Source organism: Acetobacter conturbans (genome assembly GCF_011516755.1).
Taxonomy (GTDB): domain Bacteria; phylum Pseudomonadota; class Alphaproteobacteria; order Acetobacterales; family Acetobacteraceae; genus Acetobacter; species Acetobacter conturbans.
Window position 1 is genome coordinate 1 of the sequence record NZ_WOSY01000008.1, and the last position, 205,029, is coordinate 205,029.

Annotated in this window: 167 protein-coding genes, 3 tRNA genes and 4 pseudogenes; 95 read left to right on the forward strand and 79 right to left on the reverse strand. The window is 57.9% G+C overall.

Annotated elements, in window-relative coordinates; translation table 11 throughout:
- Positions 1-175: 175 nt before the first annotated feature.
- The 3 genes and pseudogenes from GOB81_RS09450 to GOB81_RS17700 form a co-directional block, all read left to right on the forward strand.
- A complete protein-coding gene (locus tag GOB81_RS09450; protein WP_173570181.1) occupies positions 176-646 on the forward strand; it encodes an IS5 family transposase in 471 nt (156 codons plus the stop codon).
- A gap of 99 nt (positions 647-745) precedes the next feature.
- On the forward strand, positions 746-1,855 hold the full coding sequence (gene rsgA / locus GOB81_RS09455; protein WP_173570182.1) for a ribosome small subunit-dependent GTPase A: 1,110 nt from the start codon (positions 746-748) through the stop codon (positions 1,853-1,855).
- A gap of 522 nt (positions 1,856-2,377) precedes the next feature.
- Positions 2,378-2,545 (forward strand): annotated as a pseudogene (locus tag GOB81_RS17700) (IS5/IS1182 family transposase); the annotation flags it as partial.
- Here the strand turns inward: GOB81_RS17700 and GOB81_RS17705 are convergent.
- Together GOB81_RS17705 and GOB81_RS17965 are read right to left on the reverse strand one after the other, a co-directional pair.
- A pseudogene (locus GOB81_RS17705) lies at positions 2,536-2,628 on the reverse strand (IS5/IS1182 family transposase); the annotation flags it as partial. The pseudogenes GOB81_RS17700 and GOB81_RS17705 overlap by 10 nt on opposite strands.
- A gap of 64 nt (positions 2,629-2,692) precedes the next feature.
- Positions 2,693-3,412, reverse strand: coding sequence for a TetR family transcriptional regulator (locus GOB81_RS17965; RefSeq protein ID WP_198912107.1), 720 nt, complete (start codon positions 3,410-3,412; stop codon positions 2,693-2,695).
- Between the two features lie 248 nt (positions 3,413-3,660).
- Between GOB81_RS17965 and GOB81_RS09470 the strand changes: the two genes are divergently transcribed.
- From GOB81_RS09470 to GOB81_RS18025, 4 genes are all read left to right on the forward strand, one after another.
- Positions 3,661-4,719, forward strand: coding sequence for an aromatic ring-hydroxylating oxygenase subunit alpha (locus GOB81_RS09470; protein ID WP_173570183.1), 1,059 nt, complete (start codon positions 3,661-3,663; stop codon positions 4,717-4,719).
- On the forward strand, positions 4,706-5,659 hold the full coding sequence (locus GOB81_RS09475) for a PDR/VanB family oxidoreductase (RefSeq protein ID WP_173570184.1): 954 nt from the start codon (positions 4,706-4,708) through the stop codon (positions 5,657-5,659). Before GOB81_RS09470 ends, GOB81_RS09475 begins: the two co-directional genes overlap by 14 nt.
- A 31-nt stretch (positions 5,660-5,690) precedes the next feature.
- The gene (locus GOB81_RS09480) at positions 5,691-6,932 is read left to right on the forward strand and encodes an FAD-dependent monooxygenase (RefSeq protein ID WP_173570185.1); all 1,242 of its coding nucleotides are present in this window, start codon (positions 5,691-5,693) and stop codon (positions 6,930-6,932) included.
- Positions 6,933-7,298: 366 nt separating this feature from the next.
- Positions 7,299-7,496: a hypothetical protein gene (locus tag GOB81_RS18025; protein ID WP_408736921.1), complete on the forward strand. Its 198-nt coding sequence runs from the start codon at positions 7,299-7,301 to the stop codon at positions 7,494-7,496.
- 246 nt (positions 7,497-7,742) lie between these two features.
- Here the strand turns inward: GOB81_RS18025 and GOB81_RS09485 are convergent.
- The 18 genes and pseudogenes from GOB81_RS09485 to GOB81_RS09570 form a co-directional block, all read right to left on the reverse strand.
- A pseudogene (locus GOB81_RS09485) lies at positions 7,743-8,463 on the reverse strand (IS6 family transposase).
- A gap of 92 nt (positions 8,464-8,555) precedes the next feature.
- Positions 8,556-8,843, reverse strand: coding sequence for a hypothetical protein (locus GOB81_RS09490; protein ID WP_173570187.1), 288 nt, complete (start codon positions 8,841-8,843; stop codon positions 8,556-8,558).
- Between the two features lie 606 nt (positions 8,844-9,449).
- Positions 9,450-10,343: a hypothetical protein gene (locus GOB81_RS09495; protein WP_173570188.1), complete on the reverse strand. Its 894-nt coding sequence runs from the start codon at positions 10,341-10,343 to the stop codon at positions 9,450-9,452.
- Positions 10,343-11,365, reverse strand: coding sequence for a hypothetical protein (locus GOB81_RS09500; protein ID WP_173570180.1), 1,023 nt, complete (start codon positions 11,363-11,365; stop codon positions 10,343-10,345). Before GOB81_RS09500 ends, GOB81_RS09495 begins: the two co-directional genes overlap by 1 nt.
- A gap of 211 nt (positions 11,366-11,576) precedes the next feature.
- The gene (locus tag GOB81_RS09505) at positions 11,577-11,897 is read right to left on the reverse strand and encodes a hypothetical protein (protein WP_173570189.1); all 321 of its coding nucleotides are present in this window, start codon (positions 11,895-11,897) and stop codon (positions 11,577-11,579) included.
- Positions 11,898-11,899: 2 nt separating this feature from the next.
- Entirely contained in the window at positions 11,900-12,325 is a 426-nt protein-coding gene (locus GOB81_RS09510; RefSeq protein WP_173570190.1) for a hypothetical protein, read from the reverse strand.
- Positions 12,325-13,887 (reverse strand): phage tail protein, encoded by a 1,563-nt coding sequence (locus GOB81_RS09515; RefSeq protein WP_173570191.1) that lies wholly within the window; start codon positions 13,885-13,887, stop codon positions 12,325-12,327. The genes GOB81_RS09510 and GOB81_RS09515 overlap by 1 nt, the downstream gene beginning before the upstream one ends.
- Before the next feature lie 19 nt (positions 13,888-13,906).
- Positions 13,907-15,814 carry a hypothetical protein gene (locus GOB81_RS09520; RefSeq protein WP_173570192.1) on the reverse strand — a complete coding sequence of 636 codons (1,908 nt, stop codon included), beginning with the start codon at positions 15,812-15,814 and terminating at the stop codon, positions 13,907-13,909.
- Positions 15,814-16,494: a hypothetical protein gene (locus GOB81_RS09525; protein ID WP_173570193.1), complete on the reverse strand. Its 681-nt coding sequence runs from the start codon at positions 16,492-16,494 to the stop codon at positions 15,814-15,816. Before GOB81_RS09525 ends, GOB81_RS09520 begins: the two co-directional genes overlap by 1 nt.
- On the reverse strand, positions 16,494-16,877 hold the full coding sequence (locus tag GOB81_RS09530; protein WP_173570194.1) for a hypothetical protein: 384 nt from the start codon (positions 16,875-16,877) through the stop codon (positions 16,494-16,496). Before GOB81_RS09530 ends, GOB81_RS09525 begins: the two co-directional genes overlap by 1 nt.
- A gap of 59 nt (positions 16,878-16,936) precedes the next feature.
- Positions 16,937-18,304, reverse strand: a complete 1,368-nt coding sequence (locus tag GOB81_RS09535; protein WP_173570195.1) for a DUF4043 domain-containing protein — start codon at positions 18,302-18,304, stop codon at positions 16,937-16,939.
- Between the two features lie 12 nt (positions 18,305-18,316).
- On the reverse strand, positions 18,317-18,889 hold the full coding sequence (locus GOB81_RS09540) for a phage scaffolding protein (protein ID WP_173570196.1): 573 nt from the start codon (positions 18,887-18,889) through the stop codon (positions 18,317-18,319).
- A gap of 24 nt (positions 18,890-18,913) precedes the next feature.
- Positions 18,914-20,386 (reverse strand): phage portal protein, encoded by a 1,473-nt coding sequence (locus GOB81_RS09545; protein WP_242010166.1) that lies wholly within the window; start codon positions 20,384-20,386, stop codon positions 18,914-18,916.
- 10 nt (positions 20,387-20,396) lie between these two features.
- The gene (locus tag GOB81_RS09550) at positions 20,397-21,284 is read right to left on the reverse strand and encodes a hypothetical protein (RefSeq protein ID WP_173570197.1); all 888 of its coding nucleotides are present in this window, start codon (positions 21,282-21,284) and stop codon (positions 20,397-20,399) included.
- 53 nt (positions 21,285-21,337) lie between these two features.
- The gene (locus GOB81_RS09555) at positions 21,338-21,730 is read right to left on the reverse strand and encodes a Terminase-like domain protein (protein WP_173570198.1); all 393 of its coding nucleotides are present in this window, start codon (positions 21,728-21,730) and stop codon (positions 21,338-21,340) included.
- Positions 21,731-21,734: 4 nt separating this feature from the next.
- Complete coding sequence (locus GOB81_RS09560) at positions 21,735-22,127, reverse strand: hypothetical protein (protein WP_173570199.1); 393 nt, start codon at positions 22,125-22,127, stop codon at positions 21,735-21,737.
- 99 nt (positions 22,128-22,226) lie between these two features.
- A complete protein-coding gene (locus GOB81_RS09565; protein WP_173570200.1) occupies positions 22,227-22,508 on the reverse strand; it encodes a helix-turn-helix domain-containing protein in 282 nt (93 codons plus the stop codon).
- Between the two features lie 63 nt (positions 22,509-22,571).
- On the reverse strand, positions 22,572-24,686 hold the full coding sequence (locus tag GOB81_RS09570; RefSeq protein WP_242010167.1) for a hypothetical protein: 2,115 nt from the start codon (positions 24,684-24,686) through the stop codon (positions 22,572-22,574).
- 322 nt (positions 24,687-25,008) lie between these two features.
- Here GOB81_RS09570 and pheS point away from each other — a divergent pair, with 322 nt between their 5' ends.
- The 6 genes from pheS to GOB81_RS09600 all read left to right on the forward strand — a co-directional run bounded on the left by pheS (position 25,009) and on the right by GOB81_RS09600 (position 33,630).
- Positions 25,009-26,076 carry a phenylalanine--tRNA ligase subunit alpha gene (pheS, locus tag GOB81_RS09575; RefSeq protein WP_173570201.1) on the forward strand — a complete coding sequence of 356 codons (1,068 nt, stop codon included), beginning with the start codon at positions 25,009-25,011 and terminating at the stop codon, positions 26,074-26,076.
- A gap of 3 nt (positions 26,077-26,079) precedes the next feature.
- Complete coding sequence (pheT, locus tag GOB81_RS09580; RefSeq protein WP_173570202.1) at positions 26,080-28,542, forward strand: phenylalanine--tRNA ligase subunit beta; 2,463 nt, start codon at positions 26,080-26,082, stop codon at positions 28,540-28,542.
- 49 nt (positions 28,543-28,591) lie between these two features.
- Positions 28,592-29,740, forward strand: coding sequence for an ATP phosphoribosyltransferase regulatory subunit (locus tag GOB81_RS09585; protein ID WP_173570203.1), 1,149 nt, complete (start codon positions 28,592-28,594; stop codon positions 29,738-29,740).
- Between the two features lie 52 nt (positions 29,741-29,792).
- Positions 29,793-31,082 carry an adenylosuccinate synthase gene (locus tag GOB81_RS09590; RefSeq protein ID WP_173570204.1) on the forward strand — a complete coding sequence of 430 codons (1,290 nt, stop codon included), beginning with the start codon at positions 29,793-29,795 and terminating at the stop codon, positions 31,080-31,082.
- Positions 31,083-31,165: 83 nt separating this feature from the next.
- A complete protein-coding gene (locus tag GOB81_RS09595) occupies positions 31,166-33,142 on the forward strand; it encodes a protein kinase family protein (RefSeq protein ID WP_173570205.1) in 1,977 nt (658 codons plus the stop codon).
- Positions 33,142-33,630, forward strand: coding sequence for a hypothetical protein (locus GOB81_RS09600; protein ID WP_173570206.1), 489 nt, complete (start codon positions 33,142-33,144; stop codon positions 33,628-33,630). The genes GOB81_RS09595 and GOB81_RS09600 overlap by 1 nt, the downstream gene beginning before the upstream one ends.
- Positions 33,631-33,641: 11 nt before the next feature.
- Here GOB81_RS09600 and GOB81_RS09605 read toward each other — a convergent pair whose 3' ends face one another.
- The 10 genes from GOB81_RS09605 to GOB81_RS09650 all read right to left on the reverse strand — a co-directional run bounded on the left by GOB81_RS09605 (position 33,642) and on the right by GOB81_RS09650 (position 46,284).
- Complete coding sequence (locus GOB81_RS09605; protein WP_173570324.1) at positions 33,642-34,577, reverse strand: Tim44 domain-containing protein; 936 nt, start codon at positions 34,575-34,577, stop codon at positions 33,642-33,644.
- Positions 34,578-34,663: 86 nt separating this feature from the next.
- The gene (locus GOB81_RS09610) at positions 34,664-36,007 is read right to left on the reverse strand and encodes a TldD/PmbA family protein (RefSeq protein WP_173570207.1); all 1,344 of its coding nucleotides are present in this window, start codon (positions 36,005-36,007) and stop codon (positions 34,664-34,666) included.
- On the reverse strand, positions 36,004-37,269 hold the full coding sequence (locus GOB81_RS09615) for a M16 family metallopeptidase (protein WP_173570208.1): 1,266 nt from the start codon (positions 37,267-37,269) through the stop codon (positions 36,004-36,006). The genes GOB81_RS09610 and GOB81_RS09615 overlap by 4 nt, the downstream gene beginning before the upstream one ends.
- Positions 37,270-37,317: 48 nt before the next feature.
- Positions 37,318-38,718: a threonine synthase gene (gene thrC / locus GOB81_RS09620; RefSeq protein ID WP_173570209.1), complete on the reverse strand. Its 1,401-nt coding sequence runs from the start codon at positions 38,716-38,718 to the stop codon at positions 37,318-37,320.
- Between the two features lie 40 nt (positions 38,719-38,758).
- Positions 38,759-39,892: an SMP-30/gluconolactonase/LRE family protein gene (locus GOB81_RS09625; protein WP_242010169.1), complete on the reverse strand. Its 1,134-nt coding sequence runs from the start codon at positions 39,890-39,892 to the stop codon at positions 38,759-38,761.
- Positions 39,893-39,968: 76 nt separating this feature from the next.
- A complete protein-coding gene (locus tag GOB81_RS09630; RefSeq protein WP_173570211.1) occupies positions 39,969-41,267 on the reverse strand; it encodes an Hsp70 family protein in 1,299 nt (432 codons plus the stop codon).
- A 43-nt stretch (positions 41,268-41,310) separates the two neighbouring features.
- Positions 41,311-42,129 carry an EAL domain-containing protein gene (locus GOB81_RS09635; protein WP_173570212.1) on the reverse strand — a complete coding sequence of 273 codons (819 nt, stop codon included), beginning with the start codon at positions 42,127-42,129 and terminating at the stop codon, positions 41,311-41,313.
- A gap of 339 nt (positions 42,130-42,468) precedes the next feature.
- Positions 42,469-43,497, reverse strand: coding sequence for an isocitrate/isopropylmalate dehydrogenase family protein (locus GOB81_RS09640; RefSeq protein WP_173570213.1), 1,029 nt, complete (start codon positions 43,495-43,497; stop codon positions 42,469-42,471).
- A gap of 73 nt (positions 43,498-43,570) precedes the next feature.
- The gene (locus GOB81_RS09645; protein ID WP_242010170.1) at positions 43,571-45,373 is read right to left on the reverse strand and encodes an aminopeptidase P family protein; all 1,803 of its coding nucleotides are present in this window, start codon (positions 45,371-45,373) and stop codon (positions 43,571-43,573) included.
- A 35-nt stretch (positions 45,374-45,408) separates the two neighbouring features.
- Entirely contained in the window at positions 45,409-46,284 is an 876-nt protein-coding gene (locus GOB81_RS09650; protein WP_173570214.1) for a hypothetical protein, read from the reverse strand.
- 324 nt (positions 46,285-46,608) lie between these two features.
- Here GOB81_RS09650 and purB point away from each other — a divergent pair, with 324 nt between their 5' ends.
- The 9 genes from purB (at position 46,609) to GOB81_RS09695 (ending at position 53,704) form a co-directional block, all read left to right on the forward strand.
- Positions 46,609-47,958: an adenylosuccinate lyase gene (gene purB / locus GOB81_RS09655; RefSeq protein ID WP_173570215.1), complete on the forward strand. Its 1,350-nt coding sequence runs from the start codon at positions 46,609-46,611 to the stop codon at positions 47,956-47,958.
- A 167-nt stretch (positions 47,959-48,125) separates the two neighbouring features.
- On the forward strand, positions 48,126-48,890 hold the full coding sequence (gene purC, locus GOB81_RS09660; RefSeq protein WP_173570216.1) for a phosphoribosylaminoimidazolesuccinocarboxamide synthase: 765 nt from the start codon (positions 48,126-48,128) through the stop codon (positions 48,888-48,890).
- A 58-nt stretch (positions 48,891-48,948) separates the two neighbouring features.
- Positions 48,949-49,191: a phosphoribosylformylglycinamidine synthase subunit PurS gene (purS, locus tag GOB81_RS09665; RefSeq protein ID WP_173570326.1), complete on the forward strand. Its 243-nt coding sequence runs from the start codon at positions 48,949-48,951 to the stop codon at positions 49,189-49,191.
- Positions 49,188-49,589 (forward strand): Rap1a/Tai family immunity protein, encoded by a 402-nt coding sequence (locus tag GOB81_RS09670; RefSeq protein WP_173570217.1) that lies wholly within the window; start codon positions 49,188-49,190, stop codon positions 49,587-49,589. Before purS ends, GOB81_RS09670 begins: the two co-directional genes overlap by 4 nt.
- Complete coding sequence (purQ, locus tag GOB81_RS09675; protein WP_173570218.1) at positions 49,586-50,287, forward strand: phosphoribosylformylglycinamidine synthase subunit PurQ; 702 nt, start codon at positions 49,586-49,588, stop codon at positions 50,285-50,287. The genes GOB81_RS09670 and purQ overlap by 4 nt, the downstream gene beginning before the upstream one ends.
- Positions 50,284-52,494 (forward strand): phosphoribosylformylglycinamidine synthase subunit PurL, encoded by a 2,211-nt coding sequence (gene purL / locus GOB81_RS09680; RefSeq protein WP_173570219.1) that lies wholly within the window; start codon positions 50,284-50,286, stop codon positions 52,492-52,494. The genes purQ and purL overlap by 4 nt, the downstream gene beginning before the upstream one ends.
- 48 nt (positions 52,495-52,542) lie before the next feature.
- On the forward strand, positions 52,543-52,773 hold the full coding sequence (locus GOB81_RS09685) for a BolA family protein (protein WP_173570220.1): 231 nt from the start codon (positions 52,543-52,545) through the stop codon (positions 52,771-52,773).
- Between the two features lie 77 nt (positions 52,774-52,850).
- Positions 52,851-53,189, forward strand: a complete 339-nt coding sequence (gene grxD, locus GOB81_RS09690; RefSeq protein WP_173570221.1) for a Grx4 family monothiol glutaredoxin — start codon at positions 52,851-52,853, stop codon at positions 53,187-53,189.
- A 206-nt stretch (positions 53,190-53,395) separates the two neighbouring features.
- Entirely contained in the window at positions 53,396-53,704 is a 309-nt protein-coding gene (locus GOB81_RS09695; protein ID WP_242010171.1) for a hypothetical protein, read from the forward strand.
- Between the two features lie 67 nt (positions 53,705-53,771).
- On the opposite strand, the gene GOB81_RS09700 is transcribed toward GOB81_RS09695, so the two are convergent.
- Positions 53,772-54,161 carry a YraN family protein gene (locus GOB81_RS09700; RefSeq protein WP_173570223.1) on the reverse strand — a complete coding sequence of 130 codons (390 nt, stop codon included), beginning with the start codon at positions 54,159-54,161 and terminating at the stop codon, positions 53,772-53,774.
- 78 nt (positions 54,162-54,239) lie between these two features.
- On the opposite strand from GOB81_RS09700, the gene GOB81_RS09705 reads away from it, so the two are divergent.
- The 4 genes from GOB81_RS09705 to trmB all read left to right on the forward strand — a co-directional run bounded on the left by GOB81_RS09705 (position 54,240) and on the right by trmB (position 58,700).
- A complete protein-coding gene (locus tag GOB81_RS09705) occupies positions 54,240-55,640 on the forward strand; it encodes a phospholipase D-like domain-containing protein (RefSeq protein WP_173570327.1) in 1,401 nt (466 codons plus the stop codon).
- A 149-nt stretch (positions 55,641-55,789) separates the two neighbouring features.
- Positions 55,790-56,596 (forward strand): 4-hydroxy-tetrahydrodipicolinate reductase, encoded by an 807-nt coding sequence (gene dapB / locus GOB81_RS09710; RefSeq protein ID WP_173570224.1) that lies wholly within the window; start codon positions 55,790-55,792, stop codon positions 56,594-56,596.
- Positions 56,597-56,745: 149 nt separating this feature from the next.
- Positions 56,746-57,933 carry a methionine adenosyltransferase gene (gene metK / locus GOB81_RS09715; RefSeq protein ID WP_173570225.1) on the forward strand — a complete coding sequence of 396 codons (1,188 nt, stop codon included), beginning with the start codon at positions 56,746-56,748 and terminating at the stop codon, positions 57,931-57,933.
- 11 nt (positions 57,934-57,944) lie between these two features.
- Complete coding sequence (gene trmB, locus GOB81_RS09720) at positions 57,945-58,700, forward strand: tRNA (guanine(46)-N(7))-methyltransferase TrmB (protein WP_173570226.1); 756 nt, start codon at positions 57,945-57,947, stop codon at positions 58,698-58,700.
- Between the two features lie 167 nt (positions 58,701-58,867).
- On the opposite strand, the gene GOB81_RS09725 is transcribed toward trmB, so the two are convergent.
- The 5 genes from GOB81_RS09725 to aroQ form a co-directional block, all read right to left on the reverse strand.
- Complete coding sequence (locus tag GOB81_RS09725) at positions 58,868-59,608, reverse strand: hypothetical protein (RefSeq protein WP_173570227.1); 741 nt, start codon at positions 59,606-59,608, stop codon at positions 58,868-58,870.
- A 122-nt stretch (positions 59,609-59,730) separates the two neighbouring features.
- Positions 59,731-61,311 carry a bifunctional phosphoribosylaminoimidazolecarboxamide formyltransferase/IMP cyclohydrolase gene (purH, locus tag GOB81_RS09730; protein WP_173570228.1) on the reverse strand — a complete coding sequence of 527 codons (1,581 nt, stop codon included), beginning with the start codon at positions 61,309-61,311 and terminating at the stop codon, positions 59,731-59,733.
- A 190-nt stretch (positions 61,312-61,501) separates the two neighbouring features.
- Entirely contained in the window at positions 61,502-62,845 is a 1,344-nt protein-coding gene (accC, locus tag GOB81_RS09735) for an acetyl-CoA carboxylase biotin carboxylase subunit (RefSeq protein WP_173570328.1), read from the reverse strand.
- Positions 62,845-63,300: an acetyl-CoA carboxylase biotin carboxyl carrier protein gene (gene accB, locus GOB81_RS09740; RefSeq protein WP_173570229.1), complete on the reverse strand. Its 456-nt coding sequence runs from the start codon at positions 63,298-63,300 to the stop codon at positions 62,845-62,847. Before accB ends, accC begins: the two co-directional genes overlap by 1 nt.
- Positions 63,297-63,752 carry a type II 3-dehydroquinate dehydratase gene (gene aroQ, locus GOB81_RS09745; RefSeq protein ID WP_173570230.1) on the reverse strand — a complete coding sequence of 152 codons (456 nt, stop codon included), beginning with the start codon at positions 63,750-63,752 and terminating at the stop codon, positions 63,297-63,299. The genes accB and aroQ overlap by 4 nt, the downstream gene beginning before the upstream one ends.
- Positions 63,753-64,059: 307 nt before the next feature.
- Between aroQ and GOB81_RS09750 the strand changes: the two genes are divergently transcribed.
- Positions 64,060-64,590 (forward strand): septal ring lytic transglycosylase RlpA family protein, encoded by a 531-nt coding sequence (locus GOB81_RS09750; RefSeq protein WP_408736918.1) that lies wholly within the window; start codon positions 64,060-64,062, stop codon positions 64,588-64,590.
- Positions 64,591-64,683: 93 nt separating this feature from the next.
- Here the strand turns inward: GOB81_RS09750 and GOB81_RS09755 are convergent, their stop codons facing one another.
- Positions 64,684-65,652 (reverse strand): YihY/virulence factor BrkB family protein, encoded by a 969-nt coding sequence (locus tag GOB81_RS09755; protein ID WP_173570231.1) that lies wholly within the window; start codon positions 65,650-65,652, stop codon positions 64,684-64,686.
- A gap of 443 nt (positions 65,653-66,095) precedes the next feature.
- On the opposite strand from GOB81_RS09755, the gene GOB81_RS09760 reads away from it, so the two are divergent.
- Genes GOB81_RS09760 through GOB81_RS09770 form a run of 3 tightly spaced genes read left to right on the forward strand, consistent with a single transcriptional unit; the run spans position 66,096 to position 68,403 of the window.
- On the forward strand, positions 66,096-67,226 hold the full coding sequence (locus GOB81_RS09760) for a type III PLP-dependent enzyme (protein WP_173570232.1): 1,131 nt from the start codon (positions 66,096-66,098) through the stop codon (positions 67,224-67,226).
- Between the two features lie 57 nt (positions 67,227-67,283).
- A complete protein-coding gene (gene moaB, locus GOB81_RS09765) occupies positions 67,284-67,814 on the forward strand; it encodes a molybdenum cofactor biosynthesis protein B (RefSeq protein WP_173570233.1) in 531 nt (176 codons plus the stop codon).
- 10 nt (positions 67,815-67,824) lie between these two features.
- Complete coding sequence (locus tag GOB81_RS09770; protein WP_173570234.1) at positions 67,825-68,403, forward strand: DJ-1/PfpI family protein; 579 nt, start codon at positions 67,825-67,827, stop codon at positions 68,401-68,403.
- 138 nt (positions 68,404-68,541) lie between these two features.
- On the opposite strand, the gene GOB81_RS09775 is transcribed toward GOB81_RS09770, so the two are convergent.
- The 8 genes from GOB81_RS09775 to GOB81_RS09810 form a co-directional block, all read right to left on the reverse strand.
- The gene (locus tag GOB81_RS09775) at positions 68,542-69,240 is read right to left on the reverse strand and encodes an SIMPL domain-containing protein (protein ID WP_173570235.1); all 699 of its coding nucleotides are present in this window, start codon (positions 69,238-69,240) and stop codon (positions 68,542-68,544) included.
- Positions 69,237-69,641, reverse strand: a complete 405-nt coding sequence (locus GOB81_RS09780) for a hypothetical protein (RefSeq protein WP_173570236.1) — start codon at positions 69,639-69,641, stop codon at positions 69,237-69,239. Before GOB81_RS09780 ends, GOB81_RS09775 begins: the two co-directional genes overlap by 4 nt.
- The gene (locus tag GOB81_RS09785; protein ID WP_173570237.1) at positions 69,638-71,179 is read right to left on the reverse strand and encodes a sensor histidine kinase; all 1,542 of its coding nucleotides are present in this window, start codon (positions 71,177-71,179) and stop codon (positions 69,638-69,640) included. The genes GOB81_RS09780 and GOB81_RS09785 overlap by 4 nt, the downstream gene beginning before the upstream one ends.
- Positions 71,180-71,262: 83 nt before the next feature.
- Complete coding sequence (locus GOB81_RS09790; RefSeq protein WP_173570238.1) at positions 71,263-71,943, reverse strand: winged helix-turn-helix domain-containing protein; 681 nt, start codon at positions 71,941-71,943, stop codon at positions 71,263-71,265.
- Positions 71,944-72,149: 206 nt separating this feature from the next.
- On the reverse strand, positions 72,150-72,899 hold the full coding sequence (locus GOB81_RS09795) for an arginyltransferase (protein ID WP_173570239.1): 750 nt from the start codon (positions 72,897-72,899) through the stop codon (positions 72,150-72,152).
- A 160-nt stretch (positions 72,900-73,059) separates the two neighbouring features.
- Positions 73,060-73,998 (reverse strand): hypothetical protein, encoded by a 939-nt coding sequence (locus GOB81_RS09800; protein ID WP_173570240.1) that lies wholly within the window; start codon positions 73,996-73,998, stop codon positions 73,060-73,062.
- A 254-nt stretch (positions 73,999-74,252) separates the two neighbouring features.
- A complete protein-coding gene (gene hemB, locus GOB81_RS09805; RefSeq protein ID WP_173570241.1) occupies positions 74,253-75,245 on the reverse strand; it encodes a porphobilinogen synthase in 993 nt (330 codons plus the stop codon).
- A 913-nt stretch (positions 75,246-76,158) separates the two neighbouring features.
- Entirely contained in the window at positions 76,159-78,738 is a 2,580-nt protein-coding gene (locus GOB81_RS09810; RefSeq protein WP_198912109.1) for a GMC oxidoreductase, read from the reverse strand.
- Positions 78,739-80,387: 1,649 nt separating this feature from the next.
- Here GOB81_RS09810 and GOB81_RS09815 point away from each other — a divergent pair.
- The 8 genes from GOB81_RS09815 (at position 80,388) to GOB81_RS09850 (ending at position 86,426) form a co-directional block, all read left to right on the forward strand.
- Positions 80,388-81,617: an amine dehydrogenase large subunit gene (locus GOB81_RS09815; protein WP_173570243.1), complete on the forward strand. Its 1,230-nt coding sequence runs from the start codon at positions 80,388-80,390 to the stop codon at positions 81,615-81,617.
- Positions 81,614-82,162 (forward strand): MauE/DoxX family redox-associated membrane protein, encoded by a 549-nt coding sequence (locus tag GOB81_RS09820; protein WP_242010172.1) that lies wholly within the window; start codon positions 81,614-81,616, stop codon positions 82,160-82,162. The genes GOB81_RS09815 and GOB81_RS09820 overlap by 4 nt, the downstream gene beginning before the upstream one ends.
- Entirely contained in the window at positions 82,159-82,764 is a 606-nt protein-coding gene (locus GOB81_RS09825) for a thioredoxin domain-containing protein (RefSeq protein WP_173570244.1), read from the forward strand. Before GOB81_RS09820 ends, GOB81_RS09825 begins: the two co-directional genes overlap by 4 nt.
- Positions 82,751-83,311 carry a methylamine dehydrogenase (amicyanin) small subunit gene (gene mauA / locus GOB81_RS09830; RefSeq protein ID WP_173570245.1) on the forward strand — a complete coding sequence of 187 codons (561 nt, stop codon included), beginning with the start codon at positions 82,751-82,753 and terminating at the stop codon, positions 83,309-83,311. The genes GOB81_RS09825 and mauA overlap by 14 nt, the downstream gene beginning before the upstream one ends.
- A gap of 32 nt (positions 83,312-83,343) precedes the next feature.
- The gene (locus GOB81_RS09835) at positions 83,344-83,820 is read left to right on the forward strand and encodes a c-type cytochrome (RefSeq protein ID WP_408736922.1); all 477 of its coding nucleotides are present in this window, start codon (positions 83,344-83,346) and stop codon (positions 83,818-83,820) included.
- Positions 83,798-84,331 (forward strand): c-type cytochrome, encoded by a 534-nt coding sequence (locus GOB81_RS09840; protein ID WP_242010173.1) that lies wholly within the window; start codon positions 83,798-83,800, stop codon positions 84,329-84,331. Before GOB81_RS09835 ends, GOB81_RS09840 begins: the two co-directional genes overlap by 23 nt.
- Positions 84,332-84,428: 97 nt before the next feature.
- Positions 84,429-85,790: an outer membrane beta-barrel protein gene (locus GOB81_RS09845; RefSeq protein WP_173570247.1), complete on the forward strand. Its 1,362-nt coding sequence runs from the start codon at positions 84,429-84,431 to the stop codon at positions 85,788-85,790.
- Between the two features lie 36 nt (positions 85,791-85,826).
- Positions 85,827-86,426 (forward strand): thioredoxin domain-containing protein, encoded by a 600-nt coding sequence (locus GOB81_RS09850; RefSeq protein WP_173570248.1) that lies wholly within the window; start codon positions 85,827-85,829, stop codon positions 86,424-86,426.
- A gap of 94 nt (positions 86,427-86,520) precedes the next feature.
- Here GOB81_RS09850 and GOB81_RS09855 read toward each other — a convergent pair whose 3' ends face one another.
- From GOB81_RS09855 to GOB81_RS09920, 14 genes are all read right to left on the reverse strand, one after another.
- The gene (locus GOB81_RS09855; RefSeq protein WP_408736923.1) at positions 86,521-87,759 is read right to left on the reverse strand and encodes a c-type cytochrome; all 1,239 of its coding nucleotides are present in this window, start codon (positions 87,757-87,759) and stop codon (positions 86,521-86,523) included.
- Positions 87,759-89,924, reverse strand: a complete 2,166-nt coding sequence (locus GOB81_RS09860; RefSeq protein ID WP_173570250.1) for a xanthine dehydrogenase family protein molybdopterin-binding subunit — start codon at positions 89,922-89,924, stop codon at positions 87,759-87,761. Before GOB81_RS09860 ends, GOB81_RS09855 begins: the two co-directional genes overlap by 1 nt.
- Positions 89,921-90,382, reverse strand: coding sequence for a (2Fe-2S)-binding protein (locus tag GOB81_RS09865; RefSeq protein ID WP_173570251.1), 462 nt, complete (start codon positions 90,380-90,382; stop codon positions 89,921-89,923). Before GOB81_RS09865 ends, GOB81_RS09860 begins: the two co-directional genes overlap by 4 nt.
- Positions 90,383-90,681: 299 nt before the next feature.
- Positions 90,682-91,308: a ubiquinol-cytochrome c reductase iron-sulfur subunit gene (petA, locus tag GOB81_RS09870; protein ID WP_173570252.1), complete on the reverse strand. Its 627-nt coding sequence runs from the start codon at positions 91,306-91,308 to the stop codon at positions 90,682-90,684.
- 18 nt (positions 91,309-91,326) lie between these two features.
- Positions 91,327-92,109, reverse strand: coding sequence for a cytochrome c1 (locus GOB81_RS09875; protein ID WP_242010174.1), 783 nt, complete (start codon positions 92,107-92,109; stop codon positions 91,327-91,329).
- Positions 92,106-93,347 carry a cytochrome b gene (locus GOB81_RS09880; RefSeq protein ID WP_173570253.1) on the reverse strand — a complete coding sequence of 414 codons (1,242 nt, stop codon included), beginning with the start codon at positions 93,345-93,347 and terminating at the stop codon, positions 92,106-92,108. The genes GOB81_RS09875 and GOB81_RS09880 overlap by 4 nt, the downstream gene beginning before the upstream one ends.
- 443 nt (positions 93,348-93,790) lie before the next feature.
- Positions 93,791-94,387, reverse strand: a complete 597-nt coding sequence (gene hpf, locus GOB81_RS09885) for a ribosome hibernation-promoting factor, HPF/YfiA family (RefSeq protein ID WP_173570254.1) — start codon at positions 94,385-94,387, stop codon at positions 93,791-93,793.
- 72 nt (positions 94,388-94,459) lie between these two features.
- Positions 94,460-95,920, reverse strand: a complete 1,461-nt coding sequence (gene rpoN, locus GOB81_RS09890) for an RNA polymerase factor sigma-54 (protein ID WP_173570255.1) — start codon at positions 95,918-95,920, stop codon at positions 94,460-94,462.
- A gap of 9 nt (positions 95,921-95,929) precedes the next feature.
- Positions 95,930-96,685 (reverse strand): LPS export ABC transporter ATP-binding protein, encoded by a 756-nt coding sequence (lptB, locus tag GOB81_RS09895; RefSeq protein WP_173570333.1) that lies wholly within the window; start codon positions 96,683-96,685, stop codon positions 95,930-95,932.
- Positions 96,686-96,734: 49 nt separating this feature from the next.
- Positions 96,735-97,772: an LptA/OstA family protein gene (locus GOB81_RS09900; RefSeq protein ID WP_173570334.1), complete on the reverse strand. Its 1,038-nt coding sequence runs from the start codon at positions 97,770-97,772 to the stop codon at positions 96,735-96,737.
- 81 nt (positions 97,773-97,853) lie between these two features.
- Positions 97,854-98,630, reverse strand: coding sequence for an LPS export ABC transporter periplasmic protein LptC (gene lptC / locus GOB81_RS09905; RefSeq protein WP_173570256.1), 777 nt, complete (start codon positions 98,628-98,630; stop codon positions 97,854-97,856).
- A complete protein-coding gene (locus GOB81_RS09910; RefSeq protein ID WP_173570335.1) occupies positions 98,630-99,571 on the reverse strand; it encodes a KpsF/GutQ family sugar-phosphate isomerase in 942 nt (313 codons plus the stop codon). Before GOB81_RS09910 ends, lptC begins: the two co-directional genes overlap by 1 nt.
- 206 nt (positions 99,572-99,777) lie before the next feature.
- Positions 99,778-100,434, reverse strand: a complete 657-nt coding sequence (locus GOB81_RS09915) for a ribonuclease D (RefSeq protein WP_173570257.1) — start codon at positions 100,432-100,434, stop codon at positions 99,778-99,780.
- 32 nt (positions 100,435-100,466) lie between these two features.
- Positions 100,467-100,553 (reverse strand) — tRNA-Leu (locus GOB81_RS09920).
- A 289-nt stretch (positions 100,554-100,842) separates the two neighbouring features.
- Here GOB81_RS09920 and GOB81_RS09925 point away from each other — a divergent pair.
- The 4 genes from GOB81_RS09925 (at position 100,843) to GOB81_RS09940 (ending at position 110,466) form a co-directional block, all read left to right on the forward strand.
- Positions 100,843-101,817, forward strand: coding sequence for a complex I NDUFA9 subunit family protein (locus tag GOB81_RS09925; protein WP_173570258.1), 975 nt, complete (start codon positions 100,843-100,845; stop codon positions 101,815-101,817).
- Positions 101,818-102,054: 237 nt separating this feature from the next.
- Complete coding sequence (locus GOB81_RS09930) at positions 102,055-103,491, forward strand: NAD(P)-dependent oxidoreductase (RefSeq protein WP_173570259.1); 1,437 nt, start codon at positions 102,055-102,057, stop codon at positions 103,489-103,491.
- Positions 103,492-103,496: 5 nt separating this feature from the next.
- Positions 103,497-108,050, forward strand: coding sequence for a glutamate synthase large subunit (gltB, locus tag GOB81_RS09935; protein WP_408736919.1), 4,554 nt, complete (start codon positions 103,497-103,499; stop codon positions 108,048-108,050).
- A gap of 220 nt (positions 108,051-108,270) precedes the next feature.
- Entirely contained in the window at positions 108,271-110,466 is a 2,196-nt protein-coding gene (locus GOB81_RS09940) for a beta-N-acetylhexosaminidase (RefSeq protein WP_173570261.1), read from the forward strand.
- A 110-nt stretch (positions 110,467-110,576) separates the two neighbouring features.
- Here the strand turns inward: GOB81_RS09940 and GOB81_RS09945 are convergent, their stop codons facing one another.
- Positions 110,577-112,472: a superinfection immunity protein gene (locus GOB81_RS09945; RefSeq protein WP_242010176.1), complete on the reverse strand. Its 1,896-nt coding sequence runs from the start codon at positions 112,470-112,472 to the stop codon at positions 110,577-110,579.
- Between the two features lie 303 nt (positions 112,473-112,775).
- Between GOB81_RS09945 and GOB81_RS09950 the strand changes: the two genes are divergently transcribed.
- Positions 112,776-114,626 (forward strand): tetratricopeptide repeat protein, encoded by a 1,851-nt coding sequence (locus tag GOB81_RS09950; protein WP_173570262.1) that lies wholly within the window; start codon positions 112,776-112,778, stop codon positions 114,624-114,626.
- Between the two features lie 15 nt (positions 114,627-114,641).
- Here the strand turns inward: GOB81_RS09950 and mazG are convergent, their stop codons facing one another.
- Positions 114,642-115,484: a nucleoside triphosphate pyrophosphohydrolase gene (gene mazG / locus GOB81_RS09955; protein ID WP_242010177.1), complete on the reverse strand. Its 843-nt coding sequence runs from the start codon at positions 115,482-115,484 to the stop codon at positions 114,642-114,644.
- A 121-nt stretch (positions 115,485-115,605) separates the two neighbouring features.
- Between mazG and nth the strand changes: the two genes are divergently transcribed.
- The 15 genes from nth (at position 115,606) to GOB81_RS10030 (ending at position 134,753) form a co-directional block, all read left to right on the forward strand.
- A complete protein-coding gene (gene nth / locus GOB81_RS09960) occupies positions 115,606-116,370 on the forward strand; it encodes an endonuclease III (RefSeq protein WP_173570263.1) in 765 nt (254 codons plus the stop codon).
- 360 nt (positions 116,371-116,730) lie between these two features.
- Entirely contained in the window at positions 116,731-117,864 is a 1,134-nt protein-coding gene (locus tag GOB81_RS09965; RefSeq protein ID WP_338421347.1) for an efflux RND transporter periplasmic adaptor subunit, read from the forward strand.
- Entirely contained in the window at positions 117,857-120,970 is a 3,114-nt protein-coding gene (locus GOB81_RS09970) for an efflux RND transporter permease subunit (protein WP_173570265.1), read from the forward strand. Before GOB81_RS09965 ends, GOB81_RS09970 begins: the two co-directional genes overlap by 8 nt.
- Entirely contained in the window at positions 120,967-122,475 is a 1,509-nt protein-coding gene (locus tag GOB81_RS09975; RefSeq protein ID WP_173570266.1) for an efflux transporter outer membrane subunit, read from the forward strand. Before GOB81_RS09970 ends, GOB81_RS09975 begins: the two co-directional genes overlap by 4 nt.
- Before the next feature lie 239 nt (positions 122,476-122,714).
- On the forward strand, positions 122,715-123,701 hold the full coding sequence (locus GOB81_RS09980) for a thioredoxin family protein (RefSeq protein ID WP_173570267.1): 987 nt from the start codon (positions 122,715-122,717) through the stop codon (positions 123,699-123,701).
- 11 nt (positions 123,702-123,712) lie between these two features.
- Entirely contained in the window at positions 123,713-124,420 is a 708-nt protein-coding gene (locus GOB81_RS09985; RefSeq protein WP_173570338.1) for an LON peptidase substrate-binding domain-containing protein, read from the forward strand.
- Positions 124,421-124,462: 42 nt separating this feature from the next.
- Positions 124,463-124,651 carry a Trm112 family protein gene (locus GOB81_RS09990; RefSeq protein ID WP_173570268.1) on the forward strand — a complete coding sequence of 63 codons (189 nt, stop codon included), beginning with the start codon at positions 124,463-124,465 and terminating at the stop codon, positions 124,649-124,651.
- 66 nt (positions 124,652-124,717) lie between these two features.
- The gene (locus tag GOB81_RS09995; protein WP_173570269.1) at positions 124,718-125,041 is read left to right on the forward strand and encodes a hypothetical protein; all 324 of its coding nucleotides are present in this window, start codon (positions 124,718-124,720) and stop codon (positions 125,039-125,041) included.
- Positions 125,042-125,132: 91 nt separating this feature from the next.
- Entirely contained in the window at positions 125,133-126,671 is a 1,539-nt protein-coding gene (hpnR, locus tag GOB81_RS10000) for a hopanoid C-3 methylase HpnR (protein ID WP_173570270.1), read from the forward strand.
- A gap of 342 nt (positions 126,672-127,013) precedes the next feature.
- A complete protein-coding gene (locus GOB81_RS10005) occupies positions 127,014-128,525 on the forward strand; it encodes an exopolysaccharide biosynthesis polyprenyl glycosylphosphotransferase (RefSeq protein ID WP_173570271.1) in 1,512 nt (503 codons plus the stop codon).
- Positions 128,526-128,601: 76 nt separating this feature from the next.
- On the forward strand, positions 128,602-129,342 hold the full coding sequence (locus GOB81_RS10010) for a WecB/TagA/CpsF family glycosyltransferase (RefSeq protein ID WP_242010178.1): 741 nt from the start codon (positions 128,602-128,604) through the stop codon (positions 129,340-129,342).
- A gap of 239 nt (positions 129,343-129,581) precedes the next feature.
- Complete coding sequence (locus GOB81_RS10015; RefSeq protein WP_242010179.1) at positions 129,582-131,594, forward strand: GumC family protein; 2,013 nt, start codon at positions 129,582-129,584, stop codon at positions 131,592-131,594.
- A gap of 32 nt (positions 131,595-131,626) precedes the next feature.
- Positions 131,627-132,745 (forward strand): glycosyltransferase family 4 protein, encoded by a 1,119-nt coding sequence (locus GOB81_RS10020; RefSeq protein WP_338421349.1) that lies wholly within the window; start codon positions 131,627-131,629, stop codon positions 132,743-132,745.
- An 18-nt stretch (positions 132,746-132,763) separates the two neighbouring features.
- Positions 132,764-134,122: an outer membrane beta-barrel protein gene (locus GOB81_RS10025; protein ID WP_173570274.1), complete on the forward strand. Its 1,359-nt coding sequence runs from the start codon at positions 132,764-132,766 to the stop codon at positions 134,120-134,122.
- Between the two features lie 55 nt (positions 134,123-134,177).
- Positions 134,178-134,753: a polysaccharide biosynthesis/export family protein gene (locus GOB81_RS10030; protein WP_242010180.1), complete on the forward strand. Its 576-nt coding sequence runs from the start codon at positions 134,178-134,180 to the stop codon at positions 134,751-134,753.
- Positions 134,754-135,180: 427 nt separating this feature from the next.
- Here the strand turns inward: GOB81_RS10030 and GOB81_RS10035 are convergent.
- Positions 135,181-135,256 (reverse strand) — tRNA-Asn (locus tag GOB81_RS10035).
- 138 nt (positions 135,257-135,394) lie between these two features.
- Between GOB81_RS10035 and GOB81_RS10040 the strand changes: the two genes are divergently transcribed.
- Positions 135,395-136,438, forward strand: coding sequence for an ABC transporter substrate-binding protein (locus GOB81_RS10040; protein ID WP_173570275.1), 1,044 nt, complete (start codon positions 135,395-135,397; stop codon positions 136,436-136,438).
- A gap of 29 nt (positions 136,439-136,467) precedes the next feature.
- On the opposite strand, the gene GOB81_RS10045 is transcribed toward GOB81_RS10040, so the two are convergent.
- Together GOB81_RS10045 and GOB81_RS10050 are read right to left on the reverse strand one after the other, a co-directional pair.
- Positions 136,468-137,706, reverse strand: a complete 1,239-nt coding sequence (locus tag GOB81_RS10045) for a DUF2075 domain-containing protein (protein WP_173570276.1) — start codon at positions 137,704-137,706, stop codon at positions 136,468-136,470.
- On the reverse strand, positions 137,703-138,491 hold the full coding sequence (locus GOB81_RS10050; RefSeq protein WP_173570277.1) for a YdcF family protein: 789 nt from the start codon (positions 138,489-138,491) through the stop codon (positions 137,703-137,705). The genes GOB81_RS10045 and GOB81_RS10050 overlap by 4 nt, the downstream gene beginning before the upstream one ends.
- Positions 138,492-138,509: 18 nt before the next feature.
- Between GOB81_RS10050 and GOB81_RS10055 the strand changes: the two genes are divergently transcribed.
- The 8 genes from GOB81_RS10055 to GOB81_RS10090 all read left to right on the forward strand — a co-directional run bounded on the left by GOB81_RS10055 (position 138,510) and on the right by GOB81_RS10090 (position 148,577).
- On the forward strand, positions 138,510-139,193 hold the full coding sequence (locus GOB81_RS10055; RefSeq protein ID WP_242010181.1) for a nicotinamidase: 684 nt from the start codon (positions 138,510-138,512) through the stop codon (positions 139,191-139,193).
- Positions 139,194-139,298: 105 nt separating this feature from the next.
- Positions 139,299-140,405: a BMP family ABC transporter substrate-binding protein gene (locus GOB81_RS10060; protein WP_173570278.1), complete on the forward strand. Its 1,107-nt coding sequence runs from the start codon at positions 139,299-139,301 to the stop codon at positions 140,403-140,405.
- A 34-nt stretch (positions 140,406-140,439) separates the two neighbouring features.
- Positions 140,440-141,975, forward strand: a complete 1,536-nt coding sequence (locus tag GOB81_RS10065; RefSeq protein ID WP_173570342.1) for an ABC transporter ATP-binding protein — start codon at positions 140,440-140,442, stop codon at positions 141,973-141,975.
- Entirely contained in the window at positions 141,972-143,036 is a 1,065-nt protein-coding gene (locus GOB81_RS10070; RefSeq protein ID WP_173570279.1) for an ABC transporter permease, read from the forward strand. Before GOB81_RS10065 ends, GOB81_RS10070 begins: the two co-directional genes overlap by 4 nt.
- Positions 143,033-143,971, forward strand: coding sequence for an ABC transporter permease (locus GOB81_RS10075; RefSeq protein ID WP_173570280.1), 939 nt, complete (start codon positions 143,033-143,035; stop codon positions 143,969-143,971). The genes GOB81_RS10070 and GOB81_RS10075 overlap by 4 nt, the downstream gene beginning before the upstream one ends.
- 170 nt (positions 143,972-144,141) lie before the next feature.
- Positions 144,142-145,143, forward strand: coding sequence for a Gfo/Idh/MocA family protein (locus tag GOB81_RS10080; RefSeq protein ID WP_173570281.1), 1,002 nt, complete (start codon positions 144,142-144,144; stop codon positions 145,141-145,143).
- A 339-nt stretch (positions 145,144-145,482) separates the two neighbouring features.
- Positions 145,483-147,360: a ribonucleoside-diphosphate reductase subunit alpha gene (locus GOB81_RS10085; RefSeq protein WP_408736920.1), complete on the forward strand. Its 1,878-nt coding sequence runs from the start codon at positions 145,483-145,485 to the stop codon at positions 147,358-147,360.
- Between the two features lie 221 nt (positions 147,361-147,581).
- Positions 147,582-148,577, forward strand: a complete 996-nt coding sequence (locus GOB81_RS10090; protein ID WP_173570282.1) for a ribonucleotide-diphosphate reductase subunit beta — start codon at positions 147,582-147,584, stop codon at positions 148,575-148,577.
- A 468-nt stretch (positions 148,578-149,045) separates the two neighbouring features.
- On the opposite strand, the gene GOB81_RS10095 is transcribed toward GOB81_RS10090, so the two are convergent.
- The 5 genes from GOB81_RS10095 to GOB81_RS10115 all read right to left on the reverse strand — a co-directional run bounded on the left by GOB81_RS10095 (position 149,046) and on the right by GOB81_RS10115 (position 152,661).
- Positions 149,046-149,483 (reverse strand): RcnB family protein, encoded by a 438-nt coding sequence (locus GOB81_RS10095; RefSeq protein WP_173570283.1) that lies wholly within the window; start codon positions 149,481-149,483, stop codon positions 149,046-149,048.
- A 306-nt stretch (positions 149,484-149,789) separates the two neighbouring features.
- A tRNA-Thr gene (locus GOB81_RS10100) sits at positions 149,790-149,864 on the reverse strand.
- A 36-nt stretch (positions 149,865-149,900) separates the two neighbouring features.
- Positions 149,901-151,028, reverse strand: a complete 1,128-nt coding sequence (locus GOB81_RS10105; RefSeq protein WP_173570284.1) for an anhydro-N-acetylmuramic acid kinase — start codon at positions 151,026-151,028, stop codon at positions 149,901-149,903.
- A 35-nt stretch (positions 151,029-151,063) separates the two neighbouring features.
- Entirely contained in the window at positions 151,064-151,879 is an 816-nt protein-coding gene (locus GOB81_RS10110) for an ABC transporter ATP-binding protein (RefSeq protein WP_173570285.1), read from the reverse strand.
- Positions 151,876-152,661 (reverse strand): MlaE family ABC transporter permease, encoded by a 786-nt coding sequence (locus GOB81_RS10115; protein WP_173570286.1) that lies wholly within the window; start codon positions 152,659-152,661, stop codon positions 151,876-151,878. Before GOB81_RS10115 ends, GOB81_RS10110 begins: the two co-directional genes overlap by 4 nt.
- A 274-nt stretch (positions 152,662-152,935) precedes the next feature.
- Here GOB81_RS10115 and GOB81_RS10120 point away from each other — a divergent pair, with 274 nt between their 5' ends.
- The 4 genes from GOB81_RS10120 (at position 152,936) to GOB81_RS10135 (ending at position 156,748) form a co-directional block, all read left to right on the forward strand.
- Positions 152,936-154,249 carry a UDP-glucose dehydrogenase family protein gene (locus tag GOB81_RS10120; RefSeq protein WP_173570344.1) on the forward strand — a complete coding sequence of 438 codons (1,314 nt, stop codon included), beginning with the start codon at positions 152,936-152,938 and terminating at the stop codon, positions 154,247-154,249.
- 176 nt (positions 154,250-154,425) lie between these two features.
- Positions 154,426-154,599: a hypothetical protein gene (locus GOB81_RS10125; protein ID WP_173570287.1), complete on the forward strand. Its 174-nt coding sequence runs from the start codon at positions 154,426-154,428 to the stop codon at positions 154,597-154,599.
- A gap of 571 nt (positions 154,600-155,170) precedes the next feature.
- Positions 155,171-156,247: a glycosyltransferase family protein gene (locus GOB81_RS10130; RefSeq protein ID WP_173570288.1), complete on the forward strand. Its 1,077-nt coding sequence runs from the start codon at positions 155,171-155,173 to the stop codon at positions 156,245-156,247.
- A gap of 117 nt (positions 156,248-156,364) precedes the next feature.
- Positions 156,365-156,748 carry a hypothetical protein gene (locus tag GOB81_RS10135; protein WP_173570289.1) on the forward strand — a complete coding sequence of 128 codons (384 nt, stop codon included), beginning with the start codon at positions 156,365-156,367 and terminating at the stop codon, positions 156,746-156,748.
- A 417-nt stretch (positions 156,749-157,165) separates the two neighbouring features.
- On the opposite strand, the gene GOB81_RS10140 is transcribed toward GOB81_RS10135, so the two are convergent.
- A complete protein-coding gene (locus GOB81_RS10140; protein WP_173570345.1) occupies positions 157,166-157,912 on the reverse strand; it encodes a methylenetetrahydrofolate reductase in 747 nt (248 codons plus the stop codon).
- A gap of 98 nt (positions 157,913-158,010) precedes the next feature.
- Positions 158,011-159,753: a glycoside hydrolase family 32 protein gene (locus tag GOB81_RS10145; protein ID WP_173570290.1), complete on the reverse strand. Its 1,743-nt coding sequence runs from the start codon at positions 159,751-159,753 to the stop codon at positions 158,011-158,013.
- 109 nt (positions 159,754-159,862) lie between these two features.
- Between GOB81_RS10145 and GOB81_RS10150 the strand changes: the two genes are divergently transcribed.
- The 19 genes from GOB81_RS10150 to GOB81_RS10240 all read left to right on the forward strand — a co-directional run bounded on the left by GOB81_RS10150 (position 159,863) and on the right by GOB81_RS10240 (position 184,870).
- Entirely contained in the window at positions 159,863-160,213 is a 351-nt protein-coding gene (locus GOB81_RS10150; RefSeq protein WP_173570291.1) for a RidA family protein, read from the forward strand.
- A 376-nt stretch (positions 160,214-160,589) separates the two neighbouring features.
- Positions 160,590-161,846, forward strand: a complete 1,257-nt coding sequence (locus tag GOB81_RS10155) for a sarcosine oxidase subunit beta family protein (protein WP_173570292.1) — start codon at positions 160,590-160,592, stop codon at positions 161,844-161,846.
- Between the two features lie 99 nt (positions 161,847-161,945).
- Positions 161,946-162,251 carry a sarcosine oxidase subunit delta gene (locus GOB81_RS10160; protein WP_173570293.1) on the forward strand — a complete coding sequence of 102 codons (306 nt, stop codon included), beginning with the start codon at positions 161,946-161,948 and terminating at the stop codon, positions 162,249-162,251.
- Positions 162,248-165,256, forward strand: a complete 3,009-nt coding sequence (locus tag GOB81_RS10165; RefSeq protein ID WP_173570294.1) for a sarcosine oxidase subunit alpha family protein — start codon at positions 162,248-162,250, stop codon at positions 165,254-165,256. Before GOB81_RS10160 ends, GOB81_RS10165 begins: the two co-directional genes overlap by 4 nt.
- Positions 165,249-165,785: a sarcosine oxidase subunit gamma gene (locus GOB81_RS10170; protein WP_173570295.1), complete on the forward strand. Its 537-nt coding sequence runs from the start codon at positions 165,249-165,251 to the stop codon at positions 165,783-165,785. Before GOB81_RS10165 ends, GOB81_RS10170 begins: the two co-directional genes overlap by 8 nt.
- A gap of 252 nt (positions 165,786-166,037) precedes the next feature.
- A complete protein-coding gene (locus GOB81_RS10175) occupies positions 166,038-167,408 on the forward strand; it encodes an L-serine ammonia-lyase (protein ID WP_173570296.1) in 1,371 nt (456 codons plus the stop codon).
- Between the two features lie 205 nt (positions 167,409-167,613).
- The gene (locus tag GOB81_RS10180; protein WP_173570297.1) at positions 167,614-168,870 is read left to right on the forward strand and encodes an aromatic ring-hydroxylating oxygenase subunit alpha; all 1,257 of its coding nucleotides are present in this window, start codon (positions 167,614-167,616) and stop codon (positions 168,868-168,870) included.
- Positions 168,867-169,973, forward strand: a complete 1,107-nt coding sequence (locus tag GOB81_RS10185) for a hybrid-cluster NAD(P)-dependent oxidoreductase (RefSeq protein WP_173570298.1) — start codon at positions 168,867-168,869, stop codon at positions 169,971-169,973. Before GOB81_RS10180 ends, GOB81_RS10185 begins: the two co-directional genes overlap by 4 nt.
- 2 nt (positions 169,974-169,975) lie before the next feature.
- Entirely contained in the window at positions 169,976-170,989 is a 1,014-nt protein-coding gene (locus GOB81_RS10190; RefSeq protein ID WP_173570299.1) for a GlxA family transcriptional regulator, read from the forward strand.
- Positions 170,986-173,037, forward strand: a complete 2,052-nt coding sequence (locus GOB81_RS10195; protein ID WP_173570300.1) for an NADH:flavin oxidoreductase — start codon at positions 170,986-170,988, stop codon at positions 173,035-173,037. Before GOB81_RS10190 ends, GOB81_RS10195 begins: the two co-directional genes overlap by 4 nt.
- 2 nt (positions 173,038-173,039) lie before the next feature.
- The gene (locus GOB81_RS10200) at positions 173,040-174,935 is read left to right on the forward strand and encodes a DUF3483 domain-containing protein (protein ID WP_173570301.1); all 1,896 of its coding nucleotides are present in this window, start codon (positions 173,040-173,042) and stop codon (positions 174,933-174,935) included.
- On the forward strand, positions 174,932-176,152 hold the full coding sequence (locus GOB81_RS10205) for an electron transfer flavoprotein subunit alpha/FixB family protein (protein ID WP_173570302.1): 1,221 nt from the start codon (positions 174,932-174,934) through the stop codon (positions 176,150-176,152). Before GOB81_RS10200 ends, GOB81_RS10205 begins: the two co-directional genes overlap by 4 nt.
- A complete protein-coding gene (locus GOB81_RS10210; protein WP_173570303.1) occupies positions 176,149-176,925 on the forward strand; it encodes an adenine nucleotide alpha hydrolase family protein in 777 nt (258 codons plus the stop codon). The genes GOB81_RS10205 and GOB81_RS10210 overlap by 4 nt, the downstream gene beginning before the upstream one ends.
- 36 nt (positions 176,926-176,961) lie before the next feature.
- Positions 176,962-178,074 carry an S-(hydroxymethyl)glutathione dehydrogenase/class III alcohol dehydrogenase gene (locus GOB81_RS10215; RefSeq protein WP_173570304.1) on the forward strand — a complete coding sequence of 371 codons (1,113 nt, stop codon included), beginning with the start codon at positions 176,962-176,964 and terminating at the stop codon, positions 178,072-178,074.
- Positions 178,075-178,084: 10 nt separating this feature from the next.
- Positions 178,085-178,933 (forward strand): S-formylglutathione hydrolase, encoded by an 849-nt coding sequence (gene fghA / locus GOB81_RS10220; protein ID WP_173570305.1) that lies wholly within the window; start codon positions 178,085-178,087, stop codon positions 178,931-178,933.
- A gap of 253 nt (positions 178,934-179,186) precedes the next feature.
- Positions 179,187-180,599, forward strand: coding sequence for an NAD(P)/FAD-dependent oxidoreductase (locus tag GOB81_RS10225; protein ID WP_173570306.1), 1,413 nt, complete (start codon positions 179,187-179,189; stop codon positions 180,597-180,599).
- Positions 180,592-181,791, forward strand: coding sequence for an NAD(P)/FAD-dependent oxidoreductase (locus tag GOB81_RS10230; RefSeq protein ID WP_173570307.1), 1,200 nt, complete (start codon positions 180,592-180,594; stop codon positions 181,789-181,791). The genes GOB81_RS10225 and GOB81_RS10230 overlap by 8 nt, the downstream gene beginning before the upstream one ends.
- Positions 181,792-181,801: 10 nt before the next feature.
- Positions 181,802-183,235 (forward strand): FGGY family carbohydrate kinase, encoded by a 1,434-nt coding sequence (locus GOB81_RS10235; RefSeq protein WP_173570308.1) that lies wholly within the window; start codon positions 181,802-181,804, stop codon positions 183,233-183,235.
- A gap of 99 nt (positions 183,236-183,334) precedes the next feature.
- On the forward strand, positions 183,335-184,870 hold the full coding sequence (locus GOB81_RS10240) for an amino acid permease (RefSeq protein WP_173570309.1): 1,536 nt from the start codon (positions 183,335-183,337) through the stop codon (positions 184,868-184,870).
- Positions 184,871-185,095: 225 nt separating this feature from the next.
- Here the strand turns inward: GOB81_RS10240 and GOB81_RS10245 are convergent, their stop codons facing one another.
- A complete protein-coding gene (locus GOB81_RS10245) occupies positions 185,096-186,580 on the reverse strand; it encodes a prolyl oligopeptidase family serine peptidase (RefSeq protein ID WP_173570310.1) in 1,485 nt (494 codons plus the stop codon).
- Between the two features lie 166 nt (positions 186,581-186,746).
- On the opposite strand from GOB81_RS10245, the gene GOB81_RS10250 reads away from it, so the two are divergent.
- Positions 186,747-187,001, forward strand: a complete 255-nt coding sequence (locus GOB81_RS10250) for a hypothetical protein (protein WP_173570311.1) — start codon at positions 186,747-186,749, stop codon at positions 186,999-187,001.
- Between the two features lie 261 nt (positions 187,002-187,262).
- Entirely contained in the window at positions 187,263-188,075 is an 813-nt protein-coding gene (locus GOB81_RS10255; protein ID WP_173570312.1) for a mechanosensitive ion channel family protein, read from the forward strand.
- A 218-nt stretch (positions 188,076-188,293) separates the two neighbouring features.
- On the opposite strand, the gene treY is transcribed toward GOB81_RS10255, so the two are convergent.
- From treY to glgA, 6 genes are all read right to left on the reverse strand, one after another.
- A complete protein-coding gene (treY, locus tag GOB81_RS10260) occupies positions 188,294-191,014 on the reverse strand; it encodes a malto-oligosyltrehalose synthase (RefSeq protein ID WP_173570313.1) in 2,721 nt (906 codons plus the stop codon).
- Positions 191,015-191,021: 7 nt separating this feature from the next.
- Positions 191,022-193,052: a 4-alpha-glucanotransferase gene (gene malQ, locus GOB81_RS10265; protein ID WP_173570314.1), complete on the reverse strand. Its 2,031-nt coding sequence runs from the start codon at positions 193,050-193,052 to the stop codon at positions 191,022-191,024.
- Positions 193,045-194,826, reverse strand: a complete 1,782-nt coding sequence (gene treZ / locus GOB81_RS10270) for a malto-oligosyltrehalose trehalohydrolase (protein WP_173570315.1) — start codon at positions 194,824-194,826, stop codon at positions 193,045-193,047. Before treZ ends, malQ begins: the two co-directional genes overlap by 8 nt.
- A gap of 13 nt (positions 194,827-194,839) precedes the next feature.
- Complete coding sequence (glgX, locus tag GOB81_RS10275) at positions 194,840-196,975, reverse strand: glycogen debranching protein GlgX (RefSeq protein WP_173570316.1); 2,136 nt, start codon at positions 196,973-196,975, stop codon at positions 194,840-194,842.
- A complete protein-coding gene (glgB, locus tag GOB81_RS10280) occupies positions 196,975-199,203 on the reverse strand; it encodes a 1,4-alpha-glucan branching protein GlgB (protein WP_173570317.1) in 2,229 nt (742 codons plus the stop codon). The genes glgX and glgB overlap by 1 nt, the downstream gene beginning before the upstream one ends.
- Before the next feature lie 62 nt (positions 199,204-199,265).
- The gene (gene glgA / locus GOB81_RS10285; protein ID WP_173570318.1) at positions 199,266-200,915 is read right to left on the reverse strand and encodes a glycogen synthase GlgA; all 1,650 of its coding nucleotides are present in this window, start codon (positions 200,913-200,915) and stop codon (positions 199,266-199,268) included.
- Positions 200,916-201,376: 461 nt separating this feature from the next.
- Here glgA and GOB81_RS10290 point away from each other — a divergent pair, with 461 nt between their 5' ends.
- From GOB81_RS10290 to GOB81_RS10300, 3 genes are all read left to right on the forward strand, one after another.
- Positions 201,377-201,829: a hypothetical protein gene (locus GOB81_RS10290; RefSeq protein ID WP_173570319.1), complete on the forward strand. Its 453-nt coding sequence runs from the start codon at positions 201,377-201,379 to the stop codon at positions 201,827-201,829.
- A 206-nt stretch (positions 201,830-202,035) separates the two neighbouring features.
- Positions 202,036-203,607, forward strand: coding sequence for an acyl CoA:acetate/3-ketoacid CoA transferase (locus tag GOB81_RS10295; protein WP_173570320.1), 1,572 nt, complete (start codon positions 202,036-202,038; stop codon positions 203,605-203,607).
- Positions 203,608-204,121: 514 nt separating this feature from the next.
- Complete coding sequence (locus GOB81_RS10300; protein WP_173570321.1) at positions 204,122-204,820, forward strand: TetR/AcrR family transcriptional regulator; 699 nt, start codon at positions 204,122-204,124, stop codon at positions 204,818-204,820.
- Between the two features lie 111 nt (positions 204,821-204,931).
- Here the strand turns inward: GOB81_RS10300 and GOB81_RS10305 are convergent.
- Positions 204,932-205,029: pseudogene (locus GOB81_RS10305) on the reverse strand (IS5/IS1182 family transposase); the annotation flags it as partial.

Consider the following 205,029-nt stretch of genomic DNA (forward strand, 5'->3'; position numbering starts at 1 on the left):
GTATCGTGATCAGGCTGATATCCCATGGCGTGATCTGCCGACGCGTTTCACTGACTGGAAAAACGTTCACAGACAACTGCGTCGCTGTTGCTAAAGGGTTGTGATCGAGCGCATTTTCGAAATCTGACTGTCGATCACGACAGTGAATACAAGATGATCGACGGGACGATTGTCTGTGCGCACCAGCACAACGCGGGTGTCCGTAAAAAAGGGGCACGGATCAGGTATTGGGCACTCCTCTGGCGGACGGATCACGAAAATCCATGCCGTTGTCGATGCTACACGAAAGACCCTCGCCCTTTCCCTGACACCCGGTCAGAGAGCCGATATTACTGAAGCAGAGCCATTTCTGGATGAAATAAATCCCCAGGTCTTTATAGCTGAGAAGACCTATGATGCTGATCCACTCATCGAAAAGCTCGAAGAACAACAGATCACAGCGGTCATCTTTTCAAAGAAAAATCGCCGTAATCCACACACAATCCGCTTCTCGCTGTACAAAAGGAGAAACGAGATCGAACGCTTCTTCGTTAAACTGAAGCAGTTCAGAGGCGTAGCAACACGCCATAACAAATTGAAATCAACATTCCTCGCAGCAGCCCAACTTGTCTCTGCCGTCATCGGCCTAACTGACGACAAGCCGTAGTTGTTTACTGTTTTTCTTGACAAGGCCTCAGGCATACAGGCAGGCAGTTGCTGCGGCTAGATTAGGCAGATTAAGGGCACGGTCAGGATTATCAATTCCGTGATCGCTTTTTCTCCTGATCAAGCCCTCACATTTGGGGCACTGTTGGTGGTGTTCCCTTTCGCCACGAAAGACAGCTTCCTGACCTTGCTGACATCCTATGGCTGGAACGCCATGATAGCGCTTTCCTTCCAGCAGTCTTCTGAGAGTGATCTGCTTCCCGGTCGCGTTATTTCCCAACAACGTGGTCTTCTCGCTGTCATCACGGAAAAAGGTCTCCTACAAGCAGATACTGCGGGACGGCTCCTCCATACATCGGATCCACTGGAGAGACCTGCGATTGGCGACTGGGTTGCGTGCCAGCCGCGTCTGGATGAGCAACGCGCCACAATTCACGCCGTAATGCCCCGCATGACCTGCTTCGTCCGCAAAGAAGTCGGCAGACGTCTTCAGGTGCAGGTCATTGCCGCCAACATTGATGTGGCATTTCTTGTCATGACGATGGGCAAGGATTTCAATCTGTCTCGTCTTGAGCGCTACCTGACTCTCACGACAGAAAGTGGCGCCAGACCTGTCGTCGTTCTGACCAAGGCAGACCTGTGCGATGATATTGAGCCCATCGTGGCGTCGGTCAGAACCTGCGCTCCATCGATTGACCTCCAAGTCGTGTCCGCTCTTGAAGGCAAAGGTCTTCAGGAGATTGCCTCATACCTTACCGGACAGCGCACAGGTGTCATGCTGGGAACATCGGGCGCAGGAAAGTCGACACTCCTGAACGCCCTGATGGAAACAGAACATGCAGCCACAGGACCGGTCTCAGCGCACGGTGGGCAAGGAAGGCACACCACGACCCACCGGGAGTTGGTCTGCCTACCCTCGGGCGGTCTGCTCATTGACACGCCGGGCATGCGGGAACTGGGAATGGTCAATGCCCGCGAGAGCCTTTTCGCAGCCTTTGCTGATCTTACTGCGGAAATCGAGGTGCTTGCTCAGCAGTGTCGTTTTCGGAATTGTCAGCACGAGGTCGAGCCTGGCTGTGCGGTTCGGACCGCCTGCGAGGATGGACGGTTTGATGAACGTCGCTGGAACAACTGGATCAAGCTGAAGCACGAAATCGCTCATCAACAGCAGAAGAAAGATTCTGCTGGCAAAAGGACGTCACGGCGGTAGCATTTCCGCCTCAAGCGACTTTGACGGAAATCAAAGTGGAGCAATTAATCTGGCAGAGAGCGCGAAGCGTCAGGAACGATGCCTCGCTTTGCCAGTCCCGGTCGAGGAGTGCTGACTGCGGCCACGTCTCAGGCCGGAATTTCGGAGTGGACGTGCCGCTGTCATTTTCTCGATGAAACCGGAATGGCAGGGCTGGGTCACGCAGAAGGATTAGAGTGAAGGTCTGTCACCACGGCGTGGGGGAGCCGTTTTAATTGAGGCTAGCCCAAGGTGGCACAGCACTCTGGCTTCTTCCCATCAGAAGGAGCCGAATGATGACAGAGACCCTGTGTATCGTTGCGATCAGCCCCCTTCGCCAGTGACTGTTTGATGATATGGCAGTCGGTCAGTTCTCACAGGAGACGCAACGCAACTACCTTCGCGATGTCGGCAATTTCGCCACGTTTCTGACCAATCTCCCGACATGGTGAGGACGGAGGAGGTTCGCCCGTTCCCGATCGAGCAGAACGCGGCGGCCATGCCGACGCTGATGATGAACCGCCACCCGACAGCCAGCTCATGTGGTGCTCGGATACTCACGAATTCCGGCAGGCTTACAACGCTCAGGCTGTCGTCTGCACCGATGGCTCTCAACTGATCGTGACAACCGGCGTTGTCGCTAAATCAGCCGAGATGCCTCTTTCCGCAGCTTTGCCACCGACATGGCCTTTACGACCCGGGAGAAGATCCTTTATCCGCCCCCACTGACTGTCGCTCAGACTATACCGCCACATTTACGTATTTCCTCTGAAAAGCAGGGAGAAAACATCATGGAACGAGATTACAAGGCTCATACCGTCATACGTTAGCTGACGACACACCCTGCGAATGGCTACTGCCTAAACCGCTGACAATGAACGAGATAACTTCCTGCATGAGATGGTGTGCATCTTCAGCATTGTAGGCATCCGGCATCAAGTCCTCCATTCGATGAGTGTCCGACAGAGCATACAAGTATGTGCCGATCATCAGAGTCATGCGCCACTGCACATCGATGCGGGCCAGGTGGGGCAGGGCATCGTGTAAGGCCTCGACATAGAGATGCGTCGACTCGTCATAGGCCTGTTTACGAAGGTCATAGGACAGGTTCGGAGGCTCCGTGTGTAGTCTGGCGTGCAGCCTCAGGTAGGCGCGACCCTGTGCCGTGGCACGCAGGTCCAGCACGGGCTGGAGGAAGGCTTCCACGAGGGCGGCCACGTCGCGCGCTAGTCCTCGTCTACGGAGTTGGCTCAGATTTTCGATGCGGCAATCGGCGATGACAGTCGCACGTCGGAGGAAGGTCTCGCTGAAGAGCCCGAACTTGGAGCGAAAGTAGTAAGTGATCAGCGCCTGAGTGATGCCTGCATGTTCCGAAATCTCACGCATGGTCGTCCCAGCGTAGCCATTATCGGCAAAGATCATTTCGGCGGAGTTAAGGATATCGGCGCGAACCTGTCGCTTCCCCCCCTCCGGACGGCCTGGTCGCTTCGCCGCCGGTTCGGTTACTGCGAGACCTCGACGGCCTGATATCCCACTCACGCCGCCTGCACCTGAACGTTGAAGTGACCAACAGCATCATAAAATGCACATATATTAGGCTTGTGCATATTTTGTGGTCTGCTTTCGAGGTTCGCGGAAACGAATGTACAAAAAACGCGCATTTCTGGCTTGACTCGATCCATAATGTCATCGCTAGAGTTATTTATATGAGCGGCTAAATAGATTATGTCAATTATATAGTCGTATAATTAATTATGCCAACAACCCGTAGCCTGTGAGGAGACCTCATGTCTGTCACAACCCTTTCCGCTCATCAGCCAATAACCGCCCAGGACGGCTGTCGTGATCCAGTCATGCTCAACAGCTGGCACGTCGTGGGCTTCGCCACAGACTTCGTTCCTGACACCATCTATCCGGTGCGACTGCTGGAGCGCGATCTGATCGCCTGGCGCTCTGCCGAGGGCACCATCCATGTATGGGAGGATTTGTGCATCCATCGTGGCGCTCGACTGTCGAAAGGCTGGATCAAGAACGATCGGGTCGTCTGTCCATACCATGGCTGGCAATATGATGGGACAGGCCGCTGCACACTGATGCCAGCGGCTCCAGACGAAACACCGATGAAGAAGGCGGTCGCTTTTCCCTATCGCGCGGTCGAGCGCTACGGGTTCGTGTGGGTATGCCTTGGCGAGCCGTTCGAAGATATTCCAGTCTTCCCGGAGTGGGACGATGAGCATTTCCTGAAGGTCCACAACGGTCCCTACAACTATGCCGCCAACGGGTTCCGGGCGATTGAGAACTTCATCGACGCCAGCCACTTCCCGTTCGTCCACGCTGGCCTCAACGGCGTGATGGAGAACCCGGACCGGCTCGAACCCTATGAGGTGCATGAAGTCGAAACCGGGCTGCGTTCCTCGGAAGTGCAGGTCTTTCAGCCATGGGGCGACGCACGCGGTATTCCATTGATGGCTTTCTACACCTACTACGCCTTTCGCCCTCTGGTGGCCTATTTCTCCAAGCGCACTCAACAGGCAGATGCCAAGGGTGACATCGTTTCGGAAGAATCCGACCTCTTCACCACCTTCTTCACTGCCCAGCCGGTCGATGAGAAGACGACGATCGTTCGCGTTTGCGCAGCGATGAACATGCAGCCGCATCCAGATCCGAAGGTCGTACGCGACAGAGCTGACGTGGTCTACAGCCAGGATCGTGAAATCGTCGAGACACAGCGGCCGGAACGTATCCCGACTGAACTGCGCTACGAACTTCATCACCGAACCGACCTGATGGGTCAGCGCTATCGGACCTGGCTGCGCGCCAAGGGCATCTCCTATGGCGTCATCTGACTCATCGCTGCGGCTGCGGCTCGTCGAGATCGCTTATGGCGCGCCGGGGATCAACCTGTACCGTTTCGCCTCGCTCGATGGCGCGGTGCTCCCGGATTTCGCACCGGGCGCGCATGTCGATCTCGAGATCACGCCAGACACGGTGAGACAGTACTCGCTACTGTGGCCACAGCCTTCGCCTGAGCGCTACGAGATCGCGGTGCAGGATTCGCCTGAGGGTCGAGGTGGCTCGGGGATTTGGCATCGGGAAACGGTTGTCGGTGGGATTTACTGCCTTTCCGTTCCGCGCAACCATTTCCCACTCGATTTGGCTGCATCCGCGCCGTACTGCCTGTTCGCCGGTGGCATCGGGATCACACCGATCATATCGATGTATCGTCAGCTCGTGGCTAAAGGCTTGTGCGTAAAGCTCCATTACTGGACACGCGGTCCAGAAGCGGCGTTGTTCCGCGAAGAACTAGCGGCGGCTCGGGATGGCAGCGTGCTGTTGCATGATACTTCCAGCGTGGCTCCGCGTCTCGCCGACATTCTCCCCGGCGTGTCGGAGGGCACCCTGCTGTATTGCTGCGGGCCCGGACGTATGATCGACGCGTTCGATGCGCTGACGGCGGAACGTCCTCTTGCACTCGTGCATCGCGAGCGGTTCGCTGCTGCTCCGCTCGACACCACTCCGACCGACGGCTTCTCCATTCGGCTGATGCGCTCCAAACGCACCCTCGAGGTAGCGCCGGAAGAAACCGTTCTGAGCGTCTGCCTCGCAGCCGGCATCGACCTTCCCTACTCGTGCGAGGAGGGGGTCTGCGGTGCCTGTGAGGTGCGGGTGCTGTCGGGCCAGATCGATCATCGCGACCAAGTGCTCTCGGCCACTGCCAGAGCCACCGCTGACACCATGATGGCCTGCTGTTCACGCGGACTGACCACCCTGGAACTTGACCTTTGAACTGGCCATACCGCGCCTTCAGGAGCTTCCCATGAAGAACAACTTTCGCGTGGCAATCGTCGGCGGTGGCATCGGCGGCGTCGCGCTGGCCCGCAGCCTTGATCGTCTCGGGATCGACTGCCATCTGTTCGAGCGCGCCTCCACCTTCGGTGAGATCGGTGCTGGCGTTCAGATCACGCCCAATGCCGTCAAGGTCCTGCAGGCCCTTGGCCTGGAAAGTGAACTGGCCCGCGTCGGCTTTCTCCCCGAGGCGATGGTCGGCTTCAACTGGCAGAGCGGTCAGGAGCTGTTTCGCACACCTCTGCGTGACACTTGCCCAGACCTCTTCGGTGCTGCGTTCTATCACGTCCATCGCGCCGATCTGCATGCGATGCTGGCCAAGGACATTCCCGCCGAACGGGTGACGCTTGGTCTTGCCTGCACTGGATTGCGTCAGGAAGGCGACAAACCGGTGGTCTGTTTCGAAGACGGCAGCGAGTTTGCGGCCGATCTTGTGGTGGGTGCCGATGGCGTGCGCTCTGTAATTCGCGCTTCGCTCTGGGGTGATGAGCCAGCAAGCTACACCGGGCATATGTGCTGGCGCGCGCTGGTGCCGGTCCAGTATCACCCGCTGCCCTACGTCACGCCAACATCCGCCTTTTGGATGGGCCCGAAGGGTCACGTCGTGACCTATTACGTGAAAGGGGGTGCGATGGTGAATATCGTCGCGGTCAACGAGAATCACGACTGGATTGAGGAATCGTGGACCGTCAAGAGTGAGCAGGCTGAACTGATCGGCGCCTTTACGGGCTGGAACGAGAACCTGATCCGCTTGTTCCAAGACACCGACCCCGACCAAATCTACAAATGGGGATTGTTCGACCGCGATCCGATGACACGGTGGTCGCAGGACACTGTCACGCTTCTCGGCGATGCCGCCCATCCGATGTTGCCTTTTCTTTCGCAGGGCGCTGCGATGGCGATCGAAGATGGCTATGTCCTGGCTGAGGCTCTCGACACGTTCGGAACTGACCAACTCCGCGCCGCGCTCGAGGCGTATGAAGCCGAGCGCCGTCCCCGCACCGCGCGCGTGCAGCTTGAGGCGCGCGAACGTGGCCGAACTTATCATCTTTCCTCGCCCGAAGCCTTGCGCGAGCGTGATCTGGCTTTTCAGCGCGAGCAGGCGGACAATCCTAACGCGGTCGGGATCAAGGCAGAGTGGGTTTACCAGTACGATGCCCGTACGTGCCGCGACCGCTTCCACACTGCGTCTACACTGGTCGTGGCATCTTGAGCATCATGCCATTGCCCTATCTCCGAACTCTTGCTGATCTTGATCCCTTCAATAGTTGGTCATTATTGGCATGACAGAGGCTCTGTTGCCTAAACCGACGATTGGTAGAGCTGATCTCTTTGAATGATCGTTATTTTACCGGATGGGTTCTGTGTTTGGAGTTCCGAGCACGGTGAAGCGATCAAGTTCGACAACACGGACATGAAATTCTGTGATCTGGCAGTCAAAATCCCCTGCTATCAGACGGTGACCCAGAAGCTGGAGAGTTCGAAAACCCCTTCTTTTCTGGCCGGATGACGACTAGAGCTCTTTGATATCGCTATATGGAGAGAATCGTGAATAGGGTTTTTCGAACCCATCACTTACATCCGGACGCAGGAAGGCTGGATTTATCTGTCTGTCGTGCTTGATCTTTTCTCAAGCCGGGTGATCGGATGGGCCTTGGATGCCCTCATGACCACGGATCTTGCCATCAGGGCCCCCAGGCAAGCCATAAACCGTCACAAATCCGCCTCGTGTGTGCCTCCACCACGCAGATCCCGGCAGTCAGTATTGCTCAGATGAGTATCGCAGGGTTCTTGTTGATCAAGGCTGCATTGTTTCCATGAGCGGAAGGGACAATGCGGTCACGTAGAGCTTTTTCAAACCCTAAAGGCCGAACTTCTATGGCGATAGAACTGGAAAACACGCCATGACGTCAAACAAACGGTAAATCATTATATCAGTAATTTCTACAATCCGAAAAAGCGTCCTTCAGCGGAGATGTCACGTTAACTGGCAGGGGATATAGGAAGGCCACTGCCGGGGTTTTCAGGCTATGAGAGCGGTTGCGTTGTTCCATTGGGCGAATGCCCGGACACGATGGACGTGGCGGGAGATCGCGTTGTCGATGGAGGCGGGCGGGACGAAGAGATTGCGAATGGCGGAGAAGATGGAGACGAAACGCTGACAGCTGCCGGGGGAGCGGAATTTCTGCATGACCCGCTCCTGCTTTCGCAACGGCAGATGACTGTTCTCCGCTCGGTTGTTCAGCCCCTTGTGGGACAGATGCCGGATCGATGATTTCAGCTTGCGCCTGGCCGCGCCATAGGAAGCCAGCTTGTCCGTGACCATGCGTTTCGGGCGGGCGCCCTGCCTTGCCAGCAGTCGGGTCAGCAGGCGCTTCGCGGCCTTTGTATTCCGCCTTGTCTGGAGGATTTCGTCCAGGACGTAGCCGTCCTGATCAACGGCGCGCCACAGCCAGTGTGGCTGGCCGCGAATGACGATCCGCACCTCGTCGAGATGCCAGATGTCTCCACATTCCGCAGGTTTGCGGCGCAGGGAGCGGGCGAAGGCCGTCCCGAACTTCCGGCTCCAGCGGCGGATGGTTTCATAGGAGACGATGATCCCACGCTCGAGTAGCATCTCCTCGATCAGACGGAAGCTCAGCGGAAACCGGAAATACAGCCACACCGCATGCGCGATCAGCTCCTGCGGGAAACGATGTCGCTTGCAGCTCACACACGCCTTGCTCATCGCCGCCGTCTACCATACCGGAGTTTATGTGACATCACCGATTGAGGGGATGCGGGAACAGATGGATGGGATCATCGCTTCGGCTCCGATGTTCGTAATGCGCATCCGTCAGGCATTGCCGGTCTGCTCTTCGAGGAGCGTTGATGCTTGGGTGATATCATCGACGTAGCCCGCGATGATGATGAAGCGAAGCAGTCGGCCAAGTGCATCCGCCATCATGTGGAGTTTGGTGGTCAATCCGCCTCGGGAGCGCTCCAGCGCCTGATTCCGCCCCCCTTTTCCGGTCGCCGCCTGCTGGTGGGCGCGGACGATGCTGCTGTCGATCATCAGATACTGGTTGTCGCGGTCGGTAGCCAGTACGGTGCACGTGCGCTCCCATACCCCAGAATGAGACAAGTTTTGGAAATGCGGTTGCACTGTCTTATATTTTTCATAGCGTTCCGGATCCCCATTATTCGCTCCGCACATCAACTCGGAGCCTTATGAATCAGCGTTCAGACCAATTGGGAATCGTGAGTGTCGATCCGTCCCAGCCTGTGCAAAACGGATATGCTGGCTAATCGCGCGCCAGTCAGCCGGTTACAGCCTCTTCAAGTCAGGTCGGATTGGCACCGAAACATCCCTGAAAATGTTAACTTTTGCTACTGCAGAACAAGGCGTCTGAACTTCCGCTATCACCATCATGTCGGTCATTTATGCGATCGACTACGGTGATACGATCTTTGTTCTGAAGAGCCGTGATCATTTGTGATGGGCTATCAGGCGTCAGGTCAAGGGATGAGAATGTTAAGAGGAAATTCCACCACCTTGATTTAAATCGTAAGCGGGAAGAGTGAGACTAGTAAGTGAAGTTATCCATGTTTCAGACAGATTATTGGTCGTCATAATGCGATTAGCTTGCGTTGCATCACCCAGATATCGGGCTGCTATATGCCACAGTGAGATATCACTGGGGCTGACAGTGATTTGATTCTGTGAAGATGACATAACAGCATTCCTTTTTTACTGTATTGCAGTTGAAATATTTGTGCTGATCCTGTTCAGGTAGGACGAATTTAGCAATGAAGAGGACGATACAGCGGAATAGGAGCTTGCTGATATCAAGGAGGCCGCATTAGAGATTAAATTTCCTTGGGAATTTGCAGCAATTGAATTCAGCTCTGTGTTTGATTCTGTTGATAGTTCTGAGTTATTACTCGACGCACTATTTATCAGTGATTGGAAACTTAGCAATTCTGTGTTGGTTGTAAGCGAAGATAAGGCTCCTGCTTGAGTTGATATTCCTGAAAGCTGAGCTGAAAGTAGGGAGACACTTCCGCCACTACCAAATAAATTGGCCAGTGGTGTGATTTGTCCCAAATATGCGCTTCCTGAAGCGGAAACCAGAGACGCCGTGGATGATACTTGAGAGAGTAAATTTGTAACAGTAGATAATGCATTGGTCGTATCTTCCCCCAGCAAAGTCATCAGAGCAGATCTTGTGGAAGAAGATGTTGTGATATCATCTGGAATAACTTCGCAAAAAATTCTATAAGGAATGATTGTTCCCTTTTTTGTATACATTGCCTGAAACGCGGTAATGACAACATTTCGCGAAATTCCTCCTCCCGTAAATTCGTATATATCTCCATTTCGCGTCATTGAATCTAGTGTTTGTGCTCGCTGGAGGGCTGTAGTGCCTCTGAATATTCCTTCCCATGCCAAAGGATGATCGTAATATCCGTTAAGGACAACGGTCTTTCCACCTCCCGCTTGTCTGAATGTTTCGGTGGCTTGGTAGCCCCCCCATTCCAACTCAGATGGAACTTCGGTATCACTAAAGGCAACAGTGCCCAATGTAAAAGCCTGTGCTCCTAACGCAGATTCTATACTAGAGACTATTCCAAGAAAACTCATTAGATATGTAACCCTGGGTGGCTAGGAATGCTTTGTATCCAAGACATTAAGGATCCTGTCGGTGCGCCAGTAATAGAATGCATTGTATCGTTATGAAAATAGCTCGTATATTTTTTATTTTTTGGGGCATTGGGTTGAGGGATATGTAATTTTAGTTCTGAATTTTTTAGCCCCACAGAACCACTTTGTTTGTTTAACTGAGGTTTTAATATAAAATTTTCGATAGACTTTTTTCGTCCGTATTCCTTATTTTTATGATAGATGTTCGGCAATGAGAACGATGGTTTTATAAAAAAACCTTGCATTTCATTTGAGTTTTTTTTGACGTGATCGGAAGTTGCATGTGAAGTATTTTTATCTATAAAATGTAAGCGTAAATTATTTTTTCTGATAAAATTATTTATATTAATTGGTATTTTATTGTTATTTTTGTAAACTAGTAGATTACCATGATTACCATGATTACCATGATTACCATGATTACCATGATTACCATGATTACCATGATTACCATGATTACTAATAATTTGTTTTTTTAGTAAACTGATCGTCGCGCTTTTTAACGTTCGTTTAAATACACTTTTCTCATTGTTATTTTTTAAATATTTTTTAAATAAATTTATGTTTTTTTTATTTTTATCGGGATTTATAATCTTTTTATATGGACGTATGTTGCTGTTGCTGTTGCTGTTGCTGTTGCTGTTGCTGTTGCTGTTGCTGTTGCTGTTGCTGTTGCTGTTGCTGTTGCTGTTGCTGTTGCTGTTGCTGTTGCTGTTGCTGTTGCTTGTAGATTTTTTAATCTCAGTTTTTATTTTATTTTTTTTAATATAAGATGCAAAAGAAGGTCTCCTAAATATCTCCACGTGCTTTTTATTATATAAACTATCGTTTATATCCGTAACTGGATTTTTTTTTAAAAATAGTTTTGATATTTTAGGTATTTTTTTTGTATTATTTCGAATAAAATTTTTTATTTTATGGTCTACTGAGATATGATTCCAATTAAACTTCTTGTATATCATTATTTTATCATAACAATTTATATTAATGAAAATATATTAAACAGGCACTAACTAGTCCAGGAAAGACGCTCCCAAGAAAATTCCCCTCCATCCATTTCCCCTATGACCACAAGGGCGGCGGCTCGCTGTTTCCAATCCCACTCCATAATAAGATCATAGGGAACATTAGATTTTAATAGCGTCAAAATTATATAGAGAGATGGAGAGGTTGCTAGTTTTTTATTGATTCGATTTCGTCAATTAACGCAGGTGATTCCGAAGTGTCGAAATATTTTTCAAGTGCCTCAATCCCGTCGTTACCAAGTTCATCTGCAAGATCGCGAATGCTTTGTTTGTTTGTCGGAAAAGGGATGGGAATATTGTTAATGGCACGAATAGAACACCATTGTTGCACGACACTCAGGTAAGCATCATTTCTGGCCCCTTCTGCTCCACAAGCTAAAATGAGATCAAGCATTTCTCCAGGCGTAATTTCACGGAAAGTTAATTTTTTGCCGGACTCACAATTAATTTCAATATTTTTCTTGTCCATGCTTAGATGGCTCTTCTCTGGCTAGCGAAAAAAGAAACCGTTTGCGATACTACACTTTCAGCAGTAAATCGGCCAGCATTAGAAAAAGACAATGTCAATCCGCTATATTCAAATTTTGATGTGCTACCATCACTTTCTTGTATATAGCAGTAAAGAACGCCAGACGAAATTGTATTTGAATTCCAAAAAGCCAACTCATCATCATTAAATATTGTATCTAATGCGGAATTTCCTCGGTCAATTGTAAATGTTCCTCTCCATCCAGCTGGCGTATTAAATTCAACTGGAGGTTTATTTAATGGAAAAACTCTTTGGGTTTGAATTTCTTGATGAGTAGTAAAATCAGTTACATCCTGAATATCAATTCGGCTCCCATTCCAAATTAGAATTATAGATCCTTGGCGTCCAAGGGTATATGTCGTAGCCATTAGTTACTAGAGACCGTTACATCGGCCCCCCCTGTGATATTGACGATGAATTTTTTATTGATACCGAAATATGTTACACTAATATCAGCCTGTAGAAACCCAAGCGATGTACGGGACTGTGGGTTGTTTTGAGTAGAACAGATGACCGAGTATGGCACTGTTCCAGAGGTGGTTCCAATAACACCCTGAGACTCAAGATCAGATAAAAATCCCGTTAAGGTCGCCTCTACATCTGAAAATAAAGTTGGAGAGATAGGTTGTCCAATATAGATTCCCATTCCTCCGGCGATGGTTTCGGAAATGAAATTAGTAACTCTGGTATATTCATCACCATTTATTTCGGAATTACTGGAAATATTAATGCCGGCTCTTACTGCCCAATACGACCCACCGGGTGCCGGATTGCAAATGACATCTATACCATTGCTAAATAAAGCTTCTAATTCAGCAGAGGAATATGTTAAAGTTTGTCCTGAGCTAACCAATCCTGATTTTTGACTGCCGATGATACCATAAAGCTCTTTGTTTAGACTTGGTAGTTGTGGAGATAATGCTGCTAATTTGCCTGCGGCAAAACCAGAGGGAGAAACTAGGCGCGTTAAAGCGTTTTCCGAGTCGTACCAATAAATCCAGTCACCTAAGAGCGCTTTGAGAGCGTAACTATCGACTCCCACTGAGCTCCTTTTTGTAATGGCGGTGTCTACACTTTCACCTGCAGGCCCGGATGTCAGCATGTATATACCTTCATCAAGACCGAATGCCGCTTGAGTGGTCCAGGTCGTGTCATCTGTTACTCCGGATAGGATGCCAATACTGCATTGTTGTCCACGGAGAGAGTACATTCCTGTTCTGGTCGTGCCATCATTGCCGACAAGAGTTTGCGAAACTACATTTGTGTTGCCGTCTGTTCCACCTGTTAAAGGCGTCGTGGCAATCGCCGCAGGCGCTACAGTTGTGTCTGTTCCAAGGGATGCGACCACAATCTGGCTTGGTCCACGAACGGAAGATTGACCACTATTGATGGCAGAAACTAAAGTGCTCCAAAAAGCGGGATTTCCACCGTTGGCTGAAATATTATCAAATACTTCTGGTATTTGAGTTGGAATTGCTACAATGATTTTCCATGTGTTGGGGGCAGATCCCGACAAGATTTGGAATGTTATATTATTTCCATATGACCCGGTATATTTAGAATTCAGAATTATTTGCGTTGTAGTTGAGTCTTTTTCGGCAACAACAGAGACTGAAGCTGGACTATCTGTCCCATCCGTAACCCGGACCCCAACAAAATCACTAGCCCCTTGTAAAATGGCAGTCGAAACGGTTGTTGCCAAATCATACGAGGATTGCTGCATTGGCCCAAATGCAGCAATTCGTTCAACCGAAGTTCCAAAAACTACAGGAGTATTGATGGGTCCCCAGCTTCCTGTTCCAACCACTCCGATAATATCTGTTTGAGCACCAGATAATGATGTAGCACCGCTAGTGACTATCTGTATGTATAAATCTGGAACAGTAAGGCTTGATGTGTTGAGTGTTCCGTATTGTGTTATTGAAGTCATCAATCACCTAGAATATTATTCAATTAAAAATCTCAAAATCTGAAATGCTTGATAAGATAGAATTTACTGCGTTAATTCTATCTATTTCAGGCTTGTTTTGCGAATAAGTGGGAGAAATCCAGCTGCCTTCGACGAAATTATTCCATGAAAATATGAGGCCTATATTGGAAGGACAACTATCATTGTCTATAATAAAATTTTCAAGCATTTTTATGTGAGATACTAATTCCTCAGATTGAGGTTGTTCATAGAATCCGCCAGTTGTTTCACCACCGATCAAGGGGAAAAGTGGTTGAGGATTATCAATTAAAGGTCGACGATCCCAGCCTGCCATTGCTGTCGGAATAATAGGAAAACCTGTTTGTGATGCTTTTTTCCATGCTATTTCGCATGCATGCGTGAGCTTTGTATAGCTTGTGTCACCAGATGGAATGGAAGATATTTTTTGAAAACTGATAGAATCAAAATCTATTCCCGAATTGGCTACATCAAAAAAATATTCGTAATTTATGCTGTCTATAAGTATTGTTATATATAGATTAGGTAAATTGGATTTTTTGCATGCGTTTCTTAAATTGGTAATATATTTATTAATTATATTAAGGGAGATTTGCGTGGAATTCAAGACTATAAAATATAAATATTCACCTAAAGAGGTTTTTATATAATTATCGTTTTCTAATAATGTTAAGTCTGTTTCAATTATTTTATCGTTTGTTGATAAGGATTCTATGATAGAGTAAGGTGTGGAAAGGCAGAATTTTATCTTATTTTCCACTTGGCTATTAATATAAAAATTAATCGCATCAGTGAGCCAGTTGTCTATGGAAAACCTATTGAAAACCCAAAATGATATGCCGGAGTCAATTGCATAATTTATCTCTGCATCCATTACGTCTTGCGTAATCACACTCCAGGAGAGACTGGTGCTATCAGTTATTTGAGCAGTCAGAGGTAATCTATCACTCCATTGAGCATTACTGAGTGCTGCTGCACATTGTTTTTCAACATCGGTTGTCATACCGTACCAAGCGTCAAATCTTAAGGCACCAATCATAGGTGGCGTAAGAGTTTTGGCACCCTTTAAGCCAATTTGCATTAATGAATTAACCTCTCCTCCTGGCCAAAGAACGGGAGGAGTCAACATGGTTTCTATGATTGAAAATTCTATATTCCAGATTAAATCAACTCTATAGGTATTAGCATTCAGATTAGTATCATTGATTTCACGATTTAAAAAAGATATTGCGCCATGATCAAAACTGGGTGTTGATAATTCATCGGAAGATAAAAGGGCATCCATGACGGCATTTTCTATTTTATCTCGTTGTATGATCGATGGCGAAAAAATAGAGACGCAAATTGCAATACTTGATCGTGATAGTTCCCTATAAAGTTGTATGTTTTTAGCGCAGCGACCAATGATTTTACTATCGTTGTCTAAACTAATTTTTGATCCACTACAGTCGGGAGACAACAAGCTTACACTGTTAATGAGTTTACATATGTTTTGGGTGATCAGTTCTGCCGTGTATCCGATCTGTACAGGTACAGGATAGGCTGTTCCATCAATGATAACCCCAGCAACTCCGGAAGTATAAGCAGTTCCCAGAAAAGTTACAGCATTCGATGCCTCTGATGCATCCGTAACCTGGAGGCCAAAGTTTGTATCATCTTCCAAGGTTTGCCAGCGGCGGTTATATCTTGTGGTGTTTTTTGCTGACCCGCTTTTCTGGTTAATAGCCACCCATGATGTCCCAGGTGAAGACATCATGTCTTTGCCGAGTTCTGTTTCCTGAGGCCATCCACGACAGATCTTTACATTTTGATTGATTGAGGATTCTCCATACACGGTAAGATTATCCGGATAAATATAGCGAGATATTTCCGTCGCTATTTTTTCCTCAATGTCAGCTATACTCGCCATCAGGTTTGATCCGCTGTTGCCGTCAGGTGTAGGCCGAATGTCGTTATTTCTACTGTGGATACATGGTAGCAATTATTGGAGCTATCTTGTATTCTTAGGCCTTGGTGAATGGTAATCTCCGGAATTGCGGGCATGAGAATCTCCCATGTTCCCACTGATACATCTGTTCCTAAATGGGAGAGTGAGCGGCCAGAGCTTCCGGCTTGAAGCATTGAAACTCGCCAGCCCGAGGCAATAGGAGAATCTTTTTCCCATACGGGCCCTTCAGGGGGCCGATAGCCTAGGCTACTGTCATCTGTAGAAAGATCTGATTCCAGAAAAGAGATGGTGGTGTTGGTTTGTACTATAAGAAGTGGTTTCCACGGTTCAAAGCGTGCAACAAAAAACATATCTTGAATCAGGTTAGGAATATTATCGTCAATATTTACGAGTAAATAATCTCCAGTCTCTATGCTGGTCGTATCAATAGCTGCATATGCAAACTTATGTCCCCATGAAAGGGGAGTAGTGCCAGAAAAAGACGCTGATGAATCAATGAGGCACTTGAGTTGAGCGATAGCGTCTGATGTTGTCGGCATGATGCTGGTCGCGGGGCGTAGTTGAGTGACTGTTACACCTGTTACAGTAGCCGCTTTTTGCAGACCATATGCCACTTTTTGTTGTAGTTTATCGACGTCCATCAGACTGCCAGATTGATTGTGGATGAAACGCAACCAGGTCCTGGCGGGATGCCGATAAATCGAACCAATTCCATCCGCTGTTGCCGGAAGAGTTTGATTCGATCCGAAACTTCGTTTTGGTTATGAGTCCAGACTGCAGCTTTATCCGTATCAAGGTTATCGGCAGCCTGAGATGGTCCCAGTTCGAGCGTTGTTAAAGTGCTGAGCATGGTCCGAACAACAGTAATTTCTTCAGGAGCAAAATTGTTCAAACGGTATTCAAGAATGCCATAATGTGAGAAATAAAGCCATGTATTTGCTAAATTGCTATTTCCATATGCTGGATACCAGCAATAGCGTCTTATATTGACTTTTTCGACTTCCGTCAGGGCGTCTTCGGACATGCTTAAATGTATCGCTTCAATGTGTGTGACCCGGTTCCCCGGGTCACAGTGTCTGAATATTAGAGGCTTTCGATAACGACGCCGCGTTTCAAATAGCTGTTTGTAGAGGTAGGAATGATAGACGGATTGACTGTAGCGTCCGTGGGAAGAGCAAAGCCGCCAATCCAGTACCAAGACTGGGCAATGATCTGCTTGAGACGATCCAGAGGTTCACGGGTAATCATCATGATGCCATCAACGTTTTCGACCAGAGCTCGATCGCTGTCCGGAATATCGATGGCGCCTGTGTAATCGCCTTCGATCAGAGCGCCCTGACCACAAACAATTGCACGATGAATGACCCCAGTACCGAGGGAAGCCTGTAGCGGAGCTTCGGTCGTGGGAATGAAACGCACACCAAGAAGTTCAACAACAGAGCCTGCGCGATACGTTTCACTGCCATAAGCACCGCGATAGAGATATTTGAAATCTCCGTCACGGAAGAGACCAAGCATTTGCTGGTCATCGAGGTAACAGTGATAAGCGCCGTCGATCGTGGGCACGTTGTTCATGCGGAGCGCCGCCACGGCCGCCAGAACAGTCTGAATGCCAAGTGTGTCACCCGCCACGTAATTGCTGGAGCCATAATTGCCCTCTGGGGCAACGAGCTGTGCTGTCGTCAGGCGATTGTTCGGACGAAGGACAAGGGGGGCCGTCGAGGCGACAGCGGCATTGCCTTCAGTGCCATCGCTGACTGAAACCGACGTGGAGAATGTGAGAACGCCTGAGCCACCAAGCGGTGCGGTGGACGTGTTCACGGTATCGTAAGTGACGCCGATGAGGGTGTAGGCATTGCTGCCCACCGTAACCGTCATGCCGGTCGATTGCGCTACGGACACGACCTGCCCCGTAGCATTGAGAACGCGATCAAAACCACGAACATCATCTACGGCAATCTGCGTGCTGGCCGCACTCAGAGAGGTCGTGACACGGGTGTTGCCCCCCATATAGCCACCAACGCCGCCTGCTGGGCCTGCAAACAGGGTGTTGCGCGCGATACGATCCAGCGACTGAAGGGCCTGGATACCGTTGGTGTTGGCATTAGCGAGAAACTGATCGCTGATGCCAACGCCTTCGCTGACAACGTTCAGATCAATCGTATCACCATACTGGTTGATCGTCAGAGTGTACTGTTCAACAGACCATGTCGAAGGAGTCAGGCCGTTATCAAAATTCGTATTCTGGGATGGTGACATCGGCGTTGTCACCGGAGCTTTCAGGCCTTTACGTGTTTTCGTGATCGTTTCACCAATACGATTTGGGAAAATCTCGCGGTCAGCAATTGCCCGGAATGCAATACGCGACTGAAGACCTGCTGAAAATTCTCGGGCGAGATATCCCTCTTGAATAATCGGCTGAAGCTGTGAAGGAAAATTATCAATTGCCAATTTATAGTGTCCTTAGTTGTAGCGACGAGAGTAAGAAGGCGCGACTTTTTTCAGCGAGCGTCGATATTCGGATTCAGACATATCCTTGACTGGCATCGAGGCATTCGCCTTGGCGCGTGGGGCAGGCGAGGGGCGTGCCGTCCCATTCATCTTGCTGCCGTTTTGCGAACCAGGAAAAAGAAAGGGCTTTCTGGCTTTCAGATCTGAAAATGCATCGTCTACACCAGTAACATCCCCATTCTCGTCGAAAGCGATTCCGGACGTATCGAGTAGGGGCAGGCAATCAAGATCAACGAGACCAGAAGCCACAGCAGAAGTACGGATTGCAGCAGTCTTTTTGATCCCTGCAATCTGTTCCGCCTGTTTCTGTGAAATCTCAGCGGCTTCCGAACGCATTCTTGACAGTTCATCTTCTACGGCTGCGGCATGTGCCCTTGCTTCGGCGAGATCGGCCTGAACCTGAATCAGTTGACCAGAGAAAGCATCCGCCACACTATCTGCCGCAGAGCGCGGGGTGCTCGCCGCATCATTCACGGTTGCGGGCCGTTCGTCCTGTGCACGAACGGAGTTTGAAGTTAATTCCATTTAGACTCCACGCAGATGAGCGATTTATGATTTGTTTTTCTGTTGGGTTTCTTGAAAATCGTTGTCATCTAATATTTTTTTGAGTTCTTCAGCGATATGCTGAACATGCGTAGCGGGCTTCATCATCCTGACGGCAGTATCGAGAGAAACTGCTCCAGCAGATTTTGCTGCCTGCACCGCATTGGCGATAGTTTGCATGTCTCCAAATGTCGGTTCAAACCATGCAGGCCATACAAGAGAAATATTTTCGGGAACGACTGGGCCATACATTTTGCCCCCAATTTGCAGTTCCGGGACTTTCTGGGTGATGCGGCATATCAGCTTGATCACTGATACAAGTCCAAGATCGCCATATGAGCGTCGCAACCGTCCAACAAGCCAGGTCAGGCCAAGGCACATCAGTTCCATGGCGCGACCCGATTGAGCTGCGCTGACCCGATCCCCGTGGGTGCGATTACCGTGCATGGCTTCCAGAGCCAGCGATCTCAACGCCTGCCACATATTGAGCGCAGCAGCTGCGCCCGTTCCATTGATTTCCAGAAGCTTTGCCTCACTTCCTTGCGGAAGGGCGATAGCGTGTGATGCATCTTTGGTCAGGGATGAAGCGATTCCCCCGGGAAACTGATATTCATCGACGGAAAGAACCATTGTCGGATCAGAAGAATAACGCAGACCTCTGACTGTCTGGGAGAGGAGATAATCGGAGTCGATCATAGCATCGATGCCGGCAGAAAAAGTGCACTTCCCATCCGGCGCATTTGGATCCATGTTTGGGAGATTCCTGATCCACACGATAGGCACTACGCCCAGTCCGTGATGGACAGTTCGTTCCTCGTCCCGCTGGAGACAAATTTTCTTTTGACCGAAACCTTCTACTGGAACAGGTTCATACCAGATCGTTTCGTTTTCCGTGAAATCCCTTGTAAACCAGTAATTTCCATCAGGAAACGAACCAAATCCGGCCTTTTCAAGACCATCAGCATCGACAATATACTGCTCTCTCACCCTTATGAGGCGTCTGGGGTCTAAAAGAGAAAAGCTGGGCTCAAGAAAGCAACTGCGCTTTATTTCCAGGACCAGTTCATTATCTATGGCCTGAACGAGAATAGCTACTGACCCGATTGATCCCATGACGGCAGCCTGCTCCATCAAAGAGGGCAGATTGAGGTCGAGACAGATTTTCCTTATTTTCTCTTCTTTTTCGACATTTTCTTCGTTATTCTCTCCTTGAATGGAAATACTGGGCCAGTGTGAGGCACTGAATAAAAGAGAAACAGAATCTTCCACAACGACATTACATAAATGAGTGCGAATGGAAGGACGTCGCTGATTGATGGGTATATACGTGCCGTCGGGAGAGCATGTTTTGAAAAAGGGATATCTGATGTGATCATAGAGTGTGCCATTCAGAACCTTTTCCAGAGCAAGAAGATTTCTGGTTCTTTCTGAATAGGAAGAGGGAAGAAACATACTTTTCTTAAGTTCGGACCAGTCCATGAATATTACCTTATCTGTCTAATATGGTGTTGATTTCTGGTTCAAAAGATTTTTTAAAAAATCTAAAATATAAATAATAACCGCTGGCGTCGACGAGATGATCATATCCTTTGCTTTTGTCGGGCTCCGATGTTCCATCCTGGTAAGCATATCGTTCATAGCTTTCTATGCTGCGAATGCAGAGCGGTGATACGAATGCGGACCGTTTTCCGAGTGAATTCTCGAACATTGAATTCATGAAATTAAGCCTGTCACGTACTCTCGGGGACTGTTTTTTCGTCTGAACATGAAATCCGTAAGACAGAAGAATAGATATATCCGTTCTTCCTGAGGCGCATGTTCGGCGTGATTGCCCAGCCGGATCCGGATAGATGGTTATGTTCTGGCCCGACGTAGAAAATTCTCCAGAAAAATCATTTTTTTTGCTGCCATATTTTTTGAGTATTTCTTTTGAAATTTCATCCGTATTTGATGTCGGTATTATAATTTCATCAATTTGGATTGTTATAATATCTCCATCTTCATGAATGTGTTCCTGCCAAACGGTTGCGGACATAGGGTTGATATTGAAATCCATCCCAATATGCACAGCAAGATCCGGATTGTATTGAACATTGTGGATCGATTTTTCGCGAGAAAAAGCATAGAGGCATTTTCCAGAGAAACTTTCAAATGATGCTTCATATTCTTGTCTGTAAAGACGCGAATCTAGACTTTTTCGTGCATTATTAAGTTCTTCGTCGGAAACATTTCCTCCTTCGCGAGTTGTGTAGGCGCATGACCACCACCCTTTTTCATGTGTATTTCCGGCAATTCCCTTGAGGTATAGATCGTAGAAATGGTCTTTCCCTTTTGGGGTGCCTATGAAAAGTGCATGTCCTTCTGTCGTTGACAACATAGGGCGGATAACTTCACTCCAGGCCAGAGGGGATGTATCTGCCCACTCATCTCCTAAAAAAAAAACAGACCGCTTCCCCGTAGGGAATCATAATTTTCAAGACCTACGACACGCACAATGTGTCTGTTTGGACCTACTGTCAGCGAGAGATCTGTTTCTCGTGGCGAATGGCAAAGCCATTTTTCTGGAATTGCAGCTTTGAGTTTGGGCCAGAATATTTTTTTCGCCTGTTTGTAAGTAGGAGCCGCGTACCATATTTCATTATCGGAAGAAACATTGTTCATCACAGCCATTTTTATGGAACGCCTGACTTCTTCTATGGCTTCAAATGTTTTTCCAAACCGCCTGCCACAAACGGCCACACGAAATCTGGCATGTGATTGCCAGCCCTGATTATAAATCTCCATCTGGGGCTGGGTCAGGGCATCTCTTTGTTTGATTGGCATGGTGTTAGGTTTTTTTGTTCTTTTTCAACGGGGGAGGAGGATCTGATATGATTTCTGACCGTAATTTAGAGGTTTTATCTTCACTGATATTCAGAGTAGAGATGAGAAAATCAGATTTTTCTGCTCGTGCTAATCGGTTTGAATGTTCTCTCAGCAGCGTAGTCATGAGGCGTGTATCGGGAATGCGATCTATGATGGGTGTGCCGCGGTCATCAGTTACTATTTTCCCTTTTTCTGTTCTTCGAATGCGCGGTACCCCGCCAAAGGCGAGGTCATGAATGGCTGCAGTCATTTCATCATGGAAAAATGTCCTCGCGATCGTCAGTCTTTGCCGTTCATCAGGTTGTTTTTTTAGGTAGTAGTAAAGATCACTCAGGGGTCTGTTGACCAGACGCATGCAATGCGAACTATTGCCTGTTCTTGATACACAGTCGCATAAGTCAATAAATTCGGCCGTAGTCATCGGTTTTTGTTTTTTTTTCATAAAGATGATCGTTTAAATAGGCCGTTTTGTATTTCTATTGTGTTTCAACTGAATGGCTCCCCAGGAAATCGGGTTGCCTGCGCGCAGAGGTTCCCATCCGGCTTCCTTTCTTCTTTCAGTAGCCTGTCGCATGGATCCGGAGGATGTCGCGAGTTGCATGGAGAGTCTGTGAATATAGCTACGACTTGCTCCAGTAATTTTAGCAATATCTCGAATTGATAATCCTTTTTTCTGATAGTTGGCTAATTTTTGTTTGATTTCAAGCGCGTAGAGTTCATTGAATTTTTTAGCCATAATAAATCCGCACAATAAATAGAGTGTATTATTTTTATATATTTGACGTTATGGTAAAATAACTTAGTGTTTGGCAGTTGAGCCGAGAGCATCTGTCCATTGTGTGCCATTCCACCAGACTGGAATACCTGTCTGGCTGGATGAATTTGCTGAAGAATAGCAGTCGGAGCAATAACGCTGATCGCCAGAAGTGGCACCGCTGGCTGGCAGTGTGCTGTATGTATTATTGGGGGCGTTTATAGCGCCGTTAGAATGTAATCCGACATCAAGCACCAGAAAACTTTTGTCTGCGGTACTGTTTCCGACCACATGCAGACTGCCATCGGTATTGGCATAAATATAGCCCTCCTGCGTATCTGATGTGTCTGTCAGAACAAGGGATTTTCCGTCATGAATTGTCAGATTGGCGCTTGCATGTGGTGCACCCGCATGATCCACATCGAAGCCACATCCACTATAGCCACAAAGAGCAATCCCATTGGGATAACTGGAAGGATTCAGTTCAAGATGCTCCTGAACCGTACCATCCATGGCTAATTGGCGAATGTCATTATGACCATCGACCTGAAGACCAATGCTCGTGGTAAAATCATTGTAATTGTTTTGGTTATTCGTATCGTCAATGTTGCGGGTATTCCAGATCGTCAGACGCATGTTGTGGGAAGAGGCAGGCCAGCTTGTGTCGGCATCCCATCCCGGACGATTGGACTGGGCAAAATCTGCCACGACTTTCGTCGAACCAGCCGTGTAGGCGGGGCCGCCATATCCTGCTGATGCGAAAGAATGAGAGGCGACATTCATGGAATACCATTCGCCCTCCAGCATAAGCGTATTGGCATTTCCTCCTGCAAGGTTCATGTCATAGCTGTCGAGGGTCGGCGACGTCGTGCCACTGTAGGCGACCGTGATGCCATGCATGTAACCAGTTTCGCCGGACGTATCATCGTTCCAGAGATCGTATTCAATGCCCTCACAACTGCGGAGCTGGTTATCTATTTTGCCGGTAGGGTCGTTGATGTCTCCTGGAGAGGCATTCGGCGTTGGCCCGGGAAGATAGCAGATGACGTTGTTGGCAAAGCTTTTTGTGTAAACACCAAACATAATCGCGGGATCACCGAAATCGGACCATACCGTATCCACAGCGGCCGTCGTGCCGTCGAGGCTCGTTGTACCTGGAATCTCGCTGCTCAGGCTAAGATTGGGGAAATCAGTCGTCTGATTGAAGGCTCGCCAGCCATCTGTGGTGACGGAATTCACAAGACCCGTGGTGCTGTCTGTTCCATAACCCGTCATTGTGCCAACGTAAGTCGCCATCTTGTGCGTTGTCGGATCTTCTCCAATCTCATTGGTGACCATGCGGGCATGAGGATGATTTATAATCCAGTCCGACCACGTCTGCGGAAGCGGATTGGAAAATGTTGCTCCCCATCCGGTAAAGGTTGGAATATGCGTCAGACCGTCTGGTGCCGTGACAGCGCTTCCGGTCGTCGTGAAAACGGGTGAGCTGGGACCGGCATAAGTATACCGTGCGACGGCATCGTAATTGTCGTAGCTTGCGGTGCTGCTGGCTCCTCCGGGGCCGACACCCGCAATTGAACCGCGCATGTTTTCGGATTGCATGAACACGCCCTCAACAATGCCCATATTACCTTCGCCATACGGGATGTTGTGGACGAAGAGCGGTACGCCGTCGAATTCCTGTGACCCACCGAGACGCAGGTGAGTTGGTGGCATGTAATCATCGACATAAGCGTTGCCAGATGAGTCATAGCCCATTGTCCATCGCAGATTGAAAGCAGCCTGCGGGTTGCCGTACTGTGTTCCCGTGCCGGAATTCGTTGTCCATGTGATGGGATCGTTCCAGCCAATTGTAGAAGACGTGCTGGAGGCGGATGTGGTCGTTGAAACTGGGGATGTAATATTGCCGCTGGAATCAAGAACAGCCAGTCCTCCGGCAACCCCCATGAGAGAGGACTGGATCGCCCCGATCGCGAGCGAATAGGCCATGCTCGCCGTCGAGGACGTCGATGTGAGGCTGGTGCTGTTCTTCTGTGTTGTTGTGGCAAGCTGGGCCAGTGTTTTACCCGTGCCGCTGACGATCGCGCTGCCGTTGATCTGGGTCACGTTCAGTGCCGTGTCGGCATGGGCGGGGAAACACAGTGCTGCAGTAAGAGCCAAAGCGCCGCCTGTCGCCAGTTTCCGACAACAGGACGGCAGGAATGTCGTTTGAAAACAACGTGAAGTATTCAAATGAATGGGTATCATCTTGTTCCGTTGGAGGAAAATGCAGGCGTGAAAAAGCAAATGGTCAGTGTGTAAATTCAGAACTTGCTCGAATGAGGCAGATATTAACGTGTCCCTACTTGCGACGCGTTGACGGGACACGTGTCGGACGGCAGGTTTTCCCGGTTCGGGCTTTTCTCCACCCGCCAAAGCGGGTATCCGCCCTGTTCAAATGGTTCCGCTCCGGCGGAAGGGCACGAAACGCGGACGAGGTCACATGAGCGACGATGTTGATACACTCCGACAGGAGTGCCTTGCGGCCCTTGCGGACGCCACGGACCAGCGTGCATGGGACGCTATCCGTGTCTCGTTCCTCGGAAAGTCAGGCCGGCTGACAGGGCTGCTCAAACAGCTCGGGCGCATGGACGCTGAAGAACGCAAGGTGCGCGGAGCGCAGCTTAATCGTCTCCGCGACGAACTGACCCGCGCGATTGATGACCGTGGCCGCGAGATCGAGACCGCTGCGCTTGACGCCCGCCTCGCCGCCGAACGTGTGGATGTCTCCGTACCTGTGGTCGAGATGCCGCGGGGAGGGATTCACCCCGTCAGTCAGGCTGTCGAGGAAATCACCGCCATCTTCGGTGCCATGGGTTTTACCGTCGCCGAAGGTCCAGACATCGAAACCGATTGGCACAATTTTTCCGCGCTCAACACGCCGGAACACCACGCTGCCCGCACCGACCACGACACTTTCTATCTGCCACCAGAAGGTGACGGCAGTAACCGTGTCCTGCGTACTCAGACATCAGGCGTGCAGATCCGCACCATGCTCGGCCAGAAGCCGCCGATCCGCATCATCGCACCGGGCCGTACCTATCGCGCTGACCACGACGCCACCCATTCGCCGATGTTCCATCAGTGCGAAGGTCTGGTTATCGATCAGGGCATCACTCTCGGCCACCTCAAGGGCACGCTGATCGAGTTCCTGCGCGTCTTCTTCGGCAAGCCTGACCTGCCCGTGCGTTTCCGTGCTTCCTATTTTCCCTTCACCGAGCCTTCGATGGAGGTCGATATCGGCTGGTCCCGTAAGACCGGGGAAATCGGGGGAGGGGAGGACTGGCTGGAAGTCCTTGGCTCCGGAATGGTCCACCCACGCGTGCTGGCTAACTGCGGCCTGAACCCGGAAGAGTGGCAGGGCTTCGCCTTTGGTATGGGCATCGAGAGACTGTCCATGCTCAAGAACGGCATCCCCGATCTCCGCTCCTTCTATGAGAGCGATGTCCGCTGGCTCACCCATTACGGGACCGATCCGCTCGCGCCCGCCCTGCTGCACGAGGGAGTCTGATCCATGAAGTTCACTTTATCCTGGCTCCACGACCATCTCGAAACCTCCGCCACGCTGGAGGAAATCTGCGCCGCCCTGAACCGCATCGGCCTTGAGGTCGAAGGCGTCGAACAGCGCGGTGCCGCCGTCGCGCCGTTCCTGACCGCCCGTATCCTGTCCGCCGTCCAGCATCCGAACGCCGACCGCCTGCGTGTTTGCCGCGTCGATGCCGGTCCGGGTTTCAATGATGTGCAGGTGGTCTGCGGCGCACCGAATGCCCGTGAAGGCATCGCCGTCATCTTCGCACCGCCGGGCACCCATGTTCCCGGTCTGGACATCACCATCAAGGAAGGCAAGATCCGTGGTGAGGCCAGCGGCGGCATGCTCTGCTCGCTCCGTGAGCTCGGGCTCGGCGCGGAATCCGACGGCATCGCCGAACTGCCTGAGGACACGTTCCCCGGCCAGTCCTATGCCGATTTCGCAGGCCTCGACGACACCATCATCGAAATCGCCATCACCCCGAACCGTGGTGATGCGCTGGCCGTGCACGGCATTGCCCGCGACCTCGCCGCCGCCGGTCTGGGTAAGCTGAAGCCGTTCCTCGCCGATACGGTGGATGGCACTTTCCCGTCCCCGATCAAATGGGCGGATACCTACACCGAAGCCTGTCCGTGGGTGCTTGGACGCACCATCCGTGGCGTGAAGAACGGTCCCAGCCCGCAATGGCTGCGTGACAAGCTGGAAGCCGTCGGCCTGCGCTCCATCTCCACGCTGGTCGATATCACTAACCTGTTCACCATCGACCTCGGACGTCCGCTGCACGTCTTCGATGCCGCTCGTATTAAGGGCGACACGCTCACTGTCTGCCGGGGTGGCAAGGAGACAATGCGTGCCCTCGATGGCAAGGACTACATCGTCACATCCGAAGATTGCGTGATCGCTGACGGTGCGGGCGTGCAGTCCATCGCTGGCATCATGGGCGGCGAGGCAACTGAAGTCACGGACGCCACAACCGACGTGTTCGTCGAATGCGCCTTGTTCGACCCGATCCGTATCGCTCTGACTGGCCGTCGCCTCGGCATCAATTCCGACGCCCGCTACCGGTTCGAGCGCGGTGTGGATCAGGCCATGCCAGTGACGGCCCTCGAAGCTGCGACGCGCATGATCATGGATCTGTGCGGCGGCGAGGCAAGCGATGTCGTTTCGGCTGGGACTCAGCCGCACTGGCAGCGTACCGCGAAACTGCGTTTCAAGCGGGTCGCCTCCTTCGGCGGTCTCAACGTGCCTGCCGAGGACTGTGTGACAATCCTCGGACATCTCGGGTTTGAGACGAAAACGCGTGACGAGCATAGCGTCACCGTCGACGTTCCGTCTTGGCGTAATGACGTGGCCCAGCCGGTCGTGCTCGATCCGTCGGCGGATCTGTCGGCCGAACGTTGCATGGAACTGGAGAACGTCGTCGCTCGTATCGAGCCGGAATGTGATCTGATCGAGGAAATCCTCCGCATCAAAGGACTCAATCAGGTGCCGCCGGTGCCCCTGCCAGTTCGCTCGGTGGTTCCCGGCGTGGCGCTCACACCGGGGCGCACCCGTCTGGCCCGGGCCCGGCGTGTCCTGACGGCGCGTGGGTTGATGGAGACCGTCGGCTTCTCTTTCATTGCGTACGATGAGGCGAAGAAATTCGGCGAGGCTCCCGAAACGTTGCGCCTGCTGAACCCCATCGCCGCAGACCTTGACCAGATGCGTCCCACACCGGTGCCGAATCTGCTGGCAGCGGCCCGCCGTAATGCCGCGCGTGGATGGCCCGATCTGGCTCTGTTCGAAATCGGCGCGGCCTTCACGCCCGAAGGTCAGACAACAATCGCCGCAGGGTTGCGTGCCGGTCGTACGCCGCGTCAGCCGGGCCTGTCCGCGGCCCCCATGACCTTTGCTGCGGCCAAGGCTGACGCGCTGGATGTGCTGACCTCCCTCGGCGTGCCGGTGGAAGCTCTGACTGTGACCGTGGACGCACCGGGCTACTATCATCCGGGCCGGTCCGGGGTACTGCGACAGGGACCAAAGAACGTGCTCGCCATGTTCGGTGAACTGCATCCCTCCGTCCTGCAGGAAGCTGGTTTCGACGCGCCTGTCGTGGTGTGCGAGGTGTTTCTCGATCGCATTCCCGAGCCGAAGCGGCGCAAGAAGTCAGCCCCAAAGCTGTCGCCTTTCCAGCCCGTGCGGCGCGATTTCGCATTCCTTGTTGCACATGATGTGCCAGCGGAGGCAGTTCTCCGCGCTGCCCGGGGGGCTGAGCGCAATCTGATCACTGGCGTGTCGCTCTTCGATATCTATGAAGGTGACAAACTGCCGGAAGGTCAGAAATCGGTTGGCATCGAGATCATCATTCAGCCGAATGATACCAGTCTGACGGATGCGCAACTGGAAACCGTCTCGGATAAGGTCGTTGCCGCCGTCGCCAAGGCCACCGGCGCTGCTCTGCGATCATGAAGAGGAAACTCCACATGACGTGGCACCGCCGCGATGATATGAGCGCATCATGACGTGCGATCAGCTTCCTTCACCGGCTCTCCTGCCGCCCGGCTTTATTGACCTCCTTCCGGTCGATGCCCAGGCCGAGGCGAATGGCACGCAGGCCCTTCTGTCCGTCTTCGCAAGCCACGGCTACGAACGGGTCGCGCCCCCGTTGCTGGAGTTCGAGGACACGCTGCTCGGTGGGGCGGGGGCGGCACTGGCCGATCAGGCGTTCCGTCTGATGGACCCTGATACGCGCCGGATGATGGCCCTGCGTCCGGATATCACGCCGCAAATCGCCCGTATCGCCGCCACCCGTCTGCGCGCCACCTCGCGCCCGCTGCGTCTGTCCTATGCGGGTCAGACCGTTCTGGTCGGCAATGGCACTGCGGGTCAGAACGAACGCCAGATCGGGCAGGCGGGTATCGAACTGATCGGTCCCGATAGCGCCCACGCGGACGCCGAAGTGATCGGCGTCGTCGCCGAGGCACTGGCCCGGGTAGGCATTACCGATCTTTCCTTCGATCTCACCATGCCGCCGCTTGTGCCATCCCTTATCGGGCAGGCCGGTCTTCCGCCGACTGCGGCGACGGCGCTCATGCACGCTCTCGACCGCAAGGACGCCGCCGCCGTCGCCGAGCATGGCGGGTCGATCGCCGACACGCTGATCAAGCTGCTGAGTGCTGCCGGAGAAGCCGATCAGGCGCTGGCCGCCTTGCAGGCAGCCGATCTGCCAGAGGTAGCGCGGTCTTTCAGCGAGCGTCTCATGCAATCCGCCGCCGCAATCCGCGCCCGCGTTCCGGGCTGTCAGGTCACGATCGATCCCGTCGAATTTCGGGGCTGGAAATATCATACGGGCGTCTGCGTCTCGGTTTATGCGCTCGGCTCGCAGGAAGAACTGGGGCGTGGCGGTCGCTATCTGTGCAATGACGATGAGCCCGCCTGTGGCCTGACCCTGCGGCCCAACGCTGTCTTCCGTGCGGCTCCACGCGGACCACATCCCCCGCGGGTCTATCTGCCGTTCGGCACTGACGAGGCTGTCGGACGCATTCTCCGCGAGCAGGGGCATGTCACCGTCGCGGGGCTGCAATTCCATGCCAGCGAGGAAGACGAAGCCCGTCGTCTCGCCTGTTCTTTCCTGAGTCGGAACGGCACACTCGTTCCTGTCACCTGATTCCTGCGAGGGCGAAAGCCCTGCTGTTCATCACCATCGGAGAAGCTGCGTCATGTCCAATGTCACCGTAATCGGGACCCAGTGGGGCGATGAGGGCAAAGGCAAGATCGTCGACTGGCTGGCCAGCCGCGCCGATGTCGTCGTGCGCTTTCAGGGCGGCCATAACGCCGGTCACACGCTGGTGGTGGGCGATCAGGTCTACAAGCTGTCCTTGCTCCCGTCCGGCCTCGTGCGGGGCAAGATGGGCGTGATCGGCAACGGCGTTGTCGTCGATCCTCAGGCGCTTCTGGCCGAGATCGGGCGCGTGGTCGCACAGGGCCTGAACGTCTCGCCAGACACCCTGAAGGTCGCGGAAAACGTGCCGCTGATCCTGCCGCTGCATGGCGCGCTTGACCGGGCCCGCGAGGCGGCGCGTGGCGACCGCAAGATCGGCACGACCGGTCGCGGCATCGGTCCTGCTTATGAGGATAAGGTGGCCCGTCGCGCCATCCGCCTGTGCGATCTGGCCGAGCCGGAAACGCTGGACTGGAAGATCGACGAACTGCTCCTCCATCACAACACCCTGCTTGCCGGTCTCGGAGCCCAGACCTTCGAAAAGGCCGAGGTGTTGGCCTTCCTGAACGATATCGCTCCGAAAGTTCTGCCTTACATGACGCCCGTCGCGGATCTGCTTGAGGCCGAGCGGAAGGCAGGCAAGAAGATCCTGTTCGAAGGCGCGCAGGCCGTCATGCTGGATGTCGATCACGGAACCTACCCGTTCGTGACGAGTTCCAACACGGTCGCCTCGAATGCGGGTACCGGCTCCGGCATGGGTCCCGCTGCCGCAGGCTTCGTTCTGGGTATCGCCAAGGCTTATACAACCCGCGTAGGCGAAGGGCCGTTCCCTTCCGAACTGTTCGACGAAACGGGGCGCACTCTTGGCGAACGCGGGCATGAATTCGGCACGGTTACCGGTCGCCCGCGTCGTTGTGGCTGGTTTGACGCCGTGCTGGTGCGTCATGCTGTGCAGGTTGGCGGCGTCAACGGTCTGGCGCTGACCAAGCTGGATGTGCTCGACGGTCTGGATGAGTTGCGTGTCTGTGTCGGTTATGAACTGGATGGCGAGATCATCAAACGGTTCCCGGCAGGTCCGGCCGCGCAGACCCGGGTCAAGCCGGTATATGAGACACTGGAAGGCTGGGGCGAGTCCACGAAGGGTGCCCGCAGCTGGGCCGAACTTCCTGCGCAGGCCATCAAATATGTTCGCCGTATCGAGGAACTCGTTGAAGCGCCCGTCACCCTGCTGTCCACCAGCCCCGAGAGGGATGACACCATTCTGATGCGCGACCCGTTCGACGCCTGATTCGGTTGATTCTCAAGTCATAAGCAGTCCGTTAATGGCTGCACGCTATCCTTTGCGCATTCACCAGTGCGTAAAGGACCAGCATGGCCGAAGGGGAAGAGTTCGGGCAGTCTGAAACAACGGACAGCCAGGCCATCACGATTGATGGGCGCTACGTCATCAATCTTGCGCAGCGGTTGCCTGATTTCGCAAATGTCCCCGCCTATGGGGCGCGAGACAGCATGTCGCCCACCACCGAGATGCTCGCTCTCGCGCCGGAAACTTTCGTGCCCGCGCGAGCGAACGCCGCCAGTTTTATCCAGATCCGTTCGCCGTATCTGCTGCCTGTCAGAAGCGTCAGCGATGTATCAGGCTCCGTCTGGATTCTGTGTGATTCCCCTCCGGGCATACCGTTGACGGAAACCAGTGGCTGGACCGAAGCCTCTGTCATCGATCGTGTGATCGTGCCACTTGCCAACGTCCTGCACACCTATCACGAGGCCGGACTGACGCACCGTGCCATCAGGCCGGATAATGTTTTCGATCCGGGAGGCAAGTCTCCTGCCTGTCTCGGACCAGCTCTTGCTTCGCCTCCGGCATATTATCAGCCCGATCGTTTCGAGCCGCTCACCTCCGCCATCTGCCCCCCCGCAGCCCGTGGGAATGGGTCTATCGCGGATGATGTGTTCTCCCTCGGTGCGCTGGCCGTCTGGTTGCTGGGCGGCTGTGAGCCTTATCAGAAGGAAGCATCGGGTGTTCATCTGGAAGATCGCATCCAGAAGGGAAGTTTTGCCGTTCTGGCATCTCAACTCTCCCTTTCTCCCGATGTCTTGCAGCTTCTCGCAGCCATGCTGTCTGACAATCCTACCCTGCGCCCCACGCCACGCGATCTGCTCAATGCCGCTGGCCACAAGGGATTTGTGGTCAGGCAGTCGCCCGTTGCGACGGCCGCTCTCCTGCTCGGTTCGGCCCGCATCCGTACTGGGCGGGCCCTTGCGTGGTATGCCGTCCATCACCGACAGGAATTTGTCGGGCTCTTCGTCCGTGGCGTGGTTGAGCGATGGCTGTCCTATGAACTGGGACTGACTCAGGCGACTTCTCGTTTGTCGCAACTGCCAAAAGACGCAGCTCTCGGCGAATCAGGCAATCCGGCTTCCGCTGCGGTGTTCATGGAAATCATCGCGACGATTGATCCCACCATGCCGCTTTTCTGGAATGGCATGTGGCTCTGGCCGGATGCGATGGGGCAGATCCTGACGACATATATGTCCGGGAGCAGTGGCTTCCCGACTGATCCGACTCCCATAGCCTTTGATCTGCTGCGTAGTGGAAAAATCGAAAAATTTGCCCAGATAACGGCAATCCCGGGACAGGCGGCAGCCTGTCGTCTGGCCCAGAAGGCCGTGCATCAGGTCGATGTCAGCAAGCCCACTGATGTGGTGCGGCTACCCTATATCCTGAATCCCCTACAGGCCTGTCTTTCACCTCGCTGCGTGAGCAGGCGTTTTTCAGTGCCGCTGGCACTTCTGCAATGGCTGAACACCAATCCGGAGAGCGCACAGGGGGCGAACGCCACGGCGCTTCTGGATATCCACATGACAAGCTTTCTGGTTATGTCCGCCGTGCGTAATCGACTTATCGATCATTTTACTGATCTCATGATTGCCAGAAATACCTGGTTTCTGGACCTGCTTCTTCTCGCAAAATTGCAACATCTTTACATGACGGGGATGCTCGCAGGGATCGGGCGCAAATTGCTGCCTCACCTCTCGCCGGAACTCAAGAAATGGCGGAGCCGTAGTAGCCGGACGGAGAGGGGGGAACGGCTGGCCACAGCCGCGACTGTGGGTGATCTCGGTCTGATGTACGAGCTTCTGCATGACGTGCAGGGACTGAAACAGGATCAGCTTGCCTGGAGCGCCGCCCAGCAGCAGACCGCACAACTGGAAAATGAACGGACCCAGCTCCAGCATGCCAAGCTGGAGCTGCAACCCGCTGTGCAGAATGAAATGATCAGTCTTGCGACTGCTGTTGGCGTGGTCTGCGCCATAGGTTCGCTTTGCGCGGAGATGGTATTCTGATGGCTGCCACCACTACAAAAACGCAGGGCAAAACGGCGTCACTTTCCCGGTGGATACAGGGATTGCTGTGTGGAGCGGCACTCGCCTGGATGCCGGGCTATGCGCTGCTCGTGGGCGTCATGATGCTGCCGATGATCGCTGTCTACATGATGGACAGCCGACGGGGTGAGGCATCAGCAAGAATGATGATGCCCTACACCTTCGCGGCTCTTGTGCATCCGTTCCACCAGTTATGGGGAGCGGATGGCACCATAGATGCCTCAGTCATGATTCTGATGAACCCCGTAACCTGCATCATTGGATGGTGTGCGGCCGGTGGCGGCTGGTTCGTGCTGGAACTGGCGCTCTTTGGCGTCAAAGTGCTGCGGCAGTTTCAGGTGAAAAAGCGAAAAAGAGAGATCGAAAAAAGCCTGAAGGCTCTTGCCGAAGAATGGGATGAAAACGCTGTGACTGTCGACGAAGCAGCCCCGGTTGCTGCTTCGTCGTAAGACAACTTTTCTCAGCGAGTCTGCTGGATCGCTGAGAGCAGCCACGCTCCCCCTGCCGACGGCCGGACGAATGTCCAGAGTTCAGTGACCACAACCGGGTCAGCCGAACTACCGCTGACAACACGGCCTGTCATATCGGTGGTCAGGTCGATCAGGCTGTAGCGCATCGCCACAGTGGCATAATCGTAGCCGCTCTCAGACCATGCTTCCGACAGATCGCCCTGAATGAAGCGTACATCCGAAACCACATTGCGTTCGCCCCGGCTCGCCAGACCGGCCAGTTCCTGATTGAAGTAGCTGACCATCTCCGGCGTCGCCATGCCTTGCAATGCCGGAATATTCTGTTGGGTCCACGCTGCCTGAACATTCAGCAGAAGCCGCTGGAATGCCTGATAGTCCTGCGGACTGATTGCGAGAGTGGCCTGACCCCCGCGCGAGACGCCGCCCGTTCCGCCAGCACCGGACGGTGCAAATATCGATCCGTTTGAACCAGCCCTACGATTGCGGGCAAACAGGCCAAACAGCCAACGCACGACGAAGACGCCAAGAGCGATCTGAATCAGCAGCCCAAAAAAGCCGAACAGCCCGTGAACTCCACCCATGAACCCATGGCCGGAGAGCAGGCCAAACACGCCCGCACCGAGCATGCCGCCCACAAATCCTGTCAGGAATGGATGACGCGACTGTCCCCGCATCATCCCATTATTGTAGGGAGTTGCTCCATAGTTCTGGCCATAACCCGGCGTTTGCTGACGCGGTGCGATGGAGCGGTCCATAGGAGCGGCACTGTAAGGCGATGTGCGCGTGGGAGCGGGTGCGGACCATGTCCGGCTTCCACGACTTCCCATGGAACCACCTTCGCCCGGCCGAGCGTTAGCGACACCCGCAGCAGAGGAGAGGGAAAGAGCAACGACCAGCGCGGAGAGCAAAACGGGACGACGTTTCAGGACGGGCAGGGGAGCCTCCAGAATTCAGTGGGCAACGCACAAAACCCGGAAGAGGCTTCGTGTAAACGACAGGCTACGACATTTTCTCAGTTTCCAGCGATACTCATTCCATCAATGCGAATTGTGGGTGAGTCGGAACCGAACCGGAATGTCAGGTCACTGGCCACCTGTAGCCGACCGAACATGTCCAGAAGATTGCCGGCAACTGTGAACTCGGCAATCGGTTCGGCAAGCTGGCCGTTACGGATCATGAAACCGGAGGCTCCACGGCTGTAATCACCCGTGATGCCGTTGACCGCCGATCCCATCATTTCCGTCAGGTAAACACCTTCGGCAATGTCGGCGATCAGTGCTTCCGGCGAAATATCGCCCGCCGCGAAATACAGGTTCGAAGCGCCGGGCGAGGGCGGGGAGGATGTGCCCCGGCTGGCACGCCCGTTTGTCGTCAGGCCAAGCTGTCGGGCACTCCGGCAGTCCAGAAGCCAGTCCTGCAACACGCCGTCCGCCACCAGTTCCAGCGGCTGACCCGCGATGCCTTCACCGTCGAACGGCTTTGAGCGCAGTCCCCGAACGCGACGCGGATCGTCGATCACACGGATGCCAGATGGAAACACTCGCTGGCCCATCTTCTCTTTCAGGAAAGACGTGCCACGAGCGATGGCGATGCCATTGATCGCACCGCTCAGGTGACCGAGCAGCCCGTTGGCCACGCGCGGTGCATAGACTGCGGGCATCACGCCCGTTCGTGGCTGAGTTGGCTTCAGGCGTGCGACAGCGTTACGCCCCGCCTGAGCGCCAATGACCGCGCCATCTTCAAGGTCAGACAGATGGACGGTGGAATGAAAATCCCAGTCCCTCTGCATACCCGTGCCTTCACCGGCCAGAGCGCTCATGGAAACCGAATGGCGCGTGCGGGCGTAATAGCCCGCCACGCCAGCGGAACTCGCCAGTGCCACGCTGCTGCGTCCCCATGTGGCGCTGGCCCCAGCGGAGTTACTCACTCCCTGAATCGCGCGGGCGGCGTCCTCCGTCCTGCGGGCACGGTCCAGCAACTGAGCCGCATCGGGTTCAGCCGTATCCACCAGATCAAGCTGATTGTCGGTCAGCCGCCCGATAAGCGGAACGGCTTCCGGCAATCCTGCATTGGCATCTGCCGGAAGAACCTGCGCCATAGCCAGAGCCTGCTCGACCAGTGCGTCGAAACGGGCCGTATCGAGTGTCGAGGTCGAAACGATCGCTGACTGTTTGCCGATGAAAACGCGCAGACCCAGATCCGTCGTTTCCGAACGTTCCAGCTCTTCCGTCACGCCATTACGCACGCTGACGCCGAGCGACGTGCTGCCGACACACACGACGTCCGCCGCGTCCGCGCCCTTGAGTCTTGCGCGTTCGGCCAGTTCGCAGGCCAGATCGAGAGAGGGGAATGTCATGCCGCAAGCTGTCCCTGAAGGGTGTCAAGCATCATCACGCCATCGACCGGTCCGATCGAGGCCAGCGTCGGCTGACCGCCAAAGACCTTTGCGGCCACGCGGCAGATATCCGCAGGTGTGACTGCATCGATCTTCGCGACCGTTTCCGCGATGGGGATCAGTCGTCCGAAAATCTGGAGCTGACGGGCGATCTGCTCACAGCGGCTGCCGGTGCTTTCCAGAGACATCAGCAGCGACGATTTGAGCTGCGCACGGGCGCGAGCCAGTTCTTCCATGCTGATCGACTGCTGAACCTTCTGAAGTTCTCCCAGCGTGACCGGCAGAAGTTCACGGGCTTCCTCCGCGCCGGTCCCGGCATAAATGCCGAACAGACCGCCATCGAGGAACGGCGTGGTGAAGGAATACACCGAATAGACCAGCCCGCGTTTCTCGCGGATTTCCTGAAACAGCCGCGAGGACATGCCGCCACCGAGCAGGGTGGAGAGCAGCAGGATCGCATGATAGTCAGGATCGCCGTAGCGGACGCCCGGAAAGCCCAGCAGGATGTGAGCCTGATCCAGTTCCTTGCCGAGACGGAATTCGCCACCGGTGTAACGACCGGGCAGCCGATCCGGCACGGCACCGGTGGGCAGATCGGCGAAATGACGCGCGACCATCTCCACGACAGCATCGTGATGAAGATTGCCTGCCGCCGCGACGATGATGTTCTGCGTCGTGTAATGCGTCCGCATGTAGGACATCAGCGTTTCACGGCTCATCTGGCGGATCAGGTCATCCGTACCGAGCGTCGGGAGGCCCATAGGCTGACCACTGAACGCCGTTTCCTGAAAATGGTCGAAGATGATGTCGTCCGGCGTGTCGTTGGCCTGACCGATCTCCTGAAGAATGACCCCGCGCTCACGCTCGACTTCTTCCGGCAGAAAGGTCGAATGCGTCAGGATATCGCCGATGATATCGACCCCAAGCGGCAGGTCTTCCTTCAGCAGCTTGACGTAATAGGCTGTCTGTTCACGCGCCGTATAGGCGTTGATATGGCCGCCCACATTCTCGATTTCCTCCGCAATTCCGGCGGCGGAGCGCGAGTCGGTGCCCTTGAACGCCATATGTTCGAGAAAATGCGAGACGCCGTTTTCTTCAGGACGCTCGTTCCGGGTGCCGGTGGCGACATAAGCCCCAAATGACACGGTTTCAACCCGGTCCATGCGTTCAGTGACGACCGTCAGGCCGGAGGGAAGGCGTGTCTGCTGGATGGGATCAGTCATGAGAGTCCTGAAAGGAGAGGCGGCACGCGACCGCCTCGGAAATTGGGATCATCGGCTGTTGGAAAGTGCCGCCGATCTTACGGCGTCCTCAACGGTATCAAGCGTGTTGTCCACGACACGGAAGCGTTCTTCCCGGTCGAACAGGTCAGCCAGTGCAGGCGGGAGGGCCGGTGTAATGCCCGTCGCGGCCCGCATCGCATCGGGGAATTTCGCCGGGTGCGCCGTCGCCATGGCCACCATCGGCACGCCGGGTTCCCGGAACTTCCGTCCTGCCGCGATACCGATGATCGTGTGGGGATCCGCGAGATACTGACTGTTCTGGTGCATGGAACGGATCTGGGATTCCGTCTCCGCGTCATCAAGGGCCACGCCTGAGAAAAGCGTGTGAATCGACTCCCACACTTTTGCCGGCACGTCCATCTTCCCCGTCGTGCGGAAGCTGGTCATCAGCTTCGCGCAGGCATCGGCGTCACGCCCAAGGAACTCGAAGAGCAACCGCTCGAAGTTGGAGGAGACCTGAATATCCATCGACGGCGAAAGACTGGGCACGACCTTGCGCGTGGTCATGTCGTTGCTGTTGAGGAAGCGGGAAAGAATGTCGTTGCGGTTGGAACCGACACAGAGATGCCTGATCGGGAGGCCCATCTGTTTCGCAACCCACGCCGCGAGCACATTGCCGAAATTGCCGGTCGGCACAGCGAAGGATACTTCGCGGTCCGGAGCTCCAAGGGCAAGCGCGGAATAGACATAATAGGGAACCTGAGCCGCGATGCGCGCCCAGTTGATCGAGTTGACGGCCGAAAGATTCATGTCCTGACGGAACGGCAGATCGGCGAACATCGCCTTCACCATATCCTGACAGTCGTCGAAGGTTCCCTTGATGGCGATGTTGGTGATGTTCGGGTCCAGAACCGTCGTCATCTGACGGCGCTGTACGTCCGAGGTCCGGCCTTCCGGATGCAGGATCACCACTGTCAGACGGTTCCGTCCACGGCACGCCTCGATGGCGGCAGACCCGGTGTCGCCGGAGGTCGCGCCCACAATGGTCACGCGCTCATCGCGCTCGGTCAGCACATGGTCGAACAGACGACCCAGAAGCTGAAGTGCCATGTCCTTGAAGGCCAGTGTCGGACCGTGGAACAGTTCCTGCACGAACAGCCCGTCTTCGACCTGCCTCAGCGGTACGATGGCGGCGTGATCGAAGTTGGAATAGGCATCCCGGCACAGGTCCAGAAGCGTGTCGTGGTCGATGGATCCTGCCGCGAACGGCGCGATGATCTTCGCAGCCAGTTCCGGATAGGGCAGACCACGCATTGCCCGCCATTCATCGGCGGAAAACTGGGGCCATGTTTCCGGCATATAAAGCCCGCCATCCTCGGCGAGCCCGGCGAGCAGGATGTCGGAGAAGGAGCGAACCGGGGCCTGGCCACGGGTGGAGACGTATTTCATGCGGTATGTATAGCCGTTCTGAAGCGAGGCGGGGAGGGGACTATTTGCGGAGAACGTCGGAAGTGGCGTCTTCCGGCACGCGGAACTTGTAGACGGTCACCGGCCAGTGAACTGTCGCCTGTCCGTTCTGAAAGCGTGCCGCCTGATCCAGTTGCGCCGCCGGGACAAAAATTGTGTTGCCGGAGAGCGCCAGCCCTCCCGGCCATTTCAGGCGCGGATCGGTGATCAGGTGATGCGGAATGCGCCCCGGCGTGTAGCTGTCGATGCTGCCCGTTGTGACGTCGGACCAGTACAGCGTGCCGTCCGCACCGATCGTAAGGCCGCCCAGTGCATGGGTTTTGTACCAGAGGGTTGCGCTTTCCTGGAATGCCGTGTTCGTCGAAGCATCATCATTGAACAGCGCGGTGGCCACCCGATAAAGTGGGCCGCAATAAGCCTGCACGTAAAGCCACTGGCCGTCCGGACTTATGGCGACAAGGCTCGCGTCAATCGCCAGCGGTCGTCCGTCGCGGGCCTTCACCACACCAGAAGCCGCTTCGATTGGGCGCTTGGCCGTCAGCCCTTCCAGATGGTCGAGAAATCGCCGTGCGACACCGCTTTCCAGATCGATGACCACTATTCCGGGAACGCCCGAATCCGCGACGTAGGCAGTTTGCGCATGAATGGCGATCCCCGAGAGGATGCTGCCAGACCGCAGGGCATCAGCCGACACCGGGACGACGCGTGTCACCTTGCCGGAGGCCGGATCGATACGGACCAGTTTCGCCGGTGCTTCCGGTTTTTGCTCACGATCAGGCACACCACTGTCCACAACCCACAACGCCCCGTCGGGCGCCAGCGTCATGCTGGTCAGGGCGACGAACCTGTTGCCCGGATCACCGTCAGGCGCATTCCAGCTGGCATCGGGGTAAGGCCCGACGGCACCATTCGTCGCGCTGCTGATGTTCAGTTGCGGTGCGGGATTGCCAAGCCACCGTGGCGCTTCCAGCACAAGTCGCCCATCAGGGAGCGCGACCACGCTCTCCCATATCTGGGAATTCGAGGTGAGAACAGGCGTCAGATCGGACGCCGTGGATTCCGCCTTTTCCGGCATGGGAACAGCCCGCGCAGAGACTGGCAGAGTAGCCAGAACAAGCGGCACGGACAGGCAGGTGATGCGGAGCAACCTTTTCATGGAGCGGAGTTTCACCTCGTTCGCGCGCGGCTGACAACACCCTGCCATTGCGATCCTGACGCGCAGCTATTTTCTGTCACGCGTCCACCCTCTTCGGTTGCGCCAGCGCCAGCCCTTCCGCCACGGAAACGAATTCTCCACCCAGTTCCACCTTCTCAGCACCAAAGCGGCTGCTGAACAGCGCCCGCACAGCAGGTACGAACGAGGTGCCCCCTGTCAGAAACACGCGGTCTATGTCGTGGGGCGTAAGACCGGAGCGTTCGATGGCAAGGTCGATTCCTTTGCCAAGATGCTCGAGATCCGGCGCGATCCAGGTTTCGAAATCCGCGCGGGTGATCGTCTCTTCGAGCTTCAGTCCCTTCTGGCGGAATCGCAGAGTGGCAGCGTCTTCCGTGGACAGCGCCCGTTTGGCGTCGGAGACGGCATTATAGAGCAGTTGCCCATTCTGCTCACGGATGAGCTCGATGAGATTCATCAGCCGTTCGGGTTCGGAGGCCGTACGGGCGACTTCGGCGATTTCATTCAGGATTCGGGGTGTCCGCATGAGCGAAAGGCGATGCCAGCGGGCGAGGGAGGAATACCACTCGATGGGCACCGGCAGCGGCTCTCCCCCCATGATCCGAAAGGTGCAGTCTCTTCCAAGATAGGGCGCGACCACATGCTCGATGATGCGGGTGTCGAACTGATCACCTGCCAGCCCCACGCCCGCATAGCCGAGCGCGCGTGTCGGGTTGTCGGAACCCGGATCGAAGCGCATGACCGAAAAATCGCTGGTGCCACCACCAAAGTCTCCAACCAGAACCGTCGCGGCATGCTCCAGCCGGTGCGCGAATTTCCAGCCCGCCGCTTCCGGTTCGAGCATGATCGACACATCGGAAAAACCCGCTTCAGCAAGACTGCTGCGTAAACGGGCCTCACCCAGATCGTCGTCTGCTTTCTCGCCTACGAACCGGACAGGTCGCCCGACCGTAACGGCGCATACCTCCGGGGTGAGCCGGGCCAGTTTCATCAGTTCCCGCAGGAAGGACGCGATGAGGGTTTCCAGCGGTACACGCTGTCCGAAAAGCTGCGTTTCCCGGAAACTGGCCTGCGCGAGGTAGGATTTCATCGACATGATCAGGCGCGTTTCGGAGGGATCGTCGAGATAGGCCTCGATCGCGTCCGCACCGACGGCGCGTTCGACCTGCTGGCGGCCGGCATTCAGTTCCTGCCAGAGCGCGAGCAATGTGCGGCACGTTTCCACACCCGATCCATCGGGCGTGGGAAAGCGGACGGTTTGCGTGGTGCCGTTGGGCTCACGCAGGACAATGACGCTGTTGGTCGTGCCGAAATCGATGCCCAGCCGGATCAGAGGCGCAGGATGTATGTTTGTCATCGAACCGAATTAAAAGCTGCGCTGTGCGCTGTCCACACTCTCGTCAGGGGGTCCGCTTTCGGCTGACGGATGTTTTCCGTCCTCCTGCGGAGAGGGAAAGGAAATCTGGCAGCGATTGCGGCTTTCCAAGAGCTGTCCCCCGGCCTTCCTGACAGCCGATCGTCTGGAGGAAAGAGAGGATTTCTGCCGTGTCCACGCCTTCCGCCCGTGTCCTGAGGCCGAATTCAGTTCCTAGCTGCACAACAGAGCGGGCAATGCTGCGACCCGCCTCAAGCTGGAGCGGATTTTCATGCATGAACAGGTGGCGATCGAGTTTTACGTCCGTGATGAGGCCGGCGAAACTCCGGTCCCGGAGGAGGGAGAGGCTGGTGACACCGGTTCCAAACCCTGCCAGCACGAGCCCGACGCCGATATCGCGGAGAATGGCCAGTGAATAGAAAAGGGCATCGCTGTCCGTTGTGAGGCTGGTTTCGGTAAATTCCAGTTCAAGGCGGGGTGCGGCCAGATTATGGGCGCACAGGACGGATGCCAGTTGTGCCAGCAGGTCCTCCGGCACGGAGTCGGGCGATTCCACCGGGAGCGAAATCCGGAAGCGCGGAGGTAATTCAGTAGCGAGACGGCAGCCTTCAGCGAGAATCGATACCCATAAGGGCTCTTTCTGCTTGCGACGCGAAGAGGAGCGTCCAAGGGCGAGAGCGTGGGGCGTCACCAGATCCACACCGCTGAGAGCCAGGCTCGCAAGGGAAAATCGGGGGGCTAGACAGAAGGCCGTGTCGGAACGGTCGTCCGTGCGCGTACCTGCAAAGCGCGCTTTCGTACGGGTAGTGGGCTCCGGGCGCCCCGAAGATGACGTGGTGGACAAACAAAATTCTCCCGGTAGCAGGTCAGGCGGGAGAATAAATCGCGCAGGTAACTTTCAGGTAAATCTTCTGGCAAACTCCAGAGCAGCGAAAAAGATCATGGATTAAGTGAGGATGTGCCGGAAAACAGCCATTCCCCGTGGCTATTTTGCCTCATCGCTTCACTGAGGGGGCTGCCGGTCAACAGGCGGCGCCAGTAACAAACAGGTGATGTCCGGCCATCAGAATCCGGGTGTGCAAATATAGACGGTAAAAGAAAAGCACCCTCCCCGAGATGAGGGAGGGTGCTTTTCAGACGTTATTGAACGGCTCTGATAAGATGGGCCGTTTATGTCCTGAAATCAGGAAATAGCCTGCTTCAGAGCCGCCGTCAGATCCTGAGTGGACGCAGTGCCACCAAGATCGCGCGTGCGGACTTCACCGCCGGTGATCAGCTTGGTGATCGCCGTGTCGATGCGGTCAGCCAGATCGTCGCGGTTGACGTGACGCAGCATCATCACCGCAGCGAGCAGCAGCGCCAGAGGATTGGCAAGGCCCTTGCCTGCAATGTCCGGAGCGGAGCCGTGTACCGCCTCGAAGATTGCTGTTTTTTCGCCGATATTTGCGCCCGGCGCCATGCCGAGGCCGCCGACGAGACCAGCCGCCTGATCGGAAAGAATGTCACCGAACAGGTTGGTCGTGACGATCACGTCGAACTGCCACGGATTGGTCACCAGCTGCATGGAACAGGCATCGACGATACGCTCATCGCATTCGATCTTGCCCTTGTATTCCGCAGCAACCTTGCGGCCGGCTTCAAGGAACATGCCGCACATCTGCTTGATGATGTTGGCCTTGTGGACCAGCGTCACCTTCTTGCGGTCGTTCTTCACCGCATATTCGAATGCGAAGCGAACGATGCGTTCACACTCCTTGCGGGAAACATAACCGCCGGACAGCGCGATGCCTTTCGGATCACCGTTGGCCGGGATCGTGTTTTCCATCGCGGCGTAATAGCCCTCGAGGTTCTCACGAACGATCACGAGATTGATATTCTCGTAACGACCGCCGGGGATGATCGTCTTCGTCGGACGGAGGTTCGCGTAAAGCTCGAACTCCTGACGCATCGTCACGTTGATGGATTTGAAGCCACCACCAACCGGTGTCGTCAGCGGACCCTTGAGAGCAAGGCCGGTCTTGCGAATGCTCTCGATGGTGTCCTTCGGCAGCGGGTCGTTGACGGCGTCCACGCCCGCCATGCCGGCGATGTGACGCTCCCACGCAAACGGGGCTCCAACGGCGTCGAGGATCTCGACCACCGAATCCATGATTTCAGGGCCAATGCCATCACCGGGAATGAGGGTGGCGGGGATAGTTTTGCTGTTCGTCATGATGAACTCCCTATGCATCCGCCGCCACTTCTGCCGCGCATTGAGGCAAAGCGCGATGCGCAAATGCGTGTTTTCACTTCCTGTTGATGGGCGAGCAGGCATGCATCAGCCATTTTGCCGCTTCGGGAGGCAGCAGCGGACCCACCTTTTCGAGGACGCGCGCATGATAAGAATCAAGAATATCCGTCGCTTCCGGCCCAAGAAGCATCGGGTCGACCAGACAACGATCGAAAGGAGCGAGTGTCAGCGTTTCAAAGGCCCGAAAGTTTCGTCCGTCCTGTCCGACATCGGTCTTCGTCACCAGAAGCAGCGTTTCCAGCCGGATGCCGAATGCGCCAGGGCGGTAATAGCCCGGCTCGTTCGACAGGATCATGCCCGGTTCCAGCGCCACCCTGTTAGGCACTTTGGAAATACGCTGCGGGCCTTCATGCACGGAAAGATAGCTGCCCACGCCGTGCCCTGTGCCGTGGTCGAAATCCAGGCCCGCCTGCCACAGAGCCTGACGCGCCAGCACATCAAGGACGCTGCCGGGTGTGCCCTGTGGAAACACCGCGCACCCGAGTTGCAGATTGCCTTTCAGCACGCGGGTAAAAGCGTCCCTGATATCGGCCGGGGGTTCACCGGGACCAGTCCAGATTGTTCGTGTGATGTCGGTCGTGCCGTCCAGATACTGCGCGCCGCTGTCCACCAGATAAACTGTATCCGGGCCGAGCGGTCGATTCGTCTCGGGCGTCACGCGGTAATGGATGATGGCGCCGTTGGGACCGGCACCCGAAATGGTGTCGAACGAGTCCTCCCGATACTCCCGGGCCTCCGCACGGAAAGCGCGGAGGCGATCAACCAGATCGAGTTCCGTTGAGGCGGCGGCATGACCGTCCAGCCAGTGCAGGAAGCGGCATACCGCCACGCCGTCACGCAGATGCGCAGCCCGCGCGCCGTCCTGTTCGACGCGGTTTTTCCGGGCGCGGGGCAGGGCGCAGGGATCGGCCTTCTCCACGATCGTTGCGCCAGCCGCTTGCAGCGTCTGGGGAAACCAGACCGGCGTGGCGGCAGGGTCGACGCTCACAACCTTGTCTTTCAGGGCTGACAGCGCCTTTTCCAGCTCATCCGGTCCATGCACATTGACATCAGATCCAAGCCAGTCACGGACATCCGTGGTGATTTTCGCCCGATCCACAAAGAGATCGACGTGACCGGAGCGATGCAGGATCGCAAATGACAGAACGACCGGCGTGCACGGAATATCCGTCCCCCGGATGTTCAGCAGCCACGCAACGGAAGTGGTGTCGGCGATGATGGCGGCCTCACTCCCAACATCATCAAGCTCTTTCGCAAGCATCTTCCGTTTCGTTTCGCTGCTCTCACCCGCGAACTGCAACGGATGAATCTGCGCCGGACCGGAAGGATGAGCCGGCCTGTCGGTCCAGATCGCGTCGATCGGATTGAAGGAGACGGGAACCAGAGTGATGTTCTCAGCCTTCAGGCTGTCGAGTGCCTGCTGGCTGATGATGCGGGGGTCATAGCCGATACGGGCATTTGGTGGCGCACGCTCTGAAAGCCATGTGCGCGGCGGTGTTTCCGTGATGTGGAGACGGTCCCACAGCGCGCGATCCACCTGATCGTCCATCTGGGTGATATAACGACCGTCGGAAAAGACGGCTGCTCGCTCAGCCAGAATGACGGCGAGACCGGCGCTCCCCGTGAATCCGGTGATCCACGCCAGTCGTTCGGCGCAGGCTGGCACATACTCACCGAGATATTCGTCACTTCGCGGAACGATCAGTCCATCCAGCCCCTCCTTTTTCAGCAGGGTGCGAAGGGCGGTCAGGCGGCGGGGCATCTCTGTTACGCTGCCATCGTTTCCGGTGGTGACCATGGGACTCTCCTTGGTTTGCCGAAACCTTATGTTTTTCAGTGCGAATTTTGCGTGGGAGGCACCACGATCATATCGGACGAATCGCCGGAAGTGATCGGGGGCAGGGTATCGTCGGGCGGTGGCGGTGGCGGCGGTGGCGGCAGGAACCTGTGCGGCTTCGCGACGAGCGCACCCTTTCTGATGGGCGCGACAGGCGGCGTTTCCGGTTCGTCCGGAATAGTGCTCGGCTCGACGGCAGGCGGTGCAGACTCGACCGGTGCTGCCGGGATCGCCCTTGCACTGGGAGTGGCTGCCGGAGGAATGGGCGCGACCGGGTGAGGCGTGACCGGGAGAGCGGACTGGGCAGCAGGTGGAGCGACCGCGGGCGTCCGGACGGGGCCGACCGGTGCGGGAGCCGTAGGAATACTGGTCGGTGCAACCATTTTCGCCGGGATCTGGGCAGCGGGCGCCGGTGCTACTGTAGGCATCGCCTCATGAGCCGGGAGCGTAGCGGCTGGCGGCCTGGCCCGGACGCCGGACGCGACCGGAGGTGTTGCCGTGGATTTTTTCTGGCCGAATGTCTTGCGTGAGGCGGCCGCCCGCTCCTGCGCCGACTGTTGCCTCAGCGTGTCGATAACGTTCGGAAGGGTTTTCTCGTGCGCTGCCGCCGGATGGGCATCATGCCACTGGCTGCCATCGAACCAGCCCTGCCAGTGGCCCCGCTGGTCAAACCAGCCCGCATGACCTCCATGAGAGCCGAAGCTCCATCCTTCCTGATAATGGGCAGGACGATAGTTATACTGTTCGTAGCATCCCGTAAGCGCCAATGCGGCCAGCAGGCTTGCTGCTTTCTGTCCCGTTCGCGCCACGCTCTCTTCACTCCACAGACTGTACTGACGGAAATCACGCGGCCAGCGTTCATCCCCGATCACGGGTTGGACCAGAGACAGCCTTCCGGGGCAAGAGGGAGGTGACGCGGGAAGTAAGGTGGACACCGCTCTCACCGCCTCCGCGATGCTCCTTCGGTAAACCGTTCGGATACCGTTTCGTCGCGCGCCAAAATGGGTTAGAGCATCGTCGAACTCGACCGGAGTCGGGCGTCCGGCCCCGCAATGCTCTCCACAGCACCTGCACGGAACGGAACCCGTTTGCGCCATGCGAGGCGATGGTTGCTCCGGGCACATTACCAGATTCAGACCTGCGACAGGCAGGCCGGGTTCGGTCGGTCACGCAGACTTAAGAGGGAAAAGCGTCTCATGGTGCCTCGTTACACACGTCCTGCAATGGTGAGCATCTGGGCTCCGGAAAACCGTTACCGGATCTGGTTCGAGATCGAGGCGCTGGCGTGCGAGGCGATGGCGGAACTGGGTGAGATTCCTGCCGAGGCCGCCCGCACCATCCGTGAGAAAGGTGATGCCGCGATGGCGGCTTTCTCGCAGGCCGACCTCGACCGTATCGACGCCATCGAGGCAGAAACCCGTCACGACGTGATCGCGTTCCTGACGTGGCTGGCCGAAAAGGTTGGCCCGGACAGCCGTTTCGTGCATCTGGGTATGACGTCTTCCGACGTGCTCGACACCTGTCTCGCCGTACAGCTCACGCAGGCTACGGACCTTTTGCTCACGGGCATCGATTCGGTGCTGGCAGCGGTCAAGAAACAGGCGTTCGCCCACAAATACACACTCACCATTGGCCGCAGCCACGGCATCCACGCCGAACCGACGTCCTTCGGCCTGAAAATGGCTGGTCATTACGCTGAATTCGACCGCAACAAGACGCGACTGGAAACAGCTCGCGCCGAGATCGCTACCTGCGCCATCTCCGGCGCGGTCGGCACATTTGCGCATCTCGATCCGCGTGTTGAAGCCTACGTCGCCGACAAGCTCGGCCTGATGCCTGAGCCTGTCTCCACGCAGGTCATTCCCCGTGATCGTCATGCCGCCTATTTCTGTGCCCTCGCCGTCATCGCCAGTGGTGTCGAGCGCCTTGCGACGGAAGTGCGTCATCTCCAGCGTTCGGAAGTGCGCGAGGCCGAGGAATTCTTCCATCCGGGCCAGAAAGGCTCGTCCGCGATGCCGCACAAGCGGAATCCGGTCCTGTCCGAGAACCTTACCGGTCTCGCCCGTCTCGTTCGTGCAGCCGCCATCCCGGCGCTCGAGAACGTGGCGCTGTGGCACGAGCGCGACATCAGCCACTCTTCCGTCGAGCGTAACATCTGCCCGGACGCGACGCTGGGCCTCGACTTCGCGCTGGCCCGTCTCGCCGGGATGATGGACAAGCTGCTCGTCTATCCGGACCAGATGATGGCCAACATCGAGAGCCTTGGTGGCGTCGTTCACTCCGGCGAGGTTTTGCTGGCTCTCGCTCGGGCAGGCGTGCTGCGTGAGGACGCCTATCGCATCGTCCAGCGTTGCGCGATGGCGACATGGACCAATCTCGGCAAGCCGGGCTGCAAGACGTTCCGCGAAAACCTGGATGCCGATCCGGAAATCGCCGGTCGTATTTCGCCGGAAGTGCTGGATGCGGCGATGGACAGCCGTTCGCACCTGAAAGCGGTCGATGATCGCTACAAGCTGATTTTTGGTGAATCTGGCCCGAAAGCCTGAAGCCACACCTTGTGCCGGCACAGGTTTCCGGCACAGGCGGCTGTATCATCTGACGCCGAAGGCTGCTAAGAGGCAGCCGCAGAGGCCCGCCGCCGGGGGGGCGACAACTGCGGGCAGATATTTCTGCATTCCTGCCCGCAAGTCTTTTAGAGTGAGCAAGGACGACCATGGCCCGCCGCCGCCAGCTGTATGAAGGTAAAGCCAAGATTCTGTTCGAGGGGCCGGAACCCGGTACACTGGTGCAGTATTTCAAGGACGATGCCACAGCCGGAAATGGCGCCAAGCATGGCATCATCACCGGCAAGGGCGTGCTGAATAACCGCATCAGCGAATATATCATGTTGCGTCTGCAGGACATCGGCATCCCGACGCACTTCATCCGCCGGATCAACATGCGGGAGCAGTTGATCCGCGAGGTGGAAATCATCCCGCTGGAAATCGTGGTGCGCAATATCGCGGCGGGCAGCATCGCCAAGCGCCTCGGTATTCCCGAAGGTACGCGCCTGCCGCGTTCCATCGTCGAATATTATTACAAGAACGACGCCCTCAATGACCCGATGGTGGCTGAAGAGCACATCACGGCGTTCGGCTGGGCCTGCACGCATGACATGGACGACATGGTCGCCATGGCCCTGCGGGTGAATGATTTCCTGACGGGCCTGTTTGCGGGCGTCGGCATCTCGCTGGTCGATTTCAAGCTGGAATTCGGTCGCCTGTGGGAAGGCGAAGAGATGAAGATCATTCTCGCGGATGAGATCTCTCCCGACAACTGCCGCCTGTGGGATTCCAAGACAAGCGAGAAGCTCGACAAAGACCGGTTCCGCCGGGACATGGGTCAGGTCGAGGAAGCCTATCAGGAGGTTGCCCGCCGCCTCGGTATTCTGCCCGAGGCCGGAAACGGCGATCTCAAGGGTTCTGAAACGATGCAGTGAAAACACACCGGAGATCGGGTGTGTTTTGAAGATTGAGGCCATGGGGCCGGAGGACGGTATGAAGGTTCGCGTGACGGTGTCTTTGAAGGAAGGTGTGCTTGACCCACAGGGTAAAGCCATCGGCCATGCCCTCCACGTTCTGGACTTCCCGGAAGTGAAGGAAGTTCGCGTCGGCAAGGTGATCGAACTGGATGTGGACGGCAGCGATGCCGCGCAGGTCGAAGCCCGCGCAACGGAGATGGCGAAACAGCTTCTCGCCAACGAAGTGATCGAAGACTTTGCTGTGGAGGTGGTGAAATGAACCGTTTTTCCGTTCTCTCTGCCTTTCTCCTCGTCGGGCTGGGTCTCTGCTCATCGGAAGTTGCGATGGCGCAGCGCATCTCCCCGATGACGGCTGGAAGCTTCGGCCGCATCTGCACACGCCCTGCTGGCGCGCAGATCTGTGACGCCTACATTTCGGGTCTCGCCGATGCGGGCGCGCTTGCGAAGATCAATGACCGCAATGAAGGCGATGCCAATGCCCCCGCCGGCTTCTGCGTGCCCCAGACGGAAACCGGTGTTTCCATGCGCGGCAAGGTTATCTCCTGGTTGAAGGCGCACAAGGATGCGTTGCAGAAGCCGGTTGGTGAGTCGGTATTCATGGCGCTGCATGATGCCTATCCGTGCGCAGCATCCAAGCCTGCGGAACAGAAGAAATGAAAACCGGTATCGTCGTTTTTCCGGGGACCAACCGGGAGCGCGACATGGCGATCGCCCTGAAGGCGGTCACCGGTCATGCTCCCAAAATCCTCTGGCACCGGGACACCGAACTTCCCGATCTTGATCTTGTCGTGCTGCCCGGCGGCTTCAGTTATGGCGATTATCTTCGCTGTGGCGCGATGGCCGCGCACTCTCCGATCATGCGGGCAATCCGTGCATTCGCTGAAAAGGGTGGTCACATCCTTGGCGTCTGCAACGGCTTCCAGATCCTGACGGAAACCGGCCTGCTTCCCGGCGCGCTTCTGCGGAATGCGGGGCTGCGTTTCCTGTCGCAGGACTGCCACCTCCGCGTCGAGAACGCTGAAACGCCGTTCACGCGCCGCTGGAAGAAAGGTGACGTGTTCCGTACACCACTCGCCCACGGTGACGGCAACTATGTTGCGGACGCCGAAACCCTGAAGACACTTCAGAGCGAAAACCGCGTGGCGTTCCGCTATGTCGCGCCGAACGGCACGGTTGACGCGGCTGACCGCGACAGCAACCCGAACGGCAGCCTCGACGCCATCGCTGGTATCCTGAGCGCCAATTCGCGCATTTGCGGCATGATGCCGCATCCGGAAGACCTCGTTGATCCGCTCATGGGTGGTGAAGACGGCAAGCCCCTGTTCGACAGTCTGGTGGAGGCGCTGGTCCGATGAGCAGCAAGCAGAAAGCGGTCAACGCCGATCTGGCACGCGAATTCGGCCTGTCCGCCGAGGAATATGATCGCGTCCTCGCTATCATGGGCCGTACGCCGAGCTTTACGGAACTGGGTGTGTTTTCGGTCATGTGGTCCGAGCACTGTTCCTACAAGTCATCCCGCAAATGGCTCCGCACCCTGCCAACCACAGCGCCGTGGGTTATCCACGGTCCCGGCGAGAATGCTGGTGTGGTTGATATCGGTCAGGGACTGGCCGCCATCTTCAAGATGGAAAGCCATAACCACCCGTCCTTCATCGAGCCCTATCAGGGCGCGGCCACTGGCGTCGGCGGCATCCTGCGTGACGTGTTCACCATGGGTGCGCGCCCGGTCGCTAACCTGAACGCTCTGCGTTTCGGGGCGCCGGAAACGCCCCGCACGCGCCAGATCGTGGACGGTGTGGTCCGTGGTGTCGGCGGTTATGGCAACTGCGTCGGTGTGCCGACAGTAGGCGGCGAGGTGAACTTCCACCTGGCCTATGACGGCAATCCGCTGGTCAACGCCATGACGGTTGGTGTCGCCCGTCAGGACAAGATCTTCCTGTCAGCAGCGGCAGGTATCGGCAATCCGGTGGTGTATGTTGGCTCCAAGACGGGGCGCGATGGCATCCACGGTGCGACCATGTCCTCCGCCGAATTCGATGAGAACGCACTGGCAAAGCGCCCAACCGTTCAGGTCGGCGACCCGTTCGTTGAGAAGCTGCTGATCGAGGCGTGCCTCGAACTGATGGCGACCGACGCAATCGTCGCCATTCAGGACATGGGCGCTGCCGGTCTGACCTCCTCTTCCGTTGAAATGGCGGGCAAGGGCGGCGTTGGCATCGACCTTGACCTCGATGCCGTGCCACAGCGCGAGCCGGGCATGACGGCCTATGAGATGATGCTCTCCGAGAGTCAGGAGCGCATGCTCATCGTCATCAAGCCGGAACGCACTGAAGTGGCCCGCGCGATCTTTGAGAAGTGGGAACTGGATTTTGCGGTGATCGGTCATCTGACCGAGACTGGCAATATCGTCGTGCGTCACAAAGGGCAGATCGAAGCCGATATTCCGCTCGACCCGCTTGCGGAACAGGCACCGATCTACGACCGTCCGATCGCACCGTTGCCAGCACCGGAGCCGGTTGGTGATATCCACGATCCGATCGGTCTGGAGCAGACACTGGTTCGCCTGATCGGCAGTCCGGACCTCGCCTCCCGCGCATGGATCTGGAACCAGTATGACAGCACCGTCGGCGGTCAGACCGTGCGTCGTCCGGGTGGCGCGGATGCGGCCATCGTCAAGGTCGAGGATACGTCCATCGGTCTGGCGCTGACGACGGACTGCACGCCGCGTTACTGTCACGCCAACCCTAGGAAGGGTGGTGCGCAGGCTGTTGCCGAAGCATGGCGGAACATCACGGCGACCGGCGCGAAGCCGCTGGCGGTGACGGACAATCTGAACTTCGGCAATCCCGAGAAGCCGGAAATCATGGCGCAGTTTGTCGGCGCCATTGAAGGTATCGGCGACGCCTGCCGTGCGCTCGATTTCCCGATCGTGAGTGGCAACGTCTCGCTCTACAATGAGACACGCAATCCCGATGGCACAAAGTCGGCCATCCTGCCGACGCCGGCCATTGGTGGTCTAGGCGTGTTTGATGACGTGACGAAGAACGTCGGCCTCGGTATGCCTGAAAACGGCACGCTGATCCTCGTTGGCGAAACGAAGGGCCATCTCGGCCAGTCGATCTGGCTGCGCGAGATTCTCGGCCGCGAAACGGGTGACGCTCCGGATGTCGATCTGGTGGCCGAGCGCCGCAATGGCGATTTTGTCCGCGCCCGGATTGCCTCTGGTGAGGTGAAAGCCTGCCATGACGTTTCAGATGGTGGCATTCTGGTAGCCGTTGCTGAAATGGTTATGGGGACTGGCCATGGCTGCACGCTGGATACGCCGCAATCCGGTATGCGCCCGGAGGCGTTCTGGTTCGGGGAGGATCAGGCGCGTTATCTGGTCGCGGTCGAAGGTGACGGCAAGGACTTCCTGTCGGCTGCGGAAAAAGCTGGCGTTCCGGCGCGGTTTGCTGCGGAAATCGGTGGGGATGCTCTGGTTCTGCCCAGTGGGGCAAGACTTTCGGCAGCGCGCCTGACGACGGCACATGGGGCGTTCTTCCCGGATCTGATGGATCGCTAAGCGGCGCGTTTCATCAGCTTCGAAAAACAGAATCAAAGGAGAACGGTCATGGCGATGAGTGCGACAGATATCGAGGCCTACATCCTCAAGGCGTTTCCTGACGCAAAAGTGACCATCGACGATCTGGCCGGTGATGGCGACCATTACGCCTGCACTGTCGTCAGTGAAGCGTTTCGTGGATTGCCTCGCGTGAAGCAGCACAAACTGGTCTATAATGCACTTGAAGGGCATATGGGCGGGACACTTCATGCGCTTGCGCTCAAGACGTCCACACCCTGAGGTTCTGAACTTCTGAATGAAATCGGACGGTTTCTGCCCGATGGCGGGGACTATCCGGAAACCGGAGTAAGCAACAGATGTCTACCACCCCCGTTGGTCCGCGCATTCAGGCGCTCGTAGAAGAAAATCCTGTCGTGCTGTTCATGAAGGGGACGCCGGACTTCCCGCAGTGCGGTTTCTCCGCTCGTGTCGTGCAGGTGCTGAATCACCTTGGAGTGCCTTTCAAGGCCGAGAACGTGCTGGCTGACCCCGAAATGCGCGACGGCATCAAGATCTTCTCTGACTGGCCGACCATCCCGCAGCTTTACGTCAACGGTGAGTTCCTCGGTGGCTGCGACATCGTGATGGAAATGGCTCAGTCCGGCGAGCTTCAGACGCTTCTCAAGGAAAAGGGAATCGTCAGCGCAGCAGTGTGATCAGAAGAGGGCGTGGAGACTATTGTGTTCTCCACGTCCTCTTTTTATTCAGGTTTTGTTCTCGTAGCCCCCGCCGATGCTCCCCTCATTCCCATATAAAATTGGAAATGATTCGGTAATTCCCCTTGGTTAGAGGGGAAGACAGGGTTGTCGGGCTGAGACAATGACGTATACTTGGCATGCAAAATGATGAAATGAGAGTGGCAATGATCAGAACGATGATGCGGAAACTGACGCTTATTACGGCAGGTCTTTCTGCAGTCGTTGCTGTTGCGGCCGTGACCCCGGCCCATGCGGAACGCATTATTTCTGATTCCGAAGCCAGCAGGCTGACACTGGAATCCCTCACGGCGGTTCCGGCCTACCACCCGCCAGTTCGGCATTATGCCATGGCACGTAAGCATGTTGTCCTTGCAAGCCGCGCCCATGCCGGAACGCAGCCTTCCATTCATCTCGTGTCGTTTCATATGGTGAAGAAAGCAGGCCACGCAGTTCACACCCGTCGCCGCACCTGATTACTGCTCTTAGCAGTTGTGTCGAAGCCCGTCTGATTTCTGTCAGGCGGGTTTTTTTATGATCTGCTCAGGATTGCCAGAAGACATCCCTGATGCGCCGAGCCGTATTCGAGGCATCCACGACGATGACATCGAAGGCCACGGAATCGTAGTCCCACTGCGGATGAGAGGCGAGCAGTAGTTCGGCTCCATTCATGATGCGGATGCGCTGGCGTTCGCTGATGGACTGGACAGCCAGCGTATGGGTCTGGCGCTTCTTCACTTCAATAAAACTAAGGCGACCATCCTTCAGGGCAACGAGGTCGATCTCACCGGCTGGAGTGCGGGCTCTCCGCAAGAGAATGGTCCAGCCGTGGGAAAGAAGAGCCTGTTCGGCCACACTTTCCGCATTCACGCCACTTTGCCAGGCTATGCGTCCGCGTTCGCTTCGTGAGGCCAGATGGGAAGTTCTCTGCATTTTCCAGAATAGTGGCCCATAAGGTAAGCATTTGATGAAGATCCACAGGAGAATGGACCACTGTTCACACCCGTGACCATGCTGTTTGACGGGCTGTTTGCCTGTCACGTCGTCCTCGCGATCCTGGCGACAGGTCATATCCTGCTCACCAAGCAGGATACGTCCGCGTCGATCGGGTGGATCGGAACCGTATGTCTCGCGCCGTTTTTCGGTGTCTGCCTTTATCTCATGTTCGGCATCAATCGGGTCCGCCGTCTTGCCCGTAAACTTGTCCAGACCCGCGCTCCGCAAGACGAAACCGCACCGGTGGTGCGCTGGGGAGAGGCGGTGGACGGAGCGTTCAGGCCGCTTTCCGAGATGGTCAGAAAAATCAGTGGTCGACCTCTCCTTGGGGGAAACACGGTCGAGCCGCTGATCGATGGAGAAAACGCTTACCCCATCATGCTGGCAGCCATTCATGCGGCTGAGAAAAGCGTGATGCTGTCCTCCTATATTTTCAGAAAGGACAGGACGGGGGCGCTTTTCATTGATGCACTCATAGCCGCGCATCAGCGAGGTGTTGCGGTGCGTGTACTGCTTGATGGAGTAGGAACCGGCTATTTCTACTGTCCGGCGGCCAAAACGATGCGTGCTGCCGGTGTTCCGAGCGAGCGTTTCCTGCATTCCTTGCTGCCCTGGCGTATGCCGTTCATCAATCTGCGCAATCATCGCAAGATTCTGGTCACGGACGGAGAGACCGGCTTTATCGGCGGCCTGAATATCGGCGACGAAAATCGTTCTTTCATCAGCATCGATAAACGTGTCGGCGACATGCACTTCCGGGTGTGCGGACCTGTCGTCAGGCAACTGGCCGAGGCTTTCGCGTGGGACTGGTCGTTCACCTGCGGGGAAGAACTGGCAGGCCCCACATGGTTTCCGCCTCTCACCATGAAGGGTGGTGAAGTCCTGCGCGTTGTCACGGCGGGACCGGATACGGATCTGGAAAAGATCGAATACACACTTCTGCAGGCCATTACGCTGGCCCGGCAGACAATCAGGATCATGACGCCGTATTTCATGCCGGGCACGCGCATCCTGTCCGAACTGGCGCTGGCGGCACTGCGAGGTGTGCAGGTGGAACTCGTCATTCCTGCGCGCAGTAATCACCGCGTCATGGACTGGGCAGGCCGTGACGATCTCCGGCCATTGCTGGATGCGGGTTGCCGCGTTTGGTCCAGCGGGCCGCCCTTCAATCATGCGAAGCTGATGGTAGTGGACAGGCAGTGGACGTTTATCGGCAGTTCAAATCTCGACGCCAGAAGTCTGCGGCTCAACTTCGAGATCAACGTGGAAAGTTATGGCGCGGCATTCGCCAGCCAGATTGACGACTTCATCCTCGGTCATCGAAAGCACCGTCTGACCCACCATACTCTTGATGAGCGCAGCCTCCCGATCAGATTGCGTGATGCGACAGCTCGGCTTTTCTCGCCTTATCTCTGACGTCGCCTTTCGGGCAGCGGCGGCAACATTGAACTGCATTGCCAAACCGCGTAGGGGAGGCCCCAATTGTGCCCGGACAAAGATGTGTCGTAATGCGATGTATCGGGTTGCCGGGATCATTCCTCTGCCTGTGCCGGGAGTATGCCACGATGTCTTCCCATTCTTTGCGCGTCGGAATCGCCGGACTGTCCGGCCGAATGGGGCAGATGCTGGTGCGCAGCGTCCTTGATGCAGGATGTCGGGTCACAGGGGGCATCTGTCGTGATCCGGGCGAAAACGGCCTCAGCATGAACGAACTGACCCGCGAAGGGGCAATCACCCTCTGCGCGGACATGACGCAGCTTGCGACTATGTCCGACGTGGTCATCGATTTCACGCATGTTTCCACCGTCATCCCTCATGCGGAGGCGCTGAAGGATACCGGGACTCCGTGGATTCTCGGGACGACGGGCCTGTCTGAAACGGACCAGAAAGCCGTGGCCGTGGCTGCGCAGAGCATTCCTGTGGTGCAGGCGGCGAATTTCTCGGCCGGCGTGACGCTGGTGTTGCGGCTGGCGCGTGAAATGGGAGCGGCACTTTCAGCAGAGCGTTTCGACGCGGAGATCGTCGAGATGCATCATCGCCAGAAGGTCGATGCGCCGTCGGGCACGGCGCTGGCCATCGGCGAGGCCGTCGCCAAGGGCCGGGACGTGACATTCGCCGATGTGCGTACGCCCGCCCGCGAAGGCCAGTGCGGCGCCCGTAAAACCGGCGAAATCGGGTTTGCCGCGTTGCGAGGTGGTCAGATCGTCGGTGAGCACACCGTGCTGTTTACATCCGCCACCGAGCAGATCGCACTCAGTCACCGTGCATTTGATCGCCGTGTTTTCGCCGATGGCGCCGTGCAGGCTGCTGAATGGTCGGCAGGCAAAACAGCGGGTCTTTACAACATGGAAGACGTGCTCGGACTCACCTGAGCAGTGATCGGCAGGATGATGAATGGCGGTATCCCGGGTCTTGGTGCTTGACCGCGCCTTCATCCTCCGCCAAACGACAATCCTTATTCCTGTAGGGCTTTCGCGGGATTGCGAGAGTCTCACCCTAGCGCGAGGCAGTCGGCACAATCATGCTAAAGCACGGCGAGTTCCTGTTTACCTCGGAATCGGTGTCTGAAGGCCACCCCGACAAAGTGGCGGACCGGATCAGCGATACGGTTCTGGACGCTTATCTTACGGCTGATCCTGAAGCCCGCGTTGCCTGCGAAACGCTGGTGACGACCAATCGTGTCATTCTTGCGGGCGAAGTCCGTGGTCCGGCTTCCGTGACCTCTGACAGTCTGATCGAAGCCACACGGGAAGCAATCCGTGACATCGGTTACGATCAGGCAGGCTTCTCCTGGAAGAACGCCGAGATCAGCAACTATCTCCATGCGCAGTCCGCCGACATCGCCGTCGGCGTCGACAGCGCTGGCGAGAAGGACGAGGGCGCGGGCGATCAGGGCATCATGTTTGGTTTCGCCACGAATGAAACCGACAGCCTGATGCCGGCTCCGCTTTACTACTCGCACAAAATCCTCAAGACGATGCGCGATCTGCGTCGTGCGGATGACGCGCGTGCGAAAGGGCTTGAGCCCGACGCGAAAAGCCAGGTCACGCTGCGTTACCTCAACGGCAAGCCGGTCGAAGCCACGTCCGTCGTCATCTCCACGCAGCATAGCGAGGGCATGAGCCAGGACGCAATCCGTGAGGAACTGCACGCCATCGTCAAGGACGTGCTGCCGGAAGGCTGGATGCCAGCCGACAAGGAATTCTACGTAAACCCGACCGGTATCTTCGTGATCGGTGGTCCGGACGGCGATGCCGGTCTGACAGGCCGCAAGATCATCGTGGACACCTACGGCGGTGCGGCTCCGCATGGCGGGGGCGCATTCTCCGGCAAGGATCCGACAAAGGTTGACCGGTCCGCAGCCTACGCCGCCCGCTATCTGGCGAAGAACGTTGTTGCCGCGGGCCTTGCTGACCGCTGCACCCTCCAGCTCTCCTACGCCATCGGCGTGTCCCACCCGCTGTCCGTTTATGTCGATCTCGACGGCACGGGCAAGGATGTGGACGAAGCAAAGCTGGGCAACGTTCTGCGCGAGGTGATGAACCTTTCACCGCGCGGTATTCGTCAGCACCTGCGCCTGAACCGTCCGATCTATACCGAGACGTCGGCTTATGGTCACTTCGGTCGCACGCCGGATGAGGCCCGTGACACGTTCCCTTGGGAGCGCACGGATCTCGTCGACGCGCTGCGTAACGCCTTCAACCGCTGAAGGTCTGGGTTATGAGTTCGGATGTTGACGAACGCGGTGCGGTTACGCCGCAGGACGGCAACGACAAGGCTTCTCACTCCCTGAAGCCGCCGGCTCAGCGCCTTTACGGGCGCCAGCGGGGACACCCGCTGCGCGTCCGTCAGCAGCGTCTTGTGGATGAGGCGCTGCCCCGTATCCGGTTCCCCGAAGAAAAGATCCCGGCCCCCCTGACGGCGTTCTCCCCTCAGCCGGAACAGTTGTGGCTGGAGGTCGGTTTTGGAGGCGGCGAGCACGTTCTTGCACAGACCGCATTGCACCCTTCCGTCGGCTATATCGCCTCGGAAGTGTTTGAGAACGGCCTGTGCTCCCTGCTGGCCCCTCTATTTCCTTCGGGCGAGGAAACCACGTCCCCCGTGCCGCCTCTTCTTCGGATCTGGAACGATGACGCACGTCTTCTGCTGCAGAAATTGCCGGAAGCGTCACTCGACCGGATGTTCCTGATGTTTCCTGACCCGTGGCCCAAGGCGCGGCACGTCAAGAGACGTTTCGTCCATCCGGGAAATCTGCCTCTCGTAGCCCGTGTTCTGAAACCGGGAGCCGTCTGGCGTGTTGCCAGCGACGACCCGACTTATCAGGCATGGGTCAAAGAGGTCATGGGATCACAGGACTTTTTCACGGCACCCCCACCGGCGCTGGAACGTCCCGAAGGCTGGCCGCCCACACGCTATGAGGCAAAAGCGCTCAGGGCCGGGCGTGTGCCGATGTACTGGACATTCGTTCGTAAATAGAAGAACTGCCGGAAGATCATGCTGCTTTTATCAGGCAGGCACCGCTCTTCCGTGTCCATTGTTCAGAACAACGCTCGGGAGTGGGGCACGCTTGTGCTTCTTCCTCGCGAACGACGATTTTTGAAGAGGCTCGGGATAAATCCCTGAGCCTCTTTTTTTTATCGCTGTCAGTGTGTTTCGGCGGATTTGATGATGTCATACCCCGGCGACCCCGGCGGCGGTCCGGCTGGGGGCAAATCATCGGCTGTTACTGAAATCACCTGCTGTGCGTCAGGGCCGACCTGATGCGCGTTGAGGGCGGTGCCATAAACTCCCGATGCACCCGGTCCTGCCGCGTACAGCATGCTACCCGGCTTCAGCCATGCAGAGATTCGCGCGGCATCGCGCAGCGGAACGCGCACAACCGTCTTGTCCCGCAGAATGGCGCCGACCAGGGCGCCCTGAATATTGTACAGCGGATAAGCGATCTCACCGTGAACCACGATGTCCGGTCCGGCCACCATTTCGGGAGAATGCTGCGGCATGGAGATGCCGGAGTCCTCGGAGCGGTTGCCTCTGGGACCGTTCAGGGAGAAGGCACGGATGATCGGCAGAGTTTTGCCCTTCAGGCCTGTGCCTGAGATTTTTTCACCCGGCTTGACGATCTTCGGCACATCCCAGGACAGATCCTGCGAAACCAGGACTTCCGTTCCGTCCGTCAGAAGCAATCCTGTCACGCCCCCGCCCGAAGAAGGGATGTACTGCGCAACCGTTCCAGTGAACGGCGGCAATATCGACAGGTCATAGACCGAAGTATTTTTCTGGCTCTGCTGGCTGGAAGAAACTTGCGGGGCGGCAGAAGAAGGTGACGCCGCCAGCACTGCGGTCGAGCCGAGCGCAATGACTGCGAGGCGAGAAAAATGACGCATGTCTGATCCAATCGTTGTCCGCCTCTTCCGCCGAGAGGCGGGGACGGAACATCACGGAACTCAAAGAGAAGCCCGGATTGCGCCACGACTGACGCCTCCGGACAAGTCTTCCCGTATGCGGATCAGTGTCGGAAGTGACGCATACCAGTCAGGACCATGGCAATTCCGGCCTTGTCGGCAGCCGCAATCACCTCATCGTCGCGAATGGACCCGCCCGGCTGGATAACAGCTGTCGCCCCCGCAGCAACAATGGTTTCCAGTCCATCGGCGAAGGGGAAGAAGGCGTCAGAAGCGGCCACGCTGCCTCGCGTCAGGGGCTCGCTCTGGCCCAATGCCTTCGCGGCCTCAAGGCTCTTGCTGACAGCGATCCGGGCGGAATCGACGCGGCTCATCTGGCCTGCACCAACACCGACGGTCGCACCGCCCTTGGCATAGACAATGGCGTTCGACTTCACATGCTTGGCGACACGGAAGGCGAAGATCAGATCCCGCATTTCCTCGGCACTGGGAGCGCGCTTCGTCACCACCTTGAGGGCGCTTTCCTCAACGCGTCCATTGTCGCGCGTCTGGGCCAGAAAGCCGCCCGCGAGGGAGCGCACGATCACGCCACCTGCCGTCGGGTCGGGCAACGCACCCGTCAGGAGCAGCCGCAGATTCTTCTTGCGAGCCAGAACCGCCTGAGCGCCTTCGGTCGCATCGGGCGCGACGATGACTTCGGTGAAGATGGTGGCGATCTTCACGGCTGTTTCCTCGTCCAGTGTGCCGTTCAGGGCGACGATGCCGCCAAAAGCCGACACGGGATCGCAGCGCAGAGCATGATCCCATGCGCTGCTGAGGTTCGTCGCCGTGGCAACACCGCAGGGATTGGCATGCTTGACGATCACGACGGCCGGATCGGTGAACTCGGCGACAGCTTCGAACGCGGCATCGGTATCGTTGAGATTGTTATAGGAGAGCGACTTACCCTGCACCTGACGGGCGGTGGCCACGCCGGGGCGCGTAGTGCCGTCCGTATAGAAAGCGGCCTGCTGATGGGGGTTTTCACCGTAGCGCAGGACTTCCCGGCGCAGACCGGCCAGCGTGAAACGCTCAGGGAACGTCTCGTGGCGTTCTTTCGCAAACCATGCGGCGATGGCAGAGTCGTATGCTGCCGTGCGGGCATAGGCTGCACCGGCAAGAGCGCGTCGCGCTTCAAGAGACGTGCCACCAGATTGCAGCGCTTCAATGATGGCGCCGTACTGGTCCGTGCTGGTCAGCACCACAACATGTCCGTGGTTCTTCGCAGCCGCACGAATCAGGGCTGGGCCGCCGATGTCGATGTTCTCGATGCAGTCGTCAGCCGCGGCACCGGACGCGACGGTGGCCTCGAACGGGTAGAGATTGACAGCGACCAGATCGATCGGTGCGATCTGATGCTCTTTCATCTGTGCCACATGAGCTGGCAGGTCTCGTCGACCGAGGATGCCGCCATGAATCTGCGGCACGAGGGTTTTGACGCGCCCATCCAGGATTTCCGGAAAGCCCGTGTGATCAGAGACTTCCACCACGGCGATGCCCGCTTCACGCAGGGCCTTCGCTGAACCACCGGTGGAGAGGATCTCGGCACCCTGAGCGGCAAGGGCACGACCCAGTTCGATCAGTCCCGTCTTGTCGGAGACGGAAAGCAGGGCGCGCTTTACAGGCAGCAGGGTAGTCTGGCTCATCGGGGTCGAGTCTTTCGCGAAAGAGGCCATGAAAACGACAGGGGGTGCCGTTGGCGGCGTGCTTAGCCAAACGGAGGCCCGCTGGCAACCTGAAGAGCTTCAGGATGGCGGAAAACCGCCAGAAAATGGAATATCACGGCTCTCCTTCCTGTACTTTTGCAGAAGGTTGGAAGGAGAGCCGTGGGGTGGATTACTTTCCGCGAGCTGTAAAGTTTTCCAGCCAGTGGATGGTGTAATCGCCCTTCCGGAACTCCGGATCGGCAAGGATGCGACGGTGTAGCGGTGCGACCGTCTTCACGCCTTCGATCACCAGTTCATCCAGCGCACGGCTCATGCGGGCGATGGCAGCCTCGCGGGTCGGCGCATGCACGATCAGTTTGGCGATCATGCTGTCATAGTAGGGAGGCACGCGGTATCCGGCATAGACCGCACTGTCGATCCGTACGCCAAGGCCGCCCGGCGGATGGTACACCGTCACCGTGCCGGGGCTCGGGATGAATGTATCCGGGTCCTCGGCATTGATACGGCATTCAATGGCGTGCCCGGAGAAGGTGATGTCCTTCTGCGTGTAGCCAAGAGATTCGCCTGCCGCGATACGGATCTGCTCGCGAACGAGATCCACGTCGCAGACCATTTCAGTCACTGGATGCTCGACCTGAAGACGTGTGTTCATCTCGATGAAGCAGAACTGGCCGTCCTGATACAGGAATTCGAGCGTGCCCGCGTTCCGGTAGCCCATTTTGGAGAGAGCCGCCGTTGCCGTCGCGCCGATCTCGTCACGTTGTTCCGTTGTCAGGGCAGGGGAGCCTGCCTCTTCCAGCAGTTTCTGGTGACGACGCTGAAGCGAGCAGTCGCGTTCCCCGAAATGAACGACATTTCCATGCATGTCACCAAGGATCTGCAATTCGATATGGCGCGGACGATCGAGGTATTTTTCGAGATAGACCGCATCGTTGCCGAACGCCGCCAGTGATTCCGTGCGCGCCACGCTCCACGCTTCCGCGAGGTCGGCCTTTGTTTCCGCGACTTTCATGCCGCGTCCACCGCCACCGGCTGCCGCCTTGATCAGAACCGGGTAGCCAACACGATCCGCGACTTCATAAGCCTCTTCAATGCTGGTCAGTTCGCCGTCCGAGCCGGGCACCAGAGGAACGCCGAGCGCCTCCATCGTGGTCTTGGCGCTGATCTTGTCTCCCATCGTGCGGATATGTTCCGCCGTCGGGCCGATGAAGACGAGGCCGTGAGCTTCGACGGTTTCCGCGAAGTCAGCGTTCTCGGAAAGAAAACCGTAGCCGGGATGGATCGCTTCCGCGCCCGTGATCGTGGCGGCTGAGAGGATTGCCGCCACGTTCAGATACGATTCGCGCGCAGCAGGCGGACCGATGCACACCGCCTCGTCCGCGAGGCGTACATGCATGGCGTCGGCGTCGGCTGTGGAATGAACCGCGACCGTGCGGATGCCCAGTTCACGGCAGGCCCGCAGGACACGAAGGGCAATTTCGCCGCGATTGGCGATGAGGATCTTGGAAAACATCATTCAATGATGACGAGAGGCTGGCCGAATTCAACCGGATCGCCGGACGCGATGAGGATCTGTTTGATCGTGCCGCCCTTCGTTGCCTTGATCTGGTTGAAGGTCTTCATGGCTTCGATCAGCATGAGGGTCTGACCCACGCTGATCGTCTGGCCTTCCGTGATGAACGGCGGAGAAGACGGGTCCGGAGCAAGGTAGGCCACGCCGACCATCGGGCTGTTGACCGCGCCGGGATGCTTTGACAGATCGGCGGGAGCCGCTGCGACCGGCGTGGCGGCAGGAGTCGAGACCACAGGTGCGGCGATTGTTTGGACAGGGGCCGCCACGGTAGTGCCAGCGCGGACGACGCGGATACGGCTGTCCTTTTCGGCGACCTCGATTTCCGTCAGTCCCGTTTCGGTCAGGATATCAGCGAGTGCCCGTATGGCATCTGCGTCTACGAGCAGTCGGCTCATTGCGTTTCCTCGTTCATGATGATGTCTGTCATGGCCTGCAGGGCGAGGGCATAGCCCTGAACGCCCAGACCACAGATGACGCCCACGGCCGCCTTTGACACATAAGAGTGGTGCCGGAACGGCTCGCGTCTGTGGATGTTGGAGATATGCACTTCGATCACCGGCAGATCGACCGCCAGCAGCGCGTCGAGAAGAGCGACGGAAGTATGTGTGTATCCGGCAGGGTTGATGATGATGCCCTGCGCTCGCCCCCGGCACTCCTGCACCCAGGAAATCAGTTCACCTTCGCCGTTGGTCTGGCGGAAATCGATGCCGACATCCAGCTTCTCGGCAACCTGCGCGCAGAGCTGTTCGACGTCATCCAGCGTGGTGCGGCCGTACACTTCCGGCTGCCGCAAGCCGAGCATGTTCAGGTTGGGGCCGTTGAGAATGGCGATGAGGGGACTTTCCATGATTGCGCGCCGTTAGCACGACCCTTCTTCGGCTCCAAGTGTTTGCAGTGAATTCCATTGGATGCGCTGGGCTTGCCGTGTGCAGTAAAGGACGATGATTTCCATGATCAGAACAGAAAAATGCCGTTTTCATGTTTCATGAAGAAAGAAAAAGTGAGCTTGCTAGTCTGATATAAAATTATACGGAATATTCAGAGGATAGAGGTCTAATTTACACCAGTAGGGGAGGTCGGGCTCTGCATGAGCTTGTTTTTTGCCTCCCTGTCAGTTCTATTGAGGTGTCGTCCACAAAGGGTGAGGTGAACGGGTGATTTTTCTGCGTGGCAAAAAAAGTTCCGGATTTCTGGCTGTTCTGACGCTGCTGTATGCGAGTAGTGGCATGTCGGCCAGAGCTGCAAGCCCGCAGAAGGCATCGCTTCTTGCTGATGCCGCTTCTCCCCCGACTTCGTGGGCCTCATCGGTTCGCGCCGCGCTCTCCCGCCGAAGTGCCGAAGTCGCTTCGGCTGGCCATCAAATTCAGCACGGAATGGCTAGTTGGTATGGTGGTCGATTCGCGAAGCGCAGGACATCTAACGGCGAGCGCTTCGACCCCGTGCAGCTGACTGCCGCCCATCCTTCAGCGCCTCTCGGCTCCAAGCTTCTGGTTCGGTCGGAAGAGAGCGGCAAAGCCATTGTCGTAACGGTCAATGACCGTGGTCCGTTCGCACGCGGCCGTATCATTGACCTCTCTCATGCTGCTGCTCAGGAACTGGGGATGCTGAGCAAAGGCGTGGCACATGTGACAGTCAGGCCTCTGACGAATGAAGAGGCAGTTGAAGTTGCGCAGGCTCCTGAATAAGAAAGCCTGCCGAATAGCTCCAACTATATTTTAGGGGCTGCTGGAAGTGGTCGATGGAATGGCGTCGTAACTATCGCCATTCCTTTTTAGCATTCAGATACGTAGAATTTTCCTGTCAATTGATTGTGCCCGCGCTTCCAGTTCCGCGTTGAATTCAGCGCCGAGAAGAACCACCCAGGCACTTACGAAAAACCACATCATGATGGCGACGAAAGCCCCAAGAGGTCCGTATGTCGAGCCATAGCTGGCGATGTTGGCCACATAGTAAGAAAATCCGGACGCAGCGAAGAGCCAGATGAACGTCGCGGCAATCGCTCCGGGTGCGACCCAGCGCCATTTTGCATGGTGGCCGCTTGGTCCCACGCGATACAGGATCATATAGGCCAGAATCATGAGGGTCGCCATGATGGCGAGGCCCGCCAGCCGGACACCGAGTTCAATAGAACCGGGAGGCGGGTCTACGCGCAGGATCACGGGCAGCAGATTGAACAGGATCGGGATGGCGACCATGATGGCAACCCCGACGCACACCTCCAGAATGGCTGAGAGAGTCAACGTGATCGCCAGCGCCTGGAAGGACAGAAAATTGCGTGTCTCCGTCGTGCCGTAGGCGATGTTCAGGGCCGAAAGGATCGACTTGATCCCGGCAGATGCAGACCAGAGGGCAATGGTGGTGGAAATGAGGAGGTTAAGGGTCAGCGAACTATGAGGGACCGAGACCAGTTCATGGATTCTGTCCTCAATGATGACGAAGGCGGCCGGCGGAATTAGCTGCCGCAGCGATTCAAGCTGGGTCGCCACGCTCTGGACGTCAAAGACGAGGCCATAGACCGAAATCAGGGTGCTGATAGCCGGAAAGAGAGCCAGCGTCGCATAGAAGGCGCAACCAGCCGCGACCAGAGTCGTGGGGCCGGACACAATGGCCGAAACGGTTGATTTGCAAACCGCTTTCCAGTCCGCTTTCGTCAGGCTTCTCGGTGAGGGCAGCACGTACTTACCTTCCAGCGGTGAGGAGGCCGTTTGTGCCGCGTCGCCGGGCGCCTCGGACAGAGTGGAACTCATAGGGTCTGCTACACCTTTCAAGCTGTGCGTCTTGATAAAGCCCGGAGCAATACGTTTGGTTCCAATGCCGGGAATGGAGCGCGTCTCATCATGTGCGCGGCTTATCGGAGAGGGACGAAGCCTGAAGCTGGTCCGAATGTTCGCGCGGAACATTTCCGTTAAAGTGAATCAAAGTTACATTGTCTTTAAAGGCGTAATGAACATTTTTGCCAGTTTTTTTAAAAGCAAAAATTTCTGTTGCATTCGACGGAAAATACCTTCATACGCCCTCTCCTACGCAGCAACGCACGTGCCACTGGCCCACTGAGGTTACGCAACGACGTCAAGCGTTCTGGCAACTGGGATCCCTCGGGATTCAGTCTTGGTCGCTGGTCCGTTAGACCGTTTCGCAACACAGCCTGCCATGGATCCTAAATCTGGCAGGCCAGCAAGGGATATGTGCGATGACACCCAAAATATCGCAATTTCTCGCGGAAAATAAACCCGCAACACCCTGTCTCGTCGTCGATGTCGATGAGGTGGAAAACCGTTATCGCGCCCTTCAGGTCGCGCTCCCGCTGGCCCGCATCTATTACGCTGTAAAAGCTAATCCGGCGCGCCAGATCCTCGATCGCCTCGTATCCCTCGGCTCCAGCTTTGACGCGGCGTCATGGGAAGAAATCGAGATCTGCCTCGACGCAGGCGCGGATGCCGATGACATTTCCTTCGGTAATACCGTCAAGAAGGTCAGCGCCATCCGTGCCGCTTATGAAGCCGGTGTGCGCCTGTTTGTCTTCGATTGCGCCGAAGAACTGGAGAAACTGGCCCGTCATGCGCCGGGTTCGAAGGTCTATTGCCGCCTTCTGGTCGACAATTACGGTGCCGAATGGCCGCTGTCCCGCAAGTTCGGGACGACGGTCGAGAGCGCCCGCGAACTGATGCTGCGCGCCCGTGATCTCGGTCTCGATCCCTATGGCCTGTCTTTCCATGTCGGCAGCCAGCAGGTGGAAACCGAAAGCTACGAGATGGCCATCAGCCGCGTGGCCGGACTGGTGACGGATCTTTCCGAAGCCGGACTCGACCTGCGTATGGTCAATCTCGGTGGCGGATTTCCCATCCGTTACCGCGAGGACGTGCCGCACATCGACAATTTCGGTGAAGCGATTTCAACGGCCATGAAGAAGCATTTCGGCAATGCCCTGCCGGAAATGCTGGTGGAACCGGGTCGTTTCATCGCCGGAGCCGCTGGTGTGGTCTCTGCCGAGGTCGTGTTGGTCAGCCAGCGTGGCCGTGAAGGTGGTCCGCGTTGGGTCTATCTCGATATCGGACGTTTCGGTGGACTGGCCGAGACGGAAGGCGAGGCGATCCGTTACGCCATCCGCACGCCACGGGACGGGGGTGCAACCGGACCGGTCGCGCTGGCCGGGCCGACTTGTGACGGTGCGGACATCCTGTACGAAAAGACCCATTACGAACTGCCGCTCTCGCTCGAGTCCGGTGATCGTGTGGAGCTACTCGGCACGGGTGCCTATGTCTCGACCTATTGCGCGACCCGCTTCAACGGGTTCGCACCGCTGGCCGAACATTATATCTGACCGGGAAGGCGGGGCTTTTGTTGACGCCCCGCCTTCCCCCGGGGATATGCTGTGCGCATGACGCGCATTGATACATCAAGACCCTTTCTGCCTGTTCGGATCGCCGTGATGACGGTGTCCGATACACGCACAACTGAAACCGATACCTCCGGGCAGGCGCTCGTGGAGCGGATTCAAAAAGCGGGTCACGAACTCGCCGCCCGTGCCATCGAGCCGGACGATGCCGGCCGCATAGCCGCCCGGCTTGAGGCATGGATTGCCGATCCTGAAATCGACGTGGTGATCACCAGCGGCGGCACCGGCGTGACGGGACGGGACGTGACGCCTGAAGCCTTCGAGCGTGTTCTTGAAAAACGCATCGAAGGATTCGGGGAACTGTTCCGGATGCTCTCCTACCAAAAGATAGGCACCTCCACGATCCAGTCCCGTGCGCTGGCAGGCGTGGCGAAGGGCACCTACCTTTTTGCTCTTCCCGGCTCAACCGGCGCCGTGAAGGATGGCTGGGACGATATTCTGGTGTTCCAGCTCGATAACCGGCATTTGCCCTGCAACTTCGTGGAACTCATGCCGCGCCTGAACGAGAAATAAGGAGACCGACATGGCTGACGAAATCAAGCTGCTGATGCTGGCTGGTGACTACGTCGAGGATTATGAGATCATGGTGCCGTATCAGGCGCTGACCATGGTGGGCTACACGGTCGATGTCGTCTCTCCGGGGAAGAAGAAGGGCGATAAGGTCATCACCGCCATCCACGATTTCGAGGGTGGTCAGACCTATAGCGAAAAGCCGGGGCATTATTTCGCCCTGACTGCCGATTTCGATACGATCGCGCTTGACGACTATATCGGTCTTGTCGTGCCGGGCGGACGTATGCCGGAATATCTGCGGCTTGACCCGAAAGTCCTCGCGCTGGTGAAGGCATTTTCCGATCGCCCGATTGCCTGCATCTGTCACGGTATCCAGATCCTGACAGCCGCCGGGATGGTCAAGGGCCGTAAGGTCTCGGCTTATCCGGCCTGCCGCCCGGAAGTCGAACTGGCGGGCGGCACCTATGTTGATATTCCGGTGACGGAAGCCGTGACGGACGACCAGCTTGTGACGGCTCCGGCGTGGCCCGCTCATCCCGCGTGGCTTTCTCAGTTCCTCAAGGTCCTGGGGGCCAGCGTTTCACCCTGATCGTTCGCAGCGACCGGGATTACAATCTGTCCGAGGAGGAAGAGGGGACGATTTTCCTCCTCGGCGGGTTCCTGTTTTTTCATCAGGATCTAGGCATCGCTGTTTGGCGGACATGATTTCGCCATCACGGATGGGTGATCAGTTTTTCAGCAGCACCGTTGCTTGAACTGTGGCGGACACGGTCTGGTCGTCAGGGCGCATCGTCGGTGCCGCGATAGCGACCCGTGCCATCATGGCCATCGGCCGCATCAGCATCGGTTCATTGACTGAAAGAGTGGCGATTGAGGCCACTTTCATCCCGAGATCGCTAGCGATGGCGTCCGCACGGTCTTTCATGTCTTTGACCGCGGACTGTTCGGCCTGTCTCTGAAGCTGTTTCTGGTGCTCAGGAGAGAGCGACCACTCAACGCCTTCCAGCAAGAGTCCGTTTGCCTGGAGTTTGCCGACAAGCTCGAGCAGAGCACCGGCATCTTTTGCCTTCACCTGAATTGTCTGGCGTGCCGTCCATGACGGGGCCTTGTTGTCAGACCTGTTTTCCGAAACCTGATAGGATTCACTTTGCACACTGATACCGGCGATTTTTTCGGCTGTGGTAATGGTCTGATGCGCGAGTGTGTTGGTTCTGGCCTGCGCGTCCACAGCTTTCGCCGCTTCATTCTGGGCAAGAAGAGTGGCGGTCGTCATATCGGGCGCAGCGTCAACCGAGCCTGAACCGCTGATGGTCAGTCGTGTCGTGCCTGCCTCGGTATCCTGCCCGGCAGCCAGAGCCGGGCCAGCCAGAATGGCCGCCAGACAGAAGGTCGTGGCGGTGGCAAAAAGTGATTTTCTGCGAATCATTTACGAATATTCCTGCCTTTAAGGATAGCAAGTGCTTCCCGCAACCGGGTTACGCCGACGCGAACATAACCCTCGGCGCAAAGACGCTGTCCCTCATGGCGAAGCGTCATCACTGTTGATGTGGCTTCTTTCTCGTGTTCGTCAATCGACCGCATCAGGCGAACACAATAGGCCCGGCTGTCGGACGTGACATCCAGTCCGTATTCCGGACCGGAGGAGCCCTCCCCGGAGCCGGTTTCCCGCATGACGGCGGCCGTTTGCGCCACAGGCTGCGAAAATTCGTGTGTCGGCTCCTGAGCGAACAACGCGCCCGGCGAAAGGCTTCCTGCCCGTGCTGCTGCGGCGCCACACAGACAAACCAGCATAACAGGGGCGGCAATCACAAAAACGGCTCGTTTCATGATTGTATCTCTAGCAGGGGGCGCCTGTCTGGCGGGTGGGAAGTCTGTGAATCCTCCGTCATATCTGGAACCTGTTTTTTGCCGTTTTCTTCGGGAAGGGGCAGGCGCATCTGAACGGAAAGTCCCGGGTCCTGCAGCACGAAGCGAAGGGAGCCACCGTGCAACTGGACGATGGCCTGCACCAGCGAAAGGCCCAGTCCTGATCCGGGCGTGTTGCGCGCTGCGTTCGCTCGGAAAAAGCGTTCGGACGCACGCTCCATGTCAGCCGGGCTCATGCCGATTCCCTGATCGCTGACATCGACCGTGACCACACGCCCCGACGATCTGTCATCGGAGCCGAAATCGAACCCTGTTGCGATAGAGAGTGTGATCGTTCCGTTTGGCGGTGAAAACTTGATGGCGTTGTCGATCAGATTTGACACAGCCTGCTGGATCATCGAGCGGTCACCGTGAAACTCGACATGGTCCGGCGCTCGCAGCACAAGACGTATGCCCTGATCATCGGCCAGTGGCTCGTAAAGCTCCGCGATATCCTGAAGCACGGGAATGAGATCGAAGGTCGCAAAAGCGGAGCGCCGCGATCCCGCCTCGATCTGGGCAATGCGGAGGAGAGCCTCAAATACGGCCGTGATGTTGTCGAGATCCGCAACACCCTCTTCAATAGCCGAGCGTAGGGTATTTTCGTCCTTCGCATGCAGAGCCGCATATTCAAGCTGGGCACGGGCACGGGTGATCGGCGTCCGCAGATCATGCGCGATGGCGTTCGAAACCTGCTTTACGCCATCCATCAGCCGCGTGATGCGCTCCAGCATCTCGTTGATGGCTTCAGCCACCTCGTCCAGTTCATCGCCCCGCCCCGATACCGGCATCCGGCGATCCATGTCGCCATGCGCGATGGCTGAAGTCGTGCGGGCAATGGAAGAGATCATACGCCGGAACATGCTGCGGACAAGGAACGCCCCGATAAGCGTGAGGACCGTGATGACCCCCCAAGCCCAGAAAAGCGTATCGGTAAGCAGATGGCGGAGAGTGGAGCGTCCACGGACATCCCGCCCGACCAGAAGCCTGTATCCCTTGGGGAGATCGAAGGCTTGCACCTCCGCAATACCACGCACGCCTGCACGGCGGATGGTGAGCTGATACCAGACATTGCTCATGGCCACGGCTTCCGGCCAGGAAGGCAGATTGCCCGCTATGCGCTCGGCATGCTGATCCACGAGGAGATAAAGGGCGTCGTCATCGACATTGTCTTCGAGGCGATCTTCGATCGTGATCGCAAGCGCCGAAAGGCCGCCATCCGCCCACCGCTCGGAGAGGGATCGCGCGTCAGCGGCGACGGAGGCCTCGACCTGCCGCTGAAGCAGGCTCGCCGTGCCCCACCAGATGACTGACAGAAACAGTCCCGCGGAAACCCAGAACAGAATGGCGTAACCCAGCGCGAAGCGGACACCCGCAGAGCGCAGGCCACCCACCTGATTACGCAGGGAGCGCAGGGAAAAGCGGAGAAAATGACTGCGCCGGGAAGAGGACTGCTCCATTGCGTGCTTCAACCCCAACAGCCTGCTGACGGCAGAGGGAAAGAAGACGCACGGGTACAGTGGCACCTCATCCCGAATTCGCCTCAGTCAGCCCGTAGCATGTAGCCGGCATTCCGCACGGTATGGATCAGCGGCTGCTCGAACGGCTTGTCAACTTTCTGGCGCAGGCGCGAGACGTGCACGTCGATCACATTGGTCTGTGGGTCGAAGTGATAATCCCACACGCCTTCCAGCAGCATGGTCCGGGTCACGACCTGCCCGGCATGGCGCATCAGGAACTCAAGAAGACGGAACTCACGCGGCTGAAGATCGATCTTCTGTCCTTCCCGCTTCACGGTGCGGGACAGCAGATCCATCTCCAGATCCTTCACTTCCAGTTTGGTCTGAGGCGCGGCTTCATTGCGTCCGCGCCGCCCCAACGCCTCGACCCGGGCCAGAAGTTCCGAGAAAGCGAAGGGTTTTGTGAGATAATCATCTCCTCCCGCCTTCAGCCCCGCGACACGGTCATCCACATCCGCGAGGGCCGACAGGATGATTACCGGCGTCGCATTGGTCTGGGCGCGGAGCGTTTCCAGAATCCGCAGCCCGTCGATGCCGCCGGGCAGCATACGATCAAGGATGATGACGTCGAATTTTTCGCTGACCGCAAGGAATAGGCCGTCCTTGCCATTGTCGGCCTGCTCGACAAGGTGCCCCGTTTCCATCAGGCCCTTGACGACGAAGCCGCGGACTGTCGGGTCATCCTCAACGAGAAGTATGCGCATTATAATCATGTCTCCGGAACTGCGATGGGTCGCATACGGGTTCTGACGTGTGAGACTAGAGAGGGATGCCTGACCTGTCACGGGACCGGATCGGGAGGTTCCTGAAGATGCTGCAGTTTTCGCAGAATCTTCACGCATCATGAGATGTTATTCATGAACCGGTTAGGCGCGCTTCATGAACAGAGCGCCACGAACACGTCGTGCGTTTACTGCGGGTCGGTCTCTTGCGGCAGATCCTGTGTTTCGAGATCGCGCCATGCGCCACGGGACAGGATTTCCGCCGGACGAAAATTCGTTTTGTAGGCCATCTTGCGACTCTGGGCGATCCAGTAGCCGAGATAGACATACTCAAGACGGCGCCGTCTGGCCTGCTCGATCAGCCACATGATCGAAAAACTGCCCAGCGAACGATTCACGACTGTGGGATCGTAAAAGCTGTAAACGGCTGACAGCCCGTCATTCAGCGCATCGACGAGGCTGACGATCATCAGCTCATTTTCCGGCGTGCGGAATTCCACGATGAACGTGTCGATGGGTGTATCCTCGACCATCGAGCGATAGTCGGAAAAATTCATCCCCGCCATGTCGCCGTCCGCATGACGCGCCGTCTGATACTGCCGGAACAGCACGAACTGTTCCGCAGTCGCCCTCGCAGGCACTTCGAACCCTTCCAGCGTGACGTTGGCTTTCAGGATGCGTTTCTGGGTGCGGGTGGGGATGAATCGCGTCACCGGAATACGAATGGGCACACAGGCATTGCAGCCATTGCAGACAGGGGCATAGGCGATGGCATGACTGCGGCGGAAACCTGCGCGCGACAGCCGGTCATGCAGTGTTTCCGCATTGGGGCCGGACAGGTCGGTGACGACCTTGCGTTCCAGTCGGTCCGGCAGATAGGGGCAGGGCTGGGGGGCGGTCGTATAGAAAAATTGCGGGTGACGGGACGAAAAAGTCATTGCGCTTTTGTCTCCCGTATCCTGTTACAAGGACGGGACCCGATCATCCCGCCTTCTGTTCTGAAGTGAACGCTCCCGGCATCCTGTTCCATAACGCCCGATAATGGCGAAAGGTCGCCCGCTCCGTCAATCGAAGAGCGTGTGAGGAGCGCCTCTTTCCTCAGAGTTGATAAGAAGCGCCAAGACGCAACTGAACACCATTGGACCAGGAGATGCCCCGGCTCGATTGGGAGTTGTTGAAGTAAAGGTTCCTATCTGATTGTGTTTCTTTTGCCCGACCATCATTCAGATAGGTATAGCTGACGCCCCTTGTCAGATGGATACGGTCCGTCATACGGTAATCCAGCCCGATATCCCCGCTCCACTGAGGGCGGGAAGCGCCCGCATAACGTCGTGGATTGTTGTAGAAATAACTGTGTGTGTCGAGAAACTGCGCCCAGCCTACGCGTCCGCGGATGACGAGACGTTCGGTGATGGCATAATCGGCGTGAAGTGCCAGCCCGACATATCCTTTGCCAAACGCTGTAAAAGTATTGGAGCCGCCTGCCGTGAAACCGCCCTGTATGGTCGGCGTGATGAGCAGGTGGTCGTCAAGGAGCAGGAAGCCCTTGCCGAATTCGCCCCTCACATTGATGTTCGACCTGTTCACACCGGTCTTACCGCGCTCCTGATCATTGTAGACTGCCCCGGAGTCATGCCAGTGTGTACTGTAATTGTCGTCGACCTCCCCGTCATCAAGACTGAAGGAGGCCGCTGCATAGACATGCTTAATGACAGCGGTCTCGAACATATACTGTCCGTCGACCCGAAAGCCGGGAGTCCAGCCGCTTACGTGGTTGCGCTCTGACCCGGAGGACTTGCTGTGCTCCTCCCAGTAAGGGGTGGTGTAGTTATAGCTGTCATTATGACCGCTGTTGCTCGTGAGGTCCTGGAAATTGCCGGTTACGGACAGGCCGATTTCCCGGTTGACGGCGATGACCGGGAGTGGCGCGGCTTTCGCTGGAGTGATGACCGCAGGCAGCAGGGTCGCCGCTGAGAGTAAGAATGCGGCCGCGCGCAGAAGGCGGGCTGCATGAAGGCGAAAGTTTTGCAAAGTCATCCGGGACACGGTCTCATGAGATTGAAGAGCGTGCTCCGTATCTCATATGTATCTTACGTGTTACATTCCGGATTGATCGCGGTGAGACGCGATATGTAGGAAAATGGCTGATAAAGGACATTTTTTGATCTTTTCTTGTCTCTGCTTTGTAACTGTATGTTGCTTTTTTTGTCGCGCAACAGCAACCGGAGACGGGCATTTCCCGTCAGGACGAAACCGGACCTGACGGGAAACAGCCCTTGAGAGGCAGTGCGTCAGCCCTTCAGGCGCTGGGCGGCTTCGATGGCGAAGTAGGTCAGAATACCGTTCGCGCCAGCACGCTTGAACGCCAGCAGGCTCTCCATCACCGCGCGCTCATGGTCCAGCCAGCCGTTCTGGATCGCCGCCATCAGCATCGCGTATTCGCCCGACACCTGATAGGCGAAGGTCGGGACCGCGAAACGGTCACGCACGCGACGGATGATGTCGAGATAGGGCATCCCCGGCTTGACCATGACCATGTCCGCACCTTCGAGCAGATCGCTCTCTACTTCGCGTAGGGCCTCGTCGGAGTTGGCCGGGTCCATCTGGTAGGTCTTCTTGTCGCCCTTCAGCATGCCGCCGGAACCGAGCGCATCGCGGAAAGGGCCGTAGAAGGCGCTGGCATATTTCGCGGCGTAGGACATGATCCGCGTGTCCACCAGACCATTTTCATCAAGATCGCGCCGGATCGCCTCGATACGCCCGTCCATCATGTCGGAGGGTGCGATAATATCGATGCCGGCAGCCGCCTGATTGGTCGCCTGCACCTTGAGAATATCGACGGATTCGTCATTGACGACGTAACCGTTCCGGATGATCCCGTCATGACCGTGATCCGTGTAGGGATCGAGCGCCACGTCGCCGATCAGTCCCATCCCGGGAAATTCTTTCTTGAGCAGGCGGGCAGCCCGGCACATCAGGTTGTCCGGGTTGAGAGCCTCCGACCCTTTCTCGTTGCGGACTTCTGTCGGCGTGATGGGAAACAGGGCGAGGGCAGGGATGTCCAGCTTCGCTGCCGTCTCGACATGAGCCGCCAGCCTGTCGAGCGTGACACGCTGGACGCCCGGCATGGAGCCCACGTCAGTGACGGCATTCGTGCCTTCCATGACGAAGATCGGCCAGATGAGGTCATCCACGGAAAGAATGTTCTCGGCCACAAGTCGGCGGGTGAAACGATCCTGCCGATTGCGGCGCAGGCGTGTCAGCGGAAAACGACCGACAGTCATGATAACTCCTTTGATCCGGTTGCGGTGTGCGCGTCGTGGACGGTCCGCAGCGGCATTGACGGCAGGTAGTCCACTCTCCCCGGAGGCTTTAGGCTCAGAGGCGGGATACCCGAAAATCGGCGGTGGCAGGCATGGCCTCCGTCACGGGATGTATGTTTCCCGCAAAACGTCGGGGACTATGCGCTCTGACTGCGAGTCTGCAAAATCAGCAATGATCCGGGGTGAGTGGCGGTTATCCGTTGTTACGGGCCTGTATCTCCCGCAGTGGTGTGTTTCTTAAGAAGTGTTCATATCTTGGGTGTGGAAAAAGAGCCGGCATTTAAGAGATCAGTGAGTTTTGTAGAACTCAAAATCGGGCTTGGGGATGAACGGTCAACCGGCTCACAAGGCGTTACTGGATGACAGCATGAAATCCTTCCCGAAACTGTAGGTATTTTGAAGTAAAGTCAGATGAAGTCAGGGAGTGTAATGTGAAATACATTAGAGTTAACGAATACCTATTTAACCAAATGACGTAGCTATGAGAATTTAGGGCATAACTACGTAATATTGTCGGTCAGCCTCGATTGGGGGGCTGCCTCGAGGATGCAGAGATTGTTAAACTAGTCGACCCATTCGAGAGTTATCCATTCAGCGGTCTAAAAGAATTGCCATGGGTTGTGTCTGCGGATCACCTTGGGTTTGAACAGACCGTTGGTGTTTGCGGCGAGCGGACTGTCGTCGTGCCCGACAGACATTTCGATCTCAGCTTCGACCTGACGTTCCATGTAACGAATGGCAACGTATTGGAGACCCTGTTCAAGGGATGCACCAACAGGCTTGCCTCTCGGGGACAAGCCTGTTGAGCGTCTGCTTCAGAGTATCGCGCACGAAGGCGGTATGCATCGTGCCCGGACCATCACACAAAATCTCATCACGACCGTGGCGCGTGCCGGAACCCCGTTCCCTGCAACTTGCTGTCGTCGAGGCGGAAGGCACCCATCGGCAGACGGCGGCTGAAGCCTTTGTTCGTCTTAAAACCCTTTAACAGGTCGAACAGGAACGGAATATAAGGTCCCGTCTTACGTCCGGCGTCGCGGTAGACCTGAGTAAAGGTCGGAGAGTCGCTATTGGCGATATTGTAGACTTCAATGCCTTTTGATGATGAGGCAGGAGAACTCATCAAATGGACAATGGCGCGCGCCACGTCATGGGGGGCAATGAAGTGGCTATTGCGGTACAGTGCAATAGCTTTCCTTCCGCGGCTCCAGTTGAGCGACTCTTCCAGAAACTTATCGCCGGCTGCCACCGCGATCCGATAGATGTCAACATGCAGATCGGACCGATACTTTGCCAGAACTGCTTCGCCCTCGATCTTGGATTTCGCATATTCACGCATGTAGGGTTCAGCAAAATACTGTGTGTGCAATGGCTGATCGAGGTCGATCAGCGGAGCATCCTCGCTCACGACCTTTGTCAGTGGGGAGCCGTAGACCACCATCGAACTGGCCTGCCCAAAATAACGCACGCCCTGACGCACGCAGGCTTGTGCCAGTCGATCGAGATTGGTGACATTGGCGACCATCATTTCGGACACGTCGTTGGTGGCGGCGGCGAGGTTGATCACCGCATCCGCACCCTGAACGAGAGCGTCGAACGCCGCGTCAGGCAGGTCGGGATCGGCAAAATCACACCGTACCCATTCGACACGATCATGTTGAGGAACCGTGTTGCGGAACTGACCGCGAATGCGCCAGCCAGCTTTGATCAGCACGTCAATCAGATTGCGGCCAAGATTGCCGGTAGCGCCGGTGATGACTGCAAGAGGCCGCGAAGAATCGGTATCCACCGGTTGTGCCAAACTACCTATCTTTTCCTCGAAAATTTCTCGCTTCAGGCGATCAGCCAAGCGTATGGCAAGCGCTGCGATCACCAATGTCGGATTTGCATGGCCGCTGGTCGGGAAGACCGAGGCGCCTGCAACCGACAGACCGCGCACGTTATGAACCGCCAGCTCAGCGTCGACCACGCTCGTCTCGGGGTCGAGACCCATACGGGTCGTCCCCGCTGTGTGCGCCATGTCGTGAATCAAGAGCGAGCGCCCGTCCGGGTCCGATAGCGCGGGATCAATGTGGAATCCCTTGATGCCGGCCTGCTCCAGATCGGCCGCGATTTTCCTGCCGAAAATCACGATATTCCGGCGCAGGCTATCAGGTAATTCCCATTCCACGTGGGCGCGACGGAGACCAAGATGGTCAGTTTGTTCAGAAAGCGTGATCCTGTTGCTGGCTTCGGGTGGCTGTTCGGCGATGACGCTCAGACCTACACTGGCGAGCTGTCGTCCGCGGCCGCCGCCGATAAATTCGCGTGCGACCATGTTGGCATTGAGGAAAACGACAATATCAGCGAGCAGGCGACGTAAACGCTCCGGAATGCGTTCATAGTTAAGGAACTTCTTTCCCATCGCCGAAGAAATGACGCCCACGTTACTCACGACGGTCGCCACGTCTTTTAATGGGGCCGCGCTTGTGCGCTTGGCCAGCCGCATGAGCGCGCGCAATGGATCATCGTGTGCGATTCCAACGGCCATAAAGGCCGCCATGTTGGGCATGTGATATTCGCGCTGCCGGTCGGGCTTAAGAGCCAGGCCGCAGGAATACATGAACGAACGGTAATGTTCGCGCAGTGGGTAGAAGCCCAAAACCTGCGCTGCCCGATCCATGTGTGCGCTATCAAAAGCGCCGAGCGAGACGCTGGGGTGATCGGTCAGGTAGCGCCCGACCGGACCGTGATCGGCGCCCGGCGAGAGCAGCAGCAGACGCGCGTTCTCAATGGCGCCAGCGGCCAGTACGACGCGACGGGCACGGATCGTCCCCACCGCGCGGCCACTCAGGGACGAGACGATTTTGACGCCTTCCACGGCCCCGTCAGTGATCACAATGGATGCCACGGTCGTATTGAGGAATACGGTGACGTTGGCGTGATGCTCTCGCCGGAAGTCCGGGCCAAAGCGCATGACGTCGGTCAGCGAGTGACGGGAGCGGGCGAACTGCCAGAAAAAGGCATCAAAATCGTGCAATGCCGCAATCTCGGACGGCTCTGTCAGGGCCGCCATGCGCCAGAATCCGCTCCCCTGAACCATTGGGCCCAAGTCAAGGTGGCGCGCTGCACGATCAAGGTAGGGTGCCAAGTCCGTGCCATCGATTGGCCAGCCAGAATTTGCGATCCAGGGGCGTTGCTCGAAATCGATGGGATCGAACGGTGCTACCTTGCCTGCCCAGCCAGCAGTCGAGCCGCCGAGCACGCGGCAACGCACACCGAATTTCTGTGTCTGCACCGTCCAGACGTTGAGTTGAGGCTCGTTCTGCTGCTTTCGCGCGGCCTGGATGTCCGGATTGTCCAGTATGCCCGAGGTTTCGACAGCATTGAGTGCCTCATGCTTTTCTGTCTCTTCGAACTCGCCGCTTTCGAGGACTGCGATACGAAGATTCTGCCCGGAAAGCTCGCGCGTCATGGTCAGGCCAGCAGCGCCGCCTCCGACAATGATGAGGTCGAAAGGGTCATTGACAGAACTGAGGTCTAATTCCGTCTCGATGTTGATGAAGTGTGACATCACTTGCTCCGGTCAGGATTGATTTGCGGACGGATATCCAGACATTTTTTTCGATCATCCTGGGTCCGCTATCTCCCACAGAGTCGCAATTTCATCCGGCTTACAGCTTGAATAAAAAGCCTAACATTCTCCGAAATTCAGCGTATAGAACTAGATGATAATGTAAATAAATGCCAGTGGAGGGATGCTGCTTTTGGCGTTCCGCCCGAAGTTCATTCGCATTCAAGACAGGCTCCCCCGGCTTTAAGTTGTACAAACAGACTGACGTGAGATCCATCTTGTGCTGCCAGAATGATGGATATGTCACGGTTTTGTTCCGGCTCGTTAAAGCTCAGTGATGGGTATAAAGGGAGAGCGACAAAGACTGAGTTCAAGCGTGAGGCGGTTTGTCTGGCGCTGAGCACTGGCCTTTCGCATGAGCGGCTTGGCGAAGGTCCAGGTGCGTGTTCGACGGCTGAAGGTGTGGACGCGTGATGCACAAGAGCAGGACGCATCGCCATCTTCTGATGCAGCGAGTGGGCTGTGTCATACTCTTGTGGGACGATGCGAAGCCCTATTGTGAGAGCCTCCGACTGCAGAAGGTTAGGGGGGGGGAAAGGGCCGACGCAGTTCTTCGCGCGACAAAAGCCGTGACATTCGCATTTATTGCCCGTTGTCAGCACTCTTGGCCGCATGAGCGTATCTGTCGCCTGTTTGGCGTCAGTGACTGTGGCTTCCGGGCCTGATGCAAACGTCTCGTCTTCTTCCGCAAAAGGCAGGACGAAGCTCTGCGGGTCCATATCCGTGTTGTTCAAAAGTTAAAGTTGCCAAATGCTATGGACGGCCACGCATGACAGAAGAACTCAGGATGATGGGGCGGCCTGTAGGGCATCGTTGCGTAGGCCCTCTGATCCGTGAAAACACCTTTCACTTGCTCGCAGGTGGTGATTCAGGGTGATCGCATGCAGCGCACCACCTTGGATAACGGGCAGTGCTGGCACGGCCACTCCTCTTGCTCTTGAACCGATCCTGCTCAAGCAGAATCTTATCACGACGGAAACCAACCGGAAATACGCTGCTGACATCACATATCTCTGGATGTCGAAGGTCTAGGTGTGTCTCGCTGCCGGCATTGATATGTTGTCGCGACGCATGTTCCACCCTGCGGTGGAAGAGCCCTCTTGGATCACGAAAAAATCCGAGACACGTCCACGCCGACACAGGCAGACAATCTGGCGATGATGGAGTTGCCATCACGACCGAAGCCATGTGGGGGCAGGATGCCTTGTGTCAAACGCTTGGTTTCATGAGTAGGATTTTGGCCGTCAGGGAACAGATCTGCATGTCCGCATCGCTATTTCCGGACCATGGCACGGCCTTCATCTCCTCTGCACGGGAGCATCGCATAAACCCTGTTTCTTCGGAAAAGTGGGGGTTAAACCACCATACTATTTCCGTAGCAGAGCCAGTTTGTTGGTAAAAAAACGAACCGGAAATGTATAAAAACGACAATTCAGCTTGCGGGAAGATGTCCGGGAGGTAATATCGGGGCCGTTGCGAAACCGATAGAAATGAGTCTCATGACGCTTCCGCATCTCTGTAATCCGAAAGGCCGTCGTACAGCCTTTCTCTGTTCGCTTCTGACCGGTGTTGCCCTTCTCGCGGCAACGGCGACAGCACGGGCGGACGAACCCATTCTGCAGACGGAACAAAGCGATGTCACCACGCTGGCTCCGTGGTCGCCGCACACGATTCTGGTCGTGGACGCAGTCTATCAGCATAATAAGGATGGCCGCGCCTATGTGATCGACGCCGATAAAGGGCGTCTGATGGGCATGGTGCAGGCCGCCTATAATGCGAATGTCACCCTCACGCCGGACGCGAGCCATTTCTATGTCGGTGAAACGACGTGGGAGCGTGGAAATCGCGGTGAGCGCAACGATCTGCTGGCCGAATATGACGCCAGAACGCTGAAGATCACGGCGGATGAAAAGCTGCCGTCCCGCGCTCTGGTCACGCCGAAGCGCAACGATCTTGCCATCAGTGCCGATGCGTCCCGCGTCTATGTCTATCAAATGAGCCCCGGCAGCGGTGTCGAAGTGGTCGATACCGCCACGCACAAGGTTACCCAGACGGTCGATGTGCCGGGTTGCGCCCTGATCTATCCGTGGGGCAACAGCGGCTTTTCATCGCTTTGCGCGGATGGCACGCTGGCCAATGTGAGCCTCGGGGCGGACGGAAAGCCGTCCATGACCCACAGCGCGCCTTTCTTCGAGCCGGATCACGACGGTATCTTCGAGCAGAGTCCTTCTGTGACGAAGGACGGTAAGGCGTGGTTCATCAGCTACACCGGCAAGGTCTATCCGACGACGCTGGGCGTCAATGCAACGGTCGAAAAGCCGTGGTCGCTGCAGGAAGGCGCCGGCATGAAAGCCGCACCTGATTCCGCCAAACCCTTCGAGGTGACGTGGCGTCCCGGTGGCTGGCAGATGTCCGCGCTGCACAAGAGCCGTCACGAGCTGTATGTCCTGATGCACAAGGGAACCTTCTGGACCCACAAGGACGCTGGTTCCGAAGTCTGGGTGTATGACACCGAGACCCACAAGCGTGTTCGTCGCATGGTTCTCCCGGTTGCAAGCCCGATGGTCGGCGTGACGCAGGATGACAACCCCCTGATGTTCGCGACTGACGAAGAGACTGGCGATTTCTTCATGCTTGATGCGAAGAGCGGCAAGCTCCTCCACAAGATGAAGGCTCTCGGTGGCGCGCTGATCTTCACGGTCGCGCCCGGTGAAGGATGAGTTCGTCATCATTCATGATGATGGACGGGCTTTCGGCTTTTTGCGCGGGTGGCGTGGGGGTGATGTTTCTCGTGGCCGGTCTGGCCAAACTGCGGGAACATGACCTCTTTCTAGGAACGCTGGCGTCATACCGGCTGCTGCCGTCATGGTCATTCGAGGCTGTGGCATGGGGGCTGGCTGTCGTCGAGGTTCTGACCGGCGCGCTGCTGCTCTCCGGGCTGGGACGTTCAGTGGGTGCCTTGCTTGCTGCACTCATGCTGGTGGTTTTCGCTTTGGCGATGGGCATCAACATGATGCGGGGGCACACGGAAATATCCTGTGGCTGCACGCCGGGGCAGAAAGGTGAGACGCTTTCCTGGGGGCTGGTTTTCCGGACACTGGGCTGCGCTCTTCCTGCTCTGCTTCCTGTCATTGCAGGCGGCCATGAAGCTCTTGCTTTGCAGTTGGAAGGAACCGGCTGCGGGATTGCTTTCTGGGTGCTGTGGCAGGCGCTGCATGCCCTGCCTTCCGGGAATGCGGCGGTCACGGCAGGAGAGCACGCATGACGCTGGCTCTCATTCTGTGGCAGATCGTGCTGACTCTTCTGATTCTCGGCGTTGCCGTAATGCTTTTGGCGCTGGCCCGGCAGATCGGCGTGCTGCACGAACGGATGGCACCGATCGGTCCGCAGGAAGCGCGGCCCGGCCTTGATGTGGGGCAGGTCGTCCCGCGTCTTGTCCTGCATACACTGGAGGATCGGCCGGTCGTGATCGGAGAGGCACTGCAGGCCGGACATCGCCAGATGCTGCTGTTCGTGGCTCCGGAATGTCCTGTCTGCAAGCGGGTGATTCCGATTGCCCGTGACGTGGCCACGGCCAGAGGTTTCGAGTTGCTGTTCGTGGGAGACGGTCCGGTCCCCGAACTGAAAGACATGGTCGCCAGTCGCCCTGAAATGCAGGGGATTCCACTTCTGACGGGAGTGGAACTCGGACTGGTCCTGCAGATCAACCGTCTGCCCGCACTGGTGCTGCTTGATGAGCGCGGCACCATCCGGGTCAAGGATATTGTGAATACACGGCGTCAGATCGAGGATTTGCTGGACACTGTTCCAGAGGCTCCCCGACCGGCACACGTGGAGACAGGAGTGATTTCTCATGCTGCCGTCTGACAACAAACAGGGTTCATTACTTGATCGCCTGACCGAATCCGTCGTGCGACGGATCGCTGGTCGCACCTCGCGGCGTGATGTGCTTACCAAACTGGGGGGCGCTGTCGCAGCAGTTCCCACTTTCATGCTGCTGCCGGTCAGCCGAGCCGGCGCCGCGACCGCGAAGCCGAAAGCGATGACGCCTTTCGGTGCCAAAGCGCAGGCGAAGGACGAGCTCGCCTGCGATTACTGGCGTTACTGCGCCATTGATGGAAATCTCTGCTCGGCCTGCGGTGGGGGCGTTCACACCTGCCCGCCGGGAACGGCTCCGTCGCCGACATCATGGATCGGCAGCTGCTACAATCCGCAGGATGGCGCTTCCTACATGATCGCCTATCGTGATTGCTGTGGTCAGGATTCCTGTAACGAAGTGACCTGCCTCAACACCGATGGCGACCAGCCCACCTACCGTCCGATGGCGAACAACGACATCATCTGGTGTTTCGGAACCGGAACGTCTGAGATGTATAACTGTTCGACCGCTGCCGTAGTCGGCAAGGCATCGTAAGATATTGGGAACGACAATAAATCATGATCAAAATGACGAAGAAAACCTTCCTCCCGGCAATGGCGGCTTGTGCTGTCGCTGCAGGCGTCGCCCTGTCAGGCAGCGCGCAGGCAGCTGACGGCCAGCAGCTCTACAACGCGAACTGCAGCCTCTGCCATCAGGTTAGCGGCGCTGGCGTCGTTGGGCAGTTTCCTCCCCTGAAGGGCCGTATCGCCGCCATTGCTTCCACGCCTGAAGGCAAGACGTATGTGATGCACGTCCTGCTGAATGGCCTGTCGGGAATGGTCAAGGCCGGTGGCAATACCTACATGGGTTACATGCCGTCTTTCGGGGCGCAGACCGATGATAATATCGCCGCAATCCTGACCTATGTCGCGTCCCTGAGCGATGTGAAGCCGGCGCCGGCCTTCACGGCAGACGACGTGAAGAGCGCCCGTGGCGCGATGCTGGCCCCCGCCGCCATTCTCGACGAGCGGAACAAGCTGAATGCTGCCCATCCTGTTCCGTAATAAGGATGACAAGAGGCTGCATTCGGTTCTTGGCGTTATAGGCTCTCTGCTCATGGCGCTCGGAGTTGCGGCGAGCGGATCTGTCTCAGGGCAGGCCCGCGCCGCAGATGCCGTTCCGAACGCTACCGTTCTGGATCACCCGCGTGTTGGCTATCTCTCCCATTGCGGTGGGTGTCACGGCATTGAAGGCTATTCGGGCAACACATTCGTTCCGACCCTGCGCAATGCCGTAGGCGCCTTTGCCTGTACCGATGAGGGACGGGAGTATCTGATCCGGGTGCCGGGGGTGTCGATGTCCCTGATCCGGGACGATCAGGAACTCGCGGACATCATGAATTTCGTCATGCTGCAACTGGCGGGCACGAGCCTGCCGAAGGGTTTCCACCCTTATACGGCAGTTGAAATCCATGAATGGCGTCAGCATCCGTTGTCCGTACCGGATTTCATGACACATCGCGGGCAGGTGCTGGAGCGGTCTCTGGCCGCATGCGCGCGGGCAACTGACAAATAACGATCATTAGGAAAGCGGCGGCTTTTTCCACTACCACACATTACAGGCACCGGAACCGCCATCCTGCTCCGGTCCTGAAACAAGGAATGTCCGCCGCATGAATCTGAGTCGTCGCTTTTCCGTAGGGGCGTATTTTGCGCTGCAACTCGTCTCCATTCCGGCGCTTGCGCAGGAAAGACTGACACCGGAAGAATCGGGCCGCCCTCTGGTCAGTGAGGAGACGGCAGGGGAAAAAGCGGATGCGGCGAAAGTGGATGTTAACCTGAAAAGCCCCGGCAACCATAGCTGGTTTGACGATCTTGAAGGCCATATCGTGGTCGAGGCGGGTGTGAACGGCAATCCGTGGACCCATACAGGACGCAACTGGGCGCAGTCCTATGTGGACCGTGCGAACACCGCCACGCTGAATCAGATTACCGGTACGCTGTCACATCCGGTTTCCGATATCGGCGGCGGCTACGGCCTCGGGTTTGTCTTTGAAGTGCTGTACGGTTCGGATGCCCGCTTCAATCCGACAATCGGCATGGCGGACGGGGCCATCACGGGTATGTATCAGATTGCGCCGACGCAGGCCCATATCGATGCGCATCTGCCTTGGTTCACCAAGGATGGCGTCGATCTGCAGATCGGTCAGATGTACGGCATGCAGGGCGTCGAAGGAACGGACGCGCTGGAACGGCCTTTCTACAGCTATAACTATTCATCCGATTACATCGTGCCGTTCGAAGTGGTGGGTGTGACCGCGACGGTCCATATCGCCGATCATTTCGACTGGATTCTGGGTGTGAACGCCGGTAACTCCACGACTTTCGGGGGTGCGAAAAACAATAACCGCCCCAAGGGTTATTTCGGATTCCAGTTCAACGGCCTGATGGATGGAAAGCTGGATATTTCTGCTCTTTCCTATGTCGGACCACAGCAGAGCGTTTACGCCATCGGCAGTGCGGCCAATCACGAGATGGAATATATCGGCGATATCATCGCATCGTACAAGATCGACGACGCGACAACTGTCACCGTCAACGGTACATACTTCCACGATGACTATCTGCGTGACGATGTCTATGGTGTGACCACCTATTTCGCCCATGACTTCTTCCCCTGGCTGACTTTCAACCTGCGTGGCGAAATCTTCCGCGATAATAACGGCAGCGTTGTTGGCACCAACACGTCCACCATGTCCTACATCGACGAATTGCGCGGACGTCCTTACTCCTATGACTATGCGGCGGGTACGACGTATGGAGAGCTGACCGCAGGCGTTTCCTATCGCCCGCAGTTCCTGAACCTGCCGAAAGGTGGCCTGACCATTCGTCCTGAACTCCGGATCGACAAGTCTCTCAATGGAACGCGACCGTTCAACCGTGTTTCCCCCACAGACGATCCGACGATCAACTATGCCAATAACGGCACGAGCAACATGTTCTGGTTCAGTTGTGACGCCATCTGGGCGTTCTGAACAACGGGGCAGGGATCAGGCGGGACGGGCGGACACATGAATGTTCTGATCTGTGGAAATGTGCTGCTGACGGTCGTTCTGGTCGCGGCGCTGTTCGTCACATGGAAACTGACGCGTCAGGTGCGGCAACTCTTCAGGGAAGTCGCACCGGCAGGGGCACTGACGGCCGCCAAGGGGCCGCAGCCCGGCGATCCCTGTCCGGTTCAGCCTTTTCATCTACTTGATGGCAGCGATATCAGCCTGACCCGCAGCGAGCAGACACGTCTGCTTCTGTTCGTTTCCGCGACATGCCCGGTATCCCGCAAGATCATTCCCATTGCGCAGGATTTCTGCCGCCGCGAGCATGTGGACCTTCTTTTCGCCGGAGATGATGCTCCTGTCGTTCAGCAGCGCTTCGTTCAGGATGCGGGAATGTCCGCTGCACGCTTTATCAATGACGCGACGCTGGGTCGGGCACTTGAAGTAGACAAGTTGCCTGCGGCATTTCTGCTGTCGCACGACGGTGTCATCCTTTCGCGTGGACTGGTGAACAGTCGCGAACATCTGGAAAGTCTGCTGAACGCGTGGGAAAGCGGTTTCACCACCGTGCAGGATTATATCACGCACACAAAGCGTCAGCGGGCAGCCATCGTCTGATCTGTTATTGCCTCGGAAAAGCTCTTGCTCTGCAAGAAGAAAGACGAACAGGCGGAAGGTTGAAACATGTCCTTCCGCCTGTCTGTTGGGCTTGTCAGGGACCTTTTGCAGCCGCGTTCAGCTTGTCCTCTGAAGGTGTCGCTTCCGTGAAATGCGTCATCACGAACGCCGCGATATCGTTCAGATCCCTCTGACTCAGATTGCCGCCCGCGAAACCCGGCATGATCTGGTTGCCGCTGGCTGTCGTGAGGGTCGAACCATTCATGATGATGCGCACCAGATTACGGCCACCGTCCGCACTGAGCGTGCGAGAGCCAATAATGTTTGCGAATGGTGACTGGCGTCCGCTTCCATCCGGCAAGTGGCAGCCGGCGCAGGTTGAGGCAAACAGACGAGCCCCTTTCGTAGCCTGCGGCAGCGTGTCATCACCGGCTGCCGGCTTGCGCGGAGGGGAGGCTGCATCGTCGGATGATTGCGGTTTCAGGTCATGCAGATACACGACCATCGCGTGAATGTCGGCAGGCGTCAGATAATGCAGACTGAAACTGATGACTTCCGCCATGTCAGCCGAAGCGGTTCCGTGCCCGTCCGCATGGCCCGTGGACAGGTATTGCGCGAGCGCTTCATCGCTCCAGCCGCCAATGCCGCTACTTTTGTCAGGAGAGATGTTGTAGGCGCGCAGTCCGTTTACCACGGTACCCGCAAAGGCCCTGTCCGCTGAAAGCCCGTAGGTCAGGGTGCGTGGCGAATGACAGTCCGCACAGTGGCCCGGTCCTTCCACCAGATAACGCCCACGATTCCATTCCGCGGATTTTTGCGGATCGTCGGGATAGGAGGAGGCTGGTCCGTTGAGCAGATTCCAGCCCACCATCATCGCCCGGATCGAGAAGGGAAACTTCAGATGGTTCGGCGAAGGAGTATTGGCGGAAGGCGGCACGGTCGCCAGCCACGCACGGATGTCTTTCACCTCGTCCACGCTCATCCGCGCATAGGCTGGGTAAGGCATGGCCGGGTAAAGATGCTTCCATCCCGGAGAGACACCTTCGCGGACCGAGCGGACGAATTCGTCATCCGTCCACTTGCCGATGCCATGATCGGGGTCAGGCGTGATGTTCGGAGCGTAGATCACGCCCATACCCGGCACGGGGAAAGCGCGACCGCCCGCAAAGGGCACCCCACCGGGGACAGTATGGCAGGCCTCGCAGTCAGCGGCGCGGGCGAGATATTCACCGCGTTCGACGGATGGTGCCGCCTGCGCAGGACCAACTGACATGAGACTGGTGCCTGCAAGAAGGGCAAGAAGGAAGGATGGTCGAGAGAGTCCGTGCCGCATCATCGCACCGCCTCCTTTTCCAGATTGCGCGGCGAGAGAAGGGGCAGTGTGCGATAGCGATGCCCCTGTGCCGCCGCCATGGCATTGGCGAGAACGGGTGCTGCGGCTGCGGTGCCGACCTCGCCGATGCCGCCCGGATCTTCCCGGCTGTCCATCAGGCGAACGTCGATGCGGCGCGGCGCTTCGTTCATGCGCATCACCCGCCATGTGTTGAAGTTGCTTTCCTGCACACGACCGTTTTCAAGTGTGATCTCGTTGTAGAGCGCTGCACTGAAACCGAAAATCAGGCCGCCTTCGATCTGGGAGATCACCTGATCCGGATTTACCACCTGCCCACAATCCACCACAGCCGTCACACGATGAATGAGGACAGTGTCCGGAGCAGGCATTTCGATTTCTGCAATGCTTGCCATGTAGGATCCGAACGCGAACTGAAGCGCGACCCCCCGGGCGCGGCCATTGGGCACGGGCGTATCCCAGCCCGCGTCTTTGGCAACCTGATCCAGCACTGCCACGGCGCGCGGATTGGCCTTCGCCAGTTCCCGTCTGTACGCGACCTTGTCGACACCGGCCCGCTCGGCGAGTTCGTCGATGAACCCTTCCACCACGAATAAACCGCGCGTGCCCCCCACGCCACGCCACCATGCGGTGATGACGCCGGGTGCTTCGCGTCGCGCGAACTCCAGCCGATAGGCATCGTAGCTGTATGGGGTAACCAGCGTCGCGACGGAAAGATCCTCGTCGTAGCCTTCCTTTGTCAGTTCCGGCGGATCCCACCGCGCCACGACCGCCGGACCGACAACACGATGCTTGATGGCCGTCACGCGACCTTTCTCGTTCAGACCTGCCGTCACTTCATCCACATAGGCGGGCCGGTACCGGTCACGTGTGATGTCTTCTTCCCGACTCCACACGATCTTCAGAGGATAATTAACCTGTTTTGCGAAGTGCAGACACTGGGTGACATATTCATGTTCGAGACGTCGCCCGAAGCCGCCACCGATATATTGACTGTGAAGCGTGATCTTTTCTTTCGGCAGGCCGGTAATCTCGGAGGCCGTATCGCGGGCCCGATCGGCGACCTGCGTGCCGGTCCACACATCGCACCCATCCGGACGGACGTGGGCCGTGCAGTTGATCGGCTCCATCGGTGCATGGGCCAGAAGCGGCTGCTGGTAAATGGCGCTGTAGGATGCGTGAGATTTTGCAATGGCGGATTCAGCATCCCCTTTCGGGCTTGGCACAATGGCCGGACCTTTCAGCCCTTCATGTAACTGATCATAGATCGTCCGGGTGTTCACATCGCCGTTCGGACCCACATTCCATTCCACCCGAAGCGCCTGAAGCCCCTTGCGTGCGGCCCAGTAATGCTCGCCCACGACACACACGGCATCTTTCGCATCGGTGACCAGCACGGCGACCACGCCCCGCACGGCCATCGCCGCGTCCCGGTTGAGGCCGCGCAATGTGCCTCCCACAACTGGACAGGCGGCGACCGTGCCGATCTTCTGGCCCGGCACACGTACATCAATGCCGAAAACCGCCGCACCTTCCACCTTCACGGCACTGTCGAGACGATGCTGCGGCTTGCCGATCAGGCGATAATCCGTCGCGGCCTTGAGGGGCGGCTCCTTTGGCAGCGGCAGCTTCGAGGCATCGACGGCGACGTCTCCGAACGTCAGCGTGCGTCCGGATGGTGCATGTGTGATGATGCCGGACCCGACCGCGCAGCTTTCCGGTCCCACGCCCCAGCGTGTGGCGGCCGCCTGCACGAGAACCGTCCGCGCCGCCGCTCCGGCCTGCCGCAAAGGCATCCATTCCGTCATGATGGACATCGAGCCGCCAGTGATTTCAGCGGAACCCGGTGGGGCAGCTTCCATTTCCACCTGCGCCAGATCGACGCCGAGTTCTTCCGCGATCAGCATGACGGAGGAGGTGTAAATGCCCTGACCCATCTCGATGTTGGGCAGAATGAGCGTGATGCGATTGTCCGGTGTAATGCGGATATAGGTGTTGGGTGCAAAGGGAGCCGGGGCATCTTCGACCAGCATGCCTGTCGCCGCACGTGAGGAGGCCGCAGGCCACAATGTGGCAAGCAGCAATCCTCCGCCGCCAAGCAGGATACCGCGACGTCCGGTGTGAAGATTTTTTTCTGCACGGGTCATACTGCTTCTCCCGCTGCCAGATGAATGGCCTTGCGGATTCGCATGTAAGTACCGCAGCGGCACATATTGCCGGACATGGCACTGTCAATCTGGTCGTCTGTCGGGTTTTTCACCGTTTTGAGCAGCCCCACCGCCGCCATGACCTGACCGGGCTGACAATAGCCGCACTGCACGACATCGAGGTCGATCCATGCCTTTTTCACGGCATGGACAATGGGGTCGGCATCATCAAGACCTTCGATCGTCGTGATGGCGCCATCCCCGATCTGGCTGACCTGCAAGGCGCAGGCGCGCACGGGGCGACCGTCGAGATGCACGGTGCAGACCCCGCACTGGGCGATGCCGCAGCCGAACTTCGTGCCATCCAGTCCGATGATGTCCCGAAGCACCCACAGCAAAGGCGTGTCGGGGTCCACATCGACCGTGTGCGTTTGCCCGTTCACGCGCAGTGTCTGCATTGGGGTGCCTCTCGGGAGTTCTGTTTCTTTTGTCAGGTCATAACATGGAAGAAACGTCCAGAGGACAGTTGAGATGCAGTTACATAGAAAAAATAGAAGAATTGTCTGTATATAATAGAATATAGATTGGTCTTTGGAGAGATTTTCGTCCCTGTATTCTTTTGGTGGCAGTCCAGCGTTAATCTTTGGGCGAGTTCGCGGGTGTCACTGCCTCCGGTGCTGAGACGAGGAAAAAGAGCCGCTGATTGTTGCTTTTTAGGGGTAACGAACAACGCCCCGGAAAGACCGGGGCGTATTCTTCAGATCTGCACGATCGTGGAGAAATCAAAGTTGTCACCTTTGGGGTTTTCTCCAAGACGCAGCGTCGTGGCGTTCACCATCACATGCGGGGGCACCGGCAGGTTGTAGGGGGCCGGAACACTTTTGCGCACGCGTCCGGCGAGATCGAACTTCGAGCCGTGACAGGGGCAGTTATACCGCCCGGCATTCGCACCGGAGACCGTCGCTTCATAGACCGGCACACAGCCGAGATGCGTGCAGACGCCGACATACACGCCATATTCCGGCACGGCAGATCGATGCCAGTTCTTCGCGTAGGACGGTTGCTGAAGCACTGATGAATCCGGATCACGGAGATCGGACACAAGCGCCGCATCCTGCAACTGCTTCAGGTCTTCCGGTGTGCGGCGCAGGATAAAGACCGGCTTTCCCTGCCAGACAGCCGTCATCTGCTGGCCTGGCGCAAGCTTGGAAATGTCCACGTCAACCGGAAGATGAGCTGAAGCGCTGTCCTGTGGCGCAAGGCTCTGCACGAACGGAACGGCGCAGGCGCAGGCGCCCACGGCAACCCCGGCGGTCGTGACCATGCCAAGGAAATCGCGGCGGCCGGGTTCGGTGCTTTCGATGGTGTCTGAATTATCGGTCATTGTTTCGCACACCCCGTTTCATTGCGCCTTCACGCGTTTCCATATCTTCTTTTTCCAGGCAATCGCCAGAGCAAGAAGCGCCACAAGATACAACACCGTCCACATTCCGATCCGGTGGCGCGCGTTGCGATGCGGGTCCGACGCCCAGACGAGGAATGTCGTCACGTCGCGAGCCTGTTGCTCCACAGTCGCCGGGGTTCCGTCCGGATATTGAATGATGCCGTTCATCAGTGGAGGAGGCATGCCGATGAGATGGCCATCCACCCAGTCGTTATAGAACTTGCCCGGAACCACGGGCGCGTCAGCTGGCGGTGGCATCCTGTAACCCGTCAGGAAGGCATACAGCCAGTCCGCGCCATGAGGCTGGATGACGGCCAGACGCGACTGGTCCGGAGGCGCAACGCCCCCCATCATCGCCGCTGCCGCTTCGTCACTGGGGAACGGTGACCGGAAGTGATCGTCCGGCTGGGCAGCGCGCATTGTCGGCTGCCCGGAAGCATCCGGCGGTCCGGCGAGCATCTTGCTGTGTGCCAGCTCAAGGACAGCCTGTTCGCTCATCCCGATGCCGCGCAGGTCGTTATAGGTGAGGGTCTTCATGCCGTGGCAGGTCGAACAGACCCGGTCATAAACCATGAAGCCACGCTGAAGACTTTTCTGGTCGAACTGTCCGAACGGCCCCTCAAAACTCCATGTCTGGTGCGGCGGTGTGACGGGTTCGGGAATTCCCGCCAGGGCGGCGACGGGAAAAACTGCCAGACCGAGGGCAAGCGCCAGAGAGGAAAGGCGGTGCATGGTCATCATGCGTCTCCCTGTGCCGCAGAGATGGAAGCGGGAAGGGGGCGCGTTTTCTCGCGGCGGGAGGCCAGAGGCAGCAACACAAGGAAGTATCCGAAATAATAAAGACCGGCGAGGCGTGCGATCAGCATCCATACACCCTCGGCATGATGCTTGCCGCCCAGAGCGAGCAAGACGAAGGCGATGACCAGGCCGAACAGGCCTGCACGGCAAACGGGTCGGAAGCGGGCCGAGCGAATGGGAGAGCGGTCCAGCCACGGCAGGAAAAACAGCACGGCGATGGAACCTGCCGCTGCCACAAGGCCGCCGAACTTCGACGGCACAGACTGAAGCAGTCCATAGAATGGCAGGAAATACCATTCAGGTTCAATGTCGGCGGGCGTATGCATCGGGTCGGCGGGGGTATAGTTCGAGGGTTCCGCCAGCAGGTTTGGCCAGAAGAACATTAGCAGCGAAAAAATCAGGGCGAAAATGATCAGGCCGACGAGATCCTTGGTCGTATAATAAGGATGGAACGTCAGTGTATCTTTTTTCGTTTTTGGTTCGATGCCGAGCGGGTTGTTGGAACCGCTGACATGGATGGCGACCACATGGAGGCCGACCACGGCCACGACCAGAAACGCCATCAGGAAATGCAGCACGAAGAAACGATGCAGGAAGACATCTCCGAGATGATCGCTGCCGGTCATGACGTGTTCCAGCGCCGTTCCGATGAGCGGCACGGCACCGACCGCCTTGGTGATGACGTCCGCTCCCCAGTAGGACATCTGGCCCCATGGTAGCATGTAACCGGCAAAAGCCGTCGCCATGACCATCACCAGCAGCAGAAGGCCGGTCAGCCACAGGATTTCCCGAGGGGCCTTGTAGGAGCCGTAATACAGTCCCCGGAACAGGTGGATGTAGAGCGCCGCCAGAAACAGGTTCGCGCCCGTCATGTGCATGGCCCGCAGGAGCCAGCCCCCGGAAAGCTGCCGGTCGATGGCTTCCACGGATAGGAACGCGCCCGCATTGGTAGGCGTATAGTTCATCGCGAGGAAAATGCCGGTCGCCAGCATCAGGAGCAGAACTGCGGTCAGGATCGCGCCGAAATTCCACAGCCAGTTGAGATTTCGCGGTAGGCGGAAATCGACATATTCTGAGCGGAAGGCGGAAACCACCGGAAGACGGCGGTCGATCCAAGCGGCCAGCCCTTCAGTCTCCGCAGCATCAGCCGAATGGTTTCCCATATTCTCGGGTGTCGTCATGACATAAATCCAGGGTGCACGTGTCGGTCCGTTTCAATTCGATGTCCCATACAATCTAGCATATGGTTACGAAAAGGACATGGCTCCGTAAGGATAGGATGCCTGACTTCAGGGGAGAGAGACTGAGGCCCGCAGGAATGGCTCTGTACCGGAGAATATTTCGGGTGAGGGTCATTGACCTGCAAAATGCAGGCGCTGTTCGTACAGACAACACATGAAGAAGGCTGCATCGCTGCTGTCTGCGTAAAACAGTTTTTGAAAAATCTGCCTATGTGCAGAGGACCGCGTGCGGCGAAATGATCATATGTAATCCTCAGAGTTTGTGTGTGTCAGTAAGCATCAAACTGAAAATGGTGCATGCGGCACCCTTTGCGGGAACAGGCCAGAATCCAGCTCTGTTCCCGATGCGTATGGCTACCTTTTGGTGCTGGGGTGACGTTCTTTCAGTTCGCGCCGGCGCTGGGTTCAATCCAGCCGATATTGCCGTCGTCTCTGCGATAGACAATGTTGATCTGTCGACTGACGCTGTTACGGAACACGAGAAGATTCCGGTCGGCGAGATCGAGACGCATCACTGCTTCGCTGACACTCAGAAATGCGATTTCCGTCGGCTGTTCCGCGATGATTGTCGCATAAGGCCCCTCCGGCATGACACTGATGTCGCCTTTGGCCGATTCCGGTATTTCCGTCTGCTGGAGCACATAACTGCGCCCGATTTCAGGCCCCGGATACCGTGCGGACGCGCGTGAATGCGAGTGCACCCGTTGACGATAGCGGCGCAGGCGACGGGCGATATGTTCAGCGGCATCGTCAAACGCACCGTGAGCATCGGCAGCTTCGCCTTCACCACGAAGAGTAAGACCGCGCGCTGCATGCACATTGATGTCGCAGGTGAAAAAAGAGCGCGCTTTACTGAAAGTCACGTTGGCTTCCATGGCCTGTTCAAAATATCGGTCGGCAATCGTGCCAAGATGGGAGGTGACGCGCGTCTTGAGAGCGTCGGACAAATCAAGCTGTTTGCCGGAAACGTGAATATGCATGTGTGACAGGCTCCTTTAATGCGAGGAAACCGGTCGCCAGACCCGCCCGATAACGATAGCGCCGTGTTGCCATCAGGCGGAGGCGGCTTTCTCCCGTTTTCTCTGCACTGAATTTGGTATGTGCAGCGAGTCTCTGTATTTGGCCACGGTTCGGCGCGCGATGTCTATTCCTTCGTTGCGAAGCTGCCTTACGATGTCGTCATCCGAGAGCGTGGCAGAGTCTTTTTCGTCCGCGATCAGGTAACGTATTCTGTATCGTATCGCCTCGGAACTGTGATGTTCCGATCTGTCCTGCCCACCAACTGCCGTTGTAAAAAAATATTTCAATTCGTGGAGGCCACGCGGGGTCACGACATACTTCCCCGAAGTGACGCGGCTGATCGTGCTTTCATGCAGCCCCGTCGTTTCCGCGATTATCTTCATCGTCAGAGGACGAAGCGCGGAGACTCCATGATCCAGAAAACCTTTCTGATGTCTCATTATTTCCGATGTCACACGCAGAAGCGTGTGGGTGCGCTGCTCCATGGCGCGGATCAGCCAGGAAGCGTGCGCCATATGGGTCTGCACGAATGCGCGGTCCGCAGTGTCGCCCAGTCGCCGCGTTCTGGCGCGCAGGCCGGTGTCGATCTGGAGGCGTGGTAAGGTGTCTTCATTCGCGCGCACGATCCATTCGCCATCCGCTGCACGCTGGACGATCACATCCGGTACACGCGTGATACCGGCAAGAGGCGTATCCTCGAAGCCCGGTTTGGGATCAAGCCGCCGGAGTTCCGCCAGCATCGCGGCAAAATCGCGCTCCTCCACGTCGCATAATGCACGCAGGGCAGCGTAGTGACGGCTGGCAACCAGATCGAGATTGTCGAGAAGAAGGTTCATCGCCGGAGTGAGGCGATCCGCCGCAGCAAGCTGTGCGGCCAGACATTCCCGCAGGGAGAGCGCGAAGAGGCCCGGTGGATCGAAGGTGAGCATGATCTGGCGAACGTCTTCGACCGCGTCCACCGTAACACTGAGTTCCGTTGCAATCTCTTCCGGTGGGCAGGCAAGCCTGCCGCTTGGGTCAAGGCTGCCGATGAGCGCGCGCCCAATAAAGCGTTGGGAAACCGTCAGGCGCGTTGTCAGGCGAAGCTGTTCGTCCAGCCGCTCGGCCAGTGATGAATCGGTAGGAGAGGCTGCATTCTCGGCATCCCCCGTCCCGGCGGTCCCGGTGACGTGGCGGGTGCGCCAGTCCTGTGGCGAACCGTCTTCCGAATAGGTGTCGTCAAAACCCCTGCCGCTTGCTTCATCCAGAACGCTAATGTCCAGAGCCGATTCGACATCGGGCGTGGTTGCCTCTTGTTCAGCGTCAGGAGTTTCGGCAGGAGCCGGGTCGTCATTCCCGGCAAGCGTGAGGAATGGATTGGCCTGTAGTTCCTCCTCGACGAGTGTACCCAGCTCCGTGCCGGTCATCTGGAGAATCCGGATGGCCAGACGCAGCTGTTGCGTCATGAGGAGGTTGTGAGTCTGTCTGAGCTGGAGTCCCGGTATTGTCGCCATGCAGCGAAGTTAGAGGGAGAAACTTTCTCCAAGGTACACGCGACGCACATCTTCGTGGGCGACGATCTCTTCCGGCACGCCCTGCATGAGCACCTGACCGCCATGCATGATGTAGGCGCGGTCGATGACTTCCAGCGTCTCGCGGACGTTATGATCCGTAATCAGCACCCCGATCCCGCGATCCTTGAGGTGCGAGACGAGATCGCGGATTTCACCCACGGCGATCGGGTCGATGCCCGCCAGTGGCTCATCGAGCAGGATGTAATGCGGCTGGCTCGCCAGAGCGCGGGCGATCTCCAGGCGTCGCCGTTCACCGCCCGAAAGGGCGAGGGACGGGGAGCGGCGCAGGTGCGAGATGCCGAACTCGCCGAGGAGTCCGTCCAGCATGGCGTCGCGTCGGTCCGGATCAGGCTCGACGACCTCAAGGGCAGCCATGATGTTCTGTTCGACATTGAGGCCACGAAAGATGCTGGCTTCCTGCGGCAGATAACCAATGCCGAGCCGCGCCCGGCGATACATCGGCAGGCGGGTGATGTCCGCGCCGTCGAGGGTGATATTGCCGGTGTCAGGCTGAACCAGCCCGACGATCATGTAGAAGCTGGTTGTCTTGCCCGCGCCGTTCGGGCCAAGCAGCCCGACCGCCTCGCCGCGATGCACTTCAATCGAGACGTTCTTCACGACTTCGCGCTTCTTGTAGGACTTCCCGATTCCATCCGCGAACAGACCGTGCTGGCGGTCTCGCAGAACGGTGTGGCCAGGGCCCATGCCCGCAGGCGACGCGCCGAAATCCACAGCGAATTCCTCTGTTTCCATTTTAGTGACCGCCACTGCTGTTGGGTACGACCAGCCCGCTCACCCGTTCGCCGGGCCGTTCCGTCATGGTCGCCACGCCTGTGTGCATGTTGATGACGGCGGCGGCGCCTTCCAGCTGGTTCTGACCACGGGTGATGTGAACGTTCCCGACAATACGGGCAATGCCGGTGTCAGGCACGTAAACGCCGCGATCCCCGGTGATCGTCTCGGTCTGCGTCCTCACCCAGACATGCCCGAAGGCATTGACCTTCTCCAGCTTGCCGGAGCCATTGGTGAGAGGATCGCCACCCTGTTTCTTGGCAGGGTCAGCGCCAGGCTTTGGCGGCGTATTAGCTGGGGGAGCGCTGTAGCCTACCAGAACATCGGCCTTGATCTGCTTGCCCTCGTTCGTCGTGACCGTGGCGTTGCCGCGCCCGATCGAGATGCGCGTCTGGGAGTAATACTCCATCGAGTCGCGGGCGGTCAGCACATCCTGCGGCGTGGTCAGCTTCATGGCATGGCCGTTCATGACAAGCGTTGCCTGATCAATGTCGTAGACGGCCTTGTCTCCCCATCCCTGATCGGTCTGGGTGAAGATGTGAACGTGCCCGATGGCTTCGAGGCGATAAATCTCGTTGGAACCCGATGCATCCGGGCCACCGGCAGCGGGTGTGCCGTCAGCGGGTTTCGGAGCATCCGCTGGTGGGGTCGCAGGTGCGGGGACAGATGGCGGCGGTGGTGGCGCGTTCGATGTCGGGGCCTGAACTGTGGGAGGCTGGTCGGCGGAAGGCTTGCCGCCCGGGGCGGGGCCTGAGCCGGCGGCGGCATCCGGGGAGGCGGCTTTCTTGCGATAATAGGCGATCAGCTTGTCCGCTGTGACCGTGACGTCTCCACGGACAGCCTGAGCCTGATCGTAGGCCGTGACCTTCTGGGCGTTCTGGTCCCAGTCGAAACCACCAACGGCCGTGACTGTGATCTGGCCGCCATGGGATAGGTCGATGGCCTGCGCGTGGGCAGTGCCGGACGACAGGGCTGACCAACAACCGATGGCGGCGATCATCCAGCCGCACAGCGATGTCGTGAGCCGGGTGGAAGACCCGGAAACGAAGCGCTGTCGGGAGTGGGAACTAAGCGATACCATTCAGCTGGCCTTGTCGTGCGGTCCGTTGCGGTCGTCGTTCAGGATGATTCGCCCGGGTCCGCGAAACTGGGCAATACCTTCGTGTTGTGAAAGCCAATATCCCGTGGCGTCCAGGACACCAAACGGTCCTTCGGCATGAATCCACGTATCGGCTCCAATGACGCCCTCGTGCAGCGCCACGTCGGCAATGGGGCTGTGCATCATCAGGCCGTCGTCACGGTAGATGGTGACCTCCCCCTTCATGTCGAGAATCTGTTCGTGCTGCATGTAAACGCCCGCCTGCGATTCAAGATACAGCCATTCGCCACTCTGGGTGATGGTGTCGGCTGCGGGATTGATCAGATCGATGCGGTCCTCATTAATCTGGTGCGCCGTCTTCGCCGTGAGCATGTAAGGGCGTCCATGCGTATCGACGCTGCGATAGATTGCGCCTTCCAGATTGCCGCTTTCCACCTTTAGCCGGGTGGCTTCAGTCAGGGCTGCCTGATTGGCGTTCAGCATGCGGTCGATTTCAGGCCAGACGGCAATCGAAGCCAGCAGCAGCAGTGCGGTTGCAGGTAGAAGCCATTTCGCCCAGCGCAGCGCAGCCTGACGGCGCGCGAGTTCTTTTTTCCCCGGCGCTTTCCGGTTGGCGACAATGGCCGCTTCGATAACCTCCCGCTGCCGTTTGACGGTGTCGGTCGAGCGGCTGAAATCCTGCCGTTCAACCCGCTCGACGCTTTCATCCGATCCGAGTGGACGGCGTGGTTCGTCACCCGACGGCGTGTCGTCCGTCATCAGGCAATGCCTGCGCGCAAAAGGTCATGCACATGCAGCACGCCTACGGGATGGGCGGTCGCATCCAGCACGAACATGGAAGTGATCGGCTTGGGACGGTCGTTCATCATGCGGAGCGCCTCAGCCCCCAGCATGTCTTCGGTCACAGTCAGCGGCGCGCTGTTCATGATGGCAATCGCCGGTGTCGTGCCGAGATCACGATCCAGAGCCCCCCGCAGGTCTCCATCCGTGATGATGCCGACGAGGTGGTTGTTGCCATCGATAATACCGACGCAACCGAGCGCCTTGCGTGTCATTTCGACGATGACGTCCCGGAGTGCCGTTTCAGGCCCTACAAGTGGCATCGCGTCCCCTGTGCGCATCAGATCCTTCACCCCACGCAGACGTGCGCCAAGGCTGCCACCAGGATGAAAAACGCCGAAATCGCCAGCGGTGAAACCCCGACGCTCCATGAGGGCAACGGCAAGGGCGTCCCCAAGAGCCAGTTGCATCAGGCTGCTGGTTGTGGGGGCGAGCCCCATCGGACAGGCTTCCGGCAATGAAGGGAGTAGAAGCACTACATCGGCGGCGCGGGCCAGTGTCGAGGCGGGACGCGCCGTCATGGCCAGTAGAGGCAAGCCGAATCGGCGGCTATGTTCCACGATGTCGGCCAGTTCGGAGGACTCGCCGGAATTGGACAGGGCCAGAACGGCATCCCCTCTGGACACCATGCCCAGATCGCCATGGGAGGCCTCCACGGGATGGACGAAGATGGCCGGTGTGCCGGTGGAGCTTAGTGTCGCCTGAATTTTCCTGCCTATATGGCCCGACTTTCCAATGCCCGTCACCACCACACGGCCGTTCAGGCTGGTGATGACATCGACGGCATGAGTGAAAGCGGCTCCGAGACCTTCTTGCTCGCTCATGGCGCGTTCGAGCGCGGCGAGGCCTTCCGTCTCCATGACGAGCACACGCCGCGCCACGCTGACCGGATCGCGGTCAGGCACGACGGGGGGCCGACACTCCTGGGTCGTTGCTGCGGGATCGGCAGGATGGGATGCGCCGTCGAAGATGGCGGACGCCCCGGAGAGTTGGGGATGACTCATGCCGCTTTCTATCGTCCGTGAAGGCGTGGCGGTCAATCATAACCGCCTCTGCAACCGCGAAATCAGGCGCGGTGAGAGAAGATATCAGGCTCTTCGTAGCCAAGCAGGTCGAGGCGCCCGCGGGCAGGAAGGAAATCATAGCACGCCTGAGCCAGTTCGCGACGGTTCTCGCGGATCAGCAGGGCTTCGAGCTTTGCCCACAGCGCATGCAGATACAGAACGTCCGAAGCAGCGTAAGCCATCTGCTCGGGCGTGAGTTCCGGTGCGCCCCAGTCGGAGCATTGCTGATGCTTGCTCATTTCGACGCCCAGCAGATCGCGGCACAGAGCCGCGAGTCCATGCCGGTCGGTAAAGGTGCGGACGAGGCGCGCGGCGATTTTCGTGCACACCGTCGGTGCTACGGTGATATCGAGCGTATTCTGCAGAACCGCGACGTCGAACCGTGCGAAATGCATCAGCTTGAGCACTGTCGGGTCAGAGAGTAGACGTTTGAGATTGGGGCAATCGGCTGGTTTGCCGCCCGGCTCTGACGGAATTATCTGCACCAGATGGGCGGAGCCATCACCAGCGGACAACTGCACAAGGCAGAGTCGATCGCGATGGGGATTAAGGCCCATCGTCTCCGTATCAACGGCGACGCATTTGCCAAGGTCAAGGCCGTCCGGAAGATCGTTCCGATGTAGCGTAATGGGCCCACCGTTAGTGATCTTGCCGCTCATGGGCTGCCTGCCTGATTTTTGTGATACGTATATGGTGCCCAGAAGAAGACTCGAACTTCCACGACCTTGCGGCCACAGGTACCTGAAACCTGCGCGTCTACCAATTCCGCCATCTGGGCTTGAGATGACAACCCGGTGTGACCGGGTGGTGAGGGAGGCGTTTAAAGCCGTCCTTGCAGGTGGTCAAGAGGCATGTCGAAGTTTTTTGCGTGAGAGGAGCGAAAAGGAAAGAAAACCAACCATTCCAGTGAACTCTGGAGCGTATCAGGCATAAGACCCACGACGTTCTGCGACAATTCACGGCCCTGTCGTGAAGAATCAAACGATGTATACTCTTTGTTCGCAACATCGTCCGGTTCCGACAGGTCTCATCCGGACGCACACCGGACAATGAAGGAGCAAAGACTCATGATCGCTCGCAAGACGGCAACGGTCTTTGGTGGCTCGGGATTTCTTGGAAAATATGTAACGCGGAAACTGGCGGCGGATGGCTATGCTGTCCGCGTGGCTTGCCGCCGCACGGATCTGGCCAATGATCTGCGGCAGCTTGGGGATGTGGGGCAGGTGGTGCCTTTTTATGCCCCGGTGCAGAGCGAGGCGGATGTGGCCGCCGCCGTGGCGAATGCAACGGTGGTCGTGAATCTTGCCGCCATTCTGGGAGCATCGTCTCCGACGGGACTCAACGCGGTGAACGTTGACGGGCCTGCACGCGTTGCAAGGCTGGCCGCTGCGGCTGGCGTGAAGACGCTGGTCCAGATGTCGGCCATCGGCGCCTCTTCATCCAGTCCTTCGGCTTACGGACGCAGTCGGGCTGCCGGAGAGGAGGAGGTGAGAAATCATTTCCCGACGGCGAGCATTGTCAGGGCCTCGGTGCTGTTCGGCCCGGAGGATCATTTCTTTAATATGCTCGGTGGCCTGGCGCGCTACATCCCTTTTGTCATGCCGGTTTACGGTGCCGGAACAAAATTGCAGCCTGTCTATGTGGTGGATGTCGCGGAAGCGATCAGACGGATTATCGCCACCTGCGATGCGGCTCATCCGGTCCAGCCCTGTCTTTGTGAGCTTGGTGGTCCGGACGTGGTGACCATGAAGACCATTGCCGAGAGCGTGTTGCAGATGACAGGGCGCACCAAGTCGATCTTCGAAGTGCCGGTCGCACTGGCGTCTGTGCAGGCTGCCGTGCTGGAGCGTCTGCCAGGACGGATGCTGACGCGTGATCAGATCAAGATGCTCTCGGTGGATAACGTGGTCGGCGGAAATTTCCCCGGCTTCCACGAACTTGGAATGACGCCCACGCCGATGGACCTGATCGTTCCCGCCTATATGAAACGATATGCACCGGGTGGTGGAAAATCAGGCAAGCAATATCAGTATGTTGTATAATAATGAGTCACCATAGCTGACATTATGTATCGAGGTCCGACATGCTTCGAGGTGGGTTGTTAGGTTCTGTCCCGATTAATTGGTCAGCAATGCTGTCTTTTGTCATACTGCGCTGTGCGCTATCGGAAGGCCTGACCTGCCGGGAAGCCGGAGGGCCAGTCGTGCCTTGAGGGGCGGGGTTGTTTGTGTCCAGATCTTCGCGCCCCAAGAGGTCGGTCGAGTTAAGGAAGCCAGCGCATGTCCGAAAAGATGCTCTCGTTCGTGTCCGTCCCGCAGGCGCAGCCGCCAAAGCGGCAGGCTGATGAGCGGCGTAAGGATTTCGAGGAGATCTACGAGGATTTCTCTCCTGCGCAGGCAAAGGTTCAGTCCAGCCGCTGCTCGCAGTGTGGTGTGCCGTTCTGCTCGATCCATTGTCCTCTCGGCAACAATATTCCAGACTGGCTGATGCTGGCGGCGAACGGGCGTCTTGAAGAGGCCTATAACGTCTCTCAGGCGACCAACACCTTTCCAGAGATATGTGGGCGCATCTGCCCACAGGACCGTCTCTGTGAAGGCAATTGCGTCATCGAAAAAGGCTTCGAAAGCGTCACGATCGGGGCTGTCGAGCGTTACATCACCGATACCGCGTTCGAAAACGGATGGGTGAAGCCGGTGCTGCCTCTCGTCGAGCTGGAAAGCTCCGTCGGTATCATCGGGGCCGGTCCCGCCGGTCTGGCCGCCGCCGAACGCCTGCGCGCGACCGGGCATCAGGTGCATGTCTATGACCGCCATGACCGTGTCGGCGGGCTGCTGATCTACGGTATTCCCGGCTTCAAGCTGGAAAAGGATATCGTCGCCCGTCGCCAGAAGTTGCTGGAAGAGCAGGGGGTGGTGTTCCATCTCGGCGCAGCCATTGGGGCAGGCGAAGGCGAAATCGCATTTGAAGAGCTGCGCGGGAAGCATGACGCGGTGCTGGTCGCCACCGGCGTCTACAAGGCGCGCGAGATTGGTGGTCCCGGCTCGGGGCTGGCTGGAATCGTGCCCGCCCTCGACTATCTGACGGCATCCAATCGTCGGTCGCTCGGTGACACGCTGCCGGAAGGCGAACTGGATGCGACAGGTCAGGACGTGGTGGTCATCGGTGGTGGCGACACGGCGATGGACTGCGTGCGTACCGCCATCCGTCAGGGCGCGAAATCGGTAAAATGTCTGTATCGCCGCGATAGAGCCAACATGCCGGGTTCGGTGCGCGAGGTGAAGAACGCCGAGGAAGAAGGCGTGGAGTTCGTCTGGCTTGCCGCTCCGGAAGGTTTCCTCGGCGACGGCACCGTGTCGGGTGTGCGGGCGCAGAAAATGCGCCTCGGCATGCCGGATGGTTCCGGTCGCCAGTCGATTGAGCCCGAACCTGACGGGTTGTTCACCGTGAAGGCCGACATGGTCATCAAGGCTCTCGGTTTCGATCCGGAGCCACTGCCGGAACTCTGGCAGACCGATGCCCTGAAGACCTCACGCTGGGGCACGCTTCAGGTGGATCGCACGAGCTTCGAAACGTCCGTCTCCGGCGTGTTTGCTGCGGGTGACATCGTGCGCGGCGCGAGCCTCGTGGTCTGGGCCATTCGGGACGGACGCGATGCGGCCGCCCAGATCGACCAGTGGATTGCGGCACGTCCTTCCTCTTCTCTGGCTGCGGAGTAATGATCATGGACTCATTTGACGGTTCCTCCTCCGCTATCGAGAGCGGTGAAGCGTTTATCGAGAACTGGCAGCGCAACAGCGAAACCCTGCAGAGCGGCCTGTACGACCCGGCCGACGAGCACGATTCATGTGGTGTGGGGCTTGTCGCGGCACTCGACGGTCGCAAGCGCCGCGATGTCGTGGAAGCCGGTATCGAGGCGCTGAAAGCGATCTGGCATCGCGGTGCGGTCGATGCCGATGGCAAGACGGGCGACGGCGCAGGTATTCACATCGAGATCCCGCAGGATTTCTTCGCGGAAGCGATCGGTGTGAGTCAGGCCGACCGGGACGCAGGCATCCCCCTTGCCATCGGTCAGGTGTTTCTGCCGAAGACCGATCTGGCCGCGCAGGAACGCTGCCGCCAGATCATCGAAACCGAAATTCTCATGTTCGGCTACAGCATTTATGGCTGGCGTCAGGTGCCGATCGACACCGCCTGCATCGGTGAGAAGGCGAATGCGACGCGTCCGGAGATCGAGCAGATCATCATCCGCGGCAAGGCTGACCGTGCGGAGGTGGATTTCGAACGTGACCTCTATGTGATCCGCCGCCGGATCGAGAAGGCGGCGATCGCCAATCAGGTCGATCTCTATATCTGCTCTCTGTCGTGTCAGTCTCTGATCTACAAAGGGATGTTTCTCGCCGAGCATATGACGAACTTCTACCCGGATCTGCTCGATCCGCGTTTTGTCAGCCGGTTTGCGATCTATCACCAGCGCTACTCGACCAATACGTTCCCGACTTGGAAGCTCGCCCAGCCGTTCCGGCGCGTGGCGCATAACGGTGAGATCAACACGATCTCCGGCAACGTGAACTGGATGCGCAGCCACGAAACCCGTCTGGCTGACCCGGAACTCGATGCCTACATGGCCGACATCAAGCCGGTGGTGCAGGCTGGCGGTTCCGATACGGCGACGTTCGACAACGTATTCGAACTGCTGACCCACGCAGGGCGTGACGCGCCTGCCGCAAAGACGCTGATGGTGCCGGCCAGTGTTGGCGTCCATTCCTCGATGAAGCCCGCGCATCGCGACATGTTTGCCTACTGCAACGCTGTCATGGAACCGTGGGATGGGCCTGCCGCGCTGTGTGCGACGGACGGGCGCTGGATCATCGCCGGACTGGACCGCTCGGGCCTGCGTCCGCTGCGTTATACGCAGACATCCAACAACCTGCTGATCATCGGCTCGGAAGCGGGCATGGTGAAGGTGATGGTCGAGGATGTTGTCAGCCGTGGGCGCCTCGGGCCGGGAGAGATGATCGCCGTCGATCTCGACGAGGCGAAACTCTACGACAACGAAGATCTGCTCGACCTGCTGTCAGGCCGTCAGGATTTCGGGCGCTGGGTGAAGAAGATCCAGAAGATCGGTGCTCTGGTGCGCGACGATGTCGTCGAGCCGGTGATGTTCCAGCCGGAAGAGCTTCGTCGCCGTCAGCTTTCGGTCGGCAACACGCTTGAGGAGCTGGAGCATATTCTTCAGCCGATGGTGGAGAGTGCCGCCGAAGCCGTGGGGTCGATGGGTGATGATACCCCTCTCGCGGTCCTGTCCGAGCGCTATCGTGGTCTGGCGCATTATTTCCGGCAGGGGTTCAGTCAGGTGACGAACCCGCCGATCGACTCCCTCCGCGAGTCACGGGTGATGAGTCTGCTGACGCGGCTCGGCAATCTGGGCAACATCCTTGAGGAGTCGGAAGATCAGTGCGATCTGCTCCAGCTTCCAAGCCCCATCCTGACCAGTGGCGAGTACGAGGCCCTGCGCAGGTTCTGCGGTGATCGTGGCTGTACCATCGATACCACTTTCGTGGCGGCGGAAGGCGAGACCGGATTGCGGGAAGCGATCGCGCGTATCCGTCGCGAAACAGAAGAGCGTGTGCGCGAAGGGTGCTCGCACGTCTTCCTGACCGATGAGAATCAGTCAACCGAGCGCGCCGGTATCCCGACCATCCTCGCTGCGGCCGCGGTTCATACGCATCTTGTTCGTCATTCGCTGCGTACTTTCACGTCGCTGAACGTGCGGACTTCGGATGTGCTGGATGTTCACGCGGTCGCCGTGACGCTCGGCGTGGGTGCGACGACGGTGAACCCCTACCTCGCACAGGAAAGCATCGCGGACCGCATCCGTCGCGGCCTTTGCGGCGACATGACTCTGCGTGAAGCCGTCGAGCGGTATCGCAAGGCGATCGACAAGGGGCTGCTCAAGATCATGTCCAAGATGGGCATTTCGATCATGGCGTCCTACCGTGGCGGCTGCAATTTCGAAGCCGTGGGCCTGTCTCGTGCGCTGGTGGCCGAATTCTTCCCCGGCATGCCATCACGCATTTCCGGTATCGGCATGGCCGGTATCGCGAAGAACGTCCTCAGTTTCCACAGGCAGGCATGGGGCACGACCGCAGCAGTGCTGCCGGTTGGCGGTCTCTATAAAATGCGTCGGAGCGGTGAGACGCATGCCTTTGACGGCACGCTGATCCACATGCTCCAGACGGCTGTCGGGGCTGACAGCTTCTCGATCTACCAGCGTTATGCCGATGCGGTGCGTCGTCAGCCGCCCGTGGCCCTGCGCGATCTGCTTGATTTCAAGACTGACCGTCAGGCCATTCCGGTGGAAGAAGTCGAGAGCATCACGCAGCTTCGCAAGAGACTGATCGCGCCAGCCATTTCGCTCGGCGCACTCAGCCCGGAAGCGCACGAGACTCTGTCCATCGCCATGAACCGCATCGGAGCGAAGTCGGATTCCGGCGAAGGTGGCGAAGATCCTTCGCGCGCCAAGCCGCGTCCGAATGGTGACAATGCGTCCTCGGCCATCAAGCAGGTTGCCTCCGGTCGCTTCGGCGTCACGGCGCAGTATCTCAATGACTGCCGCGAACTCGAAATCAAGGTCGCGCAGGGCGCCAAGCCGGGTGAGGGCGGACAGCTTCCGGGCTTCAAGGTCACAGAACTGATTGCCAAGCTGCGTCATGCCACGCCCGGCGTGACGCTTATCTCTCCGCCGCCGCATCACGACATTTACTCGATCGAAGATCTGGCACAGCTCATTTATGACCTGAAGCAGATCAATCCGGATGCGAAGGTCACGGTGAAGCTGGTTGCACGTTCGGGCATCGGCACCATCGCGGCAGGCGTGGCGAAGGCGAAAGCCGATGCGATCCTGATTTCCGGTCATTCCGGCGGGACAGGCGCAAGCCCGCTCTCTTCGGTGAAGTATGTGGGCCTGCCGTGGGAACTGGGTCTTGCCGAGGCCCATCAGGTTCTGATGCTCAATCGTCTGCGTCATCGCGTTACGCTGCGGACCGATGGTGGCATCAAGACGGGCCGTGATGTGGTGATCGCAGCCATGCTAGGCGCGGAAGAGTTCGGTATTGGCACGGCGAGCCTCGTGGCCATGGGCTGCATCATGGTACGCCAGTGTCACTCGAACACCTGCCCGGTCGGCGTGTGCTCGCAGGACCCGGCGATGCGCGCCAAGTTCGAGGGCACGCCCGAGAAGGTCATCAGCCTGTTCTCGTTTATTGCTGAAGATGTAAGGAATATTCTTGCATCCCTTGGCTTCAAGACGCTGACCGATGTGATCGGGCGCACGGATCTGCTGCATCAGGTGTCTCGTGGCGCAGAAGATCTCGATGATCTCGACCTTAACCCGCTACTGGTTCAGGCGGATCCCGGCCCCCATGCCCGCTACTGCACACTTGAAGGCCGCAACGAGGTTCCGGACACGCTTGACGCGCAGATGATTGCGGATGCGCGCCCGCTTTTCGATCACGGCGAGAAGATGCAGTTGCAGTATAACGTGCAGAACACGATGCGCGCCATCGGCACCCGCATCTCATCGATGATCGTGCGGCAGTATGGCATGGCCACGCTGGCGCCGGGTCATCTGACCGTGCGGCTGCGTGGGTCTGCTGGTCAGTCACTCGGTGCGTTCGCGGTGCAGGGGCTGAAACTGGAAGTTCACGGTGATGCCAATGATTATGTTGGCAAGGGCCTCTCCGGCGCGACCATCGTTGTGCGTCCTTCGGCATCGAGCAAGCTAGCCTCGAATGAGAACGCGATTGTGGGCAACACCGTACTGTATGGCGCAACGGCGGGAACGCTTTACGCCGCGGGTCTGGCCGGTGAGCGCTTTGCGGTAAGAAACTCCGGTGCGACGGCTGTGGTTGAAGGCTGTGGCTCCAACGCCTGTGAGTATATGACAGGCGGTATGGTCGTGATCCTCGGTGATTCAGGCGATAATTTCGGTGCCGGTTTCACAGGCGGTATGGCGTTCGTCTATGACGAGGACAGCAGCTTCGAGCAGAAGGTTAACCCGGATACCGTGTTCTGGGGGCGCGTGGAACAGCCGGAATGGCAGCAGAAGCTGCGGGCTCTGGTCGAAGCGCACGCGGCCGAGACGCACTCTTCCTATGCCGCCATGCTGCTGCACAAGTGGGACGAGGTTCTGCAGCATTTCTGGCAGGTTATTCCGAAAGATTACGCTCGGGTCATCGGATTTACCGTTCCGGAAAATATGGCTGCTTCAGCCTGAGGGGTTGTCCTTATCGGTTGCATGAAGTGATAAGGATGTTTTCAAAGCGACGTCTTCCTTCTGGAAGACGTCGCTTTGCTTTTTGTAGTCCTGATTAGTCATTCGAACGACAAGAGATGCTTCTGCGTACCCCATTTTCCACGACGAAAATTTTGAGTTTTATAAATCAGCGTTCATGTTGGGGCAGTCATCCTGACGGGATTTCGTGGAGCAGGCATCAATGAGTATTCACAAAACAGGCCGACCGATTTTCTTCCGTGCCGTGGTTTTGGGTTTACTCGCAAGCAGTCTTGGCATGGGGATTGCTCAGGCTGCGTCAGCCGCCCCGGCTCTTATGCCTGTGCCGCAATCGACCTCGCCGGTTGACGGAACAGCGACACCATGTGGGCGCATGCTTCCTGTCTGGGAAAGCGGTGCAAGCCCGCTGCTCAAGCAGGCCTACAACCGCTTTCACGAGAGGTTGCGCGTTCTTGCAGGGGGCAATGCAGGGCGCGGGTCCTGCTCACTGGTGATGTCCACGAGACAGGATAAAGACTGGCTGAGCCTTGACCAGAAAGAAAACTACCGGCTGACCATAACAGGCGACAAGGTCAGGCTCGAAGCGGACGGACCGGCCGGTATTCTGCATGCTTTTGCCACCCTGTTGCAGCTTGCCCGCACAACGCCGGATGGCGTTGTGTTTCCGGATATCCGCATCAGCGACAGCCCTCGTTTTCGTTGGCGAGGTCTCATGATCGACGTCTCGCGGCATTTCATGTCGATCCCGGCTTTGCATCGCCAAATCGATGCGATGGAACTGACGAAGTTGAATGTGCTTCATCTGCATCTGAACGATGGGGCGGCCTTCCGTGTGGAAAGTCATGTCTTCCCGCAGCTTCAGGCTGTTAGCGCGCATGGGCAGTACTACACGCAGGCTCAAATCCGTGAACTGGTGCGCTATGCAGCGGATCGTGGCATCCGTGTCGTTCCGGAATTCGATGTGCCGGGTCATGCCCTTGCCATTCTGGAAGCCTATCCCGATCTTGCCGCCGAACCGCTGCCGTCTGCAAATGCTGCCTGCACGGGGAGTTCCGCCTGTATCGCTGGTGGGAATGCGAACAATCCTGCACTCGATCCGACAAATCCGAATACACTGATATTCGTCGAGAAGCTTTTCGCCGAAATGGGGACGTTGTTTCCCGATAAATATTTTCATGCTGGTGGCGATGAGGTGGTCGCGTCGCAGTGGACCCGCAATCCTCGGATCATGGCCGCGATGAAAGACGGCGGTTATGCCGATAGCTCGGCATTGCAGGGAGCGTTTACGGCCAGAGTACAGGCTTTTCTGGCTGGGCAGGGAAAGACCGTGATCGGTTGGGACGAGGTGCTGTCCGCTCCTGTCCCCAAAAACGTCGTGGCCGAAGTCTGGCGTGCGTCAAAGTGGATTGGCACCGCGACGCAGGCCGGACACCCGGTGATCGTCTCATCCGGCTATTATCTCGATCTCCTGCGTCCTGCCCGCGAGCATTATCAGGTCGATCCCTATGATGTGAAAGCCACTGGTCTTTTCGGGGAAGAACTGGATTACGCGCACAGTACTCACTTCCGGCTTGCGGATGCCTTCGCACTCGACCCGGGGATGTCTCCGCTAACAGGCACGCAGGAAAATCTTGTGCTGGGTGGAGAGGCTGCGCTCTGGACGGAGGTTGTGTCGAAACCGATGCTTGACCAGCGACTATGGCCCCGTGCGGCAGTGCTCGCCGAGCGTTTCTGGTCGCCCGCTTCCGTCCGGGACATCTCTGATATGGAACGTCGGCTCCCGCTGGTTGAGCAGCGGCTTGAAACACTAGCGCTTCAGACAAAGCAGGATCACCGTGCAATGGTTGCCCGTTTTGGGACGTCATCCACTGAGGCCATCAATTCTTTGCTCGATGTCACGAGTCCAGTCCGGAATTACACGATTAACCGGATGGCGAAAAAAGCAGGCGATGCCATTCTTTCCTGGCCCATTGCGATTGCAACACCGGACTCTTTTTCTGCCCTCAGATTCAATTCTCTGGCGGACGCTTATGTTCATGGTGATGGAAGTGGGAAAGCAGAGCTGGAAAAATCGCTGAAAGGCTGGGTGGATAATGCGGCCCGCTTTCAGAAAGAGTCTCAGAATATCCCGGCACTGGAAATGGTAAGGCCAATTTCTGAGCAGCTTTCTCATCTGGCGCAGGCAGGTCTCGACGCGCTGGAGGGCAAGGAAGATGAAACGCACCTGACCGCAGCAAGAATATTGCTGAAGCAACAGGAGCAGGCATTGGCGGCGTCATCCTGGCAACTGTTGCCGCCACCGCTGCCCCAGCCTCCCGGCGGGTTGCTGATTGATATCCTGCCGGGTATTCGCGCTTTGGTGGAGAGAGAGTCTGCGCCTAATGGAAAAAACCCATAGGAACATGAGTCTTTTCATATGAAAGGTGGCGTCAGTATTTATGAAAATATTGACGGTTTTACTCAAAAGCCATTCATCCGCTCTATATAATTTTCGATTCCTTCTGGTGATTACTCTCCAGTAGTGCTCCGCCGTGCTTCCAGCGAAACAGCCATGACCATGGCCGCGACCCAGCCGATCAAGGTCCATCCAAGGAAAAAATTGACGGCAAAAACAGCCGGTTTGCGGATCGTGTCCCGGAGGCAGGCGACGATGAAGGGCACGAAATAGAGAGTGAAGGCCGACACCAGAAAAAGGATCGATAGCGCAAAGGAAAGTCCGAAGAGCGACCATCCCGTCTTCTGATAGCTGATGACAGAAGAAGAGGATGTGATGACAGAGTCAGACGATCCGGAAACCGGTGTTGCCGATTTCTGTTCCTGTGTGGCGAGTTGCTGCGGGAGAGCAGGGGCGAGTGGATGCCCCATCAGGATCACCGCGTCTGCATCGGACAGGAAAGGCGAGGATTCAGGCTGCTGTGTTTCGTGTTTCCACGCAGTGATCGCGGCCCGTGTCGATTCACCATAGACTCCGTCCGCAATAGACCCTGCGGGCAGATAACCGAGAGCGATCAGGCGGCGCTGTAAAGCGATATGATCGCCGATGGGGCGCTTCGATTCCTCCAGAGCAGCTCCTGAAAGGCGAGCGCGATAGGCCTCGGAAAGGCGATCCATGCCAGCCGCATAACAGGCTGTCGCATCCGGTGGGACTGTCTGGTCGGCAGCTCCCGGCACAGGCAGTCCGCACTGCTGATCGACGGCATTTTCCGCGAGAATGATTTCCTGCTTGAGGCCTTTCCATCCGGCTGGCCCAACAACCGCCCGAAGAGCGTAATAGACCTGATCGAACTGGAGTTCGTGTTGCGCGGCCGCGCTGTTTTCACACAGCATCGTCGCCACACCATTCTTTTGCGGCGGTGTCAGGCAGGAAAAATCAGGATGGTAGCGACTGGCTTCGCGAATGGCGCTTTCCGCGTCAGGAGCCACGGCGAGGGCTTGTTGCGGGGTCACATATCCTTTTGCCACAAGAAAACCTGCGAGTGCCTGTGGAAAGGGTAATGGCGCCTGTTCTTCCGGCGTGCATTCTGCGTCCGCCCGGCTGCCGAGAGAGCAGAGTGACGGTGAAAACCCTGCGTCGATTTCATGATCGTATCGCGGAAGCATGTAGGCCCAGCCTTCAGCGAACTGGTCCATGTTCGCTTTCATGGCCACATAATAGGCCAGAAAGCCGTTGGGTTCGTTCCGGTTCTGCTGCACCCAGAACCCTTCGTTCTCGTGCAGTTCCTGTGCGAGGTAGGAACGGGAGGCCGGATCGGTGGTCACATTGACCAGATGGCCGCCCTGATAACGATAGATGAGGGAAGGGGTATAAGAGCCTGCGTGCGAAGCAAACGTATAGAGAAAGCTTTCGTCACCGGCGATGATTTCCGGCACTTTGTCGCCGTCGATGTCAGCGAACTGGGGGCGTCCCTCTCCGGCCAGTTCAGAGGGTTTTGTTGCTGTCCACGCACCCTCTTTGGTGGTACCGATGATGCTGGTCAGTGCGCAGCAGTGTGCGCCGCCCGTATAAACCGAGACGACGGCCTGCGGTAGCGGAGCATTCGCATCGAGACGACGCACATCAAGTTGCAGGTCACGCACGTCGCTGCCGTCACGGTTATAGGGAGTCAGCGACGCCATGAAAGGCAGTCGTTCCGGGCGGCTGCTGTCCGTGAGAGTGAGGGTCGCCATGCGGCAGGCCCCCGAGGCGAAGCCGTCTTCGTCACCGAGCAGGGTAGGAACGCCGCAATCGCTCTTCTGCTGCAGGTCCACCGCTGCCTTCAGCCCCTCAGCAGAAGCGGAGACATGCTCATGATCGGCCAGTTCGGCATTGGCCAGGGGGGGGACGGTGTTGTCCCCGCGTGCCAGGGCCTCACCGGACAGGACCAGTAGCGCCGTGGCGCCAAGGGCTGCCTTTCTGAACATCATGATGCGTATCCCCTGATTTTTCCTCACATTACAGACCCTTTTGCCGCTCTGCCACGACTTTGGTCATTCTTCATGAAAGTCACCGCAGAGGATGTTGCGGAGCGGCTGTGGCAAAAGCTGCCTCCAAATCGAGAACATCTTCAGGAGGCGTGTGTGGGTTTTTGCGCCCCGAAGCGGAGCGGCCATACGGACCCTGAGCAGCGGCTCGCCAGCCGAGAGATTTTGCAGCCCGTGCTCGGTCTGACGCTTCCGGGAAAGATGCTACAGTGACTGTTCTTGTTCTCGCTCTCCGGAAGGTTTCCTGTGCAGGATCATGCCGCCCCGTATTCCGCTGAAGATGCCTTCAGGGATCTGAAAATCCGTCTGGCCGAGCAACCCGGTGATCCTGTTCTGCTCCATGCCCTGGCCCGCGCGGCCTTCGATCTCCAGCGATATGATCTTGCCGTTGCCTATGCCGGGCTGGCCGTAAAAACCGATCCGCGCGGGGCCTTTCACATCACGCTGGGACTGGCATTGCGGTGTCTGGGGCATGCGGCTGCCGGATTGTCCGCACTGCGCGTGGCCGCTCTCACCGATCCGGATAATCCTTCCACACATCTTGCGCTTTTCGAGGCTCTCGAGGCGGATGGCGAGATCGTCGATGCGGAAGCCGAGTTGCGCTTCGCACTGGAACTCCGCCCGATGGAAGCCGGATACCATCTGGTTCTGGCTCGGTTTCTTGAACGGCAGGGACGTTTTCCGGACGCGCGCGAGGCAGCCCGGCGTGCCACAAGGCTTGCTGCTTCCGACGATGTCGCATCCCGCCAGAACGAGGCGCAACTGCTTGCCCGCATGGGCGAGGTGCAGGCGGCTGAACCCTTGTTTGCGCGCATACGGGATCTGCAACCCGATGACCCGGCGGCTCTCGCCAATCACGGCGCGATGTTGTTTGAACTCGGGCGATTTGATCAGGCGGCAGATGCGCTGGAGCAATCCGTTGAACATGCACCGCCAACAGCTGAAACTCTGACGAATCTAGGGCTCGTGCGCATGGCGGTCGGGGACCTTGCTGGAGCGGATGAGGTGTTTTCGCAAGCGGAAAGCATGAAGCCCGAAGATGCCCGCATCATGTTGAATCGCGGGACGTTATTGAATGACCTGGGTAGGCGGCAGGACGCTGAAAAGCTTTTCCGGCGTGTCATGGCAGAATATGCCGGAACGCCTGATGCGGTGCGTGCTCGCTTCAATCTTGCGACGGTCGAATTGGCGGAAGGCCGGTTCGAGGAAGGCTGGGGCGATTTCGAAGCCCGCAAAACTCTTGTGCGCCCCTTGCCACGTGTGGATCTGGCAGACTGGGATGGAACGGAAAGAGCAGGGCCGGTCCTGTTATGTGGCGAGCAGGGGCTGGGTGATTTCATCCAGTTCCTGCGCTTTGTGCCGCAGGCGGCGGCCCGGGCTCCCGTCACGTTGCTTGTGCCGGAAACCTTGCACCGCCTTGTCGAGGATTCTTTCGAACTGCCGTTCTGGCAGGAGATGAGGCGAATAGGTCGGCTGAAGCTCTGCTCGTCCGCGACAGACAGCAAGGCGACGGTCAGAGCCTCGGTTCTGAGCCTGCCAAGACTTCTCGGTGAGAATTTACCGGGCTGGGGCGGTCCCTATCTTCTTTTCTATCCGGAAAAATCCCTAAAAAGAAAGAAAGCTTTGCGGGTGGGGCTCTGCTGGGCAGGAAATCCGAATTACAGGTTCGATCGCCGTCGTTCGATCGATTTCGATCTTCTTGCTCCCCTTCTGAATGTGCCCGGCATTCAATGGGTTTCTCTGACCGCTATAAAAACGCCTGATGGTTTGGAGCCGCTTCCGGAAGGGGATATGGCGTCCACGGCTGCGGTCATCAGCAGTCTTGACCTTGTCATTTCCGTCGATACCGCCATCGCACATCTTGCCGGGGCCATGGGAAAACCGTTCTGGCTTCTCAATCGCTTTGGTGGCGACTGGCGTTGGGCCGAAGGTAACTGGGACCAACGCACGGGTCGTCATCTCTGGTATCCGCAGGTCCGCCTGTTTGAGCAGCAGACTTCGGATTTGCCGAGGGTGGCATGGCGTGACCCGGTCAGTGAGGTTGCGGCTGCCCTCACTGAGATGGCGAGCAGACCGTCCAGTATCGAAAGGCATTGAAAACCAGGGAATGGATCAGGATTTTTCTTTCGCTTTCACCTGCCGCCAGAGGGCGTCCAGTTTCTCCACGTCGCAGTCCGTCGGCGTCTGTCCATTCTCGGCGAGAACGTCTTCCACGGCTTCGAAGCGCCTCGTGAATTTGGCGTTCGCCTGTCGGAGACATGCTTCCGGATCGAGATCCAGACGACGCGCGAGACTGGCGACGGAAAACAGCAGGTCACCAATTTCATCCTGCAAGGCGGTCCGATCGCCGGACGCGATTTCCGCTTCCACTTCGGCCATTTCCTCATGAACCTTGGCGACGACACCGCTCACATCGGGCCAGTCGAATCCGACCCGCGCAGCGCGTGCAGCCAGCTTGCGTGCCCGCAGCAGTGCGGGAAGGGCGAGAGGGATGCCAGCCAGAGCGCCATGCTCCGCGCGAGCCTTGCGCTCGGTTTCCTTGTTCTGCTCCCACTGCGCCGACAGGGCGCTCCTGTCCTCGCGGATATCCTGTGCATCGGCAAACACATGTGGATGGCGACGCACCATCTTGTCGGCAATGCGCCGCGTAACGCCCGCAAAATCGAAACGCTCGCTTTCCTCCGCGATGCGGGACTGGAAAACGACCTGAAGCAGAAGGTCGCCCAGTTCATCGGCGACCTCGCCCCAAGCTTCGCGATCAATGGCGTCGGATACCTCGTAGGCTTCCTCGATCGCATAGGGTGCCACGGTCGCCGGTGTCTGCTGCACATCCCATGCACATCCCGTTTCCGGATCTCTCAGTCGCGCCATAATCTGAAGGAGGCGTTCGAGTTCATGGCCGGCGCTGGCCACGGAGGCATCCATGAAGGTTTCGGAAGGAAAGGATTTGCTCATGCTGCCGTCCGTCAATGCTGGGAAAGGGAGGATAGGGAGGCACAGTGTCGGGATGTGCGGGAGATATGCAACAGGGGTCGTCGGTCAGAAAAGCGAGGATGGTTTTGACGTCGGCGTGAGCATGGTGAAAAATCGGCTCATGGCATCGCGAACATCCAAAACATCCACTTCTGCCCCTGATGACGAAGGGGAGCGCCTTCCAAACGGCACGGCTATCGCGCCACGCGACATGACGAAAGCGGAACTTGGCCGGTTTCTCGCCGATCTTGCCAGGGCTTGGCCCGAGGCACAGACCGAACTGGTGTTCGCGACCCCCTACCAGCTGCTCGTCTCCACGGTGCTGGCCGCGCAGGCCACTGACAGTTCCGTCAACCGTGCGACACCCGCCCTGTTCGCCATCGCGCCCGGTCCGGCTGAAATGGCGGCCTTAGGGGAGGAGCAGGTGGGAGAACATATCCGCACCATCGGCTTGTGGCGCAACAAGGCGAAGAATGTCGTCGCTCTTTCCCGTGATCTGGTGGCGCGTTACAGCGGCGAGGTGCCCGCCACTCGCGAGGAGCTTGAAGCGCTTCCCGGCGTGGGGCGAAAGACGGCGAACGTGGTGCTCAATGTCGCCTACGGGTTGCCCGCCATGCCGGTGGACACGCATTGCTATCGTCTTGCCAACCGGACCGGGCTGGCGCGTGGGAAGACCGTTCTGGACGTCGAACGAGCGCTGGAAGCCCGGATTCCCCGAGACCTGCTGCGGGACTCCCATCACTGGCTGATTCTGCAGGGACGTTACGTCTGCAAGGCGCGTCGTCCCGAATGCTGGCGCTGCGTCGCCACACATGATTGTCTGTATCCGGAAAAGGAACTGATTGCTCCCAGACGGACGAAATCCTGAGGGGAGGGGTGGGCGTCGTATTGATTCTGCTTCCGATTAGAAACAGGATTACAGTGCGTTACACAGCATCATGTCTGAGGAAAGCCGCAATCGTCACTAAAATGCAATACCATGATATCGGACGGTAACAGTATGACTGCGACGCCTCACCAGTTGCGTGGGGGAGTGCAGTGTTCTACGTGCAGACACGCCGTTGCTGGCAGGTCTGCGGTGTCGTCAGTCGCGGGAGTGCTTTCAGGGCGTGCCTTTCCCTTATTTTCCACACCCTGTTCGTGATGAAAAAGTATGAACCCAGCGACTTCAGGTTCACCTGCGTGCTTTCGGCGCGTGGTCGCCTGCTTGGAATGGCCTGACATTGTGGTGACCGCTTTTCGCTCGCGTGGCGTCTGGTCGCTCAGACTGTTTGCCGGGTTCCTTGTGGGGACTTTTTCCTGCTGCGGTCCCGCCGTGGTGGCAGTCCACGCGGAAAGTGTGCCCGATGTCCAGCATAAGGCGGATGGAGCCATCATCGTGCGCGAAGGCTCGCCGGTGGACAAACGCCTCACGATCGGGCCCGTCACGATCAATGACTGGAACCGTGGCACGACCGCGCCCGGCACGATCGTCGCGGAACCAGCCCGTAACGTCACCGTTTTCCCACCCGCGACGGGCCGCATTCTGGATGTCGCCGTGCGTGTCGGCGAGCATGTGGATGCCGGTGATGAAATCGCCCACATCGTGTCCGCGGATGCAGCTCAGGCTTCCGCCGACGAGCGAAAGGCGCAGGCTGCCCTCGATCTTGCCCGCCGGACGCTGAACCGGGCGCAGGCCGTTCTCGCGGCAGGCGGAGATGCGGTCAGGGACGTGGAGAGTGCCCGCATGGCCTATGCGCAGGCGCAGGCGGAGGAGCAGCGGACAAGCACGCAACTGAATTCCCTCTCCACCAGCGAGAATGCCGGAGGCGTCATCACGCTGCGTTCGCCCATCGAAGGAGATGTCGGCAGCGTCAACACGACAGCCGGAATGAATGTGGTCGATATCACCCAGCCGCTGGCGGTGGTGACGAACATTGCCGAGGTCTGGGCGGTCGCCAGTATTCCCGAGCGCGATATCAGCAGCATTGAACTCGGGCAGGCGGTCAATCTCTCGCTTTCCGCTTTTCCCAACCAGATATTCCATTCAAGCGTTTCGGGTATCGAGCCGATCATGCAGGCCGATACACAGGTGCTTATGGTGAGGGCGATCCTGCCCAACATCGACCGCAAGCTGCATCCGAACATGTATGCCAACATGACAGTCATGGCGCCGGAACCCATCACCATTGCGGTGCCGCAATCGGCGCTCGTCATGAACAATGACAGTGTCACCGTCTTTGTCGAAGTGCACCCGCACGAATTCCAGCGACGTGCCGTTCATGTGATTTATGATGACGGCCCTCTGTGCCGGGTGACTTCCGGCCTCTCTTCCACCGATCGTATCGTCACATCAGGCGCGGTATTGCTCAACGATGATTGACACCATCATCGCGGGGTGCCTGCGCCAGCGTCGCCTTGTCTTTCTCGCCGCTTTCATCCTTGCCGTATGCGGGCTTTTCGCGTGGCATGACATCGCCATCGAAGCCTATCCGGATCTGGGCGCGGTCACGGTGCAGGTGACGACGCAGGTGCCGGGGCTTGCCGCCGAGGAAATCGAGCAGCAGATCACGGTGCCTCTGGAACGCCAGCTTGCCAGCACGCCCGGTATCGTGGACTCGCGGTCCAGCAGCACGTTCGGCCTGTCCCTGATCACGCTGATCTTCAAGGACGGCACGGACGTCTATTTCGCCCGGCAGCGCGTCACCGAGCAGCTTGCTCAGGTGAGCGTGCCCTATGGGGCCCTTCCCGGACTGGGGCCGGTGACGGGACCTTCGGGTGAGATCTATCGCTACACGCTGGAATCCGACCGTGCGAACCTGATGCAGCTTTCGGACATCCAGCACTGGATTGTCCTCCCCGCGCTGCTGCAGATTCCCGGCGTTGCGGCGGTCAACAATTTCGGCGGCTTCACGAAGGAATATCAGCTCGTCCTCACACCGGGGGCGCTGCAACGCTACGGCATCGGGCTGAACGATGTCATCGGTGCGATGCAGAGCAACAACGCCAATGCTGGCGGTGGCCGCGTGACGCGTGGCGAGCAGTCTTATGTCGTGCGCGGTTCCGGGCTGGTGCGGACACTGGACGACATGGGCGAGGTCGCCGTGTCACAGCATCACGGCGTTCCAATCCAGCTGAGGGATCTGGGACAGCTCCAGATGGGGCATCAGGTCCGCGAAGGCATTCTCGGCAAGGATTCCAATCCCGACACCATCGAAGGCATCGTGACGATGCTCAGTGGTCAGAACGCATCGCTCGTTCTGACGAGGGTGCATGAGCAGGTTGCGCAACTGCAGAAGCAGCTTGAGCCGATGGGCGTGCGGATCGTGCCTTATATCGACCGTGACATGCTGGTGAAGGCGACCACCGATAAGGTGATGGATACCGTCTTCAAGGGCGTGCTGCTGGTGATCGTGGTGCTGCTGATATTCCTCGGCAGCCCCCGCAGCGCTCTGGTCGCGGCCGTGACCATCCCTCTGGCGCTGGCCATGGTCTTCGTGCTCATGGATCTGCTGGGGATGCCGGCCAACCTGTTCTCCCTCGGAGCCATCGATTTTGGCGTCGTGGTGGACGGGGCGATCGTTGTGACGGAAGCGATCCTGCGTATCCGCGAGGAACGTCCGAAGCAGAAGATCGGGATGAAGGACGTCCTCGGCGTCACCAATCATATCGGCCGCTCGATCCTGTTCTCCACCCTGATCATCATTGTCGCCTACAGCCCGCTCTTCGCCTTTGAGGGAGCGGAGGGAAAGCTGTTTCGCCCGATGGCCTTCACGGTGAGCTTCGCGCTGTTCGGCGCCCTGCTCAGCGCGACGATGCTGACGCCGTCGCTGGCGTGGCTGGCGATGCGCAACCCGCACCGCCTCTTTCGCAACCGTCCGCTGGAGTGGCTGCACCGGCAGTATCTCCACTGGCTCGGGCACATCGTGGACCGGCCGTTTCTGGCTTACATCGCAGGCGCCGGGGCGTTCGCGATGGTGATCGTGCTTGGGCTCAGCACCGGGCGCGAGTTTCTGCCGGAACTGGATGAGGGTGCCCTGTGGCTTCAGGTGGGTCTGCCTTCGGGTGTTTCGCTCGACAAGGCGAGCGCGATGGCCACCGAGATTCGGACCGCTGTGAAGGCGTTTCCGGAAGTCTCCTATACCATCACGCAGCTCGGACGGAATGATTCCGGCACCGATCCGTGGACACCGTCCCACATCGAGATGCCGGTTGGTCTGACGCCTTACAGTTCGTGGCCTCATGGGGAGAACAAGGCCCAGTTCGAACGCAGACTGCGTGAGCGGCTTCAGCAGGTTCCGGGCATCAGCTTCGACATCAGCCAGCCGATCGAAGATGGCATGAACGATCTGGTCGGCGGTGCGCATTCCCCGCTCGTCCTGCGTGTCTATGGCCAGGATTTCCGTGAACTCCGGCGCATCGGCAACGAAATCGTCCGTGTCCTGCACACCGTTCCGGGCACGCGGGACGCCTCGATCTTTCAGGGGCCGGAAATTCCGGAAGTCTCCATCACGGTCGACCGGTCGGCCATCGCTCGTTACGGCGTGTCGGTTGCGGACGTGATGGCGGTGATCCAGAATGGTATCGGCGATGCGCCTGTCACGCAGGTCTATGTCGGTGATCGCACCTACAACATGACGGTGCGGTTCCAGCCCGACGAGGCGGCCAACCTCCAGAAGCTCGGTCATCTGCCGCTCACCGGCACTTCAGGGGACCATATTCCGCTGGAGGCTCTGGCCCGCATCCACCTCGAGACAGGCGAGAGCAACATCTCGCATGAATATAATCACCGGCAGATCACCATCCGTGTGAACAATGGCGACCGGCCCCTGTCGCAATATCTGACCGACGCACAAACCCGCATCGACCGGGAGGTTCATTTCGACACGTCGAAATATCGTCTGGAATGGGCAGGCACGTTCCAGCAGCAACAGAGAGCGCAGGCGCGCCTGAGTGTTGCGCTGGCGATCATGTTTGCCGTGATGCTGCTCCTGCTGTTCGGTGAGTTCCGGCTGTTCCGTCAGGCGGTGCTGGTGCTGGCTGTCGTGCCGCTGGCAACGCTGGGCGGTCTGATCGCCCTGCATGTGCGCGGCGAGACGCTGAATGTCGCCACCGTGGTCGGGTTCATCGCGCTGTTCGGCGTGGCGATCCAGAACGGCATCATCATGATTTCCAACATCAACCGGCTGCGTTCGGAAGGCAATTCGTTGCGTGACGCGGTGCTGGAAGGCGCGGGAGAGCGCTTTCGGCCCGTGCTGATGACCGCGACGGTGGCATCCGTGGGCATGTTGCCCGCCGCCATCGCCACCGGCATCGGCACCGACGTGCAGCGCGGCCTTGCCACTGTCGTCGTCGGTGGTCTGGGCATCGCTACCCTTCTCACCCTGTTCATCCTGCCGACTTATTACGCTGAACTAGAGGCGGGCGTGGAACGTCGGCGTCAGAAAGCGCTTGATGCAGGCCGCGACACTTCTGGAGATGGGGCATGATGAGACGGACGCTCGCCGCTGGCACCATGATGGTCCTCGCAGGGTGTGCCGTGGGGCCGAATTTCCATCGTCCGGCCGCGCCCGCGACGTCCTACATGCAGGGCGGCCTGCCGACCGGCAGCGGGGGCGGTGTCGCGACGGCTTCCATCACCGGCAACGCGCAGAATGGCGAGCAGATGTTCCGGCCGGGTGCGGCCATTCCGGCGGAGTGGTGGAAGCTGTTTCATTACCCGGAACTGGATCAGTTGTTGAAGCGGGTGCTGGAACGTAACCAGACTCTGGAGGCGTCAAAGCTGTCCCTGTTCGCAGCCCAGCAGGACAAGCTGGCATCTGAAAGCGCGCTATATCCGTCTGTGAGCGGCTCTTTCAACCCGGCTCGCTACAAGACGTCACGGGCTTATTCCAACGTGCCGATGGCTGATTCCTGGCTGTACACCATCCATACGGCGCAGTTGAATATTTCCTATTCACCGGATCTCTGGGGCGGCGTGCGCCGTCAGATCGAAGCGGCTGCGGCGGAGCGGGAAGCGCAGAAATACCAGCTGGAGGCGGCATGGCTGACGCTGACCAGCTCGGTGGTGGATGCGGCCATTTCCTATGCGATGGTGCGAGATGAAATCGCCACGACGGAACGCCTGATCGCACAGCAGCAGGAGGTGATGAGGTCGGCTGAAACCCAGCAACGCCTCGGTAATCTCTCGATGGCGGATCTGGCGCAGCAGCAGACGCTTCTGGCGCAGACGCAGGCTACGCTCCCGGCACTGCGGCAGATGCTGGCGGCGTTGCATGACGAGATCGCGGCACTGGCGAACGATATGCCCGATCAGCCGACGCCGGATTTTGCGCTGGAGCGATTCTCGCTGCCTGTCGATCTTCCGGTGAGCCTGCCTGTGCAACTCATCAACCAACGTCCGGACATCAAAACCGCCGAGGCGTATTATCACGTTGCCTGCGCTCATGTGGGTGTCGCGATCGCCAATCGTCTGCCGAATGTGCAGCTCGGTTTTTCTCCCGGATTCGCTGCCGCGAGCATCGCGCAGATGGCGGTGCCCGGTTATGGGCAGTGGACCCTCGGCGCCATGCTGACGCAACCGCTGTTCGACGGGTTCGAGTTGCAGCATCAGGAAACCGGTGCGCGTCGGCGTTATGATGAAGCGGCTGCGCAGTATCGCGCCACGATCACGACGGCGGTGGAGAATGTCGCGGACAGTCTCAATGCTGTTCGCAATGACGCAGACGCACTCGTGCGGACGGAAGAGGCTGCACAGGCGGCGACAAAAAGCGCGGGTATTTCACAGATGCAGCTCAGGCTGGGGGATGTCAGCCGTGTGACGATGCTGAATGCGCAGCAGGCCGAGCTACAGGCCCGGCTGGCTCTGGCGCAGGCGCGCGGAGCCCGGCTGTCGGATACGGTCGGCCTGTTTCAGGCGCTGGGCGGCGGATGGTGGAATCGCACGGACGATCCGGCGAACAATCGCGCTGCAGGTGGAAAGAAAAAGGGATAGCAGGCCAGCCTGAATGATAGTGCCTCTTGAATGATGACCGGGTGCGTTCCAACTTTTAAAGATGACTGGCACGGTTGACCGGCGGTGTCGGCGCGTGACGGAAACGATGATGGCGGAAATCGCTGCTCAGGCCGGTGGGCCGGAGTACGGGTTTCTGTTTGGACGGTGCTGCGCTAGACCTGTGTCCTGTGACGGGGTCCGGTGGACGAAGCGCCGCAGCAAGGGCAGGATTGCAGACGATGGATTACATAATCGGCCAGAACCATTCCGCACCTCAGGGGGACCACGCTTCCGCAGGTACGCCCGGAGCGGTTTCTCCTGCTTCGGGCGGCGGTGACATCATCATGGAAGGCAACGAAGCCAATTTCATGCAGATCGTGCTGGATGCCAGCAAGAATGTCCCCGTTCTGGTTGATTTCTGGGCTGACTGGTGCGGTCCCTGCAAGCAGCTGACGCCGGTGATCGAACGGGTCGTCACCGCTGCCAAAGGTCGGATTCGTCTCGTCAAGATTGATGTCGAGGCAAACAAGACACTTGCGGCCCAGCTTTCGCGCCTTGGACTGCCGCTGCAATCCATCCCGATGGTGGCTGCCTTCTGGAAAGGTCAGATTCTCGATCTTTTTCAGGGTGCGCTTCCGGAAAGTCAGGTGAAGCAGTTTGTCGAGACCGTGCTGAAGGCTGCCGGTGGCGGGGTCCTTCCCAGTGCTGATTTGTTGACTGAAGCCGGTGTGGCCATGGAAAACGGGCAGCAGGCGCACGCTGCCGAGCTTTATTCGGCGGTGCTGGAGGATGAGCCGGAAAATCCGGCGGCATGGGGCGGCCTGATCCGTGCGATGCTGGCGCTTGATGATGAAGAAGCTGCTCTTGCCGCACTGGAAGACGTGCCCGAGGCCATCAAAACCCATCCGGAAGTCGAAGGCGCGCGCGCGGCTCTTGAGCTGAAGCGGGAAGGGCGGCGCGTGGCGGGAGAGGCTGATGAACTCCGTGCGCGCATCAAGGCCAACCCGGACGATTTCGACGCGCGTCTGGACCTTGCGAGCGCGCTGAATGTTGCGGGACATCGCGAGGAAGCGGCGACTGAGCTTCTGACGATTATCAAGGCGGATCAAAACTGGAAGGATGGTGCGGCCAGGCAGCTTCTCTTCAAGTTCTTCGAAGCCTGGGGGCACGATGACGCGACGACCCTGACCGCGCGGCGTCGTCTGTCTTCCATGCTGTTTTCCTGAGGAGAAACAGGCTGGTTACGACCGCGCATTTTTTCGACGACGCTCCACGCAAGGTTTCGCGGCTGGAAGATATCACGCTTGCGGATATTCCAGCGGAGCTGGGGCTTTTCCCGCTCTTCGGCACCTTGTTGCTTCCACGGGGCAAGCTGCCGCTGAATGTCTTCGAGCCACGCTATATAGCGCTGATCGAGGATGCGCTTGCGGAGCAGCGGCTGATCGGGGTCATCCAGCCCTTCAACGATCTGGAAGATGATGAGGAGATCGACGAGGTGCCTCATCTTTTCGAGGTCGGGTGCGTAGGGCGGATCACCTCGTTTTCCGAACGGCAGGATGGCACGTTCGCGGTCACGCTGACGGGCATTTGCCGGTTTCGCTATCTGCGTGAAAGTCTGGGGCAGAGGGGGTATCGACGCGCCCGTATCGATGCGTCGGCTTATGCGGGCGATCTCGACGAGATTCCGTCTGCACCTTTTGATCGCGATCTCCTGATGACTTCTCTCAAGGGATATTTCGAGGCGCGAGGCATGGGGGTGCGCTGGGAGGTAATCGACCAGATGGCCGATGACGCCCTGCTGGTGGCATTGCCGATGATCTGTCCTTTCCCTTCGCCCGAAAAGCAGGCATTGCTGGAGGCTGACACGCTGACCGAACGGGCGCGGGTGTTGCAGTCTCTTCTCGATCTTTCCGGGTCGGGGGACAGCACTGTCCGGCCATCGTGAGAAACAGCGCGTGTATTTTTGCCGGATAGCCTGGAGACATTCATGACCAGCCCTGAAACCTCAGCGCCCCTCGATCCCCGCCTTCTGGCGATTCTCGTCTGCCCGGTGACGAAGGGACCGCTGGTCTATGATCGTCAGGCGTCGGAGCTGATCAGCGAACGCGCGGGACTCGCCTTTCCCGTCCGTGATGGCATCCCGGTCATGTTGCCGGAAGACGCCCGTCGGGTTTGAGGTCAGAAATCCGGTTTTGATGACACGATGCGTCGCGCTGCCATAACGGGTCCACGAAGGAAGGCTGTGCTTCTCGGTTCAGTCGTTTTCCTCGTCTCCTGTCATATGGCCGGTTCGGACCCGCGGGCGGGCGATAATATCGACATTCCGCCCGAGCGGGCTGGCCGAAATATTGCTGATGCGGCGGAGGCGGAAGAACGTCACGAGCGCGAGGCGAATTACACGCCTTCATCCAGACCCGACAATCGCGGTCAGGGCTATGAACCCGCTCCTTATGCGGGAACCGCGTTACCCAAGCCGGGTTCCTCCAACGTCACGCCCGATACTGAAGTGAGTTATGGGCGCGCGGACAAAGGGACGAGCAAGCCATCCTCGTCCACAGGCGAATAGGAGCTATTTCTCATTAGCGTGTGACATATTGATGCACAGGCCTAAGAATCCTTTTTTATCTTGTGACGTTAAGATCAAAGAGGATAACGCAATGAAACTTTTGGCAGTGCATCCCAGTGCGTTGATGTACACAAGAGTGTTTCTGCGGCTTGAGCCCCTTGGTTTGGAACTCGTGGCCGCATCTGCCAGAGATGCTGGTCATGACGTAAGGCTCATTGATCTTCAGGTGGAGAAGCACAAGGATTACTGGCGCCTCATGGAGGATTTCCAGCCGGATGCTGTTTGCTTCGGCGGTAATTACCTCGCCAATATTCCGGAAATCGTCGATCTCTGTAAGGAAACGAAAGATCGTTACCCTGATTGCTTCACGATCGTGGGGGGGCATTCCGTCTCATTCATCGCGAAGGATGTTCTTGGCATCTCCGAAGGGGCGATTGATTGCGTTCTACGTGGAGAAGGAGAGCCGGGAATCGGGCCGTTGCTTGAGGGGTGGGTAAAGGGAGACATTTCCCAGGTTCCCGGTGTTGTAACGAAAGAATTCGAGGGACCGTCACCGACTTTCGTGAAAAGTCTCGATACGGTTCGTCCGGCCCGTGATCTGCTGCGTCACCGCAACAAATATTTTATCGGCACGCTCGATCCCGCTGCTTCCATCGAATTTGCCCGTGGATGCCCTTGGGACTGCACGTTCTGCAGCGCGTGGACGTTCTACGGACGTTCCTATCGCACAGCGAGTCCGGAGGTGATCGGCGACGAGCTTGAGTCGCTCAAGGAACCGGGCGTCTTTATCGTTGATGATGTGGCGTTTGTTCATGCCGAGCACGGGATGGCGATTGCGAAGGAGATTCGCAGGCGGGGCATCAAGAAGGAATATTATCTTGAGACCCGTGCCGATGTTCTTTTGCGTAACAAGGAAGTCTTCAAGGAGTGGAGCGAGATTGGTCTGAGTTACATCTTTATCGGCCTTGAGGCTGTGGATGAAGAAGGGCTCAAACGTTTCCGCAAGCGCGTTTCACTGGACGCTAATTTCGAGGCGCTGGAGTATGCCCGTTCGCTCGGTCTGATCGTGGCGATCAATCTGATTGCCGATCCGTCATGGACGAAAGAGCGTTTCGAGGCGGTCAGGCAGTGGTGTCTTGAGATCCCGGATATCGTTAATATTTCTGTCACGACCCCTTATCCGGGCACCGAAATCTGGCACAAGGAGGCTCGCCGGCTGACGACGCGGGATTATCGCCTGTTCGATATTCAGCATGCTGTGCTGCCGACAACCCTTTCCCTGCCGGAGTTCTATGAGGAACTCGTCAAGACGCAGCAGGTGCTCAACACAAAGCATATGGGGTGGGCCGCTCTCCGGGACACGGTCGGGATTGCCGCGCGCCTGTTGGGCAAGGGGCAGACGAACTTCATCAAGATGCTGTGGAAATTCAGTTCGGTCTTTAACCCAAAGTTGCAGCTGGCGGATCATATGCGCCGCCCACGTTATGAAATGCCCATTCAGCCTGACGTTGTGGAAAAAATGGACGTCAAAGAACTTTACGTGCACGGGCCGGCTGGACGGAAATCGCGCTCTCTGGATGATGCGACCGAGCAGTTCGTCGATGAGACGAGAATGGGTGCCGATGCATGATATGAAATCTTTTTGTTTCGTTGTGAAAAGATTGGAAGCCCGGGAATGTTGTATCCCGGGTTTTCTTTATGGGAAGGTTTTCTCAGGGACAGCACCGTTAATTTACCGTGCAATGGAAGGCGATTCTGTCATAAATGACCGTTCCTGAAGGGCTTTGATGTTTTCTTATCAACACAAGAAGCTTCCTCGCGGTGTAGGGATGCTGTTCTTTATGTTGCGGACACCTTGAGAAGTGCGGTTGGGCCTTATATCCTAACTAAACGTTTATTAGATAAGCAGATTCCGAGCGGGGCGTGACGGAATCGCTGGTGTCGCACTGGTGTGTCGGGAGTACGGAGGCGGATGGGGAACCGGCAGTTAGTTGCGAGGGAAATACTCGATTCACCCATCGGAGATGGAAATCGTGCCCTGCTCTCGCCAATATCCAGAAGGCAGCTTCTTAGAGAGCCATATCCATATTCTCACAGCGTTCTGGCGACGATTGTTCGGATACTGGATTTTGCTTCCATAGTAAGCGGGTCAGTGGTTTTATACTGGCTTGAGAAAATTTATAGCACGCAGGTATGGTCGGGAAAGTTGGCTGCGGCGGATTTCACCGCACTGGTCGTATTCTGCCTGTTTCCCAAAAAAACCAGCCTGCTGGCTTTCCCAAAAATTCGACGACCCAAGGCGCAGATACGCTATCTGGCGACTCCTGTCTTCGCCGGATTTTTCATCTATTTTTGTTTGTGTCTTGTTTTATCTACAGGGACAGCCTCCGCTTTTTATTATGCCCTGCTGTGGGGCGGAGCATCCATCTCTGCGCTGTTTGTGGAACGCAGTTGTCTGACGTTTTGTCTGTATCAGCCGACGGTGGTCACAAAACTGCGGCGTCGTATCGCCATCGTGGGCTCAGGCGAAACGGCATCCGAACTGATCACTCGATTAAGTGAGGATGTCGGCCAGACCTACTCCCTGTTCGGGGCTTTCAGGGATGAAGATAAGCCCGCGGGCACTGGGTCAAATGTCGGTACGCTGGATGATTTGATTCACAGAAGCCGCAAAGAGCCGTTGCACGCCATTATTCTGGCATTCCAGAGTGATGAAACGGACAATGACGCGCGCGTCAGGCGATTGGCTGTAACATTGAAGCCGGTTCTTTCCGACATTTATGTTACGCCCAATCTGGTTTCCGGTTTTGATCGTGTGCTTCCGTGTGAATCTCTGGGAGATAAGCCTCTTTTTGTCATTCAGAGGCGGCCTCTTTCGGAGATACAGGTGATTGAAAAGACACTGGTCGATTTTCTCCTTGCCTGTTTTGCGATTGTTTTCCTGTTCCCAATTCTTGCGTGCGTGGCGATTGCCATCAAAGTGGACTCCCGGGGCCCTATCTTTTTCCAGCAGCCCCGGATTGGCAAAAACGGCAAAGAGTTTCTCGTTTACAAATTCCGTTCGATGCATGCGCACATGTCCGATCTCATGGCAGCCCAACAGACGAGCCGGGATGATCCTCGTGTGACGCGGATTGGAAAATGGCTGAGAAAGCTGAGTATCGACGAAATCCCTCAGTTGCTTAATGTCCTCAAGGGTGAAATGTCCCTCGTAGGTCCGAGGCCACATGCGCCGCATACGCGGGCAGGCGGGATGCTGCTGGATGATGCTCTGGCAGAGTATGTCCTGCGTTATCACGTTAAGCCGGGCATCACGGGGTGGGCGCAGATAAACGGTGCCCGCGGTGAGTTGGTCACACTCGAGGATCTTGAAAAAAGAGTGGCCTACGATCTGGACTATATCGGCCGCTGGTCGCTGTTTTTCGATTTCAAGATCATGTTCCTGACAGTCATCAGAGAGGTATTCAGTCGCCATGCATTCTGACTGTAAGGACGAAGGTGGAAGCAGGGTTTTTCAAGGCCATAGCTTCCCGGTCATCCCCGTTATGGGATTGCCGATCATGGACATCCCTCGCGAAGACATCATTGAGTGTCTGGTCGAGGCGGTGAAGCAGGGCGGTGCGGCGCGGGTTGTGAATGCAAACGCGCATTACGTGACATTATCGCAAAAAAACAGATGGATGCGTCAGCTGTTTCAGCAGTCCGAAATCGCTTTCTGTGATGGGGCAGGGGTGCAGCTGGCCTCTCTGTTCCTGACCGGCCAGCGGCCTCATCGTACAACACCGCCTGAATGGGTGGGCGATATGCTCTCCCGCCTTGGAAGCGAAGCTACGGTTTTCTGGCTTGGAGGCGAACAGGCGATAGCGGAAAAAGCCGCGGCGGCATTTGCGGAAAAATATGGGTGCCGAACGGTCGGGTGCCAAAACGGTTTTTTTGACCCCACACCGGGGAGCGCCGATGCTGAGCGGGTGCTCAAGGCAATCGTGGACGCAAAACCATCTGTCCTTCTCCTCAACATGGGCATGCCGCGACAGGAAAAATGGCTGTGGGACAACTGGGGCAGGCTGCCTCCGACAGTCGCGATCACGGCTGGAGCGCTGGTGGATCACGCGGCTGGTCGCGTGTCCCGTCCTCCTCGCTGGGTTGCCAATCTGGGTCTCGAGTGGCTTGTGCGCCTGACGCGTGAACCGCAGCGTTTGTGGCGTCGTTACATGATTGGGCTGCCGGTTTTCGGTTTCTACGTGTTACGCTGGAAACTCGCTTGTTTTATGGGTAAAAGTTCGCGCAAAACCCGTGGGTGAGCGCACCGACCGTCTTTTATCGCGACACTTTGTAAGGCCGTACAGGTATGCTTGATCGACCGCTGGATTGCTCATTCGAGCAGCCGAGAGCCGTTCCTCCCGTATCGGGTTTAGGGCTGTATGCACAGTCGTCGCGGTATTTCGGCATCGGATGGCGATATCGTTATCTGTTTTGCGTGGTTGCTGTGTGCATCCTTGCAATCGGAAGCGCTGTTGTTCTGTCTCTCAAAACATCATTCATGGCAGCTGCAACCGTCGTGGTGACGGCCCCTGTGAGTGACCCGCTTCAGCCCCCATCGCAGACAAGCCGCACCCTTGAAGATGATGAGCTGCCAACGCAGGCGGCTCTTATCGCGTCACGGGATGTCGCTGCTCTTGTTTTAAAGGAGCTGCCCCCCGTCCCGCCTAAAAAAGCTCATGACTGGCGGCATGCTCTCTGCTCGCATGGCTTCAAGTTCGGGTGCAACACCGGCACCGAAACGACGAGTAACAGCGCGGGTGAGATCGACAGGCAGATCGATGGACTGCTTGCGAGTGTGACCGTTGAGCCCTTGCCGAACTCCCGGGTGATCTCGGTAAGCGTTAAAGCGGATAATGGAGAAAGAGCGGCCGCGCTGGCAAATTCATTTGTCACGAACTATCAAAAACTGGCCTTGACCCAGCAGCGTATCGATTTGCAGCGCGAAGCTGAATGGCTCGATAGTCGTACGGCGGAGCTTCGGCAGCGCTGGCTTGAAGCAGAACGCGGCGCCAGCGCCTATAATGTGAAGCACGGACTGGTTAATACCAGCGGCGGTTCCCCCCTCGTCGAACATCAGATTTCTGATATGGCCGCAAGTCTGGGAGAGGCTCAGACACGCTATGCTGCTGCTCAGGCTCAGGTCAGTGCCTTGAAAAGCGCGATGCAGACCGGAGATCCGCAGACCATGCTGTCGCTGGGGCAGCAGCCACTTGTTACGGCAGCAGCGACCGAGTTGATGCAGGCGGAAACCAGTCGCGCTCAGAAGGCAGGATCGTTCGGCCCCAAGCATCCGGACGTTCTGGCTTTGGATCAGCAGATTGCGCTTGCCAGAACGAACCTTTCTGTCGCCATACGTCGGGCCCTGATGTCGATCAATGGTGAACTTGTCGCGGCCAAGGCGAATGTCGATCAGCTGAATGCTGATCTTGATCGGCTGCAGGTTCAGGCGGGTAAGCAGAGCGGCCCGCAGGCCGAATATCGTACGCTCGATCAGGAATCGCAAAGCGCCCGGAGTGTGTATGAGGCATTTCTTGATCGGGCCAAGCAGCTGACCGATCGGGTTGCTCTTCTGCAGCCACCCGTCATGTTTGTCTCTCACGCTGCCGTTCCGGCCTCAGCCACTTTCCCGAACCGCCAGAAATTGATGATCGGTGTTTTCGTGGTGGCGCTGGTGGGAGGTGTTTCGGCCATTGTGCTGAGGGCCGCTTTCTCTTCGGGTTTTGTTGATATTGATGAGGTACGGGGATTTTGCGGTCTTCCGTTGCTCGGAATTTTCCCGCGGCTGAGAGGAGAGAGGAAGCTTTCGCCGTCCTCTCTTGTTCGCGAACATCCTTTCGCACTGACCTCGGAAGCGGCCCGGGAACTTGGTGCGCAATTGACGCTGGCCAGCAACTATCGTTCCGGTGAGACGCGGATTGTCGCCATCACGTCTGCATTGCCGGAAGATGGCAAGATGACGCTTGCTGCCTGGCTGGCTTCTTCAGCCATTGAAGCGGGCGAAACGACACTGGTGATCGATGCGGATTTTGGCCGGAATGCAGGCAATCCCAAAAACCGCCACGGCAATACCAAAGGCTTTTCCGATGTTCTGGAGGGAGAGGTCGCGGCGCGGAATGTGATTGTGAGAAATGACAGTTGGGGGGGCGATTTCATGACCGCCGGGACCCCACGTGGTTATATGTTCGATCGCACTGAAATCTCGCAAATTCAGGATCTTTTCCGTGACCTGTCCCGCTCTTACCAGTTGATCGTCGTGGTCGCGCCTCCCTTGGGAGTGGTCGCTGGTGGTTTGACATTGGCTGCCATCGCCGATCAGACGATTTTTGTCTGCCGGTGGGGACGCACGTCTCGCGAAGTGGTAAGCGCGTGTGTAGAACGGCTTCGGTTGTATGGTGCCCGGCTTGCGGGATTTGTTGTGACCGGTACGGAGCCCAAGTCATTCAACTTGCTATGTGGGGCCCACCTCACTCGTAAGGAATCGCGGTTGATCGCGCAGCGGCGCCAGGCCTGAAAGATACGTTGGTTGTGAAGGTTATTCATGTAGTGCGTCAGTTCAGCCCTTCTGTTGGCGGGCTGGAAGACGCAGTTCTCAATCTGGCTTATCAGCAGCGGCACGCTTTGCAGGTTGATGCTCAGGTCGTCACACTCAATCGCGTTTTCAAACGGGAGGGTGTGTTGCCCCCACGGGCATCCATTGACGGTATTCCTGTCGTGCGGGTGCCGTGGTGTGGAACAAGCCGCTATCCGCTTGCTCCCAGTGTCCTGGCGCATGTCGCTGGCGCTGACCTGATTCATGTTCATGCGATTGATTTCTTTTTTGATTTTTTTGCACTGACAAAGCCATTTTTACGGAAGCCACTTGTCGTTTCGACGCATGGAGGTTTTTTCCATACTGGTGCTTATGCCCGACTGAAAAAACTCTGGTTTTCTACACTCACGCGGGCAAGCGTGCATGCGTACGATAAAATTGTGGCATGTAGCGAAAATGACGCCACGATTTTCTCTGCGATTGCGGGCAACCGTCTTCTCACCATCGAAAATGGAATCAATCAGGATAAATTCGTAGATGCTTCGGCGAAGGAACCGACGCGCACGCTGGTCAGTTTTGGTCGATTTTCACCGCACAAAAGACTGGATCTCCTTTTCCCGTTGCTGGCGGCTTTGAAGAAGCAGAATCCCGAATGGCGGCTGATTATTGCCGGGAGGCCAGCAGAGCTGTCAGTGGCGGATCTGGAAGGATTGGCCCAGAAATCCGGTGTGCAGGATGCCGTCAGTTTCGTTGCCGAGCCTTCGGATGAACAATTGAAAAACGTGCTGTCCGAAGCAAGCTGGTTTGCAAGTTTTTCTGATCATGAAGGATTTGGACTGGCTGCAGTCGAGGCTCTCTCGGCAGGCCTGATACCGGTCTTAAGCTCCATTGCCCCCTTCCGTCGTCTTGTTAGCCTGACGGGAGTGGGTTTGCTCGCTGACGGAAATAATATTGCCGCTCTGGCCGGTAAATTGGAGCAGCAGCAACAGGATGTAGCCTCCATGGGGATGCAGCGCGCGGCCGCCATGAAAGCCGCAGCGGCTTATGACTGGAAAGATGTCGCACGCCGGTACGTTGATGTTTATAAAGACGTTCTGCGGATGGATACTTTGTCTTCTTCTGCCCGTTCCTGATCAATGAGAGGGAAACTCGTGGTAGGTTTCAAGGCGCGAGACGAGCAGCGGGCGGCATGGCTTTCATGCCAGTGGTTGTTTTTAGTGATGATAATTCTGGGTATTGGATATTCTCCGCGTGCGAATGCACAGTTGATTAATCAATATTTTCCTTCAGAGTTGCCCGGTTATTCTTCAGATGCGACTGGCACGGTCTCATTGAAAGAAATTTTACTGAACCAGCATCCCGGAATACCCGTGGGAGCATATTTTCTTAAACCGGCCGCGTCGCAACAATTTGGTTATAATACCAATATTCTTGGTGCGCCGCATACGGCTGGCCCCATGTTTATCACCAATGCGTCTCTGGGGATGAACTCGAACTGGACCCGCCATGCTATCGGTGCGTCTGTGTCGGTGGCCAATCAAGCTTATCCGACGCTTGCCGCGGCAGGGTACACGGACTGGAATGCCTCTGCGGGGGGCTCCGTCGATCTGGGGCGTGATGTGGCGTCCCTAGGCTATTCGCATGCCGTCAAGCATCTTTACGCTACGGATCTGGGCAATTTTGGTATCAGTTATCCGGTCCCCTATACTTCCGATGACGTGCGGTTGAGTTATCGAAAGAACTGGACGCGTTTTGCGCTGATTCCTTCAGCCGCCTATGATAATTTTTCTTTTGGTAATAGTGCGGGCACCCTGCCAACAGCCGCTCGTAATACTGCCCTTCTGAGCCATCAACTCGAAACCCAAATGTTGCAAGGGCGTTTTGAAGTCTCGAAAGGGAATGCAATTGTAGCAATTTTACGGGGATCGGAAGCGCAATATAGGACGAAACCGGGTGTCGTGCCGAGTGATTACATCGGTGGTGGAGGCTTCTTGGGTATAGATCTGCGTTCAGATCCTGTTTTGCAGTATCGTGCAATGGTGGGCGGAGAAACGCGTTACTTTACGCGTGGCGGTGGCCGTCCGATCACTACACCCACTGCTGAACTCAATATATTATGGCTGCCTAATCAGATGAACACTTTCACCCTGACCGGTCAGCGTGGTTTGTTCGATCCGACTTCTCCATTTTCACGAAATCAGACTATGTCGACTGTGTCGCTTCTATGGGATCGGGAGTTGCGCAGGGATATCATTTTTCATGGAGATATTGGGCTCTCCCGGACGGATTCCCGGGCGACGCAGGCTAATGCTTCAGCGCTCCAGCAGACACAGAGCAAATTCGCAGCTTCTATTGACTGGCTGTTTACTCGTGATTTGAAACTGACTGTACAATACAGTCATCTTTCAAGTTACATGAAGCACGGTATCCCGGCGGTTTTGGCAACAGGGAATTCACGCGCGACCTTTACCAGTAATACGTTTACATTCGGAATCTCGTTTGTTCGATAATTTTCCATCAGGCAGGCTTTTGCCCGTCTGTCCTTCAAGGAGAGCACACAAAACGATGTCGAGACATCTGCTAAAGCGTGTTGTTATGGTCGGTATGTCTTGCGTTGCGCTGGCTGCCTGTTCCCCCACGCACGGCCTTAAGCCGATCCCATCTGTCTCTGGTCCTTACAGGCTGGGATCTGGTGATCAGATCCGGGTGCTGACCTACAATGACCCGCAGTTGAGTAATACTTTCATGGTCAGCGATGCGGGGACTATCGATTTCCCATTGCTGGGAACTGTGCGTGCATCCGGACAGACGCCGCAGGGATTTGCATCGGCTCTCGGGCACCAGTTGGGCTCACGGGGTCTTCTGCACCAGCCTAGCGTTTCGGTGGAAGTGGCGCAGTACAGGCCTGTTTTTGTTCTTGGTGAAGTGCAGCGGGCCGGTCAGTATAACTATCTTCCTGGTATGACCATGGAAACAGTGGTTGCTCTGGCTGGTGGTTATACGTATCGCGCCATTAAAAATACTGCCAGTGTCGTCAGAACTGAGGGTGTTGCTGAAGGCAAGGCAATTCAGGGCAAGATCACCCCTGCAACATCACTGGCTCCCGGTGATGTCGTGACGATTTACGAGCGTTACTTCTAAAACGGGAGAGGTTTATGGTCAGCCCCGCAACGTGCTGACCATAAACCAAGTGATTGCCGCCCAGATGGGGACGCAGAATAGTGCCCCAAAAGCCATCCCACGGAAGGCGGAAAAGCCTGCTTCTTTAGAAGTGGCAGTGTTGTCGTTTTGGGTGGATCTGAGAGGATGAGCATCAGTCCATGCAAGACGAGGAGGTATCATTTTTGATGAAGACATGGGATTTTCTCGTTTAGAATTTTATCCTGCGTCTCAATAACGGTATTTTGGTAAAATAATCCTTAACGGCGTTAGCCGTGATCTATCCGAATTATTGAAATTCAGTGAAAAATCGGACCTGAATGGGTCGTTTTTCTGTGTCAAAGCACAATGTCTTACAAACTCTGTGTGGTTTGTAACTGGCTTCACATTCAAATTTTAAAGAAAGAAATGGTTCCCGAAGTAGGACTCGAACCTACGACCCAGCGATTAACAGTCGCTTGCTCTACCAACTGAGCTATTCGGGACCAGTTGTGGAGGCGGATATAGCCAACCCCGACACCTCCGTAAACCCCTTTTCGAGAAGTTTTTTTCGTTCACGGTTTTGACAACAGCAGGGCCAGCGGGCAGCTAAAGGCCGTCGGTTTGGCAAGGAACGGGAACGTATGGACGCTGATGAACGGGAGAACAAACGCCCCCGTATGCGGAGGCAGATTCTCATCGGTGCAGGGGCGACTATCGGTGCTGCGGTTTTAGGTGACCTTGCGTGGAAGAAAACGCATCCACGCAAGACTGTTTTGCAACCAGACGGACAGGCGCGCAGCCTGACAATTGCATGGCCATCCCCGGAAGATGACCTCATTCTGATCGTGGCGCGGGAGAGAGGTTTTTTCGAACACTACAACCTCGATATCACGACGCAGCCGTGCATCACGGGACGTCAGGCGATCACCATCCTCGCGAATGAAAAGGTGTGTGGTGCGGTCTCCACGGCCCTGGCATGGTTGCCCGCACTGCATGGCGGAGTGCCCGCGAGACTGGTCTCAGGACTGGGAGCCGGCACTTACCGGCTGCTCGTGCGGCGGGATGCCGGTATCACGCGGATCGACAGTGTGGTGGGCAAGACCATAGCCGTTCTGAACGAAGATGCCGGGGACCAGCGCTTTTTTTCCATTCTGTTGCGTCGGAAAGGCATTGATCCGGCGAATGTGCACTGGGTGCCGGTTTCAGAGGATCGGATCGATCAGGCGCTGGCGGCGCGGGACGTGGATGGCGTGGTCCTGCATGATCCGGATGGCTGGCAACTCCTGTCCGAAAATCCCAAAATGCTGACTGAACTTGCTGGGTCCACGACAGGAAATTATGCAGCGCGCGTCAACAAGATGCTTGGCCTCTCCAACCGTTTTCTCGCCGAAGACCCGAAGGGCGCGGCGGCTCTCGTCCTCGCTTTGCGCGATGCCTGCCGCTGGATTGAAAAGCATCGCGACGAAACCGCTGCTCTGCTAGCTCCCCATATCCCCGATATGGACGACGACGAAGTCAGGCGCATGCTGGCGCACGAACCTGCTCCGGTGCATCTGCTCGTGCCCTGGCTGCGCGATCAGGTGGCGGAATACGCCGATGAGCTCAAACTGCTTGATTTGCTGCCTGATGCGCTCGATTCAGGCGCTTTTGCCCGCTCCGTGTGCCGGAACGTGCTGCACGCCTGATCGGGGCTGTGGCAGGGCGGCCGAAATTTTTAGCCGCGTTCTTTCCAGAGGAGCATCAGGCGTTCATTCAATGCCGGATCGACGGCCTTGATATAGAGACCTTGCCGGGCGCGGGTCAGGATCACGAACAACGCGTTTGCCATGACCTGGCACTGGGCGCGTGGTGTGTCGGTGATCCGCCCGCCACCGCTGAATGCAGCGCGATCTTCATAGCGATCAGGATGGAAAACCACGCGGTCCGTCACCTTGTCGTAGGACATTGAGGGGCCGAGAATCACACCGGCATAATTCAGGTCGAAACCCTGCACGGTGTACACGGAGCCTACCTCGTCGATGGATTCCGGTCGCTCGGCCCAGGGGAGGGGATGCGTCGGCTGATTGCGGTCCCAACGCAGATGAAACGATCCGGTCTGAACGAAATGATCCTCTCCGTTCAGGGTGTAGGGAAAGTCATAAGTCGCCAGAATGCGGGACTGACCGCACGCGTCGTTGCGTTGGCATATATCGTCATACATGCGTGCAGCATCGTCGTAGATCCGAAAATCGAAATGCTGTTTCGCGGGAAGAGGCAGGAGGTGTCCGTCGCACAGCGCACGAATCCATGTCATTACGTCCGGGTTTGCCTCTACCCGAAACTGTTCGGTCAGACTGATGGTTTCCGTGGGAATTCCGGCAAGGAGCGTGCGGAGATGGGCGTCGTCCCAATATCCTTTGAACTTCAGGGTCTGGCGGGGATCGAACACCAGCACCACAATCCGTGCCAGCTTCAGGATTTCTTCAAGCTGGTTGGACTGCCGGAAATGATTATATGGGTCAGTGCGCGTCAGCAGCAGATGCGCCTCGTCGATAAACACAATATCGACGCGCTGCTCTGATTTGTGCATGGCATTGATGAAGGATGTCGGACGCTCATAATCCTTCTTGCGTAATGTCGGTATGGTGGCGGCGATATTACGATACAGCTTGATCATCTCGGGATGATTGACCAGCAGTATGTTCCGCATCCCGTGGAGTGAGCGTGTGCTGTCCCTGTCTCGCGCTTCCGACTGAATGCGCTGAAAAGCAGTGTTGAGCACAAGACTTTTCCCGGTCCCGGCATCCCCTTCCATCACCAGGGCGGCGTGTCCGTCGTGGCTGTGCCGTTCACAGAAACGGACGATGCTGTCCACCAGTCTTTGTTGTTCGTCAGTCAGGGGCTGAAAAGGAGAAAGCCTTGTGACTGAGGCGTTTCCCCGGTCCTCGCTTCTGAGGGGAGAGGTCGTCGTCATGACCGTTTCTCCGGTGCGGGAAACATGGAATCGGTCCATCCGCGCAGATAGTATGCGACCATGCCGATCCATTCGTGAGCCGCCCAGTCGAGGGTGGCCATGCGACCGCCCAGAGAGAGGGAATAACCCCGCAGGTTGTCACGGGAGAGATAGCCGACCGGCCAGGGCAGAACATGCCAGCCTGCCTTGCGGAAGACGCCAACCGAGCGCGGCATATGGCTCGCGGATGTGACCAGAACCCACGTTTCGTCAGGCTGCGGATGCACAAGCGCGTAGCTGTCGGTCGCGTTTTCTCGCGTAGTACGCGAGTGGTTTTCATAGATGACCCGTTCTTCCGGCAGGCCGAGGCCTTCAAACAGGATGCGCACCCACTTCGCTTCGTTCGCCGATCCCTGCACGATGTCGCCCGAGCCGCCGGTGAAGACCAGCTTTGCATCAGGATAACGACGGGCCAGAGCGACGAACGTGGTGAGGCGGTCGCCCGCTGCGCCGGTCACGGGTATCTGCCGATCCTCGCTGGTGAGATCGTCGATGGAACCACCGAGAACTATGATGCCGTCCACATGCTCTGGCGGCGTCCTCACCTGAGGAAACCGGTCTTCAATCGGGCGTATCACCCACTGATCAACGGGAAAGACGAGACAGGTCGCGAGGCCGAGTGCCCCGAGGCCCACGAGAACGCGGCCGAACAGGAAACGCCGTAGCAGAAGGCCGAGCAGCAGAGTCTCGACCAGAAAGGCTGTTGGCATCATGGCCATGGTCAGGATCTTGCCGATGACAAACATGGAGGCGCTCCCAGCGTGATGACAGAGGCCAAGCCCATAAGCCCGAACGGAAAGAGGGGCAATGAACAGGATCATTGCGGTTCCGCAGGGAAAGACAGGCTGGTTATCCTGAGTTACTCTTCTCCCATGCTGACGATCTCCTCCGCCGACGCCCTGCTCGTTGTTGACGTGCAGAACGATTTTCTTCCGGGTGGTGCTCTTGCGGTGCCGGATGGGGATGCTGTCATTCCCATCATCAACCGCCTGATGCGCCTGCCGTTCGGAGCGATTGTCGCCACGCAGGACTGGCATCCGGCCGGACATTGCTCTTTCAGGGAGCAGGGCGGTCCCTGGCCGGAGCACTGCCTCACCGACACGCAGGGAGCGGCGCTGGCGGATGCGCTTGACCGTGCGCCGCTCGCTCTGGAATTGCGGAAGGGCAGGACACAGGCGGTGGACAGCTATTCCGCCTTTGTCGAGAACGATCGCCTCACGCACACCATCCTCGCCGACTGGCTAAGCGAGCGCGCGATAAAGCGGGTGTTCGTGACGGGTCTGGCTCTGGATTACTGCGTGACGGCCACAGCAATGGATGCGCGGAGGGCAGGGTTTGAAAGTCTCATTGTCGTTGATGCATGTCGTGGCATTGCGCCGGAAGCGGAGGCTATCGCTCAGGCGACTGCCGCTGGGATCAGGATCGTGAAAGAACAGGATTTGTCTTGACGCCGCCAGACACCTCAACAAGTCTGTTGAAACGGCATCGAAATTAAAATGGAAGACGCAGGGTTGACGGACAGTTTCGGCGCGGACCGTGGAAAAGCGCTTTTCATGCCGCGACGGCGAAGGCTTCTGGCTGGCATGGGCGCTCTCGCCGGAAGTGGTCTGTGGCGTCCCGTCAGTGCTTTGGCCGATGCACCCACCCTTGCGCCGCATTTGCCTCCCCTGCGTGAAGAAGATGCGCTGGTCGCGTTCGGTCATACCGGCCCGATCACCGACGGAGGATGGTCGACGGCGCACGACAAGGGCGTGCAGGCTGTCCGGAAAGCCTTTCCGAAGCTGCGGACGGTTTATGTGGAATCGGTACCTTATTCGGCCGATGCGACACGCATTTTCCGTCAGTTCGTGGCCGAAGGGGCGAACATGGTGTTCAGCACCTCCAACTATGGCGATTTCATCAAGGATGTCGCGGATCGGGCACCGGAGGTGGCGTTCCTCGAATGTGACGGTGTGACGGTCACCGGCAATCTCGGCTGGTATTACGTCACCCACTGGTATCCGAGTTACATCATCGGCATCGCCGCCGGTCTCATGACCAGAACCAACCGGCTCGGCTATGTCGGGACGTTTCCCATTCCCTCGGTCTATGCCAGCGCCAACGCCACGCTACTGGGCGCGCAGTCCGTGAACCCCGGCTGCACCATGCACGCGGTCGCCACCAATTCATGGTTCGATCCGCAGGCAGCGACACAGGCCGCCACCGCGCTGGCCGACAGCGGGTGCGATTTTCTCTGTGGGATCACCGATGAGCCGGCCTTCCTGCGCGTGGCGGAAAGCCGTGGCCTGAAGGCGGCCATGTGGAATCTCGACATGCGACGTTTCGGCCCGAAGGCCTATGTCAGCGCCGTGGTGCTCGATTTCGCATCCTTCTATATCGATCAGGTGCGGGCCCGTCTGAACGGAACCTGGCAGGCTGCTGCCAACTTTCTCACACTCGCTCATGGCGTTGACCGTGACGCATGGGGAGAAACGGTTCCGCAAGCCATCCGGGAGCAGGCCGATGCGATGCGGGACCGTATTCTGGGGGGATATAATCCGTTCCGTGGACCGATCCGCGACAACAGCGGAACTGTCAGGATTCCGGCAGGCACGGTGATGGACGACAATGCCATCTATCAGTGGGACTGGGGCGTGCAGGGGATGACGGGTCTTGGCTGATCCTGCGACCCAACCGGACACCCGGTCAGTGACCCTGCCGGGCGGTACCCCGCCCGTCCTGCAACTGCAGGGTGTCTCCAAATATTTCCCCGGCGTGATTGCCAATGAGGATGTGACGCTTGACGTGCGGCCGGGCGAGATTCTCGGCCTGCTTGGGGAGAATGGAGCCGGGAAATCGACTCTGATGAACATCGTGACCGGCATCTATCAGGCGGATGCAGGTGAGATCATCCTCGATGGGTATGGCGCGGAGTTCGCCTCGCCACAGGATGCGATTCGGGCTGGAATCGGAATGGTGCATCAGCATTTCAAGCTGGTCCCGGCCTTCACCGTGGCGGAAAACATCCATCTCGGCTGGAGCGAGACGCCGAAATGGACGTCGAAGGCTGTGCTGGAAGCCCGCACGCGCGCTTTGTCCGAACGTTTCGGCTTCCCGGTCGATCCGTCCGCCCGTGTGGAATCCCTCTCCGCTGGCGAGCAGCAGCGGGTGGAAATTCTTCGCGTCCTGTCCCGCGAAGCGCGACTGTTGATTCTCGACGAGCCGACGGCCGTTCTGACGCCACAGGAAACGCGGGAGCTTTTCGCGGCCTTGCGGGCCTTCCGGGCCACAGGAAACGCGGTAATCATCATCAGTCACAAGCTGGACGAGGTGATGGACATCACCGATCGCGTGACGGTGCTGCGCGCCGGACGCAATGTCGGGACGTGGAACACGGCGGACTGTTCACCGGAAATGCTGGCGGCGACGATGGTCGGGCGCGAGATCTCACGCCAGAATCTGCGGGTCCGGTCCGGGGACGCGGTGGGTGTGAGCGATGTGCCAGTGATGACGCTGCGTGGGGTCGGGGTGCGCAATGAACGAAACGTCCCCACCCTTTCTGACGTGACGCTGGACATCTTCGGTGGTGAGATTCTTGGTATTGCAGGCGTGGCGGGAAACGGTCAGCGCGAGTTGACTGAAGTGCTGACCGGGTTGATCGCTCCGTCTTCGGGTGTGATTCTGCTGGACGGTGCCTCCGCTCCGGATAACGCAGCCGCTTTTGCCGCCGCCGGGGTCGGTCATATCCCGCAGGACCGGTTGAACAGCGCCCTCGCACCGTCACTGGGCATCACGGACAATATGGCGCTGCGTGAATATGGTCAGCCACCCATCGGAGGCGGGGCGCTTTATCATGGCGGTGCGGCACGGAGCCTCGCAGAGGAGATTGCCACGACGGCGGATGTCAGAATTCCCGATTTCGCCATGCCGGTCCGCAATCTCTCGGGCGGCAACCAGCAGCGCCTTGTCGCCCGGCGTGAAATACGGATCGCAGACCGTGTGCTGGTAGCGGCCTATCCGAGCCGGGGTCTCGATATCGGCGCCATTGCCGCCATGCACGGTTATTTCGCTGCCTTGCGGGACAAGGGTGTCGCCGTCGTCATCGTCTCGGAGGATCTGGGAGAGCTGTTAAGCCTGTCCGACCGGCTTGGCGTGCTGTGCGGCGGACGTCTGATGGCGGTGCTCGACGCTGCGGAAGCGGACATCGAGCGGGTCGGGCTCCTCATGGCAGGACGTGGAGGCGCATCATGAGCCGGTTCCAGCGTTTCCCTACGGCTTCGCCGCGCCGTATTCTGGCGTGCCGGGCCGCAGCGCTCTTTGTGGCCATCGCCATCGTAGGGCTGGTTCTCGCCGCCTGCGGACGGAATGTGGGCGAGCTGGGGCGGCTGGTGCTGATCTCCACGATTGGCTCACGCTTCGGGCTGGAGGATCTCGCGCTCTTCATGAGTCCGCTGCTGCTCACCGGAAGCGCCGTGACGGTGACCCGACGCATGGGGCTGTGGAACATCGGCGGGGAAGGGCAGTTCTATCTCGGGGCGGTCGGGGCGGCTGGAATCGGACTGTTCGTTCATGGTCCGGCGATTCTCATCCTTCCGCTGATGGCTCTGGCGGCGATGCTGTGCGGCATGGCGTGGATCGCGCTCCCCGCCCTGGCGCGTGCTTTCGCCGGGGTGAACGAGATCATCACCACCCTGCTCCTCAATTTCGTGGCGAGCCTTCTGGTCTACTGGCTGGCGACAGGCCCGTGGCGTGACCGCGTGACGGGCGCTCTCGCTTCGAGTGGCCGACTGCCGGTGAGCATCCCCGATATGTGGGGCGTCGTGCATTGGGGATTCCCGCTCGGTTTGCTGATCGTTGTCGGTCTGGCCGCCGTTATGTCCTCGACGCGGTGGGGTTATGAAGTGCGAATCAGTGGCGCCAGTGCGGGTGTCGCCCGGTATGCGGGGATGCCGGTGAAGCTGCGCATTATCTCGGCCATGCTCCTCTCCGGCGCGCTGGCGGCTCTGGCCGGCATGTTCGAAGTGGCTGGCACTGTGCATCGGTTGCAGGGCGGCATGGCGGATAATTTCGGCTATCTGGGAATCGTCGTGGCCGTTCTGGCACGAGGATCGTGCCTTGCCGTGATTCCCGCCGCGCTCCTGATGGCGCTGATCCTCGATGTGGGCATCGTCCTCCAGACGCAGCAGGTCGCGGCGACCGCTGTGCTGGCCATTACGGGGCTGGTTCTGCTTCTCGTCGCGATCGCCGATGAGTGCGCGCATTATCGACCGGTCACACCCGCCATCGTCCGGCCCGCAAGGAGCGCCTCATGATTGGAATGCTCACAGCGCTTCTCTCCACCGCCGTTCTCAGTGGCGGCGTGCTGGCCCTTGCTTCCGTGGGAGAAGTCATGGCGGAGCGGGTCGGCGTGACCAATCTGGGAGTGGAAGGACTGGTTGCTCTGGGCGCGGCCACGGCGGTTCTGGTGGCCATCAGCACGGGGAATCCATGGCTGGCCCTGTTGGCGGCGACTGCTGTGGGGGCGCTGGGTGGCATGGTCTTTGCCTGTGCCGCCGTGCTGGTGCAGGCCAGTCAGGTCCTGTGTGGCCTGAGTGTTACGTTTCTGGGCATAGGGCTGTCCGCTGCGATCGGACATTCGGTGGCGGGGGAGCCTGTGCCGGTGGGTCTCGCTCCGGTCACGGTTCCCGTCCTGTCGGCGATTCCGATCATTGGGCCCGCTTTCTTCACTCAGAATCTGCTGATTGTTCCGACTTACCTCCTCATTCCCGCAGCCTGTCACTGGCTGCTCTTTCACACGCGGCACGGTCTAAATATGCGTGCTGTTGGTGAAAATCCGGCTGCGGCTGATGCCGCTGGTATCCCGGTGCGGGCGATTCGTTTCTGGTATGTCACGCTGGGTGCAGCGCTGGCGGGTGCGGCGGGGGCGTATCTCAGTCTTGCCGTCATCCCAAGCTGGTCGGAAGGCATGGTTGCCGGTCGGGGATGGATTGCGGTCGCCCTGGTGATTTTTGCAGGGTTCCGCCCCTTCAACGCCGCTGCTGGCGGCCTGTTGTTCGGGCTGATCAGCGCCATTGGGTTTCTGGGGCAGGCACGGGGCTGGCCCATCGCCGCTCCGGTTCTCAACATGCTGCCTTATATCGGGACACTTGCATTCATCATGTTTCCTGTGGTGTTCCGTCGCGTGGGCCGTCGGGGTGGCGAGGCGCCGGCTGCACTGGGCGAACCTTATTATCGCTCGGTGCGGTGACGACCAAAGGCGCTATCTCACGCGGTTTCCGTTGAGGCTGAACGGTGTTCCGGCCATGCGGCATTTGGTAATGCTGACCGCTTCCTGTAGCGCACTCAGCTCAGGGAAGGTGTTTGCAATCGCGCGTCCGCGTGCTTGCTTCCATCAGATAACAGTTTCAGGGGCAGGGCATGGTGCAGGGCAACTCTTCCGCAACGCTGCGTGTGGGGCTTGTGGGATGCGGGCATTTCGGGCGTTTCCACGCGTTGAAATCCGCTGCCGCGCCACGTGAGACGCTGGTTGGTCTGTTCGATCCGGACAGGACCAAGGCCGCCGCGCTGGCGAAAGAAGCGCACACGACGGCATTTGACGATCTCGACGCGCTGTTCGCTCAGGTGGACGCCGTGATCATCGCCGCCCCCGCTGAAATGCATTTCCCTCTGGCGGAGCAGGCGCTGCGGGCAGGCAGGCATGTGCTGGTGGAAAAGCCGATGGCCGCGACTCTGGCTGAGGCTGATGAGCTTGTGACGCTGGCCGGGAATGCGGGGAAAATCCTGCAGGTCGGGCATCTGCTACGCTACTCGGCTGAGTATGAGGCCATTACGCAGCGAATCACGCGCCCTCTTTATATTGAGGCGACGCGGATCGCGCCCTTCAAGCCGCGCGGCACGGATGTCTCCGTCATTCTTGACCTGATGATCCATGATCTCGATCTGATTCTGGCCATTGTGGACAGCCCGATCAGGCAGGTCGATGCGATCGGCGCGGCGGTCAGTTCCGAGCATGAAGACATTGCCAACGCGCGCGTGCGATTCGAGAGCGGCTGTGTCGCCACCATCACGGCGAGCCGCATCTCCCTCAAAACGGAACGGAAAATGCGGCTTTTCTCGGAGGAGGGGTATCTCTCAGCCGATTTCGGCAAGAGGGAACTCGTCATGATCGGTCGCGAGAAGGGCATGCCTCTTCCCGGGACGGGTGGTTTTCGCCGGGAGGCTGCCTCTTGGAAGGAGCATGACTCTCTGGAAGCCGAGCATCGTGCCTTCGCGGCATCCTGTCTGGATGGCAGTCCCGTGATGGTCGATGCGCAGGCCGGACGGCGAGCACTGGAGGCGGCGCTGGCCGTTGGGGATGGAATCGCCGAATCGCATCAGCGGATGGAAGCGTCCGGGCTGCTGAAGCATGCGGGTGTGTGAGACCAGCTTGAAAAAGCAGTAATGCCGATTGCCTTGAAGTTTTAATGGCCTTATCGGGAGCTTGCGCTGGACAGAGTGACCGAAGCGGTTGCATATAGAACAAAAAAGGAACAGATTTTCTCGGGGATGGCGAAAAGCTGCACCCCGCAGAAAGCTGCCGAGTTTCCCGCGTCAACCCTTTTTTTATTCTTTCCTACTACATCTTGTGCTGGCGGTGAGGACATTAACTGCATATTGTGTGCCGACGGTCACGATGCGCTGTGCAGGTGGCCTGATTTCTCTGTAATTTTCTGAGTGCACGGAGCAGCCAGGGTGAGCTTGACTATGGATATGTCTGACATGCGCTCTGGCTTTCAATTCAATACCGGCGAGGAAGAGGGGTCTCTCTTCGAATCCGATATGCTTGACGATATCGTGCAGCTTCCCGGTCACCATCCTGTCCGTGTGGATCGTTCCCGTGACGCGCTGCTGACGGATTTCGGTAAGGCGACACTCGATAACCGCTACCTGCTCCCGGATGAGGGTTATCAGGATCTCTTTGCTCGCGTCTCTTCCTATTACGGGGCCGACGCGGCCCATGCGCAGCGTCTTTACGATTACATCTCCCGCCACTGGTTCATGCCGGCCACCCCCGTTCTTTCAAACGGTGGTACGAGTCGCGGCCTGCCCATCTCCTGCTTCCTGAATGAAGCGTCCGACAGCCTCGACGGCATTGTCGGGCTCTGGAACGAGAATGTTTGGCTGGCTTCCAAGGGCGGCGGGATCGGCTCCTATTGGGGTAATCTGCGGTCGATCGGTGAGAATGTCGGGCGCAATGGCAAGACGTCCGGTGTCATCCCATTCATCCGTGTGATGGACAGCCTGACCCTCGCCATTTCGCAAGGATCGCTGCGTCGCGGTTCGGCTGCTGTCTATCTGCCGGTCTGGCACCCAGAGATCGAGGAGTTCATCGAACTCCGTCGTCCCACGGGCGGCGATCCGAACCGCAAGGCGCTCAATCTCCATCACGGAGTTCTCATTCCCGACGCCTTCATGCGGGCTGTCGAGGCGGATGAGGAATGGGCTCTGGTGTCGCCGAAGGATCACTCGGTGATTCGCAAGGTGTCTGCGCGTTCACTCTGGATTCGAATCCTGACTGCCCGCATGGAGCAGGGCGAGCCGTATATCGTGTATTCCGATCACGTGAATAACGCGCGTCCGGAACATCAGAAGCTGGCCGGTCTGGAGGTCAAGACCTCCAACCTGTGTTCGGAAATCACCCTGCCGACGGGCATTGATCATCACGGCAAAGATCGTACGGCGGTCTGCTGCCTGTCCTCGCTCAATCTGGAGACATGGGACGAGTGGCACGATAATCCTCAGTTCATCGAGGATGTCATGCTGTTCCTTGATAATGTGCTGCAGGACTTCATCGACCGCGCTCCGAAGGAAATGCATCGTGCGGCCTATGCCGCCACGCGTGAGCGGTCGGTCGGGCTTGGCGTCATGGGATTCCATTCATTTCTGCAGGCGCGAAACATTCCGTTCGAGAGCGTCATCGCGAAGGTTTGGAACAGGAAGATTTTCAAGCATGTCCGGGAGCAGGCCAATACGGCTTCCCGGAATCTCGCCGATCTGCGCGGCGCATGCCCCGATGCTGCCGAATATGGCGTGCATGAGAGATTCTCGAACAAGCTGGCTATTGCGCCGACTGCGTCGATCTCCATCATCGCGGGAAGTGCTTCACCGGGCATCGAGCCGATCGCCGCGAATGTCTTCCTGCAAAAGACGTTGTCCGGTTCGTTCTCGGTCCGTAACCGCCATCTGAAAAAGCTTCTGGCGACCAAGGGGCAGGACACCGATGACGTATGGTCCTCCATCACCCTGACGAAGGGCAGCGTGCAGCATCTCGATTTTCTCACGCAGGATGAGAAGGATGTTTACAAGACGGCCTTCGAACTCGATCAGCGCTGGATCGTTGAACATGCGGCGGATCGTGCGCCGTTCATCTGTCAGGCGCAGTCGGTTAACCTGTTCCTGCCGGCCAATGTTCACAAGCGCGACCTGCATCAGATCCATTTTCAGGCGTGGAAAAAGGGCGTGAAATCGCTCTATTACTGCCGCTCCCTGTCTATTCAACGTGCAGATACAGTCAGTAACGTGACACAGAAGCACGAAATCGAGATGAAGCCACAGGATGGCGAGACCAATTACGAAGAATGTCTCTCCTGTCAGTGATGACGACTGCAGGATGAGTGATTAATCGGGGCAGGAGCGGACACGCTCTTGCCCCGATTATGTATGTTGTGAACTTGCATTGTTATTATAAGAAAAATCGCAGATTGGGTTGGAAACTTCTTTCCCATGACGCTATCAGTTGCGACAGAACGAAACCGTGAGTCTGCCGCATTGTCGCGGATCGTGATTCGACCGGAAACTCTTCAGGAACAGGTGCTGCCATGTCCACGCAGGAAAAGTTTGATCTCCTGACCGCTAACCCGGTTTACAAGCCTTTCCGCTATCCTTGGGCTTATGATGCGTGGCTCACGCAGCAGCGTGTTCACTGGCTGCCGGAAGAAGTTCCTCTTGCCGATGATGTGAAGGACTGGCACCGCGTTCTCAGCGAGGGTGAGCGTCATCTGGTCACACAGATTTTTCGCTTCTTTACGCAGTCGGACGTGGAAGTGAATAACTGCTACATGATGAAATACAGTCAGGTTTTCAAACCGACTGAAGTTCTCATGATGCTGTCGGCGTTCTCCAATATCGAGACGATCCACATTGCCGCCTATAGCCATCTCCTTGACACCATTGGAATGCCGGAAAGCGAGTATTCCATGTTCCTCAAATACAAGGAGATGAAGGACAAATACGATTACATGCAGACCTTCTCGGTCGACAGTAAGCATGAAATCGCGAAAACACTCGCTGCTTTCGGTGCCTTTACTGAAGGTCTGCAGTTGTTTGCGTCATTTGCCATTCTGCTCAACTTCCCGCGTTTCAACAAACTCAAGGGCATGGGGCAGATTGTAAGCTGGTCTGTGCGTGACGAAACGCTTCACTGCCTGTCCGTAGCCCGTCTGTTCCGCACGTTCATTCATGAGAACCCGGAAATCTGGACGGATCGCCTCAAAAGCGAGATTACGGAAATCTGCGCCACGATCGTTGAGCATGAAGACGCCTTCATCGACCTTGCATTTGAAGCCGGGCCGGTGGAAGGGCTCGATGCAGCGCAGGTGAAATCCTATATCCGCTTCATCGCCGATCGTCGTCTGGGTCAGATCGGGCTTGATCCGATTTACGGCGCTTTGGACAAGAATCCGCTGCCGTGGGTGGATGATATGCTCAATGCCGTGGAACACACGAATTTCTTTGAGAACAGATCGACCGAATACAGCCGTGCTTCGACCGCAGGGTCATGGGAAGACGCTTTCGAGGCAACTGTTTTCGAATAAATCTGTTACTTCGTCACCAGGATACATCTTTAATCTGCTGCGGATGACCCCATGCAAAAGATGTATCAGGTGACGAAAGAGGGGCATGGATTACGGACGGAGATGCGACGATCTCGCTGATACTGGGCTTGCGGCTAACACTCTGCGAGATCCACCTAATGCGCGGAAACTTTCGCGCCGGCTTCTGGCGGCGGCGCATTACGCCTGCGATCAGGGCGAGCATGAAGCGGCCCTGAAGCTGCTTTTTCTCACTGAAGATTTGATGAAGAAGCGTGAGGAGTTTCAGGGGGCGAGTGGGCGCCCCGCCTTCTGGAGCAGCTTGTGCTCACCTATGAGCGGGCCTGGAGGCTGCGAGAGAGCGCTGTCGCAGCCACACCGCTTGATCCGGCCAGTTTTGCAGGACTTCGAAAACGGCTTTGGCAGAGTCCGGACGGGGGCTGATGTCCGTCCGGAGATCCTGTCTCCGCGTTAGCGGGGGCCGCCCATCATTCCCTGTGCGACGACGGCGGAAATAACGCCGCTTGCAATCGCGGTCAGGAGAAACTGGTTTCCTGCCTGCACCCAGCGATAGCCATAAGGGGGAGCATACAGGCCGGGATAAGTCTGCCAGTTGTCGATCCACGGATCACCGCCCCAGTAGCGGTTTCCGGCGCGCCAGCCACCGGGGCCAGGAGCAGGCCGCATCTGGTTCTGGCGCCATTCACCGCCGCCACCCCCTCTGCCGCCGCCTCCGCGACCTCCAAAATTCCCCTGCGGCTGTCCGCCGCGACCTCCGCCATGCTGTTGTCCTCCGCCACCCCCACCGCCGGGGCCGCCTCCCGGACCTGACATGGGCTGGGCCATCGCGCAGACGGGGAGAGCGCTGAGCAGAGAGGCCATCATGAGCGCGATTGATTTGGTTCGCATGAGTGACTCGTTTTCCGATTACGGTGGAGGAACTTATAGGACGACTAGTTGGTGGCTGTAAGAGGGCGGGGGTGTGACAATCTTTTGCTTGATCCGAGCCGTGGTCGTTGCTGATGCCTGAGTGAACGTATGGAGGGCAACCAGGTTCGCGGGGGAAATTGTTGCGCCATGTCTCGGCGGAGAAACGAACCGTCAGGTGATGGCCGCCTGGCACTGCGCGACGGTGAAAACACTTCGCGCCAGCAATGAGATGAGGACGAAGCTATGCGTTGCCCATCCCGGATTTAATGATTTTTATGGAAAGAATGGTGCCGGCGGAGAGATTTGAACTCCCGACCTTCTGATTACAAATCAGCTGCACTACCACTGTGCTACGCCGGCAACGTTGCGCCGTATAAATCGTGTCTACCCAAACGGTCAAGCGTCCAGTCCGCCTGGCCTGATCCATGTCGGGATTGGTGACAGTCCGGCACAGGTCAGCCGCCCCCCCGAGCGAAAATCCGGGGCGCCGGTAATGCCCGGCGCTGAGAGAGGAAGCGCCTTCAAAGCTCGAACGGCGAGAAAGGCAAAGCATTCAGCTTCCAGCGCATCGCCGTTCCATCCAAGATTCTCCACAGTTTCCACGGGCGCTTCCAATGTCAGTCGCAGGCCCTCCATCAGGGCCGGATTATGGCGCCCCCCCCCGCAGACGAACCATGTCGCTGGCTTTTCAGGCAGACGTGTGCAGGCGATGGCCGCCACTGTAAAGGCCGTAAGCGTGGCGGCTCCGTCAGGCGCGGAACATCCGGAAACGGCCTCCAGAGCCTTGATGAATGTCAGGCGGTCGAGTGATTTCGGTGCAGGGCGACTGAAATAGGGGGCGGCCATGAGTTGCTCCAGCACGGCGCGATTCACGACACCCGCTCTGGCCAGAGCACCGTTCAGATCACAGGCCATGCCCGTATGCCGAAAAGCCCAGTCATCGAGCAGAGCATTGCCGGGCCCGGTATCGCAGGCGACGATCTGGCCGTCCTGACCGATAAACGTCACATTGGCGACGCCGCCGATATTCAGCACAGCAACGGGGCGGCGTGCGTCGTGCAGCAGGGCAGCATGATACCAGGGTGCGAGGGGTGCGCCTTCGCCTCCGGCTTCAACGTCAGCGGTGCGAAAGTCGTGGACGACGGGAAGATTTGTCTCATGGGACAGGAGCGCGGCGTCGCCGATCTGCCATGTTCGATGCCGGGCGGGAGCGTGATGGATTGTCTGTCCATGAAAACCGATCAGGTCCACGGCACCGACTTGCTTGCGGAGGGACTGAACCGCTTCGACATGGCGCAGAGTGATGGCCCGCTCGATAGCGCGCAGTTCGGGATCGTCACCTGAGAGGCTGGCCGCCCTGTCGAGCAGGGCCCGGGCTCTTTGTCGGAGGGCAGGCTCGTAGGATAGCGACAGGGAGGGGCCGTGTTCCTGAACCTGCACCCCATCCGTCCGGAGGACAGCGGCATCGACACCATCCAGCGATGTGCCGCTCATCAGGCCGATCACGGTGAGCGGTCGGGCCATGATTCAGTCTCCTTGATCCGTCCGGATTGGGATGGTTACTGCCGCAGTTCCATGGTGATCGGGCCTTCACGGCGTCCGTGTGTGAACTGATCCACCATCGCATTGCCCGAATTCATCAGGGAAGAAGCCGGTCCCTGCCAGACGAGCTTGCCTCGATAAAGCATGGCGGCCTCGTCCCCGATGCGCTGGGCGGAGGCCATGTCATGGGTGATCGCAATGGCCGTCGAACCCATCGTCTTCACGCAATCGACGATCAGCCCGTCAATGACCGCGCCCATGATGGGATCAAGTCCGGTGGTCGGTTCATCGAAAAACAGGATTTCAGGATGGTCCGCGATGGCACGGGCAAGCCCGACACGTTTCTGCATGCCGCCTGAAAGTTCGGACGGGTAGAGATCGCCCACGGACGCATCCAGCCCGACCTGCGCCAGCACCTCGTCGGCGCGGGTCCGTGCTTCCACACGGGAAAGGCGAGGGTGCTTCTCGGAATGTTTGCCCGGTTCGGGGGCGAGCAGCCCGAACGCGACGTTTTCCCAGACGGAAAGACTGTCGAACAGGGCGGCATTCTGGAACAGCATTCCGATTTCGCCGATCCGCTCCTCGCGTTGTCGGCGTGGGGCGCGGAGGACATCCACCCCGTCGATTTCAATGAGCCCCTCGTCCGGCTGGACGAGGCCGAGGATGCACCGCAGCAGGACCGATTTGCCCGATCCCGAGCCGCCGATGATGACAAATGATGTCCCGGCCGGAACATCGAGGTCGATTCCATCAAGCACGACTTTGGAGCCAAAGGCTTTCCTCAGTCCACGGATACGGATTTTCGGCTGGGAAGATGGCGTGGGTTCGGTCATTGCGCGAAGAACAGGTCCGTCAGCAGATAGTCGAATGCAAGAACGAAGATGGATGCGGAGACGACGGCAGCAGTGGTGGCGCTGCCGACGCCTTCCGCGCCGCCCTTGCTGGTATAACCGTAATAGCAGCCCATCAGCGCGGTCAGGAAACCGAAGACAGCGGCCTTGACCAGCCCCACCATGACGTCCTGCGCCTTGAGGGCGTTCATCGTCGCGGCGATGTAGCTTTCCGGGGAGAAGCCGAGTTTCACGGTCGCCACCGTGAAGCCGCCAGCCACACCGAGAATGTCCGCGATCACCACCAGAAGAGGCAGGGCGATCACTCCGGCGGCGAGGCGGGGTGCGACCAGATATTTCATGGGGTGCGTTCTGAGCGTTGTCAGGGCGTCGATCTGGTCGGTCACGCGCATGGTGCCGATCTGGGCCGCCATGGCCGCGCCCACGCGCCCGGCGACCATAAGGGCCGCCATGACGGGCCCGAGTTCACGGGTGACGGCCAGCACCACGATGTTCGCGATGGCGCTCTGAGCGTGGTACTGCGCAAAGCCGGTGTAAGACTGAAGGGCGATCACGCCGCCTGAGAAGAGTGCTGTGAGTGCGACGACCGGCAGAGAAAGAAAGCCGGTATCGAGGAGAGCACTCAGAAAAACGCGCCAGTAGAAGGGCGGCCGCACGATGCACGATACGCCATCGAGAGCGAAAAGCCCGATGGAACCGGCTCCTCGCATTACGCCGAACACCGTTCGCCCGAGCAGGGCGATGAGATCGAGTATGGTGTTCATCCGGCGTGATCGGTCCTTATGTTCGGTTCCGGATCGTTCCAACCCGTCAGGCAGACAGCCGTAACCCGTGCAAAGGACGGCGTCAAAACTTGCCGGGCGGTTTTGAAGACAGATCAGGGAGGTGAGATCTTTTGTATCTATTTGTGCCCTTTGGCGATCCACCCTTGACCACGCGCGGGTGGGCAGGTTCAAGTCGCATCCCTTCGGGAACAGTTCCGATCCTTTGGGGACGGCCCCGGCAAATTTCGGAAGGAGAGGTGCGGTGCGTATTGCAATGATCGGGGGAGGCTATGTCGGCCTCGTTTCGGCAGCGTGTTTCGCGGAATTCGGGATAGAGGTCGCTGTTGTCGAAAACAGCCCTTCCCGGCTGTCCGCTCTCCGAGAAGGGCGCATTCCCATTTACGAACCAGGTCTCGACAAACTGGTCGAGTCCAACATGCAGGCTGGCCGTCTGACCTTCGGGGATGACATTGCAGCTGCTGTGAAAGACGTTGAGGCGGTGTTCATCGCGGTCGGCACGCCCCCGCGTAATGGCGACGGTGCTGCCGACATGCAGTACGTGCACGCTGCCGCGCAGCAAATCGCGCGTGCGCTGACCGGTTACGCCGTGATCGTGACGAAATCCACCGTGCCCGCGGGCACGAGCCGCCGCATTGCGGAGATCATCCGTGCGACGCGCCCGGATGCCGAATTCGACGTTGCCTCCAACCCCGAGTTCCTGCGGGAAGGGAATGCGATCGGTGATTTCATGCGGCCTGACCGCGTGATCATCGGCCTCGACAAAGCTGCTCCGGACGGAGGCGCTCGTGCTGAAGCTGTGATGCGAAAGGTTTATCGTCCGCTGTCGCTGATCGAAGCACCGCTGCTGTTCACGTCTCTCGAAACGTCGGAACTCACCAAATACGCTTCCAATTCGTTCCTCGCGGTGAAGATTTCTTTCATCAACGAGATGGCGAGCCTGTGTGAGAAACTCGGTGCCGATGTGCACGATCTCGCCAAAGGCATGGGGCTTGATGGCCGTATCGGTCGCAAGTTCCTGCACCCGGGTCCGGGCTACGGTGGTTCGTGTTTTCCGAAAGACACGCTCGCCCTGTCACGTATTGGACAGGAAGCTGGCAGCCCGTGCCGTCTTGTTGAGACGACGGTTCAGGTCAACGACGCCCGTAAGATCGGTATGGCTGGCCGTATCATCGCAGCCTGCGACGGGTCGGTGCAGGGCAAGAAAGTTGCCATTCTCGGCCTGACCTTCAAGCCGGAAACGGACGACATGCGCGAGGCACCGTCGATTCCGATTCTGCATCGCCTTGCGGAAGCGGGCGCCAAACTGCAGGCTTTTGATCCCGTTGGCATGGAAGCAGCCAAGCCACTGCTGCCGCCGACGGTATCTTACTGCACGGATGCTCTGGATGCAGCGAAAGACGCCGATGCTCTGGTCGTTCTGACGGAGTGGAATGTCTTCCGCGCCCTTGCTCCCAAGGCTCTCGTTGAGGCCATGAAGGGGAAGGTCATTCTCGATCTTCGTAACATTTTCGATCCTGCGGCCATGCGTGCCGTGGGTCTGGACTATCAGTCAGTGGGTCGCCCCTAATTTTTGGGAAAGACCATTATCGCTTGAGGGAGAAGGCTGCGGTCGTTTCCCTCAGGGGAGATTGGTCTCTCACCGCAACTTGACAGGGTCCATCCTGATGACGGTGTGACAGCCGGGATCAGAGCGATTATAATGAACGACTGATCTGAAGCGACTGGTGGAAAAGGAGGCGTGTGATGGAATGGCAGGGCCTTGTTTCCACATTGGTCGTGGTCTTCGTGTTTTTTATTCTGCCCCTTCTTCTTGCGGCGCTGATCGTCATTCGGGATGCACGGTTGCAGGCCAAGAAGGCTTGCATGACGGGTGTGCGGACCCCTTCCATTCGTCGGGATCCCGCGATCTATCGCTGAGGCATTTCACGCATCTGGAATACGATTAAAAAAGAGCGGCTTTCCTTCTGGAGACCGCTCTTTTTGTTTGCTCAGTTTGAGTCGGTGGCACGATCTACGGCGCGACCCATTTTTTCGCCCGGACCTTTTGGCGGATCAAAAGTATCCTGCACTTTTTCACCGAACGTTCTTTTGTGTGGGTGGCATGCTGTCAGGCCAGCGCAGGTGATGGAAAGCGCGAGTAATGCGACGCATGTTGAGCGCATGAGATTCTCCTGATGTTACTCGGACTTACAGCGCGCGACAGTGCGGGAAGTTGCGTTCCGGGTCTGTTTCATCCGAAAATCCGGCCTCCCGAAAACGGTTAGCTGTCCTGTTGAAGTGTCGGGACATTTATAGTCCGATTCATTCAGCGGCAGAGAACTGCTGCAAAGATGATGAAACAGGGACGCTTTTCACAATTATGTCGGGCGTTTTTGGTTTGTCTGGATATTTAAGAAAATAATCTAATGCTATTTTTTATTGTGGGATTCTGGATCGGTGGTTTCGTCGGTCTTTTTGCAACTCTTCTTTTTTATAAGCCGTAATATTTATGAAAAATCGTATTTTATTTATTCTCAAAGCAAGAGACGGCAACTGGGGTTACGGATCGAAGGAATCGGGTCTGTCCAACTCGGTTCGCTTTGTTGTGGATATGCTGAATGCCAATGGCATTGAAGCCAAGGCTGTCGAAGTCAGGGACAATAACTGCATTGATCGGGAAGTGGCGGCTTATTGCCCGACGCACGTTATTGTCGAGGCATTCTGGGTCGTGCCGGAAAAGTTCGATGTTCTGAAACCACTGCATCCGGATGTGCAGTGGATCGTGCGCGATCATTCAGAAACACCCTTTCTAGCGAATGAAGGAAACGCCTTTGGCTGGACGGTCGATTATCTGAAACGCGGGATTGAAGTGATGTGCAATGCACCCCGCGCCGTATCGGATATGGCGGTAGTGGCGATGGGGTGTGGGCTTGATCCGTCCGGCGTCTCCTATGGACCGAATGTCTATCCCGTTCCGCGCCTGTGTGACATCACGCCCCATGAGAGACGCTCCGATGTCGTGAATATCGGGTGTTTCGGTGCAGTTCGTCCCCTGAAAAACCATATGACGCAGGCTGTTGCCGCCATGGCGTTTGCGGAATCCATCGGTGCGCAACTGCGATTCCACGTCAACGCGACACGGGTCGAAGGGCAGGGAAGCCCGGTCCTGAAAAATCTCCGCGAACTGTTTGCACGCTCTGCGCACGAGCTTGTTGAGCATGGCTGGATGCCACATTCAGGATTTCTCGATGTCCTGGGCGGCATCGACATCCTCATGCAGGTATCCTTTACCGAGACGTTCAATATCGTTGCGGCCGATGCGATGGCCTCCAGCGTGCCCGTTCTGGTTTCGTCGGAAATCCCGTGGATTGGCCATTACGCACATCGGGACCCGACCGATGCGGCAGACATGGCTCAGGGGCTTTATGAAATCTGGAACGAAGGATGGTGTGAGCAGCAAAAGCGCCTTTTGAAACAGCGCCGCGATATGGAAGTGTTTTGCGCGCGCTCGACCGCTACATGGCGGCGGCGATTTGGGTCTTTCTGGCAGATGAATAGCCAGTTCGTGTGCTTACAAGATGCCTGACTGGCTTCTGTTCGGTGGCATCGGCGCGATCATTACTGCACTCACCAATGCTGTTCTGGTTTTCTTATTTGTTTGCATACGCAAAAATCAGGACAAAAAATTCTGGGAACAGGAAAAATGAAGGAGATTTTCTGTCTCTGCCTGTTCGTGTTGATGCTTGCGGGATGCAGCACTATCCCGGACCGGGCACGTCATGAAATGGTGGGTCTCACACGCCCCGACCTTGTCGCCTGTGCCGGAATTCCGGATCAGGAAGAAACGCGGGATGGGCAGGAGGTGCTGGTCTGGAAGATCGAAAAAACAGATGGCGGCAGTCTGTCGGTTTCGATGCCATTCGATATGTCGCTGACGTTCAGTTCCAGCGGATCTTGCCATGTAATCGCCAGCCTGCGCGGTAACAAGGTGATGCGGCTTGCATACACAGGTCCTGCCCGGACCTGGCTGGGTGCGGACGCTGTCTGCGCTCCGGTTCTGCGAGCATGTGTCCAGAAGAAGGAATAAGGACAGTTCCTGAAACATGTCCTGTGAATTGCAGAAACTCTGTTCTTTAGCAGCGGTTTTCTGAATGCCAGATCTGACGTGGGGAACGCCGGTTAAAGGAAAATCAGGCTCGCTTCCGTGCTGCGACACAAAAAAGCGAGCCTGATTCCCGAGTGCTATCAAGAACTGACGTGCAGAACGTAATATCTCTCAACGCAGGGTATGACTAGACATATTGACAAGAGTTTGATGATTTTGAGGCAAAAAAAGCTCAAAAAAGAGTGATTTGACACAAAGTGCCTTATTTTTGGCGGTTCCCGTCCTTGTGTGGAACGTTATTTTCTAAACGTTTTTTCTTGCAGCTGTCCGCAAGGGTTCGCGGTGAGTTTTTCTCCTCGCTCCCACGAAAACAGCCATTCCACTTGGCGCAGTTATCTGTCAGGCCTGAAGCACATCAGAAAGCGGCTTCAGATAATTCTCCAGCTTGACCCGAAGCGGCATGAGATAAACAGACTCTCCATCCGCACGGACTTCCCGGATCGCCTTTTCTGCAAACGCAAGATTGGCATCCATGGTCGGCTCGAAATCACGAGGAAATACTATGTGGTTCGTCGTCTCCCAATAGGACCGTGATTTTGGACCGATTACCGGTGAAAATCCCCAGAAAATCGTTTCGTCCCGCAGCCATTCCCGGCAGAGGTCGAGCATTCGCAGGTCAAACAGGGGTTGGGTGAAAAACCCGCATGCACCCGCATCCCGCTTCCGTGCCACTTCTTCCAGTTCCCGATAAGGAGCCCGGCGGTAAGGATCGAAAGCGGCATAGACTTTCAGGTGGGGCGCCTCCCGGACATACCGGCGGATGACCGCATCGGACGAGTTAGGAAACGTCCGCCGGTTCAGGTCTGCCGGAGGATCGCCCTTGATGACCAGAATTTCAGTCAGTCCAGGCTGATCCGCTCCGGGCAAAGGCCCTTTCGGGTCCACGTCAATGGCGCGGATATGCGGAATAACGGAGCGGAAGTCGTCCTGCACGAGTTCCGCAGCCTCCCAGCTTCGCAATGTAAAACGCTGAAGGTCCGGAATGTTGATCGTATCAACAAATGGCAAAGCAGCGCGGAGTTCCGCGACTTCCTTCGTGAGGGTTTCCGCATTGCGGGGCACGAGTTCAATGGAGACGCGGCTCATTGCGGGCACGACACAGGATCAGTCATCATGCGACCATGATAGCGGATCTGGAAACCTGCGTAAAACCGCCATTGGTCTGTATGGATACGACCTTTTCCTCATGAGGCGGTCTCGCGATTCATCGTCTTGTGAAGGGGGTAAAGGCTGACAGACTCGATCGTCGCGCCGGCGCCGGACGTTTCCAGACGCAGGAAGCTCAGCGGTGCTGATGGGAAGATGAGGGCCGTGCCGACGGACAGGCCGCCGTTGGCAAAGATTTCCAGTGTGCTGGCGTCCAGAATGATCCGCACCGAGAAATGCCGGTCATCGGGATTGAGCACGGTGGAAAATTCGCCGGTAAAGAAAGGCTGCGAGAAGCCGCGGAGGTTGCTGCGGTCAAGCCAGAGCTGGCCGGAGAAAGCATCGAATCCGATGGTCAGGGTTTCTCCCTGCTCATTGCCGAACGTGATGACAAACCTGCCTGTACGCCCCTTGTCTCCCGGCGGCAGGCTGGCGTGCCTTTCGTCCACTGTCGCGCTGAAGGTCAGGTCCAGCGCAGATCCGGAAGGAAGAGGCGTGGTGACGCTGGTGCCTGCTTCCAACCGGCGTGGCGCGAAGGGAATGGCGGAGCCACGAAGGGTTTCCACGCCACGCGGTTGCTGCGCCAGTCTGAGCCAGCCCGCGAAATCACGGCGAAGCATCATCGTCCGGGGGACGGTCATGCTGCCGCGCCATGTCTGGGTCGGCAGTTCCTGACAATACTGCCAGTTGCCAAGCCAGGCGATGGAAACGGCCTCGTTGTTCGGCATGTTGCTATAAACCTGCAACGCGTAGGCGTCCTTGGCGAAGTCGGTCAGCCCGATGACCGTATCATCAGGAATGAAGCGCGATCCGTCAAACTCACCGATGAAATACTGCGTGATGCTGCCACCCGTCGGCGCACCCGGATTGACGGACACGAACAGAACCCAGCGCGTGCCGCCGCCTTCCACCGGAATTTCAATCAGATTGGGACATTCGTAATCAGCACCGAACAGCCCGGACGGTCCGAAATCGCTGAGATGGACCCAGTGAATCAGGTCAATGGACGCATAGAACGCGATCTGATGCAGTCGGGACTTCGCCACCACCATGACCCACTGGCTTGTGGGTTTGTGAAAGAGGATCTGTGGGTCACGGAAAGAATTGCTACCAATATCGAGCACCGGGTTGTGCTCATATTCGGTAAAGGTCTGCCCACGATCCTTGCTGGTGGCCAGATACTGCGACTGTTTCGTCGGGCTGGCGCGGGTGTAGAGCGCGACCATGCCGGTTTCGTCGGCGGCGAAAAGACCGGTTGAGTTTTTAATGTCCATCACGGCGCAACCGGTGAAAGCCTCACCATCTTTCGTTTCCGGGATGGCTATGGGCTGGTCCTGCCAGTGGAGAAGATCCGTGCTGGTGGCATGGCCCCAGTGGACGCGGCCCGCATACGGCGCGAACGGATCATACTGATAGTACAGATGATACTGGCTGCCGTCGAAAACCAGACCATTGGGATCGTTCATGAAGCCAATCGTCGGCGTGAAATGCATGGACGGACGATACAGCGTGTCAGCCGGGGTCTGGGCAGCAGGCCGCATATGGGCGTTGCCGGGCTGATCGGCGGGAGAAGGATGGGAGGCGTTCGGTTCGGCTGTGCGGGCGTGGTCGGGAGCGCGGGGCGGTGTGGGCTGCGCAGGGGCCGACGGCACGGCTGGGGCATCGGCCGCGCTGGCCGTGTTTGACAGGCACGCGGCAGTCCCAAGCGTGAGAAGGGATGTGAGAGCCGTCCGGCGCGCGGGATCGAGGGGGGATGTTTCAGGGGACGTATTATCAGCCATGTCGTCAGTGTATGCCGAGCGGGCTTTCAGGACCAGATGGGAGGCGTTGTGACGGGCCGCTCAAGTTTGATAAGAATGAGTCTGGTCGCAACACAGGGAGCCGCACCACATGAGCAAGATCATCCGCACCGAGCCGAATTCCATCCTGTCGAAAGCCGTGGAATACCACGGTTTCATTTTCACGCAGGGCATGGTCGCCCGCGATCTCACAAAGGACGCGAAGGGTCAGACCACAGACGTTCTCGCCCAGCTCGACGAGCTGCTTGAGGAGCATGGCACGGACAAGACCCGTATTCTTCAGGCACAGATCTGGCTGAAGGACATCAATGACCGTGCGGCCCTCAATGATGTCTGGAGCGCATGGCTGCCGGAAAATGGCGCTCCGGCGCGCGCCTGTGTTCAGGCGGTCATGGCTGACCCGAAGATGCTCGTTGAGATCATGCTGGTCACAACGAAGTAATCCGCATGAGGTCACTTGTCGTTTTTGCACAGGTGACCTCACTGTCTCATGCCGTATTTTCGACACTGACTTCCAGCCACCCACGCTCCGGCTGTTTCGTGGTGCACGCGCCGCCCCCGATTCCTGCATTGTTCAAGAAATTCCAGAATTATGCAGGCATCCTGCAAGATCTGGTTGCCAAATCAACCGCCTTCCGGTTGTCCGAAAAATAATTCAGCTTCGAAATGACCTGCGCCGTCCGATCCTTCCGTGACGTTTTCGGCAAAATTCCTCCGGCATGTCGTATTCATTCAAACCACCCGTCTGATCCGGAACAGCGCCCCCTGATTTCGCGGCGCATCCTCGCTTCATGAACCTGTTGTGATGCGGGACGGATATGGAACGATTTTCTGCTCTTTCCCTGGCCAAAAAGGCTCTGGGCGGCCATCTGGGCTGGAAGCCGCAATGGCGCTCCGTCGAGCAGCCAAAGAAGGCTTATGACATTATTATCGTCGGCGGCGGCGGCCACGGACTTGGGGCGGCTTATTACCTCGCCAAGCAGCATGGTCTCCGTAATATCGCGGTGATCGAGCGGGGCTGGCTTGCTGGCGGCAACACCGCCCGCAACACGACCATCATCCGGTCGAACTATCTGTTCGACGAAAGCTCGTCCTATTACGAGCATTCGCTGAAACTGTGGGAAAATCTCTCGCAGGAACTGAACTATAACGTCATGTTCAGTCAGCGTGGATGCCTGATGGTCGCGCACACAGTGCATGATGTGCAGGTGTTCAAGCGGCATGTTCATGCCAATCGCCTGAACGGAATCGACAACGAGTGGCTGTCGGCGGAGGAGGCGAAAGAATTCTGTCCGCCGCTGAACATCTCGCCGAACATCCGCTATCCGGTCCTCGGTGCTTCGCTTCAGCGGCGCGCTGGAACTGCCCGTCACGATGCCGTGGCGTGGGGTTTTGCTCGTGCCGCCAGCGACATGGGCGTGGATATCATCGAGAACTGCGAAGTGACCGGCATCAATCGTGGTCCGGATGGGGCCGTCACCGGCGTCGAGACCACGAAAGGCACCGTCAACGCGAAAAAGGTTGCGGTCTCGGCGGCCGGTCACAGTTCGGTCGTGCTGGAAATGGCGGGCATCCGTCTGCCATTGCAGAGCAACCCGCTACAGGCGCTCGTCTCCGAGCCGGTGAAGCCCGCGTTCCCGACCATCGTGATGTCCAACACCATTCACGCTTATATCAGCCAGTCTGACAAAGGTGAGATGGTGATCGGTGCGGGCACGGACTCCTATGTGTCTTACACCCAGCGCGGCGGCCTGCACATTCCGGCGGAAACGCTGGCGGCGATCTGCGAGCTGTTCCCGATGTTTCGTCGCCTGCGCATGATGCGTTCGTGGGGCGGGATCACGGACAACACGCCGGATCGTTCACCGATCACGGCGAAGACATCCGTGCCGGGTCTGTACGTGAACTGCGGCTGGGGCACGGGCGGCTTCAAGGCGACACCGGGCGCGGCCAATCTGTTTGCGTGGACCATCGCCAAGAACGAGCCACACCCGATCAATGCGCCCTTCACCATCGAGCGTTTCCGCGACGGCGTGATGATCGACGAAGCGGCGGCGGCGGCCGTGGCGCACTGAGGTGGCTCACCGTCTCATGTCCCAGGAATCATCGCCCGAATCATCACTGGTAACGGCACGAGTTTTCACATCCGGTCTGCTCCGAGGAGCGAGTGCGTCATGCTGCTGATCCGCTGCCCGTATTGCGGGGAACGAGCCGAAGTCGAGTTTTCAAACGGGGGAGAGGCTCATATCGACCGCCCCGCCGATCCCATGAGCCTGAGCGCTGAGGAGTGGGCTCAGTTTCTCTACATGCGCGACAATCCGAAGGGGCTGATTGCCGAACGGTGGCGCCATGCTCATGGCTGCAACCGCTTCTTCAACGCCATCCGCGACACGCGGACGGATCGTTTCGTTGTCACCTATGAAATCGGACAGCCGCGTCCGGACGTTACTCCGGAACAGGCTGCGGAGGCTGCACGATGAGCCGTTCATTCCGCGTTCCCGGTCGCGGTCGCGTCAACACGCGTCGCCCCGTGCGCTTTACGTTCGACGGACGTAGCATCGAGGGGTTCGAGGGCGACACGCTGGCCTCGGCCCTGCTGGCGACCGGCACTCACCTGATGGGCCGCTCTTTCAAATATCACCGTCCACGCGGGCCGATTTCCGCAGGCTCCGATGAGCCGAACGCCATTGTGGCCGTCGGTTCCGGCCCCGCTTTGCAGACACCTAACCTCGTCGCGACACAGGTCGAAATCTATGACGGGCTGACGGCGCAGAGCCAGAACCGTTTCCCGTGCCTCCAGTTCGACATGGGCGCGGTCAACAATCTCGCTTCCCCGCTGCTGCCATCGGGCTTCTACTACAAGACCTTCATGTGGCCACGGAACTTCTGGACCAAGGTCTATGAGCCGATCATTCGTCGCTCAGCCGGTCTTGGTGTCGCCCCGACCGCGCCAGATCCTGACCATTATGCCTTCCAGTATACGTTCTGTGACGTGCTTGTCGCCGGTGCAGGCCCGTCCGGTCTGGCGGCAGCGCTCGCTGCGGCCAAAGCCGGTGCGGAAGTCATGATTGCAGACGAAACGGCGGAGTTTGGTGGTAGCCTGCTGTTCGATCGCGCTTCCCGCATCGACGGTCTTCAGACGGCTGACTGGGTCGAGCGCACGGTTACCGAACTGAAGGCCATGCCGAACGTGCGGATGTTCACCCGCACCACGGTCTTCAACTACGGCCCGCACAACATGGTCGCGCTCAATCAGCGCATGACCGATCATCTCGGCACACCGGATCCCGCCACGCCGCGTGAGCGTCTGTGGCAGGTGCGTGCGAAGCAGGTCGTCATCGCGTCCGGTGCGATCGAGCGTCCGCTGGTGTTCGAAGGCAACGACCGCCCCGGCGTCATGCTGGCCAGCGCGGCGCTGACTTTCCTCAACCGGTACGGCGTCGCCTGCGGTCGTCGTGCCGTCATCGCGACGGCGGATGACAGCGCCTACCGTGTCGCACTCGATCTGATCGAGGCGGGCGTGACCGTGGCGGCCATTGTGGATATTCGTCCGAAGCCGGATTCCGAACTGTTCCGCAAGGTGAAAGCGGCGGGCATCACGGTGCTGACCAACAGCACGGTGCAGCGGGCACACGGTTCGCAGCGGATTCACAGTGTCGAACTGGCGCCGGTTCTGCCGGGTGGTGATGTTGGCGAGGGCAAGAATTACCGCTGTGACCTGCTGCTCATGTCGGGCGGCTGGACCCCAAGCCTGCACCTGTTCTCCCAGTCCAAGGGCAAGGTGATCTACGACGCCGATCTCGACACGTATCTGCCGGGTGAATCCGCTCAGGCCGAGCGTTCCACCGGCTCCTGCCGGGGGCTGTACGATCTTGGTGAGGTGCTGGCTGACGGTCTGAAGATCGGCACCGAGGCGGCAAAAGACGCAGGGTGTGACGGCGAAATTGACCTTCCGCTATGGGAAGTTACCACCGACGCCATCGGTCGTGGTGGGTTCACCGGTGCGCTACCCCGTCGCGGCAAGGGTCTGACGGCCATGGCGTTCGTCGATTACCAGAATGACGTGACGGCCAAGGACGTGAAACTCGCCGTGCGTGAGGGCTTCCGGTCGATCGAGCACATCAAGCGCTACACGACCACCGGCATGGCGACCGATCAGGGCAAGACCTCGAACCTCAACGCACTGGGTATCGCTTCCAGCGCGCTGGGTCGTCCGAAGCAGCAGATCGGTCTCACCACATTCCGCGCCCCTTACACACCGGTGACGTTCGGTGCGTTCAGCGGTCACGAGCGTGGCAATGAGTTCGATCCGGATCGTCGCACGCCGATCGATCCCTGGGCGCGTACCAAGGGTGCGGTGTTCGAGGATGTCAGTCTCTGGCGTCGTGCCCGCTACTTTCCGCAGCCGGGAGAAGACATGGACGCTGCCGTGGCCCGCGAATGTCTCGCTGTTCGTAAAAGCGTCGGCATCTTCGATGCCACGACACTGGGCAAGATCGAGGTTGTCGGCCCTGACGCCGCCGAGTTCATGAACCGGATGTATGTCAACGCCTGGACCAAGCTGGGCGTCGGCAAATGCCGCTACGGTCTGATGTGTCGCGAAAACGGCTTTGTTTATGATGATGGCGTCGTCGGTCGCATCGCACCGGATCGCTTTCACGTTACCACGACGACAGGCGGTGCTGCGGGTGTCCTGAACATGATGGAGGATTATCTCCAGACTGAATGGCAGGATCTCGATGTCTGGCTGACATCCACGTCTGAAGAGTGGGCTGTCATCGCCGTGCAGGGTCCGAAGGCGCGTGAGGTTCTTGCACCGCTGGTGGACGGGCTGGATATCTCGCACAAAACAATGCCGCACATGAGTGTCGTGGAAGGCACGATTGGCGGCATCCCGATGCGCCTGTTCCGGGTCAGCTTCTCGGGTGAACTCGGTTTCGAGGTCAACGTGCCGACGAGCCGCGCTCTCGAAGTCTGGGAGCGCATCTGGGAGGCGGGCAAGCCCCACAACATGACGCCTTATGGCACCGAGACGATGCATGTTCTCCGTGCCGAGAAGGGCTACATCATTGTCGGGCAGGAAACCGACGGCACGGCGACGCCTGATGACGCAGGCTGCGGCTGGGCGGTCAGCAAGCTCAAGAAGGATTTCGTGGGCAAGCGCTCACTGGCGCTCCCGGCGATGCAGGACCCAGACCGCTACCAGCTTGTCGGCCTCTACACGGAAGCACCACAGGAAGTGTTGGAAGAGGGGGTGCAGCTTGTCGCCAACTCGAATGAGGTCATCCCGATGAACAAGATCGGCCATGTCACTTCGTCCTACCACAGCGCCACGCTGGGGCGGTCTATCGCACTCGCCATGGTGTCCGGCGGTCGCGCCCGGATGGGGCAGACTCTCTACGTGCCGATGGAAGACCGGATGATCCCGGTCACCGTCACAAGTCCGGTGTTCTATGACGCGGAAGGAGCCCGCCTCAATGTTTGACGCTTCGTCCAATGCTCTGACTGTTTCCCGTTCGGGCTTTACGGCAAAATCTCTTGGGGGTGGACGCCGCTTCGCTCTGCAGGGACGCAAGGACACGCTGGAAGGCGTGGCCAAAGCTTTCGGGCTGGCTGAGGCCCCGGCCATGCTTCAGAGCGCCAGCGCAGGTGATTGCACTCTGCTGCGGCTCGCACCGCAGGAGTTGTTCATCATTGCGGGTGAGGCCGGGTTACCCGAGGCCGTCACCACCTATCTCGGCACCGTGCCGAACAGTCTGGTGGAGGTCTCCGAGCGTCAGGTTGGGTGGACACTCGAAGGTGAGCGCCTGCGTGATACGCTGGCAGCGCTGAGTCCGCTCGATCTGCGCACGAAGTCCTTTCCCGTCGGCACCGCTACGCGCACACTGTTCGGCAAGGCTGACGGGATGCTGTGGCGTACGGACGAAAACAGTTTCCATCTGGAAGTATGGCGTTCGTTTGCACCTTACATGGTGGCCATGATGGATGCGGCGGCTCTCGACGCTTCTTGGTGACGGACTGAGATGATCCGGCTTTCCGACGATTTCCGGAAAGCCGGATGGCAGGCCGGTGTTTTTTGGATCTGATACAGCTATCCCGGAGTTCTTTTCCCCTTTCGGGAAATGGGATTCCGGATTTCTGATTTATCAAAGTGGGTTCCAATGAAAGCGTTTTTGAAGGGGCATGGTGCCCGGAGAAGACGCTTCGCGCCGCACTTTCGGCGTGAGTCCTGACCGGATCACGCAAAGGGCATCGGAAAATTCGCCATGATCAGTGTTTTTGAAATCTTCAAGATCGGCATTGGTCCTTCCTCCTCTCATACGGTCGGCCCGATGAAGGCCGCCGCCGAGTTCGTCTCCGAATTGGTGCCTCTTGCCGCGGATGCCGCTCACCCTCTCCATGTCAGGGTCACGCTTTACGGCTCGCTGGCGTGGACGGGCGTGGGGCACGCCACGGATCGCGCGGTCATTCTCGGGCTCGGCGGTCTGCATCCAGACATGGTTGATCCTGACGAGGCCGAGGCGATTCTTGATCGCGTGCGCGAGACGCATGAACTTGGTCCACGTGGTTGCATTTTCACGTTCGATCCTGACAAAGACCTCGTCTTTGACAAGGATACGGTTCCGCCCGTCCATCCGAATACACTTCAGTTTCTTGCCGTTGATGGAAACGGGAAGGCGCTTCTGATCCGCCGGTACTGTTCGATTGGCGGCGGTTTCGTCGTGCCGGAGGACAGGAACGCGGAAGCCGTGCCGCAGAATCTCAATGTCCCGTTCGATTTTCGCAGCGGCGTGCAGCTTCTTGCCTGTGCACGCCGTAGTGGCCTGAGTATTCCCGAGATCGTGCTGGCCAATGAAAGCGCCCTGCGCCCCGTCGATGAGGTCCTTGCTTACGTGGACCGCATCATTGATGTGATGATGGCCTGTGTTGACCGTGGCATGAGAACGGAAGGCGTGTTGCCGGGGCGTCTCGGTGTGAAACGCCGTGCGCCTGCCATCCATGAGCGCCTTGAAGCCGACCGTTTCCGCAATGTCCGGACGGCGCATGAGATCATGGACTGGGTCAGTCTGTTTGCGATTGCCGTGAACGAGGAAAATGCGGCCGGGGGCCGTATCGTCACCGCTCCGACCAACGGCGCGGCGGGCGTCGTGCCGTCCGTCCTCCGGTATTACCGTGATTACAGCTCCGGCGCATCCCGCGCTGGAGAACGTGACTTTCTGCTGACGGCAGTCGCCATAGGGGGATTGTTCAAGCGTAACGCCTCCATTTCCGGCGCCGAGGTTGGGTGTCAGGGGGAAGTCGGTGTCGCCTGCTCCATGGCGGCCGCGGGTCTTTCCGCAGCACTCGGGGCTGGGGCCGCGCAGGTGGAGAACGCGGCGGAGATCGGGATGGAGCATCATCTCGGCATGACGTGCGACCCGGTGGGTGGTCTCGTGCAGATCCCCTGCATCGAGCGCAATGCATTCGGTGCGGTCAAGGCCATCAATGCCGCCTCGCTCGCCATGCGCGGCGATGGTTCCCACCACGTCTCTCTCGATGACGTGATCAAGACAATGTACGAGACGGGCAAGGACATGAGCAGCCGCTACAAGGAAACGTCGCTCGGAGGTCTGGCGGTCCGCTTTCCTGAATGCTGATTCAACTTACTGTTCTTGCGTGATATTTAACGGAAATGGGGGGGATTTACCAACGCTGTAGCAGTGTCTGTGAAAGCACCTGAAATTCTTGTTCAGTGAAGGTCGTTACGATATAAAAATATGTCGCAATATGGAAATTAAAGTTTCCTGAACGCGGCATACTGATGGGATCGAACCAGAGTCGGGTCGGGAAGGAAACGACGCCATGTCCGGTCAAACCAAAGAGTCTCTTCAAGCACTGCTCGCCCGGCGCAAGCCGGGACACGCCCTGGAAGCTCCATTTTATACGGACCAGGACATTTTTGACGCCGACATGAAGTACATCTTCGGCCAACACTGGATCTATGTCGGTGTCGAACCCGACATCGCCGAGCCCGGCGACGCAATGGTCGTCAATATCGGCAAGTCTTCTGTCATCATCACCCGTGACGATGATGGTGAAGTCCGCGCCTTCCACAATGTCTGCCGTCATCGTGGCGCACGGATGGTTCCTGAAGGCAAGACGATGATCGGGAACATCGTCTGTCCCTATCATTCATGGACCTACGGGTTGGATGGCGATCTGAAATTTGCCGAACATATGGGTGAGGATTTCGACCCCAAGTGTCGTGGCCTCAAGAAAGTCGCCATCCGTTCCATCGCTGGCCTGATCTTCGTCTGTCTGGCGGAGGAGCCTCCCGAAGATATCGAGGATATGGCACGTATCATGGAGGAGTATCTTGCTCCGCATGACGTCCGCAACACCCGCGTTGCTTTCGAGTCCGATCTCATCGAGATGGGCAACTGGAAGCTCACGATGGAAAACAACCGTGAATGCTATCACTGCGGTGCGAACCATCCCGAACTGACGATCCCCTTGTTCGCCTATGGCTTCGGATATGCTCCCGGAACGCTGGACGATGAAGGTCAGCGCGACGCCGACCGTTATGGGGAACTCGCCGTTGCGTGCCACGCACGATGGGAAGGCGAGGGCCTGCCCTCACGGGAGGTCGAGCATCTCGACGACCGCATCACCGGTTTCCGGACGGAACGTCTGCCCATTGACCGGTCCGGCGAAAGCCAGACGCTCGACACGAAAGCCGCCTGCCGCATCCCTCTCGGCGGACTCAAGGACAAATCGGTCGGAGGTCTGTCTTTCTGGACGCAGCCGAACTCCTGGCATCATTTTATGGGTGATCATATCGTCACCTTTACTGTCCTGCCGATTGACGCCGGACACACGCTGGTCCGCACCAAGTGGCTCGTTCACAAAGATGCGGTCGAAGGAGTGGATTATGACCTGCAACACCTGACGGAAGTCTGGCAGGCGACGAACCAGCAGGACGCCGATCTTGTTGAAATTTCGCAGCAGGGTGCTGATGATCCGTCTTTCGAGCCCGGACCATACTCGCCTTACACGGAAGGTCTCGTTGAGAAATTCTCTGCCTGGTATATTGGTCGCATGAAGGCGGCGCTGGCATGAAAACAAGCGGTGTGTTTCCGGACCTGAATGCTCTCGCGACGGCTCCCCTCTGGGATCCGGAGCGGGACGACACTCTCATCTGTCAACAGGTGCGTGACGAGACGCACGACGTGAAGACGTTCGTATTCTCGGCTCCCGAACCACGCCGCTTTTCCTACAAACCGGGTCAGTTCCTGACGTTTTCTCTTCCCTGCGGCCCAGCCGGGGAAGAAATCAATCGCAGTTACACCATTTCCTCTGCGCCGACGCGACCGGACCGGGTGGCCATCACCGTCAAGCGCGTGGCGAAAGGTCCTGTTTCCAACTGGCTGCACGATACCATGCAGCCGGGAATGGAGGTGAAAGTCACCGGACCGGCGGGTGAATTCACCTGCGCTGACAGTCATTCCGGAAAATTCCTTTTTCTGTCGGGTGGCAGTGGCATCACGCCGATGATGTCCATGTCCCGCACGCTGTTCGATCTCGGTGCCGGGGCGGACGTCGTGTTCCTCCATAGCGCCCGTAGCCCGAATGACCTTATCTTCGGTCGCGAGTTGGCGCTGATGGAACTGGCATGGCCTGCTTTCCGGTCAGCCACCATCTGCGAGGACGACACGCCTGCCGGACGCTGGCCCGGTTTGCGTGGGCGCCTTGTTGCGCCAATGCTGTCGCTCATCGCTCCGGATTTCCTTGAACGCGAAGTTTATGTCTGCGGTCCCGAGCCTTACATGGCGGCAGTCCGCACGCTGCTCGCGGATAGCGGGTTCGACATGACCTGTCATCACGAGGAAAGTTTCGATTTTGCCACTCTGATGCAGGGTGAGTTGGAAGAGGCGTTCGCGGCTCCGGAGCCCGGCGAAAAAACCTACAAGGTGAGCTTCACCAAAAGTCGCCGCGATATCGAATGCGGTGCGGAAACGCACATTCTTTCCGCCGCCCGTGCGGAGGGGATGCGCGTGCCCGCTTCCTGCGGAAAAGGCCTGTGTGGAACCTGCAAGTGCAAGCTGGTCTCCGGCACGGTGGACATGAAACACGAAGGAGGCATTCGTCAGCGTGAGATTGATATGGGCATGATCCTGATCTGTTGCGCGAAACCCACCAGTGACGTGGTCATCGAACGCTGAAAATGGCCCTCCAGCCTGACCTTCTCCCGTTTCGTCGCTTCGGCTTCCTGACACTGGCAGGGTATTCGATGATTGCCATGAGCAACGCCATCGAGGCTTTGCGCATGGCGAATCAGCTTGCGGAAGAAGAGACCTATACATGGTCCGTTCTGTCGCTTGACGGTTTTCAGGTTGCATCCAGCAACGGGCTCTCGCTTGGACCGACCATTTCTGCAAAAACCGTCGGCGAACTGGACGTGATCTTCGTTTGCGGGGGAATGGATGTCCGGGCGGCGACCGGTGCACCGCTGCTCACCTGGCTGCGGCAGCAGGCGCGTCGTGGCATCGCTCTTGGCGCATTGTGCACGGGCACGTTCGCTCTGGCAGAAGCGGGCCTTCTCCGTGGTTACCGCTGCGCCATCCATTGGGAAAATCTCTCCTCTATCCGTGAGGAGTTTCCCGAAATCGATATCACGGACGATCTGTTCGTGATCGACCGCAATCGGCTGACCTGCACGGGTGGTCTTGCGCCGCTCGACATGATGCTGCGAATTATCGCGACCCGCTTCGGTGCGGCGCGCGTGCGGGAAATCTCGGCGCAGTTCCTCGTGGAGCGCGACAGATCAGGCGATGAACGGCAGCCGGTGCCCGTGCCAGCCGGTGCTCCCGAAGCCATGACCCGTGCTCTGCGCCTGATCGAGCGCGAAAGCGACCGTCCTCTCCGCATTGAGGAGATTGCGGACGCCGCGCATCTTTCCGTCCGCCAGCTGGAACGGATTTTCCGCCGTCACGCCGGGGTGACGCCCGCCGCCTATCTCGTCGGCGTCCGGCTGGACCGCGCCCGCCGCCTGCTGCGACAGACCACCATGTCGGTTACCGATATCGGTGCCGCCTGCGGTTTCGTTTCCAGTTCGCATTTCAGTTCCGCCTATCGCAGCCGCTTTGGCCGGCCGCCACGTGAGGAGCGACGTCGCACAGCGACGGTTGTTCCACCTTCGTTTTCCTCGCAGACCCGAACCATGGACACACCTGCATGACCGCGAACGTCGAAGCCCTGTTCAAGCCTTTACGGATCCGCAATCTGGTCATCCGCAACCGGGTCATGAGCACGAGCCATGCGCCCGGCTATGGCAAGGACGGAAAACCGCAGGAACGTTACCAGCTTTATCACGCGGAGAAGGCGAAGGGTGGTATCGGCCTGACCATGTTCGGCGGCTCGTCATCGGTCGCTCACGACAGCCCGGCCACACCGTGGAATCAGGTTTCTGTCGTTGATGACAGTGTGATTCCCTATTTCCAGCAGTTCGCCGACCGTGTGCACGAACACGGCGCGAAGCTGATGATCCAGATCACCCATATGGGACGGCGCACACGCTGGGATACGGATGCCTGGCTGCCGGTCATCGGTCCGTCACCACGTCGTGAGCCCGCCTCCCGCTCCATGCCGAAGGAAATGGAGATCGAGGACATCCGCCGTGTCGTCAGGGCTTTTGCGGATGCCGCCCGTCGCTGCAAGGAAGGCGGTCTTGATGGGCTGGAAATCTCCGGCGCGCACGGCCATCTCCTCGATCAGTTCTGGAGCCCATCTGCCAACGACCGTGTCGATCAGTATGGCGGATCGCTTGAAAACCGGATGCGATTCGGGATCGAAGTGCTGACGGCTATTCGTGAGGCTGTGGGCGAGGATTTTGTCGTCGGTATGCGGATGTCGGGTGACGAGATTCTAAAAAACGGTCTTTCCCAGCAGGACTGCCTGACGATCGCCAGCGATTATGCGACGCGTGGGCTGGTGGATTTCGTGAATGTGATCGGTGGTCAGGCGCGTGACGAGATGTCACATGCCGTCAGTCTACCCAACATGTCTTTCCCGGTTGCACCGTTCCTGCATCTCGCCAGCGCCATTCGTCGGGAAGCCGATGTGCCGGTATTCCACGCCCAGCGCATCATGGATGTGGCCACCGCCGCCCGTGCCGTCGCGGAAGGGCATGTGGATATGGTCGCCATGACCCGCGCTCACATCGCCGACCCGCATATCGTCAACAAGCTGGCTGCTGGTCGCGCCGACGATATCCGTCAGTGCGTGGGGGCGGGCTATTGCATCGACCGGATCTATGTCGGCGGCGACGCGCTCTGTCTGCAAAACGCCGCGACGGGTCGTGAAGCGACCATGCCGCATGACGTGCGGCCCACGACGGGCGCGAAGCACAGGGTTGCCATCATTGGCGGCGGCGTGGCCGGACTGGAGGCCGCCCGCGTCTGCGCCCTGCGTGGTCACAGCGTCGTGCTGTTCGAACGCGCGAATGAAACCGGCGGTCAGGTCAATCTGGCCGCAAAGGCGACATGGCGCGAGGCGCTGACCGGGATTGTCCGCTGGCTGGACGCGCAGGTGCGCAAGCTGGGTGTCGATGTCCGCATCGGCACCGACGCGACCACCGAAATGGTTCGTCTGGAAAAGCCGGATATCGTCATTGTCGCTACGGGTGGCAGCGCCTGGCGCGGGGATCTCGAAGGGAGCGATCTGGTTCACACGACAGCGGATGTTCTGTCTGGTGCTGTCAATCCTTCGGGTAGCGTGCTCCTGTTTGACGAAATGGGACAGCACAATGCAGCCTCGGTTGCGGAAGTCATGGCCACACGCGGCTGTCTTGTGGAGATGGCGACGCATGATCGCCTGATCGCGCAGGAAGTCGGCACGACCAACCAGCCAATTCATCTGCGGGAGATGTACAAGCTCGGTGTGATGATGTCGCCCAACATGGAACTGCGTGAAGTGTCACGCGAGGGCAACCGCCTTGTCGCAGTGCTGTGCAACACCATGACGGGAGAAGAGGAAGAACGCCTTGTGGACCATGTCATCGTCGAGTGCGGAACCCTGCCGCGTGACCCGCTCTACATGGAACTGAAGGAAGGTTCGGTTAATCACGGTCAGATTGACATTCCGACGCTTCTGGAAGGCAAGACGCAACCGGGCGTGAAAGAGTTAAAGAGCGGCGATTACGCCCTGTTCCGCATCGGGGATGCCGTGGCCGGTCGCAACATCCATGCGGCGCTCTACGACGCGCTTCGTCTCTGCAAGGATTTCTGACCGTGCTTGGGAGGACAGGTCTCCTCGCCGCCGGGCTGGTCTGGGGCGCGGCAGGGGCGCTCGCAGTATCCGCCGTGCCAGCCGTCCGACGGTGGCGCAAGGGCAGACGAAACCCGAAGGACATGATCCGCGGGCTCGCCACCGTGCCACGGCGCTATATGGTGGACGTGCATCATGCGGTGCAGCGTCGGAAAGGCGCTGCACCCATGCATGCGCTTGTTGCGGGCGGCACGCTGGCCGGATCGGTGGTGCTGGCGGCTGGGGTGGTTCCGGCCCTGCGCGCGAGCCGTCTCTACTGGAGCGGTGCGGGGATGTTCTTCCTCGCGGCCCTCGGCGGAACATATCTGGTCTGGAAACGGCGCAACCCGAAGAAGCCCTCCTACCTCTCCGGCGGTAAGTTCCTCTGGCTGCCCAATGCCATGCTGGCATGGAACCTCGGTGGCGCGCTCGTGGCACTGGTACATGTCACGTTGCCTGAACAGAACAGCATCGCTCTCGTTCCGCTGGTCTTGATGGCCGCCGGTGGCGCGGGACTGGTCGTGCAGGTCGCGCGTGGCCCGATGCGGCATGCGTTCTCGGGTGTGACATGGCTGGCGGCCCATTCCCGGCCGGAGCGTTTCGGCGGTGGTCGCAGCACCGATCTGCGCCCGCTGGATCTTGCCGCACCCACGCTGGGCACACTCATCCCCGGTGATTTCGCGTGGAATATTCTGGCTTCTTTCGATGCGTGCATTGAATGTGGACGGTGCGAACAGCATTGTCCGGCCTTCGCAGCAGGTCAGCGCCTGAATCCAAAAGCCCTCATTCAAGGACTGGCGCTTTCCGCACGCGGAGAAAATGCCAGCGCCTATACCGGCTCGCCCGCGCCCAATGCACCGCCGACCGCAGGGCAGGGGAGCATGACCAGCGCGATCATCGGCGTGGATGCGATGATCCATCCCGATACGCTGTGGGCTTGCACCACCTGCCGATCCTGCGTCGAGCAGTGCCCGATGATGATCGAGCATGTGGACGCCATCGTCGATCTGCGGCGCGGGCAGACGCTCATGCTGGGCGAGGTTCGTCCCGGTGCTGCGGATGCACTGCGCCGTTTGCGCGATACGGGGGAGTCCGGGGGCCGTCCATTGTCCGCCCGCGCCGATGGTCTGGCCAGTGAGAATGTCCCGGTTCTCACGCAGGATGGCGAGACGGACGTGCTGCTGTGGCTCGGTGATGGCGCGTATGAACTGCGCTATGCCCGCACGCTTCGTGCCCTCGTGAAGCTGCTGCGTCTTGCGAGCGTGAATTTCGCCATTCTGGGCGAGGCCGAACTGGATTGTGGCGATCTGGCGCGTCGTCTCGGCGATGAGGCGACGTTTCAGGATCTGGCCACGGAGGTTATCGGCACGCTGAATAGCCGTCGTTTCCACCGGATCGTCACCGCCGATCCGCACGCGCTGAACGTGCTGAAAAACGAATATCCGGTGCTTGGTGGAAAATGGGAGGTGCTGCACCACACCACGCTGCTCGACGAACTGGTCAGTAGCGGTCGCCTGAAACTCGATGCCCGCGATCTGCCTGCCGTCGCCTATCACGACCCCTGTTATCTCGGTCGGTACAACGGCGAGTTCGATGCCCCACGCCGTCTGCTCGCTGCGGCCTGCAAGACAACGGTCGAGATGGAGTGGCATGGCAGGCAGTCCATGTGCTGTGGTGGCGGCGGCGGCAATCCCGTCAGCGATGTCGATGCCGAACTGCGCATTCCCGACATCCGTATGGGGCAGGCGTCCGAGGTCGGTGCGGCGATTGTCGCGGTCGGTTGTCCGGGATGCACGGCGATGCTGGAAGGCGTGCCGGAGCCGCGTCCTGAAGTGAAGGACATCGCCGAACTCGTGCTCGAAGCTGTGGTGCCCGCATGAACGCCATCCGTCTCCGCCGCGACCCGCGTGCCGAACGGGCTGCCCGCCTTGTGCCGGGAAACGGGCGGCTGCGTTACGACATGAGCGCGACGCCGTATGAACGGATGACGTCGCCCTCCGGTCGTTTGCGTCGTGATCCGCGAGCCGAGCGGCAGCGGTTGCTGACGACGGGCCGTGACGGACGTGCGCGTCTCGTTCGATCCGGTCTTGTCGGGCAGATGACGGGAATCAGCACAGCCAGCGCCCGGACGGTGAAGAAAATCCGTGTTGAAAAGCCGGAATTTTTCATTGTTGTCGTGCCTGATCTGCCGGATGGTCGCCTCGACCGGGCCGACCGTCAGCTACTTGGTGCGGCCCGCAAGCTGGCTGATGGGGGGGAGGGGGCCATTGTGGTTGTTGGTGCGGCTGTTGATGCACCCTCGCTCGGGCAGGCCGGGGCGGATCGTATCCTGCCGCTTGCCGACGGCTCAGATCCTGATGCGCGGGTGGCAGAACTGGTCGCCGTGATGGAAGCTTTGTCCCCCCGGCATGTTCTCATCCCGGAAAGCGAGGAGGGTGCCGATCTTGCCCGTCGCCTCGCGGCTCGGACGAGGCTTGGGCTCTTGCCGGGCATTGAGGTTCTGGGGCCGAAACAGGCCATTCGCCCTTGCGGTGCAGGGCGGCAGGAATGGGCGGGCGGCCTCGCACCCCTGATGACGCTCGCGCCCGATCGTGTGCCTGCATGGCAAGGCGAGGAGCACGAAATCCTGCCGCTGGAGAAAACGCCCGTCCCATCAGGGCCGGTTCAGGCTCGCATGAGGGTGGGTGCAATCCGTTCGCCTGATCCGGCCACCATGAATCTCGGCGATGCACCGTTCGTCGTCGCTGCCGGGCGTGGTGTGACGGATTTCGAGAGTTTTCGCGCTACGGTGAAGGCCCTGCACGCCACGCCGGGCGCAAGCCGGGTGGTTTGTGACAACGGTGACATGCCGCGCGCCACGCAGGTCGGTGCCTCCGGCACGATCCTCGACGCGCTGTGTTACGTCGCGATGGGCATTGCCGGTGCCCCCCAGCATCTTCAGGGGCTCGGACGTGTGGAGCATGTCGTGGCGGTCAACACCGATCTTCACGCCGCCATGGTCTCCCGCGCCGGTCTCGCCATTATTGCCGATGCACAGGCTGTCATGCCCGTTCTGTGCGAAATTCTTGCTGCCGAATATGGGGAGAAGCGGCCATGAAAGCGGTCATTCTTCTTTCCCTTGGCATTGATCCGGTCTCCGGGCGTCCGGCTCCCGTACCGGGTGAAATCCGGGCCATCGGTCTGGCTCGCGCACTCGGTGCGACGCAGATGATCGGCCTGCACGCCGGTTCCGCCCGTTCGGTTCTCGCGGAGTATGGCGGCTATGGTCTCACGCAGATCGTGTGCCTGAAAGGTGGCGAAACCGATCCTGTGCAGGCACTGGCAGACGCCGTGAAGGGCAATTCTTTGTTCGCCGATGGTGCGCCGGATCTCGTGCTGGCGGCCTCCCGCGGGCGCGGTGGAAGCGATATGGGGCTGCTGCCGTATCAGCTCGCACAGGCGCTCGGCTGGCCTATCGCCACGGACATCGTCGCTCCACTGGAAGAGCCCACCGCCGTAGGAGAACTGCTGCTGGCGCAATCCCGTGCGAGAGGCGCGGTCAAACCCGTTTCCGTGATGCTCCCCTGCGTCATCACTGTGCCTGACACAGCCCGGTGTGTTCCTGCTTTTGTGTTTGCCCTTCAGCGGACAACACAGATGGACGAGCAGACTGTTACGGTTCACTCTGCCCCGACTGATGAAGGGGTAGGGGATAACGGTATGCTGCGTCCCTATCGCAGGCGTCCGAAACTGATTTCGGGCGCGTCGAAGGACAGCGGAGGCGGCCAGCTTATGGTCGATCCCGAGCCGCATGAAGCCGCGCGTGCGATCGTCACGCATCTTCGTGCACTGGGTGTTCTGCCCGATCCCGATCAGGCTCCCGAAGCCTGATTATCGAAGTTACAGACAAGGAAAGAGAACAGCGCAATGGACGTAAGAGCCGCGGTAGCGTTTGAAGCAGGCAAGCCACTGGAGATCGAGACGGTCCAGCTCGAAGGCCCGCGCGAGGGTGAAGTGCTGGTCGAGATCAAGGCGACCGGTCTGTGCCACACGGACAAGTTCACCCTTTCCGGCGCCGACCCGGAAGGTCTGTTCCCCGCCATCCTCGGGCATGAAGGCGCTGGTATCGTCCGTGAGGTCGGTGCGGGCGTGAAGCACCTGAAGCCGGGCGATCATGTGATTCCGCTCTACACGCCGGAATGTCGCGAGTGCAAATCCTGCCTGTCGCAGAAGACCAATCTCTGCACGTCCATCCGTGCGACGCAGGGCAAGGGCCTGATGCCGGACGGTACCTCGCGCTTCTCCTTCAAGGGTCAGCCCATCCATCATTACATGGGCTGCTCGACCTTTGCGAACTTCACCGTCATGCCGGAAATCGCGCTGGCGAAGGTTCGTGAGGACGCGCCGTTCGACAAGATCTGCTACATCGGCTGCGGCGTAACGACCGGTATCGGCGCAGTCATCTTCACGGCCAAGGTTGAGCCGAATTCTACGGTGGCCGTGTTCGGTCTTGGTGGTATTGGCCTGAACGTGATTCAGGGCGCGAAGTTGGTGGGTGCCGATAAGATCATCGGCGTGGACATCAATCCGGCTCGTGAGGAAATGGCCCGCAAGTTTGGGATGACGCACTTCGTCAATCCGAAGGATCTGCCGGATGGCGACGTTGTCGGCCGGATCATCGAACTGACGGGCGGCGGCGCGGATTACACCTTTGAGTGCGTCGGCAACACCACCCTGATGCGTCAGGCACTTGAGTGCGCTCATCGTGGCTGGGGTGTCTCCACGGTGATCGGCGTGGCCGGTGCCGGTCAGGAGATCAGCACCCGCCCGTTCCAGCTTGTTACGGGTCGTCGCTGGATCGGTTCGGCCTTCGGCGGTGCGCGCGGTCGGACTGACGTGCCGAAAATTGTTGACTGGTACATGGAAAACCGCATCAATATCGATGACCTCATCACGCACAAGCTGCCGCTTGAGAAGATCAACGAAGGCTTCGATATGATGACGCGCGGCGAGAGCATCCGCACCGTCGTCGAATTCTGAGGAGCAGGCCATGACCCTGACAACAGCATCGAAACATTTCTGCTGCGGGGGCGAACTCGGCTTCTACACGGTCCAGTCGGAGGCCCTTGGGCTTCCGACAACCTTCGGGGTTTTTATTCCCGAAGGTGCGAGCAAGGAAAAGCCGGTTCCCGTACTGTATCTGTTGGCGGGGCTGACCTGCACGCAGGATACATTCCTGATCAAGTCGAACATTGTCCGGTTTGCCGCGAAGCACGGCATCGCTCTGGTCGCATGCGATACATCCCCACGTGGTGCAAAGGTGCCGGGCGAGGCTGACAGTTGGGATCTGGGGGTGGGGGCCGGATTCTACCTCGATGCCACGCAGTCACCTTGGCGGGCGCATTACCGCATGGGCACGTTCATCGGCGAGGAACTGCCGAAACTGGTTGCGGAGCAGTTCCCGGTCGATGCCTCGAAACAGGGAATCTGCGGTCATTCGATGGGGGGGCATGGCGCACTGGTTCATGCGCTTCGCTCGCCGGAGAAGTGGAAATCAGTCTCGGCGTTTGCGCCGATCGTCCATCCGACCGCCGTGCCGTGGGGCGAGAAAGCGTTCACGGCCTATCTCGGCCCGGACAAGGCCACGTGGGCACAGCATGATGCAACGTTGCTCATCAAGGCCGGTCACACGCATCCGACCACCATTCTTGTGGATCAGGGGGACGGGGATCAGTTCCTTGAGCGGGAATTGCAGCCCTGGCATCTGGAAGAGGCCGCGAAGGCCGCAGGCCAGAAGCTGACGCTGCGTCGTCATGCCGGATACGATCATTCCTACTGGTTCATCCAGAGCTTCATCGAAGATCACATGGACCATCATACGAAGATCCTGAAAGGATAATCACTTTCTGATTTCCGGAAATATTCTGTGACAAAAATCCCCTGCCTTAAACAGGGGATTTTTATTTTGCAGTTTTATACTCCGGACGCTGGCTTTCTGCCGGAAGGCTTCATGCCCTTTCTGGGTGGGACGTCATCCTCGCAGATGCTTGATGTTATGCCGGTCTCGAAACATGATCGCCGGATGACAGCGTTCTGCTATGGGGAGCGCAAAGGTGGCAGGGAGCGCCTCGGGTGATTTTCGGGATGTGTGCATGACGGTGAAAACGGCTGAAGACCGGCTCCATGATGTGGCGATTATTGGTGGCGGCGTCGTGGGCTGCGCCATGTTTCGCGCCTGTGTGCTGGCAGGAGCGCGTACCGTTCTTCTGGAAAAGGGAGGCGACCTGCTCGAAGGGGCCAGCAAGGCCAACAGCGCCATTTTGCACACCGGTTTCGACGCCACGCCCGACACGCTGGAAGTGACGTGCATGCAGCGGGGCTATGCGCTGTATCGGGATATCTGCGAAAACATGAACCTGTCCGTCATGAAGACTGGCGCGATGGTGGCAGCCTGGTCGGCGGATGACATCGCCTGTTTTCCGGCTATCATGGATAAGGCTGCCCGGAACGGCGTGCCGGTAAAGCAGCTTGATGCACAGCAGGCACGCCTGCGGGAGCCCGCCCTTTCGAAGGATGTGCGGGGTGCCGTGCTCGTTGAGGAAGAGCATCTGATCGATCCCTGGTCGGCACCGCTGGCCTATGCCCGACAGGCGGTCGAAAACGGTGGCACCCACCTATGCCGCGCGCGTGTCGAAAGCGGTGTGCGGGAAGGGAATGTCTGGCGGCTGGATGTCGCGGGGAAACCGGCGGTCCGGGCGCGCGTGGTCATCAACTGCGCCGGAAACCACGGCGATCTCGTCGAAGCCATCGCCCGCCCGTCACCTTTCACGATCACGCCGCGAAAAGGGCAGTTCGTGGTTTTCGACAAGACGGCCAGCGATCTTTTCAGAACGATCATCCTGCCGGTGCCGACGGCCCTCACCAAAGGTGTGGTGGTGACGCGCACCGTCTTCGGCAACGTCCTCGTCGGCCCGACGGCGGAACCGCAGACAGAGCGTGAATTTCCCACGGTCGAGCATGATGCTCTGGAAAAGCTGCGGGAAGCTGCGTTTCGTATCATCCCCGCTCTCCGCGACCATGACGTGACGACGGCCTATGCCGGGCTGCGTCCGGCCACCCAGTTCAGCGATTATCAGATCGAGGCGCTCCCCACGGACGGATGGATCACGGTCGGAGGGATCCGTTCCACCGGACTGACCGGTGCCTTGGGCATCGCGGAGCATGTCGTTGGACTGTACCGCGCCCATTTCGCCGATCCGTCACCACTTGCGAATGTCGTCGTCCCCTCCATGCCTAATCTGGTCGAGGAACGGCCTCGTCCGTGGATGCAGCCCGAACGGGGACCGATCGTCTGCCACTGCGAGCGTGTCACCGAACATGAAATCGAAGCGGCTCTGACCGACCGCGTGCTCCCGGCCGGAACGCTGGGCGGTCTTCGTCGCCGCACGCGCTGCATGATGGGGCGGTGTCAGGGATTTTATTGCACGCGACGCGTTATGGAACTGGCTCAATCCCATCTGCCCGGCCTTGTGAGTCCGACTGGGAAGGGCCGCAGCGATGTATGAAGCCCTTATCGTCGGAGCCGGGCCAGCGGGCCTGAACGCGGCGCGTGTATTGCGGAAAAACGGTGTGAAAAACATCGCCGTTCTGGAACGCACAGGCGATGCGGGCGGCTTGCCGCGTTATTGCGGCCATACCGGGTTTGGAATGATGGATTTCCGGCGCGTATGGCGCGGCCCGCGCTATGCTCGCGCACTGGTGGAGTCCGTGGGGGAGACCCCCATCCTGACCGATACGATCGTGACCGGCATTGAACCCGGTGGCATCGTGCATGTGGCCACGGAGCGCGGTCTGGAAAGCTGGCAGGCGCGCACGGTTCTGCTGGCCACGGGAACGCGGGAGACGCCACGAGGGCCCCGTCTTGTGTCCGGCACACGTCCGTGGGGCGTGACCACCACGGGCGCGTTTCAGGAAATGGTGATGAAGGGACTGACTCCTTTCCGTCGTCCCGTGATCATCGGCAGCGAACTGGTTTCCTTTTCCGCCCTGATGACGGCGCGGCATGGCGGCGTTCAGCCCGTCGCGATGATCGAGGAAAATGCCCGCATCACGGCACAGCGTCCGGCGGATGTGCTGGCCCGGATGATCTACGGCACGCCGGTGCTTCTCGACACGCGGCTCGTTGCAATCCGTGGCGGCGAAAAAGTCGAGGGCGTGGAAATTGAGCAGAATGGCACCCGTCGCGTGCTGGACTGTGACGGCGTGGTGTTCACAGGCCATTTCGTGCCTGACGCCATTCTCGCGCGTCTGTCCGGCATTCCGCTGGATGCGGGAACGCACGGCCCGATGATCGATTCCACCTTTCGCACGCTCGATCCGAACGTGTTCGCGGCGGGCAACGTTCTGCGAGCCGTGGAACATTCCGGCATGGCGGCCCGGGAAGGACAATCTGCCGCGGACATGATGCTGCGCGCGCTTGCGGGTCGGTTACCGGATGCCGGACGCGCCATTCCCGTCACATGCGGCGAAGGGGTGAACAGCGTCTGGCCGCAGCGTGTCTATGCGGCGGAACATGGACGCGTGGTGCTGCATGTCAGCGTGGAGTGTGCAGGGCAGGATATGCTTCGCCTGTCCTGTGATGACGGCCGCATAGTGGCGGAGCGGCGGGTGAGAAGCCTTTTCCGGCATCGTCTGGAACTACCTGTGGCGGCCTCATTGTTCGCGGGTGTGGCCACATTGCGCCTCGATCTGGTCTGAGGAGGGCAGCGTGAAGAGTTGCCTCGTCATCGATCAGGGAACAACCGGCACAAAAGCCTATCGCGTATGGTCGGACGGGCGGATGGAATTTGTCGCACGGCGCACCCATCGGCAGAGCCTGCCCGAACCGGGGCGGGTCGAACATGATGCGGAGGAAATTCTCACGCATCTGCAGGAAATCATTGAAGTGGCGGGGCCGGTGGAGGCTCTGGCGCTGGCCAATCAGGGTGAGACAGTTGTTGCATGGGATGCACGGACAGGAGCGCCTGTCGGTCCTGCAATCGTGTGGCAGGATACGCGCACAAGCGATGTCGTGGCCCGGATGAAAGAGGACGGGCTGGAGCCGGAGGTGATGGCGCGCTCCGGTCTGCCGCTCGACTGTTACTTCTCCGCCTCCCGTCTGCGCTGGTATCTCGATCATGTGCCGCAGGCGAAGGCGTTGCAGGAACAGGGCTGGCTGCGTCTGGGCACAAGCGATGCGTTTTTTCTCGACCGTTTATGCGCGGCGTTCGTCACGGATGTGACCACAGCCTCGCGCACCTCCCTGATGAACATTCGCACCTTGCAATGGGATGAAACCGTTTGCCGCCTGTTCGGCGTGCCAATGGAGTGCCTGCCTGCCATTCGTCCGACGGTGGGGACGTTCGGTTGTCTCCGCGCGTCGGGTGTGCCGGTGGTGGTCAGCGTTGTTGACCAGCAGGCGGCGCTTTACGGCCATGGTTTGCAAAAAACGGGTGACGTGAAGATCACGTTTGGGACAGGTGCCTTCGCTCTGGCGCTGACGGGTCCGGAATTGCGTGTGGATGCCGGAGAGGGACTTCTGCCCACGGTGGCATGGCAGTTCGAAGGTCAGCCTCCGGTGTATGCTCTCGATGGCGGTATCCTCACCGCAGGCGCGGCGGTCAACTGGATCGAAAGCCTGGGGGCAGCATTTTCCTGCACGGATTCTGAAGCGCTGAAGGATGCTTCAGCAGCGGCGAAAGGCATATTTTTCCTGCCGGCGTTGCAGGGACTGGGGTGTCCCTGGTGGCAGAGGGAAACGCGCGGGATGTGGGCAGGGCTTGGGCTGGATGCAGGCCCACAGGATATGGCGCGGGCTGTTCTGGAGGGCATTGCCTTCCGCGCTGTCCAGCTTGTCCAGACTTTCGAAAAAACGACAGGCCATGTAGCCGCGCGCGTGTCCGTTGATGGCGGACTGGTGACGAATACATGGTTCACGCAATTTCTGGCTGACTGCCTGTGTTCGCCTGTTCATGTGCCCGGGCAGGTGGACGTGACTGCGGCGGGTCTTGGCCGGTTCTGGTTGGAAAGCGAAGGGGAGGGTCGTCCTGTTGACGGTCTGTGGACGGTCGTCTCCCCCCATCCCGGTGCCGTGGACCCCTGCTGGCAGGAGCGGTTTGATATGCTGACCCGGCTTGCTGCGGACTGGGGAAGCAAAAGCTGATTGCATCATTCCATTTCCGACATGATAATGGCCTATTGCGGAGTATTCCCCCAAGTAAGGGACGGGTCCGTCGGAACATGCAGCATTAAGGGATCAGGGATGGAGAAGAACCAGCATAATGACGAGGATGCCGGTGTCCTCGCCTCCATGGGTTACACCCAGGAACTTTCGAGGAGTATGAAAGGCTTCTCGAACTTCGCCATTTCCTTCTCTATCATCTGCATCCTGGCCGGAGGCATCACCTCCTTCCAGCTCGGTTTCTCGTCACTCGGCGGATTCGGTGTCGCGATCGGCTGGATTGTAGGCACGATCTTCGCGACCATCGTCGCCTGTTCCATGGGACAGATCGCGTCGGCCTATCCGACGGCGGGTGGCCTGTATCACTGGTCGTCCATCCTTGGCGGGCGCGGCTGGGGCTGGGCAACGGCATGGGTGAATCTGCTGGGCCTCGTCTTCGTGCTCGCCTCCGTGAACGTGGGTGCCTACACGCTGTTCGTGCAGCTCATTCTGGGCAAGATTTTCGGGATGGACGTCTCTGGCTGGGGTTATGGCCACCAGTTGATAGGCGTGCTTCTTATTGCCAGTTCACAGGCACTATTCAATCACGTTGGCATCAAAATCACGAAAATCCTCACGGATTTCTCGGGTTATCTGATTCTGTTCGCGGCCCTGCTGCTGACCGTCATGATGCTGTATTGCGCCCCTGGTTTCCACTGGGATCGGCTGCTGACCATCGTGAACAACACCGGTGCACCGGGTGGAAATGTCTTTCCGCGCAGTGAGAATCTGATCTACGCATTCTGTCTCGCGCTTATTCTGCCAGCCTATACCATTACTGGATTTGATGCCTCCGCCCACGTGGCGGAAGAGACGATCGATGCCCGTAACGTCGTGCCGCGCGGTATGATTAACGCGGTGCTGATCTCGGGGCTGTTCGGCTTCATCATGGTCTGCTCTTTCGTGCTCGCGATGCCGGACCCGACAAGTTCCGCCGCTCAGGGCGGGGACGTCTTCTTCAACCTGCTGGCGCAGCTGCCGGTGCCGAGCTGGCTGCGAAGCTTCATGTATGTGATGATTGTGGCAGCCAATTACCTGTGCGCGCTGGCGGGCATGACCTCAACCTCCCGCATGGTGTTCGCCTTTGGTCGTGACGGTGGCCTGCCGGGGTCGAAACTGTGGCGCTATGTCAGCCCGGTCTATCGCACACCGGTTCCCGCGATCTGGCTGGTCGCCATTCTGTCCTGCGCCGTGACGCTTTACTCTTCTGCCTTCGCGGCACTGGCTGCTGGTTGCGCCATCTTCCTCTATGTTTCCTACGCCATGCCGATCGGCGCGGGTATCCTTGCCCAGCGCAAGCGCAACGTGATGACCGGCCCATTCCGGCTGGGCGCACTTTCCACTCCGTTCGCGGTTCTCACGGTTATCGGCTCGATCGGACTGGTCTGGATTGGCATTCAGCCGCCGAACGACATCCTGATCAGCTATGTGGTCGGCATCGTCGTCGTGCTTCTGGGTGGCTGGTTTCTTGTCGAGAAGAGGCGTTTCAAAGGACCGCCACTGGGGGGCACGGTCTCCACTTCGACCGAGAAGATGATGGACGAGGAGATCGTACAGGAAACGGCTGCAGGGGCATGAACGCCCTATAACAGGACGGTTCTGTTTCTTGCATCAGTTTGGCCCGGACGTGTGCTCACGTCCGGGTTTTTTTGTTCATCCCATTTACGAATGGGACAGAATTTGGTCTGGAAAACACATGGTCTGCTACGGTCTTTTTGCCGCCGCAGCAGACCTCATAAAATCTCCCGGGCTTCCAAACGACGCTTTATGGAGTAGTAAGCTTGGACAGTGAATCGTCCACTCTTACGCCTTCACCTGCTGAAACAACCAGTCTCTTGCAGCCTTGATGTAGAAGAACTTCCGTGCGGAACCCATGTGGTCAACACCTTCAAAAGTCAGAAAGGTGATGTTGCCACCCTTGGCGAGGTAACCATCGACCTGACTGTTCAGTTTTTTCTGATCGTCAATGGGGAATATGAGTTCCGGATCGAGACGCTCCGCAGGGCGCACGACTCTGGCCCCTGCATGTTCCCACACCGGCACGCACTTCTCATTCCAGGGCGTGGCTTTATTGTCTTCCGTCCCTGTGATGATCAGGAGTTTCTGGTCCGCGAGCGTGACAACATCAGTCGGCCGCTGCTGGCCAGCGATGATGAGTCCGCCTGCAAAGGTTTGCGGATGCCTTGCCATCAGCCAGAGGGATGTCATGGCTCCCATGGACCAGCCGGTGCAATAGACCCTTTTAGGATCGATCTTCAGAACCTTATCGCGCCGGTCATCCAGATTGGGATTGCCGTAATTCCAGGTGTTGCGGAGAAGTGATTCAACCAGTTTATAGGTATTCTCGACGTCGGACGTGTGTTCCCAGTAATCGTTCATCGTCGTGCGTTCATAGCGTGGCGTGACGATCACGCATTCATGCCTGTCCTGCTCTTCCGGCAGGCTCCAGATGGTGGCGATGCACTGTTCGGTCAGCGTCTGGGCGCAGGTGCCGTCGTAACTTGTTCCGGAGTGGGTGACGGCAAGGAGGAGTGGATAGGCTTTGTGCTCACCACCTTCCTTGAGGAAGGATTTTGGCAGGTAAATGCTATATTCGAGCCAGGTCGAACGCGTATCATCCCACCACCAGTGATTCTGTTCCCAGGCATCGACGCCGCGAATGACGACGCTGTTTCCGCGCTGGCCGACATTGCTCCACACGGTTTTACTGGCAGCATAAACAGCGCCGGCTGTCGTTCTGACGTTCCTGTCCTGCGTCAGCGTGACTTTATCACTGTCAGTTGTCGGAAGACTGAGGTCGGCGTCATGCTGGAATTCAGCGATGACATACATGCCGGGAATGCTCTTTCGGTCGGGCCGCAGCGCAGGCTCGGAATTGGTATAAATAGCCACCGGGGCCCGTGATTTGGCGGCCGCTGTCGTGGTATTCTTATCGGGCTCCTGCGGCATGCCCGCGAAGAAGCCTTTGGCCGCAGGGAAAACGCTTGTGGTGTATGTGTCGAGAGTGAGGCTGGCGGGGTCGATATTGACGTCATACGCCACTGCCACTCCGTAAATCTTCTCGCCTCCGCCGGTGACTTCACAGAGGGCGCAGATGCTCTGGAGACCGGGGCTGTTTCGCTTGTGGTGACCGGGACCATCGCCTCCCGGCATGGAAGAGGAAGCCGCCATGAACCCGTTTCCAGGAGCCGCGGCACGGACCTCCTGGATTCCGAGCCCCACCGCTGAAGCGGCTCCAGCCAGAGCAGCCCCTGCCGTCACGAAGTTTCGTCTCGATACACCAGTCAAGAATTTCTTCTCCAGTTGAGGTGGCTGGGATTTCCCATATCAGGTCTCATTCTATAGCTCACGCTTGGGTATGTCAGAAGACCATGCCCCGCGTTGTGGGTTCCTGTGAGAACGGGCGGCCCATTCCGCTCCGGTGGTCAGCAGAACGGCCGGAGTATGTCAGAGGATGGCCTATGCCATTGCAATAAGAAGTCTCGATATGTCGCGCAGTGAGTCTTTCTGTTTCCCTTTCACTCATAAAGTCGAACCTGAATATTATTTTGGGATTTCTCCAGAGGCAGCGCTTCATGCCAGAGAAGGAACGCTGAACGCGGGGGCGAACACTTGGCCGCCGCAACTACTTTGCGAATACACAGAAGAGACTTTTAAGGGCCGCGAAGAAGGTAAAAGTCTCGGATTGGACCTCTCTCCATTGAGTTGAGTGGGGGCGACACAGGGCTTGTGGAAACAGTCCTTTGTCTTGAGATTGCCACCTAAACGCCACGTCAGGTCCACTAAATGTCCTAAAGATTTCATCTTCGGACTGAATATCGTCCTGATATCATCACCTTCATAAGACGAAGCTGTGCAATGAAATTGACTGGATGGGGACTGATAGTCCAGAAATCGTCTACGATGCGTCCGGGCAGCCAGCGACTATGTGTTCAGGACCGCCATTCACAACAGACGTTCAGGAATTCTTATGGAACATCAGGTCAATTCACTGTGGAGTCAGCTTAACGGATGGCTGCCTGTCCTTCTGACTTATGCGGGTCAGTTCGTGCTGGCCGTTATCGTGCTTCTGGTTGGCTGGATTATCGTCAACGGCGTGACCCGAGCCATGGGCCGGATGATGAGCGCCAGCCACATCGAGCCGACGCTGCGCGGTTTTCTGCTGAGTGTCGTGGGGTTGTTGCTGAAGGCTCTTCTGCTGATCAGCGTGGCCTCGATGATCGGAATCGCGACGACGTCATTCGTAGCCGTTCTCGGTGCGGCAGGTCTGGCGGTGGGCATGGCATTGCAGGGCAGTCTTGCCAACTTCGCCGGTGGCGTTCTGATCCTGCTGTTCCGGCCGTTCCAGGTAGGAGACACGATCACGGCCGGTGGCAGCACGGGCACAGTGGTCTCTATCGAGATGTTTCGCACGGTGCTGTGCGACACGACCAATGAACTGGTGTATGTTCCCAACGGCACATTGTCGAACAACGTGGTGATAAACGGCTCACAGGCCGAGCGCCTTCTGGCATCTGTCACTCTGCTGATCGACTATAACGACGATACCGACAAGGCCCGGTCTCTGCTACTAGGCCTTCTCGAACATGACGAGCTCGTTCTGCGTGAGCCAGCACCGTCCGTTTCCTTCCTGCCGCAGCCAGCCAATATTTCAGTGACGCTTGGGTTCTGGTGCACCCCGGGTAATGTTACTCCGCTGGTCGGCAAATATTCCGAAGCCGCAATCAAGGTGCTCAAGCAGGAAGGTTTCCGTCTGGGTGTCACGGTGCGGGCCGGGGTATAAAAAGAGTCGCACTAAACATGCGCTTTACGGTCAGATCGGCCATCATGTTATAGCCCTCCAGAAGGCGGCTCGTTCGTAGAGCCGCTTCTGGAGGATAAATCACGGCATGAACGACCCATGACAGTGCGACTGCCGTCATGCCTGCAAGCGGGTATAATTTTCTTTCTTTGCGTGGATGTTCAGGGTCTTCGCAATGACTCTAAACAAAGAAAGCGGTTTCATTCTTCAGAAATAAGGCATTCCAGCGGAACCATGCCGGGCAGGAAGGGAAGGATCGCATTCGAGCTGATCTCCCGCTGAAGGTCTGTGTGTAGGAGGCTGCGCCACCGACCATGACACGCATCGGGCAGAACAAGCGCTTCCGGTGACCGGGTGAAGGCGAGGGAGGTGACGTCTGGAGCAAACGCATGCGTATGACGTGGCGCGAGCACAAGAAGGCGACGATTTTCCCATACACGCAGGAATGCAACGACATGTTCGGAGTTGACCGCGATGGGGTGATAAGCCCCCCGCAAAAACAGACCTGGATGCTGCTTCCGAAAGGTCAGAAGCTGTTGGATGAGCCGGAACTTGATAGTGCCGTCTTTCCATGTTGTCGCGGCCTTATCGAAGTCGGGAAGATTGGCAAGAAGCAATGCGCGCCGTTCGTAATCAACGGGGCGACGATTGTCGGGGTCGACCAGACTAAAATCCCATAGTTCACATCCCTGATAAAGATCTGGAATCCCCGGCGTGGTGAGGCGCAGGAGTGTTTGGGACAGGCTGTTGAGTGCTGCGGAGGGAGCAATTCTCCAGAGAAAATCGCTCATCTCTGTCTGGAACCGGGAGGAGTGACCGGAATCAAACAACCGCGTGAGATAATCCTGACACGCGCCTTCATAAGACTCATTCGGATCCAGCCAGCTTGTATGCCGTTTGCCTTCCCGCAGTGCCTTGGTCAGCCATGTACTGACACGACAGTGCAAGACTTCATCGAGGTCACCGTCCAGCGGCCAGACACCGAGAAGCGTCTGATAAAGCATGAGCGCATCGGTGGTGTCCGGTCCGGTGGCGGGTGGCAAATCTCTCAGCCATTGCGTGATGACTTCAGACCAGCTTTCCGCGACTTCACTCAGTACGGCGATGCGCATCCGGCTGTCTTCGCCTCGTTTGTGATCGTGTGTGGCTGTTGCCAGCATGGCGCGGGGGTAAGCGGCCTGACGTTTCAGGCAGGCGTCATGAAAACTGACGACAGACAGCCCCAACGTGTCAGGATGGCTTCCGACTTCATTGCGGGAGATAAGTCTAACATTGCGATAGAATGCCGTGTCTTCAAGGGATTTTGCGGCCAGAGGTGCAGTGAGGTGCTCGAAGGCACGCTGAACGTCTCGTATGTGCTGAGAAGGAAACGTCTCGACGTGCGCTGTCAGCAGATGGGCAATGCGGTCGAGCAGGGCATGCCGGAAAGAGGGCAGATCTTCACGAGCCTGAGCAACGGCATGCATAAGTGCACCAAGGTCGGCTGTGTGATCTAAAGGAAAACTGTCGGCATAATATGTACGGTATCGTAAAAAATGGCAGAGCAGAATGCCAGTGACCTTTCTGATACCCGGCTCTGTCACTTCGCTGGCAGAATAAGATGCTTCTCTTAGAGCTAACAGCATCTTTCCTATGAGTCTGTCGAATTCGGCTGTGAACAGAGCAGGCAGAATCTCCTTTCGGGCCGTCAAAGCCGTTTCCGCCATGCTCATGGGAACTTCACTGCGGCAATACGCCCAAAGGGTATCCAGCGAGGCGCTCCCGTGTGCATCGTGCAGGAGAGCCGAAACCTGCTCCATGAAATCGTACCCCGTGGTGCCATCCACGTCCCATTCTGTCGGCAAAGTTTCTTGAGAGATCGTTATTTTCTCAACGTGAATCGAGATGTGTGTCTTTGAGAAATGTCCTCTTGCTTCCATCTGTTGTCGTAACCGGTGGCAATAAGCGGCCGGAGCGGTGAGACCGTCGATATGGTCAATCCGAAGACCGTCGATAAGACCTTCTTCGAGAAGCACAAGAACATACCGATGTGTAGCGGTAAACACCGCTTCCCGCTCCACGCACAGGGCGCCGAGACTGGTATTATCAAAGAAGCGACGCCAGTTGATGATCTCGGAAGCGGTTCTCCACCAGGTTGCCACCCAATGCTGCCGGGCAATCAGTGACTGCAACTGCTCGCGCCCCGGCTGATGGGCCGCGCTGAAGCGCATGCTTAGGGCAGTGAGCACATCCTGCCCTTCCGACGTCTGCAACCAGACGGCCAGTCCGCGAAGAGTATGCTGGCAATCTTCATCCCATTTTCCCCGGTCAGCCACCGTGGAGAGCGCTGCGGACAGCGAGGACGGCATGTCCATGTTCCTGAGAAAAGTTCCGTAATGGACGGGAGAGACGGGAAAGCGATGTTCATGATGGTGGATGAAGAAGAGTGCGCTGTCATGATCGTATTTCAGGATGAGGGCACCAGCGAGGAGAGCCTCCCCGAAAGGACGATCCAGGAAAGGCAGCAGAACCCGTCCTGTGATTGAGGGGGCAGGAATATTCCATGCAATGTCGAAAAATTCTGCGTAAGGACTGGATATTCCCCATGCCAGAACATGTTCCCACCACCTGTTTCCTGCGCCGCCAACAGCCATGTGGTTGGGTACGATATCCAGGATGAGTCCCATGTCATGCGCTTGCAGGGCCACTGCGAGACGCCTCAGAGCGGCTTCGCCACCGACAGCCGGATCGATCTGACTATAATCGAGGATATCGTATCCGTGCGTTGATCCGGGGGTGCTGGTCAGGAGGGGAGAGGCATAGATATGGCTGACGCCCAGTTCTGCGAAATAGGGCACGAGTTTGCAGGCATGATCGAGAGTGAAACCCTGCCTGAACTGAAGGCGGACAGTAGCGCGCAGGGCTGGACGGCTTCTGGACATTGCTGCCTCACGGAAGATCGGGACGGGGGCGGGCGGTGCTCAGGATCGTCAGGCGTCGGCTGACACCCCTGCGTGCCAGCAGCGCTCGAGCCGGTGCGGGATAGCGATGTTGCCAGTTCGGATGGGTCGTTGTGGTTCCAGGCACATTCGGCTGTTGGGTCAGCACTGCCAGATCTTCTAACGGTAAGACCACCAGGGGGCATGGCGTCTCCGCCACGAACTCCACGGCGCGGTCCACAAAGGCTGCTGTGCCAGCAGTGGAGGGGGCTGGCTCTTTGGCCATTCCTTTAGTCATGACCCCCCACAAGGCGCAGCGGTCGTGCGCTCTCACGGCTTGCGGTGTTTCTGGTTCGGTGGAGGTGGTGTTGCGGGTGGGCTGGAGATCCATCCCCTGCCACCAGCGGGCAAGCGGCGGCAGATCATGTGTGGTCGTCAGCCCCACTGCCGTTTTAGACCATTGGGAAGCTGGGATGAAGGCACCGGCCGCATCGCGCTGGAAAGGCAGCACATTCATTCCAGCAAGCCCATGATGCGCCATATCCTCCCGGAAGGAGGGGTCTACTGTGCCGAGATCTTCCCCGATCAGGATGGCGTGGGCACGGGATGCCTCAAGCGCAGCCAGACGCAACAGATCCGTTCGGGGGTAGGAGAGATAAGCTCCGTCGTCTGAGCTTCCTCCGCGGGGAATGATCCAGAGGCGCTCAAATTCCATGACATGGTCGATCCGCAGGCCATCCACATGAGCGAAATTGGCACGTAGCATCGCAATGAAACTGTGATAGCCGCTTGCGACAAGAGCGCGGGGGGAAAAGGTCGTCAGTCCCCAGTTCTGGCCGGTAGGGCTCAGTGCATCAGGTGGGGCGCCAATCGAGATTTCAGTGAGATGATTGTCCTGATGGCACCAGCATTCACTGCCGGTTGGATCCACGCCCACGGCGAGATCTCCGATCAGTCCAACGCGCATTCCTCCTTTGTGAGCCTCATTGTGTGCCGACTGGAGACTGCATCGGGCAAGCCATTGCAGAAAGCGATGGAAGTCGATTTCCACGCCCATATCCCTGGCAAAACGGCTGACTTCGGGTGTGTCGGGGCGTCGCAATGGAAGGGGCCAGAGGCGCCAGTCGCCCCCACGAGGTCCCCGCAGGAGAGCCTGGGCGTGCAGGGCTTCGAAAATGGCGTGGCAGAGCAGGGGTGTGCCACCCGTATTGACGAAGGTGGTGAAGGATTTCGGAGGAGAACCTGCAATGTGATGATCGTAGAGTGCACGGAACAGTTTCAGACGTAGCGGTGCGGCATGTGGCCAGTCTGTGAGGGCGGCGGTTTCCAGCCGGTGCAGGTCTGTCGCTTTGATGCGAGCCTGTTTGCATGCAGCTAGAATGGTGGCGGAATCGAACAGGCAGCCCGGATCGGCGAGCAGAATGTTGAGAAACATGCGGTTCGAAGGAGAATAGGGACTGTAATGGTCCGCGCGGGCGGTAAACATCGCGTGCATGGGACTGAGCATCAGCGCATCGCCGCCAGCTTTCCCGATGCGTCGCGCGAGATCGCCAACGGCTCCAAGATGACCGATCCCTCCATCCCCGCGTGTCCGCAGCCCATAGATCTGCGCCGCCACACCCCAGCTTCGGTGGGGAATGGGAGGAGCCTTTGCGGGAGCCACGGCAACGGGAATCTCCTGCGCTCCAAAGGCGAGAGTATGGTAGCCAGTCTCCGTCACGTGGGGGAGGACGAGGCAGCCATCCCTGTTGACCCGAAGGCGTCCCTCGATCCGGCGTCCGTCCTCCAGCGTGAGGACAAAAGGTGGCGATGTGGCCGTTTCCTTTGCGTGACTTTTCCCATGCAGCGGAATGGGCGTGGCCAGTCCCACTTCGGTGACGAGCATGGAAGGCGTGCCTGATGGCCCGGGAATGGCTTCAAGCAGGGGAATGAGACGATGCAGGGTGTCAGCGGAGACCCGGCGCTTGCAGCCCTGTGCATCCTGCCAGTTGACCTGCAACCCGACACGCGCTGCCTGCCGGGCAAGACGCTGTTCAGACATGATGGGGGTTCTCCTCCAGCCAGACGAGGAGACCTGCGGGAGGGAGTTCCTGCGAAGCGGTCGAGGTCCGCAACGCATGGATCGGCGAATACAGCGGGCGGGCGGGGAGGAGGACCGTCACATCCCCCAGATTGAAGGCGATGTTCAGGATTGCATCATCTGCCATTGTCCATCGTGCAAGCAGGGCACACGCATGGTGCCCCAGTCGCCTGACATCAAGTCCGTGCGCATTTTTCAGGCGAGGCACGATGTGCTGATGACGTAGCGCGAGCAGTTCACGCGTGCGATCAAGCCATGCCCTGTGCTGTGGTTGTTCTATTTCAGACTGGTCGGGCCGGGAATGTTCAAAAGTGGCGACATCATTGGGATCTGGAATGCTGGAGCGCTGCTGCGGGTTCTGGAAATGACTGAACGAAGCGAACTCCTGTCGTCGGCCTTCCCGCACGATCCGGGCGAGTTCGGGATTGTGACTGGTGAAGAAAAAGAAAGGCGTGCGGCACCCCCATTCCTCGCCAAAAAAGAGCTGGGGAATCTGCGGCGACAGCAGCATGAGGGTATACGCGACTTCCAGCATGTCCGGGCGCGCAAGAACGGTCAGCCGTTCGCCCAGAGCGCGATTTCCGGTCTGATCGTGATTCTGGAGAAAGAAAATGAATTTTTCGGATGGGAGGTCTGCTGAAGAGAAGCCTCTGGACTTTCCGGTGACGGGTGAGCGTTGCCCCTGAAAGCAGAACCCTTCCTGCAGAACTGTTGCCAGATCGTCGCAGGGATGGTCGGAAAAGTTACCGTAATATCCTTCGCTCTCTCCTGTCAGGATGACATGCAGGGCATTATGTCCGTCATCATTCCACTGAGCCGTGAACCCCGCTCGCAGGAGAGCTGCGTCATTGTTTTCGTTTTCAAGAATAAGATGAACGTGCCGCCCCGCTTCGATCGTGGCTGTGACAGCATCCCGCAGTTCCTCAAGCCAGCTTTGGTCATCGATGGCCTGCACCGCATCAAGCCGCAGGCCGTCGAACCGAAACTCCATGAGCCAGTAAAGGGCATTATTGATAAAGAAATCTCGGACAGCCCTCTGTCTGAAGTCGATGGCATGTCCCCACGGCGTCGTGCGGTCCTGCATGAAGAATGGTCTGGCATACTGCTCGATGAAATTTCCATCAGGACCGAAATGGTTATAGACAACATCAAGAAAGATCATCAGACCAAGCGCATGAGCGTTATCGATCAGCGCCTTGAGGTCATCAGGGGAGCCGTAGCTGGATTCCGGTGCGAAGGGAAAGACGCCGTCATATCCCCAGTTTCGCTCACCCGGAAACTCGGCAACAGGCATCAGTTCGATTGCGGTAATACCCAGTTCCGCAAGCCGGGGCAGATCTTTGGCCAGAGCCGCATATCCTCCTGCCAGCCCGACATGGATCTCATAAATCACTGCTTCTTCCCACGGCCGTCCCTTCCATTCACTCTCCTGCCAGCAATATGAAGCAGGATCTGTGACGACGCTGGGCCCATGCACGTCATCCGGCTGACAGGTGGAAGCCGGATCCGGAACCAGCAGACCGGAAGCAATACGATACTGGTAGCGAAGACCAGCTCCAGTCGGCGTTTCGCAACAGAACCATCCGTCGTTTTCCGGGGTCATCTCGATAGGTGGCCAACCTTCCGGCTCCAGTGTTACGGCAGCGCTGGAAGGAGCCCACAGCCGAAACCGGGTACGTTCCGGGGTGAGAATAGTGGCTCCCTGACGACGGGTGTGACGGAAAATGCATGACATGACCGGCTCTCCTTCACTCGTGCTCCGTGTTGGCCCGCATGGTGGCGGGATCGAGATGCAGAAGCAGAACAGAGTGTCCCGCCGCCGTTACGCTGTTCTTTCCGGTTTCAGGGCCGACGATATCCGATTCCCCACGTTCAGGGCGGGAACTGTCCAGTAAAAGCCGCCATGTTTTGGTCGGTTGAGGCAGAGTGCACGATATGTCGTTTTCACCCGGATTGAGGATCAGGTAGGTAACATCGACTGATTTTCCGTCTTCGATGGCGCGTCGGAGACCCAGCGGTGCGCGCCCGGCGTTGTTCCAGTCGTCCCCAGCCATCGAAATACCCTCTGCATTGAACCATGCTATGTCGGAAAGATCAGGCCTCGGTGTGTGTCGGCCATGCATATAGCGCCGCGCACGGAGGGAGATGTGACTTCGCCTGAGACATACAAGGCGCGCGACAAAATTCCGCATGACCTCTCCGCGGGGGGTGTCCGCCAGAGACCAGTCCAGCCATGATAGTTCATTGTCCTGACAGTAGGCATTGTTGTTGCCGTCCTGTGTCTGACCGAACTCATCGCCGGCGAGGATCATCGGGGTGCCATGCGAGAGAAGCAACGTTGCCATCGCGGCTCGCCGAATCCTATCGCGTTTCTCCATGATGGCGACATCATCCGTAGGTCCTTCGATCCCCCAGTTGTGCGTGTGATTTTCCTGCGCGCCGTCGCGGTTATCTTCCTTGTTGGCTTCGTTATGGCGGTGCTCGTAGCTGACGGCATCCATAAGAGTGAAACCGTCATGGGCTGTCACGAAATTCACGCTTGTCCACGGGCGGCGACCGCGATGATCGAACAGATCTCCGGAGCCGGACAGGCGTGTTGCCATGTCCCCCTGTTGCTGTTCATCCCCGCGCCAGAAGCGCCGCGTGGTATCCCGAAAGCGATCGTTCCATTCACGGAAACCGGGCGGAAAATTGCCGACCTGATAGCCGCCTGGTCCCGGATCCCACGGCTCGGCGATCAGCTTGCGCCGACTCAGGACAGGGTCCTGCATGAGGGTGTCGAGAAAACCCGAGTGCTGGTCATAGCCATAGCTTTCCCGACCGAGCGTGGTGGCAAGGTCGAAACGAAAGCCATCGATATTGAATTCATCGGCCCAGTGACGCAGTGAATCCAGAACCATCTGAATGACACGGGGATGCGCGAGATTGAATGTGTTTCCGCAGCCGGTGTCGTTGATGTAATGCCGTCCATCTCCCGGAGTGAGAAGGTAATAGCTGGCATTATCGAGGCCGCGATAACAGAGGGTGGGTCCGAGTTCATTGCCTTCGCAGGTGTGATTATACACCACGTCCATCACCACCTCTATGCCTGCGGCATGCAGGGCGCGGATGGCCGTGCGGAACTCTTCGGGACTTCCGCGTCCTACATAGCCCACATGAGGCGCGAAAAAGGCCAGCGTGTTGTAGCCCCAGTAGTTGGTGACGCCCCGTTCGATCAGAAACCTGTCCGTGACGAAGGCCTGCACGGGCAGAAGTTCGAGGGTGGTGATGCCCAGTCTGGTCAGATGCTCCAGGACGCATGGATGGGAAAGCGCCTGAAACGTGCCACGCAGCGGCTGGGGAATCTGCGGATGACGCATGGTCAGCCCCTTCAGGTGCGCCTCCATCACCACCACATCTTCCGCTGCGATTTCCGGACGCCGATCGTGCCGCCAGTGAACAAAGGGCTGGCTCACACGACATTTCGGCATCGCACCGGCACTGTCGCGACGGTCAAAGGACAGATCGGAACGTGGAGAATTAAGGCGATATCCGAAAAGGGCGTCCGTCCAGTGAATGTCGCCGGCGAGTTCCCGTGCATAAGGATCGATCAGCAGCTTGTGAGGATTGAAGCGGTGACCATTATGCGGATCATGGGGACCAAAGGCACGGTATCCATAGAGAAGGCCGGGTGAAGCTCCGGGGAGATAACCGTGCCAGACCTCATCCGTGTATTCCGGCAGTGCATGTCGGGCGATTTCGCGTCGTCCGTTAGGATCGAACAGGCAGAGATCGACGCGGGTCGCATTGGCCGAGAAGACCGCGAAATTGACGCCATAACCGTCATAGGTGGCACCGAGAGGGAATGGGTTGCCGGGAAGCAGGGTGTCGGGAGTAGCGTTCATCAGGAGACCGTACATGCGGGCGAGAGAATGATGACGGAAAGCGGCGGCAGAACGAGGTCCGCCGACCATGCGCAGTTGTGGGCCGGTTCGTCTCGTGCGACGACTCCCCCCCCATTTCCGACATTACTGCCTCCATAAATTTCAGCGTCAGTGTTGAGGATTTCATGCCAGTAACCCCCTGTAGGGAGTCCGACACGGTAGTCGTGGTGGACTACGGGCGTAGCGTTCCATATGACCACGACGGGAGGCCCATCGGTTGCAAACCGGCTCCACGCGAAAACCACGTTCGTCACGTCATCTCCAATGAGCCAGCAAAAGCCTTGGGGATCACAGTCCAGTTCGTGAAGGGCAGTGTGTGAGCGAAGAACGTGATTCAGGTCTCGCACAAGACGCTGAACCCCAGCTTTGAAGGGGTCGGAGAGCGTGGCCCAGTCGATCTCGCCATCATGGTTCCATTCCAGTGCTTGGGCGATCTCGCCTCCCATGAACAGCAGCTTCTTGCCCGGTTGGGTCCACATGAACGCGAAATAGGCCCGCAGATTGGCATGCTGCTGCCAGAAGTCTCCCGGCATGCGGGCAAGCAGCGATCCTTTTCCGTGCGTTACTTCATCATGGGAGAGCGGCAGGATGAATCGTTCAGAAAATCCATAGTGCATGCCGAAAAGAATTTCAGAGAGATGATAGCCCCGCCATAGTGGATCTCGCTGCACGAACTGGAGCGTGTCATGCATCCATCCCATGTTCCACTTGAAGGAAAAACCGAGGCCGCCCTCGCTGGTGGCGTGCGTGACACCGGGCCATGCCGTGGATTCCTCCGCAATCACCAGAACATCCGGGACGTGTCGGGCGAGTGTATCGGTCATTTCCCGGAGAAAGGACACGGCTTCGAGATTTTCCCGACCGCCGTGGACGTTGGGAAGCCAGTCTCCATCCTGACGGCTGTAATCGCGGTAGAGCATGGAGGCGACAGCGTCCACACGCAGGCCGTCCACATGAAAGCGCTCGCACCACATGAGGGCGCTGGAAATGAGGAAGGAGCGTACCTCGCAACGCCCGAAATTATAGATCAGCGTGTTCCAGTCACGGTGCATGCCTTCGCGGGGGTCTGCATGTTCAAACAGGGCTGTACCGTCGAAACAGGCCAGTCCGTGCACGTCATTGGGGAAATGTGCCGGAACCCAGTCGAGAATGACGCCAATCCCGGCCAGATGGCAGGCATTGATGAAAGCGGCGAAATCTTCGGGGGAGCCATGCCGGGCGGTGGGGGCGAATAATGCCAGTGACTGATAGCCCCATGAGCCGCCAAACGGATATTCCATGATTGGCAGAAGCTCGATATGGGTAAAACCGTTTTCCACGACATAAGGTATGAGGTCGCGTGTGAGATCCTGCCATGTCGCAATCCGATCCACGTTTCCCTGTGGACGTCGCCATGAGGGAGGATGAACTTCATAGATCGAAAGAGGAGCCTGTGCGGGAGCGTAGTGTTGCGCGCGCGCCGTCATCCACGCTTTGTCCGTCCACGCAAACGGTTTGTCGCTGGCAACGATGGATGCTGTGGCGGGTGGCAATTCGGTGCGGTGGGCGAAAGGATCGGCTTTCTGAGCAAGGATCGTGCCATCATGGGTCATGATCTCGAACTTGTAGCGAGCACCTGCTGCAAGACCGGGAAGGAAAAGTTCCCACACGCCTGCCGTATGCCGCAGCCGCATGGGATGACGCCGTCCATCCCAGATGTTGAAGTCACCGATCACCGAAACGCGGCGCGCATTCGGAGCCCAGACGGCGAACCGCACGCCCGCTATGTGGTCCAGGGTTGCCGGATGCGCGCCGAGAAGACGATCAGCGTGGAAATGACGTCCTTCCCCGAAGGCGACCAGTTCCTCTTCTGGTAGAAGAGAGCAAAAGGAATAGGGATCGCTGGTTTCCTCGGTGGCGTCTGCCCATGTGACGCGGAGGCGATAGGGGGCTCCCTTACGGATCGTGCCGATAAAGATGCCGGTATCGTCTACCTGTCGCATGGGCCGCTCAATGGGGCCTGAACGGGGGCGCTCCATGATCAGCCTGACACGGGCTGCATGAGGATAGAAAACGCGGATGATGTCGACAGCACCGTCGTTGTGACGGCCGAGGATGGCGAAGGGATCTGAGCAGCATCCAGTCAGAAGGTGGTCGATCTGTTCGGGAGGAAGAGTGAAGGTGCCGCTGGTGTCCCGTGTGGATGGCATTCCTGATCTCTCCTTTCACCGGTTTATCTTACGATCGGACAACGCGATGCGGTTCCCGTATTTCAGGCGCTTGTTCGTATGCTGGAAGGCTGGATACCCGGCTTTCTGGCAATCTGCCTTTTCTTGAGCGAGTGCGCTCCGTGCGGGCTGTCGAACCGAGGCGCGGAAGAGAAGCGCACGACTGAGGAGTCGGTGGGATCAACGATTTCAACTCCAGAAAGTTTCGAAAAGAGCCTGACATATTGAGAGGATTTTCCGTGCCATGAAACGTCCGTAGTGGCGCCGTTCCTCTGAAGGCGCATCCAGGCGCTACGGTTGTCCCGGAACAGATGGCGTGCCCGTCCGACAGCGTTGGCAAGCGAGGGGCCATCCACAGGCGAAAACAGAAAGCCCGTGGCCACGCCCTGACCGATTGCAGCCTCATTGGCGTCAACCACTGTATCGGCCAGGCCACCCACTCGTGAGACAATGGGGATGGCGCCATAGCGCAGCGCACAGAGTTGGGTCAGGCCGCAAGGCTCAAACCGGGAGGGCACGAGGAGGGCGTCCACCGCGGAGGGAAGGCGATGCCCTAGTTCCTCGCTGTAGCCGATGCGGCAGGCAAAGGCGCGTGGAAATCTCCTCTGGAGAGCGGAGAGAGTGTGATGGAGGCGCCGCTCTCCTTCGCCGACGACAATAATCTGTGTGTTACCGACCAGCAGGCGCTCCATGATGTCGGGCAAGAGATCCACGCCCTTCTGAGGCGTAAGGCGGCTGACCAGTCCGATGAGAAAGGCGTTGCGATCCTGCGGCAGCCCGAATTCAGCCTGCAAGGCGAGTTTGTTGAAGGGGCGGCTGATTGTGTCCCCTACAACATAAGGAAAATGGATGCAGGGATCACAGGCTGGATTCCAGACTTCCGTATCAATACCATTGAGAATGCCGCTCAACGTGTTGCTGCGTGTCCGCAGAAGCCCATCGAAGCCCATCCCCCATTCGTGTCCCTGTATTTCCTGCGCGTAGGTGGGAGAGACCGTGGTGATCCAGTCGCTGAAATACAGGCCTGCTTTCAGAAAGCTGAGATGGCCATAGAATTCGCAGCCATCCACGGAAGCGGCCTGCGGAGGAAGGCCAAGGGCAGGGATTTCGGAGAGTGGAAAGCTGCCGTGAAAAGCCAGATTATGAATGGTCTGGATAACGCGAGGACGACGGTTCATGCCATTTGCGCGGCAGATATCGTCTCCGTCATAATGAAGATAGGCAGCGGCCAAACCGGCCTGCCAGTCATGCAGTTGCATGATGTCGGGATGATAGCCGGTGATGTAACCCTGCGCGACGAAGGCGGCAGCGCGGGCAAGGGCTGCGAAACGCAGGCTGTTATCGTGCCAGTCGCCACCTTTGGATGTTACGTAGGGATTGCCAGGACGCTGGTAAAATTCCGGTATATCCAGCACCAGAAGGTCTCTGTCATCGATACGGCAGGTCCATAGGAGGGCTTCGTGCCCCAGCACATCCCCAAGCGGAATGGGTTGATGAGGCACCGACCTCATAGCGGCAAGCACGGCGGGATAGCCCGGCAGCAATGTCCGGGTTTCTACACCGTGAGGCGCGAGGGCTGCGGGAAGGGAGGCAATGACGTCACCCAGTCCACCGGTTTTCACGAACGGAAACATTTCCGATGCGACGGAAAGCACACGCAAAGGACGGGAAAGCGTCAGTGCCGCAGAAACCATCGTCTTGCCTCCCTAGGCCTGCATGTTCCTGGTTTTCGGCAGGGTCGTTGCGCAGAGCCTCGTATGCAGAAGAAACGATCTGAATCGGATGAATGTCAGTATTCACGGGAAAGTGATTTAGTGAATGAAAGACGCCCCGCATGGGCTCTGTTTTTGCGGGAGCGAATGCTTGCCCCGGGGCTATTCTGGATCATGAGAGGGGTTTCTGGTTCCCTCAGGTTGGATGTGTCGCGATAGATCTCTTCATTCATGTCCAAGGCACTGAAGGGGATGCCGGTTGTGCCTGCGGCCCTATGTGGGCGAGATCGCCAGCAGCACGACTTTCCAAGGAAACGGACGCAAATCTTCAGCGTATGTAATGGGATGAAGCGCCCAAAACCGGCATCCATTTGTGGTGAAGGATTTCTTTGTCGACGTCTGCGGTCGAGTGTCTGTTGCTGAAAGGAGATGGGTTTTATCCCATGAAGAACATATCACGATTTGTCTTTGCCTGTTCTAGTATAATTCTCATAGTTCTGGCATTCATTCTTATAGGGTTCGGTGTTTTCGATCTTTTTGAAACGATGGGACGTTCCTGGCATAATGGCCGGAATACGGTTCTTGTTGCGATCAGTTATGTGGTGATCGCTATCGCCATATTCGATGTGGCAAAATACTTTATTGAGGAAGAAGTTATCCGGTCTGTGGAAAAGCAGGGGATCGGGGAAGCAAGGACAAGTCTCACAAAATTCATTACGACGATCATTATTGCCGTTTTTGTTGAAGGATTGGTAGGAGTATTTGAGGCCGGGAATAAAGAACCGCAGGACGTGATGTATCCGGCTTCCCTTCTTGTGGTGGCGACATTTATCGTTCTGGTTCTGGGTGTTTATCAGCGCCTCAGCGTTGTAGCTGAAAAAGAGACCCAGAAATAATCTCTTTCTTCCGGGATGGTATGAGTTTCCTGACAATCCGGTGGCCGAAAGTGAGGAGTCTTCTGCTGCCCTGAAACTGGCTCATGACCTATTGCGTCATGAGCCAGAGATGCTCACGGAATTGCGTTTTGCCAGCAGGCCTGTGTTTTCGGTTTACTTCCTAAGTAACTAACGAGTTATATACATTTGGAAGCGAACCTGAAGTCATGACAAAAGTCAGAACAGCGGCAGAAGCCGTGCGTCTCATCCCGAATGGAGCCACAGTCGCCGTCAATTCGTCCTCCGGCCTGCTTTGCCCGGATGCCGTGCTGGAGGCGCTTGGTCAGCGTTTCGCGGAAGAGGGAGCACCGGCAAGACTAACAACGATCCATCCTATCGCTGCTGGCGACATGTTCGGTACCAAAGGAGTCGATCATCTCGCCAGGCCCGGCATGATTTCGCGTATCATCGGTGGCTCCTACCCCTCAGGGCCCAGCAACGCTGAACCGCCTCTCATCTGGCAGCGTATTCTGGGGGAGGAACTTGCGGCTTATAATGTGCCCGCGGGCATCGTCTTCGACATGCTGAGGGAAGGAGCCGCGAGACGACCCGGGGTGCTGACAAAGGTCGGGCTTGATACATTTGCCGATCCCCGACGCGACGGATGCGCCATGAATGAAACGGCCCGGTTGAGTCCGCTTGTCCGCACCATGCAGTTCGAAGGCGAAGAGTGGCTGTATTTTCCGGCTCTCTGTCCTGATGTGGCGATCATCCGGGCGACCACCGCAGATGAAAAGGGCAATCTCACCTTTGAGCAGGAGGGCGCAACGCTTGGCGCCATGGAGATGGCGCTGGCGGCCCACAACAATGGAGGGCTCGTTATTGCGCAGGTGAAGCGGGTGACCGCACAGGGCACGCTGAAACCGCACGATGTCAGGGTTCCGGGCATTCTGGTTGATGTGGTGGTCGAAGCGCCGGAGCAGCTGCAGACGACAGCAACCGCTTATGATCCGACTATTTCCGGAGAGATTTTCCGACCTCTCTCCACGTTCGATATTCCCGATTTCAATCCTTCGAAGGTCATGGCGCGGCGCGTGGCACAGGAATTGCGGAATGGGTGGGCTGTCAATATCGGTTTTGGTATTTCAGCCAATGTTCCGCGTATTTTGCTTGAGGAAGGCCAGCACGGCACCGTGACGTGGGTGATCGAGCAGGGGGCAGTGGGGGGGATTCCCCTTCTGGATTTCAAGTTCGGCTGCGCGAGTAACGCGGAAGCCTTTGTGGCTGCCCCTCATCAGTTTTCCTATTTCCAGGCCGGGGGATTTGATTGCTCCCTTCTGTCGTTTCTTGAAATCGGACAGGATGGTTCAGTGAATGTCAGCCGTCTTGCGGCCACGCCGCACCGAACTGCGGGAGCCGGAGGCTTCGTTGATATTACGTCGCGCGCAAAGCGGATTATCTTTTCAGGCAACTTCAACGCTGGGGCTAAAATGCACATCGAAGATGGCAGGCTGGTCATCGACCGGGAGGGAAAGATTGCCAAGATTGTACCTGAAGTTTCGCAGGTCAGTTTTTCCGGACGAAAAGCAACGGAGAACAGGCAGGACATTACTTACGTTACGGAAAGATGCGTCCTCCGTCTTTTGGAGGGTCAGTTGATTGTAACTGAAATAGCGCCGGGAGTTGACCTTGAGCGCGATATCCTAAAGCAAGCGAGCGCCACGTTGCGGGTCGCACCGGATCTCAAGGAAATGGATGCAGCACTCTTCCGCGATGAGCCGATGGGGCTTGTCCTGTGAAGTGATACATTGGTGTGAAAATTGATTGGTTCTCCCAGAAAATTACCATAGCATGATGACAGGCGTTCATCCGAACCGGTTTCTGCTCTCATAACATCGCGGGCGCAGCAAAATGGTGCGAATGAACGCCTGTCGCCATAGTGGCGCTTCACGAGAAGAAATTCTCTGTAAAAATTATGATTATTTCTAGTGATATCCAATATATATCGAATGAAGGGAAAGGCTTTCAGCTTTCCATCCGCCATATAACTGATATGCTAGAATACATTTAATTTTAAAGTTATATTTCGATATTCATTTATCTATAGCGTTATTCTGGGCGAGTGATTTTTTATACCGAAAAATATAAAATATTTTATTTAGATTGTGTGTTGTGATTTTATAAGAAATGCCAATTCTTAAAAATTGTTGATAACCATCTTGTTACTTGCTTCTTATCGCGCTAATTTCCTTAAGCATAATTGCAAACACGCAAGATGAACTAAACAACGGATTGTTGAAGGTAGGAGATTTCATGAAAAAATCATCGGGAACTCCTAAGCTGCTCGCCAGTGTCATCTCGAAAAAAACAGAGGGAGGAAACCATTCACCGCCCCGTATTCGAGACGCGGAAACAACTCAAAAGCGCATTTTAGCGGCTGCGAAGAGAGAGTTTGCCATGAACGGACTCTCCGGTGCTCGGGTTGATATCATTGCCGACAAAGCAGATGCCAACAAACGTATGATCTATCATTATTTCGGCAGTAAAGAAGCTCTGTTTACCCGAACTCTTGAAGATGCCTATATGGAATTATATATTGCAGAGCAGTCATTGCAACTCGATCATCTTGGGCCGGTATCTGCTCTGGAATCGCTGGTCAGATTTACCTGGAACTATTATCTGGAAAATCCTGAATTTCTGAGCCTTGTTAATAGTGCTAATCTTCATAAGGCGGCTCATCTTCAGAATTCAAAAGTTATGTCAGCAATCAACAGAAACCGCGCTCATATGATGGAATTTCTTCTGAAAAGAGGAGAGGATTCTGGTGTGTTCCGTTCTGGTGTCGATGCTATGCAGTTAAATATTACGATAGCTGCGATAGGATATTATTACCTCACAAATAGATTTACGGGATCTATCATATTTGAATGCAATTTTATGGCACCCAAAATGCTCAAGAAAAGGATTGATTTCAATATAGATACAATAAAAAGAATTATTTGCATTGAATGATGTATGTAGTCAATTGTTTTTTGGATTCACTCAAAGCTTCCACTCACTTTAATTTTTAGGCCCATGTAATTTCCTTCAAGGAGCGGCTAGAATTTTATCTAGGGCGTGTCGTCAGTTAATTCCGATGATGGCGGAGGCGAGTTGCACGGCAGCGAGAAAGGTTGACTTCAGCTTGTCGTAGCGTGTTGCGATGCCTCTGAAATGCTTCA

Coding starts and splice junctions, on each gene's coding strand:
- GOB81_RS09470 (WP_173570183.1), top strand. CDS start 3,661: ATGTCTGTCACAACCCTTTCCGCTCATCAGCCAATAACCGCCCAGGAC.
- GOB81_RS09475 (WP_173570184.1), top strand. CDS start 4,706: ATGGCGTCATCTGACTCATCGCTGCGGCTGCGGCTCGTCGAGATCGCT.
- GOB81_RS09480 (WP_173570185.1), top strand. CDS start 5,691: ATGAAGAACAACTTTCGCGTGGCAATCGTCGGCGGTGGCATCGGCGGC.
- GOB81_RS09495 (WP_173570188.1), bottom strand. CDS start 10,343: ATGAGTTTTCTTGGAATAGTCTCTAGTATAGAATCTGCGTTAGGAGCA.
- GOB81_RS09500 (WP_173570180.1), bottom strand. CDS start 11,365: ATGATATACAAGAAGTTTAATTGGAATCATATCTCAGTAGACCATAAA.
- GOB81_RS09505 (WP_173570189.1), bottom strand. CDS start 11,897: ATGGACAAGAAAAATATTGAAATTAATTGTGAGTCCGGCAAAAAATTA.
- GOB81_RS09510 (WP_173570190.1), bottom strand. CDS start 12,325: ATGGCTACGACATATACCCTTGGACGCCAAGGATCTATAATTCTAATT.
- GOB81_RS09515 (WP_173570191.1), bottom strand. CDS start 13,887: ATGACTTCAATAACACAATACGGAACACTCAACACATCAAGCCTTACT.
- GOB81_RS09520 (WP_173570192.1), bottom strand. CDS start 15,814: ATGGCGAGTATAGCTGACATTGAGGAAAAAATAGCGACGGAAATATCT.
- GOB81_RS09525 (WP_173570193.1), bottom strand. CDS start 16,494: ATGGACGTCGATAAACTACAACAAAAAGTGGCATATGGTCTGCAAAAA.
- GOB81_RS09530 (WP_173570194.1), bottom strand. CDS start 16,877: ATGTCCGAAGACGCCCTGACGGAAGTCGAAAAAGTCAATATAAGACGC.
- GOB81_RS09540 (WP_173570196.1), bottom strand. CDS start 18,889: ATGGAATTAACTTCAAACTCCGTTCGTGCACAGGACGAACGGCCCGCA.
- GOB81_RS09545 (WP_242010166.1), bottom strand. CDS start 20,386: ATGGACTGGTCCGAACTTAAGAAAAGTATGTTTCTTCCCTCTTCCTAT.
- GOB81_RS09550 (WP_173570197.1), bottom strand. CDS start 21,284: ATGTTGTCAACGACAGAAGGACATGCACTTTTCATAGGCACCCCAAAA.
- GOB81_RS09555 (WP_173570198.1), bottom strand. CDS start 21,730: ATGCCAATCAAACAAAGAGATGCCCTGACCCAGCCCCAGATGGAGATT.
- GOB81_RS09560 (WP_173570199.1), bottom strand. CDS start 22,127: ATGCGTCTGGTCAACAGACCCCTGAGTGATCTTTACTACTACCTAAAA.
- GOB81_RS09565 (WP_173570200.1), bottom strand. CDS start 22,508: ATGGCTAAAAAATTCAATGAACTCTACGCGCTTGAAATCAAACAAAAA.
- pheS (WP_173570201.1), top strand. CDS start 25,009: ATGAGCGACGATGTTGATACACTCCGACAGGAGTGCCTTGCGGCCCTT.
- pheT (WP_173570202.1), top strand. CDS start 26,080: ATGAAGTTCACTTTATCCTGGCTCCACGACCATCTCGAAACCTCCGCC.
- GOB81_RS09585 (WP_173570203.1), top strand. CDS start 28,592: ATGACGTGCGATCAGCTTCCTTCACCGGCTCTCCTGCCGCCCGGCTTT.
- GOB81_RS09590 (WP_173570204.1), top strand. CDS start 29,793: ATGTCCAATGTCACCGTAATCGGGACCCAGTGGGGCGATGAGGGCAAA.
- GOB81_RS09595 (WP_173570205.1), top strand. CDS start 31,166: ATGGCCGAAGGGGAAGAGTTCGGGCAGTCTGAAACAACGGACAGCCAG.
- GOB81_RS09600 (WP_173570206.1), top strand. CDS start 33,142: ATGGCTGCCACCACTACAAAAACGCAGGGCAAAACGGCGTCACTTTCC.
- GOB81_RS09610 (WP_173570207.1), bottom strand. CDS start 36,007: ATGACATTCCCCTCTCTCGATCTGGCCTGCGAACTGGCCGAACGCGCA.
- GOB81_RS09615 (WP_173570208.1), bottom strand. CDS start 37,269: ATGACTGATCCCATCCAGCAGACACGCCTTCCCTCCGGCCTGACGGTC.
- thrC (WP_173570209.1), bottom strand. CDS start 38,718: ATGAAATACGTCTCCACCCGTGGCCAGGCCCCGGTTCGCTCCTTCTCC.
- GOB81_RS09625 (WP_242010169.1), bottom strand. CDS start 39,892: ATGAAAAGGTTGCTCCGCATCACCTGCCTGTCCGTGCCGCTTGTTCTG.
- GOB81_RS09630 (WP_173570211.1), bottom strand. CDS start 41,267: ATGACAAACATACATCCTGCGCCTCTGATCCGGCTGGGCATCGATTTC.
- GOB81_RS09640 (WP_173570213.1), bottom strand. CDS start 43,497: ATGACGAACAGCAAAACTATCCCCGCCACCCTCATTCCCGGTGATGGC.
- GOB81_RS09645 (WP_242010170.1), bottom strand. CDS start 45,373: ATGGTCACCACCGGAAACGATGGCAGCGTAACAGAGATGCCCCGCCGC.
- purB (WP_173570215.1), top strand. CDS start 46,609: ATGGTGCCTCGTTACACACGTCCTGCAATGGTGAGCATCTGGGCTCCG.
- purC (WP_173570216.1), top strand. CDS start 48,126: ATGGCCCGCCGCCGCCAGCTGTATGAAGGTAAAGCCAAGATTCTGTTC.
- purS (WP_173570326.1), top strand. CDS start 48,949: ATGAAGGTTCGCGTGACGGTGTCTTTGAAGGAAGGTGTGCTTGACCCA.
- GOB81_RS09670 (WP_173570217.1), top strand. CDS start 49,188: ATGAACCGTTTTTCCGTTCTCTCTGCCTTTCTCCTCGTCGGGCTGGGT.
- purQ (WP_173570218.1), top strand. CDS start 49,586: ATGAAAACCGGTATCGTCGTTTTTCCGGGGACCAACCGGGAGCGCGAC.
- purL (WP_173570219.1), top strand. CDS start 50,284: ATGAGCAGCAAGCAGAAAGCGGTCAACGCCGATCTGGCACGCGAATTC.
- GOB81_RS09685 (WP_173570220.1), top strand. CDS start 52,543: ATGGCGATGAGTGCGACAGATATCGAGGCCTACATCCTCAAGGCGTTT.
- grxD (WP_173570221.1), top strand. CDS start 52,851: ATGTCTACCACCCCCGTTGGTCCGCGCATTCAGGCGCTCGTAGAAGAA.
- GOB81_RS09695 (WP_242010171.1), top strand. CDS start 53,396: ATGATCAGAACGATGATGCGGAAACTGACGCTTATTACGGCAGGTCTT.
- GOB81_RS09700 (WP_173570223.1), bottom strand. CDS start 54,161: ATGCAGAGAACTTCCCATCTGGCCTCACGAAGCGAACGCGGACGCATA.
- GOB81_RS09705 (WP_173570327.1), top strand. CDS start 54,240: ATGCTGTTTGACGGGCTGTTTGCCTGTCACGTCGTCCTCGCGATCCTG.
- dapB (WP_173570224.1), top strand. CDS start 55,790: ATGTCTTCCCATTCTTTGCGCGTCGGAATCGCCGGACTGTCCGGCCGA.
- metK (WP_173570225.1), top strand. CDS start 56,746: ATGCTAAAGCACGGCGAGTTCCTGTTTACCTCGGAATCGGTGTCTGAA.
- trmB (WP_173570226.1), top strand. CDS start 57,945: ATGAGTTCGGATGTTGACGAACGCGGTGCGGTTACGCCGCAGGACGGC.
- GOB81_RS09725 (WP_173570227.1), bottom strand. CDS start 59,608: ATGCGTCATTTTTCTCGCCTCGCAGTCATTGCGCTCGGCTCGACCGCA.
- purH (WP_173570228.1), bottom strand. CDS start 61,311: ATGAGCCAGACTACCCTGCTGCCTGTAAAGCGCGCCCTGCTTTCCGTC.
- accC (WP_173570328.1), bottom strand. CDS start 62,845: ATGTTTTCCAAGATCCTCATCGCCAATCGCGGCGAAATTGCCCTTCGT.
- accB (WP_173570229.1), bottom strand. CDS start 63,300: ATGAGCCGACTGCTCGTAGACGCAGATGCCATACGGGCACTCGCTGAT.
- aroQ (WP_173570230.1), bottom strand. CDS start 63,752: ATGGAAAGTCCCCTCATCGCCATTCTCAACGGCCCCAACCTGAACATG.
- GOB81_RS09755 (WP_173570231.1), bottom strand. CDS start 65,652: ATGAGTTCCACTCTGTCCGAGGCGCCCGGCGACGCGGCACAAACGGCC.
- GOB81_RS09760 (WP_173570232.1), top strand. CDS start 66,096: ATGACACCCAAAATATCGCAATTTCTCGCGGAAAATAAACCCGCAACA.
- moaB (WP_173570233.1), top strand. CDS start 67,284: ATGACGCGCATTGATACATCAAGACCCTTTCTGCCTGTTCGGATCGCC.
- GOB81_RS09770 (WP_173570234.1), top strand. CDS start 67,825: ATGGCTGACGAAATCAAGCTGCTGATGCTGGCTGGTGACTACGTCGAG.
- GOB81_RS09775 (WP_173570235.1), bottom strand. CDS start 69,240: ATGATTCGCAGAAAATCACTTTTTGCCACCGCCACGACCTTCTGTCTG.
- GOB81_RS09780 (WP_173570236.1), bottom strand. CDS start 69,641: ATGAAACGAGCCGTTTTTGTGATTGCCGCCCCTGTTATGCTGGTTTGT.
- GOB81_RS09785 (WP_173570237.1), bottom strand. CDS start 71,179: ATGGAGCAGTCCTCTTCCCGGCGCAGTCATTTTCTCCGCTTTTCCCTG.
- GOB81_RS09790 (WP_173570238.1), bottom strand. CDS start 71,943: ATGCGCATACTTCTCGTTGAGGATGACCCGACAGTCCGCGGCTTCGTC.
- GOB81_RS09795 (WP_173570239.1), bottom strand. CDS start 72,899: ATGACTTTTTCGTCCCGTCACCCGCAATTTTTCTATACGACCGCCCCC.
- GOB81_RS09800 (WP_173570240.1), bottom strand. CDS start 73,998: ATGACTTTGCAAAACTTTCGCCTTCATGCAGCCCGCCTTCTGCGCGCG.
- hemB (WP_173570241.1), bottom strand. CDS start 75,245: ATGACTGTCGGTCGTTTTCCGCTGACACGCCTGCGCCGCAATCGGCAG.
- GOB81_RS09810 (WP_198912109.1), bottom strand. CDS start 78,738: ATGACGCGCGAGCTTTCCGGGCAGAATCTTCGTATCGCAGTCCTCGAA.
- GOB81_RS09815 (WP_173570243.1), top strand. CDS start 80,388: ATGAGTCTCATGACGCTTCCGCATCTCTGTAATCCGAAAGGCCGTCGT.
- GOB81_RS09820 (WP_242010172.1), top strand. CDS start 81,614: ATGAGTTCGTCATCATTCATGATGATGGACGGGCTTTCGGCTTTTTGC.
- GOB81_RS09825 (WP_173570244.1), top strand. CDS start 82,159: ATGACGCTGGCTCTCATTCTGTGGCAGATCGTGCTGACTCTTCTGATT.
- mauA (WP_173570245.1), top strand. CDS start 82,751: ATGCTGCCGTCTGACAACAAACAGGGTTCATTACTTGATCGCCTGACC.
- GOB81_RS09835 (WP_408736922.1), top strand. CDS start 83,344: ATGACGAAGAAAACCTTCCTCCCGGCAATGGCGGCTTGTGCTGTCGCT.
- GOB81_RS09840 (WP_242010173.1), top strand. CDS start 83,798: ATGCTGCCCATCCTGTTCCGTAATAAGGATGACAAGAGGCTGCATTCG.
- GOB81_RS09845 (WP_173570247.1), top strand. CDS start 84,429: ATGAATCTGAGTCGTCGCTTTTCCGTAGGGGCGTATTTTGCGCTGCAA.
- GOB81_RS09850 (WP_173570248.1), top strand. CDS start 85,827: ATGAATGTTCTGATCTGTGGAAATGTGCTGCTGACGGTCGTTCTGGTC.
- GOB81_RS09855 (WP_408736923.1), bottom strand. CDS start 87,759: ATGCGGCACGGACTCTCTCGACCATCCTTCCTTCTTGCCCTTCTTGCA.
- GOB81_RS09860 (WP_173570250.1), bottom strand. CDS start 89,924: ATGACCCGTGCAGAAAAAAATCTTCACACCGGACGTCGCGGTATCCTG.
- GOB81_RS09865 (WP_173570251.1), bottom strand. CDS start 90,382: ATGCAGACACTGCGCGTGAACGGGCAAACGCACACGGTCGATGTGGAC.
- petA (WP_173570252.1), bottom strand. CDS start 91,308: ATGACCGATAATTCAGACACCATCGAAAGCACCGAACCCGGCCGCCGC.
- GOB81_RS09875 (WP_242010174.1), bottom strand. CDS start 92,109: ATGATGACCATGCACCGCCTTTCCTCTCTGGCGCTTGCCCTCGGTCTG.
- GOB81_RS09880 (WP_173570253.1), bottom strand. CDS start 93,347: ATGACGACACCCGAGAATATGGGAAACCATTCGGCTGATGCTGCGGAG.
- hpf (WP_173570254.1), bottom strand. CDS start 94,387: ATGCATATTCACGTTTCCGGCAAACAGCTTGATTTGTCCGACGCTCTC.
- rpoN (WP_173570255.1), bottom strand. CDS start 95,920: ATGGCGACAATACCGGGACTCCAGCTCAGACAGACTCACAACCTCCTC.
- lptB (WP_173570333.1), bottom strand. CDS start 96,685: ATGGGCCCTGGCCACACCGTTCTGCGAGACCGCCAGCACGGTCTGTTC.
- GOB81_RS09900 (WP_173570334.1), bottom strand. CDS start 97,772: ATGATCGCCGCCATCGGTTGTTGGTCAGCCCTGTCGTCCGGCACTGCC.
- lptC (WP_173570256.1), bottom strand. CDS start 98,630: ATGACGGACGACACGCCGTCGGGTGACGAACCACGCCGTCCACTCGGA.
- GOB81_RS09910 (WP_173570335.1), bottom strand. CDS start 99,571: ATGGAGACGGAAGGCCTCGCCGCGCTCGAACGCGCCATGAGCGAGCAA.
- GOB81_RS09915 (WP_173570257.1), bottom strand. CDS start 100,434: ATGAGCGGCAAGATCACTAACGGTGGGCCCATTACGCTACATCGGAAC.
- GOB81_RS09925 (WP_173570258.1), top strand. CDS start 100,843: ATGATCGCTCGCAAGACGGCAACGGTCTTTGGTGGCTCGGGATTTCTT.
- GOB81_RS09930 (WP_173570259.1), top strand. CDS start 102,055: ATGTCCGAAAAGATGCTCTCGTTCGTGTCCGTCCCGCAGGCGCAGCCG.
- gltB (WP_408736919.1), top strand. CDS start 103,497: ATGGACTCATTTGACGGTTCCTCCTCCGCTATCGAGAGCGGTGAAGCG.
- GOB81_RS09940 (WP_173570261.1), top strand. CDS start 108,271: ATGAGTATTCACAAAACAGGCCGACCGATTTTCTTCCGTGCCGTGGTT.
- GOB81_RS09945 (WP_242010176.1), bottom strand. CDS start 112,472: ATGATGTTCAGAAAGGCAGCCCTTGGCGCCACGGCGCTACTGGTCCTG.
- mazG (WP_242010177.1), bottom strand. CDS start 115,484: ATGAGCAAATCCTTTCCTTCCGAAACCTTCATGGATGCCTCCGTGGCC.
- nth (WP_173570263.1), top strand. CDS start 115,606: ATGGTGAAAAATCGGCTCATGGCATCGCGAACATCCAAAACATCCACT.
- GOB81_RS09970 (WP_173570265.1), top strand. CDS start 117,857: ATGATTGACACCATCATCGCGGGGTGCCTGCGCCAGCGTCGCCTTGTC.
- GOB81_RS09975 (WP_173570266.1), top strand. CDS start 120,967: ATGATGAGACGGACGCTCGCCGCTGGCACCATGATGGTCCTCGCAGGG.
- GOB81_RS09980 (WP_173570267.1), top strand. CDS start 122,715: ATGGATTACATAATCGGCCAGAACCATTCCGCACCTCAGGGGGACCAC.
- GOB81_RS09990 (WP_173570268.1), top strand. CDS start 124,463: ATGACCAGCCCTGAAACCTCAGCGCCCCTCGATCCCCGCCTTCTGGCG.
- hpnR (WP_173570270.1), top strand. CDS start 125,133: ATGAAACTTTTGGCAGTGCATCCCAGTGCGTTGATGTACACAAGAGTG.
- GOB81_RS10005 (WP_173570271.1), top strand. CDS start 127,014: ATGGGGAACCGGCAGTTAGTTGCGAGGGAAATACTCGATTCACCCATC.
- GOB81_RS10010 (WP_242010178.1), top strand. CDS start 128,602: ATGGACATCCCTCGCGAAGACATCATTGAGTGTCTGGTCGAGGCGGTG.
- GOB81_RS10015 (WP_242010179.1), top strand. CDS start 129,582: ATGGCAGCTGCAACCGTCGTGGTGACGGCCCCTGTGAGTGACCCGCTT.
- GOB81_RS10030 (WP_242010180.1), top strand. CDS start 134,178: ATGTCGAGACATCTGCTAAAGCGTGTTGTTATGGTCGGTATGTCTTGC.
- GOB81_RS10040 (WP_173570275.1), top strand. CDS start 135,395: ATGGACGCTGATGAACGGGAGAACAAACGCCCCCGTATGCGGAGGCAG.
- GOB81_RS10045 (WP_173570276.1), bottom strand. CDS start 137,706: ATGACGACGACCTCTCCCCTCAGAAGCGAGGACCGGGGAAACGCCTCA.
- GOB81_RS10050 (WP_173570277.1), bottom strand. CDS start 138,491: ATGTTTGTCATCGGCAAGATCCTGACCATGGCCATGATGCCAACAGCC.
- GOB81_RS10055 (WP_242010181.1), top strand. CDS start 138,510: ATGACAGAGGCCAAGCCCATAAGCCCGAACGGAAAGAGGGGCAATGAA.
- GOB81_RS10060 (WP_173570278.1), top strand. CDS start 139,299: ATGCCGCGACGGCGAAGGCTTCTGGCTGGCATGGGCGCTCTCGCCGGA.
- GOB81_RS10070 (WP_173570279.1), top strand. CDS start 141,972: ATGAGCCGGTTCCAGCGTTTCCCTACGGCTTCGCCGCGCCGTATTCTG.
- GOB81_RS10075 (WP_173570280.1), top strand. CDS start 143,033: ATGATTGGAATGCTCACAGCGCTTCTCTCCACCGCCGTTCTCAGTGGC.
- GOB81_RS10080 (WP_173570281.1), top strand. CDS start 144,142: ATGGTGCAGGGCAACTCTTCCGCAACGCTGCGTGTGGGGCTTGTGGGA.
- GOB81_RS10085 (WP_408736920.1), top strand. CDS start 145,483: ATGCGCTCTGGCTTTCAATTCAATACCGGCGAGGAAGAGGGGTCTCTC.
- GOB81_RS10090 (WP_173570282.1), top strand. CDS start 147,582: ATGTCCACGCAGGAAAAGTTTGATCTCCTGACCGCTAACCCGGTTTAC.
- GOB81_RS10095 (WP_173570283.1), bottom strand. CDS start 149,483: ATGCGAACCAAATCAATCGCGCTCATGATGGCCTCTCTGCTCAGCGCT.
- GOB81_RS10105 (WP_173570284.1), bottom strand. CDS start 151,028: ATGGCCCGACCGCTCACCGTGATCGGCCTGATGAGCGGCACATCGCTG.
- GOB81_RS10110 (WP_173570285.1), bottom strand. CDS start 151,879: ATGACCGAACCCACGCCATCTTCCCAGCCGAAAATCCGTATCCGTGGA.
- GOB81_RS10115 (WP_173570286.1), bottom strand. CDS start 152,661: ATGAACACCATACTCGATCTCATCGCCCTGCTCGGGCGAACGGTGTTC.
- GOB81_RS10120 (WP_173570344.1), top strand. CDS start 152,936: ATGATCGGGGGAGGCTATGTCGGCCTCGTTTCGGCAGCGTGTTTCGCG.
- GOB81_RS10125 (WP_173570287.1), top strand. CDS start 154,426: ATGGAATGGCAGGGCCTTGTTTCCACATTGGTCGTGGTCTTCGTGTTT.
- GOB81_RS10130 (WP_173570288.1), top strand. CDS start 155,171: ATGAAAAATCGTATTTTATTTATTCTCAAAGCAAGAGACGGCAACTGG.
- GOB81_RS10135 (WP_173570289.1), top strand. CDS start 156,365: ATGAAGGAGATTTTCTGTCTCTGCCTGTTCGTGTTGATGCTTGCGGGA.
- GOB81_RS10140 (WP_173570345.1), bottom strand. CDS start 157,912: ATGAGCCGCGTCTCCATTGAACTCGTGCCCCGCAATGCGGAAACCCTC.
- GOB81_RS10145 (WP_173570290.1), bottom strand. CDS start 159,753: ATGGCTGATAATACGTCCCCTGAAACATCCCCCCTCGATCCCGCGCGC.
- GOB81_RS10150 (WP_173570291.1), top strand. CDS start 159,863: ATGAGCAAGATCATCCGCACCGAGCCGAATTCCATCCTGTCGAAAGCC.
- GOB81_RS10155 (WP_173570292.1), top strand. CDS start 160,590: ATGGAACGATTTTCTGCTCTTTCCCTGGCCAAAAAGGCTCTGGGCGGC.
- GOB81_RS10160 (WP_173570293.1), top strand. CDS start 161,946: ATGCTGCTGATCCGCTGCCCGTATTGCGGGGAACGAGCCGAAGTCGAG.
- GOB81_RS10165 (WP_173570294.1), top strand. CDS start 162,248: ATGAGCCGTTCATTCCGCGTTCCCGGTCGCGGTCGCGTCAACACGCGT.
- GOB81_RS10170 (WP_173570295.1), top strand. CDS start 165,249: ATGTTTGACGCTTCGTCCAATGCTCTGACTGTTTCCCGTTCGGGCTTT.
- GOB81_RS10175 (WP_173570296.1), top strand. CDS start 166,038: ATGATCAGTGTTTTTGAAATCTTCAAGATCGGCATTGGTCCTTCCTCC.
- GOB81_RS10180 (WP_173570297.1), top strand. CDS start 167,614: ATGTCCGGTCAAACCAAAGAGTCTCTTCAAGCACTGCTCGCCCGGCGC.
- GOB81_RS10185 (WP_173570298.1), top strand. CDS start 168,867: ATGAAAACAAGCGGTGTGTTTCCGGACCTGAATGCTCTCGCGACGGCT.
- GOB81_RS10190 (WP_173570299.1), top strand. CDS start 169,976: ATGGCCCTCCAGCCTGACCTTCTCCCGTTTCGTCGCTTCGGCTTCCTG.
- GOB81_RS10195 (WP_173570300.1), top strand. CDS start 170,986: ATGACCGCGAACGTCGAAGCCCTGTTCAAGCCTTTACGGATCCGCAAT.
- GOB81_RS10205 (WP_173570302.1), top strand. CDS start 174,932: ATGAACGCCATCCGTCTCCGCCGCGACCCGCGTGCCGAACGGGCTGCC.
- GOB81_RS10210 (WP_173570303.1), top strand. CDS start 176,149: ATGAAAGCGGTCATTCTTCTTTCCCTTGGCATTGATCCGGTCTCCGGG.
- GOB81_RS10215 (WP_173570304.1), top strand. CDS start 176,962: ATGGACGTAAGAGCCGCGGTAGCGTTTGAAGCAGGCAAGCCACTGGAG.
- fghA (WP_173570305.1), top strand. CDS start 178,085: ATGACCCTGACAACAGCATCGAAACATTTCTGCTGCGGGGGCGAACTC.
- GOB81_RS10225 (WP_173570306.1), top strand. CDS start 179,187: ATGACGGTGAAAACGGCTGAAGACCGGCTCCATGATGTGGCGATTATT.
- GOB81_RS10230 (WP_173570307.1), top strand. CDS start 180,592: ATGTATGAAGCCCTTATCGTCGGAGCCGGGCCAGCGGGCCTGAACGCG.
- GOB81_RS10240 (WP_173570309.1), top strand. CDS start 183,335: ATGGAGAAGAACCAGCATAATGACGAGGATGCCGGTGTCCTCGCCTCC.
- GOB81_RS10250 (WP_173570311.1), top strand. CDS start 186,747: ATGGCCTATGCCATTGCAATAAGAAGTCTCGATATGTCGCGCAGTGAG.
- GOB81_RS10255 (WP_173570312.1), top strand. CDS start 187,263: ATGGAACATCAGGTCAATTCACTGTGGAGTCAGCTTAACGGATGGCTG.
- treY (WP_173570313.1), bottom strand. CDS start 191,014: ATGTCCAGAAGCCGTCCAGCCCTGCGCGCTACTGTCCGCCTTCAGTTC.
- malQ (WP_173570314.1), bottom strand. CDS start 193,052: ATGTCTGAACAGCGTCTTGCCCGGCAGGCAGCGCGTGTCGGGTTGCAG.
- treZ (WP_173570315.1), bottom strand. CDS start 194,826: ATGTCATGCATTTTCCGTCACACCCGTCGTCAGGGAGCCACTATTCTC.
- glgX (WP_173570316.1), bottom strand. CDS start 196,975: ATGAACGCTACTCCCGACACCCTGCTTCCCGGCAACCCATTCCCTCTC.
- glgB (WP_173570317.1), bottom strand. CDS start 199,203: ATGCCATCCACACGGGACACCAGCGGCACCTTCACTCTTCCTCCCGAA.
- glgA (WP_173570318.1), bottom strand. CDS start 200,915: ATGGTTTCTGCGGCACTGACGCTTTCCCGTCCTTTGCGTGTGCTTTCC.
- GOB81_RS10290 (WP_173570319.1), top strand. CDS start 201,377: ATGAAGAACATATCACGATTTGTCTTTGCCTGTTCTAGTATAATTCTC.
- GOB81_RS10295 (WP_173570320.1), top strand. CDS start 202,036: ATGACAAAAGTCAGAACAGCGGCAGAAGCCGTGCGTCTCATCCCGAAT.
- GOB81_RS10300 (WP_173570321.1), top strand. CDS start 204,122: ATGAAAAAATCATCGGGAACTCCTAAGCTGCTCGCCAGTGTCATCTCG.